Annotated in this window: 227 protein-coding genes, 5 tRNA genes, 1 pseudogene and 1 riboswitch (1 of these 234 running past the window's edge); of the genes and pseudogenes, 83 read left to right on the top strand and 150 right to left on the bottom strand. The window is 63.2% G+C overall.

Translation table 11 applies throughout. The features are described from left to right. A protein-coding gene (pcaG, locus tag HU748_RS11255) for a protocatechuate 3,4-dioxygenase subunit alpha (RefSeq protein WP_186669372.1) crosses the window boundary here: on the bottom strand, positions 1-600 show its 5' portion. It extends 6 nt beyond the left edge of the window; only the first 600 of its 606 coding nucleotides appear in the window; it begins with the start codon at positions 598-600; its stop codon lies off the left edge, out of view. A gap of 11 nt (positions 601-611) precedes the next feature. Then, on the bottom strand, positions 612-1,331 hold the full coding sequence (pcaH, locus tag HU748_RS11250) for a protocatechuate 3,4-dioxygenase subunit beta (RefSeq protein ID WP_186669370.1): 720 nt from the start codon (positions 1,329-1,331) through the stop codon (positions 612-614). A gap of 243 nt (positions 1,332-1,574) precedes the next feature. Between pcaH and HU748_RS11245 the strand changes: the two genes are divergently transcribed. The 3 genes from HU748_RS11245 (at position 1,575) to HU748_RS11235 (ending at position 6,360) form a co-directional block, all read left to right on the top strand. Next, on the top strand, positions 1,575-2,459 hold the full coding sequence (locus tag HU748_RS11245) for a neutral zinc metallopeptidase (RefSeq protein ID WP_186720372.1): 885 nt from the start codon (positions 1,575-1,577) through the stop codon (positions 2,457-2,459). Positions 2,460-2,648: 189 nt separating this feature from the next. Continuing rightward, a complete protein-coding gene (locus HU748_RS11240; RefSeq protein ID WP_186720371.1) occupies positions 2,649-4,568 on the top strand; it encodes a methyl-accepting chemotaxis protein in 1,920 nt (639 codons plus the stop codon). Between the two features lie 181 nt (positions 4,569-4,749). Then, positions 4,750-6,360, top strand: coding sequence for a methyl-accepting chemotaxis protein (locus HU748_RS11235; protein ID WP_186720370.1), 1,611 nt, complete (start codon positions 4,750-4,752; stop codon positions 6,358-6,360). Between the two features lie 70 nt (positions 6,361-6,430). Here the strand turns inward: HU748_RS11235 and ggt are convergent, their stop codons facing one another. The 3 genes from ggt to HU748_RS11220 form a co-directional block, all read right to left on the bottom strand. Next, positions 6,431-8,098: a gamma-glutamyltransferase gene (gene ggt / locus HU748_RS11230; protein ID WP_186720368.1), complete on the bottom strand. Its 1,668-nt coding sequence runs from the start codon at positions 8,096-8,098 to the stop codon at positions 6,431-6,433. A 117-nt stretch (positions 8,099-8,215) separates the two neighbouring features. Then, positions 8,216-9,112: a LysR substrate-binding domain-containing protein gene (locus HU748_RS11225; RefSeq protein WP_186711357.1), complete on the bottom strand. Its 897-nt coding sequence runs from the start codon at positions 9,110-9,112 to the stop codon at positions 8,216-8,218. A 73-nt stretch (positions 9,113-9,185) separates the two neighbouring features. Beyond that, entirely contained in the window at positions 9,186-9,776 is a 591-nt protein-coding gene (locus HU748_RS11220) for an NAD(P)H-dependent oxidoreductase (RefSeq protein ID WP_186669353.1), read from the bottom strand. Positions 9,777-9,972: 196 nt separating this feature from the next. Between HU748_RS11220 and HU748_RS11215 the strand changes: the two genes are divergently transcribed. After that, positions 9,973-10,287 (top strand): putative quinol monooxygenase, encoded by a 315-nt coding sequence (locus tag HU748_RS11215; RefSeq protein ID WP_186711355.1) that lies wholly within the window; start codon positions 9,973-9,975, stop codon positions 10,285-10,287. Here the strand turns inward: HU748_RS11215 and HU748_RS11210 are convergent. Further along, positions 10,277-11,041 carry a sulfite exporter TauE/SafE family protein gene (locus tag HU748_RS11210; RefSeq protein ID WP_186720366.1) on the bottom strand — a complete coding sequence of 255 codons (765 nt, stop codon included), beginning with the start codon at positions 11,039-11,041 and terminating at the stop codon, positions 10,277-10,279. The two genes, HU748_RS11215 and HU748_RS11210, sit on opposite strands and share 11 nt — an antisense overlap. A 77-nt stretch (positions 11,042-11,118) precedes the next feature. On the opposite strand from HU748_RS11210, the gene HU748_RS11205 reads away from it, so the two are divergent. Then, entirely contained in the window at positions 11,119-12,006 is an 888-nt protein-coding gene (locus HU748_RS11205; protein ID WP_186720363.1) for a LysR substrate-binding domain-containing protein, read from the top strand. A 357-nt stretch (positions 12,007-12,363) separates the two neighbouring features. Here HU748_RS11205 and HU748_RS11200 read toward each other — a convergent pair whose 3' ends face one another. The 6 genes from HU748_RS11200 to nicC all read right to left on the bottom strand — a co-directional run bounded on the left by HU748_RS11200 (position 12,364) and on the right by nicC (position 18,687). Then, positions 12,364-13,656 carry an OprD family porin gene (locus HU748_RS11200; RefSeq protein WP_186720361.1) on the bottom strand — a complete coding sequence of 431 codons (1,293 nt, stop codon included), beginning with the start codon at positions 13,654-13,656 and terminating at the stop codon, positions 12,364-12,366. A 136-nt stretch (positions 13,657-13,792) separates the two neighbouring features. Further along, positions 13,793-15,106 (bottom strand): MFS transporter, encoded by a 1,314-nt coding sequence (locus HU748_RS11195; protein ID WP_186669345.1) that lies wholly within the window; start codon positions 15,104-15,106, stop codon positions 13,793-13,795. Between the two features lie 206 nt (positions 15,107-15,312). Beyond that, complete coding sequence (locus HU748_RS11190; RefSeq protein WP_186669343.1) at positions 15,313-15,954, bottom strand: N-carbamoylsarcosine amidohydrolase; 642 nt, start codon at positions 15,952-15,954, stop codon at positions 15,313-15,315. 15 nt (positions 15,955-15,969) lie between these two features. Continuing rightward, positions 15,970-16,722 (bottom strand): Asp/Glu racemase, encoded by a 753-nt coding sequence (locus HU748_RS11185; RefSeq protein ID WP_054892653.1) that lies wholly within the window; start codon positions 16,720-16,722, stop codon positions 15,970-15,972. A gap of 13 nt (positions 16,723-16,735) precedes the next feature. Beyond that, positions 16,736-17,542 (bottom strand): N-formylmaleamate deformylase, encoded by an 807-nt coding sequence (gene nicD, locus HU748_RS11180; protein WP_186669341.1) that lies wholly within the window; start codon positions 17,540-17,542, stop codon positions 16,736-16,738. Continuing rightward, positions 17,539-18,687, bottom strand: a complete 1,149-nt coding sequence (nicC, locus tag HU748_RS11175; RefSeq protein ID WP_186669339.1) for a 6-hydroxynicotinate 3-monooxygenase — start codon at positions 18,685-18,687, stop codon at positions 17,539-17,541. The genes nicD and nicC overlap by 4 nt, the downstream gene beginning before the upstream one ends. Before the next feature lie 329 nt (positions 18,688-19,016). Between nicC and HU748_RS11170 the strand changes: the two genes are divergently transcribed. The 4 genes from HU748_RS11170 to HU748_RS11155 all read left to right on the top strand — a co-directional run bounded on the left by HU748_RS11170 (position 19,017) and on the right by HU748_RS11155 (position 24,925). Continuing rightward, entirely contained in the window at positions 19,017-20,069 is a 1,053-nt protein-coding gene (locus HU748_RS11170) for a 2,5-dihydroxypyridine 5,6-dioxygenase (RefSeq protein WP_186669337.1), read from the top strand. A gap of 68 nt (positions 20,070-20,137) precedes the next feature. Further along, positions 20,138-20,614, top strand: coding sequence for a MarR family winged helix-turn-helix transcriptional regulator (locus HU748_RS11165; RefSeq protein WP_186720359.1), 477 nt, complete (start codon positions 20,138-20,140; stop codon positions 20,612-20,614). A gap of 270 nt (positions 20,615-20,884) precedes the next feature. After that, on the top strand, positions 20,885-21,352 hold the full coding sequence (locus HU748_RS11160; protein WP_186669335.1) for a (2Fe-2S)-binding protein: 468 nt from the start codon (positions 20,885-20,887) through the stop codon (positions 21,350-21,352). A gap of 15 nt (positions 21,353-21,367) precedes the next feature. Then, positions 21,368-24,925 (top strand): molybdopterin cofactor-binding domain-containing protein, encoded by a 3,558-nt coding sequence (locus HU748_RS11155; RefSeq protein ID WP_186720357.1) that lies wholly within the window; start codon positions 21,368-21,370, stop codon positions 24,923-24,925. A 2-nt stretch (positions 24,926-24,927) separates the two neighbouring features. Here the strand turns inward: HU748_RS11155 and HU748_RS11150 are convergent, their stop codons facing one another. Continuing rightward, a complete protein-coding gene (locus HU748_RS11150; protein WP_186669333.1) occupies positions 24,928-25,566 on the bottom strand; it encodes a TetR family transcriptional regulator in 639 nt (212 codons plus the stop codon). A gap of 85 nt (positions 25,567-25,651) precedes the next feature. Here HU748_RS11150 and HU748_RS11145 point away from each other — a divergent pair, with 85 nt between their 5' ends. Next, a complete protein-coding gene (locus HU748_RS11145) occupies positions 25,652-26,614 on the top strand; it encodes an XdhC family protein (RefSeq protein WP_186720355.1) in 963 nt (320 codons plus the stop codon). A gap of 14 nt (positions 26,615-26,628) precedes the next feature. Here HU748_RS11145 and HU748_RS11140 read toward each other — a convergent pair whose 3' ends face one another. After that, positions 26,629-27,036 carry a type II toxin-antitoxin system HicB family antitoxin gene (locus HU748_RS11140; RefSeq protein ID WP_186720352.1) on the bottom strand — a complete coding sequence of 136 codons (408 nt, stop codon included), beginning with the start codon at positions 27,034-27,036 and terminating at the stop codon, positions 26,629-26,631. 187 nt (positions 27,037-27,223) lie between these two features. On the opposite strand from HU748_RS11140, the gene HU748_RS11135 reads away from it, so the two are divergent. The 7 genes from HU748_RS11135 (at position 27,224) to HU748_RS11105 (ending at position 33,387) form a co-directional block, all read left to right on the top strand. Beyond that, positions 27,224-27,829: a CDP-alcohol phosphatidyltransferase family protein gene (locus HU748_RS11135; protein WP_186711322.1), complete on the top strand. Its 606-nt coding sequence runs from the start codon at positions 27,224-27,226 to the stop codon at positions 27,827-27,829. 30 nt (positions 27,830-27,859) lie between these two features. Continuing rightward, positions 27,860-29,608: a bifunctional alpha/beta hydrolase/class I SAM-dependent methyltransferase gene (locus HU748_RS11130; protein ID WP_186711323.1), complete on the top strand. Its 1,749-nt coding sequence runs from the start codon at positions 27,860-27,862 to the stop codon at positions 29,606-29,608. Further along, entirely contained in the window at positions 29,608-30,942 is a 1,335-nt protein-coding gene (locus HU748_RS11125) for a phosphatase PAP2/dual specificity phosphatase family protein (protein ID WP_186720351.1), read from the top strand. Before HU748_RS11130 ends, HU748_RS11125 begins: the two co-directional genes overlap by 1 nt. Next, positions 30,939-31,370 (top strand): hypothetical protein, encoded by a 432-nt coding sequence (locus HU748_RS11120; protein WP_186669325.1) that lies wholly within the window; start codon positions 30,939-30,941, stop codon positions 31,368-31,370. The genes HU748_RS11125 and HU748_RS11120 overlap by 4 nt, the downstream gene beginning before the upstream one ends. Before the next feature lie 9 nt (positions 31,371-31,379). After that, positions 31,380-32,003: a lysophospholipid acyltransferase family protein gene (locus tag HU748_RS11115; protein ID WP_186720350.1), complete on the top strand. Its 624-nt coding sequence runs from the start codon at positions 31,380-31,382 to the stop codon at positions 32,001-32,003. A gap of 1 nt (position 32,004) precedes the next feature. Beyond that, positions 32,005-32,937 carry a phosphatidate cytidylyltransferase gene (locus HU748_RS11110; protein ID WP_186720349.1) on the top strand — a complete coding sequence of 311 codons (933 nt, stop codon included), beginning with the start codon at positions 32,005-32,007 and terminating at the stop codon, positions 32,935-32,937. A gap of 105 nt (positions 32,938-33,042) precedes the next feature. Further along, positions 33,043-33,387, top strand: a complete 345-nt coding sequence (locus HU748_RS11105; protein ID WP_063542660.1) for a cupin domain-containing protein — start codon at positions 33,043-33,045, stop codon at positions 33,385-33,387. A 40-nt stretch (positions 33,388-33,427) separates the two neighbouring features. On the opposite strand, the gene HU748_RS11100 is transcribed toward HU748_RS11105, so the two are convergent. From HU748_RS11100 to HU748_RS11075, 6 genes are all read right to left on the bottom strand, one after another. Next, positions 33,428-34,189 carry an ATP-binding cassette domain-containing protein gene (locus tag HU748_RS11100; RefSeq protein WP_186720348.1) on the bottom strand — a complete coding sequence of 254 codons (762 nt, stop codon included), beginning with the start codon at positions 34,187-34,189 and terminating at the stop codon, positions 33,428-33,430. After that, entirely contained in the window at positions 34,186-35,247 is a 1,062-nt protein-coding gene (locus HU748_RS11095) for an iron chelate uptake ABC transporter family permease subunit (RefSeq protein ID WP_186720347.1), read from the bottom strand. The genes HU748_RS11100 and HU748_RS11095 overlap by 4 nt, the downstream gene beginning before the upstream one ends. After that, complete coding sequence (locus tag HU748_RS11090; protein ID WP_186711327.1) at positions 35,244-36,359, bottom strand: ABC transporter substrate-binding protein; 1,116 nt, start codon at positions 36,357-36,359, stop codon at positions 35,244-35,246. Before HU748_RS11090 ends, HU748_RS11095 begins: the two co-directional genes overlap by 4 nt. Positions 36,360-36,587: 228 nt before the next feature. After that, on the bottom strand, positions 36,588-37,178 hold the full coding sequence (locus HU748_RS11085) for an HAD family hydrolase (RefSeq protein WP_186720346.1): 591 nt from the start codon (positions 37,176-37,178) through the stop codon (positions 36,588-36,590). Beyond that, positions 37,175-38,044 (bottom strand): acyl-CoA thioesterase II, encoded by an 870-nt coding sequence (gene tesB, locus HU748_RS11080; RefSeq protein ID WP_186669311.1) that lies wholly within the window; start codon positions 38,042-38,044, stop codon positions 37,175-37,177. The genes HU748_RS11085 and tesB overlap by 4 nt, the downstream gene beginning before the upstream one ends. 90 nt (positions 38,045-38,134) lie before the next feature. Continuing rightward, entirely contained in the window at positions 38,135-38,704 is a 570-nt protein-coding gene (locus tag HU748_RS11075) for a GNAT family N-acetyltransferase (RefSeq protein WP_186669309.1), read from the bottom strand. A 182-nt stretch (positions 38,705-38,886) separates the two neighbouring features. Here HU748_RS11075 and HU748_RS11070 point away from each other — a divergent pair, with 182 nt between their 5' ends. The 3 genes from HU748_RS11070 (at position 38,887) to HU748_RS11060 (ending at position 41,964) form a co-directional block, all read left to right on the top strand. Then, on the top strand, positions 38,887-39,576 hold the full coding sequence (locus HU748_RS11070; RefSeq protein ID WP_186720345.1) for a histidine phosphatase family protein: 690 nt from the start codon (positions 38,887-38,889) through the stop codon (positions 39,574-39,576). 71 nt (positions 39,577-39,647) lie between these two features. After that, positions 39,648-40,562, top strand: a complete 915-nt coding sequence (locus HU748_RS11065) for a histone deacetylase (RefSeq protein ID WP_186720343.1) — start codon at positions 39,648-39,650, stop codon at positions 40,560-40,562. Positions 40,563-40,710: 148 nt separating this feature from the next. Continuing rightward, positions 40,711-41,964 carry a TIGR03862 family flavoprotein gene (locus HU748_RS11060; protein ID WP_186720341.1) on the top strand — a complete coding sequence of 418 codons (1,254 nt, stop codon included), beginning with the start codon at positions 40,711-40,713 and terminating at the stop codon, positions 41,962-41,964. A 202-nt stretch (positions 41,965-42,166) separates the two neighbouring features. Here the strand turns inward: HU748_RS11060 and HU748_RS11055 are convergent, their stop codons facing one another. Continuing rightward, complete coding sequence (locus HU748_RS11055) at positions 42,167-43,492, bottom strand: DEAD/DEAH box helicase (protein WP_186669302.1); 1,326 nt, start codon at positions 43,490-43,492, stop codon at positions 42,167-42,169. 103 nt (positions 43,493-43,595) lie between these two features. Then, a complete protein-coding gene (gene yedA, locus HU748_RS11050; protein WP_186710550.1) occupies positions 43,596-44,492 on the bottom strand; it encodes a drug/metabolite exporter YedA in 897 nt (298 codons plus the stop codon). Positions 44,493-44,647: 155 nt separating this feature from the next. Between yedA and HU748_RS11045 the strand changes: the two genes are divergently transcribed. Then, positions 44,648-45,106 (top strand): Lrp/AsnC family transcriptional regulator, encoded by a 459-nt coding sequence (locus HU748_RS11045; RefSeq protein WP_054892846.1) that lies wholly within the window; start codon positions 44,648-44,650, stop codon positions 45,104-45,106. Between the two features lie 10 nt (positions 45,107-45,116). Here HU748_RS11045 and HU748_RS11040 read toward each other — a convergent pair whose 3' ends face one another. After that, complete coding sequence (locus tag HU748_RS11040) at positions 45,117-45,596, bottom strand: NYN domain-containing protein (RefSeq protein WP_186669296.1); 480 nt, start codon at positions 45,594-45,596, stop codon at positions 45,117-45,119. Between the two features lie 71 nt (positions 45,597-45,667). Further along, complete coding sequence (locus tag HU748_RS11035) at positions 45,668-46,411, bottom strand: DUF2076 domain-containing protein (RefSeq protein WP_186710549.1); 744 nt, start codon at positions 46,409-46,411, stop codon at positions 45,668-45,670. 151 nt (positions 46,412-46,562) lie between these two features. Here HU748_RS11035 and HU748_RS11030 point away from each other — a divergent pair, with 151 nt between their 5' ends. Further along, the gene (locus HU748_RS11030; RefSeq protein ID WP_186669293.1) at positions 46,563-47,231 is read left to right on the top strand and encodes a YciC family protein; all 669 of its coding nucleotides are present in this window, start codon (positions 46,563-46,565) and stop codon (positions 47,229-47,231) included. 119 nt (positions 47,232-47,350) lie between these two features. Further along, complete coding sequence (locus HU748_RS11025; RefSeq protein WP_186720339.1) at positions 47,351-47,842, top strand: hypothetical protein; 492 nt, start codon at positions 47,351-47,353, stop codon at positions 47,840-47,842. Between the two features lie 10 nt (positions 47,843-47,852). Here the strand turns inward: HU748_RS11025 and HU748_RS11020 are convergent, their stop codons facing one another. Then, entirely contained in the window at positions 47,853-49,289 is a 1,437-nt protein-coding gene (locus tag HU748_RS11020) for an HD domain-containing phosphohydrolase (protein WP_186669291.1), read from the bottom strand. A gap of 103 nt (positions 49,290-49,392) precedes the next feature. Between HU748_RS11020 and HU748_RS11015 the strand changes: the two genes are divergently transcribed. Then, positions 49,393-50,166 (top strand): alpha/beta hydrolase, encoded by a 774-nt coding sequence (locus HU748_RS11015; RefSeq protein ID WP_186669290.1) that lies wholly within the window; start codon positions 49,393-49,395, stop codon positions 50,164-50,166. A 198-nt stretch (positions 50,167-50,364) separates the two neighbouring features. Further along, entirely contained in the window at positions 50,365-50,661 is a 297-nt protein-coding gene (locus tag HU748_RS11010) for a hypothetical protein (RefSeq protein WP_186720338.1), read from the top strand. A gap of 210 nt (positions 50,662-50,871) precedes the next feature. On the opposite strand, the gene hrpB is transcribed toward HU748_RS11010, so the two are convergent. Then, positions 50,872-53,406 carry an ATP-dependent helicase HrpB gene (gene hrpB / locus HU748_RS11005; protein WP_186720337.1) on the bottom strand — a complete coding sequence of 845 codons (2,535 nt, stop codon included), beginning with the start codon at positions 53,404-53,406 and terminating at the stop codon, positions 50,872-50,874. Between the two features lie 121 nt (positions 53,407-53,527). Between hrpB and HU748_RS11000 the strand changes: the two genes are divergently transcribed. Both HU748_RS11000 and HU748_RS10995 read left to right on the top strand, forming a co-directional pair. Continuing rightward, positions 53,528-53,947, top strand: coding sequence for a polyribonucleotide nucleotidyltransferase (locus HU748_RS11000; RefSeq protein WP_186669286.1), 420 nt, complete (start codon positions 53,528-53,530; stop codon positions 53,945-53,947). A gap of 25 nt (positions 53,948-53,972) precedes the next feature. Next, a complete protein-coding gene (locus tag HU748_RS10995; RefSeq protein ID WP_186669284.1) occupies positions 53,973-54,842 on the top strand; it encodes a cation diffusion facilitator family transporter in 870 nt (289 codons plus the stop codon). A gap of 43 nt (positions 54,843-54,885) precedes the next feature. Here the strand turns inward: HU748_RS10995 and HU748_RS10990 are convergent, their stop codons facing one another. Continuing rightward, positions 54,886-55,725, bottom strand: a complete 840-nt coding sequence (locus tag HU748_RS10990; RefSeq protein ID WP_186669282.1) for a DUF6515 family protein — start codon at positions 55,723-55,725, stop codon at positions 54,886-54,888. Positions 55,726-56,129: 404 nt separating this feature from the next. Between HU748_RS10990 and HU748_RS10985 the strand changes: the two genes are divergently transcribed. Further along, the gene (locus tag HU748_RS10985) at positions 56,130-56,606 is read left to right on the top strand and encodes an Lrp/AsnC family transcriptional regulator (RefSeq protein ID WP_016712159.1); all 477 of its coding nucleotides are present in this window, start codon (positions 56,130-56,132) and stop codon (positions 56,604-56,606) included. Between the two features lie 53 nt (positions 56,607-56,659). Further along, entirely contained in the window at positions 56,660-56,863 is a 204-nt protein-coding gene (locus HU748_RS10980) for a DUF2788 domain-containing protein (RefSeq protein ID WP_186720336.1), read from the top strand. 7 nt (positions 56,864-56,870) lie between these two features. Here HU748_RS10980 and HU748_RS10975 read toward each other — a convergent pair whose 3' ends face one another. From HU748_RS10975 to HU748_RS10960, 4 genes are all read right to left on the bottom strand, one after another. Continuing rightward, positions 56,871-57,500 (bottom strand): pseudouridine synthase, encoded by a 630-nt coding sequence (locus HU748_RS10975; protein WP_238343329.1) that lies wholly within the window; start codon positions 57,498-57,500, stop codon positions 56,871-56,873. Between the two features lie 6 nt (positions 57,501-57,506). Then, positions 57,507-59,009, bottom strand: coding sequence for an AMP nucleosidase (gene amn, locus HU748_RS10970; protein ID WP_186669281.1), 1,503 nt, complete (start codon positions 59,007-59,009; stop codon positions 57,507-57,509). Between the two features lie 135 nt (positions 59,010-59,144). Then, positions 59,145-60,788, bottom strand: coding sequence for an acyl-CoA dehydrogenase family protein (locus HU748_RS10965; RefSeq protein WP_186720335.1), 1,644 nt, complete (start codon positions 60,786-60,788; stop codon positions 59,145-59,147). A 95-nt stretch (positions 60,789-60,883) separates the two neighbouring features. Continuing rightward, positions 60,884-62,875, bottom strand: coding sequence for a hybrid sensor histidine kinase/response regulator (locus HU748_RS10960; protein WP_186720334.1), 1,992 nt, complete (start codon positions 62,873-62,875; stop codon positions 60,884-60,886). 264 nt (positions 62,876-63,139) lie between these two features. On the opposite strand from HU748_RS10960, the gene HU748_RS10955 reads away from it, so the two are divergent. The 8 genes from HU748_RS10955 to lnt all read left to right on the top strand — a co-directional run bounded on the left by HU748_RS10955 (position 63,140) and on the right by lnt (position 70,650). Continuing rightward, positions 63,140-63,937 (top strand): hydroxymethylpyrimidine/phosphomethylpyrimidine kinase, encoded by a 798-nt coding sequence (locus tag HU748_RS10955; RefSeq protein WP_186669278.1) that lies wholly within the window; start codon positions 63,140-63,142, stop codon positions 63,935-63,937. A gap of 14 nt (positions 63,938-63,951) precedes the next feature. Beyond that, entirely contained in the window at positions 63,952-64,575 is a 624-nt protein-coding gene (thiE, locus tag HU748_RS10950; protein WP_186669277.1) for a thiamine phosphate synthase, read from the top strand. 17 nt (positions 64,576-64,592) lie between these two features. Then, positions 64,593-65,876, top strand: a complete 1,284-nt coding sequence (hemL, locus tag HU748_RS10945; protein WP_186720333.1) for a glutamate-1-semialdehyde 2,1-aminomutase — start codon at positions 64,593-64,595, stop codon at positions 65,874-65,876. A 231-nt stretch (positions 65,877-66,107) separates the two neighbouring features. Continuing rightward, positions 66,108-66,659 (top strand): tetratricopeptide repeat protein, encoded by a 552-nt coding sequence (locus HU748_RS10940; protein ID WP_186669275.1) that lies wholly within the window; start codon positions 66,108-66,110, stop codon positions 66,657-66,659. A gap of 131 nt (positions 66,660-66,790) precedes the next feature. After that, entirely contained in the window at positions 66,791-67,789 is a 999-nt protein-coding gene (locus tag HU748_RS10935) for a PhoH family protein (RefSeq protein WP_112897246.1), read from the top strand. Next, entirely contained in the window at positions 67,782-68,255 is a 474-nt protein-coding gene (ybeY, locus tag HU748_RS10930; protein WP_186669273.1) for an rRNA maturation RNase YbeY, read from the top strand. The genes HU748_RS10935 and ybeY overlap by 8 nt, the downstream gene beginning before the upstream one ends. A gap of 29 nt (positions 68,256-68,284) precedes the next feature. Further along, positions 68,285-69,124, top strand: a complete 840-nt coding sequence (locus tag HU748_RS10925) for an HlyC/CorC family transporter (RefSeq protein ID WP_186669271.1) — start codon at positions 68,285-68,287, stop codon at positions 69,122-69,124. Between the two features lie 8 nt (positions 69,125-69,132). Continuing rightward, on the top strand, positions 69,133-70,650 hold the full coding sequence (lnt, locus tag HU748_RS10920) for an apolipoprotein N-acyltransferase (protein WP_186720331.1): 1,518 nt from the start codon (positions 69,133-69,135) through the stop codon (positions 70,648-70,650). 102 nt (positions 70,651-70,752) lie between these two features. Here the strand turns inward: lnt and HU748_RS10915 are convergent, their stop codons facing one another. Continuing rightward, on the bottom strand, positions 70,753-71,514 hold the full coding sequence (locus HU748_RS10915) for a YdcF family protein (RefSeq protein ID WP_186720330.1): 762 nt from the start codon (positions 71,512-71,514) through the stop codon (positions 70,753-70,755). Positions 71,515-71,644: 130 nt separating this feature from the next. Beyond that, complete coding sequence (locus tag HU748_RS10910; RefSeq protein WP_054892821.1) at positions 71,645-71,959, bottom strand: hypothetical protein; 315 nt, start codon at positions 71,957-71,959, stop codon at positions 71,645-71,647. Positions 71,960-72,197: 238 nt separating this feature from the next. On the opposite strand from HU748_RS10910, the gene leuS reads away from it, so the two are divergent. The 5 genes from leuS to HU748_RS10885 all read left to right on the top strand — a co-directional run bounded on the left by leuS (position 72,198) and on the right by HU748_RS10885 (position 78,210). Further along, positions 72,198-74,804 (top strand): leucine--tRNA ligase, encoded by a 2,607-nt coding sequence (gene leuS, locus HU748_RS10905; protein ID WP_186720328.1) that lies wholly within the window; start codon positions 72,198-72,200, stop codon positions 74,802-74,804. A gap of 60 nt (positions 74,805-74,864) precedes the next feature. Next, positions 74,865-75,470, top strand: coding sequence for an LPS assembly lipoprotein LptE (lptE, locus tag HU748_RS10900; protein WP_186669266.1), 606 nt, complete (start codon positions 74,865-74,867; stop codon positions 75,468-75,470). A gap of 36 nt (positions 75,471-75,506) precedes the next feature. Then, positions 75,507-76,544 carry a DNA polymerase III subunit delta gene (gene holA, locus HU748_RS10895; RefSeq protein ID WP_186669265.1) on the top strand — a complete coding sequence of 346 codons (1,038 nt, stop codon included), beginning with the start codon at positions 75,507-75,509 and terminating at the stop codon, positions 76,542-76,544. A 133-nt stretch (positions 76,545-76,677) separates the two neighbouring features. Continuing rightward, a complete protein-coding gene (arfA, locus tag HU748_RS10890; protein ID WP_039580593.1) occupies positions 76,678-76,842 on the top strand; it encodes an alternative ribosome rescue factor ArfA in 165 nt (54 codons plus the stop codon). A gap of 54 nt (positions 76,843-76,896) precedes the next feature. After that, complete coding sequence (locus HU748_RS10885; RefSeq protein WP_186669264.1) at positions 76,897-78,210, top strand: lytic murein transglycosylase; 1,314 nt, start codon at positions 76,897-76,899, stop codon at positions 78,208-78,210. A 35-nt stretch (positions 78,211-78,245) separates the two neighbouring features. Here the strand turns inward: HU748_RS10885 and HU748_RS10880 are convergent, their stop codons facing one another. From HU748_RS10880 to HU748_RS10820, 13 genes are all read right to left on the bottom strand, one after another. Continuing rightward, positions 78,246-79,184 carry an LD-carboxypeptidase gene (locus HU748_RS10880; protein ID WP_186720326.1) on the bottom strand — a complete coding sequence of 313 codons (939 nt, stop codon included), beginning with the start codon at positions 79,182-79,184 and terminating at the stop codon, positions 78,246-78,248. A gap of 137 nt (positions 79,185-79,321) precedes the next feature. Then, the gene (gene lipA, locus HU748_RS10875; RefSeq protein ID WP_238343328.1) at positions 79,322-80,338 is read right to left on the bottom strand and encodes a lipoyl synthase; all 1,017 of its coding nucleotides are present in this window, start codon (positions 80,336-80,338) and stop codon (positions 79,322-79,324) included. A 2-nt stretch (positions 80,339-80,340) separates the two neighbouring features. Then, positions 80,341-80,988: a lipoyl(octanoyl) transferase LipB gene (gene lipB, locus HU748_RS10870; protein ID WP_186669262.1), complete on the bottom strand. Its 648-nt coding sequence runs from the start codon at positions 80,986-80,988 to the stop codon at positions 80,341-80,343. Then, the gene (locus tag HU748_RS10865; protein WP_054892813.1) at positions 80,988-81,263 is read right to left on the bottom strand and encodes a DUF493 domain-containing protein; all 276 of its coding nucleotides are present in this window, start codon (positions 81,261-81,263) and stop codon (positions 80,988-80,990) included. Before HU748_RS10865 ends, lipB begins: the two co-directional genes overlap by 1 nt. Positions 81,264-81,338: 75 nt before the next feature. Further along, positions 81,339-82,499, bottom strand: a complete 1,161-nt coding sequence (locus HU748_RS10860) for a D-alanyl-D-alanine carboxypeptidase family protein (RefSeq protein ID WP_186669260.1) — start codon at positions 82,497-82,499, stop codon at positions 81,339-81,341. 171 nt (positions 82,500-82,670) lie between these two features. Continuing rightward, entirely contained in the window at positions 82,671-83,672 is a 1,002-nt protein-coding gene (locus tag HU748_RS10855; RefSeq protein WP_186720324.1) for a septal ring lytic transglycosylase RlpA family protein, read from the bottom strand. Further along, the gene (gene mltB / locus HU748_RS10850) at positions 83,672-84,682 is read right to left on the bottom strand and encodes a lytic murein transglycosylase B (RefSeq protein ID WP_186669258.1); all 1,011 of its coding nucleotides are present in this window, start codon (positions 84,680-84,682) and stop codon (positions 83,672-83,674) included. Before mltB ends, HU748_RS10855 begins: the two co-directional genes overlap by 1 nt. A gap of 17 nt (positions 84,683-84,699) precedes the next feature. Then, a complete protein-coding gene (gene rodA, locus HU748_RS10845) occupies positions 84,700-85,803 on the bottom strand; it encodes a rod shape-determining protein RodA (RefSeq protein WP_054892858.1) in 1,104 nt (367 codons plus the stop codon). A 38-nt stretch (positions 85,804-85,841) separates the two neighbouring features. Next, entirely contained in the window at positions 85,842-87,737 is a 1,896-nt protein-coding gene (gene mrdA, locus HU748_RS10840) for a penicillin-binding protein 2 (protein WP_186669257.1), read from the bottom strand. Positions 87,738-87,754: 17 nt separating this feature from the next. Then, positions 87,755-88,222 (bottom strand): 23S rRNA (pseudouridine(1915)-N(3))-methyltransferase RlmH, encoded by a 468-nt coding sequence (gene rlmH, locus HU748_RS10835; RefSeq protein WP_054892809.1) that lies wholly within the window; start codon positions 88,220-88,222, stop codon positions 87,755-87,757. A gap of 9 nt (positions 88,223-88,231) precedes the next feature. Continuing rightward, positions 88,232-88,654 (bottom strand): ribosome silencing factor, encoded by a 423-nt coding sequence (gene rsfS / locus HU748_RS10830; RefSeq protein ID WP_054892808.1) that lies wholly within the window; start codon positions 88,652-88,654, stop codon positions 88,232-88,234. A 45-nt stretch (positions 88,655-88,699) separates the two neighbouring features. Continuing rightward, positions 88,700-89,359, bottom strand: coding sequence for a nicotinate-nucleotide adenylyltransferase (gene nadD, locus HU748_RS10825; RefSeq protein ID WP_186669256.1), 660 nt, complete (start codon positions 89,357-89,359; stop codon positions 88,700-88,702). 1 nt (position 89,360) lies between these two features. Beyond that, the gene (locus tag HU748_RS10820; protein WP_186711433.1) at positions 89,361-90,626 is read right to left on the bottom strand and encodes a glutamate-5-semialdehyde dehydrogenase; all 1,266 of its coding nucleotides are present in this window, start codon (positions 90,624-90,626) and stop codon (positions 89,361-89,363) included. 308 nt (positions 90,627-90,934) lie between these two features. On the opposite strand from HU748_RS10820, the gene HU748_RS10815 reads away from it, so the two are divergent. After that, positions 90,935-91,621, top strand: coding sequence for a DNA-3-methyladenine glycosylase (locus tag HU748_RS10815; protein ID WP_186669253.1), 687 nt, complete (start codon positions 90,935-90,937; stop codon positions 91,619-91,621). A 4-nt stretch (positions 91,622-91,625) separates the two neighbouring features. Continuing rightward, positions 91,626-92,942, top strand: coding sequence for a bifunctional DedA family/phosphatase PAP2 family protein (locus HU748_RS10810; protein ID WP_186669251.1), 1,317 nt, complete (start codon positions 91,626-91,628; stop codon positions 92,940-92,942). Between the two features lie 44 nt (positions 92,943-92,986). On the opposite strand, the gene HU748_RS10805 is transcribed toward HU748_RS10810, so the two are convergent. Genes HU748_RS10805 through HU748_RS10795 form a run of 3 tightly spaced genes read right to left on the bottom strand, consistent with a single transcriptional unit; the run spans position 92,987 to position 94,662 of the window. Further along, complete coding sequence (locus HU748_RS10805) at positions 92,987-93,577, bottom strand: LON peptidase substrate-binding domain-containing protein (RefSeq protein WP_186710341.1); 591 nt, start codon at positions 93,575-93,577, stop codon at positions 92,987-92,989. Positions 93,578-93,586: 9 nt separating this feature from the next. After that, positions 93,587-94,303 (bottom strand): LrgB family protein, encoded by a 717-nt coding sequence (locus HU748_RS10800; RefSeq protein WP_186720322.1) that lies wholly within the window; start codon positions 94,301-94,303, stop codon positions 93,587-93,589. Further along, complete coding sequence (locus tag HU748_RS10795; RefSeq protein ID WP_186669247.1) at positions 94,300-94,662, bottom strand: CidA/LrgA family protein; 363 nt, start codon at positions 94,660-94,662, stop codon at positions 94,300-94,302. Before HU748_RS10795 ends, HU748_RS10800 begins: the two co-directional genes overlap by 4 nt. Positions 94,663-94,810: 148 nt before the next feature. Between HU748_RS10795 and HU748_RS10790 the strand changes: the two genes are divergently transcribed. The 3 genes from HU748_RS10790 (at position 94,811) to HU748_RS10780 (ending at position 97,766) form a co-directional block, all read left to right on the top strand. Further along, positions 94,811-95,266 carry a MaoC family dehydratase gene (locus HU748_RS10790; protein ID WP_186720320.1) on the top strand — a complete coding sequence of 152 codons (456 nt, stop codon included), beginning with the start codon at positions 94,811-94,813 and terminating at the stop codon, positions 95,264-95,266. Between the two features lie 94 nt (positions 95,267-95,360). Further along, positions 95,361-97,094 (top strand): C13 family peptidase, encoded by a 1,734-nt coding sequence (locus tag HU748_RS10785; RefSeq protein ID WP_186710331.1) that lies wholly within the window; start codon positions 95,361-95,363, stop codon positions 97,092-97,094. A gap of 27 nt (positions 97,095-97,121) precedes the next feature. Next, the gene (locus HU748_RS10780) at positions 97,122-97,766 is read left to right on the top strand and encodes an oxidoreductase (protein ID WP_186669240.1); all 645 of its coding nucleotides are present in this window, start codon (positions 97,122-97,124) and stop codon (positions 97,764-97,766) included. A 108-nt stretch (positions 97,767-97,874) separates the two neighbouring features. Here the strand turns inward: HU748_RS10780 and HU748_RS10775 are convergent, their stop codons facing one another. The 4 genes from HU748_RS10775 to HU748_RS10760 form a co-directional block, all read right to left on the bottom strand. Further along, positions 97,875-98,162: a YceK/YidQ family lipoprotein gene (locus tag HU748_RS10775; protein WP_186669238.1), complete on the bottom strand. Its 288-nt coding sequence runs from the start codon at positions 98,160-98,162 to the stop codon at positions 97,875-97,877. After that, positions 98,159-98,788, bottom strand: a complete 630-nt coding sequence (gene ubiX / locus HU748_RS10770) for a flavin prenyltransferase UbiX (protein WP_054892796.1) — start codon at positions 98,786-98,788, stop codon at positions 98,159-98,161. The genes HU748_RS10775 and ubiX overlap by 4 nt, the downstream gene beginning before the upstream one ends. Then, positions 98,785-100,134, bottom strand: coding sequence for a UDP-N-acetylmuramate:L-alanyl-gamma-D-glutamyl-meso-diaminopimelate ligase (gene mpl, locus HU748_RS10765; protein ID WP_186710329.1), 1,350 nt, complete (start codon positions 100,132-100,134; stop codon positions 98,785-98,787). Before mpl ends, ubiX begins: the two co-directional genes overlap by 4 nt. A gap of 66 nt (positions 100,135-100,200) precedes the next feature. Further along, positions 100,201-102,198 carry a sigma-54-dependent Fis family transcriptional regulator gene (locus tag HU748_RS10760; protein WP_186720318.1) on the bottom strand — a complete coding sequence of 666 codons (1,998 nt, stop codon included), beginning with the start codon at positions 102,196-102,198 and terminating at the stop codon, positions 100,201-100,203. Between the two features lie 243 nt (positions 102,199-102,441). Between HU748_RS10760 and HU748_RS10755 the strand changes: the two genes are divergently transcribed. The 9 genes from HU748_RS10755 to HU748_RS10715 all read left to right on the top strand — a co-directional run bounded on the left by HU748_RS10755 (position 102,442) and on the right by HU748_RS10715 (position 111,660). Beyond that, positions 102,442-103,962, top strand: coding sequence for an aldehyde dehydrogenase family protein (locus HU748_RS10755; protein WP_065861505.1), 1,521 nt, complete (start codon positions 102,442-102,444; stop codon positions 103,960-103,962). 198 nt (positions 103,963-104,160) lie between these two features. Further along, positions 104,161-105,609 (top strand): ethanolamine permease, encoded by a 1,449-nt coding sequence (eat, locus tag HU748_RS10750; RefSeq protein WP_186669232.1) that lies wholly within the window; start codon positions 104,161-104,163, stop codon positions 105,607-105,609. A 49-nt stretch (positions 105,610-105,658) separates the two neighbouring features. After that, positions 105,659-107,053, top strand: coding sequence for an ethanolamine ammonia-lyase subunit EutB (locus HU748_RS10745; RefSeq protein WP_186669230.1), 1,395 nt, complete (start codon positions 105,659-105,661; stop codon positions 107,051-107,053). A gap of 8 nt (positions 107,054-107,061) precedes the next feature. Beyond that, complete coding sequence (eutC, locus tag HU748_RS10740) at positions 107,062-107,880, top strand: ethanolamine ammonia-lyase subunit EutC (RefSeq protein WP_186720316.1); 819 nt, start codon at positions 107,062-107,064, stop codon at positions 107,878-107,880. A gap of 108 nt (positions 107,881-107,988) precedes the next feature. Continuing rightward, entirely contained in the window at positions 107,989-108,447 is a 459-nt protein-coding gene (locus HU748_RS10735; protein ID WP_186669225.1) for a GNAT family N-acetyltransferase, read from the top strand. Positions 108,448-108,656: 209 nt separating this feature from the next. Then, on the top strand, positions 108,657-109,304 hold the full coding sequence (locus tag HU748_RS10730; RefSeq protein WP_186720314.1) for a DedA family protein: 648 nt from the start codon (positions 108,657-108,659) through the stop codon (positions 109,302-109,304). 6 nt (positions 109,305-109,310) lie between these two features. Further along, entirely contained in the window at positions 109,311-110,126 is an 816-nt protein-coding gene (locus HU748_RS10725) for a M90 family metallopeptidase (protein WP_186669220.1), read from the top strand. 94 nt (positions 110,127-110,220) lie between these two features. Then, on the top strand, positions 110,221-110,748 hold the full coding sequence (gene ppa / locus HU748_RS10720; protein WP_003255365.1) for an inorganic diphosphatase: 528 nt from the start codon (positions 110,221-110,223) through the stop codon (positions 110,746-110,748). A 225-nt stretch (positions 110,749-110,973) separates the two neighbouring features. After that, complete coding sequence (locus HU748_RS10715) at positions 110,974-111,660, top strand: S24 family peptidase (protein ID WP_186669218.1); 687 nt, start codon at positions 110,974-110,976, stop codon at positions 111,658-111,660. A gap of 267 nt (positions 111,661-111,927) precedes the next feature. On the opposite strand, the gene HU748_RS10710 is transcribed toward HU748_RS10715, so the two are convergent. The 7 genes and pseudogenes from HU748_RS10710 to HU748_RS10680 all read right to left on the bottom strand — a co-directional run. Beyond that, complete coding sequence (locus HU748_RS10710) at positions 111,928-112,434, bottom strand: fimbrial protein (protein ID WP_186669216.1); 507 nt, start codon at positions 112,432-112,434, stop codon at positions 111,928-111,930. Positions 112,435-112,450: 16 nt separating this feature from the next. Next, positions 112,451-112,930 (bottom strand): spore coat protein U domain-containing protein, encoded by a 480-nt coding sequence (locus tag HU748_RS10705; protein ID WP_186669214.1) that lies wholly within the window; start codon positions 112,928-112,930, stop codon positions 112,451-112,453. A gap of 17 nt (positions 112,931-112,947) precedes the next feature. Continuing rightward, positions 112,948-113,868, bottom strand: a complete 921-nt coding sequence (locus HU748_RS10700) for a fimbrial protein (RefSeq protein WP_186710324.1) — start codon at positions 113,866-113,868, stop codon at positions 112,948-112,950. Positions 113,869-113,879: 11 nt separating this feature from the next. Then, positions 113,880-116,465 (bottom strand): fimbria/pilus outer membrane usher protein, encoded by a 2,586-nt coding sequence (locus tag HU748_RS10695; protein ID WP_238343327.1) that lies wholly within the window; start codon positions 116,463-116,465, stop codon positions 113,880-113,882. A 42-nt stretch (positions 116,466-116,507) separates the two neighbouring features. Further along, entirely contained in the window at positions 116,508-117,209 is a 702-nt protein-coding gene (locus HU748_RS10690) for a molecular chaperone (RefSeq protein WP_186669211.1), read from the bottom strand. A 61-nt stretch (positions 117,210-117,270) separates the two neighbouring features. Then, the gene (locus HU748_RS10685) at positions 117,271-117,792 is read right to left on the bottom strand and encodes a fimbrial protein (RefSeq protein WP_238343326.1); all 522 of its coding nucleotides are present in this window, start codon (positions 117,790-117,792) and stop codon (positions 117,271-117,273) included. Positions 117,793-118,216: 424 nt separating this feature from the next. Then, positions 118,217-118,327, bottom strand: a pseudogene (locus HU748_RS10680) (IS5/IS1182 family transposase); the annotation flags it as partial. Between the two features lie 228 nt (positions 118,328-118,555). Here HU748_RS10680 and HU748_RS10675 point away from each other — a divergent pair. The 5 genes from HU748_RS10675 (at position 118,556) to HU748_RS10655 (ending at position 126,729) form a co-directional block, all read left to right on the top strand. Next, positions 118,556-118,900: a hypothetical protein gene (locus tag HU748_RS10675; protein ID WP_186669209.1), complete on the top strand. Its 345-nt coding sequence runs from the start codon at positions 118,556-118,558 to the stop codon at positions 118,898-118,900. Between the two features lie 111 nt (positions 118,901-119,011). Continuing rightward, the gene (locus HU748_RS10670; protein WP_186720310.1) at positions 119,012-121,834 is read left to right on the top strand and encodes an ATP-binding protein; all 2,823 of its coding nucleotides are present in this window, start codon (positions 119,012-119,014) and stop codon (positions 121,832-121,834) included. Further along, positions 121,831-123,030 carry an EAL domain-containing response regulator gene (locus HU748_RS10665; RefSeq protein WP_186669205.1) on the top strand — a complete coding sequence of 400 codons (1,200 nt, stop codon included), beginning with the start codon at positions 121,831-121,833 and terminating at the stop codon, positions 123,028-123,030. Before HU748_RS10670 ends, HU748_RS10665 begins: the two co-directional genes overlap by 4 nt. 116 nt (positions 123,031-123,146) lie before the next feature. Then, the gene (locus tag HU748_RS10660) at positions 123,147-126,050 is read left to right on the top strand and encodes an ATP-binding protein (protein WP_186720308.1); all 2,904 of its coding nucleotides are present in this window, start codon (positions 123,147-123,149) and stop codon (positions 126,048-126,050) included. Positions 126,051-126,081: 31 nt separating this feature from the next. Further along, positions 126,082-126,729 (top strand): response regulator, encoded by a 648-nt coding sequence (locus HU748_RS10655; protein ID WP_186669201.1) that lies wholly within the window; start codon positions 126,082-126,084, stop codon positions 126,727-126,729. A 585-nt stretch (positions 126,730-127,314) separates the two neighbouring features. On the opposite strand, the gene HU748_RS10650 is transcribed toward HU748_RS10655, so the two are convergent. After that, positions 127,315-128,283: an aminotransferase class III-fold pyridoxal phosphate-dependent enzyme gene (locus HU748_RS10650; protein WP_346655463.1), complete on the bottom strand. Its 969-nt coding sequence runs from the start codon at positions 128,281-128,283 to the stop codon at positions 127,315-127,317. Here HU748_RS10650 and HU748_RS26410 point away from each other — a divergent pair. Both HU748_RS26410 and ribB read left to right on the top strand, forming a co-directional pair. Continuing rightward, complete coding sequence (locus tag HU748_RS26410; protein ID WP_346655462.1) at positions 128,248-128,439, top strand: DUF3077 domain-containing protein; 192 nt, start codon at positions 128,248-128,250, stop codon at positions 128,437-128,439. The two genes, HU748_RS10650 and HU748_RS26410, sit on opposite strands and share 36 nt — an antisense overlap. 289 nt (positions 128,440-128,728) lie before the next feature. Next, positions 128,729-128,870: riboswitch (FMN riboswitch) on the top strand. 79 nt (positions 128,871-128,949) lie between these two features. Continuing rightward, positions 128,950-129,600 carry a 3,4-dihydroxy-2-butanone-4-phosphate synthase gene (gene ribB / locus HU748_RS10645; RefSeq protein WP_186669198.1) on the top strand — a complete coding sequence of 217 codons (651 nt, stop codon included), beginning with the start codon at positions 128,950-128,952 and terminating at the stop codon, positions 129,598-129,600. A gap of 51 nt (positions 129,601-129,651) precedes the next feature. On the opposite strand, the gene HU748_RS10640 is transcribed toward ribB, so the two are convergent. The 3 genes from HU748_RS10640 to HU748_RS10630 are packed head-to-tail and all read right to left on the bottom strand — an operon-like array spanning position 129,652 to position 133,346. After that, positions 129,652-130,842, bottom strand: a complete 1,191-nt coding sequence (locus HU748_RS10640) for an SGNH/GDSL hydrolase family protein (RefSeq protein WP_186720305.1) — start codon at positions 130,840-130,842, stop codon at positions 129,652-129,654. Position 130,843: 1 nt separating this feature from the next. Then, on the bottom strand, positions 130,844-131,956 hold the full coding sequence (locus HU748_RS10635) for an SGNH family hydrolase (protein ID WP_238343325.1): 1,113 nt from the start codon (positions 131,954-131,956) through the stop codon (positions 130,844-130,846). Continuing rightward, on the bottom strand, positions 131,943-133,346 hold the full coding sequence (locus HU748_RS10630; protein ID WP_186720304.1) for an MBOAT family O-acyltransferase: 1,404 nt from the start codon (positions 133,344-133,346) through the stop codon (positions 131,943-131,945). The genes HU748_RS10635 and HU748_RS10630 overlap by 14 nt, the downstream gene beginning before the upstream one ends. Positions 133,347-133,603: 257 nt before the next feature. On the opposite strand from HU748_RS10630, the gene HU748_RS10625 reads away from it, so the two are divergent. The 4 genes from HU748_RS10625 (at position 133,604) to HU748_RS10610 (ending at position 138,731) form a co-directional block, all read left to right on the top strand. Then, complete coding sequence (locus HU748_RS10625; RefSeq protein ID WP_186669195.1) at positions 133,604-133,846, top strand: exodeoxyribonuclease VII small subunit; 243 nt, start codon at positions 133,604-133,606, stop codon at positions 133,844-133,846. After that, positions 133,843-134,730 carry a (2E,6E)-farnesyl diphosphate synthase gene (gene ispA, locus HU748_RS10620; protein WP_186669194.1) on the top strand — a complete coding sequence of 296 codons (888 nt, stop codon included), beginning with the start codon at positions 133,843-133,845 and terminating at the stop codon, positions 134,728-134,730. Before HU748_RS10625 ends, ispA begins: the two co-directional genes overlap by 4 nt. A 129-nt stretch (positions 134,731-134,859) precedes the next feature. Further along, positions 134,860-136,755 (top strand): 1-deoxy-D-xylulose-5-phosphate synthase, encoded by a 1,896-nt coding sequence (gene dxs, locus HU748_RS10615; RefSeq protein ID WP_186720303.1) that lies wholly within the window; start codon positions 134,860-134,862, stop codon positions 136,753-136,755. 104 nt (positions 136,756-136,859) lie between these two features. Beyond that, positions 136,860-138,731: a TonB-dependent receptor gene (locus HU748_RS10610; protein ID WP_186720302.1), complete on the top strand. Its 1,872-nt coding sequence runs from the start codon at positions 136,860-136,862 to the stop codon at positions 138,729-138,731. Here the strand turns inward: HU748_RS10610 and HU748_RS10605 are convergent. The 12 genes from HU748_RS10605 to nrdR form a co-directional block, all read right to left on the bottom strand. Next, entirely contained in the window at positions 138,709-139,518 is an 810-nt protein-coding gene (locus tag HU748_RS10605; protein ID WP_186720301.1) for a cobalamin-binding protein, read from the bottom strand. The two genes, HU748_RS10610 and HU748_RS10605, sit on opposite strands and share 23 nt — an antisense overlap. Beyond that, positions 139,518-139,937 carry a nuclear fragile X mental retardation-interacting protein 1 gene (locus tag HU748_RS10600; RefSeq protein WP_186669188.1) on the bottom strand — a complete coding sequence of 140 codons (420 nt, stop codon included), beginning with the start codon at positions 139,935-139,937 and terminating at the stop codon, positions 139,518-139,520. Before HU748_RS10600 ends, HU748_RS10605 begins: the two co-directional genes overlap by 1 nt. Further along, positions 139,934-140,551: a GTP cyclohydrolase II gene (ribA, locus tag HU748_RS10595; protein ID WP_186669186.1), complete on the bottom strand. Its 618-nt coding sequence runs from the start codon at positions 140,549-140,551 to the stop codon at positions 139,934-139,936. The genes HU748_RS10600 and ribA overlap by 4 nt, the downstream gene beginning before the upstream one ends. A gap of 131 nt (positions 140,552-140,682) precedes the next feature. Beyond that, a complete protein-coding gene (locus HU748_RS10590) occupies positions 140,683-141,426 on the bottom strand; it encodes a transporter substrate-binding domain-containing protein (protein WP_186669185.1) in 744 nt (247 codons plus the stop codon). Positions 141,427-141,442: 16 nt separating this feature from the next. Next, positions 141,443-141,946 (bottom strand): phosphatidylglycerophosphatase A, encoded by a 504-nt coding sequence (locus HU748_RS10585; protein ID WP_054893602.1) that lies wholly within the window; start codon positions 141,944-141,946, stop codon positions 141,443-141,445. Beyond that, complete coding sequence (gene thiL, locus HU748_RS10580) at positions 141,943-142,911, bottom strand: thiamine-phosphate kinase (protein WP_186720299.1); 969 nt, start codon at positions 142,909-142,911, stop codon at positions 141,943-141,945. The genes HU748_RS10585 and thiL overlap by 4 nt, the downstream gene beginning before the upstream one ends. An 18-nt stretch (positions 142,912-142,929) precedes the next feature. Then, complete coding sequence (nusB, locus tag HU748_RS10575; protein ID WP_186720297.1) at positions 142,930-143,430, bottom strand: transcription antitermination factor NusB; 501 nt, start codon at positions 143,428-143,430, stop codon at positions 142,930-142,932. Continuing rightward, on the bottom strand, positions 143,427-143,903 hold the full coding sequence (ribE, locus tag HU748_RS10570; protein WP_186669179.1) for a 6,7-dimethyl-8-ribityllumazine synthase: 477 nt from the start codon (positions 143,901-143,903) through the stop codon (positions 143,427-143,429). The genes nusB and ribE overlap by 4 nt, the downstream gene beginning before the upstream one ends. Positions 143,904-143,995: 92 nt before the next feature. Further along, positions 143,996-145,087 (bottom strand): bifunctional 3,4-dihydroxy-2-butanone-4-phosphate synthase/GTP cyclohydrolase II, encoded by a 1,092-nt coding sequence (ribBA, locus tag HU748_RS10565; RefSeq protein WP_186669178.1) that lies wholly within the window; start codon positions 145,085-145,087, stop codon positions 143,996-143,998. A gap of 18 nt (positions 145,088-145,105) precedes the next feature. After that, positions 145,106-145,771 (bottom strand): riboflavin synthase, encoded by a 666-nt coding sequence (locus HU748_RS10560; protein WP_054893597.1) that lies wholly within the window; start codon positions 145,769-145,771, stop codon positions 145,106-145,108. A 42-nt stretch (positions 145,772-145,813) separates the two neighbouring features. Continuing rightward, a complete protein-coding gene (gene ribD / locus HU748_RS10555) occupies positions 145,814-146,944 on the bottom strand; it encodes a bifunctional diaminohydroxyphosphoribosylaminopyrimidine deaminase/5-amino-6-(5-phosphoribosylamino)uracil reductase RibD (protein ID WP_186720296.1) in 1,131 nt (376 codons plus the stop codon). A gap of 2 nt (positions 146,945-146,946) precedes the next feature. Further along, on the bottom strand, positions 146,947-147,411 hold the full coding sequence (gene nrdR, locus HU748_RS10550; RefSeq protein WP_186669174.1) for a transcriptional regulator NrdR: 465 nt from the start codon (positions 147,409-147,411) through the stop codon (positions 146,947-146,949). A gap of 105 nt (positions 147,412-147,516) precedes the next feature. On the opposite strand from nrdR, the gene HU748_RS10545 reads away from it, so the two are divergent. Genes HU748_RS10545 through trxA form a run of 3 tightly spaced genes read left to right on the top strand, consistent with a single transcriptional unit; the run spans position 147,517 to position 149,557 of the window. Beyond that, positions 147,517-147,969: a YbaY family lipoprotein gene (locus tag HU748_RS10545; RefSeq protein WP_186711047.1), complete on the top strand. Its 453-nt coding sequence runs from the start codon at positions 147,517-147,519 to the stop codon at positions 147,967-147,969. A gap of 1 nt (position 147,970) precedes the next feature. Next, positions 147,971-148,630, top strand: a complete 660-nt coding sequence (locus HU748_RS10540) for a 50S ribosomal protein L11 methyltransferase (protein WP_186720295.1) — start codon at positions 147,971-147,973, stop codon at positions 148,628-148,630. Between the two features lie 39 nt (positions 148,631-148,669). Further along, entirely contained in the window at positions 148,670-149,557 is an 888-nt protein-coding gene (gene trxA, locus HU748_RS10535; RefSeq protein ID WP_186711046.1) for a thioredoxin, read from the top strand. 61 nt (positions 149,558-149,618) lie between these two features. Here the strand turns inward: trxA and HU748_RS10530 are convergent, their stop codons facing one another. Continuing rightward, the gene (locus HU748_RS10530) at positions 149,619-149,966 is read right to left on the bottom strand and encodes a hypothetical protein (protein ID WP_186720294.1); all 348 of its coding nucleotides are present in this window, start codon (positions 149,964-149,966) and stop codon (positions 149,619-149,621) included. Positions 149,967-150,099: 133 nt separating this feature from the next. Here HU748_RS10530 and HU748_RS10525 point away from each other — a divergent pair, with 133 nt between their 5' ends. From HU748_RS10525 to HU748_RS10505, 5 genes are all read left to right on the top strand, one after another. Beyond that, the gene (locus HU748_RS10525; protein WP_125930890.1) at positions 150,100-150,699 is read left to right on the top strand and encodes a DUF2796 domain-containing protein; all 600 of its coding nucleotides are present in this window, start codon (positions 150,100-150,102) and stop codon (positions 150,697-150,699) included. Next, positions 150,700-151,410: an ATP-binding cassette domain-containing protein gene (locus HU748_RS10520; protein ID WP_054893590.1), complete on the top strand. Its 711-nt coding sequence runs from the start codon at positions 150,700-150,702 to the stop codon at positions 151,408-151,410. Then, on the top strand, positions 151,410-152,675 hold the full coding sequence (locus HU748_RS10515; protein WP_186669169.1) for an ABC transporter permease: 1,266 nt from the start codon (positions 151,410-151,412) through the stop codon (positions 152,673-152,675). Before HU748_RS10520 ends, HU748_RS10515 begins: the two co-directional genes overlap by 1 nt. A gap of 9 nt (positions 152,676-152,684) precedes the next feature. Beyond that, positions 152,685-153,251 carry a DUF3299 domain-containing protein gene (locus HU748_RS10510; RefSeq protein WP_186720293.1) on the top strand — a complete coding sequence of 189 codons (567 nt, stop codon included), beginning with the start codon at positions 152,685-152,687 and terminating at the stop codon, positions 153,249-153,251. A gap of 110 nt (positions 153,252-153,361) precedes the next feature. Further along, complete coding sequence (locus tag HU748_RS10505) at positions 153,362-154,045, top strand: OmpW family outer membrane protein (protein ID WP_186669167.1); 684 nt, start codon at positions 153,362-153,364, stop codon at positions 154,043-154,045. Positions 154,046-154,228: 183 nt separating this feature from the next. Here the strand turns inward: HU748_RS10505 and HU748_RS10500 are convergent, their stop codons facing one another. After that, on the bottom strand, positions 154,229-155,404 hold the full coding sequence (locus HU748_RS10500; protein WP_186720292.1) for an MFS transporter: 1,176 nt from the start codon (positions 155,402-155,404) through the stop codon (positions 154,229-154,231). A 100-nt stretch (positions 155,405-155,504) separates the two neighbouring features. Here HU748_RS10500 and HU748_RS10495 point away from each other — a divergent pair, with 100 nt between their 5' ends. Next, a complete protein-coding gene (locus tag HU748_RS10495) occupies positions 155,505-155,933 on the top strand; it encodes a helix-turn-helix domain-containing protein (protein WP_186670296.1) in 429 nt (142 codons plus the stop codon). A gap of 84 nt (positions 155,934-156,017) precedes the next feature. Here HU748_RS10495 and HU748_RS10490 read toward each other — a convergent pair whose 3' ends face one another. Both HU748_RS10490 and HU748_RS10485 read right to left on the bottom strand, forming a co-directional pair. After that, positions 156,018-156,950, bottom strand: a complete 933-nt coding sequence (locus HU748_RS10490; protein ID WP_063542505.1) for an NAD-dependent epimerase/dehydratase family protein — start codon at positions 156,948-156,950, stop codon at positions 156,018-156,020. Beyond that, on the bottom strand, positions 156,943-157,827 hold the full coding sequence (locus HU748_RS10485; RefSeq protein ID WP_186670295.1) for a sugar nucleotide-binding protein: 885 nt from the start codon (positions 157,825-157,827) through the stop codon (positions 156,943-156,945). The genes HU748_RS10490 and HU748_RS10485 overlap by 8 nt, the downstream gene beginning before the upstream one ends. 437 nt (positions 157,828-158,264) lie before the next feature. On the opposite strand from HU748_RS10485, the gene HU748_RS10480 reads away from it, so the two are divergent. The 3 genes from HU748_RS10480 to HU748_RS10470 are packed head-to-tail and all read left to right on the top strand — an operon-like array spanning position 158,265 to position 160,976. Continuing rightward, on the top strand, positions 158,265-159,308 hold the full coding sequence (locus HU748_RS10480) for a hypothetical protein (RefSeq protein ID WP_186670294.1): 1,044 nt from the start codon (positions 158,265-158,267) through the stop codon (positions 159,306-159,308). A 19-nt stretch (positions 159,309-159,327) separates the two neighbouring features. Further along, on the top strand, positions 159,328-160,122 hold the full coding sequence (locus HU748_RS10475; protein ID WP_186670293.1) for a TSUP family transporter: 795 nt from the start codon (positions 159,328-159,330) through the stop codon (positions 160,120-160,122). An 8-nt stretch (positions 160,123-160,130) separates the two neighbouring features. Beyond that, the gene (locus tag HU748_RS10470) at positions 160,131-160,976 is read left to right on the top strand and encodes an alpha/beta hydrolase (RefSeq protein ID WP_186670292.1); all 846 of its coding nucleotides are present in this window, start codon (positions 160,131-160,133) and stop codon (positions 160,974-160,976) included. 49 nt (positions 160,977-161,025) lie between these two features. On the opposite strand, the gene HU748_RS10465 is transcribed toward HU748_RS10470, so the two are convergent. Continuing rightward, positions 161,026-161,835 carry a helix-turn-helix transcriptional regulator gene (locus HU748_RS10465; protein WP_186709506.1) on the bottom strand — a complete coding sequence of 270 codons (810 nt, stop codon included), beginning with the start codon at positions 161,833-161,835 and terminating at the stop codon, positions 161,026-161,028. A gap of 178 nt (positions 161,836-162,013) precedes the next feature. On the opposite strand from HU748_RS10465, the gene HU748_RS10460 reads away from it, so the two are divergent. Both HU748_RS10460 and HU748_RS10455 read left to right on the top strand, forming a co-directional pair. Further along, entirely contained in the window at positions 162,014-163,456 is a 1,443-nt protein-coding gene (locus HU748_RS10460; RefSeq protein ID WP_186670288.1) for an alanine/glycine:cation symporter family protein, read from the top strand. A 72-nt stretch (positions 163,457-163,528) separates the two neighbouring features. Beyond that, positions 163,529-164,518 carry an asparaginase gene (locus tag HU748_RS10455; RefSeq protein ID WP_186720290.1) on the top strand — a complete coding sequence of 330 codons (990 nt, stop codon included), beginning with the start codon at positions 163,529-163,531 and terminating at the stop codon, positions 164,516-164,518. A gap of 119 nt (positions 164,519-164,637) precedes the next feature. Here the strand turns inward: HU748_RS10455 and HU748_RS10450 are convergent. From HU748_RS10450 to fdnG, 7 genes are all read right to left on the bottom strand, one after another. Further along, positions 164,638-164,733 (bottom strand) — tRNA-Sec (locus HU748_RS10450). A gap of 6 nt (positions 164,734-164,739) precedes the next feature. After that, positions 164,740-166,662, bottom strand: a complete 1,923-nt coding sequence (gene selB, locus HU748_RS10445) for a selenocysteine-specific translation elongation factor (RefSeq protein ID WP_186720403.1) — start codon at positions 166,660-166,662, stop codon at positions 164,740-164,742. Next, on the bottom strand, positions 166,659-168,086 hold the full coding sequence (selA, locus tag HU748_RS10440; protein WP_186720288.1) for an L-seryl-tRNA(Sec) selenium transferase: 1,428 nt from the start codon (positions 168,084-168,086) through the stop codon (positions 166,659-166,661). Before selA ends, selB begins: the two co-directional genes overlap by 4 nt. A gap of 115 nt (positions 168,087-168,201) precedes the next feature. After that, positions 168,202-169,128 (bottom strand): formate dehydrogenase accessory protein FdhE, encoded by a 927-nt coding sequence (gene fdhE / locus HU748_RS10435; protein WP_186720287.1) that lies wholly within the window; start codon positions 169,126-169,128, stop codon positions 168,202-168,204. 4 nt (positions 169,129-169,132) lie between these two features. Further along, complete coding sequence (locus tag HU748_RS10430; protein ID WP_186670281.1) at positions 169,133-169,789, bottom strand: formate dehydrogenase subunit gamma; 657 nt, start codon at positions 169,787-169,789, stop codon at positions 169,133-169,135. After that, positions 169,786-170,736, bottom strand: coding sequence for a formate dehydrogenase subunit beta (gene fdxH / locus HU748_RS10425; RefSeq protein WP_054893573.1), 951 nt, complete (start codon positions 170,734-170,736; stop codon positions 169,786-169,788). The genes HU748_RS10430 and fdxH overlap by 4 nt, the downstream gene beginning before the upstream one ends. Beyond that, positions 170,736-173,804, bottom strand: coding sequence for a formate dehydrogenase-N subunit alpha (gene fdnG / locus HU748_RS10420; RefSeq protein ID WP_186720286.1), 3,069 nt, complete (start codon positions 173,802-173,804; stop codon positions 170,736-170,738). The genes fdxH and fdnG overlap by 1 nt, the downstream gene beginning before the upstream one ends. Before the next feature lie 310 nt (positions 173,805-174,114). Between fdnG and HU748_RS10415 the strand changes: the two genes are divergently transcribed. Then, complete coding sequence (locus HU748_RS10415) at positions 174,115-174,612, top strand: heme-binding protein (RefSeq protein ID WP_238348333.1); 498 nt, start codon at positions 174,115-174,117, stop codon at positions 174,610-174,612. Positions 174,613-174,680: 68 nt separating this feature from the next. On the opposite strand, the gene HU748_RS10410 is transcribed toward HU748_RS10415, so the two are convergent. The 12 genes from HU748_RS10410 to HU748_RS10355 form a co-directional block, all read right to left on the bottom strand. Continuing rightward, complete coding sequence (locus tag HU748_RS10410; RefSeq protein WP_186709499.1) at positions 174,681-175,415, bottom strand: endo-beta-N-acetylglucosaminidase; 735 nt, start codon at positions 175,413-175,415, stop codon at positions 174,681-174,683. 275 nt (positions 175,416-175,690) lie between these two features. Beyond that, positions 175,691-175,864: a hypothetical protein gene (locus HU748_RS10405; RefSeq protein WP_186670301.1), complete on the bottom strand. Its 174-nt coding sequence runs from the start codon at positions 175,862-175,864 to the stop codon at positions 175,691-175,693. Between the two features lie 231 nt (positions 175,865-176,095). Beyond that, on the bottom strand, positions 176,096-177,031 hold the full coding sequence (locus HU748_RS10400) for a sugar kinase (RefSeq protein ID WP_186720285.1): 936 nt from the start codon (positions 177,029-177,031) through the stop codon (positions 176,096-176,098). Between the two features lie 62 nt (positions 177,032-177,093). Further along, the gene (locus HU748_RS10395) at positions 177,094-178,311 is read right to left on the bottom strand and encodes an amino acid deaminase (RefSeq protein ID WP_186720284.1); all 1,218 of its coding nucleotides are present in this window, start codon (positions 178,309-178,311) and stop codon (positions 177,094-177,096) included. A 37-nt stretch (positions 178,312-178,348) separates the two neighbouring features. Continuing rightward, a complete protein-coding gene (locus HU748_RS10390) occupies positions 178,349-179,113 on the bottom strand; it encodes an IclR family transcriptional regulator (protein ID WP_186709495.1) in 765 nt (254 codons plus the stop codon). A 104-nt stretch (positions 179,114-179,217) separates the two neighbouring features. Continuing rightward, complete coding sequence (locus HU748_RS10385) at positions 179,218-179,607, bottom strand: RidA family protein (RefSeq protein WP_186709494.1); 390 nt, start codon at positions 179,605-179,607, stop codon at positions 179,218-179,220. A gap of 29 nt (positions 179,608-179,636) precedes the next feature. Next, positions 179,637-180,434 carry an amino acid ABC transporter ATP-binding protein gene (locus HU748_RS10380; protein ID WP_186670268.1) on the bottom strand — a complete coding sequence of 266 codons (798 nt, stop codon included), beginning with the start codon at positions 180,432-180,434 and terminating at the stop codon, positions 179,637-179,639. Next, a complete protein-coding gene (locus tag HU748_RS10375) occupies positions 180,431-181,093 on the bottom strand; it encodes an amino acid ABC transporter permease (RefSeq protein ID WP_186670266.1) in 663 nt (220 codons plus the stop codon). The genes HU748_RS10380 and HU748_RS10375 overlap by 4 nt, the downstream gene beginning before the upstream one ends. Positions 181,094-181,103: 10 nt before the next feature. Further along, complete coding sequence (locus tag HU748_RS10370; protein WP_186670264.1) at positions 181,104-181,766, bottom strand: amino acid ABC transporter permease; 663 nt, start codon at positions 181,764-181,766, stop codon at positions 181,104-181,106. A gap of 52 nt (positions 181,767-181,818) precedes the next feature. Next, a complete protein-coding gene (locus HU748_RS10365; RefSeq protein WP_186670262.1) occupies positions 181,819-182,667 on the bottom strand; it encodes a transporter substrate-binding domain-containing protein in 849 nt (282 codons plus the stop codon). A 336-nt stretch (positions 182,668-183,003) separates the two neighbouring features. Continuing rightward, positions 183,004-183,546 (bottom strand): single-stranded DNA-binding protein, encoded by a 543-nt coding sequence (locus HU748_RS10360; RefSeq protein WP_186670260.1) that lies wholly within the window; start codon positions 183,544-183,546, stop codon positions 183,004-183,006. Between the two features lie 9 nt (positions 183,547-183,555). Next, on the bottom strand, positions 183,556-184,950 hold the full coding sequence (locus HU748_RS10355) for an MFS transporter (RefSeq protein WP_186709491.1): 1,395 nt from the start codon (positions 184,948-184,950) through the stop codon (positions 183,556-183,558). 129 nt (positions 184,951-185,079) lie between these two features. On the opposite strand from HU748_RS10355, the gene uvrA reads away from it, so the two are divergent. Further along, positions 185,080-187,914 (top strand): excinuclease ABC subunit UvrA, encoded by a 2,835-nt coding sequence (uvrA, locus tag HU748_RS10350; RefSeq protein ID WP_186670256.1) that lies wholly within the window; start codon positions 185,080-185,082, stop codon positions 187,912-187,914. Positions 187,915-187,980: 66 nt separating this feature from the next. Here the strand turns inward: uvrA and bfr are convergent, their stop codons facing one another. The 50 genes from bfr to birA all read right to left on the bottom strand — a co-directional run bounded on the left by bfr (position 187,981) and on the right by birA (position 224,488). Further along, positions 187,981-188,445, bottom strand: coding sequence for a bacterioferritin (gene bfr, locus HU748_RS10345; RefSeq protein WP_063542481.1), 465 nt, complete (start codon positions 188,443-188,445; stop codon positions 187,981-187,983). Positions 188,446-188,610: 165 nt separating this feature from the next. Continuing rightward, positions 188,611-190,050 carry a catalase gene (locus HU748_RS10340; RefSeq protein WP_186709490.1) on the bottom strand — a complete coding sequence of 480 codons (1,440 nt, stop codon included), beginning with the start codon at positions 190,048-190,050 and terminating at the stop codon, positions 188,611-188,613. A gap of 172 nt (positions 190,051-190,222) precedes the next feature. Next, a complete protein-coding gene (gene rplQ / locus HU748_RS10335) occupies positions 190,223-190,609 on the bottom strand; it encodes a 50S ribosomal protein L17 (RefSeq protein ID WP_003255451.1) in 387 nt (128 codons plus the stop codon). A 42-nt stretch (positions 190,610-190,651) separates the two neighbouring features. Next, positions 190,652-191,653, bottom strand: a complete 1,002-nt coding sequence (gene rpoA / locus HU748_RS10330; protein ID WP_003255452.1) for a DNA-directed RNA polymerase subunit alpha — start codon at positions 191,651-191,653, stop codon at positions 190,652-190,654. A gap of 22 nt (positions 191,654-191,675) precedes the next feature. After that, entirely contained in the window at positions 191,676-192,296 is a 621-nt protein-coding gene (gene rpsD / locus HU748_RS10325) for a 30S ribosomal protein S4 (protein WP_054893564.1), read from the bottom strand. A gap of 15 nt (positions 192,297-192,311) precedes the next feature. Then, positions 192,312-192,701, bottom strand: a complete 390-nt coding sequence (gene rpsK / locus HU748_RS10320; protein WP_003255454.1) for a 30S ribosomal protein S11 — start codon at positions 192,699-192,701, stop codon at positions 192,312-192,314. 18 nt (positions 192,702-192,719) lie between these two features. Beyond that, on the bottom strand, positions 192,720-193,076 hold the full coding sequence (gene rpsM / locus HU748_RS10315) for a 30S ribosomal protein S13 (RefSeq protein WP_003255457.1): 357 nt from the start codon (positions 193,074-193,076) through the stop codon (positions 192,720-192,722). 131 nt (positions 193,077-193,207) lie between these two features. Beyond that, entirely contained in the window at positions 193,208-193,324 is a 117-nt protein-coding gene (rpmJ, locus tag HU748_RS10310) for a 50S ribosomal protein L36 (RefSeq protein ID WP_011531897.1), read from the bottom strand. A 28-nt stretch (positions 193,325-193,352) separates the two neighbouring features. Next, on the bottom strand, positions 193,353-194,684 hold the full coding sequence (gene secY / locus HU748_RS10305; protein WP_003255459.1) for a preprotein translocase subunit SecY: 1,332 nt from the start codon (positions 194,682-194,684) through the stop codon (positions 193,353-193,355). Further along, positions 194,685-195,119 carry a 50S ribosomal protein L15 gene (rplO, locus tag HU748_RS10300; protein ID WP_054893563.1) on the bottom strand — a complete coding sequence of 145 codons (435 nt, stop codon included), beginning with the start codon at positions 195,117-195,119 and terminating at the stop codon, positions 194,685-194,687. A 3-nt stretch (positions 195,120-195,122) separates the two neighbouring features. After that, entirely contained in the window at positions 195,123-195,299 is a 177-nt protein-coding gene (gene rpmD / locus HU748_RS10295) for a 50S ribosomal protein L30 (RefSeq protein ID WP_029614570.1), read from the bottom strand. Between the two features lie 2 nt (positions 195,300-195,301). Continuing rightward, positions 195,302-195,802: a 30S ribosomal protein S5 gene (rpsE, locus tag HU748_RS10290; RefSeq protein WP_003255465.1), complete on the bottom strand. Its 501-nt coding sequence runs from the start codon at positions 195,800-195,802 to the stop codon at positions 195,302-195,304. Positions 195,803-195,805: 3 nt separating this feature from the next. Further along, positions 195,806-196,156, bottom strand: coding sequence for a 50S ribosomal protein L18 (rplR, locus tag HU748_RS10285; RefSeq protein ID WP_023629183.1), 351 nt, complete (start codon positions 196,154-196,156; stop codon positions 195,806-195,808). 10 nt (positions 196,157-196,166) lie between these two features. Further along, a complete protein-coding gene (gene rplF, locus HU748_RS10280) occupies positions 196,167-196,700 on the bottom strand; it encodes a 50S ribosomal protein L6 (protein ID WP_027594874.1) in 534 nt (177 codons plus the stop codon). A 12-nt stretch (positions 196,701-196,712) separates the two neighbouring features. Continuing rightward, positions 196,713-197,105 (bottom strand): 30S ribosomal protein S8, encoded by a 393-nt coding sequence (gene rpsH, locus HU748_RS10275; protein WP_186670252.1) that lies wholly within the window; start codon positions 197,103-197,105, stop codon positions 196,713-196,715. A gap of 209 nt (positions 197,106-197,314) precedes the next feature. Beyond that, positions 197,315-197,620: a 30S ribosomal protein S14 gene (rpsN, locus tag HU748_RS10270; RefSeq protein WP_013970638.1), complete on the bottom strand. Its 306-nt coding sequence runs from the start codon at positions 197,618-197,620 to the stop codon at positions 197,315-197,317. A gap of 13 nt (positions 197,621-197,633) precedes the next feature. Next, a complete protein-coding gene (gene rplE, locus HU748_RS10265; RefSeq protein WP_186670250.1) occupies positions 197,634-198,173 on the bottom strand; it encodes a 50S ribosomal protein L5 in 540 nt (179 codons plus the stop codon). A 20-nt stretch (positions 198,174-198,193) separates the two neighbouring features. Beyond that, positions 198,194-198,508, bottom strand: a complete 315-nt coding sequence (gene rplX / locus HU748_RS10260) for a 50S ribosomal protein L24 (RefSeq protein ID WP_003255476.1) — start codon at positions 198,506-198,508, stop codon at positions 198,194-198,196. A gap of 11 nt (positions 198,509-198,519) precedes the next feature. After that, positions 198,520-198,888 carry a 50S ribosomal protein L14 gene (rplN, locus tag HU748_RS10255; protein ID WP_011063774.1) on the bottom strand — a complete coding sequence of 123 codons (369 nt, stop codon included), beginning with the start codon at positions 198,886-198,888 and terminating at the stop codon, positions 198,520-198,522. 23 nt (positions 198,889-198,911) lie between these two features. Further along, positions 198,912-199,178 (bottom strand): 30S ribosomal protein S17, encoded by a 267-nt coding sequence (gene rpsQ, locus HU748_RS10250; protein WP_023534981.1) that lies wholly within the window; start codon positions 199,176-199,178, stop codon positions 198,912-198,914. 2 nt (positions 199,179-199,180) lie between these two features. Next, the gene (gene rpmC, locus HU748_RS10245; protein WP_002555481.1) at positions 199,181-199,372 is read right to left on the bottom strand and encodes a 50S ribosomal protein L29; all 192 of its coding nucleotides are present in this window, start codon (positions 199,370-199,372) and stop codon (positions 199,181-199,183) included. Further along, entirely contained in the window at positions 199,372-199,785 is a 414-nt protein-coding gene (rplP, locus tag HU748_RS10240) for a 50S ribosomal protein L16 (RefSeq protein ID WP_009397508.1), read from the bottom strand. Before rplP ends, rpmC begins: the two co-directional genes overlap by 1 nt. Before the next feature lie 12 nt (positions 199,786-199,797). Further along, complete coding sequence (rpsC, locus tag HU748_RS10235) at positions 199,798-200,484, bottom strand: 30S ribosomal protein S3 (protein ID WP_003255481.1); 687 nt, start codon at positions 200,482-200,484, stop codon at positions 199,798-199,800. A 13-nt stretch (positions 200,485-200,497) separates the two neighbouring features. Further along, a complete protein-coding gene (gene rplV, locus HU748_RS10230; protein WP_003103908.1) occupies positions 200,498-200,830 on the bottom strand; it encodes a 50S ribosomal protein L22 in 333 nt (110 codons plus the stop codon). 11 nt (positions 200,831-200,841) lie between these two features. Next, on the bottom strand, positions 200,842-201,117 hold the full coding sequence (gene rpsS / locus HU748_RS10225) for a 30S ribosomal protein S19 (RefSeq protein WP_003255482.1): 276 nt from the start codon (positions 201,115-201,117) through the stop codon (positions 200,842-200,844). A 16-nt stretch (positions 201,118-201,133) separates the two neighbouring features. Continuing rightward, on the bottom strand, positions 201,134-201,958 hold the full coding sequence (gene rplB / locus HU748_RS10220; protein ID WP_186670248.1) for a 50S ribosomal protein L2: 825 nt from the start codon (positions 201,956-201,958) through the stop codon (positions 201,134-201,136). Between the two features lie 14 nt (positions 201,959-201,972). After that, on the bottom strand, positions 201,973-202,272 hold the full coding sequence (gene rplW / locus HU748_RS10215; protein WP_003255484.1) for a 50S ribosomal protein L23: 300 nt from the start codon (positions 202,270-202,272) through the stop codon (positions 201,973-201,975). Continuing rightward, a complete protein-coding gene (rplD, locus tag HU748_RS10210; RefSeq protein WP_008089819.1) occupies positions 202,269-202,871 on the bottom strand; it encodes a 50S ribosomal protein L4 in 603 nt (200 codons plus the stop codon). Before rplD ends, rplW begins: the two co-directional genes overlap by 4 nt. Before the next feature lie 12 nt (positions 202,872-202,883). Continuing rightward, positions 202,884-203,519: a 50S ribosomal protein L3 gene (gene rplC, locus HU748_RS10205; protein ID WP_054893562.1), complete on the bottom strand. Its 636-nt coding sequence runs from the start codon at positions 203,517-203,519 to the stop codon at positions 202,884-202,886. 81 nt (positions 203,520-203,600) lie between these two features. Further along, complete coding sequence (gene rpsJ, locus HU748_RS10200; protein WP_003186070.1) at positions 203,601-203,912, bottom strand: 30S ribosomal protein S10; 312 nt, start codon at positions 203,910-203,912, stop codon at positions 203,601-203,603. Between the two features lie 141 nt (positions 203,913-204,053). Continuing rightward, the gene (gene tuf, locus HU748_RS10195) at positions 204,054-205,247 is read right to left on the bottom strand and encodes an elongation factor Tu (protein WP_013970626.1); all 1,194 of its coding nucleotides are present in this window, start codon (positions 205,245-205,247) and stop codon (positions 204,054-204,056) included. Between the two features lie 27 nt (positions 205,248-205,274). After that, positions 205,275-207,422, bottom strand: coding sequence for an elongation factor G (fusA, locus tag HU748_RS10190; protein WP_186670246.1), 2,148 nt, complete (start codon positions 207,420-207,422; stop codon positions 205,275-205,277). Positions 207,423-207,452: 30 nt separating this feature from the next. Further along, the gene (gene rpsG, locus HU748_RS10185; RefSeq protein WP_003246741.1) at positions 207,453-207,923 is read right to left on the bottom strand and encodes a 30S ribosomal protein S7; all 471 of its coding nucleotides are present in this window, start codon (positions 207,921-207,923) and stop codon (positions 207,453-207,455) included. 106 nt (positions 207,924-208,029) lie between these two features. After that, positions 208,030-208,401, bottom strand: a complete 372-nt coding sequence (rpsL, locus tag HU748_RS10180) for a 30S ribosomal protein S12 (protein WP_003255492.1) — start codon at positions 208,399-208,401, stop codon at positions 208,030-208,032. A 210-nt stretch (positions 208,402-208,611) separates the two neighbouring features. After that, on the bottom strand, positions 208,612-212,811 hold the full coding sequence (rpoC, locus tag HU748_RS10175; RefSeq protein WP_186670244.1) for a DNA-directed RNA polymerase subunit beta': 4,200 nt from the start codon (positions 212,809-212,811) through the stop codon (positions 208,612-208,614). Between the two features lie 64 nt (positions 212,812-212,875). After that, positions 212,876-216,949, bottom strand: coding sequence for a DNA-directed RNA polymerase subunit beta (rpoB, locus tag HU748_RS10170; RefSeq protein ID WP_151926555.1), 4,074 nt, complete (start codon positions 216,947-216,949; stop codon positions 212,876-212,878). Between the two features lie 220 nt (positions 216,950-217,169). Continuing rightward, entirely contained in the window at positions 217,170-217,538 is a 369-nt protein-coding gene (gene rplL, locus HU748_RS10165; protein WP_054893558.1) for a 50S ribosomal protein L7/L12, read from the bottom strand. Positions 217,539-217,618: 80 nt separating this feature from the next. Then, positions 217,619-218,119 (bottom strand): 50S ribosomal protein L10, encoded by a 501-nt coding sequence (gene rplJ / locus HU748_RS10160; protein ID WP_029614620.1) that lies wholly within the window; start codon positions 218,117-218,119, stop codon positions 217,619-217,621. Between the two features lie 203 nt (positions 218,120-218,322). Beyond that, on the bottom strand, positions 218,323-219,018 hold the full coding sequence (gene rplA / locus HU748_RS10155) for a 50S ribosomal protein L1 (RefSeq protein WP_028692260.1): 696 nt from the start codon (positions 219,016-219,018) through the stop codon (positions 218,323-218,325). Beyond that, positions 219,018-219,449 (bottom strand): 50S ribosomal protein L11, encoded by a 432-nt coding sequence (rplK, locus tag HU748_RS10150; RefSeq protein WP_003255500.1) that lies wholly within the window; start codon positions 219,447-219,449, stop codon positions 219,018-219,020. Before rplK ends, rplA begins: the two co-directional genes overlap by 1 nt. A 119-nt stretch (positions 219,450-219,568) precedes the next feature. After that, on the bottom strand, positions 219,569-220,102 hold the full coding sequence (nusG, locus tag HU748_RS10145; RefSeq protein WP_003255501.1) for a transcription termination/antitermination protein NusG: 534 nt from the start codon (positions 220,100-220,102) through the stop codon (positions 219,569-219,571). A gap of 9 nt (positions 220,103-220,111) precedes the next feature. Next, positions 220,112-220,480 carry a preprotein translocase subunit SecE gene (gene secE / locus HU748_RS10140; RefSeq protein WP_186670240.1) on the bottom strand — a complete coding sequence of 123 codons (369 nt, stop codon included), beginning with the start codon at positions 220,478-220,480 and terminating at the stop codon, positions 220,112-220,114. Between the two features lie 44 nt (positions 220,481-220,524). After that, positions 220,525-220,600 (bottom strand) — tRNA-Trp (locus HU748_RS10135). A 55-nt stretch (positions 220,601-220,655) separates the two neighbouring features. Continuing rightward, entirely contained in the window at positions 220,656-221,849 is a 1,194-nt protein-coding gene (gene tuf / locus HU748_RS10130; protein WP_013970626.1) for an elongation factor Tu, read from the bottom strand. 79 nt (positions 221,850-221,928) lie between these two features. Then, positions 221,929-222,004: transfer RNA gene (locus HU748_RS10125), tRNA-Thr, on the bottom strand. 28 nt (positions 222,005-222,032) lie between these two features. Continuing rightward, positions 222,033-222,106, bottom strand: a tRNA-Gly gene (locus HU748_RS10120). A 24-nt stretch (positions 222,107-222,130) separates the two neighbouring features. Next, a tRNA-Tyr gene (locus tag HU748_RS10115) sits at positions 222,131-222,214 on the bottom strand. A gap of 142 nt (positions 222,215-222,356) precedes the next feature. Then, complete coding sequence (locus tag HU748_RS10110) at positions 222,357-222,782, bottom strand: hypothetical protein (protein WP_186670238.1); 426 nt, start codon at positions 222,780-222,782, stop codon at positions 222,357-222,359. A 7-nt stretch (positions 222,783-222,789) separates the two neighbouring features. Then, positions 222,790-223,539, bottom strand: coding sequence for a pantothenate kinase (locus HU748_RS10105; RefSeq protein ID WP_186670236.1), 750 nt, complete (start codon positions 223,537-223,539; stop codon positions 222,790-222,792). Continuing rightward, complete coding sequence (birA, locus tag HU748_RS10100; RefSeq protein ID WP_186670234.1) at positions 223,529-224,488, bottom strand: bifunctional biotin--[acetyl-CoA-carboxylase] ligase/biotin operon repressor BirA; 960 nt, start codon at positions 224,486-224,488, stop codon at positions 223,529-223,531. Before birA ends, HU748_RS10105 begins: the two co-directional genes overlap by 11 nt. Between the last annotated feature and the right edge of the window lie 265 nt (positions 224,489-224,753).

The following is a 224,753-nucleotide window of genomic DNA, read 5'->3' as shown; positions in this document are numbered from 1 at the left end:
ATCGAAGAACACCGTCTCCCCTTCCCCCTGGAGGCGAATGTCGAACCGATAGGCTGTCTTGCCATCCACCTCACAGCGCTTGGCGACCAGTGTCTCGCGCCGCTGCGGCTGCTCGATCAGGTTGAGCACCGGGCACTTGCCGTTGGCCTCGGCCTCGTCATCGAAATACAAGCGGGTATGCAGGTGGATGTTGATCCCCCGGGCGAACAGGCTGATGTTGATGTGCGGTGCCATCGGCACCCCGGCGGCATTGTTCACCACACCTGGCTTGACCGTGTGCAGGGTCCACTCACCCGCATCGAAGGTGGTGGCGGTCCGGCCGAAGCTGTTGAAGGCGTTCTCCAGGTTGAACACGTCCTGGTACTGGCCGTTGGCATCGGCCTGCCACACCTCGAGGAAGGAATCGCGCACTAGATGGCCATTGCCATCGTACACCTGGCCGATCAGCAGGATGTGCTCGCCCGGGGCCTGCGGACGAGCCAGACGGTTCCAGATTTCCTGATCGCGGGTCGGATTACCAGCCGCTTCCAGGGCCAGGCCGATGTGCACATAGGGGCCGGCAGTCTGCGAGGGGGTTTCCGGCAGCAGTTCGATAGGCATGACGGATCTCCTCAGCGATTCTCGAAGTGGGTCTGGCGCTGGCCACGCAGCACGATGTCGAAGCGGTAGGCCAGGCAGTCCATCGGGTTGGCGTGGCTCATGTCGAGCCGAGCAATCAGGCGCTGCACCGCGTCCGGGTTGGCGATCGACTTGACGATCGGACACATCGGAATCAGCGGGTCACCTTCGAAATACAGTTGGGTGATCAGCTTGGTGGCAATCGAAGGGCCGCTGATGGAGAAGTGGATGTGCGCCGGACGCCAATCGTTGGGGCCGTTGCGCCAGGGGTAGGGGCCGGGCTTGATGGTGCGGAAGCTGTAGTAGCCGTCACGGTCGGTCAGGCAGCGACCGACGCCACCGAAGTTCGGATCGAGCGGGGCCAGGTAGCGGTCGTTCTTGTGGCGGTAGCGACCACCAGCGTTGGCCTGCCACATCTCCACCAGAGTATTGGGCACCGGCTTGCCGTACTGGTCGACGACCCGCCCGGCGATGATGATGCGCTCACCAATCGGCAGGCCACCATTGTTGAAGTTCAGCAACAGGTCATGGTCGTGCTCGCCGAAGCGCAGGTGGGAAAAATCCGGGCCGGTGCTTTCGCTGACCGACTGCGCAATGCTCACCAGCGCCTGGCGCGGCGAGCGGGCGATGGATGTCTTGTAATCAGGCGTGAAGGCCTTGGGGTGCCAGTTGCGATCACGGATCACGAAGCGGCTGGTGTCCTGGGCGGGCATGCCGTTTTCCTCTCTTGGAATTGTTCGAACCACCTGTGCGTGGCAGGCGGACGTGCAGTTTCCGGCAGGTCGCGCAGGGCGAAAACTGAAAACATGCGCGCCAGACATAACCATTTGGTTATGCAACTTTTCACCAGACCTCCCGATCTGAAGCGCTGGACTATTCTGGATGGACTGCGGTGCTGGCTGCGCAGAGCCCAACGGCCCTTCAGCCAGGCACGACCCTCACAGCGGAGAACTTCTATGGACTGGCGAAAAGGCCGACGCAGCGACAATGTAGTGGATGCACGCGGCGAAGGCGGTGGCGGTGGGATGCGCTTCGGCGGTGGCAAGGGCCTGGGGCTGGGTGCCGTGCTGCTGATCGTCGGCATCGGCTGGCTCACCGGCCAGGATCCGCTGCAGATCCTCGGCCAGCTTGCCGGCCAGATGGAGCAGCAGCAGGCAGCGCCCAGCGGCGCTGGCGGCAAGGCACCGCCGGCCAATGACCAACAGGCCGAGTTCGTCACCTCGATCCTCGGCGACACCGAGGATACCTGGAAAGCCCTGTTCGCCCAGGCCGGAAAGCAGTACCGCGATCCCAAGCTGGTGCTGTTCAGCGGCCAGGTCAGCTCCGCCTGCGGCTTCGCCTCCTCGGCGGTCGGCCCCTTCTATTGCCCGGCTGACCAGCGGGTGTACCTGGACATGTCGTTCTTCCGTGAAATGGAAACCCGCTTCGCCGCCGCCGGCGACTTCGCCCAGGCCTACGTGATCGCCCACGAGATTGGCCACCACGTGCAGACCCTGCTCGGCGTCTCGGCCAAGGTCGATGCCGCGCGCCGCAGCGGCCAGCGCCTGGAAGGCGACAATGGCCTGCTGGTACGCCAGGAACTGCAGGCCGACTGCCTGGCTGGTGTCTGGGCCTACCAGGCACAGAAACGCCTCAACTGGCTGGAGCCCGGCGATGTCGAAGAGGCGCTCAACGCCGCCAACGCCATCGGCGACGACCGCCTGCAGCAACAGGGTCAGGGACGCGTGGTGCCCGACTCCTTCACCCATGGCACCTCGGCGCAGCGGGTACGCTGGTTCAAGGCTGGCTTTGCCAGCGGCGACCTGAACCGCTGCGACACCTTCAGCGCACGCAACCTGTAACGCCCCGCTGCAACGGGCGTTGCAGAGCCCCTCCAGAACGCAATACGACCAATTGGTCATTTTTCTGCTGAAAAACGTTTCAGCGACAGCCGATTCGGCCGATAACCCCATGGACCCATCAGCTGGCCCCTATAAGAACAACGCCCGGCGACGTGAGATTTTGCAAGACACATTTTCTGGAGAGCGTGCATGAACAGATGGTTTGCCGACAAGAGCGTGAACCTCAAACTCGGTCTGGGCTTCGGTCTGGTCCTGGTATTGACCAGCCTGCTGGCCCTGGCCAGTTGGACCAGCCTGGGCAGCCTCATCAATCGCAGCAACTGGATGAGCGACATTACCCGCCTCAACACTGACCTGACCAACCTGCGCGTGGCGCGTCTGCAATACATGCTGACCGACGGCGACGACACCGCGGCAGCCAACGTGCTGACCAAGCTGGATATCTTCAACAAACAGCAGCAGCACCTGGTAACCACCTTCAAGAGCCCGGAAAACGTCAAGCTGCTGCGCGAGCTGGGCGGTATCATCGACCAGTACCGCGTATCGCTGGACAAGATGCGTGCCGCCTACAAGACCACCCTTGGCGCCCGCGACAGCATGAACCAGAACGGCACCAAGGCCGTGGAAGCCGTCGCCGCCATCGGCAACGATGTGCTGACCCGCGAGGAAAGCGATGCCAGCCGCCTGCAACAGTACCTGACCGTCAGCAAGGCTCGCCAACAGCTGACCCAGGTACGCCTGGACGTGCGCAACTACATCTCAGATCCGAGCAACGCCAACGAACAGGCCGCCCTGCGCCAGCTCGACCTGGCCCTGACCGAAATCGACGGCCTCAAGCGCCAGTTGCCGAACGACGGCACGCGTATCCAGGCATTCGACCTCGCCGTGCGCGCCTATGGTGATTCGGTGCGTCAGTTCCGCGATGCCATCTCGCAGATCGCCCTGGCACGCCAGGAGATGACCACCCAGGGTGGCGATATCGTCAAGATCAGTGACGCCCTCTACAAGATCCAGCTCGAACGCCGTGACATCGAAAGTGCCGAGGCCCGCGCCCTGCAGATCGGCGCGACGCTGCTGGCCCTGCTCATCGGCGTACTCGCCGCCGTGATCATCACCCGCCAGATCACTCGCCCGCTGCGCGAGACCCTCGCCGTGGTGGAGAAGATCGCCAGTGGCGACCTGACCCACAACCTGCAGGTCACTCGCCGCGACGAGCTGGGCGTGCTCCAGCAAGGCATTGCGCGCATGGGTACGACCCTGCGTGACCTCATCAGCGGCATCCGTGACGGTGTTACCCAGATCGCCAGTGCGGCCGAGGAGCTGTCGGCGGTGACCGAGCAGACCAGCGCCGGTGCCAACAGCCAGAAGGTCGAGACCGACCAGGTCGCTACCGCCATGCACGAAATGGCTGCCACCGTGCAGGAAGTCGCGCGCAACGCCGAACAGGCGTCGCTTGCAGCGACCAACGCCGACGGCGAAGCCCGTGCCGGTGACAAAGTGGTGGGCGAGGCGATCAACCAGATCGAGCGCCTGGCCGCCGAGGTCAACCGCTCCACCGAAGCGATGAACCTGCTGCAACAGGAAAGCCAGAAGATCGGCAGTGTCATGGACGTGATCAAGTCAGTGGCCGAGCAGACCAACCTGTTGGCGCTCAACGCCGCCATCGAAGCGGCTCGCGCCGGTGAGGCGGGACGTGGGTTCGCCGTGGTCGCCGACGAAGTGCGTGGCCTGGCGCAGCGCACGCAGAAGTCCACCGAAGAGATCGAAGAGCTGGTCGCCAGCCTGCAGAACGGCACACAGCAGGTGGCCAACGCCATGCTCGGCAGCCGCACCCTGACCGACAGCAGCGTGGAACTGGCACGCAAGGCCGGCGCGTCGCTGGAGAACATCACCAGTACCGTGTCGGGCATCCAATCGATGAACCAGCAGATCGCCGCCGCCGCAGAGCAGCAGAGTGCCGTGGCCGAAGAGATCAGCCGCAGCATCCTCAGCGTACGCGATGTGTCCGAACAGACCGCCGCTGCGAGCGACGAGACGGCGGCCTCCAGCGTCGAGCTGGCGCGGCTGGGTGGGCAGTTGCAAACCCTGGTCAGCCATTTCCGCGTCTGACCACACGCCTTCCGGGGCCGCGTCGCGGCCCCCATCCTTCCCCCAAAAAATCTGCTGAACGGCGTTTCAGCTCCTGCAGACATTGCCGATATCTCTTCTGCGGCAATGGAGGGCCCATCACAAAAACAAAAGCCGAATGACGCGAAGTCCCGCGAGCAGGCGCTTTCCCCGGGGAACCTCCATGAGCAACTGGTTTGCCAACATCAGCGTCAAACTCAAACTGATGCTGGGCTTCAGCCTGGTCCTTCTACTCACCACCGCACTGGCCTTGACCGGCTGGAACAGCCTGGAAAACCTCGTCGCACGCAGCAACTCTATGGGGCAGATCACCCAGTTCAACACGCACCTGAACAACCTGCGCGTGGCACGCCTGCAATACATGCTCGCCGACGGCGACGAAAGCGCCGCCACCACCGTGCAAGCCCGCCTGGACACCTTCGACCAGCACAAGCAGGAACTGCTCGCCAGCTTCGACCATCCCCAGAGCCTGCAACTGCTGCGCGAACAGGCCACCTACATCGACCAGTACCGCGCCTCGCTGGACAAGATGCGCCAGGGCTACCGCACCATCGCCAGCAAACCCGACGCCGAGCAGCAGGTACGCGACGCCCGGGCGGCGATCGCCACGGCACGCCAGGAAATGATCGAGGAGCAGGCGCAGATCACCAAGCGCAGCGACGAGCTGTACAAGATCGAACTTGGCAGGCGCGATGTCGATACCGCCCAGGCGCGCAACCTGCAACTCGGCGTGGCGCTGCTGGCGCTGGTGTTCGGCCTGCTCGGCGCCGTGATCATCACCCGCCAGATCACCCGCCCCTTGCAGGAAACCCTCGAAGTGGTGAAGAAGATCGCCGAAGGCGACCTCACCCAGCGCCTGCAAATCACCCGGCGTGACGAACTCGGCACCTTGCAGCAGGGCATCGCGGGCATGGGCGAAACCCTGCGCGCACTGATCACCGGTATCCGCGACGGCATCACCCAGATCGCCAGCGCCGCCGAGGAACTGTCGGCAGTGACCGAGCAGACCAGTGCCGGAGTCAACAATCAGAAGGTCGAAACCGATCAGGTCGCCACTGCCATGCACGAGATGACCGCGACCGTGCAGGAAGTCGCACGCAATGCCGAGCAGGCATCCCAAGCCGCCACGCAGGCCGATGGCGAGGCCCGTGCCGGTGACAGGGTGGTGAACGAGGCCATCGGCCAGATCGAACGCCTGGCCGCTGAAGTACAGCACTCCACCGAGGCGATGAACCTGCTGCAACAGGAAAGCCAGAAGATCGGCAGCGTCATGGACGTGATCAAGTCGGTGGCCCAGCAGACCAACCTGCTGGCACTGAATGCCGCCATCGAAGCGGCGCGTGCCGGTGAAGCCGGGCGCGGCTTTGCGGTGGTCGCCGATGAGGTCCGGGCCCTGGCCCAGCGCACGCAGAAGTCCACCGAAGAGATCGAAGAACTGGTCGCCAGCCTGCAGAACGGCACCCAGCGCGTGGCCACCGCCATGCAAGGCAGCAGCGGGCTGACCGACAGCAGCGTGGAACTGGCCCGCAAGGCTGGCACCTCATTGGCCAGCATCACCCGCACTGTGTCGGGAATTCAGGCGATGAACCAGCAGATTGCCGCTGCGGCAGAGCAGCAGAGCGCCGTGGCCGACGAGATCGGCCGCAGCATCATGAATGTGCGCGATGTGTCGGAGCAGACGGCGGCGGCCAGTGAGGAGACAGCAGCGTCAAGCGTGGAGCTGGCGCGGCTGGGTGGGCAGTTACAGACGATGGTCAGCCACTTCCGCGTTTGAAGAACCTCCCACAGGTTTCCCACTGCCGTTGAGCGCGGTGGGATACCTGTGGAGGCGGGCTTGCACGGTATTACTTGACGATCAACCCAACCCCGCGCCCGCGTGGATCGGACGCGGTCTCGAGCTTCTCGCCGGTGACCCGAATCGCCTGGATATCGCCCATTTCCCAGCCTTGGTCCTCAAGCACGTAGCCCATTTTTTTCAGATCCTCTGCCACCTGCCCTTCGAGCGGTGCATAGCTGTCGAAATAGATGGTGTCCTTGGGCAGCAGCTGGTGGTGCACACGCTGGGCGGCCACGGCTTTTTCCAGCGGCATGCCATAGTCGTACAGGTTGTTCATCACCTGGAAGATCGAGGTGAAGATCCGCGAACCACCCGGCGTGCCGAGCACCAGGGTCAGCTTGCCGTCGCGGGTGACCAGGCTTGGGCTCATGGACGAGAGCATACGCTTGCCCGGCTCGATGGCATTGGCATCACCACCCACCACGCCAAAGGCGTTGGCCGCTCCAGGCTTGGCGCTGAAATCGTCCATCTCGTCGTTGAGCAGGAAGCCCGCGCCCTTGACCACCACGCCGCTGCCATAGTCGAGGTTCAGGGTGTAGGTGTTGCTCACCGCGTTACCCTGCTTGTCGACGATGGAGAAGTGCGTGGTCTGGTGCGGCTCCAGGCCCGGCTTGACTTGGTCGGTGGCGGAGATCGCTTTGGGGTTGACCTGCGCCGCGCGCTTGGCCAGGTAGTCCTTGGCCACCAGCTCCTTGACCGGCACCTTGGTGAAGGCCGGGTCGCCCAGGTAGTCGGCGCGGTCGGCGAACACACGCTTCTCGATCTCGGCCAGCAGGTGGATGTACTTGGCCGAGTTGTGCTCGACACCCTTGAAATCGGCCGCACGGTCTTCCTTGATGCCCAACAGCTGAGCCAGGGCGACGCCACCAGAGCTTGGCGGTGGCGCGGTGTAGACCACATTGCCGCGCCAGTCGATGGCGATCGGGTCGCGCCACACGGCCTTGTAGTCCTTCAGATCTTCCTTGGTGATCAGGCCCTTGTCGGCCTGCATCTGCGCCACCAGCAAGTCGGCGGTCTTGCCCTGGTAGAACTCGCTGACGCCCTTGTCGGCGATGCGTTCCAGGGTCTTGGCCAGCTCGGGCTGCTTGAACAGCTCGCCGACCTTCATGTCGCCGAAGTAGTCGTTGAAGTTGGTGGCGGTCTTGAACAGGCCCTGGGCATCGTCGCGGTACTGGTACTGCTTCTGCGCGATCTTGAAGCCGTTCTGCGCATAGCCGATGGCCGGGGTGAGCAGCTCGCTCCACTTGAGCTTGCCGAACTTCTGGTGCGCCTCCCACAGGCCCATCACCGTGCCAGGCACGCCAGCAGCGCGTACGCCGACCAGGCTGAGGTTCTCGATGACCTCGCCCTTGTCGTCCAGGTACATGTTGCGCGTGGCGGCCTTGGGCGCGACTTCACGGTAGTCGAGGAAGTACGGCTTGCCGTCGACGAACAGGGTCATGAAGCCACCGCCGCCGATGTTGCCGGCTTCGGGGTAGGTGACCGCCAGGGTGAACGCAGTGGCGACCGCGGCATCCACCGCGTTGCCGCCTTTCTTGAGAATGTCGGCGGCTACCTGTGCGCCATATTGATCGGGCGCCGCCACCGCGCCACCTTCGAGTGTCACGGCATAGGCGGAAGAACAGCTCAGGATCGCGGCCCCGAGGGCCAGGGACTGGAACATGACGATACGCATGACACTTCCTTGGTGTTGTTTTTGTCGAGCACTCATTTAAGGCTCAAGCGTTGCGACTAAGCAAACGGCACACAGGAAAGGAGGCGTCTTTGGGCAAATCTGTCGCGTTCAGGTAACTCAGCAGGCGTACATCGATAGCTTGCGCTGGATGAAATCGAGGAAGCACTGGATGCGCAGCGCCAGTTGGGTGTTGCGGTAGTAAACCGCGTGGATCGGCTGGCGATAGCCGTTGTTGGCCTCGGCCAGCACCACCTGCAGCCGACCGGCACGAATGTCTTCGTGGGTCATGAAATGTGACAGGCTGACGATGCCTTCACCGGCCAGTGCCAGCTGGCGCAAGGTCTCGCCGCTGGAGGCGAGGATCGCCGGACGGATCGCCCAGCGGTCCCCCTGGGCATGGCGCAACGGCCACTGATTGAGCGTCTCGGGTGCGCTGAACCCCAGCAGGCAGTGCGTGCTGAGTTCTTCGACCTTCTGCGGTGTACCGCGCCGGGCCAGGTAATCCGGGCTGGCGAGCACCTGCACGGGGCTGCACCCCAGCGAGCGCGCGTGCAGGCTGGAATCGGCCAGCTCACCGATGCGAATGGCCACGTCGGTGCTCTGTTCGAGCAGGTCGATGATCAGGTCGTCGGTATTGAGCTCGAGTTCGATGCCGGGGTACTGGCGGCGAAACTCGCCGATCCACGGCAGGATGGCATGCAGCATGAACGGCGCGGCGGCGTTGATCCGCAGACGCCCGGACGGGGTCTGGCGGTTCATCGACAGGCGCTCTTCCATGTCGTCCATCTGTTCGAGGATGACCCGCGAACGCTCGAGGAAGAAACGCCCTTCTTCGGTCAGGTCCATGCGCCGGGTGGTGCGATTGACCAGCGTGGTCCCAAGCTTGCCCTCCAGGCGCGACAGGGTGCGACTGACCGCCGACGGGGTCTGGCCCATCTGCTCGGCGGCGGCGGAGATCGAACCGCAGTCGATGACGGCGACGAATACCTGGAGTTCTTCGGATCGGGTTTTCACGCGGTGGCCTTGGGCTTGAGGTAGTGCTGATTGATAGCTGCTGGGCGGTCACGGCGCAAGTGTGGCCGCCTCGTCACTCAGCCTTGCCGAACACCTTGCTCAGGTGCGCTTCGTACGCCGCCAGCGCTGCCGGTACATCCGGGCGCTTCATCACATCCACCGCCAGGAAGGTCGGCAGGCCGGTCATGCCCAGGAACTGATTGGCCTTGTGGAACGGGAAATACACCGCATCCACACCCTTGCCTTCAAAGAAGTCGGTCGGATCGTCGAAAGCCTGCTGCGGCGCGTTCCAGGTCAACGAGAGCATGTACTGCTTGCCCTGGATCAGCCCGCCACTGCCGTACTTCTGCGAGGCATCGGAACGGGTGCGACCATCGCTGGCATACAGGCTGCCGTGGCCTTCGGTGAAGACCTCATCGACGTACTTCTTCACGGTCCAGGGCGCGCCCATCCACCAACCCGGCATCTGGTAGATGACCACGTCCGCCCAGAGGAATTTCTGCACCTCTTCCTTGACGTCATAGCCACCGTCGATGAAGGTCTGCTGCACGTCGAAACCGGCGCGGTCCAGATAGGCCAGCGCGGCCTCGTGCAGGGTGCGGTTCAGGCGGCCGTCGGAATGAGCGAACTGTTTGCCGCCGTTGAGTAGAAGAATCTTTTTCATGGGGAGCCTCGTAGGTCTGGGTCGGTCCGAGGCAAGGACGCCTGCCGACCGAGTCAAAAGTGATGGCGGCAGATTAGGCAGTCGCAGGCGCAGGAAAAAGCCGGCTGGCGGCAAAATACATTTGCCTTAAAGTCACGAATAGACATCAGATTATTGCAATACAATCTGCTCACTTTCCCCCGCACAGGCCATCGCCATGAGTGAACAGTTCGCTTTCATCCTCAAAGCCAAGACCCGTCCTGAGAAGGCCGAAGCCTTCGAAACCCTGTTCCGCGCCTATGTCGAACCGAGCCGCCAGGAGCCCGGCTGCATCGAGTACCACATGCTGCGCGACAAGGAAGACCCGAGCCTGTTCGTGTTCTACGAGGTCTGGGCCGACAAGGCCGCCCTCGACGTGCACTCGGCCCTGCCGCACATGGCCGCGTTCTTCGAGAAGCGCATGGACTACCTGGAGCGCGACTTCGATATCCAGATGATCGAGATGCTCAGCGCTTCCTCCGCTAGCCGTTGATCAGCAGGTGCCCGCCGAGCAGCGCCAGGCCCACGAAGAAGCAGCGCCTGAACTGTGCCGCGCTGATGCGCTGGCGCAGCCAGGTGCCGGCGAACATGCCCAGCAAGGCGGGGGCCAGCATCAGCAATGACGCACCCAGGGCCGGGCCGTCGAGCGCGTCCTGCCCGGCCAGGCCCAGCGCCAGCGCAAGGGTCGAGACCGTGAACGACAGGCCCATCGCCTGGACCAGCGCGTCACGATCCAGGCCCAGCCCCTGCAGGTAGGGCACCCCCGGTATCACGAACACCCCGGTTGCCGCCGTCACCACACCAGTCAGCAGGCCGCACAGCGGCCCCAGCCACCACTCCCACTGTGGCTGGACGCGCAAGCCCGGCCCCACCAGCCCGTACAGGGCATATATCAACAGCGCACCACCGAGCGCATGCGCCGCCCAGGGGCCGCTGTCGATGCCAAGCCACAGGCTGCCCAGCAGCGTACCGGCGACGATCATCACCAGCATGCTGCCCAGGCGCTTGAGCAGCCCGCGCAAGTGCCCGCCCGAGGCCAGTTGCCACAGGTTGGTAAGGGTCGAGGGCACGATCAGCAGTGCCGCTGCCTGCGCCGGGGGCATAGCCAGCCCCAGCATGCCCATGGCGATGGTCGGCATCCCCAGGCCGATCACGCCCTTGACCGCACCGGCCATGGCAAAGGTGATGATCACCAGCAGTGACAATGCCGGCCCCATGTTCTGATACAACGCGATAAAGGTATTCATGGCGCTATCCTGGGCTGCCGCGAGCACAGTGAAAATCTGCCATATACTCAGCCAGACTCTTGCCAGGACAGAGGCACATGCATTTCGACCTGATCGACCTCAGTCTTTTCCGTCATACCCTCGAATGCGGCAACATCACCGCCGGTGCCCGTCGCAGCCATCTTTCGCTGCCTGCGGCCAGTGCGCGCATCCGTGCCATGGAAGCCTCGCTGGGCATCCCCTTGCTCGAGCGCAACCGCCGAGGGGTACAGCCAACGCCAGCGGGCCAGGCGTTGTTACAGCATGCGCGGCTGATTGCCCAGCAGGTCGAGCGGCTGCAATACGACCTCGGCCAGTACGCCCAGGGCCAACAGGGGCAGGTGCGCCTGCTGTGCAATACCGCGGCGCTGACCGAGTACCTGCCGGAGTTGCTGGCTGCATACCTGGTGGAGTACCCGGGCGTCAGCGTCGATGTGCAGGAGCAGCCGAGCCTGCGCATCGTGCAGGCGATCACCCAGGGGACTGCGGACCTGGGCATCATTTCCACCGCGGCACCGAGCGAGCACTTGCAGGTGCGGCCGTTTCGCGAAGACCCGCTGGTGCTGATCATGCCCCTGGCGCATCCGCTGGCTGGACACCCGGCGCCCCGTTTCGTCGACAGCCTGGTGCATGGCCATGTGGGGCTGGGTGCGGACAGCGCACTGGCCTTGCACCTCGAAGAACAGGCTCTGCGCCTCGGGCGGCGCATGCAGGTACGGGTGCGGGCCGAAGGTTTTGACGGTGTGATCCGCATGGTGGCCGGGGGCGCCGGGGTCGGCGTGGTGCCGTTGGCCTCGGTGAGACGCTGGGAGGGTGCGCTGCCCTTGCGCTGGGTGGCGCTGGAGGAAGATTGGGCCAATCGTCGGCTGCAGCTGTGTGCACGGGATTTTGCCGGATTGCCGGGGTATGCCGCCGCGCTGGTCGAGCGGCTTGGGCTTGGGGATTGAGTTAGCCTGTGGGAGCGGCGGCTCGTCGCCTCGACTTGTCCCGCGAGGCAGACGACGCGCTGCCTGGCACGGGCTACGCCCGTGTTCGCGGGACCAGCCCGCTCCCACAGGGATTGGGCTGGTCTTTAGATTTTGAGCAAGACAGTTGCCCCTACAAGAGCTCCGCAACTTCTGAATACTGCGATGTTAATTGTGGGAGCGGGCTTGTCCCGCGATCACCGGCGAAGCCGGTGCCATGCAGCGCGTTGTCTTATTCGCGGGACAAGTCGGAGCGCCGAGCCCTCGCTCCCACAGGGGGAGCGGTTCTCCGTTGCGACTTGCCCGCGAAGAGGCCGGTACTGACTCAGCACACCTCGATCAGAACAACTTCACCGTATAACTCAGGATCAACCGGTTCTCATCGATGTCGGTCCGGTAGTTGGACCGCGCCATGACATTGCGCACCCGCACTCCCAGCCCGGCCAGCGGCCCGCTCTGCACCACATACGCCAGGTCCAGATCGCGCTCCCGGTCACGCCCTTCGAAACCAAGCCCGGTGTCCACATCCCCGCCCCTCACATAGCGCAGGGTCGAGGTCAGGCCGGGAATGCCCAGGGCCACGAAGTTGTAGTCATGGCGCACCTGCCACGAACGTTCCCCTGGCGCCGAGAACTCGTAGGTCGGCAGCGTGTTGCCCATCGGGTTGGTGTTGGCCCCGACCTGGATGAAGCCATCCTTGCCGCCGATCTGCTGGTAGCCCACATAGAAGGTATGCCCGCCGGTCTTGGCCGAGAACAGGCTGAACAAGGCATGGTTGTCGTAGTCACCGGCAATCTTGCGGCCGTCCTCGCGGGCATCGAAGTACCCGGCATTGACACCCAGCGTCCAGTCGCCCACCGGCTCGGCGTGCTTGAAGCTGTAGAACCGCTGCTGGTAGATATCCTCCAGTTGCGCCTGCCACACCCCGACGCTGGTGCGGTTGTCGTTGAAGGCATAGTCGGCGCCGACGTAGTTGAAGCGGTCGCTGGTGAAGCGCGCCAGCCGCGACGGGTTGATCGGGTCGTTAACCAGCGCATACATCTTCTGGCTGTTGGACGAGTCGCGCAGGCTGGTGGAGCGGAACTGGCCGGCGTTCAAGGTCAACCCGGCGATCTCGCGGGACTCGAGCATCGCCCCCTGGTACGTCGGCGGCAGCAGGCGCAGGTCGCTGAACAACAGCACTGGCAGGTTGGGCATCAGCTCACCGACCTTGAGCTCGGTCTGCGACACCTTGAACTTGATCGCCGCACCCAGGCGGCTGTATTCGTCCGCCGACTTGCCGCTGGCAAGGCTCGGCAGCAGCCCCGACTTCGAATGCTCCGGGCTGCTGTCGAGCTTGAAACCGAGCAGCCCGGTCACATCGAGGCCGACGCCCACCGTCCCCTGGGTATAGCCGGAGCTGGCATTGAGGATGAAACCCTGCGCCCACTCCTGGGTACGCGACTGGGTGCTGGCGCCCTTGATATCCGCATAGTCGCGGCTGAAGAAGTAATTGCGCGCCTGCAAGGTGGCGCGGGCGCCTTCGATGAAACCGCTGTCTTCGGCAGAAGCATCGAGGCACAGCGCCGCGGCGACACAGCCACCGGCCAGTCGGGTAGCCGATGAAAAACGTTGTGAAATCTGTACGTACATGGGGAGCGACTCCTGGATTCGGGCAACAGCGATCCACCGCGGCAGCCTGAAGGCCGCCGACGTGCGGATGGCGTGATGAAGGGATCAGGCGGGCGCCAGGGCCCGCCAAGCTACCGTTGCGAAAAGCGGTCGACCGCTAGCGGTTGACCAGCTTCGCGGGCAGCGCGATCACCAGGAAGCAGCTCAGGATCAGGCAGCCGGCGAACACCCACAATGCCGCATGGGAGGTACCGGTGAGATCGGTCACGATGCCCATCAGCGAGTTGCTCACCAGGCCCGCGATATTGGCCAGCGAACAGGCCAGGGCGAAACCGGTGGCCGCGGCAGTACCCTTGAGGAAGGTCGCCGGCAGGCTGAAGAACACCGGCACCGCGCCGATGATCGCCGCCGATGCGATGGCAAACAACGCCACGGTCATCACCAGGTTCTGGCTGAACAAGGTGCTGCTGGCCATGGCGATGGCGCCGATGATGAACGGCACGATGATGTGCCAGCGACGCTCGCGATGACGGTCGGAACTGGCGCCGATCATCAGCATCCCGAGCAGCGCGGCCAGGCTCGGAATCGCAGTGAGCAAGCCGATGTGGAAGGTGTCGCTGACGCCTGCATCGCGGATGAAGGTCGGCATCCAGAACCCCATGGCATAGGCACTGAGCAGGATCGAGAAATCGATGCCACCGAGCATCCACACCTTCAGGTTGAAGAAGCCATCGCGGAAGCTGTGCTTGCTGCCCTTGCCTTCGGCATCGTCCGCAGCCAGGTCGCTGGCCAGTTGCGCCTTGTCATCGTCCGACAGCCATTTGGCCTGCTGGAAATTGTTCGGCAGGGCCCAGAAGGTCAGGATGCCGAGCAACACGCTGGGGATCGCCTCGAGCAGGAACAGCCACTGCCAGCCATGCAGGCCGTGGACCTGGTCGAAGTGGCCCATGATCCAGCCAGAGATCGGCCCGCCGATCACGCTCGACAGCGGCAAGCCGATCATGAACAGCGCGATGATGCGCCCGCGCCGGTAGGTCGGATACCACATGGTCAGGTAGTACAGCACGCCCGGGAGGAAGCCCGCCTCGGCGGCCCCGAGCAGAAAGCGCAGGATGTAGAACTGGGTGGTGGTGGACACGAACATGGTGCAGGCCGACAGCAGGCCCCAGGTGATCATGATCCGTGCGATCCAGAGCTTGGCACCGACGCGCTCCAGGATCAGGTTGCTCGGCACCTCGAAGATGATGTAGCCGACGAAGAACAGCCCGGCACCCAGGCCATAGGCTGCGGTGCTGAACTGCAGGTCTTCGAGCATCTGCAGCTTGGCAAAGCCGACGTTGATGCGGTCCAGATAGGCCGCGAGATAGCAGAAGCACAGGAAAGGAATGAGCCTCCATGTGATCTTGCGGTAGAGCGCTTGTGTGCCATGGTCGGTTGCACTGTGGACCGCGGTTGCATTCGCAATTGGCATTTCTTGTCTCCTGGCGGCGACTTTGTGGTTGTTTTTAGGCCAGCAGTTTTCGACGCTCCAAGAGCGCCGCACACTACAGGCGGCTGTCCAGGGCAGCGTCACAAGACCCCGAGTGCTCCTGCGGGGCGACCGTCCGCACAGCGGACGGCGATGGAACGGGCGTTCCTGCACCGTTCCTCGATTGTTATGGGTACAAAGCGTCCGGCTCAGTCGGCCAGGCGCGTCAGTTGCTCCATGGCCTCCTGGCGGCTGACGACATCGCCGTACTTGCTGTCGATGTCGAACAGGTTCGCTTCGTGCGGATCGTTGTGGCGATCGCCGACGCACTCGCGCACCACGATGGTCCGGAACCCGTGCTGCAGCGCATCCACCGCACTGGCGCGGATACAGCCGCTGGTGGAGCAGCCGGCCAGCACCACGGTGTCGATCCCTTGTGCATGCAACAGCGGTGCAAGGCTGGTGCCGAAGAAGGCGCTCGCATACTGCTTGCTCAGCACCACTTCATCCGCCTGCGGCATCACCGCCTCGCAGAAGGCGGCCAGTGGGTTGCCCTCGACCATGTCCTTCATCACTGGCGCCTTGCGCACCCACACGCCACCATCGGCAAAGTGCGGGGGCTGGTAGCGGATATTGGTGTGGACCACCAGAGTACCGCAGTCCCGCGCCAGCGCCAGCAGGCCGCTGGCCTGCTCGACGGCCGACACCACACCGGGGGCGTAGAGCGGCGCACCGGGGGTGGTGTAACCCTGCATGAAGTCGATCATCAGCAGGGCCGCCTTGCGCCCGAAGCCGATGCGCTGGCCCCACACGCCCTGATAGTTGTCATGGGCGCTCTGTGCGTCGCTCATGTTCGTCTCCCGTTTTCAGTAGGCGCCCGACAGCAGGGCACCGGCCCCCGGAACCACAGGCTCCAGGTCCAGCGCCTTGAGCATGGCGTAGGTGGTGGCGATGGCTGCGGTGACCACCGGCTTGCCGGTCTGTGCCTCGACCTTGGCCACGGCGGGCAGCGACTGCATCTGCACGCAGGCCGACAGCACCACTACATCGACGCCCTCCAGGTTCATGCCGGCGACGATGCCCGGCAGGTTGGCCGGATCATGGCGCGCCACGGCGAGGTTGTCGGGGATCTCCAGCGCACGCCAATCCTGAACCTCGAAGCCCTCTTCACGGATGTAGTTCACCACCAGCTCGGTCAGCGGCTTCATGTAGGGCGCAACGATGGCGATGCGCTTGGCCTTCATGACGTGCAGCGCCTCGACCAAGGCACCTGCACTGGTGATCACCGGCGCCAGCGCGTCGTTGTCGGCGGTGGCTTTCTGCAGGCGCTTCTCCGACTGGCGGTGATAGCCCAGCCCCATGGCCATGATCGCCACCAGGCACGCGTAGCCCAGCACATCGACCTTGGCGTCGGACAACTCCACCGCGCAGCGATCGGACTCGGCATCCATCGCCGCCAGTTCTTCCTTCTTCACCTGCTTCATGCGCATGCGGCTGGAGTGGAAGGTGAAGCGCTCGGGACGGATCGCCTGGCGCGCGGTGAGCATCGCCGGGATCTCGGTTTCCATGGTGGTGTTCGAACTCGGCACGATCTGGCCGATGCGGTACAGCTTGGTCATGTCTCGTGCTCCTTCAGACGAGGGAATGGTCGAGGAAATCGCCGAAGGCGGCAAAGAAGCCTTCGAGGTCGTCCCAGGGAATCATGTGGCCGGCGTTTTCGACCTGAACCACCTGGATGTCCGGCTTGAGTTCGCGGATCTCGGCGATGTCCTGTGCCTGGATCACACCGCCACGCCCGGCCACCATCAGCAGCGCCGGCTGGCGCACGGCAGGCAGGTCCTGATGGATATCCACATCATGGAAATCGTTGAAAGCCCGCACGATCGCCGGCTCGTGGCAGGTGTGCAGCCATTCGGCGCGCAGGGCCAGTTGCTCGTCGCTCCAGGTAGCGCAGAAGGCACGCATGTCCTCACCGGTCATGCCGATCGTGGCCTGGCGGATCGAATCGACGTACCACGGCAGCTTGCTGGGATACTCGCGCCGGCCCGGGCCGGACACCGGCGGATCGATCAGCACCAGGCGCTGCAGGCCCGGCGCGCCCTGGGCGGCAGCGCGGATGGCGAAGCGCGCGCCCATCGAATGACCGACCAGGTGATAGCTGCCAAGCCCCAGCGCTGCGGCGAAGGCCGGAATGTCTGCGGCGCAGGCGTCGGTGCCGTAGTCCAGGCCTGGGCCGCTGGAGGACAAGCCACGCCCGCGCACATCCAGGACATAGGTGTCGAAGTGCTGACCGAGGCGTTCGGCGACGAATCCCCAGGTGATCGCCGGGCTGGTGATCCCCGGCACCAGGATCAGCGCCGGCCCCTTGCCGCCGTAGCGCAGGTAATGCTGGCGGATGCCGTTGGCGCTGACGTTGCCGCCGGCGACGAAGCTGCTCATGCCGCCTCCCCGCTTTTCAGTTCCTGGCCGTACAGGTCGTAGCCATAGACCCACGCCGGGTCTTCCTGGGTGTAGAGGAAGGTGTTGGCGTTGGACACCGACTGCACCCGCGAGGCGCGCTCCTTGCGGTTGGCCTCGTAGAGGGCGAAGGCGGTGCGGTGGTCGGACAGCCCGGTCTCCTGCAGGCAGCGAGTCAGCATCGCCGCGTCCTCGATGGCCATGCAGGCGCCCTGCGCCATGTGCGGTTTCATCGGATGGCAGGCATCGCCCAGCAGCACCAGGCGGCCACGGCTCCACAGCGGCAGCGGGTTGCGGTTGCGCAGCGGCCACTTGGTGATGGACTCGGTAGCGTCGATCAGCTTGTGCACCGTCGAGTGATAGCCCTCGAAGGCGGCGCGCATCTCTTCCTGGCTGCTGTCCACGAACGGGCCCTGGAAGTCCCAGGCCTCGTGCGGTACGCCGGTGACGAAGTAGTACTCGTCGCGTTTGCCGGTGGTGTAGTAGACCATCATGTGACGATCGTCGGTCCACCACTTCACGCAGTCCTCGAACACGTCCGCGTGCTGTTTGAGCTTGTCGCCGCGAATCAACGCACGGTGGGCGACCCAACCGCTGTAGATCGGCGCTTCGACGCCCAGCAGTTCCTCGCGGATCTTCGAGTGGATGCCGTCGGCACCGATGACGATATCGGCCACGGTATGGGTGCCGTCGGCGAAGTCCAGGCGCACCTGGTCACCCTCGTCGACGATCTTTTCCAGGCGCTTGCCGAAATGCACGGTGCCCGGCTTGATCGCCTCGATCTGCAGGGCGTGCAGATCGCCACGATGGATGGTGATGTACGAGGCGCCGTACTCGCGGCGAGCGAACTCGCCCAACGGGATGCGCGACAGGTAGTCGCCGGTCTTGCCGTCGCGGCTGAACCAGAAGTCCGGGTGCGAGCTCATCAGCTCCAGCTTCTGCTCGAGGCCCATGCGACGGAAGATCTTCATCACGTTGGGGCCGATGTGGATGCCCGCACCGAGGCGGGTGAACTCCGGCGCCTGCTCGAACACCTCGACGTCGAACCCGGCCTGCTGCAGCAACGTGGCGGCGGCCGCCCCACCCAGACCCGCACCGACGATTGCGATTTTCTGCCTACCCCGCATGGGTATGTCTCCTCTTGTTCTGATGTGTTGCCAGCGGTTCGGCCGCTCGACGATTTAGAGTGTATACGCTCTATTTTTTTAATTGGAAGAGGCAGCGAAAAATATTTTATCGGCCCCGGATCAATGGCGATAACGCGGCCATTGTTACCGCAAATATTGGAATATGTGTGGATAGGTAACGTTTGATCGCACCGCTTGCGCTTATCGACGGGATGCGCTTTCATCTGAGCAAATATGGCGTACACACTATTGTTTTGCACCGAGATGACGCGCCCGGCACCGCCGTGGTGCAGCCGCTCGACCCTTGAGTCCTGACCAGGAGAACCCCCATGCCGGTGAGCAATGCAGAGCTGACCCAGATGTTCGAACACGTGCTGAAACTGTCCCGGGTAGACGAAACCCAGAGCGTCGCCGTGCTCAAGAGCCACTATTCCGATCCGCGTACGGTCAACGCCGCGATGGAGGCGGCGCAGCGCCTGAAAGCCAAGGTCTATGCGGTGGAGCTGCCGTCGTTCAACCATCCCACCGCCATGGGCAACGACATGACCGCCTACTGCGGCGACACCGCGCTGACCGGCAACATCGCCGCCCAGCGGGCGCTGGAGGCGGCCGACCTGATCGTCGACACCATGATGCTGCTGCACTCCCCCGAGCAGGAGCAGATCCTCAAGACCGGCACGCGCATCCTGCTGGCGGTCGAACCCCCGGAAGTACTGGCGCGCATGCTGCCCACCGAGGACGACAAACGTCGCGTGCTGGCCGCCGAGACCCTGCTCAAGCAAGCGCGCAGCATGCACGTGCGCTCCAAGGCCGGCAGCGACTTCCACGCCCCGCTCGGCCAGTATCCGGCGGTCACCGAATACGGCTACGCCGACGAGCCAGGGCGCTGGGACCACTGGCCCAGTGGCTTCCTGTTCACATGGCCGAACGAGGACAGCGCCGAAGGCACGCTGGTGCTGGATGTCGGCGACATCATCCTGCCGTTCAAGAACTACTGCCGCGAGCGCATCACCCTGGAAATCGAGAAAGGCTTCATCACCGGTATCCACGGCGGCTTCGAGGCCGAGTACCTGCGCGACTACATGAAGTACTTCAACGACCCCGAGGTGTACGGCATCTCCCACATCGGCTGGGGCCTGCAACCCCGCGCACAGTGGACCGCCATGGGCCTGCACGACCGCAACGACGGCATGTGCATGGACGCCCGCGCCTTCTACGGCAACTTCCTGTTCTCCACCGGCCCCAACACCGAGGTCGGCGGCAAGCGCAAGACCCCGTGCCACCTGGATATCCCGCTGCGCAACTGCGATATCTACCTGGACGACCAGCCCGTGGTGCTGGCCGGCGAGGTGGTCGCGCCCGAGGAGTCCAAGGCCCGATAGCGGGTATACTGGCCCGGCGCTCCGCTTTCGGGGGCCGGCCAGCCAACCCACACAGCCCAAGCCATCACATGCCGAAGAAAACCACCCCCGTTGCCACCCCGCTCGACACCACGCCGTATGACGTCACCGAACAGATCGGCCACCTGCTGCGCAAGGCGTACCAGCGGCATACGGCGATCTTCCAGCAGCAAGCGTGCGATCCGCAGCTCACCTCGATCCAGTTCGTCACCCTGTGCGCCCTGCGCGACCACGGGCCCAGCTCCCAGGCTGAGCTGATCAAGGCCACCGCCGTGGACCAGGCAACCATCCGTGGCATCGTCGAGCGCCTCAAGGCGCGCGGACTGGTGCAACTGTCGCCAGACCCGGACGACCGGCGCAAGGTCATCGTCGAGCTCACCGAAAGCGGCTCGGCGCTGCTCGATGCGATGATTCCCTGCGCACGGCAGATCAGCGAGCTGAGCATGGGCAGCCTCAATGCCGGGGAGCGGGTGGCGATCCTGTTCCTGCTGCGCAAGATGATCGACAGCGACGAGGCGGCGGGCTGATCGCGCCCTTCAACAAAACCCTCACCGTCGTTACCGGCCCTATCGCGGGGCAAGCCCGCTCCCACAGGTTAATCACTGCCCTCGAGAACGGTGGGGTACCAGTGGGAGCGGGCTTGCCCCGCGATTGCGTCTGACCTGCCCACCACCGTCGCTGACGCCCCCCTGCAACCCGCCTGGCCTGCTTCTTGCCTACTCATTTCATGTAGTGAGCACTTACCGAAAAAGCGCACCGTTTGAGTCCTTTGGTAGCGCCCCAGAGATGAGCGAGCCATGCAAGAAGACATCGCCCTGCGGATAAACGGCCAGACCGTCACGGTCGCCGCTGAACCCGACACCCCCCTGTTGTTGGTGCTGCGCAACGACCTGTGCCTGAACGGCCCGAAATACGGCTGCGGCCTGGGCGAGTGCGGCGCCTGTACGGTGATCATCGACGGGGTGGCCGCGCGCTCCTGCGTGATCCCGCTGGCCGGCGCTGAAAACCGCGAGGTCACCACACTCGAAGGCCTCGGCAACAAAGCCGCGCCGCACCCGGTGCAGCAGGCGTTCATCGACGAGCAGGCAGCCCAGTGCGGCTACTGCATGAACGGCATGATCATGACCGCCAAGGCCCTGCTCGACCGCATCCCCAATCCCACCGACGAACAGATCCGCAACGAACTGTCCGGCAACCTCTGCCGCTGCGGCACCCACGTCGAAATCCTGCGCGCGGTGCGCCGCGCCGCCGGCCGCCAGGCCTGAGATCCGGAGAACCCCATGAACCACTCGCAACAGGTGCCTTCACGCGAGCAATTGCTGGCCAGCAACGGTGTGCTGCTGATCGTCGACGAAATCACCCCGCCCTCGGGGCCGGTTGCCAAGGGTGTGACACCCCAGGTCAAGGACCGCGAACTGGCACTGTTCATCGCCGTGAGCGACGACGGCCTGGTGTATGCCTTCAATGGCCACGTCGACCTGGGCACCGGCATCCGCACCTCGCTGGCACAGATCGTCGCCGAGGAACTGGACCTGCGCATGGACCAGGTGCACATGGTGCTCGGCGACACCGAGCGTGCGCCGAACCAGGGCGCGACCATCGCCAGCGCCACACTGCAGATCTCCGCCGTGCCGCTGCGCAAGGCAGCAGCCACCGCGCGACGCTTCCTGCTGCAGCAGGCTGCCCTTGAGCTGGACTGCACAGCCGATGCGTTGCGAATCGAAGAAGGCGCGGTGATCGCCGAAGACGGCCGTCGCCTACCCTTCGCCGACCTGGTGCGCGGGCACAACCAGCAGTTGCGCATCGCCGAAGACGCGCCGCTCAAGGCCGTCGAGGACTACCGCCTGGTCGGACGCAGTACCGCGCGGGTGGACATCCCCGGCAAGGCCACCGGCGAGCTGACCTACGTGCACGACATGCGCCTGCCCGACATGCTCCATGGCCGGGTGATCCGCCCACCTTATGCCGGCCACGATAGCGGCGACTTCGTCGGCAACAGCCTGCTGGCGGTGGATGAAAGCTCCATCGCCCATGTGCCTGGCGTGGTCGCCGTGGTGGTGATCCGCGACTTCGTCGGCGTGGTGGCCGAACGTGAGGAACAGGCGATCCGCGCCGCCCACGACCTCAAGCTGAGCTGGAAACCGTTCACCGGCAAGCTGCCCGATCTCAGCGACGTCGCCCAGGCCATCCGCGACAACCCCAGGGTGCAGCGCACCGTGCTGGACAAGGGCGAGGTCGACGCGGGCATCGCCAACGCCAGCCAGCGTCTGAGCCGCAGCTACCTGTGGCCCTACCAGTTGCATGGCTCTATCGGCCCATCCTGCGCCCTGGCCGACTTCACCGAAGGCCAGATCCGCGTCTGGTCCGGAACCCAGAATCCACACCTGCTGCGCGCCGACCTCGCCTGGTTGCTGGAATGCCCCGAAGCACGCATCGAGATCATCCGCATGGAGGCGGCGGGCTGCTACGGCCGCAACTGCGCCGACGACGTGTGCGCCGATGCGGTGCTGCTGTCGCGCGCGGTCGGACGCCCGGTGCGGGTACAGCTGACCCGCGAGCAGGAGCATGTCTGGGAGCCCAAAGGCACCGCGCAACTGATGGAGATCGACGGCGGCCTGAACGCCGACGGCACGGTCGCCGCCTATGACTTCCAGACCAGCTACCCCTCCAACGGCGCCCCCACCCTCGCCCTGCTGCTGACCGGCGCGGTGGAGCCGGTGCCGGCGCTGTTCGAAATGGGCGACCGTACCTCGATTCCGCCCTACGACTACGAACACATGCGCGTCACCATCAATGACATGACGCCGCTGGTGCGTGCGTCGTGGATGCGCGGCGTGTCGGCGATGCCCAACAGCTTCGCCCACGAGTCATATATCGACGAGCTGGCCTTCGCGGCGGGGGTCGACCCGGTCGAGTACCGCCTGCGCCACCTGTCCGATCCGCGCGCCATCGACCTGGTCAAGGCCACCGCCGAGCGCGCCCAGTGGCAGGCGCACACCCAGCCCATGCAGACGCCCGCCGAAGGCGATGTGTTGCGCGGTCGCGGTTTTGCCTATGCGCGCTACATCCACAGCAAGTTCCCGGGTTTCGGCGCGGCCTGGGCGGCCTGGGTCGCCGATGTGGCGGTGGACCGACGTACCGGCGAGGTGGCCGTCACGCGGGTGGTGATCGGCCATGACGCGGGCATGATGGTCAACCCTGAGGGCGTGCGCCACCAGATCCACGGCAACGTGATCCAGTCCACCAGCCGCGTGCTCAAGGAACAGGTGCACTTCGAGGAATCGACGGTGGCCAGCAAGGAATGGGGCGGCTACCCGATCCTCACCTTCCCGGAGCTGCCAGCCATCGACGTGATGATGCTGCCGCGCCAGCACGAACCACCGATGGGCAGCGGCGAATCGGCCTCGGTGCCGAGCGCGGCGGCCATCGCCAACGCGATCTTCGACGCCACCGGCATACGCTTTCGCGAGCTGCCGATCACTGCCGAACGGGTGCGCGCCGCGCTTGGCGGCAACGGCGAGGATTCGTCTGCGCCAGCACAGCCCGCGTCGAAACGCTCGAAGTGGTGGTTCGGCTCGATCGCCGGCGTGTTCGGTGCCGCCCTGGGCATGCTCGCGACCGCCCTGCCCTTTCGCGCGGAAATCGCGCCGGTGACGCCCCCGGCGGCCGGCAGCTGGTCAGCGGCAATGCTCGAACGTGGGCGCCAGGTGGCGGCGGCCGGCGATTGCGCGGTGTGCCACACGGTCAGCGGCGGCAAGGTCAATGCCGGCGGCCTGGCGATGGAAACGCCGTTCGGTACGCTGTACAGCACCAACATCACGCCCGATCCGGAAACCGGCATCGGCCGTTGGTCGTTCGCCGCCTTCGAGCGCGCCATGCGCGAGGGCATCAGCCGCGACGGCCGACATCTGTACCCGGCCTTTCCCTACACCTCGTTTCGCAACATCACCGACGGTGACATGCAGGCGCTGTACGCCTACCTGATGTCGCAGACACCGGTGCGCCAGGAGGCGCCCGCCAACGACATGCGTTTCCCGTTCAACCAGCGCCCGCTGATGGCCGGCTGGAACGCACTGTTCCTCAAGCGCGGCGAGTACCGGCCCGACCCGCAGCGCAGTGCGCAGTGGAACCGCGGCGCCTACCTGGTCGATGGCCTCGGGCACTGCACCGCCTGTCACTCGCCGCGCAACCTGATGGGCGCGGAAAAAGCCGGCAAAAGCTACCTGGCCGGGGGCATGGTCGATGGCTGGGAAGCGCCAGCGCTCAACGGCCTGGGCAAGTCGTCCACGCCCTGGAGCGAGAGCGAGCTGTTCACTTATCTGCGCACCGGTTTCTCCGACAGGCACGGTGTCGCCGCCGGGCCCATGGGGCCGGTGGTCAGCGAGCTGGCCACCTTGCCGGAGAGCGACGTGCGGGCCATTGCCCACTACCTGACTTCACTGGACGGCGCGCCGCAGCCAGTCGCGACCCCGGCTGCGCCCCAGGTCGATACGCAACTGTCCATCAGCAATGGCGAGCGGGTGTTCAAGGGTGCGTGCATGGCCTGCCACAGCGATGGCCTGGGCCCGAAGCTGTTCGGTGTCAGCCCGTCGATGGCGGTCAACAGCAACGTGCACAGCGATGTGCCGGACAACCTGCTGCGCGTGATCCTGCACGGGATTCCGACGCCTGCGACCCGCGACCTGGGCTATATGCCCGGCTTCAGGGATAGCCTCTCGGACCGCCAGGTGGCGGATCTGGCCGCCTACTTGCGCCAGCGTTTCGCCGCAGACAAACCGGCCTGGCAAGGGCTGACGGCGAAGAGCGCGCAAGTGCGTGCCAACCCCGGCAGCCACTGAGGCTAGCGGCGCAGACCGCGCAGGGCGAGATCGCTGATGAAGTCCAGCCAGTCGGCCTTGGCCTGCTTGTCGGCAAGGTCCACGGCGAGGAACGAGCTGAGCGTATGGCGGTTGGAGTTATAGAAATAGCAGAGCGAGGCAATCATCAGGTAGGCGTGGGTGATGTCGATATCGTCGCGGAACAGGCCCTTGGCCTGCCCAGCCTCGATGATCGGCCGCAGCACGCCGACCGCCTCGCCGGACAGCGCCTGCAGGTTCTGCGACTTGCGCGCGTGCTGGCCCTGGTGAAGGTTTTCGGTGGCCAGGATGGTGACGAACTCGGGATGGCGCACGTAGTAATCCCAGATGAACGCCACCAGTTGGCGCAGCGCGAGCTCGGGGTCGGACAGGTCCAGGCGCAGCTTGGCTTCGGCCTGGTTGAAGCTGGCGTAGATATGCTCCAGCACGCTGATGAACAGCTTTTCCTTGTTGCCGAAGTAGTAATAGATCATCCGGTCGTTGGACTTGGCCAGCGTGGAGATCTGCTCGACGCGCCCGCCGGTGAAGCCCTCCTTGCTGAAGACCTTCACCGCGGCCTTGAGGATGTTGTCCTTGGTGCGGTCGGCCTGCTGGGCGCGAACGCCGGTTTTGCGAGTCTGCATGTCGGTCCCTGTGGGGCTGGCCAGATAGCCAACACTGCCACAGACATGGGGTGTGGCGCCAACGATTGGAACGGGGTAACCGAACATGCAGCATCTCGACCGGCAAGTGATCGACAAGGCGCTGGCATGGGCTTGTGCCGGCGACACGGTATGGCTGTGCACGGTGCTCTCCACCTACGGCTCGGCACCCCGTGCACCGGGAGCGATGCTGGTCTGCCGTGGCGGGCTGGAGTATGTCGGATCGTTGTCGGGAGGCTGCGTGGAGGAAGAGTTTCTCGACAGCCTCTCACAGGGTGCATTCCACTGTGCTGCGCAGGTGGTGCGCTATGGCGACGGACAGGCGCAAAGCCGGCGCTTGCGCCTGCCGTGCGGGGGGGTGTTGGTGGTGCTGGTCGAGCGGCGCGAGGCCAGTGCGGCCTGGCTGGAGCACTTGCAGGCGTTGCGCGGCGCATTGCTTGGCCAGCGCCGGGTGACGCGCAGGGTGGGGCTGATGGATGGCACCTTTGGCCTGGAAAGCGATAGCAGCGTTACCGTGCGCATGAGCGAGGATGCCGTACATATCGCCATCGGCCCGGCCCTGCGCCTGCTGCTGGCGGGGCTGTCGCCCGTGGCCGAGGCCTGCGCCGATATCGCCCGTACGCTGGGCTGCGAAGTGATCGCCTGCGATCCGCGCGAGGAGATGGCCCATGTGCATCTGGAGGGTGCTCAACTGCACCGCGTGCTGCCCTCGGAGTTCATTGCCGAAGGTGGCTGCCATGCCGCCACCGCAGTGGTGGCGCTGACCCACGATCCGAAGATCGATGACCTGGCGCTGATGGAGGCCGTGCACACCCCGGCGTTCTACATCGGCGCCATGGGCTCGGTGACCACCTCCGCACGCCGCGCCGAACGCCTGCAGCGCATTGGCGGCTTGTCAGCACAGCAGATCGAACGCCTGCACATGCCGATCGGCCTGGACCTGGGCAGCAAGTCGCCAGCGGAAATCGCCCTGGCGGTGATGGCGGATGTGCTGCGGGTGTATCGCGGCAAGGCGCGGGATGCGTTATAGCCGCGATGGCCGGTTCAATAGGCGATAGCCAACTCGCGTAGCGCCGCTGAAGCCAGAAAACCGGAGCGCGAGGCATATCGGCTATCGCGCTTCACCTTCTCGTCGATGCGCTGCAACAGGTTCTCTGGCAGCGTCGCATTGAAACGCACCGCCTTGCCCAGGTAGGGCGTTACATCAAAATCCACTACCGCCCAGATACCACCGGCGAAATCCGGATTGACCACGTGCACGTCGATCTCCTGCGCTTGGGGTAAAGGCTCGCCATCAGCGACAAGGCCTTCAAAATGCAGCGCCAGTGCCTCTTGGACATTATCCAGCGCCTGGGCAGCGGTGACGCCGGCGGAAAAACACCCAGGGACATCGGGTACGGTCACGCCGTGGTCGGAATCTTTGTCCTTGTGCAAAACAACTGGAAATTTCATCGACTCACACATCTATTTAACTAAACCAGCCTCCAATACACACTATCCACACACCCCTGACGAGCGGCGACACGCTTTCTAGTGCGAAGGCTTTATCTAGTTCACATGTAGGACAGATGCACCTTGCCGCCCGCCAATCTCTTTCCCCACAATCCCCTCCACGCCGCACCACGACAGGGAACTCACCGTGCCATCCATCTATCAGCTCAAACCCCGCTTCCAGGCTCTGCTGCGCCCATCGGTTCAGCGTCTCTACGATCGCGGCGTCACTGCCAACCAGGTCACCGTCGCCGCAGCGTTGGTGTCGGTGCTGCTGGGGCTGCTGCTCACCTGGCTGCCCCACGTCACCTGGCTGTTCATCCTCATCCCGGTGTGGATGCTGCTGCGCATGGCGCTCAATGCCGTCGATGGCATGCTGGCCCGCGAGTTCGGCCAGCAATCGACCCTCGGCGCCTACCTCAACGAGCTGTGCGATGTGATCGCCGACGCGGCGCTGTACCTGCCCTTCGCGTTGCTGGTCGGGGTGTCGCCGACACTGGTGGTGCTGGTGGTGTTGCTTGCCGTCATCAGTGAATACGCCGGGGTGATGGGCCCGCTGGCCGGTGCTTCGCGGCGTTACGACGGGCCGATGGGCAAGAGCGACCGGGCCTTTGCATTCGGCGTACTGGGGACCGGCGTGGCCTTCGGCGTGCTGAATCCGACGTGGATCAACGGCCTGCTGCTGGTCATCCTGCTGCTCTCGCTCTATACCCTCTACAACCGGGTACGCCACGGGCTGGCCGAAACCCGCTGACCCCACCGCCGCAGGACAAGGACTTTCGCCATGCGCCAAGCGCAATCGCTGCACTTCTCGACCCACGACGGCGTCGAGCTGCACTACCGGCACTGGCCGGCCACTCGCAACGAGCACCAGCCGCGCCGGGCGCTGGTGATGTTCCATCGCGGGCACGAGCACGGCGGGCGCATGGCGCACCTGGCCGACGAACTGGACCTGCCCGGTTACGACATCTTCGCCTGGGACGCCCGTGGCCATGGCCTGTCGCCAGGGGCCCGGGGCGATAGCCCGAGCTTCGCCACCAGCGTGCGCGACGTGCAGACCTTCATCGAACATATCCAGGCCCGGCACGGCATCGCCGAGCCCGATATGGCAGTGCTGGCGCAGAGCGTCGGCGCAGTGCTGATCGCCACCTGGGCCCACGACTACGCGCCCAAGGTGCGCTGCCTGGTGCTGGCCTCGCCGGCGTTCAAGGTCAAGCTCTACGTGCCCTTCGCCCGCCCCGGCCTGAAACTGCTCAAGGCCCTGCGCGGCAACTTCTTCGTCAACAGCTATGTCAAGCCGCGCCTGCTCACCCATGACCCGGAACGGGTGATGTCGTACACCGCAGACCCGCTGATCAGCCGACCGATCTCGGTGACCGTGCTGCTGGGCCTGTACGAGGCTGCCGACCGTGTGGTGGCCGACGCCCAGGCCATCCAGGTGCCGACTCAGTTGCTGGTGTCCGGCGCAGACTTCGTGGTGGAACGCGGCCCGCAGGAGCGCTTCTTCGAGCGCCTGGGCAGCCCGCGCAAGGAGATGCACATCCTGCCCGGTTTCTTCCACGACACCCTCGGCGAACGCGACCGCACCCACGCCCTGGCGCGGATCGAGCGCTTCATCGCCCACTGTTTCGACGCACCGCTGCCTGCACCGTCGCTGCTCGATGCAGACAAGGTCGGCGCCAGCTGCGCCGAGGCCGAGTGCCTGGCCGCACCGCTGCCACGCAACTCGCCGCGCGACCTCTACTGGCGCAGCTACCGCGCCAGCCTGCGCCTGGGCAAGGGGCTGTCCGAAGGGGTGAAGCTGGGTTTCGACACTGGCTTCGACTCCGGCAGCACCCTGGACTACGTGTACCGCAACCAGGCCACCGGCAAGGGCAAACTGGGCGAGCTGATCGATCGCAACTACCTCGACGCCATTGGCTGGCGTGGCATCCGCCAACGCAAGGTGCATGTCGAGGAACTGCTGCGCCTGGCCATCGCGCGCCTGCGCGAACAGGCACGACCTGTGCACATCGTCGATATCGCCGCCGGCCACGGCCGCTACATCCTCGAAGCGCTGCAGGAGCAATTGCCGGACTCGATACTGCTGCGCGACTACAGCGAGCTGAACGTGCAGCAGGGCAGCGCGTTGATCAACGAAAAGGGCCTGGGCGAGATCGCCCGTTTCGTCCAGGGCGATGCCTTCGACCGCCAGAGCCTGGCCAGCCTCGACCCGCGCCCCACCCTGGCGGTGGTGTCCGGGCTCTATGAACTGTTCGCCAGCAACCAACTGGTGGGCGACTCCCTGGCCGGGCTGGCCGATGCCGTGGAAGACGGCGGCTACCTGGTCTACACCGGCCAGCCCTGGCACCCACAGCTGGAGATGATCGCCCGCGCCCTGACCAGCCACCGCGGCGGCGACGCCTGGGTCATGCGCCGGCGCAGCCAGGCCGAGATGGACCAGTTGGTGGAGGCGGCAGGTTTTCGCAAGATCGCCCAGCGCATCGACGAGTGGGGCATCTTCAGCGTCAGCCTGGCCCAGCGGGTTCGCTGATGACACGCGAAGCCGGACTGATCCGGCGCGGCGTGCTGTGGCTGATGCTGCTCGGGCCGTTCTTCTTCCTCAGCTACGGCCTGGCCAACAGCTACACCGCCGGGCGCGACGATGTCGGCAGCCTGGTATTCGGCTGGGAGCAGCATATGCCGCTGTGGCCGTGGACGATCATCCCGTACTGGTCGATCGACCTGCTGTACGGTTTGTCATTCCTGCTGCCGCTCACTCGCCGCGAGATGGACCGCCATGCCCTGGCGCTGCTGACCGCACAGGTGGTCAGCGTGACCTGCTTCCTGCTCTGGCCGCTGCGCTTCACCTTCGAGCGACCGGAACTGGCAGGTGTGTTCGGCTGGCTGTTCGATGTGCTGATGGGCTTCGACAAGCCGTACAACCAGGCCCCGTCGCTGCATATCGCGCTGCTGGTGATCATCTGGACGATGTTCGCCCGGCATACCCATAAGCCGCTCTGGCGCTGGGCTGTGCACGGCTGGATGGCGTTGATCGGGCTGTCGGTGCTGACCACCTGGCAGCACCACTTCATCGACCTGCCCAGCGGCGCGCTGGTGGGGTTGTTGTGCATGTGGCTATGGCCGCACCAGGGCGCATTGCCGCTGCGCGAGGCGCGCCTGACGCGTGAGCCGAAACGCTGGCGGCTTGGCTTGCGCTATGGCATCGGCGCCCTGTTGTGTGCAGGGCTGGCCTTCAAGCTCGGTGGTGTATGGCTGTGCTTGTTATGGCCGGCACTGGCGTTGCTGGTGGTGGCGCTGAACTATGTGCTGTTCGGTGCTGGCGGATTCCAGAAGGGAGCGGATGGACGACTGTCGAATGCCGCGACCTGGCTGCTGGCGCCCTATCTGGTTGGCGCCTGGATCAACTCGCGGGCCTGGACCTGGCGGCATCCGCAAGCGGATGAGGTGCGCGACGGGGTGTATCTGGGGCGTGTTCCCGGGTTGCGAGATGCCGCCGATCTTGCCACGGTAGTGGATTTGAGTGCGGAGCTGCCCTGTCCATGTGTAGGAGCGGGCTTGCCCGCGAATGGGCCAGAACAGGCAACCTACCTCAGCCTGCCCACCCTGGACCTCATCCCCCCGAGCCCCGCCCTGCTGCTCCAAGCCGCCGAAGCCATCGACCGCCTGCGCCAGCAAGGCCCGCTGCTGGTCTGCTGCGCCCTGGGCTATTCACGCAGCGCCAGCGCCGTAGCCGCCTGGCTGATCCACACTGGCCGCTGCGCCGACATCGACGCCGCCGAAGCCCTCATCCGCCAGGCCCGCCCGGGCGTGGTGCTGCATACGGGCCACCGCCAGGCCCTGCTACAACTCGGAGTCCAGCCATGAACCTGTACCTGGTCGCGACCCTGCTAGCTCGTGGTCGGCAACTCGAACGCCTGTCCGATGCATTGACCCTGCTGGCCATCGCCTACGGCCTGGCACCGCTGCTCGGCCTGCATCTGCACCCGCTGGCCAGCGTGCTGTGCATCCTGCTGCTGATCCTCGGCGTTGCCCACAAGTACTGGGCCATTCGCGTGGCCCTGGACGCCGAGCTCTTCGCACGCCTGGCCGCCAGCCCGCAACGTGCCGACGATACCCGCGCCCTGGACCGCGCCCTGTTCGACCTCAACCTCAAGGCCAAGGCCGACGATCCACGCGACTGGCCAACCCGCAGCCAGGCCGCCCTCGCCCTGCTGCGCCGCCAGAGCCTGTGCCTGGGCCTGCAGCTACTGCTGACCTTGGCTACCCTGCTGACACTGCCCTTCACCGGATGACCCTGCACCATGCTCGCCGCCTTGACCGCCTTCGCCATCACCTCCGCCGCGCGCCTGATCACCGGCGCTCGGGCCCTCTGGCTCGGCTGCACGCCACAACCGGTGCAGCGCCTGTACTTCGCCAACCACAGCAGCCACGGCGATTTCGTCCTGCTCTGGGCCTCGCTGCCCGAACCCTTGCGGCGCCGCACGCGGCCCGTGGCCGGCGCCGACTACTGGAACACGCCAGGCCTGCGCAACTTCGTCATCCACAATGTCTTCAATGGCATCCTGATCGACCGTCAGCGCGGCGAAGGCCAGGACAATCCGCTGCAACCGGTACTCGATGCGCTGGCCCAGGGTGACTCGCTGATCTTCTTCCCCGAAGGCACACGCAATCTTGGCGACGATCCACTGCTGCCCTTCAAGAGCGGCCTGTTCCACCTCGCATCCGCCCAGCCAGACATCGAAGTGGTGCCGGTGTGGATCGCCAACCTCAACCGGGTGATGCCCAAGGGCCGCGCCCTGCCGTTGCCGCTGCTGTGCACGCTGAGTTTCGGCGAGCCATTGCAGGTGCTGCCTGACGAAAGCAAGCAGGCGTTTCTCGAGCGGGCCCGTCAGGCCCTGCTGAACCTGGCCCCGAAGGAAGCCTGAGATGGATCACAACACCCTGTCCCTGTTCGCCGGCATCGGCGCCCTGCTGCTCCTGGCCAGTGTCATCGGCCGCCTGCTCAAGTGGCGCGCCGGTTCCGCGCCGCACGCGGTGATCGACAACCTCAACGCACGCATCAACGCCTGGTGGGTGATGGTGCTGGTGATCGGCCTGGCCTTCATGTTCGGCAAGTACGGCGTGATCGTGCTGTTCTATTGCGTGTCGTTCTACGCCCTGCGCGAGTTCATGACCCTCACCCCGACCCGGCGCAGCGACTACCCGGCGCTGGTCGCAGCGTTCTACGTAGCGTTGCCGGTGCAGTACCTGCTGATCGCCATGGACTGGTACGGGATGTTCAGCATCTTCATTCCGGTGTACCTGTTCTTGCTGCTGCCGATCCTGGCCAGCTTCGGCGGCGATACCACACGCTTCCTGGAACGCGCCTCGAAGGTGCAGTGGGGCCTGATGATCGCGGTGTACTGCTTGTCGTCGGTGCCCGCGCTGATGACCCTGGACATCCCCGGCTACGAGGGCCGCAACCTGCTGCTGATCGCCTGGCTGATCCTGGTGGTGCAGATCAGCGACGTGCTGCAGTACGTGTGCGGCAAGCTGTTCGGCAAGCGCAAGGTGGCGCCCAACCTGTCGCCGTCCAAAACCGTCGAAGGCCTGGCCGGCGGGGTGGCGTTGGCCACGCTGGTCGGCGCCCTGCTGTGCTGGATCACCCCGTTCAACTTCTGGCAGGCGGCGCTGATGGCATTGACGGTCAACGCCATGGGGTTCTTTGGCGGGCTGGTGATGTCGGCCATCAAGCGCGATCGCGGGGTGAAGGACTGGGGGCACATGATCGAAGGACATGGCGGCATGCTCGACCGCATGGATTCGGTGTGCTTCGCCGCGCCGGTGTTCTTCCACTTCGTGCGCTATTGGTGGGCGTGACCGCCATAGCGCGACCAGGCAGATAGGCGTCGAATCCAGGCAACTGCATGTCACGCCAACGCCCTAAGGTGACGGGTCACTCAGCCCGTCATCAGGAGCCTTGCCATGTCCGACTTCATCACCGTCCTGCGCGAAACCTGTCCGACCCCGGTGGTAGATGCGACCAAGTGGAAACGCATCGGCGGCGACCCGCACACCGTCAACCTCAACGCCTACCTGTCGGCCGATGGCAGCAAGATCATGGGCACCTGGATCTGCACGCCAGGCAAGTTCGAGGTCAACTATGAGAAGTGGGAGTTCTGCCACTTCCTCGAGGGCTACTGCATCATCACCCCCGAAGGCGAAGAACCCAAGCACCTCAAGGGCGGCGATGTGTTCGTCATCGAGCCCGGCATGAAAGGCACCTGGGAAGTGGTCGAGACCGTACGCAAGTACTTCGTCTTCGCCTGACTGCATCTGATGTAGCGGGCGTGCAGCCGGGCCGGCAGGCTCAGCGCAGCGCCCGGTCCACCAGCACCTGAAGGCGGCCACGGGAGCACTGCTCGACCCGCGCCTCGACGCCATATACCTGCGCCAGCAACTGCGGTTCGAGCACCTCGGCCGGGGTGCCGCAGGCCACCACCCGGCCCTTCTCCAGCATCACCAGGCAATCGGCATGGCTGGCCGCCAGGTTGATGTCGTGCAGCACCGCGACCGCCAACAGCCGATGGCGAACCACCCGCTCACGCACTGCATCCATCACCCGCAGTTGGTAGTGCAGGTCCAGGGCGCTGGTTGGCTCGTCGAGCAACAGCACCTGTGGATTGCGCGCCAGCAACTGGGCCAGGGCCACCAGTTGGCGCTGGCCGCCGGACAGGCTGTCCAAGCCTTGCTCGGCCAGGTGCTCGATGCCCAACTGGCGCAGCGCATCGAAGGCCGTCGCCAACAGGTCATCGGCAGCCCCCACGCGCAGCGCAGCGACGATGCTCTCCAGCACCCCGAGCGCCAGCCCCGGCGGCAGTTGCTGTGGCATGTAGGCCAGGCGCCGGGCGCGTTCGGCGAAACTCAGGCGGGTAACGTCCTCATCGCCCAGGTGCACCGCGCCCTGCATCCGCTCCAGCCCGGCCAGGGCGCGCAGCAGGGTGGACTTGCCCGCCCCGTTGGGCCCGACCAGCGCCACCAGGCTGCCCGTCGGCAGCGGCGGCAGGCTCAGTTGCTGGATGATCCGGCGCGCGCCATAGGTGACCGACAGCCCTTCGATACGCAAGCTCACAACCTTCTCCCCCGCCGGAACACCAGCACCACGAACACCGGGACGCCCACCAGGGCAGTGACGATCCCCACCGGCACGATCACCCCCGGCAGGATCAGCTTGCTGGCGATCGACGACAGCGACAGCAGCAACGCCCCGACCAGTGCACTCGCCGGCAGCAGGAAGCGCTGGTCCTCGCCCACCAGCAGGCGGGCGATGTGCGGGCCGACCAGGCCGATAAACCCGATGGTGCCGACAAAGGCCACGGCGGTCGCCGACAGCAGGCTGATGCGCAGCAGCGAGGCGACGCGCAGACGCCGGGTGTCCACGCCGAAGCTGCGGGCACGGTCTTCGCCCATGCGCAGCAGAGTCATGGCCGGGGCGGCGCGCAGCGAGAACGGCAGCACCAGCGCCAGCACCGCAGCAAGAATGCCCAGCTTCTGCCAGTTGGCCCGCGCCAGGCTACCGAGGGTCCAGAACACCAGTTGCTGCAGCACATCCTCGGTGGCCAGCAACTGCAGCAACGACACCAATGCGTTGCAACTGAACACCAGGGCGATACCGAACAACACCAGGCTCTCGACCCCGGCACCGCGCAGCCGCGACATGGCCTGCAGCAACAGCACCGACAGGCAGGCGAAGACGAACGCCATCACCGTCACCTGGGCGCTCGGCGCCAGCCAGGCCACCGACAGCGGATAGACGATGGCCAGCGACGCGCCCAGCGCGGCGGCAGAGGACACCCCCAGGGTGAAAGGGCTGGCCAGCGGGTTGTCGAGGATCGCCTGCATCTCGGCGCCAGCCAGCGCCAACGCGGCCCCGACCAGCACCGCCATCAGCGCGTAGGGCAGGCGCACGTTCCAGATGATCACCCGTTCGGTGGCGCTCAGTGCGTTCGGATCGAACACCCCATGCAGCAGCTGTCCAAGCCCCATGCCAGAGGCGCCGCTGGCCAGGTCGCCGAGCACCGCCAGCGCCAGCAGCACGGCCAGCCCGCCGACCAGCCCGGCACGCCGCCAGAGCAGGCGCCGATACCGCCAGGCCGCCAGCGCGGCGCCGTCCAGAGCCTGGGCGGTCACTTGGCGTCGATCCAGTAGTGGCCGTCCAGGCCGACCTTCAGCAGGTGGTTGATGTCGGCCATGGTCGCTTGCGGATCCAGATCCTTGAAGCGCTCGGGGTGAATCCAGCGGGCCATGGCTTCGATGGCGAGGATGTTGAACGGTGAGTTGTAGAAGTCATGCCACAGACCGTGGGCCTGGCCATCGCGGATCGGGCGCAGCGGCGCGAATTCGGGGCGCGCGATGATCCTGGCCAGGCTCTGGCGCGCGGTATCGGCACTCACGCCGGCGCCGAGCAGCACGCCGGGGGCACGGTTGCCGGTGGCGATGTAGACGTCCGGATCGGCCTTGAGCACGTATTCGACGCTGACGTCGCCCAGCGCGCCGGGCACCACGTCAGCAGCGATATTGTGCCCACCGACCGCCTCGACCACACTGCCCAGGCCGCTCTTGCCGGTGGTGTGCCCCGGCGCCTGCCAGACGCCCGCCAGCAGTTCGAGGAAGACCTTCGGCCGCTCGCTGTCCTTGAGCCCCGCCACCTGGTCGGTGACGTGCTTGAGGTGGCTGTCGTAGAGGTCCAGGTATTCCTGCGCCTGCTGCTCACGACCCAGCAAGGTGCCCAGGGCTTCGAGGCTGACGCGGGTGTTCTTGATCGGGTGCACACGGAAGTCGATGAACAGTACCGGGATGCCGGCCTGTTCCAGCAGGTCGGCGACCGGGCTGTGCTGGGTCGGGCCTTCGCCGGCGATGCTGAAGATCGCCAGGTCCGGTTTCAGTGCCAGGATCTGCTCGGCGCTGACGCTCTGCTCCGAGGCCTGGCCGATCAGCGGCAGCTTGGCCACCTGGGGATAAAGCTTGGCGTAGACGTCGTAGGTATGCGGGTCGAGCAGGCGCATGTCGTTCTGCCAACCGACCACGCGCTGGAACGGGTTGTCGCGATCCAGCAGGGCCAGGGCGAAGAACAGCCGGCCCTCGCCGAGGACGATGCGCTGGGGCGCGTGATCGACTTCCACCTTGCGCCCGAGCACGTCGGTGACCTGGGCGGCGCTGGCGGTCTGGAGAGTGCCGAGGCCTGCGACCAGCAGCATGAGCAGCGGCAGCAGGCGCCGCGCGGAACGGAGAACGGAGAACATCGGAGGGCTCCTGGCAACAGCGGATGCGTGACAGAGAATCGGTCTCATTCAAGACCGGGCATTCTAGTCAGGGGACTGCCCTTGCCAGTGTCCGGGAATGTAGTGGGATGTCAGTGAATCGTCATGGGTTACTGTTCATTACATGGGATAGCGGTGAGTTCTTCGCGGGCAGGCCCGCTACCACAGTTCGGCGCTCCGACTTGCCCGCGAAGAACCCACCGCAACCTTTCAGCCAAGCATCGCCCTCAACGCCCGGCAGTCCGCCGCATGCCAGTCCGCCAGCTCCGGCCAGGGGTTGTCGGGCAGGTTTACCAGGACCGTCCTGGCCCCCGCCGCACGCCCGCAATCCAGGTCGAAGCGGTAGTCGCCCACCATCACCAGTTCCGACGGATTCACACCCCAGGCCCGGGCGATCTGCAACAGGCCATCCGGATCGGGCTTGGGCGCCGCTTCGTCACGTCCCAGAATGTGCTCGACCGGGAAGCAGTCCGCCAGGCCAATGGCCTCCAGCGTGACATGCGCCAGCTCCCGCGCGTTGCGGGTGAGGATCGCCAGCCGGCAGCCACGCGCCGACAGCTCGCGTACCAGCTCGACTGCACCGGTCGCGGCCTTCGAGGCGATCGCCAGGTCGCGCTCGTGCTCCAGCAGCCAGGCGTGCTTGGCCTTGGACTCCTCGTGAGGCAGCGCGGCGAGGTGGGTGAGGATGTCATCCTCGGGCGGAATCTCCAGCGCCTCGCGGATCGCGGCAAAGTCGTGCACCGCCACGGTGAGGGTGCCGTCCATGTCGAACACCCAGTTGCGTACTTCGTGCAGGCTCATGCCCAGTCCTTGCGATGGCGGATCAGGCCTTCCTGGGTGGACGAGGCCACCAGTTGCCCGGCGCGGTTGAAGATGCTGCCGCGGGTGAAACCGCGGGCGTTGCCGGCCCATGGGCTGTCGGTGGCGTACAGCAGCCAGTCGTCGGCACGCAGGTCGCGGTGGAACCACAGCGCATGGTCGAGGCTGGCGATCTGCATATCCTTCTGCCACACCGATTTGCCGTGGGGCAGCAACGAGGTGGTCAGCAGCCCGAAATCCGAGGCGTAGGCCAACACGTACTTGTGCAGCGCCGGGATGTCCGGAAGGTTGCCGTCGGCGCGGAACCAGGCGTACTTCACCGGGTCGCCCGGCTTGGGGTCGAACGGATCACGCTCGGTCACCGGGCGGATCTCGATGGGCTTGGCGCACAGCACCTTGTCGCGGATACGCTCGGGCAGCTTGTCAGCCATCACGCGGGCCAGTTCGACTTCGCTGGGCAGGTTCTCGGGGCCGACCACATCGGGCATCTGCACCTGGTGCTCGAAACCGCCCTCGTCGTACTGGAACGACGCGCTGCAGGTGAAGATCGGGTTGCCCTTCTGGATCGCCGTGACCCGGCGGGTGCTGAAACTGCCGCCGTCGCGCACCCGATCGACCGAATAGACGACCGGCATGCTGGCATCGCCAGGGCGCAGGAAATAGCCGTGCAGGGAATGGACATGGCGCGCGTCCTCGACCGTCTGGCTGGCCGCCGACAACGACTGGCCCAGCACCTGGCCGCCATACAACTGACGAAAGCCCAGGTCCTGGCTACGGCCACGGAACAGGTTCTCTTCGATGGATTCGAGGCTCAACAGGTCGACCAGGTCGTCCAACACATGGCTCATCGGGGGCTACTCCTGACAGGTGTCACGGCAATTCGGGCATTGGCGCAAATCATACAGAATTTGTCATCGCCTCCGTGCATGGCGCCCCATTCAGGCATGCAGGGTTCGCTCCCAGCGCGGCCGGTCGATGCGATACAGCACGTGCGGACGCAGCGGGTGCCCCTCGGGCAGCCGCGGGTGTTCGAAGCTGCCTGCCTCGTCCTGAACCATGCCGATCGCCTGCATCACCTTCTGCGAGGGTACGTTGTCCTGAGTGGTGAACGACACCACCTCATCCAGGCGCAACTGGGCGAATGCGCAGCGCAGGCAGGTCCAGGCCGCCTCGCTGGCAAAGCCCTGGCCCCAGTGACGACGGGCCAGACGCCAACTGATCTCCACCGCCGGCGCGAAGGGTGCGTCGAAATTGACGTTGAGCAACCCGGTCAAGCCAATGAAGGCGCCACTGTCCATGCGCTCCAATGCCCAGAGACCGTAGCCGTATTCGTTGAAATGGCCACGGATGCGTCCGATCAGCGCGGCGGCCTCCAGGCGCGTCAATGGCGCCGGGAAATAGCGCATCACCTGCGGATCGGCGCACATCTCGGCAAACGCCTGCAAATCGTCGTCCCGCCATTGGCGCAACACCAGGCGGGCGCTTTCGAGCTTGAGGATCGAGGTCATCGAGTGTGCTCCGGATTTTCAGTCCTGCAGTCTACAGATTAGGCGCCGGGGGCGCTTTTCACCTGCACCCCAAGCCCAATGCAATTTTCACAACGGCTTCACTCGGCGCAGACAGGCCACTTCACAGAATGCCACCACCTGCCGCCGCCCTGCGCGCGGCCCCCTCTTGCCGGAGCCCGAGCATGCTGTCGAGCGACATCCTGGAAAACCTGGCCATCCCCACACGCCGCAAGCGACACCGACGTTTACGCAAGGCTTGGGCAGTCGGCCTCGCCTTGGTGCTGGTCGCGGCGGGATTGATGCTGTGGTCGTCAACGAGGACGCACATCGTGAACCTTGGCAATGAACGGCAGTTGAACGCCAGCGGCCTGCTGCAGAAGTGGGCCGAAGGCCGCGTGATCGTGATGATTCGCCACGCCGAGCGCTGCGACAGCGCGCCCGGCCCTTGCCTGGACGATCCAACCGGCATCACCGTGTCCGGCAGCCAGGCCGCCCAGCGTGTCGGAGAAGGCTTGCAGCGCCTGGGGCTGAACGGTGCCGACCTGCTCAGCAGCCCGAAGCTGCGCACCCGACAGACCGCGCACTTCATCGTCGGCGACACGGTGACCAGCGAGGACTGGCTCGAAGGCTGCGAGAGCGGCTTCGCAGGCCAGGCCATGGCGCACAAGCGTGCAGGGCACAATCTTGTGCTGGTGACCCACAACGGCTGCGTCGATCACTTCCAGCGCACGCTCAAGGTTGCGCCGGGCGAGCGCGAAAGTGGCTACGCCAGCGCGCTGTTCGTGTCGGTCGATGACAGCGGCAAGGCCCGTATCCTTGGGCGCATGAACGAGCCGGACTGGCGACGGGTACTGGCGTCGGCACAACGCTGATGAGTGTTTGAGTTGCGTGGCATTCCGGCCCACTGGCAAGATCAACGCTGCCTCCAGCCGCGATCCTGCCCATGCCCCTGCCGCTGATCTACCACGAAGACTACAGCCCCGAGTTCCCGCCGGAACATCGTTTCCCCATGGACAAGTTCCGCCTGCTGCACGATCACCTGATCGACAGCGGGCTGACCACCGACCAGGCCTTGCTGCGCCCCGAACTCTGCCCCAACGACATCCTCGCCCTGGCCCATGACCGCGCCTACATCGAGCGCTACATGAACGGCGAACTCTCACGCGAAGACCAGCGCCGCCTGGGGCTGCCCTGGAGCGAGGCCCTGGCACGGCGCACCGTGCGCGCCGTCGGCGGTTCGCTGCTGACCGCCGAGATGGCCCTGCGTCACGGTATCGCCTGCCACCTGGCCGGCGGCACCCACCATGCCCACCACGACCACCCCGCCGGGTTCTGCATCTTCAACGACCTGGCGGTGATCAGCCGCTACCTGCTCGCAGCCGGACGCGTGCACCGCGTGCTGATCTTCGACTGCGACGTGCACCAGGGCGACGGCACCGCACGCATCCTTCACGACACACCAGAGGCGATCACCGTGTCGTTGCACTGCGAGCAGAATTTCCCCGCACGCAAGGCCCAGAGCGATTGGGACATCCCCCTGCCGCGCGGCATGGACGACGCGGCGTACCTGAAGGTGGTGAACGATGCGCTGAACTACCTGCTGCCGCTCTACCAGCCCGACCTCGTGCTGTACGACGCCGGCGTCGATGTGCACAAGGACGACGCCCTGGGTTATCTGCAACTGACCGATGCAGGCGTCGCCGCCCGTGACGAAGCGGTCCTGCGCCACTGTCTTGGCCGTGATATTCCGGTGGTCGGGGTGATCGGCGGCGGTTACAGCAAGGACCGGGCGGCGCTGGCGCGGCGGCACGGCATCCTTCACCACAGCGCGGCGCGGGTGCTGGGTTACACACAATGACTGTGGAACCGCTTGTGGATAACCTGCGGGAAAGCCCCTGGAGCCCTTTAACTGCCTGACCTGCAAAGATTTGTTCATTTTTTGAACAGTACCTGCACAAGCACCTCTGGGGTAGAATGCCGACTCTTTTCCACAGCCTGCCGCCACCATGACCGATTCCCACCCCACCTCCCCTCCCCTCGTCGCCGTGATCGGCGGTGGCCCCGCCGGCCTGATGGCTGCCGAGGCCCTGGCCCAGGCCGGCGTAGCGGTCGAGGTGTTCGATGCGATGCCGTCGGTGGGTCGCAAGTTCCTGCTGGCAGGCGTTGGCGGCATGAACATCACCCACTCCGAGCCCTACCCGGCCTTCATCGGCCGCTATGGCGAACGCCGCGAGGCCATCGACACGCTGCTGCGTGATTTCGATGCCGACGCCCTGCGCCAGTGGATCCACGGCCTGGGCATCGAGACCTTCGTCGGCACCTCGGGGCGGGTCTTCCCCACTGACATGAAAGCGGCACCGCTGCTGCGCGCCTGGCTCAAGCGCCTGCGCGATTCCGGCGTGGTTATCCACACCCGGCACCGCTGGCTCGGCTGGGACACGGAAGGCGCACTGCGGATCGCTTATCCACAGGGCGAACGCCTGGTGCGCGCCACTGCCGTGATCCTGGCCTTGGGTGGCGGTAGTTGGGCGCGCCTGGGCTCGGATGGCAGTTGGGTGCCACTGCTGGCCGAGCGCGCTGTGGATATCTCGCCATTACGCCCGAGCAACTGTGGTTTCGAGGTGCAGGGCTGGAGCGATCTGCTCAGGAACAAGTTCGCCGGCGCGCCGCTGAAGAACATCGCCCTCAGCGTGCCTGGCAGCGCTGCGCGCAAGGGCGAGTTCATCCTCACCGCCCAAGGCGTGGAAGGCAGCCTGGTGTATGCATGGTCGGCGGCGGTGCGCGCCGGCATCGAGCGCGACGGACGCGCTACCTTGCTGCTCGACCTGCTGCCGGATCGCCCTGTGGATAAAATCGCTCAGGCCCTGGCCAAGCCCCGTGGCTCCCGCTCGATGGCCAAGCACCTGCACGGGCAGCTCGGGATCGACGGGGTGAAGGCCGCGCTGCTACGCGAGCTGACCGATCAGGCCACCTTCGCCGACACCATGCGCTTGGCCCAGGCGATCAAGGCGCTGCCGATCGAACTGGTGCGCACGCGGCCGCTGGATGAAGCGATCAGCAGTGCCGGTGGCGTACGTTTCGAGGCGCTGGACGAGGGCTTGATGCTCAAGCAACTGCCCGGCGTCTTCTGTGCCGGCGAGATGCTGGACTGGGAAGCACCGACCGGGGGCTACCTGCTGACGGCGTGCTTTGCCAGCGGCTTGCGCGCCGGGCGGGCGGCGCTGGAGTGGTTGTCCGAGCGCCAGCCCGCGTCCCTGTAGGAACACCTGTCTTGTTCAAAATCTAAAGGCCAGCCCAATCCCTGTGGGAGCGGCGGTTCGCCGCTGCGACTTGTCCCGCGATCGGGCGCGAAGCGGCCGTAACTCAGGCGACCGTACTTTTCCTGAGGGACTGCGGTAGCTGGGTTTACGGCCGCTTCGCGCCCGATCGCGGGACAAGCCCGCTCCTACAGGAACCCCCGCACTAGGGTTTGCGCTTGCGTGGCCCGCTGTTGAAACTCGGCACCTTGCGCACCGGCTTGACCGTCGGTGCCGAATCTTCCGAGCTGTCCATCCACTTGCCCAGCCCGCGCTTGGCACTGTTCTCTTTGGGTTTCTTGGGCTTTTTCGGTTTCTTCAGCACCTGGCCGCTGGCATCGGTCATCGGCACCCGGTGATCGGGGATGAAGTCCGGCTCTTCATGACGCGGCAACGTCTGGCGGATCAGGACCTCGATCGCCGACAGCAATTGCACCTCGTCGGCGCACACCAGCGAAATCGCCTCGCCCTTGTTACCCGCTCGCCCGGTACGACCGATGCGGTGTACGTAATCCTCGGCAACGATCGGCAGGTCGAGGTTGACCACCAGCGGCAGGTCGTCGATATCGATGCCGCGAGCAGCGACGTCTGTCGCGACCAGCACCTGGACTTCACGCGCCTTGAAGGTATCCAGCGCCCGCTGGCGGGTCGCCTGTGGACGATCGCCATGGATGCCATCGGCATTGACCCCCTCGGCCAGCAGCCGCTCGACCAGTTGATCGACGCCGTTGCGGGTCTTGGCGAACACCAGCACCTGCTTCCAGCGCTGCTTGCGCATCAGGTGGCAGAACAGGTCGGCCTTGCGCTTTTTGTCTACCGGCACCAGCCATTGCTTGACGGTGGTGGCGGCGGCGTTGCGCGGGCTGACTTCGATACTCAGCGGATCGTTCAGGGCCAGGCCGGCGAGCATGCGGATCTGGTCGGAGAAGGTCGCCGAGAACAGCAAGGTCTGGCGCTTGCGTGGCAAGGCGGCGTACACCGCCTGCAGTTCTTCGGCAAAGCCCAGGTCGAGCATGCGGTCGGCTTCGTCGAGCACCAAGGTTTGAACCTGGCCGAACTTCACCGCGTTCTGGCGAAACAGGTCGAGCAGGCGGCCCGGCGTCGCCACCAGCAAGTCGACGCCACGGCGCAGACGCATCATCTGTGGGTTGAGGCTGACGCCGCCGTACACCGCGTAGGTGCTCAACGGCAGGTGCTCGGCGTATTCACGGATATTGGCGTGTACCTGCTCGGCCAGCTCGCGGGTGGGCACCAGCACCAACGCGCGGATCGAATTGCTGGCTACCTTCTCACCCTCGAGCGCCAGGCGTTGCAACACCGGCAAGGCAAAACCGGCGGTCTTGCCGGTGCCGGTCTGGGCAGCGGCCATCAGGTCGCGCCCTGCCAGCACGGCGGGGATGGCCTGGGCCTGGATCGGGGTCGGGGTGGAATAGTCCCGCTGCTGCAGGGTGCGCAGCAGGGGTTCGATCAGGCCGAGTTTGGCGAAATTCATGGTGATACCGTCAGGGGGTTCAGCGAAGGCGGCAGTTTACCGCAAGCCCCCTGGAGTTGCGCTGGCTTTGACGCCCACCGCTACCACCGGATGCACCGGCCCCTCAGGCCACCTGCCGGGGCGCACGCCGCCACTGTGGCAGCCCGATCAGCACCACCGCCCCGACGATCACCCCCATGGCCAGGCATTCCTCGGCGCCGATCTGCTCACCGGCAAAGACAATCCCGAGCAATACCGCCACCACCGGGTTGACGTACGCGTAGCTGGTCGCAGCCGCCGGCCGCACGTGCTTGAGCAGGTACATGTACGAGCTGAAGGCCACGATCGAACCGAAGAAGATCAGGTAGGCCAGTGCCCCCCAGCCCGCCGCCGTCGGCATCTGGGTCAGGCGCTCACCGCTCAGGGCGCTGCCGATCAACAACGCAGCGCCGCCCACCAGCATCTCGGCAGCACTGGCCATGGCGCCCTGGGGCAAGGGCAGGTTCTTGCTCCACACCGAGCCGAACGCCCAGGCCGCGGCTGCGAACAGGATCAACACCGCCCCCATGGGGCTGGCCTGCAGGTTCGAACCGAGGTTGAGCAGCCCGATACCGGCAAGCCCGAGGAAAATCCCCGCCCATTCAAGACGCGAATTGCGATGACCGAACAGCAGCCCGAACAGCAAGGTGAACAACGGCACCGTGGCCACCGCCAGCGCTGCAACGCCCGATGCCACGCCAGCATGCTCGGCCAGGGTCACGCCACCGTTGCCGCAACTGAGCAGCAGAAACCCGATCGCCCCCGCCGCCCGCCATTGCGCCCAGGTCGGAGCCGGCACCCCGCGCCAGCGCAGGAAGCCATACAACAGGCTGCCGGCAATGACAAAACGCACCCCGGCCATGAGCAAGGGCGGCCAGGATTCGACACCGATGCGAATGGCCAGGTAGGTAGACCCCCAGACCAGATAGAGGGCGATGAAGGCGCCGATCAGCAGCCAGGGAAAACGACGGGAGGCAGGCATGACAAAAGACTCGAAATCCGTTTACGGGTGACTTAGTTTAGAAAGGCACTCCCGTAAACATAAGTTACAAAACACGTTTAATAGACCCATACACTTTGCAATGAACGGTAATTCACCTGTTTTTCCGTTGATTGCATATCCGCACCGAGAAGCCCATGGACAAGTACGATCGCATGCTGCTCGCCGCCCTGCTCGAAGACGGTCGCGCCACCTACGCCCAGCTCGCCCGCCAGGTCAACCTGTCGGCGCCGGCGGTAGCCGAACGAGTCGCCAAACTCGAGGCCAGCGGAGTGATCACCGGTTACGCCGCCAAGGTCGACCTGGAAAAGATCGGCCTGCCCATCCAGTGCATCATCGAACTGCGCCTGGCCAGCCACGGCAACCAGCAGGCCTATGACGCCCTGGCGCGCATCCCCCAGCTCACCGAATGCCATCGGGTCACGGGCGACCCGTGCGTGATCATGCAGGCGGCGGTGGGTTCGATGCATGAGCTCGAAGCGCTGATCAACCAGGTGTCGCAACTGGGGTTCAGCAAGACGTCGATCATTCTGTCCAGCGCGGTGGAACGGCGGGTGCCGCTGGATCACTTGCAGGGCAATGGCAGGAAGGGATGAGTGCGCCGGTTCAGTGACGCAGCAGCAAATTACCCTCGATCGGGACATAGCGCGTGGCTGCGCGAATCAACGACAGCGCGGTAAGCCCTGGCGCGCCGTAGACCACCGTCTCGACGCCATGGCGCAGCATCACCCGCTCGAGCAACTGGTCGAAGTCGCCATCACCGGAGGCCAGTACGACCTGGTCGACCCGGCCGGCGGCCTCATACACATCCAGGGTGATGCCCACGTCCCAGTCACCCTTGGCCGAGCCGTCGCTGCGCTGGATGTAAGGTTTGAGGCGCACCTCGAAGCCGAGGTTGCGCAGGATCTGCTGAAATTGCTGCTGCTTGCTGTCACCCCGGTCGATGGCATAGGCCACGGCCTCGACGATGTCGCCATCGCGGCTGACCTGGGACCAGAGGGCACTGTAGTTGAAGTGACAGCCATGGGCCTGGCGCACGGTGTAGTAGAGGTTCTGCACATCCGCGAACAGCGCGATCTTTTTCACCTGGTGGCCCCGGGATAACGGCGAAAGGGGCGCAGTGCGCCCCTGGGAATCACGCGATTATGCCAGACGCATCAGACGAAGGTGTCGTCATCGTCCGAGAAGAAGCCACCGCCGCCGCTGTCGTAGTCGCTGTCCACGTAGCCGCCCTGATCGTTGCCCCAATCGCCGTTGTCAGCGACCTGGCGCTGGTTGTCCTGGTCATTCCAGCCACCATTGTCGCTGGCTGGGGCCGGCTCTTCGCGGATCACCTCGACCACCTCGTTGGGTTGCGAGTTATGGCTGAACAAACTGCTGATGCCTTGCGCCAGCAACACACCACCCGCCACCCCCGCAGCCGTTTGCATGGCCCCCCCGAGGAAGCTGCTCGCACCACTGCGCGCCGGGGCCGCAGCAAAACCTTGTGGTTGCGGTTGCGCCTGAGGCTGCGGGGCATAGGCCTGGGGCGCAGGCTCGCGCCAGCCACCGGAACCGGAGGTTGGGGGCGGCGCGACCGGACGCTGAGCCTCCGGGCTACGCGTACTGCTGCCGAAGATGCTCGACAGGAAGCCACCGCTGGCCTTCGGCGCCTCTTGCTGGGCCTGGGCGCGGGCTTGTCTGAGCTCGGCCTCGAGCTGCTTGTTCTGCTCGTCGAGCTTCTTGATCGCCGCTTCCTGCACCAGGATCGCCTGGGCCATGTAGTACGGGGCCGCCGGCTGCTGGCGCAGATGCTCCTCGATCCGCGCCTGGGCCTGGGCATCGCGCGGCTGCTGTGGATCCTCGGCCTGCTTGATGCGGCCGAACAGGCCGTCGATCAGGGTTTGTTCTTCAGTGTTCATGGGCTACCTCTTGGGCCATGCGGAACATCGGACAAGGTCAAAGATGGGGCGTGCCAGGGCCGGATTCAATTACGGGGCCGATGAAACTTTTTTCAGCATCGCTCGCTCCTGGGCTAAAGTGACGCACTGCTTTTTCCTGCGATATAGACCGATGAACCCGCTGACGATACTGCGCGACTCCCTCTACTTCTTCCGCCGCCACTTCACCAGCATCCTGCAGCTGTGCCTGCCGCTGGTGGTGCTGGAAGCCCTGTTCAGCCAATTGCTGTACCGCCAGCTGGGTGACGACGCCTCGCCAGCCTACGGCATGCTGGTCAGCCTGCTGTTCTACCCGTTGTACAGCGCCGCGCTGATCCTCTACCTGGACACCCGCAGCAACGGCCAGCAGATCAGCAAGCGCAACCTGTTCGCGCGCGCCGTGCAGTTGTGGCCGGCGCTGGCCCTGCTGATCCTGATCAGTTCGCTGCTGATCATGGCGGGCCTGGCGCTGTTCATCTTCCCGGGCGTATGGATCATGATCAACCTGGTGTTCGCCGAGTACCTGCTGGTGCTGCGCGGCCTGCCTGTCGTGCAGTCGATGCGCGAGAGCGCACGCATGACCACCGGGCACTTCATGCGCATCCTGATCTGCGTGCTGTCGGTGCTCGCGCCGCTGTGGCTGCTCGATGGCCTGCTGCTGATGGCCTTCCCAGAGCCACAGCCGGGCGCGCAACTGGCGCTGGACAGCCTGAGCGGCTTCCTGCAACTGTTCAGCAGCGTGGTGCTGTACCGCCTGTTCATGCTGTTGGAGAGCGAGGCCGGCGCCGCTGCGGGAAACTGAAAGCTGCACGGGATGACGGCAACGCTCTGGAAAGCGTTCGCGGTGCCCTGCCCAACGTATTGCATCGACACTCCTGAACGACGCCCGACAGTCGCGGGCACCCGCAGGAGATGCATGCAATGGGTATGACAACAGATTCCGCAACCGAGCTACAGCGTGACTTCAAAGCCACGATCTACTGGATGAAGGGGGACGTGCTCGTCCCGATCAGGCGGAGCAAAACGACGGATAAATTCACCTGGGGATTAGTCCCGGGGGACGACTGGCTGCAGGCAGGAGGTGACCAACCTTCTCTGATTCTGGACTTCGAGCTTCACTCCAAGACCGAAGACCGCCTGCACTACATGATCAGCAGGTCGAGCGGATTGATCAGGCTTGGGCGAAGCGTCGGCGGCTATCTCGGGCTCTATAAGGTCAGCGAGGTGACCGACTACTGGAAACTGGAACCGTTGCGGCACGCGCCCAATGGCTGGGTCTGCCGTTTGCGTGATCACGAAGGGCATGGCGTCAAGACCTGGCAGGACGCCCCCCATTTCGATAATTTCAACTACCACTTCCTGAACACCTACGAAGGGAACGACGCCGAGTTCCTCGTGGTTCCCACAACCTGAACTCCAGCGCTCACAACAACCCGAGGGTCAGTGCCTTGAGCGTTGCTGCAGCGCGCGTGGTGCATTCGAGCTTGCGGAAGGTGCTCTCGACATGGGTGCGCACAGTACTGGGACTGATGCCCAGCAACCGCGCGACCTCCTTGTTGCTGTGACCCAGGCTGATCTGACGCAGCACCTCGCTTTCGCGTTCACTCAACAGGCCACCGCCCCCTTTGGCTATCGGCAGCTTGCGCTCCCCGCGTTCGGCAGCGAACACGGCTTCACAACACTGCAGGTCGAAGCGCCCCTGTTGCGCCTCCTGCCTGAGCAACTGCTCGGCCTCCTGCTGGCCAAGCGCCGCTCGCCATGGACGCTCGGCCCGCAGCGCCTGCCAGGCGAGCGCCACGGCCAACAAGCGCTGCTCCGGCGCCAGGGCATCACCCTCCACGCCACGAAAATAACCACTGCCATCGAGACGCTCGTAGGCGTGTGCTGCAAGCTTGCCCGCACGCTGCAATGCCGGTATCTGCGCGCAAGCGCGCTGAGTCCAGTAGGGCACCAGGCGAATCTGCTCGCGGTCGCCCTCAAGCAATGCACCTGGCAGGTTCCAGACCCGGTTCGGCACCGCGGCGCGGCCGATGCCATGCACCAGCGCCGCCTGTCTTAGCACGCCCTGCAGCGCCTCCGGCATGCCCATCAGCGCGGCGGCGTCATGCACCAGCGCAGCCGCACCACGCGAATAGCCCGAAAGCCAGGTCAACTTGAGGTCGATGACATCGGCAACCAAGGTCAAAGGCACGTCGGAGCAGGCTGTATTCAGGACAGTCGCTTGTTCAGCCTCCTGCAAGTCATGCAACCAGTCCGCCGCCTGACACTGCAGCTCCCTCACCAGGCTGCGCGGGTACCGCTGGTCGGCCTGCCCCTCGATCCAGGCCAGCGCCGCCTCAAGACCCCGCGCCCGCGAAAGAATCTCCAGATCACCTGCCAGCACCACCTGATAGACCACCTCAGGCACCTGCGGATGACGCAGGCCGTATGGTCGGCCGCTACCGTCGAAATGCTCGAACACATGCCGCAGCCCCTGCTCCACTGGCGCGCCCAGCCCAAGAGCCGCGGCCACCTCGCCTGCCACCTCGCAGTGCACGCGCGCCAGCGGCCCGGTCTGCAGCATCGCCCGCTGCCCGGCGGCGTCGAGGGTCTGCGCAAGCATTGCTTGGCGGCCACCCACGTCGTCACCGAGCAGGCGGGTGAAATCTTCGGCGTTGGCAGTGCAACCGGACCAGCGCAACCGTGCGACATCAGCGGCCACCTGCAGGTGGTCGCCCTCGCCCATGCAGGCGTGCGCGAGCCTGCGCGCCAGCCGCGCCGTGCGGCGCGACTGATCTATAGGCTGACCCATGCTCAGGTCACCCACCATCGACAGGGCGAGGATGGCATCTTCCAGGGGGATGCAGTCGGTAGCAGGCATGAGCGGTCTACAGTGGAGTGAATTGGAGGCTCGGTCATTCGACCGATACCCGTACAGGCACATCCTGCCGAGAATACAGCCATCACTCACAGGAGACCACGCCATGTTCCAATTCAAAAAGCTTGCCACCGCAATCGCAATGACTGCCTCGATCTTCACCCTGGGCAGCAGCTTCGCCGACACCGCCAAACCGTCGGTGGTCATCGTCCACGGCGCCTTTGCCGACGGCTCGGACTGGGCCAAGGTCGTACCGCTGCTGCAGGCCCATGGCGTCAAGGTCACCGTGGTGCAGAACCCGCTGACCTCGCTGGCCGAGGACGTCGCCGCCACCCGGCGCGTGCTGAACAACCAGCAAGGGGACGTGGTCCTGGTCGGCCACTCCTGGGGCGGCACGGTGATCAGCCAGGCGGGTACCGACGCCAACGTTCGCGGGCTGGTCTATGTGGCAGCATTCGCACCCGATGCCGGCCAGGCCAGCAAGGACCTGGCCCAGGGTTACCCGACCCCACCCGGCATCAGCCAGATCGCGGCCGACAGCAACGGCTACCTGTACCTGACGCCTCAAGGCATGGCTACCGACTTCGCCCAGGACCTGCCCAAGGCCCAGACTGACATCATGACCGCCACCCAAGGCCCGATCCGCGCCTCGGCCTTCGAGGAGCGCACCAGCGCCGCAGCCTGGAGCACCAAGCCGTCCTGGTACGTGGTGGCCGGTCAGGACCGCATGATCGATCCAGGCCTGCAACGCGACTTCGCCAAGAAGCTGGGGGCACAGACCACCGAACTGCAGACCAGCCACGTGCCGCAGCAGTCGCAACCGGCCGAAGTGGCCAAGGTGATCCTGCAGGCCGTGGACAAGGTTGCCAGCAGTCAGTGACCTGCGCGACATGCTTCGCCCTTGCAGGAACGCTTTCACGCTGCTGCCATCGATGAAGCAACTGCAGAGTAGAGGGTGTGTATCCGTTCCGGACACGCCCCCAACTCTGCAGGAGATTAGAGACCAATGATCAATTAAGAAATCAAGGCAGTTCTTGCCGCCCCCACCATCGAAGACTCCAACGCCAGAATCTACCTGTTGCAAAACGAAGAAAAGGTGCCGTTACGCTTCAGTCGCCCCAACGAACACCTTGCTTGGGGTGTGTTCAACGAAGCGAACTGGCTTCAAGCGGGCGGCATGGGTGAATCACCCTTGTTTTCGATGAAGTTCCTTTCCAAAACGCCCGACCGCCTCTGGTTCAAGCTGATGGCCACAGGTTACAGCGACAACCCTGGACACCTGGGCTTCAGCAAAAATGGTTATCTGGGACTTTATGACTACAACAGCACAACCTATCCCTGGAAGATCGAGCTACTGGATTGGGCAGACGGCTAAATGCGCTGCCATCTTAGATGGCCATCGTGGCATTCGCGTAGGCGTCTGTAGCGAACATACGGAAATCGAGGGGCACAAGATGCACTATCTGAGTATTCAAGATACCCAACCTGCCGAGTTCGTGATCCATAAGGTGGATGTGCCGGGTTCAGTTGAAGGCACGTCCTGGCTACACGTGTATTGAAACGCCTCAACGCACCGTCGCCTAACTCAAGTACCCCTTGGTTTGGCGCGGGCAGTGGCTTGCGCGACCAACGGGTCATCTGGCCAGAAATGCTTGGGGTACCTGCCCTTCAAATCCTTCTTCACCTCGAGGTAGGTCGAGCGCCAGAAGTTGGCCAGGTCCTGGGTCACCTGGACCGGGCGCCGGGCTGGGGACAGCAGGTGCAGCTTGAGCACCTGCCTGCCGTTGGCAATGCGTGGCGTGTCGGCCTGCCCGAACAACTCCTGAAGTCGAACGGCAAGCACGGGTGGGCGCTCGCTGTAGTCGATACGAATACTGGATCCTGAGGGCACCGCCATCGTCTGGGGTGCCTGGACATCCAGTTGCTGCGGCAGCGGCCAGGGCAGGAGATTGCGCAGGATCGAAGACAGATCGAGCAGGGCGAAATGGCTGAGCCGGGCGACCTTGCCGACATAGGGGCCCAACCATTCGTCCAATGATTGCAGCAACGTCTCATCCCGCAGGTCGGGCCATTGGCCGACGACACCCGCCTCCTCATCCAGTACCCGCAACAGCTCCACACGCGCCTGCCACTGACGAAGGTCAGGCGTCCAGGGCAGAAGCTCCAGACCTTTGCGTCGAACATAGTCAAGCAGCGCCTGCACGCGCGCCTCATCGCTCAGAGAGGCCAGGGGCGTGCGCGACAGCACGAGCTCGCCAACCTTGGTTTGTCGCTCGGCGCGCAGGGCGCCCTCTCGCTCATCCCAGTCAAGCTCGTCCACCGTGCGGACCTGCTCTTTCAGGACGGTGTCGAACAGCGCCGCGTCCAGGTCGGCGGCCAGATAGATCCGCTCCTCCCGCTGGCCCTGTCGGCTGCCCAGGTCCGCGATGACCAGCCAGGTATGCTTCATCAAGGCGTCCGGCTCGGTGAACATCGCTGCCCGGCCATTGGCCAGGCGATATTCGGCCCCGCCATCACGTCGCTGCTGGGCGACACGGTCGGGATAGGCCAGCGCGAGCAGGCAGCCCACCCAACGTGGATGATGAGGATCGGCGACGGCTTGCGACACAGGGCCACGCAGGTAGGATCGATACTGCCTGGAAAGTTGCCTGGCGCGCTGGGCGCCCCCCTGCTCACCGCGCTGGGCACGTTGCTCACCGCTGAGAATGGCCAGCCGGCTGTGCAGGTCAGCGCCCGCGCCACGCTGTATATCCCGCTCTCCCAGCAGGGCCGCGATAGTGCACGTGGTTTCGGCCAGCCCCAGCTCGTGACCTCGCAGTAGAAGATGGGCGATTCGAGGATGGCTCGGTAGCTCGGCCATCGCCTGCCCGTGCCGGGTCAGTTGCCCGTCCGCCTGGAGCGCGCCAAGGCGGCGCAGCAAGTCGTTGGCCTGTGCGTACGCAGCCGCAGGGGGGGCATCGAGCCACGCCAGCTCATTCGGCTGGACACCCCACTTGGCCAGCTGCAGCGCCAGCCCGGTCAGGTCCGCCTGCTGGATTTCGGCGGTGGCGAAGCCTGCCATCTGATCGTGCTGCGCTTCGGACCACAAGCGATAGCAAACGCCGGTCTCCAGCCGTCCGGCACGCCCTGCCCGCTGGGTAGCGCTGGCCCTGGAGATCCGCTGGGTATCCAGACGAGTCATGCCGCTACGTGGATCGAAGCGCGGAACACGCTCAAGCCCGGCATCGATGACCACCCGCACGCCATCGATGGTGACGCTGGTCTCGGCAATGTTGGTGGCCAGCACCACTTTGCGCATGCCCGGTGGCGCAGGGTCGATCGCGGCCCGTTGCTGGTTCAGGTCGAGCTCTCCATGCAACGGGCAAAGCAAGGTATTGCGCTTCAGGGACGGGGAGGCATCGAGGCTGTCCTGAAGCCCTGTCAGGACGCGACGGATTTCAGCCTGGCCCGGCAGGAACACCAGCAGACTTCCCGATTGCTCGGCCAGCGCATCGAGACAGGTGCTGATCACTCGCGGCTCGATGTACTCGCCGGCTTGCTGCGGCTTGCCCCAGATCGTCGTGACCGGGAACATCCGCCCCTCGCTGGTGATGATCGGAGCGTCTTCCAGAAGGCGCGACAGCCTTTCTCCTTCGAGAGTCGCCGACATGAGCAGCACTTTTAGCGCCGTATCGTCCCGGAACAGTTCACGACCATTGAGCGTGAGCGCCAAGGCAAGGTCAGCATCGAGGTTTCTCAGGTGGAATTCATCGAAGATCACCAACCCCACGCCCTCCAACGCCGGATCGGCCTGCAGGCGGCGGGTGAGAATGCCTTCGGTAACCACTTCGATGCGGGTATCCGGCCCGACCTTGCTATCCAGCCGGATGCGATAGCCGACCGTCTCACCGACCTTTTCCCCCAACTCGCTGGCCATGCGCTCGGCGGCAGCGCGGGCCGCGAGACGACGCGGCTCGAGCATGACGATGCGCTGCCCGGCCAGCCATGGCTCGTCGAGCAGGGCCAGTGGCACGCGGGTGGTCTTGCCCGCGCCAGGCGGCGCCTCGAGCACAGCTTCGTGGCGTTGGCCCAAGGCTTGGCGCAGGGCGGGCAAGACAGCATCGATCGGTAAAGAATTCATGGTGGTCCTCAAACGAACGAGCGAGTATAACGGCGAACCGAGGCCGCTTCGTCATGGTCTGAGCATCAGGTGCAGGCGTTTTTTGCCCGACCTCCTGCAGTCATCTTTTCCGGAGATTCAAATGCGCATCCATTCCCGCGTCATCGGCGGCGCCCTCATCGCCGCCCTGCTGACCCAGCTGACGGCCTGCGGCACCCTTTTCTATCCCGATCGCCGTGGCCAGATCGAAGGCAAGATCGACCCGGTGGTCGCCGCCATGGACGCGATCGGCATCCTCTTCTACGTCATCCCTGGCCTGATCGCCTTCGGCGTCGACTTCGCCACGGGCGCCATCTACTACCCTGGCGGCAAGACCGCCCAGGTCGACCCGGCCAAGCTCAAGCCTGCGGTCGGTACCGATGGCAAGATCGACAACCTCAAGCTGCAGGCTATTCTCGAAAGCGAACTGGGCCAGCGCCTGCCGCTGAACGATCCACGGCTGATCCAGCATCGTGGCAGCGTTGAGCAACTGGCCGCCTTCGGCCTGGTCCCGGCCGCCTGACCGACCCCGGAACGACACGCCACGCATGACTGCCACCGCCGAACATCTACGCCTGCTGCGCCTGGCCACCCGTGCTTCGCTGACGGTGGCTGGCATTCTCGTACTGGCCAAGGCCGTGGCCTGGTGGCTGAGCGGCTCGGTGAGCCTGCTCGCAGGCCTGACCGATTCGGCGCTCGACGCCGTCGCCTCCTTCCTCAACTTGCTGGCAGTGCATTACGCCCTGCGCCCGGCCGACGACGATCACCGCTTCGGCCACGGCAAGGCCGAGGCCCTGGCCGGCATGGCCCAAGCGCTTTTCATTGCGGTCAGTGCGGTATTGATCGGATTCCAGGCGGTGGAGCGCCTGCAGACGCCGCAGCCGCTGGGCGACACGGGCGCGGGCATTGCGGTGATGCTGCTGTCGCTGGTGTTGACCGTGGCGCTGCTGGCATTCCAGCGCAAGGTCATCCGCATCACCGGCTCCACTGCGGTACGTGCCGACTCGCTGCATTACCGCTCCGACCTGCTGCTCAACGGCAGCATCCTGCTCGCCCTGCTGCTGGCCGGCTTTGGCTGGCCACAACTGGATGCCCTGTTCGGCTTGGGGATTGCGCTGTACATCCTCTGGAGCGCCCTGCAGATTGCCCGTGAGAGCACCTCGATCCTGATGGACCAGGAGCTGCCCGCCGACATCGGCGCACGCATGCAGGAACTGGCCCTGGCCATTCCCGGCGTCAAGGGCGTGCACGACCTGCGTACCCGGGTGTCAGGCAGCCATTGGTTCGTCCAGTTGCACCTGGAACTGCCCGGCGCACTGCCGCTGCATGACGCCCATGCCCTGTGCGTGAAGGCGTCGGAAGCGATCCGCCAGCGTTATCCGCGCGCGGATGTCATGGTCCACGCCGACCCTGTCTAGCGGCAGGAGCAGATTTGCTCTGCTCCCCAAGCCGCGCGCCCCCTCAGTTGACGCTGTACCCCCGACCACTCAGGCAAGCGGCCAGCGAACGGCGGTAGCCGTTGGCCACATTGGCCGGTGGCGCATAGGTGGCCGTGGCCGGATCGAACCCGGACTGGCTGACGGCCCAGCGATGGCACTGGTAGCGATCCTGCTCCTGCTGCTCGGGGCCCTGTCCGTTCGCCGGGTAGGCGACCACGTCATAACCATTGTCCGGTTGGGGCTGGGGTTGCGGTGCATATGCAGGGGCGGACGGATTGACCACCACGTACTCCTGGCTGTCGGGCTGATACTGGTAGTAGGTATCGGCCACCAGGAAGTACAGCAATCCGCTCAACCACACTTCCTGGGCATAGGGAGGCAGGTAGTTGACCCGCACGCCGTAGGGCGGGCGCACCACGATGTAGCCGCCACTGTGCGGGCGGTACCAGTAGCCGCCTGAATAGAAATAGTCCTGCCCGCGGTAAGGCACTTTCCAGTAACGGTCCGGGAAACGGTCGGTGGTGTAGCCAGGGCGGTATTGCGGCCCCGGTCCCCAGCCGTTGCCATGGCCGTCAGGCCGGCCCCGCCAATCACCGCCAGGGCGCTGGCCCGGGCCGCCGGCTTCCCAGTGGCGGTTGTCGCCGTTGCGACGCGGAATATCCTGATAGTAGCCCTGGCGCGGAGGTTGGGTCTGGCGCACTTCGTCACGGGAGTTGAGCGGCGAACTGCCCTGGCCTGGGCCATTGGACTCCTGCTGGCCACCCCAGCCACGTCCGTCGTCCGGCCCCTGGGCCAGCGCCCCGAGGCTGATGCCCATGCCCAGCAACCCAACACCCGCCCACTGCCAGATGCGTGACCTCATGCTCGTCCTCTCGATAACCACAGCGCTTGATGGCAGCAGTCTAACCTGAGGCGGGGGCAGGCAGATGAAATCCCCCAGGTACACGGGCAATAAAAAAGGGAGGCCGTTGGGCCTCCCTTTGGGAATTGTCGTCCGTGCTCGACGCTTGTGGCGTCGGCTCACCTCACAGTGTCTTCTGGACGCTGTGCAGCCCGGGGGCCAGGTGATCCGGTTGGATGGCTGGCCGCGACCGCCCGCCTAGGGCTCGTCGCCGTGGACTTGAGTCCGGGCAGTGATTCTGTTGATAAAGATAGAGGAATGGGTGCGACAGAGGATTGCGAAGATTGCTCTGATAAATAGCACTTGCGCAATTTTTCACTCAGGATCGATAATTCGCCGCAATCCGAACAGAAAAGGCCTTCTTGATGAGCAAGCTCGACCGCTATGACCTGAGCATTCTTGCCGAATTGCAGCGCGATGCACGTATCTCCAACCAGGAACTGGCCGAACGCATCGGCCTGTCCCCCTCGCCCTGCTCACGGCGGGTCAAGCAGCTCGAAGACGACGGCTATATCTCGCGCCAGGTGGCCCTGCTGGACCGCAAGAAGCTCGGCCTGAGCCTCACCGCCTACGTGCTGATCGGCATGGACCGCCACACCCCCGAACGTTTCGAAACCTTCGAAGCCGCCATCCGCAACCTGCCCCAGGTGCTCGAGTGCAGCCTGGTAACCGGGATGGACGCCGACTACCAGCTCAAGGTGGTGGTACCGGACATGGACCACTATCAGAAATTACTACTAGGCAGCCTGACCCGCATCGAAGGCGTCACCAGCGTGCGCTCGAGCTTCGTGCTCAACCAGGTACTGGCCAGTACCGAGATGCCATTGACCCACCTCCGTTGAACCCTGCCAGGCCCGGCGTATGATCGGGCCTTCAAACCGCCTGGAGCTTGAAGATGGATCCTGCCGCATTCGAAGAATGGATGATGATCATCCTGGTCACCGTGCTGATCGGGTTCATGGGCTTCATCGTCTGGGACCTGGCGAAAAAATCCAAGGCCGGGCGCTTCGGCACGCTGATCCTGTTCTTCGTGCTGGGGCTTGGGGTGCTGGCCTTCATCATCAAGAGCGTGGTGGTGGGGTTTCTCGAAGGGGTGTAGCGCAGCCCTACAGCCGTGCCGGCACCTCGCGCCAGCAGCCCTGCTCCAGTCCATCGAGGGTCCAGCTACCGATCCTGACCCGCACCAGACGCAGGGTCGGCAACCCCACTGCCGCCGTCATACGCCGCACCTGGCGGTTGCGCCCTTCGCGGATCACCAGCTCCAACCACTGCGTGGGAATGCTCTTGCGAAAGCGTACCGGTGGGTTGCGCGGCCACAGTGCAGGCTCATCGAGCAGGCGCGCCTCGGCTGGCAAGGTCTTGCCATCGTTGAGTTCGACGCCCTCACGCAATTGCCGCAACTGCTCCTCGCTCGGATCCCCCTCCACCTGTACCCAATAGGTCTTGGGCAATTTGTGCTTCGGGTCGGCGATGCGCGCCTGCAAACCGCCGTCATTGGTCAGCAGCAACAGGCCCTCGCTGTCGCGGTCCAGACGCCCGGCGGGGTAGATACCCGGGATATCGATGAAGTCCTTGAGCGTGGCGCGCCCCTGGTCGTCGCTGAACTGGGTCAGTACATCGAAGGGTTTGTTGAACAGAATCAGGCGCGGCTCGGCCGGCGGCGCCTTGGGCGGGCGACGCGGACCGACAGGACGCGCCGCCGGGCGGCGCGGTTTGGAGCGGGGTGGCAGGGGCATGGATCCTCAGCGGAACGGCGGCTCATCGAAGCTGCGCAGTTTACGCGAGTGCAGCGAGTTGAGCTCGGTGCGCAGCAGGTCGAGGGCAGCGATGCCGATCTTCAGGTGCTGGCTGACCGCACGGTTGTAGAAGGCGTTCGCCGAGCCCGGCAGCTTGATCTCGCTGTGCAGCGGCTTGTCGGAAACGCACAGCAGGGTGCCGTAGGGCACTCGCAGGCGATAACCCTGTGCGGCGATGGTGCCGCTCTCCATGTCTACCGCCACGGCGCGCGACAGGTTGATCAGCGGGCGCTCCTGGGCCCAGCGCAGCTCCCAGTTGCGGTCGTCGTAGGTGAGCACGGTGCCGGTACGCAGGCGCTTCTTCAGTTGCTCGCCGCGCTCGCCGGTCACCTGCGCCGCCGCTTCCTGCAGCGCCAACTGCACCTCGGCCAGGGCCGGGATCGGGATGTTCGGCGGCACCACGCGATCGAGGATGCCGTCGCGACGCATGTAGGCGTGAGCCAGCACGTAGTCGCCGATGGTCTGCGACTGACGCAGGCCGCCACAGTGGCCGATCATCAGCCAGCAGTGCGGCCGCAGCACGGCCAGGTGGTCGGTGATGTTCTTGGCGTTGGACGGGCCGACACCGATGTTGACCAGGGTAATGCCATCGCCGTCGGCGGCGATCAGATGGTAGGCCGGCATCTGGTAGCGGTGCCAGACCACGCCAGCCACCAGGGCCTGGGCCTCGCCGTTATCCATGCCCTTCTCGATCACGACATTGCCCGGCAGCACCATGCGCACGAAACGCGGGTCCTGGCGCAACTGCTCGAGGCCGTGGGCGATGAACTGGTCGACATAACGGTGGTAGTTGGTCAGCAGGATCCACGGCTGCATGTGGCGCCAGTCACTGCCGGTGTAATGCACCAGGCGGCGCAGCGAGAAGTCCACACGGGCGGCGTCGAACAGCGCCAGCGGCAGCGTGTCGGCGCTTTCCCAGTCGTACAGGCCATCGGCAATGTTGTCGGTGGCGGCAGACAGGTCGGTGCTGGGGAACACCCGCGCCAGCTGCGCGGCGGTGATGCCGCTGCCGGCCAGTTCGTCGCCCTGGTCGACCACGTAGGGATACGGGATGTTCTGCTCGCTGACACCTACTTCCACCGTCACGGTGTAGTCGTTCATCAGCGGGCGTAGCTGCTCCAGCAAATAACCGCGGAAGGCGGCCGGCTGGGTAACGGTGACGCTGTAGGTCCCGGCGACCTGCACCTTGGCATAGGCACGCGTGGTAGCGGCGACTTCGCCCTGGCTGAAGTAGGTGAGGCGTAACGCCGGATAGCGGAACTGGGCGCGCTGGCCTTCGTCCGGTTCGGTGCGGTCCTTGAGGTAACGCTTGAGGGCCTGGCTGAGGGCCCCGGTGGCCTGTTCATGCAGGGCCGCCAGACGATCGACGGCCTGTTCGGGGGTATCAACGACTACAAACGCTTGGCTCACGCTGGGCTTCCTGTCTTCGAGGGCATGCAGGGTTTCCATCTTGCCTGCCTTCGGCGCTAAAAACATCCCCGGTGGTCTCTTCGTGGGTAAACCCACTCCCACACGTTCACCGCTGGTTTCAAATACAGCGCAATACCTGTGGGAGCGGGTTTACCCGCGAAGGGGCCAACGCGATCAAAGCGGCGTGGCCCGCGCCACCAGGGCCTGGGCATCGACGCCACGCGGCAACGCGCCATACACCCGACCGCCAGTGCCCAGGCGACTGCCGATAAACGCATCGCTCACTGCGGCGTTGCCCGCCTCGAACAGCAGCTTGGCCTGAATCGCCACGGCGATGTCCTCGGTCAACTGCCGCGCCCGGTACTGGATGTCGCTGGTGTCGGCAAAGGCGCCCTTGAGATTGCCGATGTGCGCGGCCAGCCGAGGATCGCCATGGCCATCCCCCAGCTCGACGAACAGGGCGTCGAGCACCCCCGGCTCCTTGGACAGCGCGCGCAGCACGTCAAGGCACTGCACATTGCCCGAGCCCTCCCAGGTGGAGTTGACCGGCGCCTCGCGGTACAGCCGCGGGAGGATGCTGTCCTCTACATAACCCGCGCCGCCCATGCATTCAGCGGCTTCGTTGATCATCGCCGGGGCACGTTTGCAGATCCAGTACTTGCCCACCGCCGTGACCAGCCGCGCGAAATGCGCCTGCTGCGGATCGTCGAGCTGATCTAGCGCCTGGCCCATGCGCAGGCTCAGGGCAAGCGCTGCTTCGCTTTCCAGGGCCAGGTCGGCGAGCACGTTCTGCATCAGGGGCTGCTCGCTGAGCAGCTTGCCGCCGACCTTGCGGTGCGCGCAGTGATGGGTGGCCTGGGTCAGGGCCTGACGCATCAAGGCACTGGAGCCGACCATGCAGTCGAAGCGGGTCATGGCCACCATCTCGATGATGGTCGGCACGCCGCGGCCCTCCTCGCCAATCATCCAGGCCAGGGCACCCCGGAACTCGACCTCGCTGGAGGCGTTCGATGCGTTGCCCAGTTTGTTCTTCAAGCGCTGGATGTAGAACTGGTTGCGCTGGTCGTCCGGTCGATGACGCGGCAGCAGGAAGCAACTCAAGCCTTTTTCGGTCTGCGCCAAGGTCAGGAAGGCATCGCACATCGGCGCCGAACAGAACCACTTGTGTCCCACCAGCTCGTAGGCCTGCCCCGGCCCGGGCGTGCCGACCGGATAAGCACGGGTGGTGTTGGCACGCACGTCGGTGCCGCCCTGCTTCTCGGTCATGGCCATGCCGATGGTCACCCCGGCCTTGTGCCGGTCACCGATGTTGCGTGGGTCGTATTCACGCGCCAGCACCTTGGGCAGCCAGTATTCGGCCAGCTCCGGCTGCAGGCGCAATGCCGGTACGGCGGCAAAGGTCATGGTCAAGGGGCAGCCTGTGCCGGCCTCGGCCTGGCTGTGCAGGTAGGTCATCGAGGCCCGGGCCACATGGGCACCGGCGCGCGGCTCGGACCAGGGCAGCGAGGGCAGGCCATGCTCGACCGCAGTACGCATCAGCTCGTGGTAGGCCGGATGGAAGGTCACCAGGTCGATGCGATGCCCATAGCGGTCGTGGCTGCTGAATTCGGGCTTGTGGGCATTGGCCAGGAACCCTGCTGCCATCAGCGGCCCACCCGCCAATGCACCATAGGCATCGATCCGTGCCTCGGCCCACCCTGCACCGAAACGCTTGGACCACTCCTGCAGCGGTACATCGAGGCGGTACAGGTTGGCACCGTCGAGCGGCGGCGGTTGGTTGGTGACTTCGTGGGTTTCGGCGTACTGGTGCAGGTTCATGGCGGCTCCTGGATCCGAAGTGGCCTGGAAGGTCCAGTGAAGCACTCATTACCCTTGAGTCAAAGTGGCAAAAGCGCCGATTCTGGCGACCCGACCTACAGCGTCCGAGGTCCGGAAGCGATCTGCCCGGCAGGGACCTGCACCTGGGCCACGGCCACCGTCATCACCAGTTCGAAGCGACTGCCCAGGCCACGCGTCGACTCATGGGACAGGCGCGCGCCGATGAGCTCGCCCAACTGACGACAGATCGACAAACCGATCCCCAGGCCGCCATAGCGCCGGGTCATGGAGCCATCGACCTGGAAGAAACGCTGGTACAGGATGGCCTGGTCCAGGTCGTCGAAGCCGATGCCGCTGTCGCTGACCGTCACACTCAACGCCAGGCTGTCGGGCCCGATCAAGCGGCCACGAACCTGGATCATCACACCGCCCTGATGGGTGAATTTCAGCCCGTTGTCCACCAGGCAGGCCAGGCAGCGGGCAAGTTTCTGCGCATCGCACACCAGGCTGTCGGGCAGGTCCGCAGGCACGTCCAGACTCAGGTACAAGCCCTTGCCCAGTGCCTGCCCGGCATACCCTGCCCGCAGCTCCTGCAACAGTCGCCGAAGGCTGAACGGTGCGCCGTGGGCGCGCAGACGGCCCGCCTGGAGTTCGGTGAGGATCAGGATGTCGTCGACCATCGCCATCATGTCCTGTGCCGAGCCCACGGCCGTGCGGTGGTATTGCGCCTGCTCGGCGCCCATGGGCAGGGTCTGCATCAGTTCCAGCGAACCGATCACGCCGTTCATCGGTGTGCGCAACTCGTGGGTGACGGTGGCGAGGAATTCATCCTTGAGCCGATTGCTGCGCGCCAGTTGCTGATTGAGCTGCTCCAGTTTTCGGCCGCTGTCACGCAGCGCCCGCGACTGCTCTTCGCGCAGGCTGTTGATGCGATCGGCCAGGGCCAGCGACAGCAACGCCACCTCCAGTGCCGCGCCGAGCTGGCTGGCGTACATGGTCAGGAACACATTGGGCAGGTAACCCAGCACCATTAGCGTGTTGACCAACCCGCCGAGCAGAAACGCCGTCCAGGCGATGACGAACCAGCGCGCAACGCGCACGCCGCGCCGCCAGGCCATCACACCGACAGCGAACACAGTCACCGTGAAGGCCAGCGCCAGCGCCGTGGCCATGCGCAGCGCCACGCCATAGGACAGGCTGACGGCCAGCAGCATCACCAGCACACCCCCGGCCATCAACAGCAACAACAACCGATCGAACCCCGGGCTGAGGCGACGCACCTGCAGGAAGTGGCGGGTGAACTGGCAACCGAACAGGCCGGCCGCACCGATGAACAACGGCGTGGCGGCGTTGGTCCACCAGGGGTTTTCAGGCCAGAAGTAAGCGACCCCGGCACCGTTGACCGAGATCTGATACAGCCCGAACGCACCTATATAAAGGATGTAGTAGAGATAGCTGACATCGCGCACGCTCAGATAGATGAACAGGTTGTAGACCAGCATCACCAGCAGTACGCCGTAGATCATGCCCAGTATGTAGAAGCGCCCCGGCTGCGACTCGATGTAGGCCTCGGCCGACCAGAGGGTCAGCGGCGCCTGCACCGATCCCTGGCTGTGCAGGCGCAGGTAGACCGTGGTGGTCTGCTCGCGGGGCAACGGCAGTTCGAACAGGTAGTTGTTCTGCTGGATCTGCCGACTGGCGTAGGGTAAAGCGTCGCCAGTGCTTTGCGCCAGGCGCCACTTGCCCTCGCCGTCAGGCAGATAGAGCTCCAGATGATCCAGCGGCGGGTACGCCAGTTCTAGCAACCATTGGCGGGGCGCCGCTGCCGGCAGACCGACAGGGCGCAGGTCGAGCTTCAGCCAGAACACCGACGTCGAATAACCGGCATTGAGCACGTCGTGGGTATGCGTACGAAAGCGCGATGCGAACGCTGGCGCGCTGACCTGGTCGATGCTGGTGCTGCCATCCACGTCTTCGTAGACCTGCATCAGCTTGCCCAAGGGGAGTTGCCGGGTAGCATCGTCGAAATCGACCGCTCCGGCGAGCAGGGGCAGGCAGCCCAAGAGCACAATCAGCAAATAGCGCATACAGCCCCAGCATGGTCTGCGCGGTTGTGTCGTGATTGCCTCCCATCCCTTTGAGACGACGAAACCCGGCAGCGCCGTTAATCGAGTTATCCGAGCACTCTAGCATAGCCTTCGGAGCCGTCCAGCAGCCACTGCCAATTTCAAAGAAAGCCCTCTAGAACGGACATTTCAGGCAACGCCAAACGTACAACCTGACCATCTGGTCAGCAAAATTGCCGCACTCGCCGATTCGCGCAAAGGGGTTTGGTGGTAAGCTCGCCGACCATGAATACCTACAGCTCCCGCCCCGTTGTCCTCTGTCTCTCCGGCCACGACCCCAGTGGCGGTGCCGGCCTGCAGGCAGATATCGAAGCCCTGATCGCCCAAGGCTGTCACGCCGCCCCTGCCGTGACCGCCCTGACCGTTCAGGATACCGTCAACGTTTCCGACTTCCGCGTACTCGACCGCGAGTGGGTGCTGGCCCAGGCCAATGCCGTGCTGGCCGACTCCACCGTGGCAGCGGTGAAGCTGGGCATGCTCGGCTCGATCGAGATGGTCGACACCGTCGCCGAACTCCTCGCCGCGCATCCGCACCTGCCGCTGGTCTGCGACCCGGTGCTGCGTGCCGGTGGTGGCGGCCGCCTGGGCAAGGACGAGGTCGGCTACGCCCTGCGCGAGCGTCTGCTGCCGCGGGCTACCATCGCCACGCCCAACCTGCCCGAGGCACGCATCCTTGCCGAACTGCCGAACGGCAGTGCCGACGAATGCGCAGAGAAACTTCTGCCGTTCTGCGAGCATCTTCTGATTACCGGCGGCCATGGCGACGAGGTGGAAATCCACAACCGCCTGTACAGCCGCAGCGGCCAGCAACACACCTGGACCTGCCAGCGCCTGCCCGGCAGCTACCATGGTTCAGGCTGCACGCTGGCCAGCGCCCTGGCCGGCCGGCTGGCGCTGGGCGAGCAGCTCGAAAGCGCCGTGCGCAGTGCCCTGGACTACACCTGGCGCACGCTGCGCGACGCCGAGCAACTGGGCAAGGGCCAGTACGTGCCACGCCGCCTGCCCCTGGACTTCTGCTCCTGATACGAGGCCATCACATGAAGCTACGCGGCCTGTACGCGATCACCGACAGCCAGCTGCTCGCCGGCCGTTTCCTCTCCCATGTCGAGGCAGCGCTCGAAGGCGGTGTCTGCCTGCTGCAGTACCGCGACAAGGGTGACGATGCGGCGCGACGCCTGCGCGAGGCCGAGGCGCTGATGCAACTCTGCGAGCGCTACGGCACCCAGTTGATCATCAACGATGACGCCGAGCTGGCCGCGCGCCTGGGCGTCGGCGTGCACCTGGGGCAGACCGACGGCCCACTCACGCCGGCCCGCGCCCTGCTCGGGCGCAAAGCCATCATTGGCTCAACCTGCCATGCCAGCCTCGACCTGGCCGCACAGGCCGCCAGCGAAGGCGCAAGCTACGTGGCCTTCGGCCGCTTCTTCAATTCCCTGACCAAGCCCGGCGCCCCGGCCGCCAACCTCGACCTGATCGAGCAGGCCCGCGCCCAGGTCAAGCTGCCGATCGCGGTGATCGGTGGCATCACCCTCGACAACGCCGCCCCGCTGGTCGCCCATGGCGCCGACCTGCTGGCGGTGATCCACGGCCTGTTCGGTGCCGACAGCGCGCAGGAAGTCACCCGCCGCGCCCGCGCCTTCAACGCCCTGTTCGCTTCCTGATTTCGAGAGAAGATCCCATGTCCCGTTCCGAAACCCTGTTCGCCCAAGCCCAGAAGCACATCCCCGGCGGCGTCAACTCGCCCGTGCGCGCCTTCAAGAGCGTCGGCGGCACACCGCTGTTCTTCAAGCATGCCGAAGGCGCCTATGTGGTCGATGAAGACGACAAGCGCTACGTCGACTATGTCGGCTCCTGGGGGCCGATGATCCTCGGCCACGGCCATCCGGACGTGCTGGACGCGGTGCGCCGCCAACTGGAGCACGGCCTGTCGTACGGCGCACCGACCGCCATGGAAACCGAGATGGCCGACCTGGTCTGCTCGATCGTGCCGTCGATGGAGATGGTGCGCATGGTCAGCTCGGGCACCGAAGCCACCATGAGCGCCATTCGCCTGGCCCGTGGCTACACGGGTCGCGACGCGATCATCAAGTTCGAAGGCTGCTACCACGGCCACTCCGACAGCCTGCTGGTCAAGGCCGGTTCCGGTCTGCTCACCCAGGGCGTACCGAGCTCGGCGGGCGTGCCGGCCGACTTCGCCAAGCACACCCTGACCCTGCCGTTCAACGACATCGCAGCCGTCGAGAAGACCCTCGCCGATGTTGGTCAGACAGTGGCCTGCATCATCGTCGAGCCGGTGGCCGGCAACATGAACTGCGTACCGCCGGCGCCCGGCTTCCTCGAAGGCCTGCGCAGACTGTGCGACAAGCACGGTGTGGTGCTGATCTTCGATGAAGTGATGACCGGTTTCCGCGTATCGCTGGGCGGCGCCCAGGGCTACTACGGCATCACCCCGGACCTGTCGACCTTCGGCAAGATCGTCGGCGGCGGCATGCCGGTCGGCTGCTTCGGCGGCAAGCGCGAGATCATGGGCTGCATCGCCCCGCTCGGCCCGGTCTACCAGGCCGGCACCCTGTCGGGCAACCCGCTGGCCATGGCCGCCGGCCTGACCACCCTCAAGCTGATCAGCCGCCCGGGCTTCCACGACGAACTGAGCGCCTTCACCAGCCGTATGCTCGACGGCCTGCAGCAGCGCGCCGATGCAGCCGGCGTACCGTTCGTCACCACCCAGGCGGGCGCGATGTTCGGCTTGTATTTCACCGGCGCCGACGACATCGTCACCTTCGACGATGTGATGGCCAGCGACGCGGAGCGCTTCAAGCGTTTCTTCCACCTGATGCTCGAGGGCGGTGTGTACCTGGCACCGAGTGCGTTCGAAGCGGGCTTCACCTCCATCGCCCATGGCGAGAAAGAGCTGAAGATCACCCTGGATGCGGCCGAGCAGGCATTTGCCAAGCTGAAGTGACCAGCTGATGGCCTCATCGCGGGACAAGCCCACCCCCACTGCTACCGTCTGTGCGGGCAGGGTTGTACCCCGATGAGGCTGCTTCAGAGCAAAACGTGAGCCCCATCACAAGTCGCACAAATACCCCTCGATGCAGAATTTCGAGTAAAACTTTGTAAGGTTGGCGCTGCTTATCCCATAATGTGCCACCAGAGACATTGGCCGCAGCTTTGCAGAGGTAAGTCGATCCCCATGAACCGCACCGGCCGCGCCCTCATCCTGGGCTGCCTGTTGCTTCTTCAGCCCCTGCTGGCCCTGGCGGAGGGCGGTAACTCGTTGCTGATTCCAGCGACGGGCCGCTGCACTCTCAACGCCCAGCCGCAAGACCTGGAGAACGCACTGAAAGCCTGCGCGCAAATTGCGGAATCCGGCGATGCCCAGGCGCAGTACGAACTGGGCGAGTTCTACTACACCGGCAACCAGGCCCCCAAGGACCTGAACAAGGCACTGAACTGGTTTGAAAAAGCCTCGCTGCAGGGCCACGCCCAGGCCCAGTACCGTCTGGGCGGCATGTTCTTCCACGGCGAAGGGGTCAAGGCCAACAACGTCCAGGCCTACATCCTGCTGAAGATCGCTGCGGTCAACGGCGCCGAAGACGCCCTGGACATGGCCGACGAAGTCACCGAGCAGATGCCCCGCGACGAACTCGAGCATGCCACGCAAGTGCTCGGACAGATCTTCCGCAAGTACCTGCTGGAGCTGCAAAGCGCCGAAGGGCGCACGCCGTTCTCGCCGCTGCCCTGATCCGATCACCCAACCGTCAAATTTTGCTGGCAGACTGTCAGCCTTGCCCTTGATCGTTTCAGATCTTTCGCCACTGTCGCTCAAGGGTTATTCTTGAGTTCATATCTTTCGTCGAGCGCCTTGAACCGACCTTGAACGCACCCATACAACCCCATCGCTTCACCCTCGAACCTTTCGAGGCCCACCGTTTCGCCAACTTGTGTGGCCAGTTCGACGAGCACCTGCGCCTGATCGAACAACGCCTGGCCATCGAGATCCGCAACCGCGGCAATCAGTTCGAACTGATCGGCGAACCCAAGACCACCTCCGCTGCCGAACAGCTGCTGCGCCGTCTCTACCGCGAGACCAAGGCCACCGACCTGTCGCCGGAAACGGTCCACCTCTATCTCCAGGAGTCGGCGGTCGAGAACATCGACAACCCCGCCGTCAACGAAGTCAGCGTCTCGCTGCGCACGCGCAAGGGCAACATCCGCCCGCGCGGGGTCAACCAGCAGCGCTACGTCAAGGAAATCCTGGCCAACGACATCAACTTCGGCATCGGCCCGGCCGGCACCGGCAAGACGTACCTGGCCGTGGCCTGTGCCGTCGATGCGCTGGAGCGCGAACAGGTGCGCCGCATCCTGCTGGTGCGCCCGGCGGTCGAAGCTGGCGAGAAGCTCGGCTTCCTGCCCGGTGACCTGGCCCAGAAGATCGACCCCTACCTGCGCCCGCTGTACGACGCACTCTACGAGATGCTCGGTTTCGAGCACGTGGCCAAGCTGATCGAGCGCCAGGTAATCGAGATCGCCCCGCTGGCCTACATGCGCGGCCGCACGCTGAACAACAGCTTCATCATTCTCGATGAAAGCCAGAACACTACCCTCGAGCAGATGAAGATGTTCCTCACCCGCATCGGCTTCGGCTCGACCGCGGTGATCACCGGCGACATCACCCAGGTCGACCTGCCTCGCGGCACCAAGTCGGGCCTGGCCCACGTGATCGAAGTACTCAGGGACGTCCCGGGCATCAGCTTCACCCACTTCCAGCCCAAGGACGTGGTACGCCATCCGCTGGTGCAGCGCATCGTCGAAGCCTACGATCGCTTCGAAGCCCGTCAGGCCAAGCCCGAGGCGCCCGCCAAAGATGCTTGAACTCGATCTGCAACGGGCCACCGACAGTCCCGCCCCGGACGACGCGGCATTCCGCCGCTGGTGCGAACTGGCATTGCGCCAGCGCAGCGCCGACTCGGAAATGACCATCCGCCTGGTCGACGAGGCCGAGGGCCGCGAGCTGAACAACACCTACCGGCACAAGGACTACGCGACCAACGTGTTGTCCTTCCCTGCTGACGTGCCCGACGATCTGCTGGATATTCCGCTGCTGGGCGACCTGGTCATCTGCGTGCCGGTGGTCGAGCGCGAAGCCAACGAACAAGGCAAGGCGCTGGAAGCACACTGGGCGCACCTGGTCATTCACGGCTGCCTGCACCTGCTGGGCTACGACCACATCGACGACGATGAGGCCGAGGAAATGGAAGCCCTGGAACGCGAATTGCTGGCCGAACTGGGTCACCCCGACCCGTACGCCGATGACGACACCGATTCAATCAACCCTTGATCACTGCAAAGGAACACGAGTAAACCGCCATGAGCGAAGATCGATCGAGCAACGGGCAGAAGTCCTGGCTGGGTAAACTGACCCAGGCTTTTGCCCATGAGCCGAAAAACCGCCAGGAGCTCCTCGAGCTGCTGCGCGAAGCCCATCAGAACAAGCTGCTCGACAGCGAAGCTTTGACCATCGTCGAAGGTGCCATCCAGGTCGCTGACCTGCAGGTGCGCGACATCATGGTCCCGCGCTCGCAGATGATCAGCATCAAGGCCAGCCAGTCGCCACGCGAATTCCTGCCGGCGGTGATCGACGCCGCGCACTCGCGCTACCCGGTGATCGGTGAAAGCCATGACGATGTGCTCGGGATCCTGCTGGCCAAGGACCTGCTGCCGCTGATCCTCAAGGAGAACGGCGACAGCTTCAACATCAAGGACTTGCTGCGCCCGGCCACCTTCGTGCCAGAGTCCAAGCGCCTGAATGTGCTGTTGCGCGAGTTCCGCGCCAACCACAATCACATGGCCGTCGTCATCGACGAATACGGCGGCGTCGCGGGCCTGGTGACCATCGAGGACGTGCTCGAGCAGATCGTCGGCGACATCGAAGACGAGCACGACGTCGAGGAAGACAGCTATATCAAGCCACTGCCCAGCGGCGACTTCCTGGTAAAAGCGCTGACACCGATCGAGAACTTCAACGAGTTCTTCGACAGCGAGTTCTCCGACGATGAGTTCGACACTGTCGGCGGCCTGGTCATGAGCGCCTTTGGCCACCTGCCCAAGCGCAACGAGACCACCGAAATCGGCGCCTATCGCTTCCGCATTCTCAATGCCGACAGCCGCCGGATACACCTGCTGCGCCTGACCCCGATCACTCGCTAAGGACGAACATGCGCTGGATCACCCGCCCCGGCTGGCCCGGTAACCTGCTGGCCATGGTGGCCGGCGCCTCCACCTCCCTGGCCCTGGCGCCCTTCGACATCTGGCCGATCGCCCTGCTGGCGATCATGCTGTTCTACCTCGGCCTGCGCGAGCTCAGCCCGCGTCAGGCATTGGGTCGCGGCTGGTGCTATGGGTTCGGCCTGTATGGCGCCGGCACCAGCTGGATCTACGTCAGCATCAACACCTACGGCGGGGCTTCGCCCTTGCTGGCGACCCTGCTGCTGGTGGCCTTCTTCGCCGCCATCGCCTGGTTCTTCGCCCTGCCCGCCTGGCTTTGGGCACGCTGGCTGCGGCGTAACGAGGCGCCGCTGGCCGATGCCCTGTGCTTCGCTGCCCTGTGGCTGTTGCAGGAGGCCTTCCGCGGCTGGTTCCTGACCGGTTTCCCCTGGCTCTATGCCGGCTACAGCCAGCTCGACGGTCCGCTGGCGGGGCTTGCGCCGCTGGGGGGTGTCTGGCTGATTTCCTTCGCCCTGGCGCTGTCTGCCGCACTGCTGTGCAACCTGCACCGTTTGCGGGCACGCCCGGCCTTCCTCGCCGTGGGCGCACTGCTGCTGGTCGCCCCCTGGGGCATCGGCCTGAGCCTCAAGGACCACGCCTGGACCCAACCGGCCGGCGAGCCACTGAAAGTGGCCGCGGTGCAGGGCAACGTCGAGCAGGATCTGAAATGGGATCCGGCCCACGTCAACGCGCAACTGGCGCTGTACCGCGACATGAGCCTGAGCTCCAAGCCGGTCGACCTGCTGGTCTGGCCCGAGACCGCGGTACCGGTGCTCAAGGACCAGGCCCAGGGCTACATCGACATGATGGGCAGCTTTGCTTCTGACCGTCATTCGGCGCTGATCACCGGGGTGCCGATCCGCGAAGTGGTGCACCACCAGCGCCGCTACTACAACGGCATCACCGTGACCGGCGAAGGCGACGGCACCTACCTCAAGCAGAAGCTGGTGCCATTTGGCGAATACGTTCCGCTGCAGGACGTGCTGCGCGGGCTGATCGAGTTCTTCAACCTGCCGATGTCGGACTTCGCCCGCGGGCCTGAAGACCAGCCGCTGCTACAGGCCAAGGGCTATCAGATAGCGCCGTACATCTGCTACGAAGTGGTCTACCCGGAATTCGCCGCAGGACTGGCAGCGCAGAGCGATCTGCTGCTGACCATCAGCAACGACACCTGGTTCGGCACCTCGATCGGCCCGTTGCAGCACCTGCAGATGGCACAGATGCGCGCGCTCGAGGCGGGGCGCTGGATGATCCGCGCCACCAACAATGGCGTAACGGCCCTGATCGACCCGTTCGGCAGGATTACCACCCAGATTCCGCAGTTCCAGAAGGAGATTCTGTATGGTGATGTGGTGCCGATGCAGCAGCTCACGCCCTACCTGCAATGGCGCTCGTGGCCATTGGCGATCGTCTGCGTGCTGCTGATGGGCTGGGCGCTGCTGGCGGGGCGGATCGCCAGGGCCCTGTAGAGGGGCTTTTTCGCGGGCAAGCCCGCTCCTGCAGGGTCTTCAGGACTCAGTGCCTGCGGGGGCGGGCTTGCCCTGGAAGAGGCCGGCACAGCGTTCGCCACATCAATAGAACAGTCGATATCCCAGCAGCCCCACCGCCTCGTTGAGCAACTGCCCGCTCTGCCAGATCGCCCGGCTTTCCGGCAGCAAGCCGGCAAACGGTCGCGCATGATCGCCCCCCAGAAACCCCACTGGCGCCGGCACCACCTCGAAGCCCACCTGCTCGAAGCTCCAGCGTGAGCGCTGCATGTGCCAGGCCTGGGTCACCACCACCACACGGCGCAACCCCAACGGCTGCAGAACATCGGCGCTGAAACGGGCGTTTTCCCAAGTCGTGCGGCTGGCCTCTTCCTTCCAGGTTACCTCCACCCCGAAGTCAGCCTTGAGCCGATCGGCCATCAATTGTGCCTCGCTCGGCGGCGTGCCGTAGTGCAGGCCACCCGTGGTCAGCACCGGCAAGCCCGAAGCCTTGGACAACTGTGCCGCATAGCGCATGCGCTCCAGCGCCGTGCCTGTGGGCTGGTCCTGCCCACCCCAGGCCGGATCGCCGCGCTCCCGGCCTGCACCGAGAATCACGATGGCATCGGCACGCGCGGCCAAACCGGCCCACTCATCCAGCCCCAGGGCCGCCTCGGTTTCCAATGCCCGTGCCGACTCCTGCACCACCAGCGGCAGGCTCATCAGCCACAAGCCACCCAGCCCGATGACAAAGCACAACCCGGCCAGGCGCGGGCAGCGCTTGCGCAGCCACCAGGCCGCCAAAAGCAACAGGAACAGCAAGCCCGGCGGCATAAGCCACTGCTTGATGAAAAAACGAATCGGCATGCGCACACCTCCATGGAAGAGGTGCAGCCTAAGAGGATCGACGCCGGGCAACAAGTGCGCGACCGGCGTCGATCAGAGTGGTTAATCGAAGAAGCGTCACGAAACGACGCGGGCCTGGTGTCCTGAACGGCTATCGGGAAGGTTGCGTTCTGGATCTGTCCATTGCAGCGGGGCGCTGCCGGTCCTTGAGCCAGACGATCTTGCCCTTGCCGGACTCCGGCTGAGGGTAGGCGCCGGCACTGGCGAAACGGCTCTCAGGAAGCGTGTCCAGATAAGCCTTGATCACCTGGAACTCCGCGGGGCTCAGGCCGCGCAGCTCCAATTCTGCTGGCATTTCGTCGCGCAGTCGCACCGAGGTCCTGGCCACTTCGAGTGCCAGGCCCAGTCGGTCGATCAGGCGTTCGTATAGCTCCGGTTTGATTGCGGTTAGCTGCGACTCTCCCATCCGTTCACCTCATTGAAGGTAAGAATATCCCCCCCACAGATGAGCTTAGCGGCACTGAAAAAAGCAGCCGCCTGCCGCGACAAACGGCCCGCACGGCGCCAATCGCATTCTGGGTTTCCCACGACGCGCGACGCTCATGTATGCTAGGCCGTTCACTCTCATCGACACCGGAGTGCCGGACGCAGCGAGGTTGCGCTGCCTGGAAACAAGGTCTCTTTCACTTTCAGCAAAAGTAGCCATGCACGAACAATACCAGCCCCGTGATTTAGAAGCCGCCGCCCAGAAGTTCTGGGACGAGCAACAATCGTTCGCTGTCACCGAACAGCAAGGCAAGGATACGTACTATTGCCTATCGATGTTCCCGTACCCGAGCGGCAAGCTACACATGGGCCACGTGCGCAACTACACCATCGGCGACGTCATTGCCCGCTACCAGCGCATGCTGGGCAAGAATGTCCTGCAGCCGATGGGTTGGGATGCCTTCGGCATGCCGGCGGAAAACGCGGCGATGAAGAACAACGTCGCCCCGGCCAAGTGGACCTACGAGAACATCGACTACATGAAGACCCAGCTCAAGAGCCTGGGCCTGGCCTTCGACTGGTCGCGTGAAGTCACCACCTGCAAGCCGGACTACTACCGGTGGGAGCAGTGGCTGTTCACCCGCCTGTTCGAAAAAGGCGTGATCTACCGCAAGAACGGGACCGTGAACTGGGACCCGGCCGACCAGACCGTGCTGGCCAACGAGCAGGTCATCGACGGCCGCGGCTGGCGTTCGGGCGCGCTGATCGAGAAGCGCGAAATCCCGATGTACTACTTCCGCATCACCGACTACGCCGACGAGCTGCTGGAAAGCCTCGACGAGCTGCCGGGCTGGCCCGAGCAGGTCAAGACCATGCAGCGCAACTGGATCGGCAAGTCGCGCGGCATGGAAGTGCAGTTCCCCTACGACCAGCCGAGCATCGGTCACGAGGGCACGCTGAAGGTCTTCACCACGCGCCCCGACACCCTGATGGGCGCCACCTACGTCGCCGTCGCCGCCGAGCACCCGCTGGCCACCCAGGCCGCCCAGGGCAACCCGGCGCTGCAAGCATTCATCGACGAATGCAAGAGCGGCAGCGTGGCCGAGGCCGACATGGCCACGCAAGAGAAGAAAGGCATGGCCACCTCGCTGCTGGTCGAGCATCCGCTCACCGGCGAGAAACTGCCGGTCTGGGTCGCCAACTACGTGCTGATGCACTACGGCGATGGCGCGGTAATGGCTGTTCCGGCCCATGACGAGCGCGATTTCGAGTTCGCCCACAAGTACAACTTGCCGGTCAAGGCTGTGGTGCGCACCAGCGCGGGCGATGAAGTCGGCAGCGAGTGGCTGGCCGCCTATGGCGAGCACGGCCAACTGATCAACTCCGGCGAGTTCGACGGCCTGGACTTCGCCGGCGCCTTCGACGCCATCGAAGCCGCGCTGATCCGCAAGGACCTCGGCAAGTCGCGCACCCAGTTCCGCCTGCGCGACTGGGGCATCAGCCGCCAGCGCTACTGGGGCTGCCCGATCCCGATCATCCATTGCCCGTCCTGCGGCGACGTGCCGGTGCCGGAAGACCAACTGCCGGTCGTGCTGCCGGAGAACGTGGTGCCGGACGGCGCCGGTTCGCCACTGGCGCGCATGCCCGAGTTCTATGAGTGCACCTGCCCGAAATGCGGCACTGCGGCCAAGCGCGAAACCGACACCATGGACACCTTCGTCGAATCGTCCTGGTACTTCGCCCGCTACGCCTCGCCCAACTACGAGGGTGGTCTGGTCGATCCGAAAGCGGCCAACCACTGGCTGCCGGTCGATCAGTACATCGGCGGTATCGAGCACGCCATCCTGCACCTGTTGTACGCGCGCTTCTTCCACAAACTGATGCGCGACGAAGGCCTGGTCACCTCGAACGAGCCGTTCAAGAACCTGCTGACCCAAGGCATGGTCGTTGCCGAAACCTACTACCGCGTTGCCAGCAACGGCGGTCGTGACTGGTTCAACCCGGCCGATGTCGAGGTCGAGCGTGATGCCAAGGCCAAGATCATCGGCGCACGCCTGAAGACCGACGGCCTGCCGGTGGAAATCGGCGGCACCGAGAAGATGTCGAAGTCGAAGAACAACGGCGTCGACCCACAAGCCATGATCGACGCCTACGGCGCCGACACCTGCCGTCTGTTCATGATGTTCGCCTCGCCGCCCGACATGAGCCTGGAATGGTCCGACTCCGGTGTCGAAGGCGCGAGCCGCTTCCTGCGCCGTGTCTGGCGCCTGGCCCAGGGCCATGTTGCCCAGGGCCTGCCAGGCAAGCTGGACATCGCCGCCCTGGACGACGCGCAGAAGGTCATCCGCCGAGGCATCCACGCTGCAATCAAGCAAGCCAGCACCGATGTGGGTCAGTTCCACAAGTTCAACACCGCCATCGCCCAGGTGATGACCCTGATGAACGTACTGGAAAAAGCTCCGCAAGCCAGCGAACAGGATCGTGCCCTGCTGCAGGAAGGCCTGGAGGCCGTCACCCTGCTGCTGGCACCGATCACCCCGCACCTCTCTCACGCACTGTGGAAGGAACTGGGCCACACCCAGGCGGTGATCGACGCTGGCTGGCCGGCCGTCGACGAAAGCGCGCTGGTACAAGACACCATCACCCTGGTAGTGCAGGTCAACGGCAAGCTGCGTGGCCAGGTCGAAATGCCTGCCGCCGCCAGCCGCGAGGAAATCGAAGCCGCCGCCCGCAGCAACGACAATGTCCTGCGCTTCATCGATGGCCTGACCATCCGCAAGGTCATCGTGGTACCGGGCAAGCTGGTCAATATCGTCGCCAACTGATGGCAACGCCCGCCCCTTAGACACGGGGCGGGCGGAACAGGCCCACAAGGGAGCAACAACATGATCAAACGCAATCTGCTGGTAATAGGCCTGGCCGTCGTGCTCAGCGCCTGCGGTTTCCAGCTGCGCGGTACCGGCACCAACGAGATCGCCCTCAAGGAACTGGATCTGAGCGCGCGTAATGCCTATGGCGAGACCGTCACCCAACTGCGCCAGACTCTGCAGAACAGTGGCGTCAAGGTTCAGGCCGGCGCGCCCTACAAGCTGGTACTGACCAACGAGCAGGACAGCCAGCGCGCGGCGACCTACTCCGGCGGCAGCCGCTCTGCTGAATACGAGCTGACTACCGTGCTGAACTACGAAGTTCAGGGGCAGAACGATGCGGTACTGCTCACAGACAAGCTGGAAGTACGCAAGATCTATGTCTACGACGGCAACAACATCACCGGCTCCACCCAGGAAGCCACTCAGGTTCGCCAGGAAATGCGTCGTGACCTGGTCCAGAGCATGATGGGCCGCCTGCAGCAGCTGACCCCGGAGCACCTGGCGCACCTTCAGCGCAAGGCTGACGAACGCGCCCGCGCCGAAGCCGAAGCCCTGAAAGAGGCCCAGCGCATCCAGGACAACACGCCCCAGCAATCCCCGCTGGAAGTCCCGGCCCATTGAGCCTGAACGGGGCACCGCTGGTGCCCCGCCCATCCCATGAAGCTTTCTCCCGCCCAACTCAACAAGCACCTGCAAGGCACACTGGCCCCGGTCTATGTGGTCAGCGGCGACGACCCTCTGCTGTGCCAGGAAGCCGCCGACGCCATTCGCGCCGCCGCGCGCCAACAGGGCTTCGATGAACGTCAGGTGTTCAGCGCCGATGCCAACTTCGACTGGGGTAGCCTGCTGCTGGCCGGTGCCAGCCTTTCGCTGTTCGCCCAACGACGTCTGCTGGAGCTGCGCCTGCCGTCGGGCAAACCCGGCGACAAGGGCGCTGCTGCGCTCATGGAGTATTGCGCCAATCCCGCCGAGGACACGCTGCTGCTGATCAGCCTGCCCAAGCTTGACGGCAGTGCGCAGAAGACTAAATGGGGCAAGGCCCTCATCGAGGGTGAACACTGCCAATTCATTCAGATCTGGCCGGTGGACGCCCAGCAGCTGCCGCAATGGATCAACCAGCGCCTGTCCCAGGCCGGGCTGTCGGCGCAGCGCGATGCGATCGACCTGATCGCCGCAAGGGTCGAGGGCAACCTGCTGGCGGCCGCCCAGGAGATCGAGAAACTCAAGCTGCTCGCCGAGGGCAACCAGATCACCGTCGAGACCGTCCAGGCCGCGGTCGCCGACAGCGCTCGTTTCGATGTGTTCGGCCTGGTCGATGCCATCCTCAACGGCGAGGCCGGGCATGCCCTGCGCATGCTCGAAGGGCTGCGTGGCGAGGGCGTCGAGCCGCCGGTCATTCTATGGGCGCTGGCGCGCGAGCTGCGCCTGTTGGCGGGTCTGGCCCAGCAGTTCAGCCAGGGCGTGCCGCTGGACAAGGCCTTCAGCCAGTCGCGCCCACCAGTGTGGGATAAACGCCGCCCCCTGGTCAGCAAGGCTCTGCAGCGCCTGTCAGCGCAACGTTGGGCGCAACTGCTGCAGGATGCCCAGCGTATCGACGCACAGATCAAAGGCCAGGCCGAGGGCTCGCCGTGGACCGGGTTGTCGCGGCTGTCGCTGTTGATGGCCGGCCAGCGCCTGACGCTTCCTTCGGAATAATTGGGACTACTTGTAGGAGCGGCGGTTCGGCGCTCCCACAGGGGTGTCACAGCTCATACACACAATCAATTGGCCCCCCGCTCGCCCAGGCCATAAAGTCCGCCCCAAGTTCATCCAACCCGGGAACCCCGCCATGAGCAAGAAGCCGAAAAAACACGGCCCCAACAAGGCCAAGTCGATCATCGCCCAACCCCTGTTCCGCTGCCGTCAGGAACGACCGGAAAAGGGCAAGGGCAGCTACCGCCGCGAAGCCTTCCAATCGAGAGATTGGGAGGCTTCTTGCTTTCTGGCCGCCTGAAAAAGGCGCAGGCATGATATGGTCGGCACCTGAACTGCAAAACTGGATCTGTGCATGTCCTTCAGTCTTTCCCAGCGCTGGCGCCCCCGCCAGCTGATCGCGGCCTCCAGCTTCATCCTGCTCGTTGCCTGCGCGGAAAAACCCACCGCCGCCGACGCCCTGCCGCTGGCTCCTGCCCAGCCTGCTCCGAACGTTACCCTGCCCGGCACCGCCACTGACACCAGCAGCGAAATCCAGCCGCTGCAGACCTTCGCCCAATGGCAGGCGGGCTTCCGCCAGCAAGCCCTGCTGGCAGGCATCAGCCCCAATACCTTCGACCGTGCATTCCTTGGCGTCACACCCGACATGGACGTGATCAAGGCCGACCGCAGCCAGCCTGAATTCTCCCGCCCGGTCTGGGAGTATCTCGACGGTGCGTTGTCGCCGCTGCGCGTGCGCAACGGCAAGAAACTGCTGGAACAGCACGCCGAGCTGCTCGGTCGTATCGAGCAACGCTATGGCGTCGACCGCCAGGTGCTGGTTGCCGTATGGGGCATGGAGAGCAATTTCGGGCAGTTCCAGGGCAACAAGTCGGTGATCCGCTCGCTGGCCACCCTGGCCTATGAGGGCCGCCGCCCGACCTTCGCCCAGGACCAGTTGATCGCGGCCCTGCAGATCCTGCAGAACGGCGATATCCAGCCCGAGGCCATGCGCGGCTCCTGGGCCGGTGCAATGGGGCAGACCCAGTTCATCCCTACCACCTACAACACCCACGCGGTGGACTTCGACGGCGATGGTCGCCGCGACATCTGGAACAGCACGGCAGACGCGCTGGCCTCCACCGCGCACTACCTGCAAAGCTCGGGCTGGAAGCGTGGCCAACCTTGGGGCTTCGAGGTTCAGGTGCCGGCAGGCTTCGATTACTGGCTGGCAGACGGCGCTCAACGCAAGTCGGTCAGCGAATGGTTGAGCCTCGGTGTGACACTGCCAACCGGCACCCAACTGCCCAGCGGCAGCAGCCAGCTCTCGGCAGCGCTATTGCTTCCAGCAGGCGCACGCGGACCGGCATTCCTGGTACTGGACAACTTCCGTGCAATCCTGAAGTACAACAATTCCTCGTCCTACGCCCTGGCGGTCAGCCTGCTGGGCGATCGCTTCTCGGGCTGGGGCTTCATTGCCGGATCGTGGCCGAAGGACGACCTGCCGCTGAGCCGCAGCGAGCGCATGGAGCTGCAAAACCTGCTCAACGCCAGCGGGCACGAAGCCGGTAACGCCGATGGCATCATCGGCGCCAACACCCGCAAGGCCATTCGCAATGCCCAGCAAGCTCAGGGCTGGCCGGCCGATGGCTATCCAACACACAAGCTGCTCGATAGCCTGCGGCGCTAGAGAATATCGGGGCTGCTTGTGCAGCCCCTATAGCTTCAGGCTGTGAACAACGACTGCTCCAGCACAAGCTGCTGTGCATCACTGTCCAGCCGCACCTGCGCACCCAACGGCAGGCACACATTCGGATCGCAGTGCCCACTGCGCCATCCTGCCAGCACCGGCACCTGCAGTGGCCCGAAGATATCCCTGAGCAACGGCTCCAGCGCCGCCACCGTGATACCCGCGAAGTCTCCCACCAGCACCCCCTTGATTCCCTCCAGATTGCCGGCCAAGCGCAACTGGGTCAGCAGACGGTCCACGCGGTACAGAGGCTCGTTGACGTCCTCGATGAACAGGATGCTGTCGTGGGTATCGATCTGCGCCACAGTGCCCTGGGTCGCTCCGAGCATCGACAGGTTGCCACCCACCAAACGTCCGCTGGCAACACCACCGACCACGGTCGTAAGGCCGAACGCCGCAGGATGCCCGATGGCATCGCCTCGCCCGACCTGCCCCTGCAACTGCTGGAATAGCGAACTGACGGTCGGCTCGAGCTTGGCACCGAGCAGGTCGGCATTGAGCATCCCGCCATGGAAGGTGAGCAACCCGGCATGGCGCTGGATTGCCGTGTGCAGGGCGGTGATGTCGCTGTAGCCGATCAAGGGTTTGGGGTGACGACGAATCAGCTCGAAATCCAGCCGATCCAGCAGCCGCATGCTGCCATAGCCACCCCGCATGCACAGGATCGCGTCGATCTGAGGGTCAGCGAAGGCGTCGTGCAAGTCACGCAGGCGTTGCTCGTCGCTGCCTGCCAGATAGCCGTCGGCCTGCAGCGCACCCGGATAGACGCGGCAGCGCAAGCCCCGCTGTTCGAACCATTGCCGCGCCTTGTCCACATCCAGCCGTGCAGGCCCCGCCGGCGCGACAATTGCGAAGCAGGCGTTACCGGGTAATGCCTTGGGCAGGCGGAAGGTTGGGGTTTCAAGACAGTTCATCGGGCGACTCCTTGCATACAGGGGCTTGCCACTCTAACGGGCGTATTGGAAGGCGCACACAGGGCGCGTTGCCCCAGAAAACAAAAATGCCGATGCCGCCTTTCGGCGCGCATCGGCATGTTCAGCGCAAGCCCGGATCAGAGCTTGATCTTGGCTTCGTGAGCCTGCTGGTCGGCGTGGTACGACGAGCGCACCAGCGGGCCGGAGGCGACGTTCTTGAAGCCCATCTTGTAGCCTTCCTCGGCGAACCAGGCGAAGGTGTCGGGGTGCACGAAACGCTGCACCGGCAAGTGGCTGCGCGACGGCTGCAGGTACTGGCCGAGGGTCAGCATGTCGATGTCATGCTCGCGCATGCGGTGCATCACTTCGATGACTTCCTCGTCGGTCTCGCCCAGGCCGAGCATCAGGCCCGACTTGGTGGGGACGTGCGGCACCAGTTGCTTGAACTTCTGCAGCAGGTCCAGCGACCAGTCGTAGTCCGAACCCGGACGCGCGGCCTTGTACAGACGCGGCACGGTCTCAAGGTTGTGGTTGAACACATCAGGCGGCGTTTGCGCGGTGATTTCCAGCGCCACGTCCATACGCCCGCGGTAGTCCGGCACCAGGGTTTCCAACTGCACGCCCGGGGACAGGGCGCGGATTTCGCGGATGCAATCGGCAAAGTGCTGGGCGCCACCATCACGCAGGTCGTCGCGGTCTACCGAGGTGATCACCACGTACTTCAGGCGCAGGTCGGCAATGGCGACCGCCAGGTTCTTCGGCTCGTCCAGATCCAGAGGCTTCGGACGGCCGTGACCAACGTCGCAGAACGGGCAGCGGCGGGTGCAGATGTCACCCATGATCATGAAGGTCGCGGTGCCACCGGAGAAGCACTCGCCCAGGTTGGGGCAGGATGCCTCTTCGCAGACGCTGTGCAACTTGTGCTTGCGCAGCAGTTGCTTGATGCGATCGACTTCCGGCGAAACCGGGATGCGCACGCGAATCCAGTCGGGCTTCTTCGGCAGTTCTTCGGTGGGGATGATTTTCACCGGGATGCGCGCGACCTTATCGGCGCCACGCAGCTTGACCCCGGCTTCCACTTTCTTGGGGGCGGGGCGCGGGGTGACGTCTTGGGTCGCGATCAGGTTCGGCACGGCTTCTTGCACAGTTGTCATATTCAGTCGATTCCGCCCGTGAGGGTCGTCTGCTCAGCATAGTCGAGGTGCTTGACCAGCTGTCCGCGCAGCCTTGTCCTGACCTCGTCGAGTTCGATCGGACCTGCCAGGTCGCGCAGCTGGGTCATGGCCAGCCCCGCATACCCGCAGGGGTTGATTCGGCGGAATGGCGCGAGGTCCATGTCCACGTTCAGGGCAAGGCCGTGGAACGAACGGCCATTGCGGATTCGAAGGCCAAGTGACGCGATCTTCGCCCCATCGACATAGACGCCAGGGGCGTCGGGCTTGGCCACCGCCTGCACGCCATAGCTGGCGAGCAGTTCGATGAGCGTAGTCTCGATGCGGCTGACCAGTTCGCGCACGCCAATGCTCAGGCGGCGCACGTCCAGCAGCAGGTAGGCGACCAACTGGCCGGGGCCGTGGTAGGTGACCTGGCCGCCGCGGTCGGTCTGCACCACCGGGATATCGCCCGGAATCAGCAGATGCTCGGCCTTGCCGGCCTGGCCCTGGGTGAAGACTGCAGGATGCTCGACCAACCAGACTTCGTCCTGGCTGTCCGGGCTGCGTTGCTCGGTAAAACGACGCATGGCCTCCAGCACCGGTTCATAGGGCTGCAGGCCAAGATCGCGAAAACCGAGACACGCGGGCATCACAGCACCATTTTCACGATGCCGGTGGCACGCAGGGCACTGTTGATATCGTGCAGCTGATTCTCGCTCTCGGCGACGATGTGCAGTTGCACCGTGGTGTACTTGCCTTCCTTGCTCTGGCGCTCGGCCAGGGTGGAAAGGTCGACCTTGGCGTGCTTGCTCAGGACTTCGATGACCATGTCCTTGAAGCCGACAACAGTATCGCCGATGACCTTGATCGGGTAATCGGCGCAGGGGAATTCGATTTTGTGCGACTTGACGTCAGCTTCGCTCATGGCGCATACGCCCTCGTAAGGCGTGGCAACAACAATGCCCCCGCGTGGTTGCACGGGGGCATGGCCGGTCACGTATCAGTTGAACAAACCGTAAAAGAACAGGCGGATGCTATCCCACATACGGCGGAAGAAACCACCTTCCTCGACGCCATCCAGGGCGATCAGGTCGGCGCTGTGCACCACTTTCTCGTCCAGTTTGACTTCCACTTTGCCGATCACGTCACCTTTTGCGATCGGAGCGGTCAGTTGCGGGTTCATGGTCATCGAAGCCTGGAGGCGTTTCAATTGGCCTTTAGGCATGGTCATGGTCAGGTCGTTGGCCAGACCGGCCTTGACTTGACCGGTGGCGCCCTTCCAGACCGGAGCCTGGGTCAGCTCGGTGCCCTTCTGATAGAAGGTCTGGGTTTCGAAGAAGCGGAAACCGTAGGTCAGAAGCTTCTGCGTCTCGGCGGCACGGGCCTGCTCGCTGTTGGTGCCGAACACCACCGCGATCAGACGCTGGCCGTCGCGAACGGCCGACGCCACCATGCAGTAGCCGGCTTCCTCGGTGTGGCCGGTCTTCAGACCGTCGACGGTCTTGTCGCGCCACAGCAGCAGGTTGCGGTTAGGCTGCTTTATGTTGTTCCAGTAGAACTCTTTCTGCGAGTAGATCGCGTAGTGGGCCGGATCTTCGTTGATGATCGCGCGCGCCAGCAGGGCCATGTCGTGGGCCGAGGAATAGTGCTCAGGGTTCGGCAGGCCGGTCGGGTTCATGAAGTGCGAATTGGACATGCCCAGGTCGCCGGCAGTCTTGTTCATCATGTCGGCGAAGGCGTCTTCACTGCCGGCGATGTGCTCGGACAGGGCGACCGAGGCATCGTTGCCCGACTGGATGATGATGCCGTGCAGCAGGTCGCTGACGGTCACCTGGCTGCCGACCTTGATGAACATGCGCGAACCGCCGGTACGCCAGGCGTTCTCGCTGACGGTCACCGGGTCGTTCTCGCCGATCTGGCCACGACGGATGTCGAGAGTGGCGATGTAGGCGGTCATCAGCTTGGTCAGGCTGGCTGGCGGCAGGCGCTCGTCACCGTTGTTCTCGACCAGCACGTTGCCGCTGGACGCATCCATGAGTACATAGGACTTGGCTGCCAACTGCGGAGGTGCTGGCATCATCTGCTCGGCTGCAAAGGCAGCAGGCACGATCATCAGCAGTACGGGCAGGCAAAGTCGTTTGGCAAGGTTGGTGATGTTCATCCGTCTCTCGTAAATCGCTAATGGTCTGATGTTCCGCGGGGATACCACGGCGTTTCAGTCTGCTTCAGGGCTGGCGGACAACCCCATGCCCCAAGGGGCAAAACCGCCATTGTACATGGCCGAACCTGGCAATTCATGAACAAACCGACAGGTCGGCAAGATACTGCGCAGTCAGTCTGCTGTGACCAGCTTGGCCTGCCCCAGGTTCGCCAGGCGAATGCTGTCCTGCGCCTGCTGGATCTCACCCTGGCTGCTGATCGGCCCCAGACGTACCCGGTGCAGCGTTTGCTGGTTGCGTACGATGGAACTGATGAACACCGGAGCACTGACCATGGTGCTCAACTTGGAACGCAACAGCTCGGCCGCGTCCGGGTTGGCGAAGGCGCCCACCTGAAGGAAGCTGCCGCCGCCGTTGCCCGGTACGTTGTTGCCGGCAACCTGCACCGGCACCACGGGTGCCGCGTGCTGCTGCGGCGGCGGGGTCCACTGCTCGACGCGCCCGGTGCTGGCAGGGATCGGCTGCGCCTGGGCGACCTGCGGCTCCTTGAGCATCGATGGCGGCTGCTGGCCCTTCTGCGCCCACCACTGCTGCGGGTCGATACCCTCGACGCGCACATGGGCGGTGCCGATCTCGGCGTAACCGAGCTTCTTCGCCGCGGCATACGACAAGTCGATGATGCGGTCCGAATAGAACGGCCCGCGATCGTTGACCCGCAGGATCACGCTACGGCCGTTGGCCAGGTTGGTTACCCGCACATAGGCCGGCAGCGGCAGGGTCTTGTGCGCCGCGCTCATGCCGTAGAGGTCGTAAAGCTCGCCGTTGGCGGTGTTCTGCCCGTGGAACTTGGTGCCGTACCACGACGCAGTACCCTCGGCGCGATAGTTGCGCGAGTCCTGCATCGGGTAATAAGTCTTGCCCAGCACGGTGTACGGGTTGGCCTTGTAGTTGCCGGTGTGCACGGTCGGGGTGGCGTCGGGAATCTTGTTGACGTCCACGTCCCACCAGGGCGCACCGTCCTTGTGGGCACGGTTGATGTCCAGGCCCGGCTGCGAGCGAACGGTGTTGCCGCCCGCCTGCGAGGTCGGACGGCTGGAAGAACAGCTGACCAGCACCAGGCCGATGGCGGCACAGGTGAGCAGCTTGAAGGTATTGGGTTTGAACAATTCGCGCATTACTTGACGCCCCGTGCCTGGACCAGCTGTTGCGAGAGCTGATGCACCGCCATGGCATACATCACGCTGCGGTTGTAACGCGTGATCGCGTAGAAGTTCTTGAGGCCCATCCAGTATTCGGGGCCATTGTCGCCTTCGAGCCGGAACGCCGTGACCGGCAGATCATCGCGCAGCGCATCATGACTCGACCAGCCCAGCGCTCGCAACTCCCCGACTGTCTTCACAGGCTCGATGCCAGTGGTCAGGCCCTCGTCGACACGCGTACCACTGACCTGCGCCCGGCTGACCACCGGCTGCCCGGCGATCCAGCCGTGGCGCTTGAAATAGCTGGCCACGCTACCGATGGCGTCATCCGGGTTGTTCCAGATGTTGATGTGGCCGTCGCCGTCGAAGTCCACGGCGTAATTGCGGAAACTGCTCGGCATGAACTGCGGCAGGCCCATGGCGCCAGCATAGGAGCCCTTGAGCGTGAGCGGGTCGAGTTGCTCCTCGCGCGCCAGCAGGAGGAACTCACGCAGCTCCTTGCGGAAGAATTCGGCTCGCGGCGGGTAGTCGAAGCCCAGCGTCGACAAGGCATCGATGACACGGTAGTTACCGGTATTGCGGCCAAAGAAGGTTTCCACGCCGATGATCGCGACGATGTACTGGGCCGGCACGCCGTATTCCTGCTCGGCGCGGGCCAGCACGGCTTCGTGCTGGCGCCAGAAGTCCACACCGCGGGCAATGCGCGCATCGGTGATGAACATCGGGCGGTATTCCTTCCACGGCTTGACCCGCTCGGCCGGACGCGAGATCGCGTCGAGGATCGCCTGCTTGCGCTGCACCTCGCGGAACACGGCCATCAGTTGCTCGTCGGCAAAGCCGTAGTCGCGGGTCATTTCGCCAACGAATTCGGCCACCTTGGGCGAGCCGTCATAGTCGCCGGCATTGGCCTGCTGGACAGCGCCGAACAGCCCCATCGCGCCGATCCACGGCATACAACGGGCAGCCCAGCCACGCACTGCTTGCATGAAATTCTTCACCTTTTTCAAACCTGCGCGATCCATTTGCGGTGCGTGTGGATCGACATCAAAACGCCAAACGCTGACAGCAGCGTCACCAACGAAGTTCCGCCATAGCTGATAAAGGGCAACGGCACACCCACCACGGGCAGCAGGCCACTCACCATACCGATGTTGACGAACACATAAACAAAGAAGGTCATCGTCAGGCTGCCGGCCAGCAACTTGCCGAACAGGGTCTGCGCCTGCGCGGTGATGACCAGGCCGCGACCGATCAGCAACAGGTAGATGATCAGCAGCAGGCAGATGCCCACCAGGCCGAATTCCTCACCCAGCACGGCGATGATGAAGTCGGTGTGGCTTTCGGGCAGAAAGTCCAGGTGCGACTGGGTGCCCAGCAGCCAGCCCTTGCCGAACACGCCGCCCGAACCGATCGCGGCCTTGGACTGGATGATGTTCCAGCCAGTACCCAGCGGATCGCTCTCGGGGTCGAGGAAGGTCAGGACCCGCTGCTTCTGATAGTCATGCATCACGAAGAACCACATCGCCACGGCCACCGGTACGGCCGCCGTCACCACGCTGATGATCCAGCGCCAGCGCAGGCCGCCCATGAACAGCACGAACGCACCGGAGGCAAGGATCAACAGCGCCGTGCCAAGGTCGGGTTGTCGGACGATAAGGATGAACGGCACACCGATCAACACCAGGCTGATTGCCACGTGTTTCAGATGGGGCGGCAGGGTGCGCTTGGACAGGTACCAGGCGATGGTCGCCGGCATGATGATCTTCATGAATTCCGAGGGCTGGAAACGAATCACCCCGGGAATGTTGATCCAGCGCGTGGCGCCCATGGCGTTGTGGCCCATCACATCCACCACCACCAGCAACAGCACCCCCGCCACGTAGGCCAGCGGCACCCAGCGCGCCATGAAGCGCGGCTCGAGCTGGGCGATGATGAACATGGACACCAGGCCGATGCCGAAGGAACTGGCCTGCTTCATCAGCAGGTCCCAGTTCTTGCCGCTGGCCGAATAGAGGACGAACAGGCTGCCGGCGGCGAGCGTCAGCAGAATGAGCAGCAGAGGACCGTCGACATGGATGCGCTGCAGGAAGCTGGCGCGCCTGCGCATCACGTCCTCGCTGGAGAGCATGCGATCGAAATTGTTCTTCACGGGGCCGTTTCCTGGGCGACAGTGACAGTGGCAGGGCCAAATTCGGGCTTGAGCCGGCCGTTTTCGTCGAGCAACCAGGCGTCCATGACCTGGCGCACCACGGGGGCGGCGACACCAGAGCCGGACTCGCCGTTCTCGACCATTACCGAGACCACGATCTTCGGATCTTCGGCGGGTGCGAAGGCGACGAACAGCGCGTGGTCGCGGTGACGCTCCTGGAGTTTGTTGCGGTCGTACTTCTCGCCCTGCTTGATCGCCACCACCTGTGCGGTACCGCTCTTGCCGGCGATACGATATTGCGAGCCGAGCGCGGCCTTGCGCGCCGTGCCGCGCGCGCCGTGCATCACCTGCTCCATGCCATGGGTGACCCGGGCCCAGTCGTTCTTGTCGCGCAGCACGATGTCTTCCACCGGGTTCTCATCCACCGGCTGCTTGCCCTCGATGGTCTTGGCCAGGTGCGGACGGTTCCACTTGCCCTTGTTGGCGATCAGTGCGGTGGCCTGGGCCAGTTGCAGGGGCGTTGCCTGCATGTAGCCCTGGCCAATGCCCAGAATCAGCGTTTCACCGGGGAACCAGGCCTGGCGGCGGGTGGCGCGCTTCCATTCACGCGAAGGCATCAGCCCGGGCGACTCTTCGAACATGTCCAGCGAGACTTTCTGGCCGATGCCGAACTTGTTCATGTAGGCCGACAGCCGATCAATCCCCATCTTGTGCGCAAGATCGTAGAAATAGGTGTCGTTAGAACGCATGATCGCCACATCCAGATCCACCCAGCCATCGCCGGTGCGGTTCCAGTTGCGGTACTTGTGGTCATAGTTGGGCAGTTGGTAATAGCCCGGGTCGAACACCCGACTGCTGGCATTGACCACACCGCTGTCCAGGCCGGCAATGGCCACTGCCGGCTTGATGGTCGAGCCCGGAGGATACAGGCCGCGCAGCACACGGTTGAACAACGGGCGATCGATCGAATCGCGCAGCTCGGCATAGGCCTTGAAGCTGATGCCGGTGACGAACAGGTTGGGATCGAAGCTCGGCTGGCTGACCATCGCCAGCACCTCGCCGGTGCGCGGGTCGAGGGCGACGATCGCCCCACGGCGGCCTGCCAGCGCCTCTTCGGCGGCCTCCTGCAGCTTGATGTCCAGGCTCAGGACAATATCCTTGCCAGGAATCGGATCGGTGCGCTTGAGCACCCGCAAGACACGGCCGCGAGCGTTGGTCTCGACTTCCTCGTAGCCAACCTGGCCATGCAGGTCGTCCTCGTAGAAACGCTCGATGCCGGTCTTGCCGATATGGTGGGTGCCGCTGTAGTTCACCGGATCGAGGGACTTGAGTTCCTTCTCGTTGATCCGCCCGACATAGCCCACCGAATGAGCGAAATGCGCACCTTGTGGGTAATGCCGCACCAGTTGCGCCGCCACCTCCACCCCGGGAAGACGGAACTGGTTCACGGCGACGCGGGCGATCTGCTCCTCGTTCAGTTCGAACAGGATCGGCACCGGCTCGAATGGCCGACGCCCCTGCTTCATGCGGCGCTCGAACAAGGCACGATCATCTTCGCTCAGCTCGAGCACCTCGATGATGGTGTCCAGCACCTCCTGCCACTTGCCCGCGCGTTCGCGGGTCATGGTCAGGCTGAAACTGGGGCGGTTGTCGGCGACGATCACACCATTGCGATCGAAGATCAGCCCACGGGTCGGCGGAATCGGCTGCACATGCACCCGGTTGTTCTCCGACAGCGTCGAGTGGTAGTCGTACTGGATGATCTGCAGGTAATACAGGCGCGCGATCAGCACGGACACGAGCAGCATGATCGCCACCGCGCCGACCACGACGCGGTTGCGCACCAGGCGTGCGTCTTTCTCGTGGTCCTTGAGGCGGATCTGCTGCGGCATCGGACAGGCTTACGAAGTCATTTGTGGTAAGGGTGCCCGGACAACACGGTCCAGGCGCGGTAGATCTGTTCACCGATGAGTATCCGCACCAACGGGTGCGGCAGGGTCAGCGGCGACAGCGACCAGCGCTGTTCGGCACGGGCGCAGACTTCCGGCGCCAGCCCTTCCGGGCCGCCCACCATCAGGTTGACCGTACGCGCATCCAGGCGCCAGCGATCCAGCTCGGTCGCCAGTTGCTCGGTGCTCCACGGCTTGCCATGGACTTCGAGCGTGACGATCCGTTCACCGGGCTGGACCTTGGCCAGCATCGCCTCGCCTTCCTGACGGATCAGGCGGGCAACGTCGGCGTTCTTGCCACGGGTGTTCAGTGGGATTTCAACCAGCTCCAGCGACAGCTCGGCCGGGAGGCGCTTGGCGTACTCGTGCCAGCCTTCCTCGACCCACTTCGGCATGCGCGAGCCGACCGCGATCAGACGCAGACGCACGGCGGTTCCTTATTCCCGATCCTTGAGCTTGTCGGTGAAGTAGTCACTGGCGTTTTCCGGGCTGTGGTGCTTGGCATCAGCAGCACGGCTCTGCTCGGCGCCCAGCCACAGACGCTCCAGGTCGTAGAACTGACGGGCAGCGGCGGTCATCATGTGCACGATGACGTCGTTCAGGTCCAGCAGCACCCAGTCGCTGTCGCCCTTGCCTTCTTCGCCCAGCGGCTGCGCGCCCTTGGCCTTGACGGCCTCACGGACCTTTTCCAGCATCGCGTTGATCTGGCGGTTGGAGGTACCGGTGGCAATGATCATGTAGTCGGTGAGGCTGTGCTTGTCGCGCACGTCGATGACCTGGATGTCCTGGGCCTTGACGTCTTCCAGCGCGGCCTTGGTCAGTTCGACCAGTTCTTCGCCATTGATTTTCTGCTTGGTCATATAAAACTCGTTCAACTCGTTGTAATGAGGCGCCCTGCGGCGCCCTCAGTTGGACACACGGTACAGACCGTGCGCCTCGATGTAGGCCAGTACTGCGTCCGGCACCAGGAACCGAACCGACTTGCCGCTGGCCAGCAGCTGCCGGATCTGTGTGGCGGACACCGCAAGCGGCGTCTGCCAGACGAACGAAATGTTCCCCGCCGGGCCGGACATGGCGGTGGGATCGCTCTGCGAGCGCGCAGCCAGAAGGTTGCGCAGCTCGTCGGGGGGTTCGACATCGGCATCCGGGCGCTGCAGCACCAGGATGTGACAATGTTGCAGCAGCTCTTCCCAGCGGTGCCAGCCCGGGAGACCACAGAAGGCATCCCAGCCCAGCACCAGGTAGAGCTGGTCGTGCGTGTTCAGTTCGCTGCGGATCGACTCCAGGGTGTCGATGGTGTACGACGGTTTGTCGCGCGCCAGCTCCCGGGCATCCACGCTCAAGCCCTCGACCCCTTGTACCGCGCTACGCACCATGGCCAGCCGGTCGGTGGCGGCCACCTGCGGGGTGTCGCGGTGCGGCGGTCGGGCGTTGGGCAGCAGGCGCAACTCGTCCAACCCCATGAACTCGGCCACTTCCAGCGCGCTGCGCAGGTGGCCGATGTGCACCGGGTCGAATGTGCCGCCAAGAATGCCGATACGCCGGACTGCCGGGGCCTTGCTCAACTCAGCAGGACCCGCGCAACTGACCGTCGCCGATCACCACGTATTTTTCGCAGGTCAGCCCTTCCAGGCCGACCGGACCGCGGGCGTGCAGCTTGTCGGTGGAAATGCCGATCTCCGCACCCAGGCCATACTCGAAGCCATCGGCAAAGCAGGTCGGGGTGTTGAGCATGACCGACGCCGAATCGACCTCGGCCATGAAGCGCCGGGCGTTACCCTGGTGCTCGGTGGCGATCGAGTCGGTGTGGTGCGAGCCATAGTGATTGATGTGCTCGATGGCCGGATCCAGGCCATCGACGATGCGGATCGACAGGATCGCATCCAGGTACTCGGTGTGCCAGTCGTCCTCGGTGGCCGGCTTGGCGGCGATGATCGCCCGGGTGCGCTCGCAGCCACGCAGCTCGACACCCTTCTCTTCGAAGCGGCGGGCCATGTCCGGCAGGAACGCCTGGGCCACGCTGGCGTCGACCAGCAGCGTCTCCATGGCGCCACAGATGCCGTAGCGGTAAGTCTTGGCGTTGAAGGCGATGCGCGCGGCCTTTTCCAGGTCGGCGTGGGCATCGACATAAACGTGACAGATGCCGTCCAGGTGCTTGATCACCGGCACGCGCGCATCGCGGCTGATACGTTCGATCAGGCCACGGCCACCACGCGGGACGATGACATCGACGAACTCCGGCATGCTGATCAGCGCACCGACGGCTTCGCGGTCGGTGGTTTCGACCACCTGTACCACGGCTGGTGGCAGCCCGGCTTCGGCCAGGCCGCGCTGGATGCAGGTGGCGATGGCGCGATTGGAGTGGATGGCTTCCGAGCCGCCCCGCAGGATGGTCGCATTGCCGGACTTCAGGCACAGGCTGGCGGCGTCGATGGTCACGTTCGGGCGAGACTCGTAGATGATGCCGATCACACCGAGCGGTACGCGCATCTTGCCAACCTGGATGCCCGACGGACGGTAGCTCATGTCGCGGATCGCACCGACCGGGTCCGGCAGCGCAGCCACCTGGCGCAGGCCGGTGATCATGCCATCGATGCGCGCCGGGGTGAGGGCCAGACGGTCCAGCAGTGCTGGCTCCAGGCCATTGGCACGGCCTGCGGCGAGGTCCTGTTCGTTGGCTGCGGTCAGCTCGGCGCGGGCAGCGTCGAGCGCGTCGGCAGCGGCCTGCAGGGCGCGATTCTTCTGCGCAGTGCTGGCGCGGCCGATCACCCGCGAGGCCTCACGGGCGGCGCGACCCAGGCGGGTCATGTAGTCAAGAACGGACTCGGTCATGGGTTCGGTGTCTTGGCGAAGGGGAAATCGGCTGATTATAACTGCCGCGCTCGGGTACGCCCAGCGGCGGGTGGCGGATGGTAGAAGATGGCAGCGGAAATATGTAGGAAAGATGTAACTGAGGGTATCGGAATTGACCCACTTCGGCGTCGACCTTTTCGCGGGCAAGCCCGCTCCTACCGGGAGTGGCGTAGCCTGGGGCGACGCGGACTAAACCCTGGGAAGATCAACCCGGTTACAACCTGGTTCAGCCTCGATTAAGCCTTTCATTGCTATCATCCCCGCCTTCGCCACCACGAACCGCCAACATGCCCGTCCCCTGCCCGGCCCGCGCCCTGCCCGACCGCTTTTTCGACCGCGATGCCCAGACCCTCGCCCGCGAGTTGCTCGGCAAGGTCATCCGCCACCGCCACGGCGATCTGTGGCTGGCCGCCCGCATCATCGAGACGGAAGCCTACTACCTCACCGACAAGGGCAGCCACGCCTCGCTCGGCTATACGGAAAAGCGCAAAGCGCTGTTCCTCGACGGCGGGCACATCTACATGTACTACGCCCGCGGCGGCGACTCGTTGAACTTCAGCGCCCACGGGCCGGGCAACGCGGTGTTGATCAAGTCGGCCTACCCCTGGGTCGACGCCCTCTCCGATGACAACAGCCTGGCGCAGATGCAGTTGAACAACCCGGACGCCAACGGCAACCTGCGCCCGGCAGAGCGCCTGTGCGCCGGCCAGACCCTGCTGTGCCGCGCCCTGGGCCTGAAGGTGCCGGACTGGGACGCCCGCCGTTTCGACCCGCAGGGGCTCTATGTCGAAGATTGCGCAATCAATGTGCCACGCGTGATCCAGACCACCCGCCTGGGCATCCCCCACGGCCGCGACGAGCACCTGCCGTACCGCTTCGTGGACGCCGAATTCGCCCGTTTCTGCACCCGGAACCCGCTACGCCGGGGCCAGGTCGAAGGACGGGATTTCTTCATTCTGGAACAAGGAAACTGACACCATGAGCCAATGGCTCGACAGCCTGACCGGCTGGCTCAGCGCCAACCCGCAGTGGCTTGGCCTGGCCATCTTCCTGATCGCCTGCATCGAGTGCCTGGCCATCGCCGGCATCATCGTGCCCGGCACGGTGCTGCTGTTCGCTGTAGCGGTGCTGGCCGGCAGCGGCACCTTCAGCCTGGGCGAGACGCTGCTGCTGGGCTTTCTCGGCGGCATGCTCGGTGACGCCATGTCGTACGCCATCGGCAAGTACTTCCACCAGAACATCCGGCGCCTGCCGCTGCTGCGCCACCACCCCGAATGGATCGGCAGCGCCGAAACCTACTTCCAGCGCTACGGTATCGCCAGCCTGCTGATAGGCCGCTTCATCGGCCCGCTGCGGCCGATGCTGCCGATGGTTGCTGGCATGTTCGACATGCCATTGCCGCGCTTCATCGCCGTCAGCCTGGTGGCCGGTGCTGGCTGGTCGGTGGCCTATCTGCTGCCTGGCTGGGCCACCGGTGCCGCCATGCGCCTGCCGCTGCCGGAAGGCTTCTGGCTGGATGCGGGGATCGTCGCCGGTGGCTTGGCGGTGCTGGTGGCCCTGAGCTTCAACGCCAGCATCCGCGACCAGCGCCACGGCACCCGCCTGATCGCCGGCCTGAGCCTGGTAGCACTGGCGGGCGTATTTCTCGGCTGGCCCTACTTGCACGAGTTCGACCAGGGCGTGATGACCCTCGTCCAGGAGCATCGCAGCAAGGCGTTCGACAGCGCCGTGGTCATCGTCACCCGCCTGGGCGACTTCAAGACCCAGTTCTTCCTCGGCGGCCTGCTGACCGGGCTCCTGCTCCTGGCGCGGCAATGGCGCCATGCACTGTTCGCCGGGGGCGCACTGATCGGCACCGCGCTGTGCAACGGCTCGCTGAAATGGCTGTTCGCCCGGGCGCGCCCGGAAGTGCTGGCCGATCCACTGACCAGCTACAGCATGCCCAGCGGGCATAGCTCGGCATCCTTTGCGTTCTTCCTGGTACTGGCGGTGCTGGCCGGTCGCGGCCAGCCGCCGCGCATGCGCCTGACCTGGGTGCTGCTGGGGGTGCTGCCAGCGCTGTCGATCGCGCTGTCACGGGTGTACCTGGGTGTGCACTGGCCCACCGACATCCTGGCCGGGGCCTTGCTGGCGTGCTGCGTGTGTGCGGCCAGTCTGACGCTGGTGCAGTATCGCGAGCCACTGAGGGCAATGCCGCAGAAGGTGTGGTGGCTGATCTTGCCGGCGTGTATCGCGCTGCTGGCGTTCTTCGCCATGCACTCGTTGCCCAAGGCATTGCTGCGCTATCAGTATTGAAGTGATGCGCGGGTTGCCGGCCCTGACGCTGGCAACCCGCAACTTCAGGCGAACAACTCGCCCTGAATCCGCTCCAGCAGCGCCTGGATCGCCTCCAGCCGCTGCGCCGGCGAGTCGATCGCCAGCAGATCGATCTTGTCTTCTTCCATGAACGGCAGCAGGTACGCCAGTTGGTTGGCCAGCGACTGGCGCCCGTCCACCTCGCGCGGCATGTCCAGCGCCTCGACCATCGGGTGCTCGCCCAGCGCGACCAGCAGCGCCAGCAGGTCATCATCCTGCTCGCCCAGCGGGCTGTCGCTCAGCTCGGCCAGCCACTGCACCTCGCCGACCATCAACTGATCCTTGAGCACATCGGTCTGCTCCACCCTGAAGCGCCGCACACCTTCGACGCGGATGCCCAGCAGGCCGTTGTCCTGCTGCACGAAGTCGCGGATCAACGCCTCGCAGCCGAACGCAGCGATGCCTGCCGGCGCCTTGCCGACCTGCTCGCCTTCGAGAATGCACACCACCCCGAAACCTTCGCCCTGCTTCATGCAGCGGCCGATCATGTCCAGGTAACGCGCCTCGAAGATCTGCAAGTCCAGCAGGCAGCCGGGGAACAGCACGGTATTGAGGGGGAACAGCGGTAACGTCATCTCGACTCCTCAAGCCACCAGACTGACTGCCAGCGGCAGGAACACCGCCGTGGCCACGCCCATCAGGCTCATCGCCAGTGCGGCAAAAGCGCCGCATTCATCACTTTCCTGCAAGGCCGCCGAGGTGCCCACCGCGTGTGCGGTGACGCCCAGGGCCATACCCCGCGCCTCGGGGCTGCGCACACCACAGCGCGTCAGCAGGGCCGGACCGAAGATGGCGCCGATCACCCCGGTGATCAGCACGAATACCGCCGCCAATGCCGCTACGCCACCGATCTGCTCGGCCACCAGCATGGCGATGGGCGAGGTCACCGACTTGGGCGCCATGGTCATCAGGATCATGTGTTCGGCGCCGAGCCACCAGCCCAGCGTCACGCAGGCCAAGGTGGCGAACACTCCCCCGATTACCAGCGTAGTAAAGATCGGCCAGAACAGTTGGCGGATACGCCGCAGGTTGAGATAGAGCGGGACCGCCAGGGCCACAGTGGCCGGTCCGAGGAGAATATTGAGGATTTCGGTGCTGCGCTTGTACTCGCTGTAGTCGATGCCACACGCCAGCAGCACACCGATCAGGACCAGCATCGACACCAACACCGGTTGCAGGAAGATCCAACGGGTGCGCTCGTAGCCGGCAAGTACCAGTTGGTAAACCCCAAGCGTGATACCGATCCCGAACAACGGGTGGTGAATGACGGCTTGCAATGCACCCTGCCAGTCGAGGCTCATGGCTGTTCCTCGTGCTTGCCGTGGCGATGGATCAGCTTCTGCATCAGTACGCCGACGAACACCAGGGTGACCAGGCAGGAGATCACCAGCGCACCGGCAATGGCCCAGAAGTCGGCGGCGATGTCGCGGGCATAGACCATCACGCCTACGGCTGGCGGCACCAGCAGCAACGGCAGGTAACGCAGCAGGCTGCTGGCGGCCTCGTTGAGCGGTTTGCCAACTTCGCCGCGGATCATCAGGCAGGCCAGCAGCAACAGCAAGCCGATGATAGGGCCCGGCAACATGGGCAGTACCAGGTGATTGATCGCCGTGCCCAGCAACTGGAACATCACCAGCCAGGTCAATCCACGCAACAGCATAAGCATCTCCTTGGGGCATCGGGCGCCATTATAAGCACGCGTCCTGCCTGTATAAGGCGATATTCGCCGAAAAGGGAAGAACTTGACCGCAACGGTGCGCCGTGGTGATCTTGCACCTTCGTACCAAAAGACAACCTGGAGAGTCGCGATGCCCTATGTACCTGTTGCAGAGCTTTCGCAGTACGTTGGAAAGGAACTGGGACGTTCCGAATGGCTGAAGATCGATCAGCAGCGCATCAACCTGTTCGCCAAGGCCACCGGCGATTTCCAGTTCATCCATGTCGATCCGGAGAAAGCCGCCAAGACCCCCTTCGGCTCCACCATCGCCCACGGCTTCCTCAGCCTGTCGCTGATTCCCAAGCTGATGGAAGACATCCTCGTGCTGCCCGAGGGCCTGAAGATGGTGGTCAACTACGGGCTGGACAGCGTGCGCTTCATCCAGCCGGTGAAAGTCGACAGCCGCGTGCGCCTGAAGGTGGACCTCACCGACGCCACCGAGAAGAAGCCCGGCCAGTGGCTGCTCAAGGCCACCGTCACCCTCGAGATCGAAGGCCAGGAAAAACCGGCCTACATCGCCGAGCCACTGTCGCTCTGCTTCGTCTGAGGCAGCACCGGGGCCGTTCGGCGGCCCCGGCCACGGCTGTCTCACGCTCCGATTCTGCGGCATACTCGGCGCACCTTTGTGCCCGGATTACGCCATGCGCCCGCTGCTGCCCCTGACCCTGATCCTGCTGCTCGCTGCCTGCGGCGAAGGCGAACCGCTGTCGCCGCCGGACGCGCGCCTGCCCGACGGCGGGCGCTACCGGGGCGAAGTGGTCAATGGCCTGCTGCAGGGCGAAGGCCGCATCGACTACCCCAACGGCAGTTGGTATGCGGGCACGTTCAAGGACGGTCAGTGGCACGGCCAGGGCGAGTGGCACGGCAGCAACGGCGAGGTCTATCGCGGCCAATTCGCCGCTGGGCTGTTCGAAGGCCTGGGCGACCTGACCACCCCCGGCAGCCACTACGCCGGCACCTTCAAGCATGGCCGGCGCGACGGCGAAGGCACCCTCAAGCAGCACGACCAGACCTACCGCGGCCAGTTCAAGGACGACCAGTACGACGGCGCCGGTCAGCTCGAGCTGGCTGACGGCAGCCGCTACCAAGGCCTGTTCGCCAAGGGCAAGCCCAATGGCGCCGGAGTGCGCAGCGATGCCAGCGGCAACCAGTTCAGCGGCCATTTCATCGACGGCCAGCTCGAAGGTGCCGGCACCTACGACAGCGTCGAAGGCGAGCAGTACATCGGTGAATTCAAGGAAAACCGCCTCGAAGGCCGCGGCCGCTACGAGAACGCCGACGGCGACGTGTGGATCGGCGACTTCAAGGATGGCGCGCTCAGCGGCCAGGGCGAGCTGCTGGGCAGCGATGGCAGCCGCTACAAGGGCGGCTTCCAGGACTGGCGCTTCTCTGGCCAGGGTCATCTGCACCTGGCCGACGGCAGCCAGTACATTGGCGGTTTCGACAACGATGCCTACCAGGGCAGCGGCCGGCTGATTCAGGCCGATGGCCGTGTCGAGGCCGGCCAGTGGATCAACGGCGTGCGCGTGCGCGACGACAAGGGCACGCTGCTGCCCGACCCGCTGGACCTGGCCCTGCTCAACCAGGGCAAGCTGCTCGACGAGGCCCTGGCCAAGGTGCCACGCTCGGCCCCACCCATCCAGCTGTACAGCCTGGTGCTGGCCGGCGATGGCCAGCAGAGCGTGTTCCTGCGCGAAGCCGACTATGTCAGCAACATGCTCAGAGTGCGCTTCGGCGCCCGTGGCCAGGTGACCCTGGTCAATCACCGCGACCATCTGGCCGACCGGCCAATGGCCACCCGCGAGAACCTCACCCGTGCCGCCCGCACCCTGGCCGAACGCAGCGGCCCGGAAGATATCGTGTTCGTCTACCTGACCAGCCACGGCAGCCATGACCACCAACTGGTGCTCGACCAGCCGCGCCTGCAACTGGCCGACCTGTCTGCCGACGAACTGGCCAACGCCCTCGCCCCGCTGAAAGATCGCGACAAGGTGATTGTCATCTCCGCCTGCTATTCAGGTGGCTACATCGCCCCGCTCAAGGATGATCGCACGCTGATCATGACTGCAGCGCGCCCTGACCGGGTCTCGTTCGGCTGCTCCGAAGAAGCCGACTTCACCTATTTCGGCGATGCCCTGTTCGCCCAGGCACTGAATCAGACCGACGATCTGAAACAAGCGTTTGAACTGGCGCGCAACAGCGTTGCCGAACGGGAACGAAGGGAAGGTTTCGAAGCCTCCGAGCCGCAGATCTGGGCACCACCGCAGGTGCTCGCGCACTGGCAGCGCCTGCGCCGGCAGCAAGCCGAGGAGGCCTTGAAAAACAAGGCCCAGCCAGCCGCGCCGGAGCAGGCAAAAAAGCCTGGAACCCGCTAAGCTGAGCTGTAACAAGGGAGAGACATCATGTACTTGACGCCTCAGCATGTCCTGCTTGCCGGAGCCACGGGTCTTACGGGTGAACACCTGCTCGACCGCCTGCTCAACGAACCCACCATCAGCCGTGTGCTGGCGCCTACCCGCAGGCCGCTGGCCAAGCATCCGCACCTGGAAAACCCAGTGGGTGACCCGGCGATGTTTCTCCCGCAACTGGCCGGGCGCGTCGATATCGCCTTCTGCTGCCTGGGCACCACGCTCAAGCAGGCCGGTTCGGAAACCGCCTTCCGTGCAGTGGACCTGGACATGGTCGTGGCCTTCAGCAAGCGCGCCCGCGAGATGGGCGCACGCCATCTGCTGGTGATCAGCGCGCTCGGTGCAGACCCCAAATCATCGATCTTCTATAACCGGGTCAAGGGCGAGATGGAAGAGGCGCTCAAGGCTCAGGACTGGCCGCAACTGACCATCGTGCGACCATCGCTGCTGCTGGGTGAGCGGCTCGAGCCACGGCTGGCCGAGCAACTGGCCGGGCCTTTCGCAAGGCTGATTCCCGGGAAGTACCGCGGCATCGAGGCCTGCACCCTGGCCCGGGCACTGTGGCGGCTGGCGTTGGAGGAAGAGGACGGAATTCGGGTGGTCGAGTCTGACGAGTTGCGCAAGCTGGGCAAGAAATAGCAATACCTTCAGAGGCCTCTTCGCGGGTAAACCTGCTCCCACCAGGACCGCACAGAATTCAAAGACGGTGCGGTCCCTGTGGGAGCGGGTTTACCCGCGAAAGGGCCGTTACAGGCCGCCGCGGGCGTTGAACCCCACCCCGACCGCCGTCAGCAACGACAGCGGCAACAGTACGGTATCCAGCAACATGCTCCCCGGCAGATCCAACCGTGGATATGCCGGCGCATCCGCGCCGAAATGATCCCGCGGGCAGCACCCACCATTGATCACATACAGGTCCAGGCGAGTGCCGGCATACACCACCGGCGCCCCAGGCTGGTTGGCGTCCAGCGTTCGTACTGTCGCGCAACCACCCAGGCTGCCCAGCAGCAGCAAGCCTGCCAGCGCGCGCTTCAATCATCGACCCCGTAATGATGCTCGCCCCAGCGCGGCAACATGTCCTGGGGTATGTTCAGCAGGTTGAGCACCCGTGCGACAACGAAGTCCACCAGGTCATCGATGGTCTGCGGCTGGTGATAGAAGCCCGGCGCTGCCGGCAGGATCACCGCGCCCATCTGCGAAAGCTTGAGCATGTTCTCCAGGTGAATGGTGGAGAACGGCGCTTCACGCGGCACCAGGATCAGCTGGCGGCGCTCCTTGAGCGTGACGTCCGCTGCCCGTTCGATCAAATTGTTGCAGGCACCGGTGGCGATTGCCGACAGCGTGCCAGTCGAACAGGGCACCACCACCATCGCCGCAGGTGCGCCGGAGCCCGAAGCCACCGGCGACATCCAGTCTTCCTTGCCATACACGCGAATCTGCCCGTCGGCAGCGCCGGTGTATTCGGTCAGAAAGGCCTGCATCGCCTGCGGCTTGGGCGGCAGCACCACGTCGGTTTCGGTGGACATCACCAGCTGCGCAGCCTTGGAGATGAGGAAGTGCACCTCGCGGTCCTCGCGCACCAGGCAATCGAGCAGGCGCAGCCCGTACTGCGCCCCGGAAGCACCGGTCATCGCCAGGGTGATGCGCTCCGGGCCGCTCACTTCAGGGCCTCGGCCAGCTTGCCGTGCAGGCCACCGAAGCCGCCATTGCTCATGATCACCACATGGGTGCCCGGACGTGCCTGGCCCTTGATCCGCTCGATGATCGCCTCGAGGCTGTCGGCCACCACGCTCGGCACCGAGCACTGCGCTGCCGTGGCGGCCAGGTCCCAGCCCAGGTTGGCCGGGGCGTACCAGATCACCTGGTCGGCATCGTTGACACTCTCCGGCAGGCCATCGCGGTGTGCGCCCAGTTTCATGGAGTTGGAGCGCGGTTCGATCACCGCAATCACCGGCGCCTCGCCCACACGCTTGCGCAGGCCGTCGAGGGTGGTGGCGATGGCGGTGGGGTGGTGGGCGAAATCGTCGTAGATGGTCACACCCTGCACCTCGGCGACCTTCTCCATGCGCCGCTTGACGCTCTTGAACGCGCTGAGGCCGTCGATGCCCATGGCCGGCACAACGCCGACATGGCGCGCCGCCGCGAGCGTGGCCAGGGCATTGGCGACGTTGTGCTGACCGGTCAGGGCCCAGTCCACCACGCCCTGCACCTCACCGTCGAACAGCACTTCGAAGCGCGAACCGTCCGGACTGAGCAGGCGCGCCTGCCATTGGCCACCTTCGCCGGTGGTTTGCACCGGGGTCCAGCAGCCCATGCCGATGACCCGCTCGAGCGCCTGTTCGGTGGTCGGGTGGATGACCAGGCCTTCGCTCGGAATGGTACGAACCAAATGGTGGAACTGCCGCTCGATGGACGCCAGATCCGGGAAGATATCCGCATGATCGAACTCAAGATTATTGAGGATCGCGGTGCGCGGATGGTAATGCACGAACTTCGAACGTTTATCGAAGAAGGCGCTGTCGTATTCGTCGGCCTCGACCACGAAGAACGGCGTGCCGCCCAGGCGCGCCGAGACCGAGAAGTTCTGCGGCACGCCGCCGATCAGGAAGCCCGGGCTCATGCCCGCATGCTCCAGCACCCAGGCCAGCATGCTGCTGGTGGTGGTCTTGCCATGGGTGCCGGCCACTGCCAGCACCCAGCGGCCCTGCAGCACGTGGTCGGCCAGCCACTGCGGGCCGGAGACATAGGGCAGGCCCTTGTTCAGCACGTATTCCACGGCAGGGTTGCCACGCGACATGGCGTTGCCGATGACCACAAGGTCAGGAGCCGGCTCCAGCTGGGCCGGATCGTAGCCTTGGGTGAGCTCGATGCCCTGAGCCTCGAGCTGAGTGCTCATCGGCGGATAGACGTTGGCGTCGGAACCGGTGACGCGATGGCCGAGCTCCTTGGCGAGCACCGCCAGCGAACCCATGAAAGTGCCGCAAATACCGAGAATGTGAATGTGCATGGTCGACCTCGCAAAACATCGAGGCAGGGTAGCCCAGGGCGAGGGAAATCGCACCCGCTGTTTCGCTCAACCGGCCCTGGCGATACCGTGTTTGCGCAGTTTTCGATACAAGGTATTGCGGCTGATGCCCAAGTGTTCGGCGACACGGGTCATGTGCCAGTGTTTTGCCTCCAGCACGTCCAGCAGCGCCTGGCGTTCTGCACCCTGCAATACATCGACGCCCACCGATCTCTCAGGCGTGACACCGGACCTGTGGGAGCGGGCTTGCCCGCGAAGAGGCCCGACCTGACAAGGCAAGGCGAGGGCGTTGCCCTCGTTCGCGGGCAAGCCCGCTCCCACAGAGCTCGCGCGAGTCCTGACAATAGAGGGAAGGTCCGGGAACCGGATCAGGGAGCCCTCGCACAAGGCGACTAGCGTGCGCAGCATATTGCGCATCTGTCGCACGTTCCCCGGCCAGGCGAAGTCCAGCAGCGCCTGGCGCGCCTCGGGAGCCAACTGCACCACCTGCCCTTGCCCCTCCTGGCGCAACAGGAAGTCCAGCAACGCCCCCCTGTCACTGCGCTCGCGCACCGCCGGCAGCGCCACCTCCATGCCATTGAGCCGGTAGTACAGGTCCTCACGGAAACTGCCCTGCTCCACCCGCTCCAGCAAGTCGCGGTGCGTGGCACTGACGATACGCACATCCACCGCCTGCGGCTCACCGCCAATCGGCACCACCTGGCGCTCTTCCAGCACCCGCAGCAGGCGGGTCTGCAAAGCCAGCGGCATGTCGCCGATCTCGTCCAGCAACAAGGTACCGCCATCGGCTTGCAGCAGCTTGCCACGCATCCCTTCCTTGCGCGCCCCGGTGAAGCTGCCACCGCGATAGCCGAACAGCTCGCTCTCGATCAGGCTCTCGGGGATCGACGCACAGTTCACCGCCACGAACGGCTTGCCACGGCGCTGGCTGGCCTGATGCACGGCCAGGGCGAAGGCCTCTTTACCGCAGCCGGTTTCGCCGCGCAGCAGCAGCGGCACATCGCGTTCGAACACGCGCACGGCACGCTGGAAATCGTGTTGCAAGGCCGGGTCCAGCAAGCAGATGCCAGGCTGCGCAGCGGGAATGCCCCGGGGCAGGCTGGCCGGTACGGTCCATTGCGGCGCCCTCGCCTGCCCGCGCAGGCTGGCAAACACCTGGCGGCCATCGCGGGTGCGCAACGGCCAGACCGTATTGCCGACTGGCGTGGCACGGCTGAATAGCTCGTCATGACTGCAGGCGAAGAACATCTCCAGCGGCTTGCCCAGCACACCGCCACGAATGGTGTTCAACAGGTTCAGGGCACTCTGGTTGGCGGCGCAGATGCGGCCATCGCCATCGAACGCCAGCAACCCTTCGCTGAACTGACCGACCGACTCGGCTTGCACATGAAAGCGCAGCAACCATTGCTGCTCGAAATGACGCAGGAAATAACAGCTCTCGATCATCTTCGCCGAGAGGTTGACCAGCGCCATGGTGTGAAACTGGCTCTGGCGCGACACGTCCGGCCGCGCCGAGGACACATCGAGCACTGCCAGCAGCTCGCCGTGCGGGTCGAACACCGGGCTCGCCGAGCAGGTCAGGCCGGTGTGCCGACCACGAAAATGCTCGTCCTGGTGAATGGTCAGGGCCTGACGTTCGACCAGGCACGTACCGATGCCATTGGTACCCTCGCGGGCCTCGCTCCAGTCCGCGCCCAGCCACAGCCCGGCACGCTCGAAGCTGCGCCGCTCGGTGGGCGAGGTGACACAATTGAGGATCACGCCGCGGGCATCGGTGAGCAACACCGCATGGCCGGCGCCGGACAGCTGCTGGTGCAGGCTGTTCATTTCATGATCAGCGATCTTCAGCACCTTGCGCAGGCGCTCGCGACTCTCCAGCAGACGACCGTGCTCGAGCACTACCGGTGCCTCGAGCACAGACGGGTCAAGGTGATAGTCGTCCAGGCAGCGCAGCCAGGAGCGGGCAATGGAAGGGTCGCTGCCAGCTTCGCCACGGGCAACGGTATGCACTTGCTGGGCATGGCGGCTGAATGCGTTGCTCTGCATTTGTTGTTGTTCTCCGCAGATAGAGATTTCAGCCAGCATCCTCCGCAGCGACCGCCCGGTCAAGCACGTACCGCAAACGGTACAAAGTGTCACCCTGGCCGTGCCAGCACTGGCACACACACCCAGCGAAGCCGCCCTGCGCGTGACCCAAGTCATTGATTTGGCTAGGGCCCACCACGCTGGCCCGACCTTTGCTCTACGCTTTTCAACTCCCCAACAAACACAATAGCCAGGAGACACACCATGCGTTACGCACATCCCGGTACCGAGGGCGCCAAGGTCTCGTTCAAGAGCCGCTACGGCAACTACATCGGCGGCGAGTTCGTAGCTCCGGTCAAAGGGCAATACTTCGAGAACACCTCGCCGGTGAATGGCAAGCTGATCGCCGAATTCCCCCGCTCCACTGCCGAAGACATCGACAAGGCCCTGGATGCCGCCCACGCCGCCGCCGACGCCTGGGGCCGCACAAGCGTGCAGGACCGCTCCAACGTCCTGCTGAAGATCGCCGACCGCATCGAGCAGAACCTCGAAGTGCTGGCCATCACCGAAACCTGGGACAACGGCAAGCCAATCCGCGAGACCCTCAACGCCGACATCCCGCTGGCGGTCGACCACTTCCGCTATTTCGCCGGCTGCATCCGCGCCCAGGAAGGCGGCGCCGCCGAAATCAACGAAAACACGGTCGCCTACCACATCCACGAACCGCTGGGCGTGGTCGGCCAGATCATCCCTTGGAACTTCCCGCTGCTGATGGCCGCCTGGAAGCTCGCACCGGCCCTGGCCGCCGGCAACTGCGTGGTGCTCAAGCCCGCCGAGCAGACCCCGCTGGGCATCACCGTACTGCTCGAGCTGATCGGCGACCTGCTGCCCAAGGGCGTGCTCAACGTGGTCCAGGGCTACGGCCGCGAGGCCGGTGAAGCGCTGGCCACCAGCAAGCGCATCGCCAAGATCGCCTTCACAGGCTCCACCCCGGTGGGCTCGCACATCATGAAGTGCGCCGCCGAGAACATCATCCCGTCCACCGTGGAACTGGGCGGCAAGTCGCCGAACGTCTACTTCGAAGACATCATGCAGGCCGAGCCGACCTTCATCGAGAAAGCGGCCGAAGGCATGGTGCTGGCCTTCTTCAACCAGGGCGAGGTGTGCACCTGCCCGTCCCGCGCCCTGGTGCAGGAATCGATCTACCCGCAGTTCATGGAAGTGGTGATGAAGAAGGTGCTGCAGATCAAGCGCGGCGACCCGCTGGACACCGACACCATGGTCGGCGCGCAGGCCTCGCAGCAGCAGTTCGAGAAGATCCAGTCCTACCTCAAGATTGCCCAGGAAGAAGGCGCCGAGCTGTTGACCGGCGGCAAAGTGGAGCAGCTCGAAGGCTCGCTGGCCACCGGCTATTACATCCAGCCGACCCTGCTCAAGGGCAACAACAAGATGCGTGTGTTCCAGGAGGAAATCTTCGGCCCGGTGGTCAGCGTCACCACCTTCAAGGATGAGGCCGAAGCCCTGGCGATCGCCAACGACACCGAGTTCGGCCTGGGTGCCGGCGTCTGGACCCGCGACATCAACCGCGCCTACCGCATGGGCCGTGGCATCAAGGCCGGTCGCGTGTGGACCAACTGCTACCACCTGTATCCGGCGCATGCCGCGTTCGGTGGCTACAAGAAGTCCGGCGTCGGTCGTGAAACCCACAAGATGATGCTCGACCACTACCAGCAGACCAAGAACCTGCTGGTGAGCTACGACATCAACCCGCTGGGCTTCTTCTAAAACAGTGCGTTGGGGCTGCTGCGCAGCCCATCGCGGGGCAAGCCCGCTCCTACAGAAATTGCGCAATCTGTGTGTAGGAGCGGGCTTGCCCCGCGATGGGCCGCAAAGCGGCCCCAACCGCTCTGGCTCGCTTCCTGCAACACAAATCACCAAGGCCCGGAATCCCTTCCGGCCACCAAAAAAACAACAGGTGAAACCATGCCAAGCGATCACTCCGCCGGCACGCCGGCAAGTTCCTCCGTAGATTTCGAGAAAGTCGGCTCCGACTATTTCCAGCAACGTGAACTGAAAAAAGGCGCCGCAGGCTGGGTCCTGCTGGTGGGCCTGGGCGTGGCCTACGTGATTTCCGGCGACTACGCCGGCTGGAACTTCGGCCTCGCCCAAGGCGGCTGGGGCGGCATGTTCCTGGCCACGCTGCTGATGGCCACCATGTACCTGTGCATGTGCTTCTCGCTGGCCGAGCTGTCCTCGATGATCCCCACCGCGGGCGGCGGCTACGGCTTCGCGCGCAGCGCGTTCGGGCCCTGGGGCGGCTTTCTCACCGGCACGGCGATCCTCATCGAATATGCCATCGCCCCTGCCGCCATCGCCGTGTTCATCGGCGCCTACTGCCAATCGCTGTTCGGCATCGGCGGCTGGATGATCTACCTGGCGTTCTACATCGTCTTCATCGGCATCCACATCTTCGGCGTCGGCGAGGCGCTGAAGCTGATGTTCATCATCACCGCCATCGCTGCGATTGCACTGGCGGTGTTCCTGATCGGCATGGTGCCCCATTTTGATGCAGCCAACCTGTTCGACATCGCCAAGACCGACGCCGTCGGCGCCAGCAGCTTCCTGCCATTTGGCTATGTCGGCATCTGGGCGGCAATCCCCTATGCGATCTGGTTCTTCCTCGCCGTCGAAGGCGTGCCCCTGGCCGCCGAAGAGACCAAGAACCCCAAGCGCGACCTGCCCCGCGGCCTGATCGGCGCGATGCTGGTGCTGCTGGCCTTCGCCCTGCTGATCCTGGTGGTCGGCCCCGGCGGCGCCGGCTCCGAAGCGCTCAAGGCTTCGGGCAACCCGCTGGTCGAGGCGCTGTCGAAGGCGTACGGCGGCTCGACCTGGATGGGCGGCTTCGTCAACCTGGTGGGTCTGGCCGGGCTGATCGCCAGCTTCTTCTCGATCATCTACGCCTATTCGCGGCAGATTTTCGCACTTTCACGCGCGGGCTACCTGCCGCGCAAGCTCTCGGAAACCAACAAGAGCAAGGCGCCGGTACTGGCCCTGGTGATCCCCGGCATCATCGGTTTTGCCCTGTCGCTGACTGGCCAGGGTGACCTGCTGATCCTGGTCGCGGTGTTCGGTGCCACCCTGTCCTACGTGCTGATGATGGCCGCGCACATCACCCTGCGCATCCGCCGACCGAAGATGGAGCGCCCGTACCGCACGCCCGGCGGCATCTTCACTTCGGGCGTGGCGCTGGTGCTGGCCTGCATCGCCGTGGTCGCCGGCTTCCTGGTCGACCCACGCGTGGTGATTGGCGCTGCCGTGATCTATGCGGTATTAATTGCCTACTTTGCTTTCTACAGTCGCCACCATCTGGTGGCCGGGACGCCGGAAGAGGAATTCGCCGCGATCCAGAAGGCCGAAGAGGCCTTGCACTGATCGCCGACTTACGCCGCAGGCCAGCCCTGCGGCGCCCTGGAGATTCTGTATGGCAAGTTTCGTACACACGGTAGGCAATCTGGTCTACCGCTTCGACAGCCTCAAGGAAGTCATGGCCAAGGCCAGCCCGGCGCGCTCGGGCGACTTCCTGGCCGGTGTTGCCGCCAGCAACGACGGTGAGCGGGTCGCCGCACAAATGGCCCTGGCCAGCATCCCGCTCAGTCACTTTCTCAACGAAGCGCTGATCCCCTACGAACAGGACGAGATCACCCGGCTGATCATCGACACCCATGACGCCGCCGCTTTCGCCCCGGTCAGCCACCTCACCGTCGGCGGCCTGCGTGACTGGCTGCTCAGCGAGGCGGCCGACGAAGCCAGCCTGCGCGCCCTGGCACCCGGCCTGACGCCGGAAATGGCCGCCGCCGTATCCAAGATCATGCGTGTCCAGGACCTGGTGCTGGTGGCGCAGAAGATCCGCGTGGTCACTACCTTTCGCGGCACCATGGGCCTGCGCGGGCGGCTGTCGACCCGCCTGCAGCCCAACCACCCCACCGACGAGCCGGCTGGCATCGCCGCCAGCATCCTCGACGGACTGCTGTACGGCAACGGCGACGCCATGATCGGCATCAACCCGGCCACCGACAGCATCGCCTCGATCTGCGCCCTGCTGGAAATGCTCGATGCGATCATCCAGCGCTACGACATTCCCACCCAGGCCTGCGTGCTCACCCACGTCACCACCTCGATCGAGGCGATCAACCGAGGCGTGCCGCTGGACCTGGTGTTCCAGTCCATCGCCGGCACCGAGGCCGCCAACGCCGGCTTCGGCATCAACCTCAACGTGCTTCAGGAAGGCTACGAGGCCGGGCTGTCGCTCAAGCGCGGCACCCTCGGGCAGAACCTCATGTACTTCGAGACCGGCCAGGGCAGCGCGCTGTCGGCCAACGCCCACCACGGCGTCGATCAACAGACCTGCGAGACCCGCGCCTACGCCGTGGCTCGGCATTTCAAGCCATTCCTGGTCAATACCGTGGTCGGTTTCATCGGCCCGGAGTACCTGTACAACGGCAAGCAGATCATCCGCGCCGGCCTGGAAGACCACTTCTGCGGCAAGCTGCTCGGCGTGCCGATGGGCTGCGACATCTGCTACACCAACCACGCCGAAGCCGACCAGGACGACATGGACACCCTGCTGACCCTGCTCGGTGTCGCCGGGATCAACTTCATCATGGGCATCCCTGGCTCCGACGACATCATGCTCAACTACCAGACCACCTCGTTCCACGACGCGCTTTACGCGCGCCAGACCCTCGGCCTGAAACCCGGCCCGGAATTCGAAGCCTGGCTGGAACGCACCGGCATCTTCACCCAGGCCGACGGCCGGGTGCGCTTCGGCGACAACCTGCCTCCGGCCTTCCGCCACGCGCTGGCGCAGCTCGCATAGGGATGAGCATGGACCGACATACCCCCACACATGACAATCCCTGGCTGGCCCTGCGCAACCTGACGCCCGCGCGCATTGCCCTGGGCCGTACCGGCACAAGCCTGCCGACCGGCGCGCAACTGGACTTCCAGTTCGCCCACGCCCAGGCCCGCGATGCGGTACACCTGCCCTTCGACCATGCCGGCCTGCGCCAGCAACTGAGCGACCGTGGCCGTGACAGTCTTTTGCTGCACAGCGCCGCTGCCGATCGTCACCAGTACCTGCAGCGTCCCGATCTGGGCCGTCGTCTGAGCGACGACTCGGCGCTGAAACTGCGCGAACACGCCCAGGCCAACCCGGGCGGCGTCGATCTGGCAATCGTGGTGGCCGACGGCCTCTCGGCATTGGCCGTGCATCGCCACACCTTGCCGTTGCTGAGTCGCTTCGAGGAACAGGCCGCCGCCGATGGCTGGAGCAGCGCCCCGGTGATCCTGGTGGAGCAGGGACGGGTCGCGGTGGCCGACGAGGTCGGCGAGCTGCTCGGTGCGCGGATGACCGTGATGCTGATCGGCGAACGTCCCGGACTGAGCTCACCCGACAGCCTGGGCCTGTACTTCACCTACGCCCCGAAAGTGGGCCTGACCGACGCCTACCGCAACTGCATCTCCAACGTACGCCTGGAAGGCCTGAGCTACGGCATGGCCGCGCATCGCCTGCTGTACCTGATGCGCGAGGCCTGTCGCCGGCAGCTTTCAGGGGTGAACCTGAAGGATGAAGCCGAGGTCCACAGCATCGACAGCGAAAATTCCCCCAAAAAATGCGGAAACTTCCTGCTCGGTGAAGGGTAAAAAACATGTAACCCAAGGCGGATTGCGCTTCTAGGCTGCCTTGGGGCAGCATGCCGGTACGAGGCAGCTTGCATCCCCCCGTTCCCACATGGACTCTGAGGCCTGCTCATGCGCATCATCAAGGCAACCCTGGAACACCTCGACCTGCTCACCCCGCTGTTCGTCACCTATCGCGAGTTCTACGGGCAACTGCCCTACCCCGATACTTCGCGCACCTTCCTCGAGAAGCGCCTGAAACGCGGCGAGTCGGTGATCTACCTGGCCCTGCCGGATGACGACGACCACAAGCTGCTGGGCTTCTGCCAGCTCTACCCGAGCTTCTCGTCGCTGTCGCTCAAGCGCGTGTGGATCCTCAACGACATCTACGTCGCCGAGGATTCCCGGCGCATGCTGGTGGCCGACCATCTGATGCGCGAAGCCAAGAAGATGGCGAAGGAAACCAACGCCGTACGCATGCGCGTGTCCACCAGCAGCAACAACGAGGTGGCGATGAAAACCTACGAGTCCATGGGCTTTCGCAAGGATACCGAGTTCGAGAACTACGTCCTGCCGATCAGCCAGGATTGACCAGCCGGGCTTCTGGCCTGTGGGGACGGCACCTGCCGTCCCGTAACCCGCCGCTACAAACTCCCCGGGCATCTTCCCGACTTCGCCGTATAATGCCCCATTCGTCATGTGTGAAAAGTTACCTATCCACCGGTGAACATGCCCACGCAAAATGACGTCGTCCGTCATCGCGCGCCCGTGGAAGCGGGTCAAGACAACAGGTGCTGTACATGGAATTCAACCCGCTGGACCTTATCCTGCATCTCGATGCCTACCTCGACCTGCTGGTGACCAACTATGGTCCCTGGATCTACGCCATTCTGTTCGCGGTGATCTTCTGCGAGACCGGCCTGGTGGTCATGCCCTTCCTGCCGGGCGATTCGCTGCTGTTCATCGCCGGCGCCGTGGCCGCGGGCGGTGGCATGGACCCGGTACTGCTCGCCGGCCTGCTGATGATCGCGGCGATCCTGGGCGACAGCACCAACTACGTGATCGGACGCACGGCCGGAGAACGGCTGTTCCGCAACCCGAACTCGAAGATTTTCCGCCGCGACTACCTGCAGCGCACCCACGAATTCTACGAACGCCACGGCGGCAAGACCGTCACCCTGGCGCGCTTCCTGCCGATCCTGCGCACCTTCGCGCCATTCGTCGCCGGCATCGCCCACATGCACTACCCGCGCTTCCTCGGCTTCAGCGTCGCCGGCACCCTGCTGTGGGTCGGCGGCCTGGTCACCCTGGGCTACTTCTTCGGCAACGTGCCCTTCATCAAGCAGCACCTGTCGCTGATGGTCGTGGCCATCATCGTCGTGTCGCTGGTGCCGATGATCCTCGGTTTGCTGCGTGGCCGGCTGGGCCGTACCGCCAAGGCCCACTGACCGTCCATGTGGTCGTTCAGCGCCTGGCGGCGCAAGCGCACCCTGGCGCGCTACCAGGTCGATCAAGCACTGTGGCAGGCGATCCGTGACCGTCTGCCCCTGCTCGACGGCATCAGCGACGAGGAAGACCGCTGGCTGCGCGAGGCCAGCGTGCTGTTTCTCTACGACAAGCACCTCACCACCCTGCCCGGCGTCGAGCTGGACGACGAGCAGCGTCTGTTCCTCGCGGCCCAGGCTCAGCTACCGCTGCTGCACCTGGGCGATCTGAACTGGTACCAGGGCTTTCACGAGATCATTCTCTACCCCGACGACTTCAAGAGCCCGCAGCGCCACCGCGACGCCAGTGGTGTCGAGCACGTGTGGGACGCCGAACACAGCGGCGAGGCCTGGCAGCAGGGCCCGGTGATCATGGCCTGGGCCGGCGTCGAGGCCAGCGGCGGCTGGGAAGCCTACAACCTGGTGATCCACGAGCTGGCGCACAAGCTCGACATGCTCAACGGCGACGCCAATGGCCTGCCGCCCCTGCACCCAGGCATGGACGTCAGTGCCTGGGCCGAGGCCATGCAACAGGCCTACGACGACCTCAACCGCCAGCTCGACGCCAACCCTGACCTGGAAACGGCCATCGACCCCTACGCAGCGGAAAACCCGGCCGAGTTCTTCGCCGTGACCAGTGAATACTTCTTCAGTGCCCCTGACTTGCTGCATGAAAGTTATCCACAGGTGTACCGGCAATTGTCGCTGTTCTACCGCCAGGACCCGCTGGCCCGCCTGACACGCCTGCAAGCCGAGCACCCGCAGTACCGCGACGCCTCCGTCTGATCTGCCCGCACATCAGGCCGACCGTGGCATGCGTTGGCGGAATGTGCCTATAATCGCCGCCACTTTTTTTGGTCAATCACGGGGGCAAAGCCCAATGAGCTACAGCAAGATTCCTGCGGGCAAGGACCTGCCGAACGACATCTACGTCGCCATCGAGATCCCGGCCAACCACGCGCCGATCAAATACGAGATCGACAAGGACAGCGATACCCTGTTCGTCGACCGTTTCATGGCAACCCCGATGTTCTACCCAGCCAACTACGGCTTCATCCCCAACACCCTGGCCGACGACGGTGATCCGCTGGACGTGCTGGTCGTCACCCCGTACCCGGTCGCCCCAGGCTCGGTGATTCGCGCCCGTCCGGTCGGCGTGCTGAACATGACCGACGACGGCGGCGGCGACGCCAAGGTCATCGCCGTACCGCACGACAAGCTGTCGCAGCTGTACGTCGACGTGAAAGAGTACACCGACCTGCCGGCCCTGCTGATCCAGCAGATCGAGCACTTCTTCGCCAACTACAAGGATCTGGAGAAGGGCAAGTGGGTCAAGATCGAAGGTTGGGAAGGCGCTGACGCCGCCCGCGCCGCGATCACCAAGTCGGTTGCCGCCTACAAGGGCTGATGACCGCCTTGCCATGAAAAAGCCCGGCCATGTGTGCCGGGTTTTTTTATGCCTGTCAGATACAGACACCGTTTTCTTGCGGGGTCTTCAAATGCCTCATCCAGAAATAAGAGAAAAATCCCACATTAGCCTGCAAAAGCGGCCGACAAAAACTCCAGATTCCCACCATCAGCATAAACATCCTGTTTATTTCCTCGCCTCGCGCCACAATCTAGACTCGCCGCCATGAACAATTCCGGTGACCGTCTCAAGACCCTTCTGCAGGAATGTGGCCTGACCGCTTCCGACTTCGCCGCCCAGCGCAAGGTCACGCCCCAGCACGTGAACAATTGGTTCAAACGGGGTATTCCCCTGGCGCGCCTGGACGAACTCGCCGACCTGTTCTGCGTCCATCGCCGCTGGCTGCGCAACGGCGAAGGCCCCAAGCACCCGAGCCCGATCCTGCGTCCTGGCCTGCCTCAACCCGAAACCACGCTACCCGGCCATGGCGGCAGGCAGATCTGCGTCGATTTCCACCGCCTGCTCGACGGCCTGCTCATACCGGATCCGGACCGCCACCTGCTGGTGTCGGCCCAGGCCTTGGAGACGCTCGGCATCCTCCCGGAAAATGCCATCTGCCTGGACATGCCGGACGCCAACATGGCCCCGCTGATCCCCATTGGCGCCGCCCTGGCCATCGACCGCAGCCTGACCCGCGTGGTCGACGGGCAGACCTACGCGCTGCTGCACGAGGGCCGGCTGCGGGTGCACAGCCTCAGCGTGGGGCAGAACGGCACGCTGTGCCTGCACAGCCACGACCGGCGCAACTACGCCGTCGAGCGCTACACCCCGGCCCAGCGCCACGCCCAGGGCATGCAGGTATTGGGTTGGGTATTCTGGTGGTCGTGGTTCAGCCGCCAGCGGCCCGTATGACACACCCGGTGCCAATTTTCGCTGGGCATCCCTGGCGAGCCCTAGTATGCTACGCGGCACATTTAGCCGAGGGTCGGCACAAGCCGCATCCCAGAGCACCTGACGACGCCCCACACGGCCGTTTGTCATCTTTTTCAGGCCTCGATGGCCAACCTGTTAAGGCGGTTGCGGCTTACCAAAAATTGGCCAAGCCCGTCCCCGAGAGCCGGCCACAAGCCGGCTTTTTATTTGTCCGAAGAAATCCAATAGTACTCATCGGCCTTCCCCTCACAAATACTCCATAACCATCAGCAACTGTGTCTGATACCCCCCAACCGCTGGAGTCTGATCCCCCATCTTGATCGCCTTGGCTCCCAAACTAAGCTGCAGATTTCCACCGGAAACGGTGAACGCCAACACTTCGTTGAGCCGCAAAGCAGATGTCGGCGAGGCCGAAGTCAGGTCACGCAGCCGCAGACGCAAACCCAGTCCATTGAGAGTGGTCTTGAGCGTGGCGTCGTCGTATGCCGCATCAGCCGGCACCAGGCGCAGATTCACCCGAGTATCGTCGGCGCAGCGAAACGCCAGCGGCACGTCGGTCCAAGGAGATGAGCCAGCCGTCAGTTCGTTGCGGCTTATCGCTGGCAACGAAACGCTCTGGCTCTGCGGGAACAGTGTGGTGCACAAAGGCCGTACCAACGCGCCGGTAACTTGCAGCTCACTCGCTGCGTCGGCGCGGACCAGGCTTGCCTGGCACATCAACACAGGCAGGCACAGTGCAATGATCCCCCTCATCCCAGCCCCCGTCGATTTACAGATAAACAATATTCACGACCGCCGAGGCCGAAAAGGCTCCCTCAGTCAGCGCGCCCTGCGCAACCAGCCTGGCCGACATACCAAGATCGACTGCCCCCGATACATTGCTCACCGTCCGCGCCACCCCGCGCACATTGATGGCGGTGTTGTTGTCCTTGCGCAGCAGCTGGTAGCCGAGGTTCGCTCGACCGGCAGATGCGATGGTGTCGGTCAGCGCGCTCGAAGCCGTAATTGCGATCGTGAACGATGAGTTAGCTGGACAGGTGAGCGCCAGGGGCAGATCGATTGCCGGCGCTGCGGCCACTTTGTCGTATTCGATACTGCCAAAATTGGCGGTGAGGGTTCTGGCGCTGGTCAAGGTGCACGGCGGTCGCGTGAGAGTGCCACTCACGTTGATGGTCACCGACTCGGTAGCGGCGTTAGCTGATGCGCTCATTACAAGGGCAGCCGCAGCACAAAAAAATGGAATTTTCATGGTTCAGCTCCGGAAGATCAGGGGTACGTTAGCGTTAGGGTGTACTGGCTGGAAAAATTGCCTGTTGGCGGAGCGCCCGCATTATTCAACCTCGGCTGAAAGCGCAAACTCAGGTTGTTAGTGCCCGCTGCCAGCGCGATGCTTCGCGCGCTGCCAAGTGCGACCGGGCTGTTCGTGTCAGCCCAGGTGCTGGCCATGGACAAGCCGGACAAGGTGGTCGCGGAAAGTCCTTGTGCCGCGTTCACGACAGCTTGCGTGGGTGTGAGGGTTGCACGAATGGTCGATGCTGACTGGCAGTTGACAGCGATGTTCGCTACCTGACTGGCGCTTGCAGTTTCAGCGTTCGACAGCGTACCGAAGTACACGTTGGAAGGTGCGGTGGAGTTCAACCTGCAGGCCGGGTTTGCCACGGTGTATTGCACCAACCCGGAATAAACCCACTCCGACCAATTCTCGTAGCCGCCAATGGAAGTGATTGCGTAGTTGAACAGCAGAAAGTAGGGCCCAGGCCTGTCCACCGCCCTCGTGTAGATAGTGGTCGAAATCGTGAATCGCGTGCCGACAGGCAGCGCGGTGCAGCCGTTAGGCATGCAAGTCGTACCGGTAGTTCCAAGCCCCCCCCGACTGACTTGCTGACCGTTGGCCATGACCACAAATGTGCCAAGGGGTGCACCGTTCGAATATTGCGCGGTGTAAGTGATGTTGGCACCGACGGGGAAGCGCCGAGTGATGTTGCAATCAAGGCTCACGGGAATCGTGAATATATCGCCCGGAGCCAAGGTGCCTCTGTCCATTTGCAAAGGCGTGCTGGCGCAGGTCAAGTTGTTGCCGACGAACGCTTGCGCAGCGGGGTGGAACAGCACCGCCATGATCATGATGAGTGCTGTCCAGCACGTCTGGGCCATGTTCGGGCGAGGGGTTGAGGTAAGAAGCTTCATATCAAGAATCCTTAGGAGCTCATCGGTGAACGCGCGCAGGTGATCGCTATCTGCTCGATGCCTTCGCCCTTGAGCGCGAAGTGTTCGAGATCCAAAGGCGCTTGACACCAAGGTTTGCCGTCCACCTCGACGATCAATTGCGATACATCCGGCACCCCCGTGAGGTATACCCGGCCGCTGTCGGCAATCATGGCGCTACTGAGCAAATGGCCGGCCTGGTCACTGAGAGTGGCCTGGGCCGCAAACGGCGCTTCCTCACCGTCTGGTGTCACCAGCCTGACCAACAGACGTCGACCGTTACGGGTTTCGAAAGCCGCCTTGATGAAGGCGCCGCGTGTAGGCGAGACTTCTTGGACCAGATCACTGATGTCAGTGGTGTCAGACAAGGTGTCGGTGTTGAGCGACACTTTGTTAGCCCGATAAGGCTGAGCTGACGGCACGATGGTATAGCCGGACTGATTGGTGCGGATGCCGCTGCGCGACTTAACGCCAACGCCAGCGGCGCCCGGCGTAGAGACGATGATGTTGGTCTCGCCCAATGGCTGGGTGAACATGACAGTATCGCTGGTGGCGACCAGGCCACCTTCGACGCCATAGTCGAATTGCGTGCTTTGCCGATCAGAGCTGTAGGCACCGTGCCAAACGGCATTGGCGGCGTTGTAGCGCGCGGCCAGCGAATGTCCCGTCAAGCGGTCACCCTGGGTATCGCGCTGCTCCAGGCCCAGGTTGTAGGTCAATGCGTTGTCGGCAAGCAGCGAGTCGCTCAAATTGAGGTTGCGGTTGGCGTTGCCAGCATTGTCGCGGCTGGCTCCCGCACTTACCCTGCGACTCGACCCTGGACCGCCGAGCGGCAGGCTGACCCCTATCGATACACTGTTCTGGGTTTGCCCTGCCCCGCGCGCTTGGGCCAGGCTCAGGGTATAGGCTGCACTGCCGACGCTGAAGTTATAGCCCAATTGAAGCGAGGTGGTACTGCGTGTCTGGTTCCAGAACTGGGTCTTGCTAAGGTTGGCAAACATTCCGCCATACGCGCCAAACTGCTGCGAAATATTGGCGGTGAACGCACTTTTCATATGCCCGGAAAAGTACTCGGAAGCTAACAACGCGCTGTCGAGCAAGTGTTCGTCATCAATCACTGCGGTCGCAGGCGATTTGGCACGCAAGTTGACCGCCTCGTTGAAACTGTAATAGCCCGCTGTGGAATAACGGTAGCCAACCAGACTGAAATTGGTGTCGGTCGCCTCTACGGACTTCGAGTAGCGAAAGCGATACGACTGGCCAGAACTGCTGCGCGCATCGATACCACGCGTCGCTGCCTGAGTCACGTCAAGAGAAATTGCGCCAAAGCCTGCGATGTCCTGCGCGATGCCGAACAGCGCGGAACGATAATCAGCGCTCAAGATGCTGCCGGCCAGCAGCGTCGTGCCGCTGGCCACGCCGCGGCGGTAGCTAAGCTGGGCGAAGGTCGGTTTTGGCAGGCCGGACGTCGAGTTGGCGGAACGATACTGGCCCACGGTGAATTCATAGCTCTGCTGCCCTTCGCGCAGCATGTAAGGCACCGACGAGAACGATTGAACGTAGACCTGACGATCGCCATTGGGCCCTTCCACGGTCACTTCGATGTCACCATTATTGGGTGTGGAATACAGGTTTTTCAGCGCAAACGGGCCAGACGGCACCCACTGCTCGCTAATGACATAACCACGTTGACGCAGCGTCACCAACGAGCGACCGTTGGCGATCCCGCGGATCACTGGGGCGAAGTTACGCGCATCATCCGGCAGCATGTCCAAGTCCGTCGCGACACTGACGCCGCGATAGGAAATCGCATCGAACAAGTCACTGCTGGTCGCACCCTCGCCAACGGTCGCAATGGCCATACTGTCGCCGAGCGCATGCTGGACATAGGTATCCACCGACTTCCACTGGCCTGCCGTGCCAGTACTTTTCTGGTACGTAGAGAAATTACGCAGACGCCATGCACCGGCATTGATCCCACTGCGCAGGCTGCCGAATTCTGCTTGCCGGCGGCTGTTGTCGTTGCGGTTATCGCTGCCGGTGAACGTGTAGTTGGCGAACGCCACAGACTCACCGTCCGACCAACGCCGACGCCGCAACTCGAAGGGCACTTCGCCAATGAACGCTTGAGGGACTTGCAACTGCAACTGCTGTTTGCCGAAGTTGTAGTCATACGTCACGCCAGCCAAGCTGCCGGAAAACGCTATACACCCATGTTCGTAACTTTCGGCGCTCGCAAGACGGTCAGTATCGACGCCCAACTCCTGCAACGCAGCCAGGGTAAAGCAAGGGTACAACGCGGTGATGCTCGCCGGCTGGTCTGCCGGCGTGCGGATGAACTGCACATCCCGCACATCCAGCGCCTTGCCGTTCAAGCTGAGCGACACCTGGTAGATTCCGGGCAATTGGCCTTGACTGAGCGCACCAACTTGCGCAACCACAGCCTCACCGCCGCGTCCTCCGCCGATTTCCAGAAAGCTGGGATCGAAATCAATGGCAGCCAGCGCACTGGATGGACCAGCGCAAACGAAAACCAAGGATAGACAGGCAGCCGGGGTGTGACGCAGCCGCTGACTCATGCGCCCCGTTGCCATGGCGTATCCCTCATGCAAGCAAATGAATTAATTGACCAGGGTCTTTACCGGTGCTTCGACTGCGCTGCCGTACTCATTGATGTAAGTAAGGTTAATCGTGTCGCCTGCGCGTACAGGGAGGTCAACGATCCTACTTTCGCCTGGCTTGATGAGTTCGAGCAGCCCTTTACGCTCGATGCCATTGACCACCAGCTTGCTGACGACCACGTGGTAGCCAGACGGGTTTTGAATATGCAGACGGCCCTGTCCAGCTGAAGCTTTTAGCCCTGCCACAGCGTCAACTAAATTGCCTTGCAACCCCTCAGGGCGATAAAAAAGTTTGATACTGGTTTTAACGGCAATCTGCAGCACGTTCTGATGGGCCGGATCGGTGGACTTTGCGGGAATAGCTTTTACATTGACCGTAAACAAACTTTCTTTATCGCTGGCGAAGACACTTTTATCGATGGCCATAATCCGCAGCATGTTCTGACTACCGGGATCGAGGCGGAACAATGGAGGCGTAATCAGAAAGGCATCGCTGCTGCTCTCACTGCCACCGTACTCACTGACCCAGGACTGGATCAGATAAGGAATATTGTCTTCAGCGGAGTTGGTTACTGACAGGCTCGCTTCCTTTTGCTTGGCCTGATAGACGACCCGCGTGGCGCCTACATTGACACCCGCATGCGCCAGCACGCTGCTAAGGCTAAGTACCAGGGCGAACAACCCTGCGAGTTTCGATTTCATCTGATGTCACACCCTTGGCCCAGGATCCACGCTGCACGTGGACCCTGGTGATTCAGCGTAATTAGCGATAAGTGATGTCGAAGCTGGCAATGGCATTGACGCGACCGGTGCCAATACCACGCGCAGTGACGGCACCGTCGGTGTCTACCGTGTCGGCTACCAGGCGCACGTAAGAGGCAGTGAAGTCGAAGGTGTTGCTGGCTGGGCGCAGGCTGTAGGCAGCGCTTTCAGTGTTGAGCGGCAGCTTGGCACCGGTGCGGGCATCGGCGATCTGAATACCCACGCCTGCAACCTGATTGCTGCCGACCATGCCCAATACCGTCGCATCGCTGGCGGCTTGCTGACCGCTGAACTTCACGGTTGCGTTACGCAGGGTCGGCCCGCTGCAGTTCTCCAGCGAAATGCTGAAAGGTGTACCGCCATTGGCAGCCAGGGCACCGACGGTATTAGGGAAGTCTGCGATACGCACTTGACCCATATCGACAGACTGAGTAGCACTTTGAGTATTGATTGTGCACGCGTTGTCATTGACCACGCCTGTGAACTCGATTTGACCATCGGCCGCTTGCGCAGCGGTGAGCATGAAAGAAGTTACCAGGGCAGCGCAGGACAATGCGGAGTATTTGATTGAACGAACAGACATGACAGGCCTCGCTTTATAAGTGATAGGTCCCTGGCAACGCATACTGTCAGCAGGGGATTGAACTATCGCTTAGCTCACCCGTGATCAACATAAGACGAATCTCAAAAGCCAATCTGCCCAGCACAGGCCAACTAATAGAGACAGAGGCGCCATTCAGCAAATAGGTTTCCACGGAAAAATAGTTGGCCTTCAGGCATTAGGAAACCCCAAGCGAAGTTTCTGACCAACCGGAAATGGGCGGCATGGGCATGCAGAAAAGCCCGATGTTCAGGTGCTGATTTTATTGGATGACCAATGCAACGCTTTGGTTATCTGCCCCTGGTGCACAGCCCCCCCACACCACGAAATGATTGCCAGCGTACCTGCGACGAGCCGCAATCTGCCAGATCGCGGGTCGCCCTTCATGCGCCGGCCGTTTCTCCACGCCGGTATGACCCGCTTCGGCACAGATAAAACTTTCCTAGCCATGCAACAGGTGGCGGGCGCCGCTACATCGGCCACATTCGCCGCGGCACCATGCCCGGGCAGTTGATCAGAGTGCTATTTCAGCCCCGCTAAGGGGGTCTGTACTGACTTGATGGAAAAATCCTCGCGGCAGGGAATCGTGCATGCCGGACCATTCGTCGGGTGAAAGGATTCAGCTCTCACCCTATTTGGCCGCCAGCCGATAAGCCGATTAGTCACTCAAAATTGGAATGCAAACATGAAAGGATTTTTCGTTGCTGCGGTGCTCTGCTCTTTGCCCCTATTGAGCCAGGCCGAAGATAGGACGCCGCTGCATGGCACTGTGCGCTTCACTGGAGCGGTCGTGACTGGACTCTGCAATGTCACCACGTACAGCCAAGGCAGGGTGTGGGAATCATGTGCGCAGGATGCGACGTTTTCGACCTTGACGGTTCAAGCCGCTGCGAGCACACCGCCCCAGCACATCAGCATCCAGCCATTGCCGCAGCCCTCAACCAAGATGGATCAGGAGTATGTACTGATCAACGCCACGGGCAGCGCGGTCAAACAAGGCCGCTATGTGATTACCCAGAAAGTGCTTTGAAGCATGCCTAAGCATCCCCCCATGCTCAGCAGCCGCTGACCAAGGCTTGCCGACTAGAGATTGAGATCCGTCCTATTCAGGACACGGCAGCCGCGCACTAGGCTGGCGCCGATGAGACCTGACCACCTGATCCCGACGCTCCACTCCTCGCTCTCGACGCCGCAGGCGGCGCGCAAGCTCCTGTGCCTGTTCGCCTTCAGCCTTGTAGCGGGAGTGTTCATCGGTGCTTACAGCTACCTTCGTGTAACGCTGAATCAGGAGATATCGTCCCGCCGCAGCTACATGAACGAAGCGATCTTTGATGCTCAGGGTTTCTTCGTCAGCCGCCAGACGCTGCTCAAAGGGTTGGGGTTGTCTACGGTCAGGCAACCCACGCTTGCCGCCGCCGAAACCAACAATGTGCCGGAAGAGGAGATTCATATCATCCTCGGCCAGGACCATGAAATCTGGAGCCTATGGCTGACCCGGCGCATGCTCGATTACTTGCGGACCAACGAGGTCAACCTGATCTATGTGCCGCAAACGCCAGGCGCAGAGGTGCAACGCCTGTTCACCGCCGCCACCCATGCTGAGAGCATGCCCTCGCGGGTGCTTGAGCGCGTGCGATCGGCCAACGATATCCAGGCGTCTCAAGATGAACTCTGGCTGACCGATCCCGGCCGACTGGATTCACCGCTGTATATCTTCATCAGAATGGACGAACGCAAGGCCACCTCAGGCTGGCTGGGGCTCGAGGTCGATGGCCCAAACCTGATCAAAGCCCTGCAGCACGAGCAGGCTGGTGACTTCAAGTTGCTGGATGCCAATGGTCAACTGATTCTGAGCAACGCCCCGCTCCCGCCTGCAAGCACGCGACGGGCTGATAACGTCCCGACGTCCACCAGCTTCGGCTGGGAGGGCGGGTTCTGGTTGCCGGAAAGGCTGACTATCCGCAAACATCTGGACTATTCCAACTGGCAAATCATCTACAGCATACAACTGAAATCCTTGCTTCCCAGCTTGGCAATACCGCTTGCGGCGGCGCTTCTTATTTGCCTTCTGGCCACGGTGTTCATGCTCTGGTGCGTCAAGCGGATCAACCAGCGGTTGATCGTGCCGGCCGCCGCGCGTATTGACGCCCTGATAGAAAGCGAGGCGTTCTGCAGCGCAGTGATTCACGTCGCCCCTGTGGCCTTGTGCGTGCTGCGCCGCAGCGATGGCGCGGTGGTGCTGGAAAATCAACTATCGACACAGTGGCTGGGGATGGGCGATGAGCGAACGCGGCTATGCCATCAATGGATTGACCGCGCTTTTGGCTCCGAAACAGAGCGAAGCAGCACCGACGAACTACAGATGGCGGACGGTCGACATCTGTTCCTGAGCTATGCTCCAACGCGCTATCAGCGCGAAGATGTACTGATCTGTGCATTCAGTGACATCACCGAACGCAAAACCACCGAAATGGCCTTGCAGCAGGCTCGCACCCTGGCCGACGCAGCCAATGAAGCCAAGACGCTGTTCCTGGCAACGATGAGCCACGAAATCCGCACCCCGTTGTATGGCGTGCTGGCAACGCTCGAACTGCTTTCCCGGACTCAGCTGGACACACAGCAGCGCGGCTACCTCACCGCGATCGAAGGCTCCTCGGCATCCTTGCTGCAATTGATCTGCGATGTGTTGGATGTGTCGAAGATCGAAGCCGGCCAGTTGGCACTGGAGCTCACGACTTTTGCGCCGCTGGAGCTGACTCAGGACGTAATCCAGAACTATACCGGAGCGGCCCAGAGCAAAGGCCTGCAGCTGTTCGCCTGTATTGATCCGCGACTGCCCGAGCACGTGCTGGGGGACGTCACCCGGATTCGTCAGATTCTCGGCAACCTGCTGAGCAACGCAGTCAAATTCACCGAGACCGGACGCATTGTGGTGCGCCTGCTGCTGATGTCCCGCGAGGGCGAACGGGCCATGTTGCAGTGGCAGGTCGTCGATACCGGCAAGGGCATTCCTACGCAGGATCAACAACAGCTGTTCGAGCCGTTCTTTCAAAGCAGCCCGACCGCCAATGTGGTCGCTGGCACCGGCCTGGGCCTGTCCATCTGCAAGCGCCTGGTGCACTTGATGAATGGCTCGCTCAGGGTGTTCAGCGAACCGGGCCTGGGCAGCAGCTTCACGTTCACCCTGCCGCTCGAGCAGGTCTCAGCGCACACGCAGTACGCCTGGGCTCAGCCACTGGTCAGTGAGCGCATCTATGTCCACTCGCAGGTGCAGGAACTGGCTGAGCACACTGCGGGCTGGCTGCGCCGCTGGGGGGCACGGGCACAGCTGACAGGCCAGGATACGAGCCAACTGGATACTGGCGCGACGCTGGTCGAGCTGTGTCCAGGTCAGGCCAGTACCACCCTCAAAGATGACTGGAATGGTAATCGGGTCGTGGTGGCGCAGGATGCACACGGCATTGTCCAGGTCGACGAGCGCACCTGGCGCGTGGGGCTGAACAACCTTCAGGCACTCAATCGTGCCGTCGGCCAAGCGTTGGGCATAGAACTGCAAGACGAGCCGATGAAGCCTGTCACGGTTCAGAAAGGCCGGCTGAATCTGCACCTGCTGGTGGCAGAAGACAACATGATCAATCAGCTCATTCTGCGCGACCAACTCGAGGAACTAGGCTGCACCGTGGTGCTGGCGCGCGACGGTGTCGAGGCCCTGGCGCTGTGGCAAGACGCCGACTTCGACATCGTCCTGACCGATGTCAACATGCCGCGCATGAACGGCTATCAACTCACCGGAGAGCTGCGCGCAAGGGGCTGCAGCGTACCGATCATCGGTGCTACTGCCAACGCCATGCTGGATGAGGCAGAGCGTTGCCTGGGGGCAGGCATGGCACACCTGCTTGTCAAACCCTTCACGCTGCACGCCTTGTACCAGTGCTTGCAGCCTTACCAGAGAAGCGTGTCGTGAACGTGTATCGCGTGCTAATAGTCGAGGACCATCCGTTTCAACACCAGTACCTGACGACTGTCTTCCAGGCGGCAGGCGGCTTTGAGGTGGAACTGGCCTGGGATGGCGCCACTGCACTGCAGCGCCTGGCAAGTAGCCGATATGACTTGCTGCTGACTGACCTGATGATGCCGCATATGGACGGTGTGCAACTGATACAGCAACTGGCGCAACTGCATCGTCCCCCTGCCCTGGCATTGATGACCGCAGCATCGCGACGCATGCTGGTTGGCTCCGGCCAGGTCGCCAAGAATCTTGGGCTGCGCGTCGCCGGCCTGATCTCCAAACCGGTCCGAGAGGCTGAAGTTGTCGGTTTGCGCGAACGACTCGATGACCTCACCGAGCAGGCCCGAGCATTCAGCAGCAGACCGCGAGGCTGCCGTTCGCGCAGCACCTTGGCCAAGGCACTCGAGAACGGTGAAATCCAAGCGTGGTTCCAGCCGAAGATGTCGCTGCATGACGGAAGCATCGTAGGTGCCGAGGCGCTCGCGCGCTGGGTACATCCTGCCGAAGGTTTGCTTATGCCCGGCGCTTTTCTCGATGAGATCGAAAACGCCGAACTGGAAATCGAGCTGCTCACCTGCATGCTGGGTCAAACCCTTGGCGCCCAGGCACAGTGGGAGCGCATGGGCCATCCGCTGCCTGTATCGATCAATCTGCCGACCCACCTGCTCGATCATGCCGACCTGGTCGACCGCTTGCTGGCCCAGGTACGGATCAACCAGGCCGACCCCCGCCAGATCACCTTCGAGCTCACCGAGACCTCTACCACCCAACTGTCCAGCAGCTACTACGCCGGTGCATGTCGCTTGCGGCTGATGGGGTTCGGCCTCGCTCAGGACGACTTCGGCAGGGGGTACAGCTCGTACTTCAATCTGGTGTCGACACCGTTCACGGAGCTCAAGATCGACCGCTCGCTGGTATCAGGCTGCGGCGAAAACGACGGCTTGGCGTCAGCCTTGCTCAGCATCACCGAACTGGGACGCAAGCTTGGCCTCATCACGGTCGCCGAGGGTGCAGAAACCCAAGCCGAATTGGCAGTGCTTCGCCGAATCAAGTGTGACCACGTGCAGGGTTTTATCATCTCTCCAGCAGTCGCGCGAGATGACTTGGCCAATTTATTAAGGGAAGATGGCCCACGGCCAGCACTAATTTGAAACCTCATGGTCAAACGATTCAGCTCAGGGAAGTGCTGACTGTTCAAGGACGATAGACGCTATTTGCGCACCTTTAGCGTCGGTCTATTTTCTTCCTTTAGCCGAGCCCTACCCCCATGAAACACGCGAGCCTACACCTGGACGCCCTGGCGCTGAGTTCCCAACGCCTGAACAAAGCTCTGTTGCTGATGACAGGCTTGCTGATACTTCTGTCCAGCACCTGCTACTGGGCGGTGTCGCGGCTGCTGGAGGCCGAACAACAGCGCGTCGAATTTCATTTCGCTCGGGTCGTGGAAATCATCCACGAGCACGAGTCGTTTATGCGAAATGTAGCTACCGGCTACCGTTACAGCAGCTCGCCGCCCCTGCACTCGGTACAGTCCGTTTCAGTGATCCAGACTCAGCCTATTGGTGATCAGGTGTTGCTCAAGGCCAAAGGTTTCGACCTTTCGTTGCCGTTCTCCCTGGCCCATGGCCCAGGCTATAGCAAAGAAGACGAAGGCCGAGCGCTGGCCTTGGGCGTGCAGATGACCGACTACTTTGGCGGGTTCTGGGCCAGTTCATTCTATTCTTCACCACAACTGTTCATTCTCAGCCCGGCCGGCGAAGCCAGCCTGGCAATTCCCGCCGCAGATGCACCTCGCCAGCATCTGCCGCTGCTGCAAGAGCAATACAGCTCTGTCATCAACCGTCTGCAGCAGATCCTGCCCTCACAGACCCTGCTGAACGATCATCGTGTGCGCTGGATGCGCGCGCCCTCGCAGCTGTACCAGAAGCACCGCAGCATTGTCGCGATGATCGGCCTGGACGCTGCCAGTGCCCTGCTTCCTGCCGGCAAAGCGAATGGCCTGCTGGTCCTAGCCGCCGCCGTCGATACCGCCCAGGTCGATGAGTTCGAGCGGGTGCTGCAATTGCCGGTGTACAACCAGTTCACCCTGATCTCGCCTGAGGACGACGTAGTGCTCGGCGCTCTGGAGCCAGGCACCACTGCTCCTTTGGGGCTGAGCTTCAATCAGCAGGGGCTGCGTTTCAAGTTGATATCGAACTCCGGGGAGCGCTGGACCGGCCTTTATGCAATCAGCTATCAGGACTTTCTGCGCTATGCCAAATGGCCGTTGACGGGGCTGATGCTGACGTTTATTGCGGCGATTCTGGTCGGCCTGTGGATCAACCGCTGGTACCAGACCCGTATCGTCATACCAGCTCAAAAGGCGCAAGAACGCCTGTTCGAGAACGAGTCATTCAACCGCCTGATGCTGCACAACGCACCCGTTGGTTTGTGTGTTCTGCGTCGCAGTGACCGCAAGCTGCTGCTGGAAAACCAGCGCGCTGCGCAGTTGGCTGCCACCCCAGCCGTCCTCCAATTGCTGGAAAGCCATGATGGCGATCAGGCGCCCGGGGAGACCTGCCTGCTGGTCGACGGTCGCTATGTTCAGGTCGTGGTCGTGGCCGCCCGCTACGAGGGCCAGGACGTGTTCCTGTGTGGCTGCAATGACATCACACGGCATGTAGACGAGACCTTGATGCTGAACCAGGCACACCGCCGCGCCACTGCCGCCAACGAAGCCAAGACCGTGTTCCTGGCGACCATGAGTCACGAAATCCGCACGCCGCTTTATGGCGTGCTGGGCAATCTGGAACTGCTCTCGCTGACTGATATGACCGAGCGTCAACGCCACTACCTGGAAGTCATCCAGGGCTCGTCAACGGTGCTGTTCCAACTGATCAGCAACGTACTGGACGTATCCAAGATCGAATCGGGCCAGATGCCGGTTGAGGAGGCGCCGTTTGACCCCGCTCAACTGGTGGAGGATGCAGTGGTTGCCTTCAGCGCAACCGCACGCAACAAAGGCCTGGATATCGAAGCGGAGATAGATCCGCAGATCCCCAAGCAGATCCTGGGTGATGCCGGGCGGCTGCGGCAGATACTGCACAACCTGTTGGGCAACGCCATCAAGTTTACCGACTCGGGCCGTGTTCGCCTGCGTCTGACTGTGCAATCGCGCAACGCCGACTGCGTCTCGCTGCAATGGCAGGTCACCGATACCGGCGTCGGCATCAGGGAGCAAGCGATTGAGCAACTTTTCAAACCGTTCTATCAGGTCGCGCCCGGCCAGGATGGCAATGGTGCAGGGTTGGGTCTGTCGATCTGCAAAAAGTTGAGCGAACTCATGGGCGGGAGCATGCGGGTTGTGAGCGAGCCCGGGCTGGGCAGCAGCTTCTCTCTGCTGATCACCCTGCCTATCGTTCACACTGCGCCACCGCCACCGCCGACCTCACTGCTGCCTACATGCCTGGATGAGCCCTGCCTGAACGTGCGCGTACTGGTTGCAGAGGACAATCCGGTCAGCCAAGCGGTGCTGCGCGAGCAGCTCGAAGCGCTGGGTGCCCACCCGACGGTTGCCAACGACGGTCAACACGCACTGAAACTGTGGCATACCCAGACATTCGACCTGGTCATCACCGACATCAACATGCCACGTCTCAACGGTTATGAGCTGGCGCAAGCCCTGCGCGTGCAGGGCGTGGATGTACCGATCATCGGCGTTACCGCCAACGCCCTACGTGAAGAAGGCGAGCATTGCCTGGCCATGGGCATGAGCGCCTGGGTGGTCAAACCGCTGAGCCTGGGCATGCTCCGCCAAGCCCTGATGTCGCACTGCCGTAAAGCCAATAGCCAGCAGTTGCAGCCTTTGGCGCCGTCGGCAAAGGACGATCAGGAAGGCTGGATCGAGCTGTCGCCTGCCATGCGTGAGCTGATGGCTCAGACGCTGGTGGCGGACATTTCTCAGATCGAGCAAGGGCTTCAGGCGTCAGATGCACTTGTCGTGCGTCAACGCCTGCACAGCATGAGTGGAGCTCTGGCCAGTGTGCACGCACAGGCACTCCACCACCTCTGCCAGCAACTGGAAGAAGCGTTGCATGCGGGTCCGCTCGACGCGCCGCTGATCGTACAGATCAGAGCCCTCTGCGCCCGCCTCGCGGCATTGGCGCAATCTTTGGCCGAGCAAACTCAATGATGCCTACCATCTACTGCAAGAGATTCCACCAATGTCTCAATTGAAGATCGTCATCGCCGATGACCATCCCATAGTGCTACTCGGCGTGCGCGAAATCATCCAGCGCGATGGGCGCTACACCGTAGTAGGCGAGGCGGTCAGCTCCAGTGAGTTGATCGAGCAGCTGCGCAAGCACAACCCGCAGCTGCTTATCACCGACTTCAACATGCCCGGCGATGCCACCTATGGCGATGGCCTGAAGTTGATCGAGTACGTGCTGCGCAATTTCCCACAGACGCAGGTCCTGGTGCTGACGATGATTTCCAACAGCCTGATCCTGTCACGCCTGCAGGAACTGGGGGTTGTCGGCGTGATCCAGAAAAACCACCTGCATCAAGAGATCGAGAAGGCGTTGACCGCTCTGAGTTCGCAGCGTCGCTACACCAGCCCTAAACCCGAGGCGCGCTCGGTGCTGGTCCGCCCCGGCCAGGTAGAGGATCGCTTTCAAAGTCTCTCGCCTCGTGAAATGGAGGTGCTGCGCCTGTTCGTGACTGGCTTGTCGGTGAGTGACATTGCGCGGCAACTGTGCCGCAGCAACAAGACGGTGAGTGCACAAAAAGTGTCGGCCATGCGCAAGCTGGAGATCGACAGTGATCAAGAGCTGATGGCCTACTGCATAGAAACTCGTCAGTTTTCCTGACAACGCCCAGTAAGCGGGCTTCGTACCTGACGGCCGACACATGACACCTAGAACAGCGCAGGCAATGGTCTTTGCGGTACGCCGCAATAACGCAATAGCGCTGAGCGAGAACCTTCAGAGATAATCGATGATCGGCTGCACATGGGGCTGATAGCGTCCAAATGCAGGAGATTGATCACTTACCATGACAACCCGCACTGCCCGAGTTAGCCGCACGCCTGATTCTGCGACAGTGAAGCTCGAGGCGTCATACAGTCGCATATCCAGGACCGCAGGGCCTTGATCGAGATCGTGCAAGCGCAGCCCCAACCCTTAAAAGGATAGCGCTCAAGGTCACGCTGTCGCCTGCCGGGACACGGTCAATGAAACGCAGATTGACTTGCGTATTCTCGACATATCGAACTCCAACTTCAGCCCACAGCGGCGTTGCGGCCTTGAGCACGCTCAAACTGACTGGCGGTAGCGCAGCCGATTAAGTGATCGGGAACAGGGCCGCGCACAGGGAAACAGCCGAATCAGGATCAATAGCAAGATCGTGGGGGCGGGCTTGCCCGCGAGAAGAACACCGCGGTCCAAGCCACTCGGCTAGCAATCAACCAGCACCTGGGCAATCCGCTCCAGCCCCCAGTCCAGCTCATCGCGGCTGATGCACAGCGGCGGTGCGATGCGCAGCACGGTCTCGTGGGTTTCCTTGGCCAGCACGCCCAGCGCCATCAGCGCCTCGCAGTATGGCCGCGCCGGGCGGTCCAGCTCGATCCCGACCCACAGCCCACGGCCACGAATATCACGCACGAACGGCACCGCCATCTCACGCAGGCGCTGTTGCAGGTAGGCGCCGAGCTCGGCACTGTTCTGCGCCAGTTGCTCGTCTTGCAGCACGCGCAGCGCCTCCAGGCCCACCGCTGCCGCCAGCGGGTTGCCGCCAAAGGTCGAACCATGGCTGCCGGCATCGAACAGGTCCATCAGCGCATGGTCGGCGATGAACGCCGAGACCGGCAGGATCCCGCCGCCCAGCGCCTTGCCGACGATCAGGCCATCCGGGCGAATGCCCTCGTGCTCGAAAGCGAAGGTCTTGCCGGTCCGCCCAAGGCCGGACTGGATCTCGTCAAGAATCAGCAGGGTGTGGGTGGCGTCGCACAGCTCGCGCAACTGACGCAGGAAGCCCTGTGGCGGCACGCGAATGCCGGCCTCGCCCTGGATCGGCTCGATCAGCACGGCGCAGGTATTCGGGCCGATGGCGGCACGGAAGCTGTCGATATCGCCGAAGGTCGCAGTGTCAAAACCGTCGCTGAACGGGCCGAAGCCATCCTTGTACTGCGGCTCGGTGGAGAACCCGACGATGGTAGTGGTGCGACCATGGAAGTTGTCGGTGGCGGTGACGATACGCGCCTTGTCACGGGCGATGCCCTTGACCCGATAACCCCAGCGACGCGCGGCCTTGATCGCGGTCTCCCCGACCCACCTCTCCTGACTGCTGGCCTGGAAACTTTCCACGAGTCCGGCAACCCGCCTGTGGACATGTTCCGCATCCTGCCCGGCATCCCCGCCGAACACGCCTACGACGAAGTGATGAACCTGATCGCCTGCATCCGCCACCTGCTGCACGAAGGGTTGATGGAGCAGGACGCCCGGCTGCTGACCGCCGCCGACTACCTGAGCGCCTTTGCCAAAGCACTGATGACGGATGTCGAGCGCGGCAGGCTGCACTGAACTGTCTTGCTCAAAACCCAAAGACCGGCCTAATCCCTGTGGGAGCGGGCTTGTCCCGCGATCGGGCGCGCAGCGGCCGTAAAACCAGGCCCCGAGGTTTTTCAGGAAAAGATGGTCGCTTGGATTGCGGCCGCTTCGCGCCCGATCGCGGGACAAGCCCGCTCCCACAGGGGATTGGGCAGGCCTCAGATTTTTTGAGCAAGACAGTTGCTCCTACAAGGATTAAGGGCAAGGCGGGCATCGACTTAAGCAGGGCTTGCCAACAAACGGTCGGTTTGCGGTATGCTCCGCCGGTCTTCAGGGCGGGGTGAAAGTCCCCACCGGCGGTAAATCGAAAGATGAGCCCGCGAGCGCCCCGGCCATGCCGGGGGTCAGCAGATCTGGTGAGACTCCAGAGCCGACGGTCATAGTCCGGATGAAAGAAGGCGCAAGCGCGGGGCCATCGGGCGCCCTTGCGCGCGCATTTTGTTCGCCCCGAGACGTTCATCGATCATTCACGAGGAGCGTTTCATGTCCACCTTGCACCACTCGAAATTCCCCAACGTCACCGCCGCCATCGCCGCCTTCCAGGCCGGGCGCCCCGTACTGCTGCTCGACGACGACGATCGCGAGGACGAAGCCGATATCGTCGCCGCTGCCGAAAACCTGTCGCTGCAGACCATGGCCATGATGATTCGCGATTGCAGCGGCATCGTCTGCCTGTGCCTGGATGAAGCCACGGTCGATGCCCTGCAGCTCGCACCCATGGTGCAGAACAACCAGGCCCGCCACGGCACCGGCTTCACCGTCACCATCGAGGCGGCCGAGGGCGTGAGCACCGGCGTGTCGGCCCAGGACCGGATCACCACCATCGAAGCCGCACTGCGCTCGACCGCCGAGCAGCGTCATATCGTCAGCCCTGGCCATGTGTTCCCGTTGCGTGCGCGTGATGGTGGCGTGCTGACCCGCCGCGGCCATACTGAAGGCTCGGTGGACCTGGCGCGCCTGGCCGGGTTGCGGCCAGCGGCGGTGCTGTGCGAGCTGATGAACCCCGACGGCAGCATGGCCCGGGGCGAACAGGTGGCGGTGTATGCGCGCCAGTACAACCTGCCGGTGGTGACCATCGAGGAGCTGGCACGCTATCGCCAAGCGATGCTCGAACTTGAGGCGCAGCCCGCCTGACCTGCAGCGCGGCCCCTTGCAGGAGCCGCGCTGTATCTTTAAGGGCGGCGCTCAGCGCAGCCCCAACTGCCCCTTGAGGTAGGCGTATAACATTGCCGCACTCTTGCGATAGCCATCGGCGGTCAGGTGCACCAGGTCAGGCCGCCCCAGGCCGCTGGCCTGCCAGGCGGCGATCGAGCACGGCCCGCCCATCTCTGCCTGCCAATCCCAGAACAGCGCCTTGTACTTCTGCGCCGCCTGGCGCTGGATGCGGATCACGCTCGCCAGCGGCTGCGGCTGGCGCGCCGCGCAACTGGCGGCCTTGCGCTGCTTGATCGAATCGGGCGGCCCGACCAGCAGGATGGCCGCCTTGGGCATTTCCTGGCGCAAGCGGGCCAGGGTGGCGTCCAGCTGCGACTGGTACAGCGCCAGGTCGAGCTTGTCATCGAAGGCTTCGTTGGTGCCGTAGGCGAGGATCACCAGGTCAGGCCGCAACGCCTTGAGCGTGCCCTGCCAACCCGCTTGCCACTTGTCCACCACCTCCAGCCGTGCACCGTTGATACCCAACGATGAATAGGTGACCCCGGCGTTCTTCTGCCCCTGGATATACCAGCCGCCCAGCGCCACGCCCTGGGCGCCTTCCACGCTCAGTTGCAACGGCAGCCCAAGATTGATGAAGGCCGGGCTGAAGCGCCACTCACCATTGGTAGCCGGCAACATGCGGCGCTGGCTGCCATTGGCCACCAGCGTGCTGTTGCGCGTTGCCTGGTACAGCGCCGAGATCCGGTAGCGTTGTTCGTCGGGGTCGCGGGCCTGGATCTTCACGCCAGGGCGATCGACCACCGGCAGCGACAGGTAGCCACCCAACGGAAACTGGCTGCTCTGCTGGTTGCGCGCAGAAACCAGCTCCCACTGGCGCCGTTCGCTGGTGACGATGACCCGGTCGTTGCGAATTCCCGGCACCGGCGAAGCCGGCACCAGGCCAATGCCACCGTCGCCATAGCGGGCCTGCAGCAGCTTGCGCAGCTCACCGCTGAACAGGTCGGCAGCGGTGTGCGAATCACCCAGCTGAACGATGGAAATGGGCGCACGGCCGGCGTTGCGGAACTTGCCGGCGAGGAGCGCGAGGTTGCCGTCGTCGCGCCCCTTGGCGACAACGGCGGGCTTGGCCGCAGGCTGGGGTGGCGCGCTGGCGCCGGTGCTGCACGCGGGCAAGGCGCTGATCAGCAGCGCCACGCCCAGCAGGTGATGCCATAGGCGCATCTCAATGTCCTGTTGCAGTCAGGACCGGGAAGCTGATCAGTGACAGTACCTGCGCGGCGATCATCTTCTGGCCCGTGATGGTGAAATGAATGCCGTCGTCGACCCGGACCTTGACCCGCTTGCCCTCCGGCGTCTGCACCGTATACGAGAACTGCTCGTCGGGATAGCCGAGAATCGGGTTGGCCGAGACGTAGTGCTGGCCGAATTGCGCGGTGCGCTCCTGATAAAGGCCGCTGAGGTAGTTCATGGCCGTCGACAGCCGTGACTTCTCCATGTTCGGCGGGCCGACCCAGATCACCTGGACATTGTGCTCGCGGGCCTGCTCGAGGATCGCGTCGATGCGCTCACGGTAGGCCACTTCCCACTCCGGCGACTTGAAGCGCAAGAACGGCTTGCCCTTGCCCTGGGGCATGTCCCACGGGTCGTTAGGGCCGAGGAAGACCACCATCAGGCGGATCTTCGGCGCGCTGGCGAGGGTGTCGGCCACGGTCTTCGGCCAGTTGAAGAAGCCCGGGTAGGCAAGCCCGGTGCTCTGCCGACTGAGGTTGATGGTATGGATCTGGTAGCGCTTGCGCAGGCTGTTGGCCAGGTGCGGGGCGACGCCCTGCATCAGCGAATCGCCCACCAGGAACACTTCATCGCCCGCCGCCAGGGACGCCAGGGTGCCCGGTGCGACCATCTGCGCCACCGGCGGCTTCACGACCACGGGAGCCGCCGCTGGCACCTGCACCGGCGCGACAGGGTGCGCGGCAGTTGCGGCGACATGCACAGGCTTGGCAACAGGGGCCTGCAGATCGACACTCACCACCGGCATCGGCGCCGGCAGTTCGACCACAGGCGGCGCCTGCGCCACCGTGGCTTGCCCGCTCAGGCTGTCGAGGAAGCTGTCACGGCCCTGCTCCAGCGCAGCGGTCAGGCCCGCACCCAGGCGCCAGGCTGGCAATTGCCCCAGCACCGGCAGTTCGCAACTGTCGTGATACTTCTGCTGGCAATACAGGCTGATCGAGTCCTGGTTCAGCCAGAACAGCAGCCCTGTGGCGACCACCAGGGCATACAGCGTGCGCGCCGCGCCCATCTGCACCTGGAACAGCTGGCGGATATCAGAAGCTTGCATAGATGAACCCCGGCACACCCGATTGCGACGCGAAGATCACCAGCGACACGAAGACCGCCAGTGGCAGTGGGTACAGTTGCCAGGGCAGGCGCTGGCTGGCAGAAAAGCCCTGGCGCAGGGTCGCCAGCCACTGTGGATACGTGGCGACGTACAGCACACAGGCCAGCAGCGCTACACCGGTGGCCGAGTCGAGCCCGGCCAGGCTGACCTGGGCGATATCGCCCAGCATCTCCCAGGCGCCATCCAGGGTTGGGCTGCGGAAGAAGATCCAGGCGAAGGCCACGTAGTGGAACGTCAGCAAGCGGGCCAGCAGCCCGCTGCCCGGCAGGCGCGCAAAGCCCGGCCACAACTGCTCGAACAGCTTGTACAGCGCCAGCCCCACTCCATGCAGCGCGCCCCAGAGAATGAAATTCAGGCTCGCGCCGTGCCACAGCCCGGAGATCAGCATGGCCAGCAGCATGTTCAGGTTGCCGCGCCACACCCCTTTGCGATTGCCGCCCAGGGGGATGTAGATGTAGTCACGAATGAAGCGCGACAGGCTGATGTGCCAGCGCCCCCAGAACTCCTTGAGATTGCGCGCGGCATAAGGCGCGTTGAAGTTGTCCGGCAGGCGAAAACCCAGCAGCAGGGCGATGCCGGTGACCAGGTTGGTGTAGCCGCTGAAGTTGAAATAGATCAGGAAGCTGTAGCCATAGACGCTGAGCAGCACCTGCTCGGGGGTGAAGCTGCCCGGGGTTTCGAACACCGGATCGACCCACTGGCTGCCCAGCCAGCCGCTGAGCAGGAACAGCTTGACCACCGCCAGTGCAATCAGGCCAAGCGCCCGTTGCGGCTCCAGTACTTCGCGCATGGCCTCCGGGCGGATCTGTGGCAGCAGGTGCGCCGCACGATTGACCGGACCTGCGATCAGGCTGGGGAAGAAGGCCAGGTACAGGGCCAGGTCCAGCGGCGGCGCCGAGGCCATCTCACCGCGGTTGATCGACACCAGGTAGCTGACCGAATGGAAGGCATAGAACGACAGGCCGATCGGCACCAGTAGCTCGAGCACCGGCAGCGACACCTCGAGCCCGGCAGCCGCGAATGCGCCCTGCACACTGGCGGCGAAGAACTCCTGGTACTTGAACAGGTAGAAACACCCCAACACCAGCGCCAGCAGCAGCACGCCATTGAACCAGCGCCCGGGCTGGCGCGCAGCCAGCAACCCCAGCAGGTACACCAGCACACTGTAGCCAAGCAGGATGTACAACGATTGCAGGCTGAAACTCGCCACCAGCCCGTAGCTGGCCGCAAGCAGCAACAGGTTCTGCAGGCGCAGGCTCCAGCAAAGGCTCCAGTAGACAATGAAGAAGAGCGTGAAACAGAGGCCGAATTCGATCGAAAGGAAGCTCACAACGTAGTCCGTTACGTGACGTCGAGAAGGGGGGATTGCCGGAGGCCATCAAGATGCCCAGGCCAGAGCGGGCGGGATTATGGCAGAGCCCCAGTGGGGTCACAATCCGACCACGTCTCAAATTGCAATAAGAAAACTCTCGCACAAATGCAACAAAATACTACCAAGGAATGCCTTTCCGGGAGGCACCGCAATTTGCTCCCCCCGCCCCGCTCTGCTAGTGTCGCGCCGTTAAAAACGCCACCGAGACAGTCGCCATGGCCCGCAAGAAAACCTCCATCGATTTCGAACAATCCCTCGCCGACCTGCAAGCCCTGGTCGAGCGCCTGGAGACCGGCGAACTGTCGCTGGAAGAGTCGCTGGCAGCGTTCGAGCAGGGCATTGCCCTGACCCGCGACTGCCAGGGCGCACTGGCCCAGGCCGAACAGAAAGTGCAGATCCTCCTGGAGCGAGACGGCGAACTGGCCGCCCAACCCTTCGATGCGGAACCGGACGCATGATCAGCACCTATCAGGCCCAGTGCCAGGCACGCGTCGACGCGGCCCTCGAACCGCTGTTCGTGGCGCCGTCCAAGGAGCTCGAACGGCTCTACGCGGCGATGCGCTACAGCGTGATGAACGGCGGCAAGCGCGTGCGCCCGCTGCTCGCCTACGCCGCCTGCGAAGCCTTCGGCGTTGCGCCCGAGCAGGCCAACGGCGCGGCCTGCGCAGTGGAGTTGATCCATGCCTACTCGCTGGTGCATGACGACCTGCCGGCCATGGACGACGACGACCTGCGCCGCGGCCAGCCGACCACCCACAAGGCGTTCGACGAAGCCTGCGCCATTCTCGCTGGCGACGGCCTGCAGAGCCTGGCCTTCAGCGCCCTGCTCGATACCCGCCTGAGCCCGCAGACCGATGCCATTCGCCTGGCCATGGTCCAGGCCCTGGCCAAGGCCGCTGGCCCCGCCGGCATGGTCGGCGGCCAGGCCATCGACCTCGGTTCGGTCGGCCTGAAGCTCGACCAGAACGCACTGGAATACATGCACCGACACAAGACCGGCGCGTTGATCGAGGCCAGCGTGCGCCTCGGCGCCCTGGCCAGCGGCCGTGCCGAGCCCACCCAGTTGGATGCCTTGCAGACTTATGCACAGGCCATCGGTCTGGCCTTCCAGGTGCAGGACGACATCCTCGACGTCGAAAGCGATACCGCCACCCTGGGCAAGCGCCAGGGCGCCGACATCGCCCGCGACAAACCGACCTACCCGGCGCTGCTCGGCCTGGAGGCCGCCAAGGGCTATGCGATCGAACTGCGCGACCAGGCGCTGGTCGCACTTGAAGGGTTCGGTGAAAGCGCCGAGCCGCTGCGGGCGTTGGCGCGCTATATCGTCGAGCGCCGCCATTAAGGGGCTGCAGCTGGGCTTTTCGCGGGCGAGCCCGCTCCTACAACAGCAGCCGCCACCCGCGCGTGAATGGGCAGCTTTTCCCACAATGGGGTAAACTGCCGCGTCTTCAAACCTATAACGACTCGCCTGATGCCCACGACGTTTCAAGAGATCCCCCGCGAACGCCCGGTCACGCCTCTGCTGGACCGCGCCGACACGCCAGCCGGCCTGCGCCGGCTGGCCGAAGCCGACCTGGAGAGCCTGGCCGACGAACTGCGCCAGGAGCTGCTCTATACCGTGGGCCAGACCGGCGGGCACTTCGGCGCAGGCCTGGGCGTCATCGAGCTGACGATTGCCCTGCACTACGTCTTCGACACCCCGGACGATCGCCTGGTGTGGGACGTAGGCCACCAGGCCTACCCGCACAAGATCCTCACCGGCCGGCGCAACCGCATGCTCAGCCTGCGCCAGAAAGACGGCATCGCCGCCTTCCCGCGCCGTAGCGAAAGCGAATACGACACCTTCGGCGTCGGCCACTCCAGCACCTCGATCAGCGCCGCCCTGGGCATGGCCATTGCCGCCCGTCTGCAGAACAACCCGCGCAAGTCGATCGCGGTGATCGGCGACGGCGCGCTGACCGCCGGCATGGCCTTCGAAGCGTTGAACCACGCCCAGGAAGTCGATGCCGACATGCTGGTGATCCTCAACGACAACGACATGTCGATTTCGCGCAACGTCGGCGGGCTGTCCAACTACCTGGCCAAGATCCTCTCCAGCCGCACCTACGCGAGCATGCGCGAAGGCAGCAAGAAAGTGCTGTCGCGCCTGCCCGGCGCCTGGGAGATCGCCCGCCGCACCGAAGAATATGCCAAGGGCATGCTGGTGCCCGGCACGCTGTTCGAGGAACTGGGCTGGAACTACATCGGCCCGATCGATGGGCATGACCTGCCGACGCTGATCGCCACCCTGCGCAACATGCGCGACCTCAAGGGCCCGCAGTTCCTGCACGTGGTCACCAAGAAAGGCAAGGGTTTCGCCCCCGCCGAAGTCGACCCGATCGGCTACCACGCCATCACCAAGCTCGAGCCCGCCGACAAGCCCGCCGCGCCGAAAAAGCCCAGCGGCCCGAAGTATTCCGCAGTGTTCGGCCAATGGCTGTGCGACATGGCCGCCGCCGACAACCGCCTGGTGGGCATCACCCCGGCGATGAAGGAAGGTTCGGACCTGGTCGCCTTCAGCGAGCGCTTCCCGGAGCGCTATTTCGACGTGGCGATCGCCGAGCAGCACGCCGTCACCTTCGCAGCCGGCATGGCCTGCGAAGGCGCCAAGCCGGTAGTGGCGATCTACTCGACCTTCCTGCAGCGCGCCTATGACCAACTGATCCACGACGTGGCGGTACAGGACCTCGACGTACTGTTCGCCATCGACCGCGCCGGCCTGGTCGGCGAGGACGGCCCGACCCACGCGGGTAGCTTCGACCTCTCGTACCTGCGCTGCATCCCGGGCATGTTGGTGATGACCCCGAGCGACGAGAACGAGCTGCGCAAGATGCTCAGCACCGGGCACCTGTACAAAGGCCCGGCCGCCGTGCGCTACCCGCGTGGCACCGGCCCCAACGCGCCGATCGACGGCGGCCTGGAGCCGCTGGAAATCGGCAAGGGCGTGATCCGCCGCCAGGGTTCGAAAGTCGCGCTGCTGGTGTTCGGCGTGCAACTGACCGAAGCGCTGCAGGTGGCCGAGCAGATCGACGCCACGGTGGTCGACATGCGCTTCGTCAAGCCGCTCGACGAGGCGCTTGTACTGGAGATGGCCGGCAACCATGAGCTGCTGGTGACCATCGAGGAAAACGCCATCATGGGCGGCGCCGGCGCTGCGGTCAGCGAGTTCCTGGCGCGTGAGGCGGTGGTCAAGCCACTGCTGCACCTGGGCTTGCCGGATATCTATGTCGAGCATGCCAAGCCTGCGCAGATGCTGGCCGAGTGCGGGCTGGATGCTGCTGGCATCGAGGCCTCGGTGAAAGCCCGCATGGCCAAGCTCGGCCTGTAAGGCCCTTTCGCGGGCAAGCCCGCTCCCACAGGGATTGCACAGTATTCGAGTACTGTAGAAACCCTGTGGGAGCGGGCTCGCCCGCGAATGCTATTGTACTGCCCATGAAAATCCTGACCTTTGCACCGCTGCTCTGCCTCCCCCTGCCCTTGCTGGCCGCCGAACGCGACAACGCCCTGAAGCTCCCCGACGTGCTGATCAGCGCCAACCGCGAAGTCGAATCGCGCAGCGCCACCAGCGCCGCCAACAGCGTCTTCACCCGTAACGACATCGACCGCCTGCAACCCACCAGCGTCACCGACCTGCTGAGCCGCGTGCCTGGTGTGCAGGTCGCGCCGACCGGCGGTCGTGGCAGCCTGCCGGGTATTTTCATCCGCGGCACCAAGGCCGCGCAGAGCCTGGTGCTGGTCGATGGCGTGCGCATCGCCAACGCCACCTCCGGCGACAGCGGCCTGCAGTTTCTCGACGTCGATCAGATAGAGCGCGTCGAAGTGCTGCGCGGCTCGCGCTCTGCGGTCTACGGCAGCGACGCCATCGGCGGGGTGATCCAGATCTTCACCCGACGCGCCAGCGGCCCCGGCCTGCAACCGCGGCTGCGCCTGGCGGCCGGCAGCAACCAGACCTTCCAGCGCAGCCTGGGGCTGTCCGGTGGTGATGACCAGACACGCTTCAACCTCGGCGCCAGCCTCGACGAAACCGCAGGCATCGATTCGACCGGGCCGTCCTTCGCCAGCGATGGCGATCACGACGCCTACCGCAACAAGTCTTTCAACCTGAGCCTGAGCCATACCTTCGGTGAGCGCTTCGAGGCCGGGGTGAACCTGCTCGACAGCCGGGGGCGCAGCGAATACGACAACCCCTTTGGCCGATTCGACCCGGTCAGCTTCGAAAGCTTCGGCCAGAAGCCCTACACCGACTTCACCGTCAGCAGCCTGGGCACCTACCTCGACGCCCAGCTCAGCGACCTCTGGCACTCGCGCGTGGAGATCGGCCACAGCGAGAATCGCGACCGCAAGCGCGACAAGCTCAGCGACGATGGCAGCGTGTTCAACACCTATCGCGACCAGATCACTTGGCAGAACGACCTCGCCCTCGACGCACGGAACAACCTCTCGCTGGGCGCCGACTGGTACCAGGACCGGGTGCACGGCAGCACCGACTTCGCCGAGGACAGCCGTTACAACCGTGCAGCCTTCATCCAGCATCGCTATAGCGGCGAAAGCTTCTCCACCGAACTGGGCATGCGGCGCGACCAGAACCAGCAGTTCGGCGGCCAGACCACCTGGAGCGCCAGCCTGACCCTGCCGTTGAACACCGACAACGACCTGCTGCTGTCGTACAGCGAAGGGTTTCGCGCGCCCACCTTCAACGACCTGTACTACCCGCAGTACAGCAACCCAGATCTCGACCCCGAACGCTCCAGGAGCTATGAGCTGCAATGGCGCAGCCAGTTGAGCGCCAGCAGCCGCCTGGAAACCTCGCTGTACCGCACCGACCTGCGCGATGCGATCATCTTCGGCGAGGGCTCGATCCCGCGGAACGTTGCCTCGGCGCGGATCAACGGCATGGAGGTCGCGCTTAGCCAGGATTGGGGCCCCTGGCGCAGCCAGCTCGGCCTGGCACTGATCGATCCACGCGACCGTGACACCGGCCATACCCTGGCTCGCCGCGCCCGCCGGACCTTGAGCCTGGACCTGGACCGACAGTTCGAGCGCTTCAGTGCAGGGGCGAGCTGGCAAGCGATCAGCAGCAGCTATGACGACGAGGCCAACCGCAACAGGCTCGGCGGTTACGCACTGCTGGGCCTGCGCGGTAGCTGGGCGGCAAGCGATGCGCTGAAGTTCGAGGTCAAGGTGGATAACCTGCTGGACAAAGGCTACAGCCGCGCGCTCTACAACTATGACGGCAATGACTATGGCTACCGCGAAGAAGGCCGCACCTGGCTGCTGAGCCTTACCTGGACACCGGCGCTCTAGACGCCAGCAGCGCACAAAGGCGCGCCGTCGCTTCGATCATCTGCCCGCTGGGGCGCTCCAGGCCCTTGTCGGGCACCACCAGCAAGTGTCCGTCGGCAACGGCACTGAGCTGTGGCCAGGCCTTCCAACCGGCCAACTGCGTAGCGTCGCCGGCCAGGATCACCTCAGGGTCACGCGCCAGCACAGACTCGACGCTCACCTGCGGCGCAGGCTGTTCGAGATCGGCAAAGACGTTGCGCGCACCGCAGACCGCCAGTGCGTCACTCACCACCTGACGGCCGCCCAAGGTGTACAGCGGCGAGTCCCAGACCTGATAGAACACCTTGAGCGGCTGCTCGCGGCGATAGCGCTCGCGCAGGTCGGCCAGGCGCTCTCGCAACCTGTCAGCGTAGCGCTGCCCCTGCTCGGCACGCCCCAGGCGCACGGCGATGGCCTGGATCTGCTCGATCAGTTGCGCCAGGTCGTGGGGCTCGCTGCTGAACGTGGCAATCCCCAACTGACGCAACTGGTCGCGCTGGGCCGGGGGCACGCTGCCGGGCCAGAGCAGCAGCAGGTCGGGCTTGAGCGCCAGCAGGTGCTCCATGTCCAGTTGCCCGTAGCGCCCGACCGATGGCAGATTTTTCAGACGGTGCGGCCGCTCGCCGCTGTCGAGCACGCCCACCAGCAGATCGTCCGCCTCAAGCTCCAGGACGATCTCGGTCATCGACGGCCCGAGGCTGACTACACGCGGCCCAGCCTCGGCAAATGCACCGATCGACAGCAGCACGGCAACGAAAAAGGCGCGCATCAGCCCAGTTGGCGCGGGATGCGATAGAGGTAGAGCAGCATCACGGTAGACAACGCCAACAACACCTGAGGCACCGCCTCCAGCCCCACCAGCACCGAGAGTGCGGCGATCCAGGCCGGGAAGCAGGCGTAGGTCATGGCCAGGCGACGAACCCGCGCCAGTTCGATCCAGGCAGCGGGTTCTTCGGGGGTGTCGAGTACCTTGGAGGTGCCGATCAGCGCCCGTTTGTAGGCACCGAAGCGCGGCAGGCTGAGAAACAGGGTCGCGGCGCCGGCGATGAACAGCGGCATTGCCAGCACCGGGATCAATGCCTGACCACCGCCAAAGGCCCAGGCCATGACCGGCAGCGGCACCAGGCCGACCGCCAGGTATTGCCACCAGGCCAGCGCCAGACGCCGCTTCACCTGGCCACGGGTCACGCCTGGGGCGCCTCGCCCTGGTGACGGTTGCCCATCATGTGACCGAGCTTGTCTGCCTTGGTGGCCAGGTACAGGCGGTTGTGCGGGTTGTGGCCGGTGTGCAGCGGCACGCGCTCGGCAACCACAATGCTCATGTCGGTCAGGGCTTTGACCTTGCGTGGGTTGTTGGTCATCAGGCGCAGCGACTTGACGCCGAGGTGCTCGAGCATCGGCAAGCACATGGCGTAGTCACGCTGGTCGGCAGCAAAGCCCAGGCGCTCGTTGGCCTCGACGGTATCGGCACCGCCATCCTGCAGTTCATAGGCGCGAATCTTGTTCAACAAGCCGATGCCTCGACCTTCCTGACGCAGGTACAGCAGCACGCCACGGCCTTCACGGGCGATGGCCTGCAGCGCGGCTTCCAGTTGCGAACCGCAGTCGCAACGCTGGCTGAACAGCGCGTCGCCGGTCAGGCATTCGGAGTGCAGACGCCCGAGCACCGGTTCACCGTCAGCGATATCACCCAGGCTGAGCACCACATGCTCGCGGCCGCTGGCTTCGTCGAGAAAGCCATGCATGGTGAATGTCGCAAAAGGCGTTGGGAGTTTGGAGGCGGCAACAAAGACGACGGGCACGTTGTGCTCCTGATAAGTAGGAAATTTCAATGGGCCAGATTGTATCAGCAGCCCAGCGGGCATGCGCAGGCTGAATCTCGCCGCTTAAGATCGAAAAGTTCGATGCATAGGCCTGCCAGACGCGCGCTCGATCAGTGCGGCTGGCTGTCGGACGCGAACGGGTACGGCTGGTTCCAGTGCTCGAAGATGGCCTTGAGTTCGCCGCTATGCACCAGCTTCGCCATGCGCTGGTCGAACAGGTCGCGCAAGGCCTTGCCTTGATCGCTGCGGGTAAAGGCCAGGTACAGCGGTAGTTCAGCGATGTGGGTGCGGCGGAAGTCCTGCGGCTTGCTGGCTTGATGCAGCACGTAGTCCACTTCCGTTTCGGCATCGATGTAGAAATCCACCCGGTCATGCTCAAGCATCGGCAGGATGCCTTCGCGACGCTGGATCTCGCGGAATTCATGCACATTCGGCAGATATCTGTCGTAGCCATAGCCACGTACCCAGGCTAGGCGATACTGGCCGACGCTGTTCAGTGCCGGGACTGGCTTGCTGGCCAGGCCGAGGGCATAGATATGATCCAGGTCGAAGTGCCAGCGCGGGTAGAGGTTGTCTTCGTTCTCTTCCTTGTACGAACCCACCCAGGCGTCGGCCTCGCCGCGCTTGACCAGCCCGACTGCACGGCTGTAAGGCGCGCTCGTTACCTCGACCTTCACCCCGGCCGGCTCGAACACCTTGCGCAGCACGTCCCAGGCAACGCCAGTGCCGTCGGCGTTGGTGTAGTCGATCCATTCCTCGCTGACCAGTCGCACCTGCTTCGGCAACTCAACGGCCCCGGCACTCCAGGGCAGGAAAACCAGCATCAGCGCCAGCAGCACAGTCCGTATGGCCATCGACCCGCTCCCTGTATCAGGCTACCGCCCAAACCAGCACTTGCATGCCCAGCCAGGCGAACACGCCAGCCAGGATATCGTCGAGCATGATGCCGACACCGCCGTGCACATGACGGTCGATCCAGCGGATCGGCCAGGGCTTGAGGATGTCGAAGAAGCGGAACATCAGGAACCCTGCGAGCAGCCACTGCCAACCCTCGGGCACCAGCCACAAGGTGATCCACATGCCGACCATCTCGTCCCAGACGATGCCTTCATGATCGTGCACGCGCAAGTCGTTCGCCACCTTGCCGCACAGCCAGAAGCCGAACAGCATGGTGATCCCCAGCAGCAGCCAGTAGCCCCAGTCCGGCAGCATCTGCCACAGCGGAATGAACGGCAGCGCCACCAGCGAGCCCCAGGTGCCCGGCGCCTTGGGCAGGGTGCCGGAGCCGAAGCCGAACGCGATGAAGTGCCACGGATTGCGCCAGACCGAAGGCGGAACGAACTCCGCAGGCACCTGATTGGGGTGGTCGGTCACGGTGTCTCCCTGAAATGTTGATAGCCCCGTTGCGTCGGGGTGATGTCACGACCCTGGCGATCACGCAGGGTGACGCCCTGCCCGTCCAGGACGCGGCCGATGACATGGACATGGATGAACCCCGGTAGCTGCAATGCCTGGTGTTGCGCGGCCGGGATGGTGAAGGCCAGCACATAGTCGTCGCCGCCGGTGAGCGCCGCGTGCACGGCAGCGTCACGCCCGAGGAAGGCCTCCAGTTCGGTAGATACCGGAACCTGGTGCTGGTTCACTTCGAGGGCGACGCCCGAGGCCCGGGCGATATGACCGCAGTCGGCAAGCAGGCCGTCGGAAACGTCCAGCGCCGCCGTAGCCTGGCCACGCAGCAGCTCGCCCAAGGTGAGCTGCGGCATCGGCGACCAGTACTGCGCAAGCAGCGCCTGGGCCTGTTCGGCCGGGGCCTGGCGCTCGCCCAGCACCAGCGGCAAGGCCCCCGCCGCGCTACCCAGGTTGCCGCCGACACACAGCAGATCACCCGGCCTGGCACCATCGCGGCGCAAGGCCTGCCCGGCCGGAACCCGGCCAAACACGGTCACGGTGATGCTCAGGGGGCCGCGCGTGGTGTCGCCGCCGATCAGGCTCATGCGACAGCGGTGGGCCATGCGCCCCAGGCCTTCGGCGTAGTCTTGCAGCCAATCCGCGCTGACCTCGGGCAAGGTCAGGGCCAGGGTGAAGCCGATGGCGGTCGCGCCCATGGCCGCCAGGTCGCTCGCGGCCACGGCCAACGAGCGCTGGCCGAGCAGCGAGGGGTCGCAGACCGCCGGAAAATGCACACCTGCGACCAGCGTATCGGTGGAGACCGCCAGCTGCTCGCCAGCCGGCAGCTCCAGCAGGGCGCAATCGTCGCCGATCCCCAGGGCCACGCCCTCGCCGCCCTGCGCACAGGGCGCGGCAGCGAAGAAGCGGCGGATCAGCTCGAACTCACCCATGGCTCGTCAGCGCCGGAATCAGCGCTTGTTGGCCTTGACTTCGGCTTCGCGCAGGTTGGGCGCGAGCTTGTCGAGCACACCGTTGACGAACTTGTGGCCGTCGGTGGCACCGAAGACCTTGGCCAGTTCCACACCTTCGTTGATCACCACGCGGTACGGTACGTCGACGCGCTTGATGAACTCCCAGGTGGACAGACGCAGCACGGCCAGCTCGACCGGGTCGAGCTCATCCAGTGCCAGGTCCAGGCAAGGCTTGAGTGCGCTGTCGATTTCGCCCTTGATTGCCGGAACCCCGTGGAGGATTTCGCGGAAGTAGGCACCATCGACATCGGAGAAATCGTTATCGACCCGGAACTGAGCCTCGATCTCGTTCAGCGAATGCTGCGCCATGTGCCACTGGTAGAGCGCTTGCGTGGCAAGCTTGCGGGCTTCGCGACGCTTGGCGGTCTTGGAGGGCTTGCCGGCATCCGCAGGTTTTGGATCGCGCGGGTTGAAACGATCGCTGTCGTCGCTAATCACTTGGCCTCCAACTGCGCCAGCAGGCTGACCATTTCCAGGGCGGACAGGGCAGCTTCGGCACCTTTGTTACCGGCTTTGGTGCCGGAACGCTCGATGGCTTGCTCGATGGAATCAACGGTCAGCACGCCGAAGGCGACCGGAACGCCGAACTCCATGGACACCTGGGCCAGGCCCTTGGTGCACTCGCCCGCCACGTATTCGAAGTGCGGGGTACCACCACGGATCACCGCACCCAGGGCGATGATCGCGCTGTAGTCACCTTGCTGGGCGACTTTCTGTGCCACCAGCGGGATCTCGAAAGCGCCCGGGGCACGAATGATGGTGATGTCGCTTTCGCTGACGCCATGGCGTACCAGGGCATCGACGGCACCGCTCACCAGGCTTTCGACGACGAAGCTGTTGAAGCGGCCAACCACCAAAGCATAGCGACCTTTGGGGGCGATGAAGGTACCTTCGATGGTCTTCAGGGTCATTCCGGTATTCTCATATTAAAGAGCGAGGCCGCACCGGGCGGCCTTCGGGAGGGTTCGGACACGAGCGCCAGGACAACGCTGGCGCACCTGTGTCACTCGGAGGGCACGTATTCTACAACTTCCAGATCGAATCCGGATATCGCGTTGAACTTCATCGGCGAGCTCATCAGGCGCATCTTGCGTACACCGAGGTCACGCAGGATCTGCGAACCGGCACCGACGGTGCTGTAGGTGCTCGGCACCTTGGCCTGCACGTCGCCTGCGCTTTCACGGATATGCGCCAGCAGCACGTCGCCGTCCAGCGGGTGGCCGAGCAGCAGCACCACGCCGCTGCCGGCCTCGGCCACGGTGGTCATGGCCGCGCGCAGGCTCCAGCGCCCTGGCTGCTTGACCATCAGCAGGTCGCGCAGCGGGTCCATGTTGTGCACACGCACCAGGGTCGGCTCTTCGGCGCAGATCTTGCCCAGCGTCAGCGCCATGTGCACGTCGCCTTCCACCGAGTCACGGTAGGTGACCAGATTGAACTGGCCCAGCTCGCTTTCGATCGGCTGTTCGGAGACGCGCTGCACGGTGCGCTCATGGATCATGCGGTAGTGGATGAGGTCGGCGATGGTGCCGATCTTGAGATTGTGCTGGGCGGCGAACACTTCCAGCTCGGCGCGACGCGACATGGTGCCGTCGTCGTTCATCACTTCGCAGATGACGCCACTGGGCTCGAAACCGGCCATGCGCGCCAGGTCGCAGGCTGCTTCGGTGTGCCCGGCGCGGGCCAGGGTGCCGCCTGGCTGGGCCATCAGCGGGAAGATGTGGCCCGGGCTGACGATGTCCTCGGCCTTGGCGTCCTTCGCGGCGGCAGCCTGCACGGTGCGGGCGCGGTCGGCGGCGGAGATGCCGGTGGTGACACCCTCGGCGGCCTCGATCGACACGGTGAACTTGGTGCCGAAGCCGGAGCCGTTGCGCGGCGCCATCAGCGGCAGCTTGAGCGTCTCGCAGCGCTCACGGGTCATAGGCATGCAGATCAATCCACGGGCGTGCTTGGCCATGAAGTTGATGTGCTCGGGCAGGCAGCACTCGGCTGCCATGATGATGTCGCCTTCGTTTTCGCGGTCTTCGTCATCCATGAGGATGACCATTTTGCCCTGGCGGATGTCTTCGACCAGTTCTTCGATGCTGTTGAGCGCCACGCGGCACCCCCTTCTCAATCAGGATTTCAAGAAGCCGTTGGCGGCCAGGAAGCTTTCGGTGATGCCACTGCCTTTGCTCGGCTCGGCGGCCTTGTCGCCCAGCAGCAGACGCTCCAGGTAACGGGCCAGCAGGTCGACCTCAAGGTTCACCCGACGACCTGCACGGTAATCGGCCATGATGGTTTCGGACAGGGTGTGCGGGACGATGGTCAGCTCGAACTCGGCGCCATCGACCTCATTGACCGTCAGGCTGGTGCCATCGACGGTGATCGAGCCCTTGTGGGCGATGTACTTGGCCAGCTCTTTCGGGGCGCGTACGCGGAACTGGATGGCGCGGGCGTTATCGCTGCGCGAGACGATTTCGCCGACACCGTCGACGTGACCGCTGACCAGGTGGCCGCCCAGGCGGGTGGTCGGGGTCAGGGCCTTTTCCAGGTTGACCCGGCTGCCGCTCTTGAGCTCGACCATGGCGGTACGCTTGAGGGTCTCGACGCTGACGTCGGCCCAGAAGCCATCGCCTGGCAGCTCCACGGCGGTCAGGCACACGCCGTTGACCGCGATACTGTCGCCGAGCTTGACGTCGCCCAGGTCGAGCTTGCCGGTCTCGACGTAGACGCGCACGTCACCACCCTTGGGGGTCATGCTGCGGATGGTGCCGATGGATTCGATGATGCCGGTGAACATGATGTTCTCCTCAGGTACGGGCTGCGCGAAGCAAGCCCGGCATTATACGCCGGGCGCGGGCAAGGGGATGGCTGTGACTCGCCAGTCATCGCCCACGGCGCGCATTTCGATGATTTTCAGCCGCGGCGCCTCGCTCATGTGCTCCAGCGGCAAGTCCAGCAGCGGGCGGGCCTGGGAGCCGAGGAAGGTGCCGGCGACGAACAACTGGTACTCGTCGATCAGGCCGTGGCGAGCGAAGGCGCCGACCAGCCCGGCGCCCGCTTCGAGCAGGACCTCGCTGGCACCGCGCTCGGCCAGCAGGCGCAGCAGCGCCGGCAAGTCGACCTGGCCATCGCTGCCGGGCAGCACCAGCAACTCATGGCCGGCGGCGGCGTAGCGCGGGTCGTGCGCGGCGGCGGTGACCACCAGCGCCGGACCGGCCTGGAAGAACGGGGCGTCCAGCGGCAGGCGCAGACGGCCATCGACCAGCACCCGCAGCGGCGGGCGCGAAACGGCCAGTGCGGTCATTTCCTCGTCCAGGCCAAGCTCGGCGGCGCGCACGGTCATCCGCGCGTTGTCGGCCAGCACGCTCTGGGCACTGGTCAGCACCACGCTGGAGCGGGCGCGCAGGCGCTGTACCGCAGCACGCGCCGCGGGGCCGGTAATCCACTGGCTCTCGCCATTGGCCATGGCGGTACGCCCGTCCAGGCTCATCGCAAGCTTGGCCCGAACGAATGGCAGGCCATGCTCCATGCGCTTGAGAAAGCCCGGGTTGAGTGCGCGAGCTTCGGCCTCGAGCACACCACTGGCAACCTCGATACCGGCTTCGGCCAGCCGCCCCAGGCCGCGCCCGGCCACTTGCGGGTTCGGGTCCTGCATCGCCGCCACCACCCGCGCCACACCTGCCTTGACCAGCGCTTCGGCACACGGTGGCGTGCGGCCATGGTGGCTGCACGGCTCGAGGGTGACGTAGGCGCAGGCGCCGCGCGCGCGCTCACCCGCCTGGCGCAGGGCATGCACTTCGGCATGCGGCTCGCCGGCACGCACGTGCCAGCCCTCACCGACCACTTCGCCGTCGCGAACGATCACGCAGCCCACGCGCGGGTTGGGGTGGGTGGTGTACAGGCCCTTGCGGGCCAGTTCCAGGGCACGGGCCATGTAATGGGCGTCAAGCAACGCGGTCTGGCTGGACATGCTTACTCTTTGGCTGGCTCACGAGCCAGGCGGTCGATTTCTTCACGGAATTCGTCGAGGTCCTGGAAGCGCCGGTACACCGAAGCGAAGCGGATGTAGGCGACTTCGTCGAGCTTGCGCAGCTCGGACATCACCAGCTCACCGACCACCAGCGACTTCACTTCGCGCTCGCCGGTCGCGCGCAGACGGCTCTTGATGTGCGCCAGCGCCGCTTCCAGGCGCTCGACGCTGACGGGGCGCTTTTCCAGCGCCCGCTGCATGCCGGCGCGCAGCTTGTCTTCGTCGAAGGGCTGGCGTGTGCCGTCCTGCTTGATCAGCCGGGGCAGGACCAGCTCGGCGGTCTCGAAGGTGGTGAAGCGCTCGCCGCAGGCGACGCACTCACGGCGACGACGGACCTGTTCGCCTTCGGCGACCAGTCGCGAATCAATGACCTTGGTGTCGTTGGCACCGCAAAAGGGACAGTGCATGGTGGCAGGCAACAAAAAAAGGGAGGGCCATGGTAGCGCATCCCACTGGCAAGACAAGCCAAAGGGGTTACCATCCAGAGAAATCTGCCTGTGAAGGATTACCCCATGCACCATCGAGCCCTCGTCGTCCTGTGCCTGGCCGGCCTGCTCGCCGCCTGCGGCAGCGACCGGCCGAAGACCGAACAGCCTGCGGCGTCCCCCGCGCCCAAGACGGTCAAGAAGAGCGACGAACCGGGCCCGCTGCCGGCCTACCAGCGCGAACTCAGCGGCACCCTGATGGAAATCCCCGCGGGCGCCGAAGTCGAGCTGGCACTGCTGGTGATCGACGAACGCGGCCGTCCCCAGCGCCTGCTGGCCAGCAGCGACCTGACCGGCACCGGCCAGGCCCTGCCCTATCACCTGCGTTTCAACCCCGAGGCCTTCCCGGCCGGTGCCCGAGTCGAGCTGCGCGGTCGCGCCAGCCGCTCCGGCCAACTGATCATGCACCTGCCGCCGCAGCGCATCGTCCAGGCCGAAACCCAGGCCACCGGCCCACTGCGTTTCGAGAAGGCGCCATAAGGTGACACCGCTACACCTGCAACAGGCCCTCAGCGGCCTGATTGGCGAGGCGCGCCTGGTCATCAGCGAACTGCCGGGCTGCGACCTCAAGCTGTGGCTGATCGACGCCGAGAACATGGACCGGGCATTCAGCCCCGACGAAACCCGGCGCATCCTCGGCGAGCCACCCTACTGGAGCTTCTGCTGGGCCAGCGGCCTGGCCATGGCCCGCTACCTGGCCCGGCACCCCGAATGGGTACGTGACAAGCGTGTGCTGGACTTCGGCGCAGGTTCGGGCATCGCCGGCATCGCTGCAGCCCGCGCCGGTGCGCGGGAAGTGGTCGCCTGCGACCTCGACCCACTGGCCCTGGACGCATGCCGCGCCAACGCCGCGCTCAATGGCGTGACGCTGGGCTACAGCGATGATTTTTTCGCCGAAGGCGACCGCTTCGACCTGATCCTCGTCGCCGACGTACTGTACGACCGCGCCAACCTGCCCTTGCTCGATGCCTTTCTCGGTCGGGGTCGCCAGGCACTGGTCGCCGATTCGCGGGTGCGTGACTTCAGCCACCCGCTCTATCGCCAGCTCGGCGTGCTCGACGCCCTGACCCTGCCAGACCTGGCCGAGCCGCACGAATTCCGCCGGGTCAGCCTGTACCACGCCAGCCGCGAGCCTTTATAGTGGTGCCATTCCGAATTTGCGAAAGCTGCGAGAGTTGCGATGAGCCAAGCTTCCTCTAACACCGCCACGCCCTACATCTTCGACGCCACCGATGCGAATTTTCAGCAGCTGGTGATCGATAACTCCTTCCACAAGCCCGTGCTGGTGGACTTCTGGGCCGAATGGTGCGCGCCCTGCAAGGCGCTGATGCCGCTGTTGGCGAAGATCGCCGAGGGCTACCAGGGCGAGCTGCTGCTGGCCAAGATCAACTGCGATGTCGAGCAGCAGGTGGTGGCCCAGTTCGGTATCCGCAGCCTGCCGACCGTGGTGCTGTTCAAGGATGGCCAGCCGGTCGACGGCTTTGCCGGTGCCCAGCCGGAGTCGGCCATCCGCGCCATGCTCGAACCTCATGTGCAGATGCCTGCCGCGCCGACCGCCTCGCCACTGGAGCAGGCCAAGGCACTGTTCGCCGAAAGCCGTTTCAGCGAAGCCGAAGCACTGCTGCAGGCCCTGCTCGGTGAAGACAACAGCAACGCCGAAGCGCTGATCTACTACGGCCGCTGCCTGGCCGAGCGCGGCGACCTGGACGCCGCGCAGCAGGTGCTGGACGCGGTCAAGAGCGATGAACACAAGGCCGCGCTGGCCGGTGCCAAGGCGCAGCTGACCTTCCTGCGCCAGGCCGCCAGCCTGCCGGAGGCCGCCGAGCTCAAGAGCCGCCTGGCGCAGAACCCGCAGGATGACGATGCGGCCTATCAGTTGTGCATCCAGCAACTGGCGCGCCAGCAGTACGAAGCCGCGCTGGACGGGCTGCTCAAGCTGTTCCAGCGCAATCGCGCCTACGAGAACGGCCTGCCGCAGAAGGCCATGCTGCAGGTGTTCGACCTGCTCGGCGGCGACCATCCGCTGGTGGGTGTGTACCGCCGCAGGTTGTCTTCGGCGATGTTCTAAGCCCCAAGGCGCAGCCACCTCCTGCAGGAGGTGGCATCCAGCCACGCACCGCCCTCGGCAACTAGCCTACCCAGCGATATACCGGCGCATCCGCGCCGCTTTCCACCTTCACTTCACTGCTGTGGCGCAACCGCACCAGCAGCCGCTTGCCTGCCGCAACACTGCCGGCCAACCCTTCCAGCCGCTCGAGCAACTCAGGCCCACTGAGCGCCCCGGCCTGACGCAGCACCTCGCGCGCCGCTGACCACTGGCTATCGTCCTGCCGCGCTGGCGCAGTCACAGGCGTACTCGCCACCTCTGCCAGTGCAGGCGCCTCTTCGAGCCTGCGCCCAAGCTGAGCCCACTCCGCCGGGTCCAGTTCGATGGTCAGGTCTACCGGCCAGTCGCCGATCTGTCCTCGGATTCTCACGCTGCCTTCCTTCAATCGCGGATCGATGACGTGCATGCTCCCACGACATGAAACCTGCGCCAAGCGTGTGGCATCGACCAGAAAAGTTGTTATAACATTACCAAATCTTTCCCGTCCGCTTCCGGAGTCGTCCATGCGCCGCCTGCTCCTCGCCTTGCCCTTCGCCCTGCTGCCACTGGCCGTTGCCCAGGCCCATGAAGATCACGATCACGACCACGATCATGCCCACGGCACCTTGCCTGCCCACGAGCACGGCGTCGCACGCCTGAACGTCGGCCTGGATGGCAATACCCTGGAGCTGGCGCTGGAGAGCCCGGCAATGAACCTGGTCGGCTTCGAGCACATGCCTGGCAGCGATGCCGACAAGGCCAAGGTCGAGGCTGTGCGCAAACAACTCGAACAGCCGCTCAAGCTGTTCGGCCTGGCCAGCGCGGCCGGTTGCAAGGAAGACCAGCAGGAGCTGGAAAGCCCGCTGTTCGGTGACGAGCCATCGGCCAAGGACGACGACGGTGACGACGATCACGACCATGACCACGCGCATGAACACCAGCACAGCGAGATCCACGCGCACTACCAGCTGACCTGCGCAGCTCCGGCCAAGCTGACCCAGATCGACCTGTCGCCGCTGTACAAGGCTTACCCGCAAACCCAGAAGATCAATGTGCAGTTGGTCGGCCCGAACGGCCAGAAGGGCTTCGAAAGCACCCCGGCCAAGGCCGTGGTTGCGTTCTGAATGAGCCAGCCGCTGATCGAACTGCATGACCTGGTGTTCGCCTGGCCAGGTCAGCAGCCGTTGCTGAACATCCCCCAGTTCCGCCTGGAGGCCGGTGAGGCACTGTTCCTCAAAGGCCCCAGCGGCAGCGGCAAGACCACCCTGCTCGGCCTGCTGGGCGGGGTCAACCTGCCCGACCAGGGCGAAGTGCGACTGCTCGGGCAGAACCTGGCCGAGCTGGGCCAGGGCGCTCGTGACCGTTTCCGCGTCGACCATACCGGGTACATCTTCCAGCAGTTCAACCTGCTGCCGTTTCTCTCCGTGCAGGAAAACGTCGAATTGCCCTGCCGATTTTCGCGCAGCCGCGCCGAACGCGCAGCGCAGCGCCATGGCAGCATCCACCAGGCGGCGGCGCAATTGCTTGCCCACCTGGGCCTGGGCGACCCCGACCTGCTCGCCCGACGCGCCGACACCCTGTCGATCGGCCAGCAGCAACGCGTCGCCGCTGCGCGCGCGCTGATCGGCCAGCCGGAACTGGTGATCGCCGACGAGCCGACCTCAGCGCTCGACGCCGACACCCGCGAGGTGTTCATCCGCCTGCTGTTCGACGAATGCCGCGCTGCAGGTTCCAGCCTGCTGTTCGTCAGCCATGACCAGAGCCTGGCGCCCCTGTTCGACCGCGACCTGTCGCTGGCCGAGCTCAACCGCGCCGCCAAGCCTCGGGAGGCCTGATGTACCTGCTCCGTCTAGCCCTGGCCAGCCTGGCCAACCGCCGTTTCACCGCGTTTCTCACCGCCTTCGCCATCGCCCTGTCGGTGTGCCTGCTGCTGGCCGTGGAGCGCGTGCGTACCGAAGCCCGCGCCAGCTTCGCCAACACCATCAGTGGCACCGACCTGATCGTCGGGGCGCGCTCGGGGTCGGTCAACCTGCTGCTGTACTCGGTGTTCCGTATCGGCAACGCCACCAACAACATCCGCTGGGACAGCTTCGAGCACTACGCCAAGGACCCGCGGGTCAAGTGGGCGATCCCGATCTCCCTGGGCGACTCGCACCGTGGCTACCGGGTGATGGGCACCAACAGCGATTACTTCACCCACTACCAGTACGGGCGCCAGCAGCACCTGCAGCTGAGCCAGGGCCGCCAGTTCGCCAACGACCCATTCGAAGTGGTACTGGGCGCCGAAGTGGCCGAAGCCCTGCACTACAAGCTCGGCGACACCCTGGTGCTGGCCCACGGCATCGCCACCATCAGCCTGGTCAAGCACGACGACAAACCCTTCACCGTGGTCGGCATCCTGCAGCGCACCGGCACGCCCGTGGACCGCACCCTGCACATCAGCCTGGCGGGGATGGAGGCCATTCACGTCGACTGGCAGAACGGCGTACCGGCTCGAGGCGCCGCACGCATCAGCGCCGACCAGGCGCGCACCATGGACCTGCGCCCCACGGCCATCACCGCCTTCATGCTGGGCCTGAACAGCAAGATCGCCACCTTCAGCGTGCAGCGCGAAATCAACGATTTTCGCAGTGAGCCGCTGCTGGCGATCCTGCCGGGCGTGGCACTGCAGGAGCTGTGGGGCATGATGGGCATCGCCGAGCAGGCGTTGTTCGTAGTGTCGCTGTTCGTGGTGCTGACCGGCTTGATCGGCATGCTCACGGCGATTCTCACCAGCCTCAACGAACGGCGACGCGAGATGGCCATCCTGCGTTCGGTGGGTGCGCGCCCCTGGCATATCGCCGGGCTGCTGGTGCTGGAAGCGCTGGCGTTGTCGGTCAGTGGTATCGTCGCCGGGCTGGGGTTGCTCTATGGAGGGATCGCCTTGGCCCAGGACGCGGTACAGTCCAACTACGGGCTGTTCCTGCCGCTGGCCTGGCCAAGCCCGCACGAATGGACCCTGCTGGCGATCATCCTCGGCGCGGCACTGCTGATGGGCAGTGTTCCGGCCTGGCGTGCCTACCGGCAGTCGCTGGCCGATGGCCTGTCGATCCACCTCTGAGAGTTTGTCATGTCGATCCCTGTGGGAGCGGGCTTGTCCGCGAAGAAAGCACTACAGATCCTCCTGCTGTTGCTGCTGGTGCTGATCATTCCGGCCTGGGCGGACGAGCCGCGCGAGCTGGACTGGCCGGCACTGATCCCCGAGGGCGCGCCCGTCATCCCCCCACAGCTCACCCCGCTGCATGACCTCTCGCAGATGGGCAACTCGCTGGGCGACGCGCTCGCTGCCGAGTCTGCCCCGGCAGCCCGCCAGCAGGCGCCCGACGCCCCGGTGGTGAAAGCGCTGGATGGCCAGCAGATCAAACTGCCCGGCTACATCGTGCCGCTGGAAGTGAGCGAAGAAGGCCGCACCACCGAGTTTCTCCTGGTGCCCTACTACGGCGCCTGCATCCACGTGCCGCCGCCGCCGTCCAACCAGATCGTGCACATCTTCAGCGAGATGGGCGTGCGCGTCGAAGACCTGTACCAGCCCTACTGGATCGAGGGACGCATGCAGGTCAAGAACACCAGTAGCGAGCTGGCCGACGCCGGATACCAGATGGAAGCCGAGAAAATCTACGCATATGAGCTGAAATGAGAACTGTGTCGCCCGTGTGAAGCCCGCTTCGTTGAGCTGAGTCAAACAATGTGTTTGGACGGCTCCTTACCATTGGACTACTCGATTACTCACGTCCTCTGGGAGCTTCCATGAACAAGACATTGCTCGGTGCCTCGCTCGTCGCGCTGGCACTCGCAGCCCCCGTTGCCCACGCCCACCAGGCGGGCGACTTCATCCTCCGTGCTGGCGCCATCACCACCGCGCCGAACGAAAGCAGCAGCGATCTCAAGCTCGACGGCGCCAAGGTCTCCGGCACCAAGGCCACCCTCGACAGCGACACCCAACTGGGCCTGGCCTTCGCCTACATGCTCACCGACCACATCGGTATCGAGCTGCTGGCCGCCACGCCGTTCAAGCACACCGTGGGCGTCAAGGGCCTGGGTGGTGGGCTCGACGGCAAGCTGGCCGACATCAAGCAACTGCCACCGACCCTGTCGCTGCAGTACTACCCGATGGAAGCCTCGTCGAAGTTCCAGCCCTACGCCGGTATCGGCATCAACTACACGCTGTTCTTCGATGAAGACCTCAGCAGCGCCCGCAAACAGCAGGGCTTCAGCAACATGAAGCTGCAGGACTCCATCGGCCTGGCTGGCCAGCTGGGCATGGACTACATGCTGACCGACAACCTGTTGGTCAACGCCGCAGTCTGGTACGTCGACATCGACACCAAAGCCACCATCGACGGCCCAAGCGCCTTGGGCGTGGGCAAGACCAAGGTCAGTGTCGATGTCGATCCATGGGTCTACATGGTAGGTATCGGCTACAAGTTCTGACACGCCGCTCCTGCACACCTGCAGGAGCAACTGTCCTGTTCAGAATCTAAAGGCCAGCCCAATCTCCCTGTGGGAGCGGCGGTTCGGCGCCCCGACTTGCCCGCGAACACGGGCGTAGCCCGTGCCAGACTGCGCGGTGGCTTTTTCGCGGGCAAGCCCGCTCCTACACGAGCGCAGCAATCCTCAGCGATGCAGCAGCCACCAATACCCCCACGCCAACGCGCTGATCCCAGCCCCCAGCCCACACACCGCGCCCCACCCCCACGCCCCGTAGACCCAGCTCGCTGCCACCGCCCCTGCCCCGCTGCCAACCGAATAGCAGCACATGTACGCGCCAACCAGGCGACTGGCCATCTGTGCACGCCCGGCCAGCAGCAGGCTCTGGTTGGTCACATGCACCGCCTGCACGGCCAGGTCCAGCATCACCACACCGGCCACCAGGGCCAGCAACGACTGCTCGACGAACAGGCTCGGCAGCCACGACAATGTCAGCAGCCCCAGCGCCAGCCCCGTGGTGCGCTGCCCCAGACCACGATCGGCCAGGCGCCCGGCACGCGAGGCGGCAAGGGCGCCGGCGACACCGGCCAGGCCGAACAGGCCGATCTGGGTGTGGGTCAGTTGCAGCGCACTCAACGGCAGCACCATGCTGCTCCACAGCACGCTGAACGCCGCGAAGATCAGCAGCGCGAACACACCCCGCTGGCGCAGCAGCCGATCATCGCGCAGCAACACCACCATCGAACACAACAACGTCCGGTACCGTTGGCGCTGCCCCGGCGGCCGTGCAGCGGGCATACGCCAGCCGAGCAGCGCCACCATCAGCAGCACCAGCCCGGCAGCTGCGAAATAGACGCCTCGCCAGCCGGCCAGGTCAGCCACGACACCCGCCACCAGCCGCGCCAGCAAAATGCCCAGCACAATGCCGCTGGTGACCGCGCCCACCGCCTGCCCCTGCTGCGCCGGTGTCGCCAGGGTGGCTGCCTGGGCGACCATCAACTGCACCACCACGGCCATCAGCCCGACCATCCCCATGGCCGCCAACAGCGCCGCCCAATGCTGGGCCAGGCCGACCGCAACCAGCGCCAGTGCCGACAGCAGCAACTGCGCGAGGATCAAGCGCTTGCGGTCGAGCAGATCACCCAGCGGCACGATCAGCAGCAATCCCAGCGCATAACCTGCCTGGATTGCGCCGACCACCCACCCGACCTGACCACTCGGCACGCCCAGGCTCTGGGCCATGGACTCCAGCAGCGGCTGGGCGCAGTACACCGTAGCCACCGCCAGTGCGCAGGCTGCGGCCAGCAGAAGGGTCAGGCCGCGCGTGAGTTGAAACGACGACGCTTCGTGGGCAGATGACATGCAGACTCCTGGAAATCTGGTTTTAAAATGAAACCATAGGCTGGATTTCTAGCAAATCTGGTTTTAGTCTGCAACCACAGTGACAAATCCGGAATGAGCGATGCTCGACGAAAACAACAGCCGATGCCCCGTGGCCCGAGCCCTCGAAGTGCTCGGTGACCGCTGGGCACTGATGATCCTGCGCGACGCGTTCGATGGGTTGCGCCGCTTCAGCGCGTTCCAGAAGAACCTGGGGCTGGCGAAGAACATCCTCGCCACGCGACTGAAGCTGCTGGTGGAAACAGGGCTCATGGAACTGCAGCCGGCGTCGGATGGCAGTGCGTACAAGGAATATGTGCTGACAGAGAAAGGCCGCTCGGTGTTTCCGATCGTGGTGGGCCTGCGTCAGTGGGGGGAGCGCTTTCAGTTCGAGGCGGGCGAGGCGCGTTCGGTGCTGCTGGACAATGCCAAGGGCGAACCTGTGGCGAAGCTGGAAGTGCGGGCGCGGGATGGGCGGTTGCTGAGGCCAGAGGATTGTCGGCGGGCTTGAAGGTGTTCTGGCCTGTCAGGGCCTGTTCGCGGGTACTCCACTGTCCTGGAGATCAGTGAAGTACCCGCAAGGTCAGCGTGTTTGTCAGTCTTTGCCCAACAAACGCGCCAGCCCCTCGGCGATCGGGGTCGCCTGGGGAAAATCAAAACGCGCCAACAGCCGGTGGTTGTCCGCCCGCGAGTGGCGGATATCCCCCGCGCGCGCCGGGCCATGGCTGATCGTCGGCAAGCTGCCAACCACCTGCTGCAATGCCGCAAGCAAGTGATTCAGCGAAGTCGCCTGGTTCAAGCCGATGTTCACAGCGCCCTCTTCCACCTGCGGCTGCTCCAGCGCCTGCACCATCACCTGCACCAGGTCGCCGACATAGAGGAAGTCGCGGGTCTGCTCGCCATCGCCGAACACGGTGATCGGCAAGCCCTTGGTCGCACGCTCGCAGAAGATGCTGATCACCCCCGAGTACGGCGACGAGGGATCCTGGCGCGGTCCGAAGATATTGAAGAAGCGGAACACCACCGGCTCCAGCCCATGTTGGCGGCGGTAGAAGTCCAGGTACTGCTCGCCAGCCAGCTTGTCCACGGCGTAAGGCGTCAGTGGCGCCTTGGGCGTGTCCTCGGTGATCGACTGGCCTTCGCCATTGTTACCGTAGACCGCTGCGCTCGAGGCGAACAACACCCGGCGCACACCATTGATGCGCATCGCCTCGCAGACGTTGAGGGTGCCGATGAAGTTGCTCTGGTGGGTCTTGACCGGGTCGTCCACCGACGCCTGCACCGACGCAACCGCAGCGAGGTGGACCACCGCCGCGCAGCCGGCGGCTGCACGGGTAACCAGTGCAGTGTCGGCAACATCGCCTTCGATCAGTTGCAGGCGCGGATGGTCGATCTGCAGGTTGCTGCGCTTGCCGGTGGACAGGTCATCGAGAATGCGCACCGCATAGCCTTTGTCGAGCAGCGCATCGCACAGGTGGGAGCCGATGAAACCAGCTCCGCCGGTAATGAGGATGGGGGCATCAGCCATGACGATAGAAACGGTCCAGTAAGGGCGGCAAGCCGGCGCGCCAGGCACGGGGCTTGATGCCGAAGGTGTGAAGGATCTTCTTGCAGGCCAGCACCGCATGCTGCGGCTCCTCGCTGGCATCCGGGCGCGCGGCGTGGGCCTGTGCGGTGGGGGCCTGCACGGCCAGCTTGTGCCACTGCGCCGCCTCGGAAAGGATAGCTTGCCCCAGCGCCAAGGGTGTGGTCGCCTCGTTGCCGGCGTAATGGTAGGTGCCCCACAGCGGCGCGTCGCAGTCCAGCTGCTTGATCACCGAGAGGATCACCCTGGCAGCGTCGTCCACCGGCGTCGGGTTGCCGCGGCGGTCATCGGCCAGCAGCAGCTCCTGCGGTTGCTCGGCGCGAGTCAGGAAACGCCCGAGTGCGCCGTCAAGGCTTTCGTCCAGCACCCAGCCGAAACGCAGCAGCACATGTTGCGGGCAGGCCGCACGCACGCTCTGCTCGATACGCCACAGCGCCTGGCCACGCAGGCCCAGCGGCACCGGCTCGTCCTTCTCGCTGTAGGAAGTGGCGCGCGAACCGTCGAACACGCGGTAGCTGGAGGGCTGGACCAGAGTGATCTCGTGGTGCTGGCACAGTTCGGCAAGACGCTCCACGGCACGCTCCTGAAGGGCCAGGCGCTGTTCGCTGACCGACTCGGCCTGGAACCAGTCGAAGTAATAGGCCAGGTTGACCAGGGTGTCGGGGCGGTGATCGTCGAGCAACTGGGTGAGGCTGGCCGGATCCCAGCCCTCGTCCGGCGGGCGCGGAGCCAGGAACGCGATGTCTTCCTCGGCCCCAAGACGAATCAGCGCTTGCCCGAGGGCATTGCCACCACCCAACAGCATCAGGCGCATACGCATAGAGTCAGCAGGTCCGCTCAGATCGATTAAGGGAAAGGGGTCATTTTGCGGTTTCCGCCTGGGGAAGTCCAACCCTTGGGGTTCGCTTGTCTTTGTGTGGGAAATTTCCAATAGGCATCGAAGATTTCTCTGTCGCTCACATAAAACCGGTCTTGCACCACGGCAGACGAAAACCCTGAACTAATAGCAGAAGCCGGGGCATGGCAGCCCCGTGTGCGCACCCGACAATCAGGAGAATCACCATGGCGTGCCTGCTTCGTTCTTCACAACGCTTCACAGCCGTGAAATTTTCTCGCCCCTCTTTTGCGCCTTCGGAAACTACCCGATACTGCGCGGCAGTTGGCCACTACAGACTGTATTCACCGCAGTCAGGCCAACGCACTCCAGCTGTCGGCCGGCACGGAACGCCAACACAACAATAACAAGGAAGGTTTCCCATGCAGGATTCCGAAGTCGCGTACCTGGAATTTACCCAGGACCAAGCCGATGCGCTGTTCGTCGCCAGTCAATCCCTCGCCCGACTTGGCGGCCCGGAAGTCTTCGGGGCGGCTGGCAAGGCACGGCAATCTGCCGAAACGCTGGCAGGATCGCTCGCCCCCCAGCAACAGGCAACACTGCGGCGCTTCGCCGACGGCACGCTGTCGGCACTGATGTACCGCGGCATGACCAGTCCGGACGACGACCCCATTCCCGAATACCTGCCTGAACTGCAGGGCCTGGAGCACGACCCCCGCTGCCTCTACCTGGCCTCGCGCAACCAGATCCTGCTGGAACTGGTGCGTTACCGGGCGTTCGCCTTCGATATCGACAACGAAGGCAAGCAGGTGCGTCTGGTCGGCAACTTCAAGGGCGGCGGCAGCCAGCCGCGCCCGGAGGAAACCCGCGACACCCGCGTGGAACTCAGCTCCCACGCCGGTCTGCGCCTGGGGCCACACACCGAAGCTCCGTACAACTGCTCGGTGATCGCTCGCGATGACCATTCGCCTGCGCCCTCTGCACTGATCCTCACCGCGCGCTGGAACCCGGCGAACGAGCCTACCCACGTCATCCCCATGCGCGAGGTCATCGAAGGCTTGGGCAGCCTGCATGCGCTGGCGCTGACCTCGGCATCGTTCGACTTCACCCGCAGCGACTGCTTCGTCGCCGGCAGCGGCGAACCGGAGCAGGCCACCGCGATGCTGCAGTTCGACGCCAATGGCGGCTTCGCACTGCGCTACAACTCGTACCGGTTCTCGCTCAACGACCAGGCCAGCGACCTCGCCGCCCAGGCCTTCGACGCCTTCCAGCAACGGGTCGCCGAGACACGGCCACGGCCCTTCGTGCTGCAACCGGACACTGCTTTGGTGATCAACAACAACCGCGCCCTGCATGGTCGCGACATCGTCCAGGACAACCGTCGCCTGCTGGTGCGGCTGTTCGGCTACTCCCCCTTCGCCCAACCTCGGGTGATCACTCCGGATCCGCTGCTGGTGCGCGGCTGAATAAAAGGAACGTGCGGTAATGATGGAAATCGATGTCTCCCTGCTGCTGACCCTGGCGTCGGTGGCGCTGATGGCCGGCTTCTTCGACGCCATCGCGGGTGGCGGCGGGCTGATCACCCTGCCGGTACTGTTCGTCGCCGGCATCGACCCGTTGGCGGCCATCGCCACCAACAAGTTCCAGGCGGCCTCGGCGACGGTGTCGGCCACCGTCGCCTTCGCCCGCAAGGGCATGATCGACTGGCAACGCGGCCTGCCCATGGCCGCCATGGCCTTCACCGGAGGCGCCCTCGGGGCGCTGTCGGTGAGCCTGGTGCCCAAGACGTTCCTGCAGGCCTGTGTGCCGGTGCTGCTGATCCTGGTGGCGGCCTACTTCGCCTTCAGCCCCAAGCCCGACGAGCACGAGCGCAAGGCGAAGATCTCCAACGCGGTGTTCTGCCTGACCGCCGCACCGCTGATCGGCTTCTATGACGGCGTGTTCGGTCCCGGGGTGGGTTCGTTCTTCATGCTCGCCTGCGTGATCCTGCTCGGCCAGCACCTGCTGCGCGCGGTGTGCAACAGCAAGCTGCTCAACGCCGCGTGCAACCTGGGCGCCCTCTCGGTATTCTCGCTGAGCGGGGCGATCATCTGGCCCCTGGCCCTGGCGATGGCCTGTGCCGCGTTCATCGGTGCGCAACTGGGCGCACGCTGCGCGGTGCATTTCGGGCCCAGGCTGATCAAGCCGTTGCTGGTCTGCGTGTGCTGCATCATGGCCCTCAAGCTGCTGCTTGGCGCAGGCAACCCGCTCGGCGAATGGCTGCAACATCAGTTCCTCTAAGGAGCGCCATGGACTTTGCGAACACCTCCGAGCAACGCAGCACCTGGCAGTACGACGAACCCGCGCCGGGCACCGAAGGCTTCATCGACGAAGCCTTCGACGGTTATCAGCAACAGGCACGCCTGCTGCTGCCCGACAGCGAGCGGGCACCGCCGCTGTTCGTGGTCGGCGGCGCACGCTCGGACTTCACCCGCCTCAACCCGCTGCTCTATCGCCTGCAACGCCAGGGCATCGGTTCGCTGACCGGCAACCTGTCCGGCCACAGCAAGGCGAGCGAGCCCGGCGCCAGCGCACCGACACTGGCGATCAACCTGCAGGAGGCCCGGCGCTTCCACCGGCATATCGCCGAGCGGTGCCGCACCCTGGTCGGCCACAGCCTGGGCGGCGCGATTGCCCTCAAGCTTGCGGCGCAACTGCCAGACATCGACAAGCTGGTGCTGATCTGCCCGGCGGTCTATCCCGATGACGCCCACGACGCGCCGTTCGGGCCGGCCTTCAGCGCGGCGATCCGCAAGCCCTACGCTTTTCTCGACTGCGACAGCTACGCCTTCCTGCGCCAGTTCCAGGGGCGGGTGCTGCTGGTGATCGGCGAGTACGACGGCCTCAACTCCCAGACCCACGGCCAGGGCCCCGGCACGTCGGCCGGCACCCGCCTGCTGCGCGGTGTGCAGCGCTACAGCCCGATCCCGGAGGAAGTCACCCATGCGCTGCTGCGCTCGGTGCCGGCGCCCCATGTGGAGTGCCTGTTGCTGACCGACTGCGACCACGGCATCGCCGCGCACCTGCGCGATGCACCGGAAATTGCCGATCAGGTGGCCGATGCGGTGGCGGCGTTCATTCTCGACCAGGGGTGACAGGTTGGGCACCGTGGCTTGCTTTTCGCGGGCAAGTAGAGCCGATGCCCTATTCGATCTCGAACAAGCCATTGCTGATCGCCCCGGCGCCGAGCCGGTCGCGAATGTCGTCGTCGATGCGCGGATCATCCGGGCGATAGAGCTTCACCTGGCGATAGGCATTGATTCGGTTGATCTCCTCACCAAGAAACTCCCACACCACGCGAGTGCAGGCAGGGTTGCGCCGGTCACCGCTGGAAACCCCGGTCTTGAGACCGTTGAGGCGGGTGATGCGGCTCTTGAAGCTGGGGATGAGCACGGTCTGGCTCATCTCGTTGAGAGTCAGCGACTCGTAGTCGATCAGGAACATCCGGTCCTGCAACTGGAACGCCGCACCCAGGTAGCGGCAACGCACTTCCGCATGCTGGCTGGCACTGCTGCGCTCCTGGCGTTCCTGGCGCTCGAACAGGAAGCTGCCGCGCTCCTCCCACAGGTGCACCAGCGACACCAGGATCGAGCCCGGTACCGACATGCAGTTGGAGTATTCGAAGTAGTAGCCGCAATAGCGCGACAGATTGCCGGCCTGGGCATGCAAGGGCTTGAACAGCTCGCTGATCGGGTCGTCCTGCGGGCCTGACGACACCGACGGGTTGCGCGCACCGATCAGCCGGGCGAACTGCTCCGGCGGCAGATTCAGCTCGTAATCCTCGACCCCGAAGAAATCGCCGATGCGCTTGAGGTTGTAGGTCGTCGGCTGGCTCTGTCCGCTCAGGTACTTGTTGAATTGCGCGCGATTGATCGACAGCTGTCGGCAAACCTCTGAAATAGAGCGGTAGTGACTGCAGGCGAGTTTGAGATTGGCGGCTAGAAAATCGGCCATGAACGGCGTTCCAGGTGATGCGAGTGGTGCAAGTCTAGCATCAAGTCGCACCAAAACAGAGCAACCCGCGAAATTGTAACCACAGGTGTCATGACCAACCATGCGCGCCAACGATAGCGCGCGTCCTTGCCGCCGCTGGTCACTCCACACGAAGAATAAGAATCGAGGTCATTTTCCAATGCTCGAAGCACTTAACGATTTCCTTTCAGGAAAACTGCTCATCGTCCTGATCGTCGGGCTCGGTAGCTACTTCACCATTCGTTCCCGGTTCGTCCAGTTCCGCCACTTCGGCCACATGTTCGGCGTGTTCAAGGAGTCCCTGCGCGGCCAGGCTGGCCAACTGAGCTCGTTCCAGGCCCTGATGCTGAGCCTCGCCGGCCGCGTCGGTGCAGGTAACATCGCCGGTGTCGGCATCGCCGTGACCCTGGGCGGCCCAGGCGCGGTGTTCTGGATGTGGGTCACCGCACTGGTGGGCATGTCCAGCAGCTTCTTCGAATGTACCCTGGCCCAGGTGTACAAGCGCGCCGACGGTGACGGTCTGTACCGCGGCGGCCCGGCCTACTACATCCAGCACGGCCTGAAGCTCAAGAGCATGGCGATCGTGTTCTCGATCCTGCTGCTGGTCACCTACGGCTTCGCCTTCATCGGCCTGCAGTCGTACACCGTGACCCATTCGCTGCAGAACGCCTTTGCCTTCGACCCACGCCAAACCGGTATCGTCCTGGCAGTGCTGCTGGCCATCACCTTCATCGGTGGCATCAAGCGCATCGCCGCAGTCTCGGACCTGCTGGTCCCGATCAAGACCCTGGCCTACATCGGCGTGACCCTGTACGTGATCGGCACCCAGATCGAACACGTGCCAGCCATGCTGGAAACCATCTTCAAGAGCGCCTTCGGCCTCGACCCAGCCTTTGGCGGCCTGCTCGGCAGCGCCATCGTCATGGGCGTGAAGCGCGGCGTGTTCGCCAACGAAGCGGGCCTGGGCAGTGCCCCGAACGTCGCTGCAGTGGCTGCGGTGAAGCACCCAGGCGCACAAGGCGTGGTGCAGGCCTTCAGCGTGTTCCTCGACACCTTCGTGATCTGCACCTGCACCGCGCTGCTGATCCTGCTGTCGGGCTTCTACACTCCGGGCTTCGAGGGCGACGGTATCGTCCTGACCCAGAACTCGCTGGCCGCCGTGGTCGGTGACTGGGGCCGCATCTTCGTCAGCGTCGCGCTGTCGCTGTTCGTCTTCACCTGCATCCTCTACAACTACTACCTGGGCGAGAACAGCCTGCAGTTCCTGAGCCGCAACCGTGTCGTGCTGATGGTCTTCCGTGGCCTGGTGCTGGCGCTGGTGGTCTGGGGTTCGATGCAGGACCTGTCGACCGTGTTCGCCTTCGCCGACATCACCATGACCTGCCTGGCCTTCGTCAACCTGGTCGCCCTGGCCCTGCTGTTCAAGGTCGGCCTGCGCGTGATGCGCGACTACGACGTACAGCGCAAGGCTGGCATCAAGCAGCCAGTTTTCGACTCCAGCAAATTTGCCGACCTGGACTTGGACCGTGCCGCCTGGCCAGCCAATCCTCAGGCTGAAACAGCCACTGACAAAGCGGCTGGCGAACTTCAGCACCAGCGCTGATACCCTGCCCTGTCCGGCCGCCCCGCTCGTGGGCGGCCGGCTTTCCTTCGCTCCTCGCTTCGGAATCCTTCCATGGGTGCAGTCAAGAATCTCCTCGTTCTCTACACAGGTGGCACCATCGGCATGCTGCAGACCCCCGCAGGCCTGGCGCCGGCGGGTGGCTTCGATGCACGCATGCGTGACCACCTGGCACAGCGCAAGGACGCGCCGACACTGCAATGGACCTTGCGCGAGCTCAACCCGCTGATCGACAGCGCCAACACGCAGCAGGCCAACTGGCTGGCGATGCGTGATGCCATCGTCGAGGCGGTCGAGCATGACGGCCATGACGGCGTGCTGGTGCTGCATGGCACCGACACCCTGGCCTACAGCGCCGCGACCTTGTCGTTCCTGCTGCTCGGCCTGCAGGTGCCGGTCCTGCTCACCGGCTCCATGCTGCCGGCCGGTGCGCCGGACAGCGACGCCTGGGACAACCTGGTCGGTGCTTTGCGTCACTTCGAGCAGGGCCTGGGCAACGGCGTGCAGTTGTATTTCCACGGCCACCTGCTGCACGGCTGCCGCGCCTCGAAACTGCGCAGCGAAGCCTTCGATGCGTTCACAGTGATGGAGCGCCATCGCGAAGGCGAGCGCGCTGCACAGATCCCGGCCAGCCTGGACTACCGCCAGGTGCGCCAACCAGTGAAGCTGGCGGTGCTGCCGGTGTTCCCGGGGTTGTGTGCAGATTACCTGCGCGGGTTCCGCGAGGCCGGTGTGCAGGGCTTGCTGCTGGAGTGCTATGGCAGCGGCACCGGGCCCTCCGATGACCAGGCACTGCTCGATGCGCTGCATGACGCGCGTCGGCGTGGGGTGATGATCGTCGCGATCAGCCAGTGTCCCGAAGGCGCGGTGGTGTTCGACACCTATGCCGCCGGCAGCAAGCTGCGCGATACCGGGCTGGTCAGTGGCGGCGGGATGACTCGCGAAGCGGCGCTGGGCAAGATGTTCGCGCTGTTGGGGGCTGGGTTGGATGTGGAGGCCGCAGAGCGGTGGTTTGCATTGGACCTGTGTGGGGAGCGGGCTTAGGTTTCAGCCTGTCATGGCCTCTTCGCGGGCAAGCCCGCTCCCACAGGGATCTCCACAGTTCTTGAGAATTGTGCTGTACCTGTGGGAGCGGGCTTGCCCGCGAATGGGCCTGGCGAAAATGGCGGAAGGCAGCGGGAGTCGAACCTGCCCGGGAACGGCTGCCGTCCCCAACCGGGTTTGAAGCCCGGCCGCGCCACCGGGCGCGATTGCCTTCCTTGAACTCAGGGCCTGGCCTGCTGCCGGGCCAGCGCGCTGTCGGCGCGGATGTGACGTTGCTCGGCGACCCTGCGGGTCAGGCCGAGCCGGTCGAAGTACTCGAGAATCTGCACACTGCGCTTGCGACCGATGCCCAACATATCGCGAAACGCCGCCACCTGCACTACCGGCGTGTCCTGTGTCTGCCGCAACAGCATCTCGGCCATGCGCAGGATCGTCTCCTGCGGGTAGAACAGGTCGCGCACCACCTGGTGCAATACCCCCAGCCGTGCCAGCTTGCGCATCAGCAGGCGCACTTGGGCTTCCTCCACCTGCTCGGCTGCAGCCAAGGTCCTGACCCAGGGCGGATCGAACGCGCCTTCCAGCAAACGCGGTTGCAGACGCTCCCAGAGCGCAGTATCGGCGTCGCTCAACTGCACCTTGTGATCCGGCAGGTGCAACCACGGGCCGCTGCTGGCGACTGCGCCCTCACCGAGCAACTCGTCCAGCAGGCTGACAAAAGCGGCACGCTCCAGCGGCAAGGCACAGAAGCGGCGCAGGCGGTCGCGGTCGGGGCCAAGCTGGTCGGGCTCCTGCTCATGGAACCGCGCCAGTTGCACGAGCACTTCACGCCTGAGCGCCTGCCATTGCTGACGATCGAACAGCAACGGCCCCTGGCGGGTGGCAATCACCTGGACGTCATCGGGCAACCGCCAACTGTCACGCAGACGGTTGAACTGTCGCTCCAGGCGCTGCGGGTCGAGCCCGGCGGGAGCCGCCGCCAACAGGGCCGGCAGGGCCTGCTCCAGATCGCAGGCATCGCGCAGCACCTGCAGTTGGCGCAAGCGCGACTCGCTGCGGCGCTGTCTGCTGGGGGCGAAAGGATCAAGCACTTGGCCACCGCCGAGGGTGCGCTGGGCGCGTTGGTCGCGCAGCACCAGGCGGTCGCCATGCACAGCCTGCAACGGTGCGTTGAGCAGCAACTGAGCGAACATGCGTTGGCCTGCCGTCAGAGCCTCGCCCTCCAGCAGCGCCACCCGCGCCGTCACGTCCTGGGTGCCGAGGTGCACATGCACCGCGCTGAAATGCTCGAAGGTGCGCGTCTCGCTCGGCAACAATGACAACTCGATATCGATACGCGAACTGGGCGCATGCAGCCACTCGGGCACCAGCCAGTCGCCACGGTGCACCTGCTCCACGGTCAGGCGCTCGGCACTGATGTTCAGCGCCACCCTCTGCCCGGCCTCGGCCACCAGCGCAGCCTGATTCTGCGCATGCAGGCCACGTACCCGTACTGGCTTGCCCGCCTTGCCCAGCAACAGCGTGTCACCCGCACGCACCTGGCCGGCCAGTGCCGTGCCGGTGACCACCACCCCCGCGCCCGAAACCGCGAAAGCGCGATCGATCGACAGGCGAAAACCGCCCTGCGTCGCGCGCCGCTGCACCTGCGCGCGAGCCTCGACCAAGGCCTGGCGCAGCGCCTCGACACCTTCCCCGGTCACGCTGGACAGCGCAAACTGCCGAGCGCCCGCATAGGGCCCGGGCGCCAGCAGCGCATCGACCTCCCGCTGGACCTCAAGACGCCGCGACGCCTCGACCCGGTCGCATTTGCTGATCGCCACCAGCGCCTGGGGAATGCCCAGCAGCTCGATGATCGCCAGGTGCTCGCGGGTCTGCGGCATGACGCCGTCGTCAGCGGCCACCACCAGCAGCACCAGGTCGATACCCTGGGCGCCAGCGAGCATGTTGTGGATAAAACGCTCGTGACCGGGCACGTCGATGAAGCCGGTCAACGGCTCGCCTTCGGCCAGCGCCGCATAGCGATAGCCGAGGTCGATGGTCATGCCCCGGGCGCGCTCTTCCTGGCGCTGGTCGCCGGCCTGGCCGGTCAGGGCCTGGAGCAGCGCGGTCTTGCCGTGATCGATATGCCCGGCGGTGCCGACGATCACTGCACCGGCCCCAGTTGCAGCGCCGGCAACTGCGCCAGCCACTGGGTTTCGTCATCCAGCTGACGCAGGTCGAGCCACAAGGCATCGTCATCGATGCGCCCAAGCACCGGCACCGGCAATTCGCGCAGGGCGCGCTCCAGCACCCCCAGGCTGCGCCCACGCAGCTTCTTCGAGACCTGTGGCCGCAAGCACAGCGCCGCGCTGGGCAGCCGTGCCACCGGCTGGCTGCCGCTGCCGATCATGCCCAATGCGGGCTCGACCGTGACCGTCCACTGCCCGCCCAGTCGCGCAGCCAGTTCGGGCGCCAGGCGCTGCGCCTGGGCGACGATCTCGTCCTGGGGCCGGGTCAGCAGGCGCAGGCTGGGCAAGCGTTCGGCCAGGCGATCGGGGTCGCGGTACAACGCCAGCACCGCCTCGAGCGCCGCCAGGGTGATCTTGTCCACACGCAGCGCGCGCTTGAGCGGGTTCTTCTTGATCCTGGCGATCAGCTCTTTGCGCCCGACGATGATGCCCGCCTGCGGACCACCCAGCAGCTTGTCGCCACTGAAGGTGACGATATCGGCGCCGTCGGCCAGCGCCTGGCGCACCGTCGGCTCGGCGGGCAGTCCCCAGCGGGTGAGGTCGAGCAGGCTGCCGCTGCCCAGGTCTTCGAGCAGCGGCAGCTCATGCTGGTGAGCGATGCGCGCAAGCTCCGCGGTCGGCACCTGAGTGGTGAAGCCCTGGATGCTGTAGTTGCTGCAATGCACACGCATCAACAGGCCGGTGCGCGGATTGATCGCCGCCTCGTAGTCGCGGGCATGGGTGCGGTTGGTGGTGCCGATCTCGTGCAGGCGCACGCCAGCACGGGCCATGATGTCGGGGATGCGGAAGGCGCCGCCGATCTCGATCAACTCGCCACGGGAGATGATCCCTTCCTTGCGCGCGCCCAGGCTGTTGAGCGCCAGCAGCACGGCAGCGGCGTTGTTATTGACCACGGTGACCGCCTCGGCGCCGGTCAGCTCGCGGATCAGGCCCTCGATCAGGTCATCGCGGTCGCCACGCTTGCCGGTGGCCAGGTCGAATTCGAGGTTGAGCGGATAACGCGCGGCGGTCTGCATCGCCTGTACGGCCTCTTCCGGCAACAGGGCGCGACCGAGGTTGGTGTGCAGCACCGTACCGGTGAGGTTGAAGACCCTTCGCACCTGGCTGCGTTGCTGGATCGCCAGGCGCTCGCCGGCGCGGCCAAGCAGGACTTCAGCAGCCAGTTCGACGGCGCTCAACTGGCCGAGGCGAGCGGGTTCGCGCAGGTCGTCGAGCAGTTGACGCAGGCTGGCCAGGGTGGCGTCGCGGCCATGGCGATCGAGCAAGGGCTGGCAGGCGGGATGGCGTAGCAGGGTGTCGATGGAGGGCAGGCGTGGCGCTTGATTGGCGAGGCTTGACGACATGCGGTACTACCTTGGTTGATCCGGTGTCTGTGATGGCCCTTTCGCGGGCAAGTCGCAGCGGCGAACCGCCGCTCCTACAAGCGGAAAGGGCGACTCGGTCTGACAGTGTAGACCCTCACCCGCCCCCCGGCGCCAACATCAGGTTCGGCGCCAGCCGATGAAAGCCTTCCTCGTCCAGGCGGATATCCAGCGCCAGGCTGGCCAGGTCATCGGCCAGTGCCTCGCCCATCGCGTCATTTTCCAGGTAGCAGTGCTTGAGGTAGGTGTTGCATCCTGGGCAGCACTCCGCCCGCAGCGGCGCCTTGCCCGGTGCATGGCGGTCATCTTCCAGGCTGGAGTAGCGCAAGTCCTTGCTCGACTCGCAATACACGCACTTGACCCGCACCACATGCCACTCGCAGGCGCACAGCGAACAGGCCAGGTAACGCAGCCCGTTGTGCTTGCCCCGGTTGCGTACCAGGCCCGCCATCGCCGGCGCGCCGCAGCAGGGGCACTGCGCGAGGCTGCCGCCGGGCTTGAGTTCATCGCTGGGCAAGGCCCGGCGCCAACTGGCCCAGGCAGCCTGCAGTGCGGCGCCGATGAAAGGCACCAGTGCGGCGGGCACGGCATCGTACTGCCCGCTCAGCAAAGCGATGCCCCAGCCTTTGCGCTGGGCCTCGTCGCTGTTGCGCAGGGCCTCCAACGCATCAGCCAATGCGCCTTGCCCCGGTGCCTCGAAGCGATCGAGCAACGCCTGCAACCAGACCAGCCACGGCCCTTCTCGCACCAGGCTGTCGGCGGCCAGCGGCGGCAGGCCGTGGCTGATGCACAGTCGCTGACGCGCCTCGGCCACCGGCACCCCGCCCGGTGGGTTGTCGAGCAGGTGCTGCTGCACCCGGCACAGGCGCGCGACCCACCTCAGGTAGTCGCCAAGGGCATGGCCCTGGGCAAGCTGCTCCAGTCGCGCCGCGCGCAGTTCGAACAGGTTGTCGGCGGGCTGGTGAAGAAACGGCGGCATTACCGCCGATGCTTCGATCTGCCCGGGTTCGAGAATCGTGCTCAAGCGCTCATCCTTCTTTCCGTCCGGGGTTGTGTGGCGTCTTGTCGCCGGTCACTTCCCGGTACCACAGCTCATGATGTTTGCGTGCCCAGGCACGGCTGACCCAGCCATGCAGCATGGCGCCGACCGAGCCCTTGATCCAGATCCCGGCATAGATGTGCACGATGATGCTCAGCACCAGCACGAACGCCGCCAGGGCATGGAGCAAGGTGGCCAGGCGGATCGCGCCGATGTCGAAGTACTGGCTGAACCAGGCGCGCCAGATCACCACGCCACTGACCAGCAGGATCAGCATGCACACGAGCAAGGTCCAGAACAGCAGCTTCTGCCCGGCGTTGTACTTGCCGATCGGCGGCACGCCCTCTTCCTCGTTGCGCATCACCCGATCTACACGGCGCAGCCACAGGCGGTCGTTGGCGGTGATGAAGTTGGCCCGCCAGAAGCGGATCACCAGCCCCAGGAAGAACACGAACATCGCCACCCCGAGGAAGGGGTGCAGGATGCGCGTCCAGGGGCCGCCACCGAACAGGTTGCTGAGCCAGAACAGCGCCGGATGAAACAGCGCCAGGCCCGACAGCCCGGCCATGAAGAACAGGATCGCGACGATCCAGTGGTTGGTCCGCTCGTTGGCGTTGTAGCGCAGGATAGGCTTGTTGTCGTTCATGGCCGCTGCTCCCCTTGCCCGCCGGGCTTGCCCGGGTCATAGACGTGCACTGCCGGATCCACCTGGTGCACGCTGGTATCGGTCGGAGCGGGATGCTCGTCCTCCTCGACCCGCTGCGGCCCGACCCGCACATAGTGGAAGAACCCGGCCAGGACCGCCGCGCCCATGGCCAGCAGCGCCAGCGGTTTGCTGATGCCTTTCCACAACCCTACCAGTGGGCTGATCACCGGCTGGTCCGGCAGGCCTGCATACAGCCTGGGTGTATCGGCGTGGTGCAGCACGTACATCACGTGGGTGCCACCGACACCGTCCGGGTCGTACAGGCCGGCGTTCTCGTAGCCGCGCGACTTGAGGTCGACGATGCGCTCGTCGGCATGCACCTTCATCTCGTCCTTGCTGCCGAAGACGATCGCCCCGGTCGGGCAGGTCTTCACGCAGGCCGGCTCCAGGCCCACGGCCACGCGGTCGGAACACAGGCTGCACTTGTAGGCCTTGTGATCTTTCTGCGAGATCCGCGGGATGTTGAACGGGCAGCCGGTGATGCAATAACCGCAACCGATGCAGTGGTCCTGGTTGAAGTCGACGATGCCGTTGGCGTGCTTGATGATCGCGCCGGGGCTCGGGCAGGCCTTGAGGCAGCCAGGGTCGGCGCAATGCATGCAGCCATCCTTGCGGATCAGCCACTCCAGGTTCCCGTCGTCGCGCTCGTGCTCGGTGAAGCGCATCAGGGTCCAGGTGTCGGCGGTGAGGTCCTGCGGGTTGTCGTAGGTGCCATGGTTGTGGCCGACCTCGTCACGCAGCTCGTTCCACTCCGAGCACGCCACCTGGCAGGCCTTGCAGCCGATGCACTTGGTGGTGTCGATCAGCTTGGCGACCTGCTCCTGCTGGCGTACCGAAGGCGGTACGGTCGTGGTGGCCGAGCGGGCGATGATATCTTGCTGGGCCATCAGATCTTCTCCACGTTGACGAGGAACGACTTGGACTCCGGCGTCTGGGTGTTGCCATCACCGAGGAACGGCACCAGGGTGTTGGTCAGGTAGCCATGCCGGGTCGAACCGGTGAAACCCCAGTGCAGCGGGATGCCGATCTGGTGCACGGTCTGGTTGTTGACCTGCAGCGGACGGATCCGCTTGGTCACCACCGCCACCGCCTCGATATGCCCGCGCTTGCTCGACACCCGTACCCGATCCCCCGCCTTGATGCCCTTCTCGACGGCCAGCACTTCGCCGATCTCGACGAACTGCTCGGGTTGGATGATCGCGTTCAGGCGGCAGTGCTTGCTCCAGAAGTGGAAGTGCTCGGTCAGCCGGTAGGTGGTCGCTGCGTAGGGGAACTCCTCGTGCTTGCCGAGGGTGTCCCACACCGAATCGAAGATCCGGCCTGCCGGGTTGCTGGTGGCCTTCTTGTTGTTCGGGTGCAGCGGGTTGATCCCGATCGGCGTCTCGAACGGCTCGTAGTGCTCGGGGAACGGCCCTTCGGCCATCTTGTCGATGGCGAAGAAGCGCGCCACGCCCTCGGGGTTCATGATGAACGGGTTCATCCCCGCTTCAGGCGGTGAATCGACCTTGAAGTCCGGCACGTCGGTGCCGCCCCAGGCCTTGCCGTTCCACCACACCAGGCGCTTCTTGTGCGGATCCCAGGGCTTGCCCTGCGGGTCGCTGGAGGCGCGGTTGTAGAGGATGCGGCGGTTGGCCGGCCAGGCCCAGGCCCAGTTCTGCACCTGATGCATGCCGTAGGGGTCGCTGTTGTCGCGCCGGGCCATCTGGTTGCCCTGCTCGGTCCAGCAACCGGCGAAGATCCAGCAGCCGGATGCTGTGCTGCCGTCATCTTTCAACTGACCGAAGCCCGACAACTGCTGGCCGCCCTTGATGGCCAGCCCACTGGCGTCGGTCATGTCGCTCACCGCCCAGCCGTTCATCTCCCTGGCGAGCTCTTCGGGGGAAGGCTCGTCGGGGATCTTGTACGGCCAGCTGATGTTGAGCATCGGGTCGGGGTAAGCGCCGCCTTCCGACTTGTAGCGCTCACGCAGACGCAGGAACAGCTCGCTCATGATCTGTACGTCGGTGCGCGTCTCGCCGGGGCCGTCAGCGCCCTTCCAGTGCCACTGCAGCCAGCGGCTGCTGTTGACCAGCGAGCCGTCCTCCTCGGCAAAGCAGGTGGTGGGCAGGCGAATCACCTCGGTCTGGATATTGGCCGTGTCGACATCGTTGTAAGGCCCGGCGTTGCGCCAGAACTCGGATGTCTCGGTGGCCAGCGGGTCCATGACCACCAGCCACTTGAGCTTGCCCAGCGCCGCGGTGACGCGGTTCTTGTCCGGCAGCGCGGCGATCGGGTTGAAACCCTGGCACATGTAGCCGTTGACCTTGCCCTGCCCCATCATCTCGAACATGCGCAGCACGTCGTAGGCCGCCACATCGAGCTTGGGCAGCCAGTCGTAGCCCCAGTTGTTCTCGGCGGTGGCGTTGGCGCCATACCAGGCCTTCATCAGGCTGACATGGAACTTGCCATAGTTCTGCCAATACGAGAGTTGGCCCGGACGCAGCGGCTTGGAGGCGCGCTTGTCGATGAACGCGGCGTAGTCCTGCTCGGCGTCGCCGGCCAGCGTCAGGTAGCCTGGCAGCGAGTTCGACAGCAGCCCCAGGTCGGTCAGGCCCTGGATGTTGGAATGCCCGCGCAGGGCGTTGACCCCACCGCCGGGCATGCCGACGTTGCCCAGCAGCAGCTGGACCATCGCCGCACTGCGGATGATCTGCGCACCGATCGAATGCTGGGTCCAGCCCAGGGCGTAGAGGATCGTCATGGTCTTGCCCGGCACGGCGCAGGTGGCGATCTCTTTCCAGACCTTCATCATCTGGTCCTGGGGCATGCCGCAGGTCATGCTGGCGATTTCCGGCGTGTAGCGGCTGTAGTGCTGCTTCATCAACTGGAACACGCAGCGCGGGTGCTGCAGCGTCGGGTCGACCTTGGCGAAACCGTCCTCGCCCAGCTCGTAGCCCCAGCCGGACTTGTCGGCATAGATCCGCTTGGCCGCGTCATAGCCACTGAACAGGCCATCCTCGAAGCCATAGTTCTCTTTGACGATGAACGACACGTCGGTGTAGTTGCGCACGTATTCGTGCTGGATCTGGTCGGTGGTCAGCAGGTAGTTGATCAGCCCGCCCATGAAGGCGATGTCGCTGCCGGTGCGAATCGGCGCGTAGTAGTCGGCCACCGAAGCGGTCCGGGTGAAACGCGGATCGACCACGATCAGGCGCGCCTTGTTGTGCGCCTTGGCCTCGGTCACCCATTTGAACCCGCAGGGGTGAGCCTCGGCTGCGTTGCCGCCCATGACCAGCACCAGGTTTGCGTTGGCGATGTCAGACCAGTGATTGGTCATCGCGCCACGGCCGTACGTCGGGGCAAGACTTGCCACCGTCGGGCCGTGTCAGACACGCGCCTGGTTGTCGAACCCCAGCATGCCGAGTGAACGGATGACTTTATGAGTCAGGTAGCCTGCTTCGCTGGACGCTGCCGACGCCGCGAGGAAGCCCGTGGTCAGCCAGCGGTTGACCGTCTGGCCCTGGGCGTTCTTCTCGATGAAGTTGGCATCGCGGTCCTGCTTCATCAGCGTGGCGACGCGGTCGAGCGCCTCGTCCCAGCTGACCCGCACCCACTCCTGGCTGCCCGGCTTGCGCATCTCGGGGTATTGCAGGCGGCTGGGGCTGTGGATGAAGTCGAGCAGCCCGGCGCCTTTGGGGCACAGGGTGCCGCGGTTGACCGGATGATCAGCGTCGCCTTCGATGTGGATGATGTTCTGTTTGACGTTCTTGCCCGCATCGCCCTGGCTGTACAGGATCAGGCCGCAGCCGACCGAGCAGTAGGGACAGGTGTTGCGGGTTTCCTTGGTGTGCGCCAGCTTGAAGTGGCGCACCTGCTCGGCGAACGCGGCTGTCGGGGCCATGCCCAACGCCGCGAGACTCGAGCCTCCAAGGCCGACGGCGGCGACCTTGAAGAACTGCCGACGGTTCAGGTCCATCGTGCACTCCTGATCAGGTTTGGACGCACGGGACGTTGCCGGCGTCTCTCGGATATCACGGGCGGCGGTTTGTTGGCCGCCAACATGTAAGACTAGCCAAGAAACGAAAAGGTGCGATGACACATGTCAAATTTGCCGCAGGTTTTGGCCGCTGGCGCTACGAGCGGCACTCCGCACGCTCGCGCTTTGCGGTCACGGCAAGGTCCCCTCGTAGCCCCGCTGTCCGTCCAGCGCTTTCGGAAATGGGCTACACCAAAGCCACTGAAAAGCCGCTAACTTGCCGGGTTTTCCGAAAAACGGATCACTCGCAATGGGTATCAAAAATCTGCTTCTCGCCATGCTCATCGCCAGCTCAGGCGCTGCTCTCCCAAGCTTCGCGGCGGCTTCGGAGGCGACACCTGGCCAAGACGCGCCCCTGCCTCTCACTTCACAACAGGCACGAGAAATAACGGCCGCCGCTGAACGTGCAGCCATCGCCCGAGGCTACGCGATCGTGATCAGCATCATCGACAACCACGGTAACCTGAAGCACTTCCACCGCATGGACGGCACCAGCAGCGGCAGCATCCAGGTGGCACAACTCAAAGCGGCGACATCTGCCCGCTTTCCCTTGTCGACACGCGCGTTGAGCGAGCGCAGCAGCGCACACCCGGCCAACCCCTACGCATCCTTGCCGGGTTTCACCTTGCTGGAGGGCGGGCTGCCGATCCTGGACAGGAACGGCAAGCATATCGGCGGTATCGGCATCAGCGGTGCAACCCCAGAACTGGATGCGTACTTTGCCCAGGCCGCGCTCGACGGGCTGTAGCGATAAAGCGCCGGTGTAGTGCAGCGCAGGAAGATGCCCGCGCCACCTGCGCGGGCATCGGCGATGCATCAGCGGCTGAGCTGCTTGAGCCGCCGGGTCCAGCTGTAATCGGTAGGTTGCAGGTTATCGTCGCCCTCCGTGACGCCATCACGGTCGACGGCGTAGGAGAAAATGCCTGCCTTGTTACCTTGGGTCGGAACCCACTCCGCGTACTGGCGCGCCCTGCTGCCATCGAAATCAGCAGCCGTATCGCCCCAGCGGGTTCCACGCTCCTCGTAGAACGAGAAGCCGACCATGAATTTCTCCGGTGCGAGGAAGCCGCAGAACAGTCTGTCGAAGTGTGCTTGCACTCGCTCCGGGCTCTGTCCGTAAGCCTGGAAAAGCAGGTAGTCCAGCGACGGCGCCAAGGCGCTCAGCAGCTCCATGTCACCCAATTCACTGGTGTCGTAGATGAACAGTTTGCCGCTCTGCTTCAAGCGCTCGGCCAGCAGCAGCGAGACGGCCTGCGCCTTGGCACGCTGGGTGGGCGTCAGTTTTTTTTCAAGGTCGATGTCCAGTCCGTCCAGTCCGGGGACGCAGAGGAAACGTTGCTGCAGATGGTTCGCGAGGTCCTGGTAACCTTGCGGCGAATCCGCAAAGTCCGGGTTGATCAGTTCATCGATGAACAACGTGCGCACGACCTTGATCTGCTTGGCGTGCAGGGCGGGAATCAAGTCGCTCTCCAGCTTTTCCCAGAACAGCGGCGACTCTTCGCCATTGGGAAACACGAAGGCGATATCCACCTCCTCGGGTAGATCCGCCATGGAACAGCAGTTGCCCTCCACCCCATTTACAGTGTCGCGCCAGGATCGGAAGTAGCAGCCCATCAAAGGTTGGTGATTTTGCGTCATGACCAGCTCCGTTCAGTACGGGTAAAGAGCCGCCATTCAAACGACCCCGCACGCGCCTGACAAAACTGAAGGGTTTCCACATTCATCCATGCCCCTTTCCAGGAGCACCCCGCGACAAAAGATGGATCACGTATGAATGAGTGCCTCCAGGCACCTGGCAACCTCAACGCATTGCGCTGGTCTGCGCGTTACCTGAAGCCCTCGCGCAAATCGCCCTCGCGCGCGAGGAAGCGCCCTTCCCTTCTGCCGTTGGCCTGGCCGTCGCGGTAACTCAACACACCGTTGACCCACACCCCGTCGATCCCTTCCGCCGCGCGCTGCGGGATCGCCACGTCGGCCGGGTAGCCGGGGGACAGGGTCATGCGGTACTCCTCGAAAGGGTCACGTCGAATGTTTTGTGAAAGTCATAAAACATTTCCGTTAAGCCTTTTCAAATGACGTGAAACTAATTTTCGTCATGAGGTAAGGGTTGTCGCACAGAGACATGGCGGGTCGTTATTTTTGAAATTCGCCCTGGCGGATTTTCATCCTCGACGCGTTGCGCGCGGCCATGGCAGGTTCAAACCGGGCCAGTCATCTGGCCCGGAGGCCATTCAGCCTCGGGGAATCAGCGCCCCCGGTTGTTGAATCACCCGGCTCGCCAGGCGGTGCCCCGCTTCTGCCGCTTGTTCCGGGCTGGCGCCACGCAGCCGACTGGCCAGATACGCCGCGCTGAACGAATCCCCGGCCGCCGTGGTGTCCACGACGCGCTCGACGCGCTGCGCCGGGACCTCGAACGAGGCACCGTCAGAGCGAATCAGGCACGGCTCAGCGCCGCGCTTGAGGACCACTTCAGGCGTGCCGATTTGCGCATAGGCCGCGAACACCGCCGCGCAATCGGCAAACCCGAACAGGGCCTGCTCATCGTCCACCGTCAACAGTGCCAAATCGACATAGGGCAGCACGTCGCGGTACGCCGCCTGGGCCTGCTCCACCGTGCTCCACAAGCGCGGCCGGTAGTTGTTGTCGAAGACCACCCGCGCGCCCCGCTGTCGCGCCGCGATCAGCGTTTCAATGAGTTTGGTGCGCCCTGCCTCACCCAGCACCGCCAGGGTGATGCCGCTGAAATACAGCACGTCGTAAGCCACCAGCTCCGCCAGAATCGGGGCCGCCGCTGGCGTGGTGAAGCAATCGCGCACGGCGGCTTCGTTGCGCCAATAGAGAAAACGACGCTCTCCCGATGCATCGGTCTGAATGCAGTACAAACCGGGTAAGCGACCCGGTAAGCGCTGGACCATGCCCAGGCCGATGCCTTCGTCGGACCAGCGCTGGCACATGGCATCGCTGAAACTGTCATCGCCCAGCGCGGTGACGTAATCCACGCTGGCGTCATCACCCATTTCACGTGACAGATAGACGGCCGTGTTCAGGGTATCGCCGCCAAAGCCCTGTTGCAGACTGCCGTCAGCGCGCTGCTGCAACTCGATCATGCACTCGCCGATCAACGCGATACGCGCGGTACCGGGGCCGAGCCTGCTGATGCTGTTCATGGTTGTGGATTCTCGATGGTTCTGCTGTTTCACAGGTGATGGAAGGGCTGCGGCCTCAGACCTCAGAAGCAGGTTTCCAGGCTTTCGATGACGTTCAACTGCTCATCCACCAGGCACCCTGTGCGCCACTTGTCGAAGGTCAGGCACGGGTGGGAGGTGCCGAACGAGATGATGTCGCCGACCCGCAATTGCACCCCGGGCGCTACCGTCATGAATGCGTGCTGATCCATCACGGCCGTTACCGTGCAGGCACTGACATCGTCGCCAACTGCCGGCACCACACCGGCCCGGTAGCGCAGCAATGGCATCGGCAGCCCAGCGTCATATGCCACGTCGCGCTTGCCCAGGGCGATCACCGCGAAGCCCGGCTCCGGCAAGGACTGCACATGGGCCCAGATCTCCAGCGCCGGACGCAGGCCCTCGTGCAGGTCGCTGCGGCGATCGAGCACACAGCATTGCGCTTGCTTGTAGATACCATGGTCATGCGCCACGTAGCTGCCAGGGCGCAGCACACTGAGGAAGCGCCCCGTGGCGTTCTGCGCTTCGAAGGACTCGGCGATCAGGTCATACCAGGCCGACCCCGACGCCGTGATGATCGGCTGGTCGAGGGCGAACGCCGCGCTGTCCTGCAGTTGCACGGCCAACTGCACCAGCGACGCGGCGAACGCACGAATGCCGCTGACCGCGTGGTCGCCGTGAATCACCCCTTCGTAGCCTTCGATGCCGGTCAAGGCCAGGCCCGGCTGCGCCTTGATCGCCTCGGCCAGCGCCAGCACTTCGGCTTCGCTGCGGCAACCGCAACGGCCACCGATCACGCCGTACTCGATCATGACGTTCAAGCGCAGGCCGCGTGCGGCGAAGAATGCCCCAAGGTCGGCGACGTTGTCCGGGTGATCGACCATGCAGTGGAAGTCGAATGCAGGGTCGGCCAGCAACTCGGCGATCAGCGCCATGTTCGGCGTCCCCACCAATTGGTTGGCCATCAACACCCGGCGCACGCCATGGGCGTAGGCGGCGCGAGTCTGTACCGCGGTGGCCAGGGTGATGCCCCAGGCACCGGCGTCCAGTTGGCGACGGAACAACGCTGGCGTCATGCTGGTTTTGCCATGCGGCGCCAGCTCTGCGCCGCTGTCGCTGACGAACGACTGCATCCAACGGATATTGTGCTCCAGCGCTTCGCGGTGCAGCACCAGCGCCGGCAGGCTTACGTCGCGCACCAGGCTGGCGCCGGGTTGGCCTGCACCCTTTTCCACGGTGGCGATGTTCAAGGCAGAAGACATGCTCTCACTCCTCACGCGCAGCCGCTAACGGCCACGGTCATTCATTGATGCGACGGGCCAGGCTGTTGGCGCTTTCGATCAACACCCGGCGATAGTCGTTGTAGTTGTTCTTGGCATCAGCCCGCGGGGCGACGATGCACAGGGTCGCGATGGCCACACCGTCACGGTCTTTGACCGGCGCGGCAAAGCAATGGGTAAAGGTGTCCGCAACACTGTCGAAGGAAAAGAAGCCGTCGATGCCAGCCTGGCGGATCTCCTTGAGGAATTGCTCCAGCGGCAGGCGCTCGCCATCGGGCAGGATGAAGTCGTCGTGGTCGATCAGGTCGACGATCGCCTGGTCGCTCAGGTGCGCCAGCAACAGCCGCCCGGAGGCGGTCCAGGGGATGGGGGCGTCTTCACCGATGTCCGAGGAAATGCGGAAGTGCCGCTCCCCTTCGCGCATCAGCGCAACGGTGTACTTGCGCCCGTTGAGCAGGCACATCTGTGCGGTTTCACGGGTTTGGCTAACGATTTCCTGCAGCGCGTGATCGGCCTCGCGCGTCAGGTCGAAATGCCGCAGGTGGGCCTGCCCGAGAAAATACAGCTGACGACCGAGGTAGACATGGCCGTCCTTGCCCACTTGCTCCAGGATCCGGCGCTCGAGCAACGAGGCGACCAGTTCGTAGACCGTGGACTTCGGGCTGCCGATACCATTGGCGATGTCATTCGGCCGCAGGGGCTGGCCGACTTCCTTGAGGTAATCGAGGATATCGAACGCCCGGTCCAAGCCACGAGCCCGGCGTTTGATAGTGTCTTCGGTCATTTCAGTGTTCCCATGCTAGTTCGTAGGCGCTGGCGCAGGCTGCGCGTGCTTGCGATCGGCAAAAGATTGCAGCCTTCGACGGCGCCTACAAGCGCCGCCGCGCGTCAGCCCTTTTTCTTGTAGGCGATGCAATCGATCTCGACCTTGCAGTCGACCATCATGCTTGCCTGCACACAGGCCCGGGCCGGTGCATGCTCGGGCTTGAAGTACTCGGAAAAGACTTTGTTGAAGCTCCAGAAGTCCCGCGGATCTTCCAGCCATACGCCGGCGCGCACCACATCTTCGAGGCCATAGCCGGCTTCTTCGAGGATGGCGATCAAGTTGCGCATGGTCTGGTGGGTCTGCTCGACGATGCCGCCGACGATGATTTCGCCATCCACTGCAGGCACCTGGCCTGACACGTGCAGCCAGCCATCGGCCTCGACCGCGCGGGCGAAAGGACGGGGCTGGCCGCCACCGGCGGTGCTACCCGTGCCATAACGAGTAATGCTCATGGGTGTTTCTCCTGGTTGCAAATTGACTGTTAAAAGCGGGTGCTTTTGAGAAATTCCGCCAAGCGCGGAGACTGCGGGCGCTCGAAAAGATCTTTGGGAGGCCCCTGCTCTTCGATACGCCCCTGGTTCATGAAAACGATGGTGTCCGAGACTTCAAAGGCAAAGCGCATCTCGTGGGTCACCAGCAACATGGTCATGCCGTCCTCGGCCAGCCCTTTGATGACGCTCAACACTTCGCCCACGAGCTCCGGGTCGAGGGCCGAGGTGACTTCGTCGAACAGCATCAGGCTCGGCTTCATCGCAATCGCCCGGGCGATCGCCACGCGCTGTTGCTGCCCGCCAGAGAGCTGGCCGGGAAAATGATCGCGGCGCGCCAGCAGGCCTACGCGCTCCAGCCATTTTTCCGCCAGCACCACGGCCTCGTCCTTGTGCAGCTTTTTCACCTTGAGCAGCCCCAGGGTGACGTTCTGCAAAGCGGTCAGGTGCGGAAACAGGTTGAACTGCTGGAACGCCATGCCGGTCATGGCCCGATGCCGGGCGATGACGTTTTCCGAGTGGCGCACGCGCTTGCCGTTGACCTCGTGGTATCCGATGGACTCACCCTCGAGCAGGATCCGCCCGCCCTGGAACTCTTCGAGCATGTTCACGCAGCGCAACAGCGTGGTCTTGCCCGAGCCGCTGGAGCCAATCAGCGTGACCACGTTGCCGCGCTGCATCGTCAGGTCGACGCCCTTGAGCACTTCGAGCTGACCGTACTGTTTGTGCAGGCCGCGAATCTCGAGCAGGGCCTGGCTGGTGTTCTGGGTAGAAGCTGCAACGTGAGTCATGGCAAGGCCACCCGCTTTTCAATATGCCGGCCGAGTAATTCGATGGCGTAGTTGATGATGAAAAAGAGAAAACCGGCGAACAGGTAGAACTCCAGGGTCATGAAGGTCCGGGCGATGATCTGCTGGGTACTCAGCAGCAACTCGGCCACACCGATCACCGAGAGCAAGGTCGAGGCCTTGACGATTTCGGTCGATGAGTTGACCCAGGTCGGCAACATCTGCCGCATGGCCTGAGGCAACAACACGTAGCCCAGCGCCTGATAGAACGTCAGACCGATGGCCTTGCTCGCTTCCATCTGCCCACGTGGCAGCGCTTGCAACGCACCGCGCACGATCTCGGCGACGTGAGAGCCGCAGAACAGCGTCAGCCCCAGCACCCCGGCCTGGAACGCGTTGATCTGCCAACCCAGCGCCGGCGCCATGTAGAAACAGGCCAGCACCAGCACGAACACTGGCGTGCCGCGAATCAGGTCGACGTAGAAACGAAACGGCGCGCGTGCCCAGAACCTGCCGTAGGTCAGCACCAGCCCGGCAACGACACCGATCAGGGTGCCGAGCAAAATCGCCAGGATGGAACACTGCACACTGGTCAGAAAGCCTGACCACAGGGCTTCGCGGGCGCTCCACAATTCATGCAACCAGCTTGGGGACTCGTACATGAGGGCCCTCCTATCGACGAATCGCCAGACGCTGCTCGAGGTAACGCAGCAGCAGGGCGATGAGGTAGCAGGCCGCGACATAGAGCGCTGTGGTCACCAGCCAGGTTTCAATCACCCGGTAGCTCTCGACATTGATCTTGCGCGCGTAATAGGTCAGCTCAGGCACGGCGATCGCCGCCGCCAGCGAGGTGTCCTTGAACAGCGAAATGAAGTTGTTCGACAAGGCAGGCAGCACGTTGCGCAACATCACTGGCACCGTGATGTACGCCTTGATCTGCCACTCGCCGAGGCCAATGGCCAACCCCGCCTCGCGCAGGCCCTTGGGAATGCTCAGCAGACCGCCACGAAACACTTCGGTCAGGTACGCCCCGGCATACAGCGACAGGGTGATGATGAACGAGGGAATCTTGTCCAGGCGGATCCCCAACCCTGGCAGCGCAAAGTAGATCAACAGGATCAGCACGAGAATCGGCGTGTTGCGGATCACCGTCACGTACACCGATGCCGACACCCGCAATGCGCGGTGCTTCGAGAGCAAGGCAAACGCCATCAACAGGCCGATCACGCAGCCGATGGCGATCGACACCAGCGCCAGCTCGAGCCCCAGACCGAGCCCCGCCAGCAAGGTGTCGAAATCGCGCCACACGGCAGCAAAGTTCAACTGATAGTTCATGGTCAGCAGTACCTGGAGCGGGGTGCGACAGAGGCGCCCCGCTCTTGCGGAGTCATTTGAATTCGACGGGGAAACCAATGGCCGGGCTAGGCAGCTCGACACCAAACCACTGCTTGAACGACGCTGCGTAGGTCGGGAATTCGACACCGGTCATGGCTTCGTGCAGGACGGTATTGACGAAATTCAGCCAGTCCTGGTCGCCGCGCTTGACTGCACAGGCGTAGGTCTGCGGGCTCCAGGCATAGGCCGGGCTGCGATAGCGACCGGGGTTCTGCACCATCAGGTACTTGACCGACGACTGGTCGGTGGCAGCGGTGTCGGCCCGACCGGAGTTCACGGCCTGGTACATCAGGTCAACGCTGTCGTATTGGTCGACCTTGGCCTTGGGCAGCGCCTGGTGCACCAGCTCCTCGGCGTAGACGTTCTGCAGCACGGCCACGGTGACGCTGTCACCCGCCGCCTTCAGATCTTCGATCTCCTTGTACTTGCTGTTGGCCGGCAGCAGCAGGCCGACGCCTTCGCGGTAGTACGGCAGGGTGAATGCCACTTGCTGCGCGCGGCTGGCGGTGACGGTGATGAACTGGCAGCTCATGTCGACCTTGTCGGTCAACAGATTGGGAATCCGGGCGTCAGACGACTGCACCACGAACTCGACCTTCTCCGGGTCATTGAACAGCCCCTTGGCGACCATCCGCCCGATGTCGATATCGAAACCCTGCAATTTGCCATCCGCGCCCTGGAAGTGCCATGGCGCGTTGGTGCTGCCTGTGCCCACGATGAGGTGGCCACGCTTCAACACGCTGTCGAGCTTGCTGTCCGCCGCCTGGGCAATGCCCGCGAGCGAAGCTGAAGCCGCAAAGAGAAAAGCACACGCTGTAAACAAGGAAAGTCGACGCTGCATGACGGGCACTCCCAGATATTGTTTATTCCGCTATACCGGAACGTTGTTTGCAACAACGGAATAGACGGCAGAAAGTGTGCCACAGCCGAGAAGGGAAATCCCACAGCCATTCGAATATGAGTTGAATCAACAGGATGCGTGCTGGCGCGAGCGCAGCATCAAGACGAGCACAGCGAGGGCAGTGCTACCAATGACCACATTGGGTGCGTAACGCCCCACATGAGGGCGGCAGAAGAGTGGGCAAAGGAAACCAGGCGCATGCCGCGCGAAAATGAAAAACCCCCGCAAGGCGGGGGTTTCAGGTGACAGCTTTACACGTAAAGGCTCAGTTACGACTCAGAACGGAATATCGTCATCGAAGCTGTCGAAATCAGCGGCAGGCTGCGGAGCTGGCTGCTGGGGCGCTGGACGCTGTTGCGCCTGCTGCGGACGCGGCGCCTGCTGGCGTGGTGCCTGGTTGTACTGTTGCTGCTGGCCACCACCCTGGTTGTAGTTGCCGCCACCCTGGTTGTACTGATCACCGCCCTGCCCCTGCGGACGACCGCCGAGCAGCTGCATGGTGCCCTGCATGTCGACGATGATCTCGGTGGTGTAGCGCTTGATGCCGTCCTTTTCCCACTCGCGGGTCTGCAGCTTGCCCTCGATGTAGCACTGCGAACCCTTGCGCAGGTACTCGCCAGCGATCTCGGCAACCTTGCCGAACAGCGAGACACGGTGCCATTCGGTGCGCTCGACCTTTTGCCCCGACTGCTTGTCGGTCCACTGCTCGCTGGTGGCCAGGCTCAGGTTGGTCACGGCGTTACCGTTGGGCAGGTAGCGGACTTCGGGATCCTGGCCGCAAGTACCAACCAGAATGACTTTGTTAACCCCACGGGCCATAACGTTCTCCTAGGCTTCGCACGCCGTCGGGGCTGGGTTCACCAGACGCTCGAGGGTCGCACGGTCCAAAATTTTCGTATCCAGTTTGATATAGATGGCGGCTTCTTCTGCCACCACCACGGCGTCGGTCACACCCGGCACAGCCATCAGGCGCTCGGTCAATCCGGCTTCCCGAACCGCCTCCGGTGTCAGCGGCATGCGCAGGCTGGTGACGTACGGCGGTTCGTTCATGCCCAGGGCAGATACCAGCCAGATACCACACAGTACAGCACATCCCAGGAACACCATGCCCAGGCCACCGTGCTGGTACAACCAGCCACCGATGATTCCTCCCAGCGCGGCACCCAGGAACTGGCTCGTGGAGTAGACCCCCATGGCCGTTCCCTTGCCGCCGGCGGGCGACACCTTGCTGACCAGCGAAGGCAAGGATGCCTCCAGCAGGTTGAAGGCGGTAAAGAATATCACGGTGCCGGTCACCAGTCCGCGCAAGTTGTCAGCCCATTGCCAGAAGAACACCTCGATCAGCAGCAGCACAATGACCGCACCAACCAACACGCGTTTCATCTTGCGCTTCTTTTCGCCGTAGATGATGAACGGCACCATTGCAAAAAATGAGATGAGCAACGCGGTCAGGTATACCCACCAGTGCTCTTCCTTGGGCAGGCCGCCACGCTCGACGAACGCCAGCGGCAATGCCACGAAGCTCGCCATGAGGATCGCATGGAGGATGAAAATGCTCAGGTCCAGGCGCAGAAGGTCCGGATTACGCAGGGTCGGGCCGAGCGCCTGGCGTGCGACACCAGACTCGCGGTGCTGCAGCGCACTGTGCGCACTGGGCACGACGAAGGCGATCAGGGCGATGCCTACCACGGCAAGTCCTGCAGTGGCGAGGAACAATCCCGACAACCCGAAGGCGCTTGTCAGCAGCGGTCCTATCACCATCGCCACCGCGAACGACAGGCCGATGCTCATGCCGATCATGGCCATGGCCTTGGTGCGATGCTGCTCACGGGTGAGGTCGGAGAGCAAGGCCATGACCGCTGCGGAAATCGCCCCCGCGCCCTGCAGGATGCGTCCGGCGATCACGCCCCAGATCGAATCGGCCTGGGCCGCCAGCAAGCTGCCAAGGGCGAAGATCACCAGGCCCAGGTAGATCACCGGACGGCGACCGATGCGGTCGGAAATCACCCCGAACGGAATCTGCAGCACGGCTTGCGTCAGGCCGTAGGCGCCAATGGCCAGGCCGATCAGCGCGGGCGTGGCACCGGCGAGGTCCATGCCATAGGTGGCCAGCACGGGCAGGACCATGAACATGCCCAGCATACGAAAGGCAAAGACCAGGGCAAGGCCGCCTGCGGCGCGGGTTTCGCTGCCACTCATGCGCTCGTTGTGGGTGTCGTGCATGGATAAACCTCGTGTGAACCGGCGGCGATTCTATCAGTCCGACGGCTAGACGGCATCTACGCGACGCTTTGCCGCGTAGCGGCAGCGCGCCGTATACTTCCTTGTTTATGCCCGCCAAGCGAGGCCGTAGTGGACAAGATCCTGATCCGTGGGGCACGTACCCACAACCTGAAGAACATCGACCTGACCCTGCCCCGGGACAAACTGATCGTGATCACCGGTCTGTCCGGTTCCGGCAAGTCGTCCCTGGCCTTCGACACACTCTACGCCGAAGGCCAACGCCGCTATGTGGAGTCGCTGTCGGCCTATGCCCGGCAATTTTTGTCGATGATGGAAAAGCCCGATGTCGACACCATCGAAGGCCTGTCACCGGCGATCTCCATCGAGCAGAAGTCGACCTCGCACAACCCGCGTTCGACCGTTGGCACCATCACCGAAATCTACGATTACCTGCGCCTGCTCTATGCCCGCGTCGGTACGCCACGCTGCCCGGACCACGACATTCCGCTGGAAGCGCAAACGATCAGCCAGATGGTCGACCTGGTGCTCGAGCAACCCGAAGGCAGCAAGCTGATGCTGCTGGCACCCGTGGTGCGCGAGCGCAAGGGTGAGCACCTGGCGGTGTTCGATGAGCTGCGCGCCCAGGGCTTCGTTCGTGCGCGGGTCAACGGCAAGTTGTACGAACTCGACGAGTTGCCCAAGCTCGACAAGCAGAAGAAACACAGCATCGATGTGGTGGTCGACCGCTTCAAGGTGCGCAACGACCTGCAGCAGCGCCTGGCCGAGTCCTTCGAGACCGCCCTCAAGCTGGCCGACGGTATCGCCCTGGTGGCGCAGATGGATGACGAAAGCGCCGAGGACATGATCTTCTCCGCGCGCTTCGCCTGCCCAGTCTGCGGCCATGCGATCAGCGAGCTCGAACCCAAGCTGTTCTCCTTCAACAACCCGGCTGGCGCCTGCCCGACCTGCGACGGCCTGGGCGTGAAGCAGTACTTCGATACCAAGCGCCTGGTCAACAACGAGCTGACCCTAGCCGAAGGCGCGATCCGTGGCTGGGACCGACGCAACGTCTACTACTTCCAGATGCTCGGCTCGCTGGCGGCGCATTACGGCTTCAGCCTCGACGAGCCGTTCGGCCAGCTCTCGGCCGATCACCAGAAGGTGATCCTGCAGGGCAGCGGCAAGCAAAGCGTCGACTTCAAGTACCTCAACGACCGCGGCGACATCGTCAAGCGCTCGCACCCCTTCGAAGGCATCGTGCCGAACCTGGAGCGGCGCTACCGCGAGACGGAGTCGGCGACTGTGCGCGAGGAGCTGGCCAAGTTCCTTGGCACCCAACCGTGCCCGGACTGCCGCGGCACCCGTCTGCGCCGCGAAGCACGCCATGTATGGGTGGGCGAAAAAACCCTGCCGGCCGTGACCAACCTGCCGATCGGCGATGCCAGCGAGTACTTTGCCACCCTGACGCTGAGCGGTCGGCGCGGAGAGATTGCAGCGAAGATCCTCAAGGAAATCTGCGAGCGCCTGCAGTTCCTGGTCAACGTCGGCCTGGACTACCTCACCCTCGACCGCAGCGCCGAAACCCTTTCGGGCGGCGAGGCCCAGCGGATCCGTCTGGCCAGCCAGATTGGCGCCGGCCTGGTGGGGGTGATGTACATCCTCGACGAGCCGTCGATCGGCCTGCACCAACGTGACAACGACCGCCTGCTGGCCACCCTCAACCACCTGCGCGACCTGGGCAACACGGTGATCGTGGTAGAGCACGACGAGGATGCCATTCGCCTGGCCGACTATGTCGTCGACATCGGCCCGGGCGCCGGGGTGCATGGTGGACAGATCGTCGCCGAAGGCTCGCCGCAGGAAGTCATGGCGCACCCCGACTCGGTGACCGGCATGTACCTGTCAGGCCGCAAGAAGATCGCCGTGCCGGCCAAACGCACGCCTCGCAACAAGAAGCTGTCGCTCAAGCTCAAGGGCGCGCGCGGCAACAACCTGCAGAACGTCGACCTTGAAGTGCCGATCGGCCTGCTGACCTGCGTCACCGGTGTGTCCGGCTCGGGCAAATCGACACTGATCAACAACACCCTGTTCCCCTTGGCCGCCACCGCGCTCAATGGTGCCAGCAGCCTGGAAGCAGCAGCGCACACCAGCATGGACGGCCTGCAACACCTGGACAAGGTAGTCGACATCGACCAGAGCCCGATCGGCCGCACACCGCGCTCGAACCCGGCCACCTATACCGGGATCTTCACTCCGATCCGCGAACTGTTCGCTGGCGTGCCCGAGTCGCGCTCGCGAGGTTATGGCCCGGGGCGCTTCTCGTTCAACGTCAAGGGCGGGCGCTGCGAAGCGTGCCAGGGCGATGGCCTGATCAAGGTGGAAATGCACTTCCTGCCGGATATCTACGTGCCGTGTGATGTGTGCAAGAGCAAGCGCTACAACCGCGAAACCCTGGAGATCAAGTACAAGGGCAAGAACATCCACGAGGTCCTGGAAATGACCATCGAGGATGCCCGCGAGTTCTTCGACGCGGTCCCGGCGTTGGCGCGCAAGCTGCAGACGCTGATGGACGTGGGCCTTTCGTACATCAAGCTGGGGCAATCGGCGACGACGCTTTCGGGCGGCGAGGCGCAGCGGGTGAAGCTGTCGCGCGAGCTGTCCAAGCGCGATACCGGCAAGACCCTCTACATCCTGGATGAGCCAACCACCGGCCTGCACTTCGCCGACATCCAGCAACTGCTGGACGTGCTGCATCGCCTGCGCGACCACGGCAACACGGTGGTGGTGATCGAGCACAACCTGGACGTGATCAAGACCGCCGACTGGCTGGTGGACCTGGGGCCGGAAGGTGGCTCGAAGGGAGGCCAGATCATTGCCAGCGGCACGCCCGAGGAACTGGCCAAGATGAAGCAGTCGTATACCGGGCATTACCTCAAGCCCTTGCTGGAACGCGATCGGGCCTGACGAAAAAAGCCCCTGACATGCAAATGCCAGGGGCTTTTCTCTATATGCGTGCCCTCTGCAGGGACGTTACATCTGCGATTGCAGGTAGTTCTGCAGCCCGATGGATTTGATCAGGCCCTGCTGCTTCTCCAGCCAGTAGGTGTGATCTTCCTCGGTGTCGGCCAGTTGCGCGCGCAGGATATCGCGGCTGATGTAGTCCTTGTGCAGCTCGCACAACTCGATGCCTTTGCACAATGCGGCGCGGACCTTGTACTCAAGGCGCAGGTCGGCAGCGATCATGTCCGGCACGGTGGTGCCCACGTCGAGGTCATCCGGGCGCATGCGCGGGGTGCCTTCGAGCATGAGAATGCGGCGAATCAGGGCATCGGCGTGCTGCGCCTCTTCTTCCATCTCGTGGTTGATACGTTCGTAGAGCTTGGCCAGGCCCCAGTCTTCGTACATGCGCGAGTGGATGAAGTATTGGTCACGTGCCGCCAGTTCGCCCGTCAGCAACGTGTTGAGGTAATCGATTACGTCCGGGTGACCTTGCATCGCCCTGATTCTCCCTGAGTGAAAGCTTGATAGGGGGATAGTGTGAACCATGATTTCTTCAAGGTCACTGAAAAATGCGCAATTTGTGTGAAAAAAGCGGGCAAACCGTAGTGATTTTCATTGAAAAACCGCCCCAATGAGGGCGGTTCTCCTTATCACTTCGACTTAGGCGAGCTTGATGCCCAAGGCCTTGGCAATCCCCTCGCCGTAAGCGGGATCTGCCTTGAAGAAGTGCTGCAACTGACGCTGCACTACATCGTCGCTGACGCCTTTCAGGGTGCCGGCAATGTTGTCGATCAACAGCGCTTGCTGCTCGGCGTTCATCAGGCGGAACAGCGCACCAGCGTGGCTGTAGTAGTCATTGTCTTCGCGGTGGTCGTAACGATCTGCCGCCCCCTTGAGGGCCAGCGCAGGCTCGGCGTGACGGGGCGACTGCTTGGGCGCATCGGCGTAGCTGTTCGGCTCGTAGTTCGGAGCGCTGCCGTAGCTGCCCATGGTCATCGCACCATCGCGTTGGTAGCTGTGCACCGGGCTACGTGGCGCGTTCACCGGCAAATGCTGGTGGTTGGTGCCAATGCGGTAGCGGTGAGCATCGGCGTAGGCAAATACGCGCCCCTGCAGCATGCGGTCTGGAGACAGGCCAACACCTGGCACCATATTGCTCGGCCCGAACGCGGCCTGCTCGACTTCGGCGAAGTAGTTGAGCGGGTTGCGATTGAGTTCAAGCACACCCACCTCGATCAGCGGGTAGTCCTTCTGCGACCAGGTCTTGGTGACGTCGAAGGGATTTTCGGCGCGGTTGGCTGCCTCTTCTTCACTCATCACCTGGATGCAGACGGTCCAGCGTGGGTAGTCGCCGCGATCGATCGCTTCGAACAGGTCACGTTGTGCGTAATCCGGATCGGTACCGGCGATACGTGCCGCATCGGCCGGGGCCAGGTTCTTGATGCCTTGCTGGGTCTTGAAGTGCCACTTGACCCAGGTACGCTGGCCATCCGCACTCAGCAGACTGTAGGTATGGCTGCCGAAACCGTGCATGTGGCGGTAGCCGTCCGGAATACCACGGTCAGAGAACAGGATGGTGACCTGGTGCAGCGCCTCGGGCGAATGCGACCAGAAGTCCCACATCATCTGGGCGTTCTTCAGGTTGGTCTGCGGGTGACGCTTCTGGGTATGGATAAAGTCCGGGAATTTCAGCGGATCGCGAATGAAGAACACGGGGGTATTGTTGCCGACGATGTCCCAGTTACCTTCCTCGGTGTAAAACTTGACGGCAAAACCGCGCGGGTCACGCTCGGTGTCGGCCGAACCACGCTCGCCGCCGACCGTGGAGAAGCGCAGGAAGGTTTCGGTCTGCTTGCCAATGCTCTCGAACAGGCGGGCGCTGGTGTATTGGGTGATGTCTCGAGTAACGGTGAAGGTGCCGTAAGCGCCCGAGCCCTTGGCGTGCACGCGGCGCTCAGGGATGTTCTCGCGGTTGAAGTGGGCCAGCTTCTCGATCAGATGGAAGTCGTCGAGCAGCAACGGGCCGCGCGGGCCTGCCGAACGGGAATTCTGGTTATCGGCTACAGGTGCACCGCTGGCGGTAGTAAGAATCTTGCTCATGGGCTCTCCTTATCGGTCTCGAAACGCCGGCTAATCGGCTTGAGAGCAAGTATGGATGGGCAACATGACAAGATCTAATTTATAGATATGCTTATATCGATAGTTTTTTACAATTCATGTAAACACAAAAAACCGGGCACTAGGCCCGGTTTCTTGTAGCAGACGGAACGTCTTACTCGGCAGCTTCTACAGCACCACCGACCGGACGATCAACCAGCTCGACGTACGCCATAGGCGCGTTGTCGCCAGCGCGGAAACCGCACTTCAGGATGCGCAGGTAGCCGCCCTGACGGGTGGCGTAACGCTTGCCCAGGTCGTTGAACAGCTTGCCAACAGCGGATTTCGAACGGGTACGGTCGAAAGCCAGACGACGGTTGGCGACGCTATCTTCCTTGGCCAGGGTGATCAGCGGCTCGGCAACGCGGCGCAGTTCCTTGGCTTTCGGCAGGGTGGTTTTGATCAGCTCGTGCTCGATCAACGACACTGCCATGTTCTGGAACATAGCCTTGCGGTGAGAGCTGGTACGGCTCAGGTGACGTCCACTTTTACGATGACGCATGATTCATTCCTTACCAAACACTACGTTCGGTGATTACGACGATCAGGCAGTCGCCTTGTCGTCTTTCTTAAGACTTGCAGGCGGCCAGTTGTCGAGGCGCATGCCGAGAGACAGACCACGGGAGGCCAGGACGTCCTTGATTTCAGTCAGGGACTTCTTGCCCAGGTTAGGAGTCTTCAACAGCTCTACTTCGGTACGCTGAATCAGGTCGCCGATGTAGTAGATGTTCTCCGCCTTGAGGCAGTTGGCCGAACGTACAGTCAGTTCCAGGTCGTCAACCGGGCGCAGCAGGATCGGATCGATCTCGTCTTCCTGCTCGACCACGACCGGCTCGCTGTCACCTTTGAGGTCGACGAACGCGGCCAGCTGCTGTTGCAGGATGGTCGCGGCACGACGAATGGCCTCTTCAGGGTCCAGGGTGCCGTTGGTTTCCAGATCGATGACCAGCTTGTCCAGGTTGGTACGCTGTTCAACACGGGCGTTCTCGACCACGTAGGCGATACGACGCACCGGGCTGAACGAAGCGTCCAGCTGAAGACGGCCAATGCTGCGGCTTTCATCTTCGTCAGTCTGACGGGAATCGGCCGGCTCGTAACCGCGACCACGAGCTACGGTGAGCTTCATGTTCAGGGCGCCGTTGGACGCCAGGTTCGCGATTACGTGATCGGGATTGACGATCTCGACATCGTGATCCAGCTGAATATCGGCAGCGGTAACCACCCCCGAACCCTTTTTCGACAAGGTCAGCGTAACTTCGTCACGACCGTGCAGCTTGATCGCCAGGCCTTTGAGGTTCAACAGGATTTCAATGACGTCTTCCTGTACACCTTCGATCGCGGAGTACTCATGGAGTACGCCATCGATCTCGGCCTCGACTACTGCACAGCCAGGCATGGAGGACAACAGGATGCGACGCAGCGCGTTGCCCAGGGTATGGCCGAAACCACGCTCGAGAGGCTCGAGCGTGATCTTGGCGCGGGTTGGACTGACTACCTGTACGTCGATGTGACGGGGAGTCAGGAACTCATTTACCGAAATCTGCATGGATGCACCTATTTTCTAGCCCTTACTTGGAGTAGAGCTCGACAATCAGGTTTTCGTTGATGTCGGCGGACAGATCGCTGCGAGCAGGAACGTTCTTGAAAACGCCCGACTTTTTAGCGGAATCAACGTCTACCCACTCAACGCGGCCACGCTGGGCGCACAGTTCAAGGGCTTGAACAATGCGCAGCTGGTTCAGCGACTTCTCACGAACCGCGACCACGTCACCCGGACGAACTTGGTAGGATGGAATGTTTACGGTCTTGCCGTTGACGCTGATCGCTTTGTGCGAAACCAGCTGACGGGATTCGGAACGAGTCGAACCGAAGCCCATACGGTAAACGACGTTGTCCAGGCGGCATTCCAGCAGTTGCAGCAGGTTCTCACCAGTAGCGCCTTTTTTCGAGGCTGCGACTTGGTAGTAACCGCGGAACTGGCGCTCCAGGACACCGTAGATACGGCGGACTTTTTGTTTCTCGCGCAGCTGGGTACCGTAGTCGGACTGACGGCCACGGCGCTGGCCGTGGATACCTGGGGCTGCTTCGATGTTGCACTTCGATTCCAGAGCGCGAACGCCGCTCTTCAGGAACAGGTCAGTGCCTTCACGGCGAGACAGTTTGCATTTTGGACCAATGTAACGTGCCATTTATCTGTCTCCTGATTACACGCGACGCTTCTTCGGCGGACGGCACCCGTTATGCGGGATTGGCGTCACGTCGGTGATGCTGGCGATCTTGTAGCCGCAGCTGTTCAGTGCACGAACGGCGGACTCACGACCTGGACCTGGACCCTTGACGTTGACGTCGAGGTTCTTCAGACCGTATTCCAGCGCAGCTTGACCAGCACGCTCAGCAGCGATCTGGGCTGCGAACGGGGTGGATTTGCGCGAACCACGGAAACCCGAACCACCGGAGGTCGCCCAGGACAAAGCATTGCCCTGACGGTCGGTGATGGTCACGATGGTGTTGTTGAAAGACGCATGGATGTGGGCGATGCCATCAACCACTGTCTTTTTGACTTTTTTACGAGGACGAGCAGCAGGTTTTGCCATGTCTATATTCCTGGGCGATTACTTGCGGATCGGCTTACGCGGGCCCTTACGGGTGCGTGCGTTGGTCTTGGTGCGCTGACCGCGAACCGGCAGACCTTTACGATGACGCAGGCCGCGGTAGCAACCCAGGTCCATCAAGCGCTTGATCTTCATGTTGATGTCACGACGCAGGTCACCTTCGGTGGTGAACTTCGCAACTTCGCCACGCAGGGTTTCGATTTGCTCGTCGCTCAGATCCTTGATCTTAGCGGCTGGATTTACACCAGCGTCTGCACAGATTTTCTGTGCAGTTGTGCGACCGACACCATAGATGTAGGTCAGCGAGATAACAGTATGCTTGTTATCTGGAATGTTGACGCCTGCAATACGGGCCATTCAGTGGGACTCCAATTGACAGCTACCTACGCCCCGGAAGCCAAGAAATAGGGCGCGAGATAATATCGCTGTAGAAACGAATAATCAACCCAGCAGCACACTAGCTGCTGGGTTTGAAGCGCAGATCACACTCAGCCTTGGCGCTGCTTGTGACGCGGTTCCGCGCTGCAGATCACGCGCACGATACCTTCGCGACGAATGATCTTGCAGTTGCGGCACAGCTTTTTCACCGATGCACGAACTTTCATTACCGACTCCTCGAACCTTAGGGGTCTATCAGCGCAGCAGGCCGCTGCCACCGTAGCCTTTCAGGTTGGCTTTCTTCATCAGGGATTCGTACTGGTGCGAAACGAGGTGCGATTGTACTTGGGACATGAAGTCCATCACAACCACTACCACAATCAGCAACGAGGTCCCGCCAAGGTAGAACGGCACGTTTGCTGCCACCACCAGGAACTGGGGCAGAAGGCAGACGGCCATCATGTAAAGAGCACCGAACATGGTCAGACGAGTCAGAACGCCATCAATGTAGCGCGCCGACTGCTCACCAGGACGGATACCCGGAATAAAGGCACCGGACTTCTTCAGGTTTTCCGCTACGTCTTTCGGGTTGAACATCAACGCTGTGTAGAAGAAGCAGAAGAAGATGATCCCTGCACTAAACAGCAGAATGTTCAACGGCTGACCAGGAGCGATCGACTGCGAGATGTCCTGCAGCCAGCCCATACCTTCGGACTGACCGAACCAGGCACCCAGCGAAGCCGGGAACAGCAAGATGCTGCTCGCGAAAATGGCAGGAATGACGCCCGCCATGTTCACTTTCAGCGGCAAGTGGCTGGTCTGCGCAGCGAAGACCTTGCGGCCCTGCTGACGCTTGGCATAGTGAACGGCGATACGACGCTGACCACGCTCAATGAACACCACGAAACCGATAATCGCTACTGCAAGCAAACCGATAGCGACCAGGGCGAAGATGTTGATATCGCCTGTGCGCGCAGACTCGAAAGACTGCCCGATTGCTCTCGGAAGACCGGCAACGATACCTGCGAAGATCAACATCGAGATACCGTTGCCCACACCGCGCTCGGTGATCTGCTCGCCGAGCCACATCATGAACATTGCGCCAGCCACGAAAGTGGAGACGGCAACGACATGGAAGCCCAGGCCTGCAGAAAACGCCACGCCCTGGTTGGCCAGGCCAATGGACATGCCAATGGCTTGAACCAGCGCCAGGATAACGGTGCCGTAGCGGGTGTACTGGCTGATCTTGCGACGGCCAGCTTCACCTTCCTTCTTCAACTGCTCCAGTTGAGGGCTGACTGCGGTCATGAGCTGCATGATGATCGATGCCGAGATGTACGGCATGATCCCCAGTGCAAAGATGCTCATGCGCTCCAGCGCACCACCGGAAAACATGTTGAACAAGCTAAGAATGGTCCCCTCATTCTGTCGAAACAGATCCGCCAGACGGTCTGGATTGATGCCAGGCACCGGGATATGTGCGCCGATCCGATAGACGATGATCGCCATGAACAGAAAGCGCAGACGAGCCCAGAGTTCCGACATCCCGCCCTTACCGAGCGAAGAGAGAGCACCTTGCTTAGCCATTTATTCCTCGAACTTGCCGCCAGCTGCTTCGATAGCCGCACGCGCACCTTTGGTGACGGCGATGCCCTTGATAGTGACTGCGCGAGTGACTTCGCCGGACAGCATGATTTTCACACGCTGTACATGCTGGCCAATCACGTTGGCGTCTTTCAGGGACTGTACGGAGATCACGTCGCCTTCCACCTTGGCCAGCTCGGACAGACGCACTTCAGCTCGGTCCATGGCTTTCAGGGAAACGAAGCCGAACTTCGGCAGACGACGGTGCAGCGGCTGTTGACCGCCTTCGAAGCCCGGAGCGATGGTGCCACCGGAACGGGAGGTCTGACCTTTGTGACCGCGGCCACCAGTCTTGCCCAAACCGCTACCGATACCACGACCCGGACGATGCTTCTCGCGACGGGAACCCGGCGCTGGACTCAGATCATTGAGTTTCATCGATTAACCCTCGACGCGCAGCATGTAGTAAGCCTTGTTGATCATCCCGCGATTCTCGGGAGTATCCTGGACTTCTACAGTGTGACCGATGCGACGCAGACCCAGGCCTTTAACGCACAGGATGTGGTTAGGCAGACGGCCGGCGGTGCTCTTGATCAGCGTTACTTTTACGGTTGCCATGATCAGAAGATCTCCTCAACACTCTTGCCGCGCTTGGCAGCAATGGACTCAGGAGATTGCATGGCTTTCAGACCCTTGAAGGTGGCGTAAACCACGTTCACTGGGTTGGTCGAACCGTAGCACTTGGCCAGAACGTTCTGGACACCAGCAACTTCCAGGACAGCACGCATTGCGCCGCCGGCGATGATACCGGTACCTTCCGAAGCAGGCTGCATGTAAACCTTCGAGGCGCCGTGGGCAGCCTTGGTGGCGTACTGCAGGGTGGTGCCCTTCAGGTCAACCTGGATCATGTTGCGACGGGCAGCTTCCATGGCTTTCTGGATCGCGGCAGGTACTTCGCGCGATTTGCCACGGCCGAAGCCGACGCGACCTTTGCCATCACCTACCACGGTCAGCGCGGTGAAGGTGAAGATACGGCCGCCTTTAACGGTTTTAGCAACGCGGTTAACTTGAACCAGCTTCTCGATGTAGCCTTCGTCGCGCTTTTGATCGTTATTTGCCATAACTTAGAACTCCAGTCCGCCTTCACGAGCAGCATCGGCCAGCGCCTTGACGCGACCATGGTACTTGAAGCCGGAACGGTCAAAGGCAACTTGAGATACACCGGCGGCTTTCGCACGCTCAGCTACCAGCTTGCCAACCTTAGTGGCCGCGTCGATGTTGCCGGTGGCGCCATCACGCAGTTCTTTGTCCAAGGTCGAGGCGCTTGCCAGAACCTTGCTGCCGTCGGCCGAAATGACCTGGGCATAGATGTGCTGCGAGGAGCGGAACACGCACAGACGCACGGCTTCGAGCTCGTGCATTTTCAGGCGTGCTTTGCGAGCGCGACGCAGTCGAATAACTTTTTTGTCGGTCATTTGCTAGGCCCTACTTCTTCTTGGCTTCTTTACGACGGACTACTTCGTCCGCGTAACGCACACCCTTGCCTTTGTAAGGCTCTGGCGGACGGAAATCGCGGATTTCAGCGGCCACCTGACCCACCAGCTGCTTGTCGATACCCTTGATCAGGATGTCGGTCTGGCTTGGGGTTTCAGCGGTGATACCGGCTGGCAGTTCGTAGTCCACTGGATGCGAGAAGCCCAGAGCCAGGTTCAGGATGGTGCCCTTGGCCTGTGCCTTGTAACCAACACCGACCAGCTGGAGCTTGCGCTCGAAGCCTTGGCTTACGCCCTGGACCATGTTGTTCACCAGAGCACGGGTGGTACCGGCCATGGCGCGAGCTTGCTGGTCACCGTTGCGAGCGACGAAGCGCAGCTCGCCAGACTCTTCGGTAACTTCAACAGACGAGTGAACGTTCAGTTCGAGAGTGCCCTTGGCACCCTTCACCGAAAGCTGCTGGCCGGCGAATTTGACTTCGACACCGGATGGCAGCTTAACGGGGTTCTTAGCGACGCGAGACATGCCTATCTCCCCTTAGAACACTGTGCACAGAACTTCGCCACCGACACCGGCAGCGCGCGCAGCGCGATCAGTCATCACACCTTTGTTGGTGGAGACGATAGACACGCCCAGACCGCCACGTACTTTCGGCAGGTCAGAGACGGACTTGTACTGGCGCAGGCCTGGACGGCTGGAGCGCTTCAGTTCCTCGATGACCGGACGGCCTTCGAAGTACTTCAGTTCGATCGACAGGGAAGGCTTGACTTCGCCACTGACCTGGTAGCCAGCGATGTAACCTTCGTCCTTCAGAACTTTGGCAACCGCGACCTTCAGAGTGGAGGAAGGCATGCTTACGACGGACTTTTCAGCCATCTGGGCATTACGGATGCGAGTTAGCATGTCCGCTAACGGGTCCTGCATACTCATGGGCTAGATGCTCCTGATACAAGAATTATTAGCCTTGCGGCTATCACAACCACCTGACCGCCCCGGGCAAAAAACCCAGGCTCAGGTGAGCCGGTCATTCTAGACACAAGACAGAAACGAAACAAGCCCCACGAGGGGGCTTGTTTGTTGGCGATGTCACCGGCGGTCGGAAGATTGCTCCCCCTACGCCGGGATCACACCTGCAGCTATTACCAGGAGGCCTTGACCAGACCTGGTACGTCACCGCGCATTGCAGCTTGACGCAGCATGTTACGGCCCAGGCCGAACTTACGGTAAACACCGTGAGGACGACCGGTCAGGCGGCAACGGTTGCGCAGGCGCGAGGCGCTGGCATCACGAGGCTGCTTCTGCAGAGCGACAACGGCAGCGAAACGCTCTTCTGGAGAGGCGTTCAGGTTGACGATGGTCGCTTTCAGCTCGGCACGCTTTTTGGCGTACTTGGCTACCGTGAGCTGACGCTTCAGCTCGCGGTTTTTCATGCTCTTCTTGGCCATTTTCCTACTCCAATCAGTTGCGGAACGGGAACTTGAATGCACGCAGCAGAGCGCGGCCTTCGTCGTCCGAACGAGCAGTGGTGGTCAGGGTGATGTCCAAACCGCGCAGAGCATCGATCTTGTCGTAGTCGATTTCCGGGAAGATGATCTGCTCTTTCACGCCCATGCTGTAGTTGCCACGGCCATCGAAGGACTTGGCATTCAGGCCGCGGAAGTCGCGAACCCGAGGCAGGGAGATCGCCAGCAGGCGGTCCAGGAATTCGTACATCTTGTCGCTACGCAGGGTCACCTTGACGCCGATCGGCCAGCCCTCACGGACTTTGAAGCCCGCGATGGATTTACGAGCGAAAGTCACGACCGGCTTTTGACCGGTGATCTTTTCCAGGTCGGCAACTGCGTGCTCGATGACTTTCTTGTCGCCGATCGCTTCGCCCAGACCCATGTTCAGGGTGATCTTGGTAACGCGCGGAACTTCCATCACGTTCGACAGCTTAAGTTCTTCCTTAAGCTTGGGAGCGATTTCGTTCCGGTACATCTCTTTCAGTCGTGCCATGGTCTTCTACCTAGCAGTGTTCAAGCATCAACCGCTTTTTGGGTCGACTTGAAGACACGAATTTTCTTACCGTCTTCTACTTTGAAACCAACGCGGTCAGCCTTGTTGGTTTCGCCATTGAAGATGGCAACGTTGGAAGCGTGCAGAGGCGCTTCTTTCTCGACGATACCGCCCTGAACGCCTGCCATCGGGTTCGGCTTGGTATGACGCTTGACCAGGTTGACACCACCGATGACCAGACGGTCATCAGCGAGAACCTTCAGCACCTTACCGCGCTTACCCTTGTCTTTGCCGGCGATCACGATGATCTCGTCGTCACGACGAATCTTTTGCATGTCGGATCTCCTTACAGCACTTCAGGGGCGAGCGAGACGATCTTCATGAACTTCTCGTTACGAAGTTCACGGGTCACTGGCCCGAAGATGCGGGTACCGATCGGCTCTTGCTTGTTGTTCAGCAGAACAGCAGCGTTGCCGTCGAAACGAATGATGGAACCGTCAGCGCGACGTACACCGTGACGGGTACGGACGACAACAGCGGTCATCACCTGGCCTTTCTTGACCTTACCGCGAGGAATCGCTTCCTTGACGGTAACTTTGATGATATCACCGATGCCAGCGTAACGGCGGTGCGAACCGCCGAGCACCTTGATGCACATGACGCGACGAGCGCCGCTGTTATCGGCCACATCGAGCATGGATTGAGTCTGAATCATAAAATTTCTCCGACCCCTAGCCCTTAGACTTCAACAGCGCGTTCGAGGACTTCAACCAGTGCCCAGGACTTGGTCTTGGCCAGCGGACGAGTTTCGGTGATCGAAACCTTGTCGCCGATCTTGCACTGATTGGTTTCGTCGTGCGCGTGCAGCTTAGTCGAACGCTTAACGTATTTACCGTAGATCGGGTGCTTTACGCGACGCTCGATCAGAACGGTGATGGTCTTGTCCATTTTGTCGCTGACGACACGGCCAGTCAGCGTACGGACGGTTTTTTCAGCTTCAGCCATGATCACTTACCTGCCTGCTGGTTGAGCACAGTTTTCACGCGAGCGATGTCACGCTTAACTTGCGAGAGCAGGTGCGACTGCCCCAACTGGCCAGTTGCTTTCTGCATACGCAGATTGAACTGGTCGCGCAGCAAGCCGAGCAGTTGCTCATTCAGTTGCTGTGCCGATTTTTCACGAAGTTCATTCGCTTTCATCACATCACCGTCCGCTTAACAAAGGAGGTGGCGAGAGGCAGCTTTGCAGCAGCCAGGGCGAAAGCTTCGCGCGCCAGCTCTTCAGAAACACCCTCGATCTCGTACAGGACTTTGCCTGGCTGGATCTGGGCAACCCAGTACTCCACGGAACCCTTACCTTTACCCATACGAACCTCGAGAGGCTTCTTGGTAACCGGCTTGTCCGGGAATACACGGATCCAGATCTTGCCGCCACGTTTTACGTGACGGGTCAGGGCACGACGTGCCGACTCGATCTGGCGAGCGGTGAGGCGACCGCGAGCGACAGCTTTCAGAGCGAACTCGCCGAAGCTGACCTTGCTACCGCGCAGTGCCAGACCACGGTTGTGGCCGGTCATCTGCTTGCGGAATTTTGTACGCTTTGGTTGCAACATTTGGCGTACCCCTTACTTAGCAGCTTTTTTACGAGGCGCTGGTGCTTGCGGCTTCAGCTCTTCCTGGCGACCACCAATCACTTCGCCTTTGAAGATCCAAACCTTGACACCGATCACACCGTAGGTGGTGTGAGCTTCGTAGGTGTTGTAGTCGATATCGGCACGCAGGGTGTGCAGAGGCACACGACCTTCGCGATACCACTCGGTACGGGCGATCTCGGCACCGCCAAGACGACCGCTCACCTGGATCTTGATGCCCTTGGCACCAATACGCATGGCGTTCTGTACGGCGCGCTTCATGGCGCGACGGAACATAACGCGGCGCTCCAGCTGCTGGGCAACGCTTTGCGCAACCAGCATGGCGTCGAGTTCCGGCTTGCGGATCTCTTCGATGTTGATGTGCACAGGCACACCCATCTGCTTGGTCAGGTCCTGACGCAGCTTCTCGACATCCTCACCCTTCTTGCCGATAACGATACCGGGACGAGCGGTGTGGATGGTGATGCGTGCAGTTTGAGCCGGACGATGAATATCGATACGGCTTACGGACGCGCTTTTTAGTTTGTCTTGGAGGTACTCACGCGTTTTCAGATCCTTCAACAGGTAATCTGCGTAAGTAGCACCGTCTGCGTACCAGACGGAGGTGTGCTCCTTGACGATTCCCAGGCGAATGCCAGTGGGATGTACTTTCTGACCCATCTGATCGACTCCGTTACTTGTCCGCAACCTTGACAGTGATATGGCAAGACCGCTTGACGATGCGATCAGCGCGGCCTTTGGCACGCGGCATGATGCGCTTCAGCGAACGCCCTTCGTTGACGAAAACGGTGCTGACCTTCAGGTCATCAACGTCTGCGCCTTCGTTGTGTTCGGCGTTGGCAACGGCCGACTCGAGGACTTTCTTCATGATTTCAGCGGCTTTTTTGCTGCTGAAGGCCAACAGGTTGAGCGCTTCGCCCACCTTCTTCCCGCGGATCTGGTCGGCGACCAAGCGGGCTTTCTGGGCGGAGATTCGAGCGCCCGACAACTTAGCGGCTACTTCCATTTCCTTACCCCTTAACGCTTGGCTTTCTTGTCAGCCACGTGCCCGCGATAGGTGCGGGTACCGGCGAACTCGCCCAGTTTGTGGCCGACCATGTCTTCGTTCACGAGAACTGGGACGTGTTGGCGACCGTTGTGTACCGCGATGGTCAGACCGACCATTTGTGGCAGGATCATCGAACGGCGCGACCAGGTTTTCACTGGCTTGCGATCATTCTTCTCCACCGCCACTTCGACCTTCTTCAGCAGGTGAAGATCGATAAAAGGACCTTTTTTCAGAGAACGTGGCACTGTCGTATCCCTCTAGTTACTTGCGACGACGGACGATCATGTTGTCGGTACGCTTATTACCACGGGTCTTCGCACCCTTGGTTGGGAAGCCCCATGGCGATACCGGATGACGACCACCGGAGGTACGACCTTCACCACCACCATGTGGGTGGTCAACCGGGTTCATGGCAACACCACGAACGGTCGGGCGAACGCCGCGCCAGCGTTTAGCACCTGCTTTACCCAGCGAACGCAGGCTGTGCTCGGAGTTCGAGACTTCGCCCAGGGTCGCACGGCACTCAGCCAGTACTTTACGCATCTCACCAGAGCGCAGACGCAGAGTCACGTATGCACCTTCACGCGCGATCAGCTGAGCCGAAGCACCAGCGGAACGAGCAATTTGCGCACCTTTACCCGGCTTCAGTTCGATGCCGTGAACGGTGCTACCTACTGGGATGTTGCGCAGTTGCAGGGAGTTACCGGCCTTGATTGGGGCCAGGGCACCTGCGATCAGCTGGTCGCCAGCACTCACGCCTTTAGGGGCGATGATGTAGCGACGCTCACCGTCTGCGTAGCACAGCAGGGCGATGTGAGCAGTACGGTTCGGGTCGTATTCGACGCGCTCGACAGTGGCTGGAATGCCATCTTTGTCGTTGCGACGGAAGTCGACCAGACGGTAATGCTGCTTGTGACCACCACCAACGTGACGAGTGGTAATGCGGCCATTGTTGTTACGACCACCAGACTTCGATTTCTTCTCGAGCAGCGGTGCGTGAGGAGCGCCTTTGTGCAGCTCCTTGTTGACCACCTTGACCACGAAACGGCGGCCAGGGGAAGTCGGTTTGCATTTAACGATTGCCATGATGCACCCCTTCCTTACTCAGCACTGCTGCTGAAATCGAGATCTTGGCCTGGCTGAAGGGAGACGATCGCCTTCTTCCAGTCATTACGCTTGCCCAGACCACGTGCGGTACGCTTGGTTTTACCCAGAACGTTGACAGTCGACACGTTTTCAACTTTTACGTTGAACAGGCCTTCGACAGCTTTCTTGATTTCCAGCTTGGTTGCATCGGTAGCAACCTTGAATACGAACTGGCCTTTCTTCTCAGCCAGAACGGTAGCCTTCTCGGAAACGTGCGGGCCAAGGAGGACTTTGAATACGCGTTCCTGGTTCATCCCAGCAGCTCCTCGAATTTCTTCACGGCCGAGACAGTGATCAACACTTTCTCGTAGGCGATCAGGCTGACCGGGTCGGAACCTTGAACGTCACGTACGTCGACGTGCGGCAGGTTACGAGCAGCCAGGTACAGATTCTGATCAACTGCGTCCGAAACGATCAGTACGTCGTTCAGGCCCATGCCGTTCAGCTTGTTCAGCAGGTCTTTGGTTTTCGGCGCTTCAACAGCGAAGTCCTGAACCACAACCAGACGATCGCTACGCACCAGCTCGGCGAGGATGGAGCGCAGGGCTGCGCGATACATCTTCTTGTTGAGCTTCTGCGAGTGATCCTGAGGGCGAGCTGCGAAGGTTACACCACCGCCACGCCAGATCGGACCACGAGTGGTACCGGCACGAGCACGGCCAGTACCCTTCTGACGCCATGGGCGCTTACCGCCACCGGCTACGTCAGAGCGGGTCTTCTGCTGCTTGGTGCCCTGACGGCCGCCGGCCATGTAGGCCACGACTGCTTGGTGTACCAGCGTCTCGTTGAATTCGCCACCGAAAGTCAGTTCGGAAACTTCGATCGCCTGAGCGTCATTTACATTGAGTTGCATGTCAGTTTCCCCTTAACCGCGAGCCTTGACAGCCGGACGCACAACCACGTCGCCGCCAGTAGCGCCTGGAACGGCACCCTTGATCAGCAGCAGGTTGCGTTCAGCGTCTACGCGTACTACTTCCAGGGACTGTACAGTCACGCGCTCAGCGCCCATGTGACCGGACATCTTCTTGCCCTTGAATACACGACCAGGAGTCTGGCACTGGCCGATGGAGCCAGGGACACGGTGCGATACGGAGTTACCGTGGGTGTTATCCTGACCACGGAAGTTCCAACGCTTGATGGTACCGGCGAAGCCTTTACCTTTGGACTGACCGGTTACGTCTACCAGCTGGCCTGCAGTGAAGAGTTCAGCTTTGATCAGATCGCCAGCCTGGAAATCGCCTTCTTCAAGACGGAACTCCCAAACACCGCGACCAGCGGCAACGTTAGCCTTGGCGAAGTGACCTGCCTGAGCGGCAGTCACACGCGAAGCACGACGCTCGCCGACAGTGACTTGCACTGCACGGTAGCCATCGGTTTCTTCAGTTTTGAACTGGGTGACGCGATTCGGCTCGATCTCAATGACCGTGACCGGAATGGAGACACCTTCTTCGGTGAAAATGCGGGTCATACCGCACTTGCGACCGACTACACCAATAGTCATGTTGTAAACCTCATGAGTGTACGGGGCTTTCACCCGCTATGGCCGCCCATTTCAGAGCGTTACACGACTCAGACCGAAGTCTTAGCCGAGGCTGATCTGCACTTCCACACCTGCCGCGAGATCAAGCTTCATCAGCGCATCAACGGTTTTATCCGTTGGCTGGACGATGTCCAGAACGCGCTTATGAGTGCGAATCTCGTACTGGTCACGCGCGTCTTTGTTGACGTGCGGGGAGACCAGAACGGTGAAACGCTCTTTGCGGGTAGGCAGTGGAATTGGACCACGCACTTGTGCACCAGTACGTTTCGCGGTTTCCACGATTTCCTGGGTGGATTGGTCGATCAGGCGATGGTCGAAAGCCTTCAACCTGATACGGATTTGCTGATTTTGCATTGGATTTCAGACTCCAGGCTGTTCCCAACGGACGCACTACGCCCGCTAAAAGGAGGCGTGATTCTATAGACGCCCCTATTTAGTGTCAACCCAATAAAAAAAACCCCCGCTAAGCGGGGGTTTTTTCAATCGGTCGAGTGATTACTCGATGATTTTGGCTACGACGCCGGCGCCGACGGTACGACCGCCTTCACGGATGGCGAAGCGCAGACCGTCTTCCATTGCGATGGTCTTGATCAGGGTGACAGTCATCTGAATGTTGTCACCTGGCATTACCATCTCAACGCCTTCCGGCAGTTCGCAGTTACCGGTCACGTCAGTGGTACGGAAGTAGAACTGAGGACGGTAGCCTTTGAAGAACGGAGTGTGACGACCGCCTTCTTCCTTCGACAGAACGTAGACTTCTGCGGTGAACTTGGTGTGCGGCTTGACCGAACCTGGCTTGACCAGAACCTGGCCACGCTCAACGTCGTCACGCTTGGTACCACGCAGCAGAACGCCGCAGTTCTCGCCAGCACGACCTTCGTCCAGCAGCTTGCGGAACATCTCAACGCCGGTGCAGGTGGTGGTGGTGGTGTCACGCAGACCAACGATTTCCAGCGGATCCTGAACGCGGACGATACCACGCTCGATACGACCGGTCACAACGGTACCACGACCCGAGATCGAGAATACGTCTTCGATCGGCATCAGGAACGGCTGGTCGACGGCACGAACTGGCTCAGGGATGTAGGCATCCAGAGTTTCTACCAGCTTCTTGACAGCGGTAGTGCCCATTTCGTTGTCGTCTTTGCCTTCCAGCGCCATACGAGCCGAACCGATGATGATCGGGGTGTCGTCGCCTGGGAAGTCGTAGGTGGACAGCAGGTCGCGAACTTCCATCTCGACCAGTTCCAGCAGCTCAGCGTCGTCTACCAGGTCAGCCTTGTTCAGGAAGACCACGATGTACGGAACGCCTACCTGACGGGACAGCAGGATGTGCTCACGGGTTTGTGGCATCGGACCATCGGCGGCCGAGCAAACCAGGATCGCGCCGTCCATCTGGGCAGCACCGGTGATCATGTTCTTCACGTAGTCAGCGTGACCTGGGCAGTCAACGTGAGCGTAGTGACGAATGTTCGAGTTGTACTCGACGTGAGCGGTGTTGATGGTGATACCGCGCGCTTTTTCTTCCGGAGCCGAGTCGATCTTGTCGAACTCAACGACTGCCGAACCGAAAACTTCGGAGCAGACGCGAGTCAGAGCTGCGGTCAGAGTGGTCTTACCGTGGTCAACGTGGCCGATAGTGCCGACGTTAACGTGGGGAAGGGAACGATCAAATTTTTCTTTAGCCACGACAGTGAACCTCTTGCCTAAAGGGGATTAGCCTTGTTTTTTGACGAGTGCTTCGACGATGTTCGACGGAGCTTCGGCGTATTTGGAGAATTCCATGGAGTAGCTTGCGCGACCCTGAGACATGGAACGAACGTCGGTCGCGTAACCGAACATCTCTCCGAGCGGTACCTCAGCAGTGATTACCTTGCCGGACACCGAGTCTTCATTACCCTGGATCATCCCACGACGACGGCTCAGGTCACCCATCACGTCACCCAGGTAGTCTTCCGGGGTTACAACTTCGACCTTCATGATCGGCTCAAGCACCACGCCACCGCCCTTCTGGGCCAGCTGCTTGGTCGCCATCGAAGCGGCGATCTTGAACGCCATTTCGTTGGAGTCGACGTCGTGGTACGAACCGTCGAATACCGTAGCCTTCAGGCCGAGCAGCGGATAGCCGGCAACAACGCCGTTTTTCATCTGCTCTTCGATACCCTTCTGGATCGGGGCGATGAATTCCTTAGGAATCACACCACCAACGACTTCGTTGGTGAACACCAGACCTTCGGTGATGTTGCCTTTGTCGTCCACGTCCGGCTCCGAGAAACGGATCCAGCAGTGACCGAACTGACCACGACCACCCGACTGACGAACGAACTTGCCTTCGATCTCGACGTTGGACTTGGTGATCTTCTCGCGGTACGAAACCTGCGGCTTGCCGACGTTGCACTCGACATTGAACTCGCGCTTCATGCGGTCAACGAGGATGTCCAGGTGCAGCTCACCCATACCGGAGATGATGGTCTGGCCGGTTTCTTCGTCGGTCTTGACGCGGAACGACGGGTCTTCCTGGGCCAGCTTGCCCAGAGCGATACCCATCTTCTCCTGGTCAGCCTTGGTTTTCGGCTCTACGGAGAGCGAAATTACCGGCTCAGGGAAGTCCATACGCTCGAGGATGATCGGCTTGTCGGCGTTGCACAGGGTGTCACCGGTGGTGACGTCCTTCATGCCGATCAGAGCAGCGATGTCGCCAGCGCGTACTTCTTTGATCTCTTCACGCTGGTTGGCGTGCATCTGCACCATACGACCAACGCGCTCTTTCTTGCCCTTGACCGAGTTGATGACGGAGTCACCGGAGGTCAGGAAGCCCGAGTAGACGCGAACAAAGGTCAGAGTACCCACGAACGGGTCGGTGGCAATCTTGAACGCCAGGGCCGAGAACGGCTCGTTGTCGTCAGCAGGACGCTCGTCATACTGCTCTGGAGTGACTTCATCCTTCGGCACGTCGATCAGATCAGGGTGGATACCCTTGATCGCAGGGATCTCGGTGGGCGCAGGCAGGAAGTCAATGACGGCGTCGAGAACCAGGGGAACGCCCTTGTTCTTGAACGAGGAACCGCAGACAGCAGGAACGATCTCGCTCGCCAGGGTACGGGCGCGCAGACCAGCCTTGATGTCTTCGACGGACAGGTCACCTTCTTCAAGGTACTTGTTCATCAGCTCTTCGTTGGCCTCGGCAGCAGCCTCGACCATGTTGTTGCGCCATTCGTTGGCCAGGTCCACCAGCTCGGCAGGAATCTCTTCCTCACGGTAGGTAGTACCTTTGTCGTCGTCGTTCCAGTAGATGGCTTTCATCTTGATCAGGTCAACCTGACCCTGGAAGTCGTCTTCTGCACCGATAGCCAGCTGGACCGGAACCGGGGTGTGACCCAGGCGGTTCTTGATCTGGCCGACAACGCGCAGGAAGTTGGCACCGGCACGGTCCATCTTGTTCACGTAGACAACACGCGGAACGCCGTACTTGTTGGCCTGACGCCATACGGTTTCGGACTGAGGCTCAACGCCGGAGGTGCCGCAGAACACGACGACCGCGCCGTCGAGTACACGCAGCGAACGTTCTACTTCAATGGTGAAGTCAACGTGGCCGGGGGTATCGATGACGTTTACGCGGTAGTTGTCGTACTGACCACGGGAGCCTTTCCAGAAGGTGGTAACGGCAGCGGAGGTAATGGTGATACCGCGCTCCTGCTCCTGCACCATCCAGTCGGTGGTCGCGGCGCCATCATGCACCTCGCCCATCTTGTGGCTCAGACCTGTGTAGAACAGGATCCGCTCGGTAGTGGTGGTCTTGCCCGCGTCAACGTGAGCACAGATACCGATGTTACGGTAGCGGTTAATTGCTGTAGTACGAGCCATAAAGCCCTCGCAAAATGATTGATGCTTGAATTAGAAGCGGTAGTGCGAGAACGCTTTGTTGGCTTCGGCCATACGGTGCACGTCTTCACGCTTCTTGACTGCAGCACCCTTGCCTTCGGCAGCATCCAGCAGTTCGCCGGCCAGACGCAGGGCCATCGACTTCTCGCCGCGCTTGCGGGCGTAGTCTACGAGCCAGCGCATTGCCAGAGCGTTACGACGGGATGGACGAACTTCAACCGGAACCTGGTAAGTGGCACCGCCGACACGACGGGACTTTACTTCGACCAGCGGAGCGATGGCGTCGAGAGCTTTCTCGAAGATTTCCAGGGGGTCGCTGTTCTTGCGTGCTTTGACGGTATCCAGGGCACCGTAAACGATGCGCTCGGCTACGGCCTTCTTGCCGCTTTCCATCACGTGGTTCATGAACTTGGCGAGGATCTGAGATCCGTATTTCGGATCGTCAAGGATCTCACGTTTTGCTGCTACACGACGTCTTGGCATGATAAGCCCTCAAACGGTCTTCAGGTTAGCCCGGGACGCGGGTCTTCGACCCCTGCCCGACCTTACTCTTATCGACTCAAATAAATGGATGTCTGCAAACGCCCGATTACTTCGGACGCTTGGTACCGTACTTCGAACGACCCTGGTTACGGCCTTTGACGCCCGAAGTATCCAGAGAGCCGCGAACGGTGTGGTAACGAACACCTGGCAAGTCTTTTACACGGCCGCCACGGATCAGGACGACGCTGTGCTCTTGCAGGTTGTGGCCTTCACCACCGATGTACGAGGAAACCTCGAAACCGTTGGTCAGACGCACACGGCATACTTTACGCAGTGCCGAGTTAGGTTTTTTCGGCGTGGTGGTGTACACACGGGTGCACACGCCACGACGCTGCGGGCAGTTCTGCAGCGCAGGAACGTCGGACTTCTCGACCGAACGCTTGCGCGGCTGACGTACCAGCTGGTTGATAGTTGCCATCTACTAGCTCCACTGATTGTCTTGCGACTCTATTGTCTTGCAAGAAAGCCAAAAATTGGCGAGACGGAGCCTCACCAAATTTAAGGGTACAAAAGTCTAAAGAGGATCTTGCACCCAGTCAAGACAAGGCCCCGACCCTTCCTGCCCGATCATCGGCAACAAATCATGTCACCGAGGCTCGGGAGGAAGGGGCCGGGGCCCCGCCTCTTCTTAGTTGCCGCTGGAGTTCAGCGCTTCGGTCAGTGCGGCTTCCACCTCACTGGCGCTCACACGCAGCGGCTTGTCGGCATCACGGCGACGCTTGCGCTCGCTGTGGTAGGCCAGACCGGTACCGGCCGGGATCAGACGACCCACGACCACGTTCTCTTTCAGGCCGCGCAGGTAGTCGCGCTTGCCGGTTACCGCCGCTTCGGTCAGTACGCGGGTGGTTTCCTGGAAGGAAGCCGCGGAGATGAACGACTCGGTCGACAGCGAGGCCTTGGTGATACCCAGCAGGACACGGGTGAACTTGGAGATGAACTTGTCTTCACTCGCCAGACGCTCGTTCTCTACCAGTACCTGGGTCAACTCCATCTGGTCGCCCTTGATGAAGCTGGAATCGCCGGACTCGGAGATCTCAACTTTACGCAGCATCTGACGCAGGATGGTCTCGATGTGCTTGTCGTTGATCTTCACGCCCTGCAGGCGGTAAACGTCCTGAATCTCGTTGACGATGTACTTGGCCAGCGCGCTGACACCCAGCAGACGCAGGATGTCGTGCGGATCGCTCGGACCGTCGGAGATGACTTCGCCGCGGTTTACCTGTTCGCCTTCGAAGACGTTCAGGTGGCGCCACTTCGGAATCAGCTCTTCGTACGGATCGCTGCCATCGGTCGGCGTGATGACCAGGCGACGCTTGCCCTTGGTCTCTTTACCGAACGCGATGGTGCCGCTGACTTCAGCCAGGATCGACGCTTCTTTCGGACGACGCGCTTCGAACAGGTCGGCAACGCGTGGCAGACCACCGGTGATGTCACGAGTCTTCGACGTTTCTTGCGGGATACGCGCAATAACGTCACCGACACCGATCTGGGCACCGTCAGCCACACCGACGAGGGCGTTGGCCGGCAGGAAGTACTGAGCCGGTACGTCGGTACCTGGCAGGTACAGGTCCTTGCCGTTGGCATCGACCATCTTGATGGCCGGACGGATTTCCTTGCCAGCGGCAGGGCGATCCTTAACGTCCAGGACTTCAATGTTGGTCAGACCGGTCAGTTCGTCGGTCTGGCGCTTGATGGTGATGTTTTCTTCCATGCCCACGAAGGTCACGGTACCTTTCAGTTCGGTAACGATCGGGTGGGTGTGCGGGTCCCACTTGGCGACGATGGCGCCAGCTTCGACCTTGTCACCTTCCTTGACCGAAATCACCGCACCGTAAGGCAGCTTGTAACGCTCACGTTCACGACCGAATTCGTCGGCAATGGCCAGCTCGCCGGAACGCGATACCGCGACCAGGTTGCCATCGGCACGCTCGACCTGCTTCAGGTTGTGCAGACGCACCATGCCGCCATTCTTCACCTGGACGCTGTCGGCAGCCGAGGTACGGCTTGCAGCACCACCGATGTGGAAGGTACGCATGGTCAGCTGGGTACCCGGCTCACCGATCGACTGTGCAGCGATAACGCCGACAGCTTCACCGATGTTCACCTGGTGACCACGAGCCAGGTCACGACCGTAGCACTTGGCGCAGATGCCGTAGCGGGTTTCGCAGCTGATCGGCGAACGCACGACCACTTCGTCGATGCTGTTCAGCTCGATGAACTCGACCCACTTCTCGTCGACCAGGGTGCCGGCAGGAACGATGACGTCCTCGGTACCTGGCTTGAACACGTCGCGGGCGATGACACGACCCAGTACACGCTCACCCAGCGGCTCTACAACGTCGCCACCTTCGATGTGCGGCGTCATCAGCAGGCCCTGGTCGGTGCCGCAGTCGATCTCGGTCACGACCAGATCCTGCGCCACGTCTACCAGACGGCGAGTCAGGTAACCGGAGTTCGCAGTCTTCAGTGCGGTATCCGCCAGACCTTTACGAGCACCGTGGGTCGAGATGAAGTACTGCAGTACGCTCAGACCTTCACGGAAGTTCGCGGTGATCGGCGTCTCGATGATCGAGCCGTCCGGCTTGGCCATCAGACCACGCATACCGGCCAGCTGACGGATCTGTGCAGCGGAACCCCGCGCACCCGAGTCAGCCATCATGTACATCGAGTTGAAGGACTCTTGCTCGACTTCCTTGCCCTCGCGGTCGATGACCTTCTCTTTCGAGAGGTTGGCCATCATCGCCTTGGACACTTCGTCGTTCGCCTTCGACCACAAGTCGATGACCTTGTTGTACTTCTCGCCCTGGGTAACCAGGCCCGAGGCGTACTGGCTTTCGATTTCCTTCACCTCATCGGTAGCAGTACCGATGATGCGGGCTTTTTCGTCCGGGATAACGAAGTCGTTAACACCGATCGAGACGCCGGAAATGGTCGAGTAAGCGAAACCGGTGTACATCAGCTGGTCAGCGAAGATCACGGTCTCTTTCAGACCAACCACGCGATAGCACTGGTTGATCAGCTTGGAGATCGCCTTCTTCTTCATCGGCTGGTTGACCACGTCGTACGGCAGACCTGCCGGAACAACCTGGAACAGCAGCGCACGGCCGACGGTGGTGTCGACGATACGGGTGTTCTTGACCACCGAGCCATCACGCTCTTTCACGGTCTCGTTGATACGGACCTTGATTTTCGCGTGCAGGGCAGCCTCGCCGGCGCGGAATACGCGGTCGACTTCCTGCAGGTCAGCGAACACGCGACCTTCGCCCTTGGCGTTGATGGCTTCACGGGTCATGTAGTACAGACCCAGTACAACGTCCTGCGAAGGAACGATGATTGGCTCACCGTTGGCTGGCGACAGGATGTTGTTGGTCGACATCATCAGCGCGCGCGCTTCGAGCTGGGCTTCCAGGGTCAGCGGCACGTGAACGGCCATCTGGTCACCGTCGAAGTCGGCGTTGTACGCGGCACAGACCAGCGGGTGCAGCTGAATCGCCTTGCCTTCGATCAGCACCGGCTCGAACGCCTGGATACCCAGACGGTGCAGCGTCGGTGCACGGTTCAGCAGGACGGGGTGTTCGCGGATGACTTCGGCGAGAACGTCCCAGACCTCTGGCAGCTCGCGCTCGACCATCTTCTTGGCGGCCTTGATGGTGGTCGCCAGACCACGCATTTCCAGCTTGCCGAAAATGAACGGCTTGAACAGCTCGAGGGCCATCTTCTTCGGCAGACCGCACTGGTGCAGGCGCAGGGTCGGGCCTACGGTAATTACCGAACGACCGGAGTAGTCCACGCGCTTACCGAGCAAGTTCTGACGGAAGCGACCTTGCTTACCTTTGATCATGTCGGCCAGCGACTTCAGCGGACGCTTGTTCGAGCCAGTGATGGCACGACCGCGACGGCCGTTGTCGAGCAGGGCGTCGACCGCTTCCTGCAGCATGCGCTTTTCGTTGCGCACGATGATGTCCGGCGCCGACAGATCGAGCAGGCGCTTCAGACGGTTGTTACGGTTGATCACCCGACGATACAGATCGTTCAGGTCGGAGGTCGCGAAGCGGCCGCCATCCAGCGGAACCAGCGGACGCAGGTCCGGCGGCAGCACTGGCAGGACGGTCAGGACCATCCACTCAGGCAGGTTGCCCGAGCCCTGGAAAGCTTCCATCAGCTTCAGGCGCTTGGACAGCTTCTTGATCTTGGTTTCGGAGTTGGTCTGTGGAATCTCTTCGCGCAGACGACCGATCTCGTGCTCCAGGTCGATCGCGTGCAGCAGTTCGCGGACAGCCTCGGCACCCATGCGGGCGTCGAAGTCGTCACCGAACTCTTCCAGCGCTTCGAAGTACTGCTCGTCGTTCAGCAGCTGACCCTTCTCGAGGGTAGTCATGCCCGGATCGATCACCACGTAGCTCTCGAAGTAGAGCACGCGCTCGATGTCACGCAGGGTCATGTCCATCAGCAGGCCGATACGGGACGGCAGCGACTTCAGGAACCAGATGTGGGCGACCGGCGAGGCCAGCTCGATGTGCGCCATGCGCTCACGACGAACCTTGGCCAGGGCAACTTCAACGCCGCACTTCTCGCAGATCACACCGCGGTGCTTGAGGCGCTTGTACTTGCCGCACAGGCACTCGTAGTCCTTGACTGGGCCAAAGATCTTGGCGCAGAACAGGCCGTCACGCTCAGGCTTGAACGTACGGTAGTTGATGGTTTCCGGCTTCTTAACTTCACCGAACGACCACGAACGGATCATTTCAGGCGACGCCAGACCGATGCGGATGGCGTCGAACTCTTCGACTTGACCCTGGTTTTTCAGCAAATTCAGTAGGTCTTTCAAGGCCTTTCCTCCTGGCGGAGCAGGAAGCGGGCTGTACCAGCCCCGCTCCCCTTCGCGTCACGTGTTATTCGGTTTCCAGATCGATATCGATACCGAGCGAACGGATCTCTTTGATCAACACGTTGAAGGACTCGGGCATGCCCGGCTCCATACGGTGATCGCCATCCACGATGTTCTTGTACATCTTGGTACGGCCGTTCACGTCGTCCGACTTCACTGTGAGCATTTCTTGCAGGGTGTATGCCGCGCCGTATGCTTCCAGCGCCCACACTTCCATCTCCCCGAAACGCTGACCACCGAACTGCGCCTTACCACCCAGCGGCTGCTGGGTAACCAGGCTGTAGGAACCAGTGGAACGCGCGTGCATCTTGTCGTCCACCAAGTGGTTCAGCTTGAGCATGTACATGTAACCAACGGTCACAGGACGCTCGAACTTGTTGCCGGTACGGCCGTCGAACAGCACCATCTGGCCGCTCTCTGGCAGGTCGGCCAGCTTCAGCATGGCCTTGATCTCACGCTCCTTGGCACCGTCGAAGACAGGCGTCGCCATCGGCACACCTTTCTTGAGGTTGTTGGCCAGGGCGAAGATCTCTGCGTCGGAGAACTCGTCGAGGTTTTCCTGACGACCACCGATCTCGTTGTAGATCTCGGTCAGGAAGGTGCGCAGCTCGGCTGCCTTGCGCTGCTCTTCGATCATGCGGTCGATCTTCTCGCCCAGACCTTTGGCCGCCAGGCCCAAGTGGGTTTCGAGAATCTGACCGACGTTCATACGCGAAGGTACGCCCAGCGGGTTCAGTACGACGTCGACCGGAGTACCGTTGGCGTCGTGCGGCATGTCTTCTACCGGCATGATCACCGAGACGACACCCTTGTTACCGTGACGACCGGCCATCTTGTCACCCGGCTGGATGCGACGGCGGATTGCCAGGTAGACCTTGACGATCTTCAGTACGCCTGGAGCCAGGTCATCGCCCTGCTGCAGCTTGCGCTTCTTGTCTTCGAACTTGTCGTCCAGCAGACGGCGACGATCGACGATGTACTGCTGAGCCTTTTCCAGCTGCTCGTTCAGTGCATCTTCGGCCATGCGCAGTTTGAACCACTGGCCGTGCTCCAGACCGTTCAGTACGTCGTCAGTGATCACGGTGCCTTTCTTCAGGCCCGCACCACCGTCGACCACCTGGCCGTTCAGAGCAGAACGCAGACGCTCGAAGGTCGCGCCTTCGACGATGCGGAACTCTTCGTTGAGGTCCTTGCGGATCTCGTCCAGCTGCATCTTCTCGATCGCCAGGGCGCGGCTGTCGCGCTCAACGCCATCGCGGGTGAAGACCTGTACGTCGATGACGGTGCCCTTGGTGCCGGTCGGCACGCGCAGGGAGGTGTCTTTGACGTCGCTGGCCTTCTCACCGAAGATCGCACGCAGCAGTTTCTCTTCCGGCGTCAGCTGGGTCTCACCTTTCGGAGTGACCTTGCCGACCAGGATGTCGCCGGCGCCGACTTCGGCACCTACGTAGACGATACCGGCTTCGTCCAGCTTGTTCAGCGCAGCCTCACCCACGTTCGGGATGTCCGCGGTGATTTCCTCTGGGCCAAGCTTGGTGTCACGGGCCACACAGGTCAGTTCCTGGATGTGGATCGTGGTGAAGCGATCTTCCTGGACCACACGCTCGGACAGGCAGATGGAGTCTTCGAAGTTGAAGCCGTTCCACGCCATGAACGCGATGCGCATGTTCTGGCCCAGCGCCAGTTCACCCATGTCGGTGGACGGGCCGTCGGCCATGATGTCGCCACGCGCGACCACATCACCCTTGCTCACCAGCGGACGCTGGTTGATGCAGGTGTTCTGGTTCGAACGGGTGTACTTGGTCAGGTTGTAGATATCCACACCTGCTTCACCGGTCTCGACTTCGTCGTCGGCCACACGCACGACGATACGGCTGGCGTCGACCGAGTCGATCACACCACCGCGGCGAGCCACGACGCAGACGCCGGAGTCACGGGCGACGTTGCGCTCCATGCCAGTACCTACCAGCGGCTTGTCGGCACGCAGGGTCGGTACAGCCTGACGCTGCATGTTCGAACCCATCAACGCACGGTTGGCGTCGTCGTGCTCGAGGAACGGAATCAGAGAGGCAGCAACGGAAACAACCTGCTTCGGCGAAACGTCCATCAGGGTGACGTCTTCCGGCGCCTTGACGGTGAATTCGTTCAGGTGACGGACCGCTACCAGCTCGTCGATCAGGTGCTTCTGCTCGTTCATCGCAGCCGAAGCCTGGGCGATGACGTGATCAGCTTCTTCGATCGCCGACAGGAACACGATGTCGTCGGTGACCACACCCTCTTTCACCACACGGTACGGGCTTTCCAGGAAGCCGTACTGGTTGGTGCGGGCGTAGGCCGCCAGGGAGTTGATCAGACCGATGTTCGGACCTTCCGGCGTCTCGATCGGGCACACGCGGCCGTAGTGGGTCGGGTGTACGTCACGAACTTCGAAGCCTGCGCGCTCACGGGTCAGACCGCCCGGGCCGAGTGCAGAGACACGACGCTTGTGGGTGATCTCGGAGAGCGGGTTGTTCTGGTCCATGAACTGCGAGAGCTGGCTGGAGCCGAAGAACTCTTTCACCGCCGCCGCAACCGGCTTGGCGTTGATCAGGTCCTGCGGCATCAGGCCTTCGCTTTCGGCCATCGACAGACGCTCTTTGACCGCACGCTCGACGCGCACCAGGCCAACGCGGAACTGGTTCTCGGCCATCTCGCCGACGCAACGCACACGACGGTTACCCAGGTGGTCGATGTCGTCGACGATGCCCTTGCCGTTACGGATGTCGACCAGGGTCTTCAGTACATCGACGATGTCTTCCTTGCTCAGCACGCCCGAACCTTCGATCTCGGTACGACCGATACGACGGTTGAACTTCATGCGGCCGACTGCGGACAGGTCGTAACGCTCGGCGCTGAAGAACAGGTTGTTGAACAGGGTCTCGGCGGCGTCCTTGGTTGGCGGCTCGCCTGGGCGCATCATGCGATAGATTTCGACCAACGCTTCCAGCTGGTTGCTGGTGGTATCGATCTTCAGCGTATCGGCGATGAACGGACCGCAGTCGATATCGTTGGTGTACAGGGTCTCGATGCGAACGACCTGGGCCTTGGCGATCTTGACCAGCAGATCGGTGGTCAGCTCGGTGTTGCACTCGGCCAGGATTTCACCAGTTGCCGGGTGCACGATGGCCTTGGCAGTGGTACGGCCAATCATGTACTCGAGCGGAACGTCCAGCTGCTTGACGCCAGCTTTCTCGATCTGGTTGATGTGGCGCGCAGTGATACGGCGGCCTTGCTCGACGATGACCTTGCCGGTGTCGTCGGTGATGTCCATGACCGCAACTTCACCGCGCAGGCGCTGGGCAACCAGCTCCAGGCTCAGCTTCTCACCGGAAACGTGGAACACGTTGGTGGTGTAGAAGGTGTCCAGGATCTCTTCGGTGCTGTAGCCCAGGGCGCGCAGCAGTACGGAGGCCGGCAGCTTGCGGCGACGGTCGATACGGACGAACACGCAGTCCTTCGGATCGAACTCGAAGTCGAGCCAGGAGCCGCGGTAAGGAATGATGCGAGCGGAGTACAGCAGCTTGCCGGAGCTGTGAGTCTTGCCACGGTCGTGGTCGAAGAACACACCAGGCGAACGGTGCAGCTGGGAAACGATCACACGCTCGGTACCGTTGATAACGAAGGTACCGTTCTCAGTCATCAGGGGGATTTCACCCATGTAGACTTCTTGCTCTTTGATGTCCTTGATCGCTTTGTTCGACGATTCCTTGTCGAAGATGATCAGGCGCACCTTGACCCGCAGTGGGACCGCGAAGGTCACGCCACGCAGGACACATTCCTTCACATCGAAGGCAGGCTCGCCCAGGCGATAGCCTACGTACTCCAGGGCAGCATTGCCGGAGTAGCTGATGATCGGGAATACCGATTTGAAGGCCGCATGCAGACCGACGTCGCGGAACTGATCCTTGGATGCTCCCGCCTGCAGGAATTCGCGATACGAATCCAGCTGGATGGCCAGGAGGTACGGCACATCCATGACGTCCGGCAACTTGCTAAAGTCCTTGCGGATACGTTTTTTCTCAGTGTATGAGTAAGCCATCAGCGTTCCCCAGCTTGGTCACCTGCTTGTTTGGCTTCTCCCGGCGGGAGCAGCCAGAAAATCGTGCAAACCCCTTGGTTTGCGCCACCCACATGGGTGTCTTGCAGCTCGTTATCGGGGCCGACCTGATCGGCCACCAATAACGGAAAAAGGCCGGTGGCACAGGCCACCAGCCGTCAGCCCTACGCTTGACGCTCAGGCTGCAGTCGCAAAGTCGAAATTACTTCAGCTCGACTTTAGCGCCAGCTTCTTCCAGCTTCTTCTTAGCGTCTTCAGCGGCTTCTTTCGAAACGCCTTCAGCTACAACCTGAGGAGCGCCATCGACTTTCTCTTTGGCTTCTTTCAGGCCCAGACCGGTCAGCTCGCGAACGGCTTTGATGACGTTCACTTTCTTGTCGCCGGCTTCAACCAGGACAACGTTGAACTCGGTCTGCTCTTCAACAACGGCAGCGGCAGCAGCTGGGCCAGCGGCAACAGCGGCAGCAGCGGTAACGCCGAAGGTTTCTTCCATTGCTTTGATCAGTTCAACAATTTCCAGAACGGTTTTCTGGCCGATTGCTTCGATGATTTGCTCGTTAGTCAGAGACATGACTATGAATTCCTGTATTGGGGGACAGCCTTACACGGCCATCAAATTAAACGTTTGATTTCGAGAGAAGCTACGCCGCCTTAGGCAGCAGCGGCTTCTTTCTGGTCGCGCAGAGCTGCCAGGGTACGAGCCAGCTTGCTGGTTGCACCTTGGATTACGCTCATCAGCTGTGCGATAGCCTCGTCGCGAGTTGGCAGGGTTGCCAGCACGTCGATCTGGTTAGCGGCAAGGAACTTGCCGTCGAACGCAGCTGCCTTGATCTCGAACTTGTCCTGACCCTTGGCGAATTCCTTGAACAGACGGGCAGCAGCGCCCGGGTGTTCGTTGGAGAACGCAATCAGGGTAGGGCCGGTGAAGGCGTCGTTGAGGACACTGAATTCAGTGTCAGCAACAGCGCGCTTGAGCAGGGTGTTACGTACGACACGTACGTATACGCCAGCTTCACGAGCCTCTTTACGGAGTCCGGTCATTGCGCCTACAGTCACACCACGGGCATCGGCCACGACAGCGGACAGAGCGACTTTGGCAGCCTCGTTGACTTCAGCGACGATGGCCTTCTTGTCTTCGAGTTTAATTGCCACGGGTTTACTCCTGGTTTCTACCGTTTCATCTGGCCGAGGCCGGATGTCGTTTTGGTGTCTGATTCGCGAGCGAATCGGGAGCACCATCTGCGTAGGCTTGTGTTTTAAGACTTGCGTCGCCTACGGTCTTGGATAGCCCCCGCCAGGCAGGGACCCCAATCTTGTTGCAGCCGGCGCGCTCGAAAGACCGCGCCGACTTTGCATTACACGTTCAGCGAGCTCTGATCGATGATCAGACCTGGGCCCATGGTGGTGCTCAGGGTAACGCGCTTGACGTAGATACCTTTCGAAGAAGCTGGCTTGATACGCTTCAGATCAGCGATCAGGGCTTCAACGTTTTCCTTCAGCTTGCCAGCTTCAAAGCCGATCTTGCCAACGGAGGTGTGGATGATACCGTTCTTGTCGGTACGGTAGCGAACCTGACCAGCCTTGGCGTTCTTGACGGCAGTGGCTACGTCCGGGGTCACGGTACCGACTTTCGGGTTAGGCATCAGGCCGCGAGGACCCAGAACCTGACCCAGCTGACCGACAACGCGCATGGCATCAGGGGATGCGATGACGACGTCATAGTTCAGGTCGCCGCCTTTCATTTCGGCAGCCAGATCGTCCATACCTACGCGGTCAGCGCCGGCAGCCAGAGCGGCCTCGGCAGCTGGGCCCTGGGTGAAGACGGCAACGCGTACGGTCTTGCCAGTGCCGTGCGGCAGCACAGTAGCGCTACGAACGACCTGGTCGGATTTACGCGGGTCAACACCGAGGTTTACGGCGATGTCGTACGACTCGACGAATTTGGCAGCCGGCAGCGAAGCCAGCAGGGTAGCGGCCTCTTCGAAGTTGTAGGCCTTGCCTGCTTCGATTTTCTCGGCGATTGCCTTTTGACGCTTAGTCAGCTTAGCCATTACACACCCTCCACGTTCAGGCCCATGCTGCGGGCAGAGCCAGCGATGGTGCGTACAGCTGCATCCAGGTCAGCGGCGGTCAGATCAGCCTGCTTTGCCTTGGCGATATCTTCCAGCTGAGCGCGGGTGACGGTACCGACCTTGACGGTGTTCGGACGAGCCGAACCGCTGGTCAGGCCAGCAGCTTTCTTCAGCAGAACCGAGGCAGGGGTGCTCTTGGTTTCGAAGGTGAAGCTACGGTCACTGTAGACAGTGATGATCACAGGAGTCGGCAGGCCGGCTTCTTGACCCTGAGTACGGGCGTTGAAGGCCTTGCAGAATTCCATGATGTTCACACCGTGTTGACCCAGTGCTGGACCAACGGGTGGGCTTGGGTTGGCCTGGCCGGCCTTTACTTGCAGCTTGATATAAGCCTGAATCTTCTTAGCCATGAGCTACTCCAAAATCGGGTTCGAACGCCTGGTGGCTCCCCGGATGACTTGCGTTTTATCCCAGTGACGACAAAACCCCGCAGCACATAGGGCTGCGGGGTATGGGATGCATCGTTCAGTTAGACCTTCTCGACCTGACTGAACTCGAGCTCTACCGGAGTAGAGCGACCGAAAATGAGCACTGCAACCTGCAGGCGGCTCTTCTCGTAGTTAACTTCTTCGACGCTACCGTTGAAATCAGCGAATGGACCGTCAATGACGCGAACCACTTCGCCCGGCTCGAACAGCGTCTTCGGCTTGGGCTTGTCACTGCCATCGGCAACGCGACGCAGGATAGCTTCAGCCTCTTTATCGGTGATCGGCGCGGGCTTGTCCGCGGTACCACCAATGAAACCCATGACTCGAGGGGTATCCTTGACCAAGTGCCAAGTCCCTTCGTTCATTTCCATCTGCACCAGGACGTAGCCCGGGAAGAATTTACGCTCACTCTTGCGCTTCTGGCCGTTGCGCATTTCGACGACTTCTTCGGTCGGGACGAGAATCTCGCCAAACCCGTCTTCCATGCCTGCCAGCTTCACGCGCTCGATGAGGGAGCGCATTACATGCTTCTCGTAACCCGAGTAAGCATGCACAACATACCAACGCTTAGCCACGAGACACCCTTAGCCAACAATCAAGGAAACCAACCAACCGAGCAGGGAATCGAGACCCCACAACAGCAGCGCCATAACGAGCACCACAGCCACAACGATCAAAGTGGTCTGAGTAGTCTCCTGGCGGGTTGGCCATACGACTTTACGAATTTCGGTACGAGCTTCCTTCGCCAGCGCAAAGAACGACTTACCCTTCGCAGTCTGCAGAGCAACAAAGCCTGCGACAGCTGCCAGGGCGAGCAGCGCAAGAACGCGGTACAGGATAGGAGCAGCGGAGTAATACTGATTACCCACGACACCTACGACAACCAATGCAACTACAGCCAGCCACTTGAACAGATCAAAACGCGATTCTTGGGCTTCAGTTTTGGGAGTCATCGGGGAGGATCCTGTAAGAAGAAAGCCAATCACACCGAGGTGAATGGCAGGTCAGGAGGGAATCGAACCCCCAACCTACGGTTTTGGAGACCGTCGCTCTGCCAATTGAGCTACTGACCTGTAACGCTGTATCAGGCCGGCCATTATGCCGGCCTGATTTAGATAAATCAACTACTTATTCAATAATCTTCGCTACGACACCGGCGCCGACGGTACGACCGCCTTCACGGATGGCGAAGCGCAGACCGTCTTCCATTGCGATGGTCTTGATCAGGGTGACAGTCATCTGAATGTTGTCACCTGGCATTACCATCTCAACGCCTTCCGGCAGTTCGCAGTTACCGGTCACGTCAGTGGTACGGAAGTAGAACTGAGGACGGTAGCCTTTGAAGAACGGAGTGTGACGACCGCCTTCTTCCTTCGACAGAACGTAGACTTCTGCGGTGAACTTGGTGTGCGGCTTGACCGAACCTGGCTTGACCAGAACCTGGCCACGCTCAACGTCGTCACGCTTGGTACCACGCAGCAGAACGCCGCAGTTCTCGCCAGCACGACCTTCGTCCAGCAGCTTGCGGAACATCTCAACGCCGGTGCAGGTGGTGGTGGTGGTGTCACGCAGACCAACGATTTCCAGCGGATCCTGAACGCGGACGATACCACGCTCGATACGACCGGTCACAACGGTACCACGACCCGAGATCGAGAATACGTCTTCGATCGGCATCAGGAACGGCTGGTCGACGGCACGAACTGGCTCAGGGATGTAGGCATCCAGAGTTTCTACCAGCTTCTTGACAGCGGTAGTGCCCATTTCGTTGTCGTCTTTGCCTTCCAGCGCCATACGAGCCGAACCGATGATGATCGGGGTGTCGTCGCCTGGGAAGTCGTAGGTGGACAGCAGGTCGCGAACTTCCATCTCGACCAGTTCCAGCAGCTCAGCGTCGTCTACCAGGTCAGCCTTGTTCAGGAAGACCACGATGTACGGAACGCCTACCTGACGGGACAGCAGGATGTGCTCACGGGTTTGTGGCATCGGACCATCGGCGGCCGAGCAAACCAGGATCGCGCCGTCCATCTGGGCAGCACCGGTGATCATGTTCTTCACGTAGTCAGCGTGACCTGGGCAGTCAACGTGAGCGTAGTGACGAATGTTCGAGTTGTACTCGACGTGAGCGGTGTTGATGGTGATACCGCGCGCTTTTTCTTCCGGAGCCGAGTCGATCTTGTCGAACTCAACGACTGCCGAACCGAAAACTTCGGAGCAGACGCGAGTCAGAGCTGCGGTCAGAGTGGTCTTACCGTGGTCAACGTGGCCGATAGTGCCGACGTTAACGTGGGGAAGGGAACGATCAAACTTTTCCTTAGCCATCGATACAGTCCTCCGCAGAAGAAATAGTTACTACCCTGATAAAACAAAGGCAGATATTTTCATATCTGCCTTGTTTATATGGAGCTCTTGAGCGGACTTGAACCGCTGACCTCACCCTTACCAAGGGTGTGCTCTACCAACTGAGCTACAAGAGCGAAACTCTTTGCGCCAAAACAGCAAACTTGGAGCGGGTAGCGGGAATCGAACCCGCATCATCAGCTTGGAAGGCTGAGGTTCTACCACTAAACTATACCCGCGGAGCTTGCGGCTCTCGCTAAAACTGGTGGAGGGAGAAGGATTCGAACCTTCGAAGCTCTCGCAACGGATTTACAGTCCGTCCCCTTTGGCCGCTCGGGAATCCCTCCAGATGTGGCGGGCATTCTATTTACCTGCCGGCCTGTAGTCAAGCATTTTTTCAATTAAATCTGAAAGTTAGCTGCTTTGACTACGCTTCCGGTACCACCACCTGAGCGGTGTTCCCTGCGAAGCGGGCGCCATTCTATCAAGCTATTCGCCAGTTGCAATACCCTGGCAGAAAATAATTTTATGTTTTAAGTCTTTGAAATCACTGGAAAGACTGGCGAGGACCGCCTCATCCAGCAAACGCTCGCTGTCAGGGCTTACCTTGAGCCAGAAGCCGTCCGCGCCAGCCAACTGCCCCTGCACCGGCTGAGCGGCGATATCGAGGCTCAGCAACCGTTGACGCAACGCTACCAGCTCATCCTGCCCGGCAAATCCCCCCACCACCAGGCACTCATCTCTGCGCCTGGCGGGAGCTGCCGCCCCCGTCTCCCGAAGCAGACGGATCTCCTGCTGACTTCCCTTGTAGAGGGAAAGGGGTGCAACCTCCTTGACCCGTACCGGCGCCTCCTGCTGGCGCCACACGTAATAGACGGCATTTAGCACTACCAACAGCAGAAACAACCAACGCATAGGCACCTCAACTCAAGGGGCAGGCCATCGCCAGGCCAACAAAGACCAGGTCCGGTACAACCCGCGCACCAGGTGCAGACACCTGGACCAGGGGCGCATCACCTCCCGTGAGGAAGACGCTGAACTCACTACCCCAGAGGGCGCGCGCCTGATCGATCTGCGTGCGGGCGAAACCCTGCAGCATCAGGACGCATCCGCGCTCGACCGCCTCGACCGTGGAGCGCCCAGGCTCAAGACTGCTCAACGCACGCTCGGCCGAGGCATCGTCATAACGAATACGGCGGGTGTGCGTCCGCAGCTGGCTACGCATCAACGGCATCCCCGGACAGATGTATCCACCCAGATGCTGACCATCGGCCGCTACGAAATCCGCCTTGGCGGCTGTGCCGAAATCCATCACCAGGCAAGCCCCTTTGGCCAGGTGGAATGCACCGAGGGCGGCAAGCCAGCGGTCCATGCCCAGGCGCTCATGATCTTCATAGCCATTGCGCACACCCGCCATTTCGACAACAGGACGCGCAACCCGCACTTCGACGGCGAAGGCTTGCCTGATCGCCTCGCACAGCGCATCGGTTTCTTCCTCGCTGCGCACACTGACCATTCGTGCGCCCGCCAGGCGTGCCGCAGCCAGCCCACTGACGGCAGCCAACAGCGCCTGATCCGAATCAACGATGCCGCCCCCCACGATGGTGGCATCTGCAGCATGAATCACACGCCACTTGATAAAGCTGTTACCGCAATCGAGCTCAAGAATCATCGCGCAACCTCAACCCGAGCTCTCCACCACTGAAGCTCTTCTCCACACCCTCGACATCCATGCGCAGACCGCCCTGCCCGTCCACACCCAGCACAATGCCATCGACCGTCTGATTGCCGGCGATCAGCGAGACCTTGCGCCCCTGCCACAGATGCGCCTGCTCCCATTCTTCCTGGAAAGCAGCGAAGCCATAGCGACGATGGCGCGAAAGCTCATGCTGCAATTGCTGGTTCAACTGCGCAACCAGACGATTGCGATCGATGAGCTCGCCAGTCTCCCGACGCATCGACGTCCACTGCTGGTCGACCTGATCATTGCTCTGCATGTTCACATTGATGCCGATACCCAGCACAACGTGACAGACATCCGCGGGGTCGCCAACCAGCTCCAGGAGAATGCCGACAATCTTCTTGTTACCAACAAGAACGTCATTCGGCCACTTCAGCCCCGCACCTTTTACACCGAGGGCATGTAGCGTACGCATCACCGCCAGGCCAACGACCAGGCTCAGCCCCTCGAGCTGGCGCATGCCCCCCTCCACCCGAAGCACCAGGCTGTAATAGAGATTTTCGGCGAATGGGCTGACCCAGTGTCGGCCACGCCGACCACGACCAGCACTCTGGCGCTCGGCAAGCACCAGGAAGGGCGCAGCCTGGCCCTGCCCGATCAGACGCAGAGCCTCGGCATTGGTCGAATCTATTGAGTCATGAACAAGAACAGGCCACTGCTCACCCTGAGTGAATGCAGCAATCGCCGAAGCCTCGAGCAGGCTCAATGGCGTAGCAAGCTGGTATCCACGACCACGCACCTTGTGAATGGTGAGGTTCAGCTCGCTTTCCAGGTGCTGCAGCTGCTTCCACACGGCGCTGCGGCTCACCCCCAAGGCTTCCCCCAGGCCCTGGCCAGAATGAAACCGGCCATCCTTGAGGAGATTCAACAACTTCAGCATGCCAGTCTCGACTTGAAATAAGGCTGGCATGATAGCCACGGGCTGCTGGATTGCATAGGAAAAGGGAGGGGATATCCCTGCGAGAACGGGTGCGCAGACGGAACCATACCCTGTAGAGGCAGGCTTGTCCCGTGGCATGGGCGGTCCGGTTTGGCGAACGCCAGAAAGACAAAACCCCTACCTGCTCACGCAGATAGGGGTTTTGCGAAATGAATCTTGACGATGACCTACTCTCACATGGGGAAACCCCACACTACCATCGGCG

Source organism: Pseudomonas sp. RW3S2, from assembly GCF_014268955.1.
GTDB lineage: Bacteria > Pseudomonadota > Gammaproteobacteria > Pseudomonadales > Pseudomonadaceae > Aquipseudomonas > Aquipseudomonas wayambapalatensis.
This window is presented reverse-complemented; position numbering and strand designations above follow the sequence as displayed.

Bases quoted from the DNA above. Each gene is read 5' to 3' on its own strand.
- pcaH (WP_186669370.1), bottom strand. From the start codon at position 1,331: ATGCCCGCCCAGGACACCAGCCGCTTCGTGATCCGTGATCGCAACTGG.
- HU748_RS11245 (WP_186720372.1), top strand. From the start codon at position 1,575: ATGGACTGGCGAAAAGGCCGACGCAGCGACAATGTAGTGGATGCACGC.
- HU748_RS11240 (WP_186720371.1), top strand. From the start codon at position 2,649: ATGAACAGATGGTTTGCCGACAAGAGCGTGAACCTCAAACTCGGTCTG.
- HU748_RS11235 (WP_186720370.1), top strand. From the start codon at position 4,750: ATGAGCAACTGGTTTGCCAACATCAGCGTCAAACTCAAACTGATGCTG.
- ggt (WP_186720368.1), bottom strand. From the start codon at position 8,098: ATGCGTATCGTCATGTTCCAGTCCCTGGCCCTCGGGGCCGCGATCCTG.
- HU748_RS11220 (WP_186669353.1), bottom strand. From the start codon at position 9,776: ATGAAAAAGATTCTTCTACTCAACGGCGGCAAACAGTTCGCTCATTCC.
- HU748_RS11215 (WP_186711355.1), top strand. From the start codon at position 9,973: ATGAGTGAACAGTTCGCTTTCATCCTCAAAGCCAAGACCCGTCCTGAG.
- HU748_RS11210 (WP_186720366.1), bottom strand. From the start codon at position 11,041: ATGAATACCTTTATCGCGTTGTATCAGAACATGGGGCCGGCATTGTCA.
- HU748_RS11205 (WP_186720363.1), top strand. From the start codon at position 11,119: ATGCATTTCGACCTGATCGACCTCAGTCTTTTCCGTCATACCCTCGAA.
- HU748_RS11200 (WP_186720361.1), bottom strand. From the start codon at position 13,656: ATGTACGTACAGATTTCACAACGTTTTTCATCGGCTACCCGACTGGCC.
- HU748_RS11195 (WP_186669345.1), bottom strand. From the start codon at position 15,106: ATGCCAATTGCGAATGCAACCGCGGTCCACAGTGCAACCGACCATGGC.
- HU748_RS11190 (WP_186669343.1), bottom strand. From the start codon at position 15,954: ATGAGCGACGCACAGAGCGCCCATGACAACTATCAGGGCGTGTGGGGC.
- HU748_RS11185 (WP_054892653.1), bottom strand. From the start codon at position 16,722: ATGACCAAGCTGTACCGCATCGGCCAGATCGTGCCGAGTTCGAACACC.
- nicD (WP_186669341.1), bottom strand. From the start codon at position 17,542: ATGAGCAGCTTCGTCGCCGGCGGCAACGTCAGCGCCAACGGCATCCGC.
- nicC (WP_186669339.1), bottom strand. From the start codon at position 18,687: ATGCGGGGTAGGCAGAAAATCGCAATCGTCGGTGCGGGTCTGGGTGGG.
- HU748_RS11170 (WP_186669337.1), top strand. From the start codon at position 19,017: ATGCCGGTGAGCAATGCAGAGCTGACCCAGATGTTCGAACACGTGCTG.
- HU748_RS11165 (WP_186720359.1), top strand. From the start codon at position 20,138: ATGCCGAAGAAAACCACCCCCGTTGCCACCCCGCTCGACACCACGCCG.
- HU748_RS11160 (WP_186669335.1), top strand. From the start codon at position 20,885: ATGCAAGAAGACATCGCCCTGCGGATAAACGGCCAGACCGTCACGGTC.
- HU748_RS11155 (WP_186720357.1), top strand. From the start codon at position 21,368: ATGAACCACTCGCAACAGGTGCCTTCACGCGAGCAATTGCTGGCCAGC.
- HU748_RS11150 (WP_186669333.1), bottom strand. From the start codon at position 25,566: ATGCAGACTCGCAAAACCGGCGTTCGCGCCCAGCAGGCCGACCGCACC.
- HU748_RS11145 (WP_186720355.1), top strand. From the start codon at position 25,652: ATGCAGCATCTCGACCGGCAAGTGATCGACAAGGCGCTGGCATGGGCT.
- HU748_RS11140 (WP_186720352.1), bottom strand. From the start codon at position 27,036: ATGAAATTTCCAGTTGTTTTGCACAAGGACAAAGATTCCGACCACGGC.
- HU748_RS11130 (WP_186711323.1), top strand. From the start codon at position 27,860: ATGCGCCAAGCGCAATCGCTGCACTTCTCGACCCACGACGGCGTCGAG.
- HU748_RS11125 (WP_186720351.1), top strand. From the start codon at position 29,608: ATGACACGCGAAGCCGGACTGATCCGGCGCGGCGTGCTGTGGCTGATG.
- HU748_RS11120 (WP_186669325.1), top strand. From the start codon at position 30,939: ATGAACCTGTACCTGGTCGCGACCCTGCTAGCTCGTGGTCGGCAACTC.
- HU748_RS11115 (WP_186720350.1), top strand. From the start codon at position 31,380: ATGCTCGCCGCCTTGACCGCCTTCGCCATCACCTCCGCCGCGCGCCTG.
- HU748_RS11110 (WP_186720349.1), top strand. From the start codon at position 32,005: ATGGATCACAACACCCTGTCCCTGTTCGCCGGCATCGGCGCCCTGCTG.
- HU748_RS11105 (WP_063542660.1), top strand. From the start codon at position 33,043: ATGTCCGACTTCATCACCGTCCTGCGCGAAACCTGTCCGACCCCGGTG.
- HU748_RS11090 (WP_186711327.1), bottom strand. From the start codon at position 36,359: ATGTTCTCCGTTCTCCGTTCCGCGCGGCGCCTGCTGCCGCTGCTCATG.
- HU748_RS11085 (WP_186720346.1), bottom strand. From the start codon at position 37,178: ATGAGCCTGCACGAAGTACGCAACTGGGTGTTCGACATGGACGGCACC.
- tesB (WP_186669311.1), bottom strand. From the start codon at position 38,044: ATGAGCCATGTGTTGGACGACCTGGTCGACCTGTTGAGCCTCGAATCC.
- HU748_RS11075 (WP_186669309.1), bottom strand. From the start codon at position 38,704: ATGACCTCGATCCTCAAGCTCGAAAGCGCCCGCCTGGTGTTGCGCCAA.
- HU748_RS11070 (WP_186720345.1), top strand. From the start codon at position 38,887: ATGCTGTCGAGCGACATCCTGGAAAACCTGGCCATCCCCACACGCCGC.
- HU748_RS11065 (WP_186720343.1), top strand. From the start codon at position 39,648: ATGCCCCTGCCGCTGATCTACCACGAAGACTACAGCCCCGAGTTCCCG.
- HU748_RS11060 (WP_186720341.1), top strand. From the start codon at position 40,711: ATGACCGATTCCCACCCCACCTCCCCTCCCCTCGTCGCCGTGATCGGC.
- HU748_RS11055 (WP_186669302.1), bottom strand. From the start codon at position 43,492: ATGAATTTCGCCAAACTCGGCCTGATCGAACCCCTGCTGCGCACCCTG.
- yedA (WP_186710550.1), bottom strand. From the start codon at position 44,492: ATGCCTGCCTCCCGTCGTTTTCCCTGGCTGCTGATCGGCGCCTTCATC.
- HU748_RS11045 (WP_054892846.1), top strand. From the start codon at position 44,648: ATGGACAAGTACGATCGCATGCTGCTCGCCGCCCTGCTCGAAGACGGT.
- HU748_RS11035 (WP_186710549.1), bottom strand. From the start codon at position 46,411: ATGAACACTGAAGAACAAACCCTGATCGACGGCCTGTTCGGCCGCATC.
- HU748_RS11030 (WP_186669293.1), top strand. From the start codon at position 46,563: ATGAACCCGCTGACGATACTGCGCGACTCCCTCTACTTCTTCCGCCGC.
- HU748_RS11025 (WP_186720339.1), top strand. From the start codon at position 47,351: ATGGGTATGACAACAGATTCCGCAACCGAGCTACAGCGTGACTTCAAA.
- HU748_RS11020 (WP_186669291.1), bottom strand. From the start codon at position 49,289: ATGCCTGCTACCGACTGCATCCCCCTGGAAGATGCCATCCTCGCCCTG.
- HU748_RS11015 (WP_186669290.1), top strand. From the start codon at position 49,393: ATGTTCCAATTCAAAAAGCTTGCCACCGCAATCGCAATGACTGCCTCG.
- hrpB (WP_186720337.1), bottom strand. From the start codon at position 53,406: ATGAATTCTTTACCGATCGATGCTGTCTTGCCCGCCCTGCGCCAAGCC.
- HU748_RS11000 (WP_186669286.1), top strand. From the start codon at position 53,528: ATGCGCATCCATTCCCGCGTCATCGGCGGCGCCCTCATCGCCGCCCTG.
- HU748_RS10995 (WP_186669284.1), top strand. From the start codon at position 53,973: ATGACTGCCACCGCCGAACATCTACGCCTGCTGCGCCTGGCCACCCGT.
- HU748_RS10990 (WP_186669282.1), bottom strand. From the start codon at position 55,725: ATGAGGTCACGCATCTGGCAGTGGGCGGGTGTTGGGTTGCTGGGCATG.
- HU748_RS10985 (WP_016712159.1), top strand. From the start codon at position 56,130: ATGAGCAAGCTCGACCGCTATGACCTGAGCATTCTTGCCGAATTGCAG.
- HU748_RS10980 (WP_186720336.1), top strand. From the start codon at position 56,660: ATGGATCCTGCCGCATTCGAAGAATGGATGATGATCATCCTGGTCACC.
- HU748_RS10975 (WP_238343329.1), bottom strand. From the start codon at position 57,500: ATGCCCCTGCCACCCCGCTCCAAACCGCGCCGCCCGGCGGCGCGTCCT.
- amn (WP_186669281.1), bottom strand. From the start codon at position 59,009: ATGGAAACCCTGCATGCCCTCGAAGACAGGAAGCCCAGCGTGAGCCAA.
- HU748_RS10965 (WP_186720335.1), bottom strand. From the start codon at position 60,788: ATGAACCTGCACCAGTACGCCGAAACCCACGAAGTCACCAACCAACCG.
- HU748_RS10960 (WP_186720334.1), bottom strand. From the start codon at position 62,875: ATGCGCTATTTGCTGATTGTGCTCTTGGGCTGCCTGCCCCTGCTCGCC.
- HU748_RS10955 (WP_186669278.1), top strand. From the start codon at position 63,140: ATGAATACCTACAGCTCCCGCCCCGTTGTCCTCTGTCTCTCCGGCCAC.
- thiE (WP_186669277.1), top strand. From the start codon at position 63,952: ATGAAGCTACGCGGCCTGTACGCGATCACCGACAGCCAGCTGCTCGCC.
- hemL (WP_186720333.1), top strand. From the start codon at position 64,593: ATGTCCCGTTCCGAAACCCTGTTCGCCCAAGCCCAGAAGCACATCCCC.
- HU748_RS10940 (WP_186669275.1), top strand. From the start codon at position 66,108: ATGAACCGCACCGGCCGCGCCCTCATCCTGGGCTGCCTGTTGCTTCTT.
- ybeY (WP_186669273.1), top strand. From the start codon at position 67,782: ATGCTTGAACTCGATCTGCAACGGGCCACCGACAGTCCCGCCCCGGAC.
- HU748_RS10925 (WP_186669271.1), top strand. From the start codon at position 68,285: ATGAGCGAAGATCGATCGAGCAACGGGCAGAAGTCCTGGCTGGGTAAA.
- lnt (WP_186720331.1), top strand. From the start codon at position 69,133: ATGCGCTGGATCACCCGCCCCGGCTGGCCCGGTAACCTGCTGGCCATG.
- HU748_RS10915 (WP_186720330.1), bottom strand. From the start codon at position 71,514: ATGCCGATTCGTTTTTTCATCAAGCAGTGGCTTATGCCGCCGGGCTTG.
- HU748_RS10910 (WP_054892821.1), bottom strand. From the start codon at position 71,959: ATGGGAGAGTCGCAGCTAACCGCAATCAAACCGGAGCTATACGAACGC.
- leuS (WP_186720328.1), top strand. From the start codon at position 72,198: ATGCACGAACAATACCAGCCCCGTGATTTAGAAGCCGCCGCCCAGAAG.
- lptE (WP_186669266.1), top strand. From the start codon at position 74,865: ATGATCAAACGCAATCTGCTGGTAATAGGCCTGGCCGTCGTGCTCAGC.
- holA (WP_186669265.1), top strand. From the start codon at position 75,507: ATGAAGCTTTCTCCCGCCCAACTCAACAAGCACCTGCAAGGCACACTG.
- arfA (WP_039580593.1), top strand. From the start codon at position 76,678: ATGAGCAAGAAGCCGAAAAAACACGGCCCCAACAAGGCCAAGTCGATC.
- HU748_RS10885 (WP_186669264.1), top strand. From the start codon at position 76,897: ATGTCCTTCAGTCTTTCCCAGCGCTGGCGCCCCCGCCAGCTGATCGCG.
- HU748_RS10880 (WP_186720326.1), bottom strand. From the start codon at position 79,184: ATGAACTGTCTTGAAACCCCAACCTTCCGCCTGCCCAAGGCATTACCC.
- lipA (WP_238343328.1), bottom strand. From the start codon at position 80,338: ATGACAACTGTGCAAGAAGCCGTGCCGAACCTGATCGCGACCCAAGAC.
- lipB (WP_186669262.1), bottom strand. From the start codon at position 80,988: ATGCCCGCGTGTCTCGGTTTTCGCGATCTTGGCCTGCAGCCCTATGAA.
- HU748_RS10865 (WP_054892813.1), bottom strand. From the start codon at position 81,263: ATGAGCGAAGCTGACGTCAAGTCGCACAAAATCGAATTCCCCTGCGCC.
- HU748_RS10860 (WP_186669260.1), bottom strand. From the start codon at position 82,499: ATGAACATCACCAACCTTGCCAAACGACTTTGCCTGCCCGTACTGCTG.
- HU748_RS10855 (WP_186720324.1), bottom strand. From the start codon at position 83,672: ATGCGCGAATTGTTCAAACCCAATACCTTCAAGCTGCTCACCTGTGCC.
- mltB (WP_186669258.1), bottom strand. From the start codon at position 84,682: ATGCAAGCAGTGCGTGGCTGGGCTGCCCGTTGTATGCCGTGGATCGGC.
- rodA (WP_054892858.1), bottom strand. From the start codon at position 85,803: ATGCGCAGGCGCGCCAGCTTCCTGCAGCGCATCCATGTCGACGGTCCT.
- mrdA (WP_186669257.1), bottom strand. From the start codon at position 87,737: ATGCCGCAGCAGATCCGCCTCAAGGACCACGAGAAAGACGCACGCCTG.
- rsfS (WP_054892808.1), bottom strand. From the start codon at position 88,654: ATGACCAAGCAGAAAATCAATGGCGAAGAACTGGTCGAACTGACCAAG.
- HU748_RS10820 (WP_186711433.1), bottom strand. From the start codon at position 90,626: ATGACCGAGTCCGTTCTTGACTACATGACCCGCCTGGGTCGCGCCGCC.
- HU748_RS10815 (WP_186669253.1), top strand. From the start codon at position 90,935: ATGCCCGTCCCCTGCCCGGCCCGCGCCCTGCCCGACCGCTTTTTCGAC.
- HU748_RS10810 (WP_186669251.1), top strand. From the start codon at position 91,626: ATGAGCCAATGGCTCGACAGCCTGACCGGCTGGCTCAGCGCCAACCCG.
- HU748_RS10805 (WP_186710341.1), bottom strand. From the start codon at position 93,577: ATGACGTTACCGCTGTTCCCCCTCAATACCGTGCTGTTCCCCGGCTGC.
- HU748_RS10800 (WP_186720322.1), bottom strand. From the start codon at position 94,303: ATGAGCCTCGACTGGCAGGGTGCATTGCAAGCCGTCATTCACCACCCG.
- HU748_RS10795 (WP_186669247.1), bottom strand. From the start codon at position 94,662: ATGCTGTTGCGTGGATTGACCTGGCTGGTGATGTTCCAGTTGCTGGGC.
- HU748_RS10790 (WP_186720320.1), top strand. From the start codon at position 94,811: ATGCCCTATGTACCTGTTGCAGAGCTTTCGCAGTACGTTGGAAAGGAA.
- HU748_RS10785 (WP_186710331.1), top strand. From the start codon at position 95,361: ATGCGCCCGCTGCTGCCCCTGACCCTGATCCTGCTGCTCGCTGCCTGC.
- HU748_RS10780 (WP_186669240.1), top strand. From the start codon at position 97,122: ATGTACTTGACGCCTCAGCATGTCCTGCTTGCCGGAGCCACGGGTCTT.
- mpl (WP_186710329.1), bottom strand. From the start codon at position 100,134: ATGCACATTCACATTCTCGGTATTTGCGGCACTTTCATGGGTTCGCTG.
- HU748_RS10760 (WP_186720318.1), bottom strand. From the start codon at position 102,198: ATGCAGAGCAACGCATTCAGCCGCCATGCCCAGCAAGTGCATACCGTT.
- HU748_RS10755 (WP_065861505.1), top strand. From the start codon at position 102,442: ATGCGTTACGCACATCCCGGTACCGAGGGCGCCAAGGTCTCGTTCAAG.
- eat (WP_186669232.1), top strand. From the start codon at position 104,161: ATGCCAAGCGATCACTCCGCCGGCACGCCGGCAAGTTCCTCCGTAGAT.
- HU748_RS10745 (WP_186669230.1), top strand. From the start codon at position 105,659: ATGGCAAGTTTCGTACACACGGTAGGCAATCTGGTCTACCGCTTCGAC.
- eutC (WP_186720316.1), top strand. From the start codon at position 107,062: ATGGACCGACATACCCCCACACATGACAATCCCTGGCTGGCCCTGCGC.
- HU748_RS10735 (WP_186669225.1), top strand. From the start codon at position 107,989: ATGCGCATCATCAAGGCAACCCTGGAACACCTCGACCTGCTCACCCCG.
- HU748_RS10730 (WP_186720314.1), top strand. From the start codon at position 108,657: ATGGAATTCAACCCGCTGGACCTTATCCTGCATCTCGATGCCTACCTC.
- HU748_RS10725 (WP_186669220.1), top strand. From the start codon at position 109,311: ATGTGGTCGTTCAGCGCCTGGCGGCGCAAGCGCACCCTGGCGCGCTAC.
- ppa (WP_003255365.1), top strand. From the start codon at position 110,221: ATGAGCTACAGCAAGATTCCTGCGGGCAAGGACCTGCCGAACGACATC.
- HU748_RS10715 (WP_186669218.1), top strand. From the start codon at position 110,974: ATGAACAATTCCGGTGACCGTCTCAAGACCCTTCTGCAGGAATGTGGC.
- HU748_RS10710 (WP_186669216.1), bottom strand. From the start codon at position 112,434: ATGAGGGGGATCATTGCACTGTGCCTGCCTGTGTTGATGTGCCAGGCA.
- HU748_RS10705 (WP_186669214.1), bottom strand. From the start codon at position 112,930: ATGAAAATTCCATTTTTTTGTGCTGCGGCTGCCCTTGTAATGAGCGCA.
- HU748_RS10700 (WP_186710324.1), bottom strand. From the start codon at position 113,868: ATGAAGCTTCTTACCTCAACCCCTCGCCCGAACATGGCCCAGACGTGC.
- HU748_RS10695 (WP_238343327.1), bottom strand. From the start codon at position 116,465: ATGAGTCAGCGGCTGCGTCACACCCCGGCTGCCTGTCTATCCTTGGTT.
- HU748_RS10690 (WP_186669211.1), bottom strand. From the start codon at position 117,209: ATGAAATCGAAACTCGCAGGGTTGTTCGCCCTGGTACTTAGCCTTAGC.
- HU748_RS10685 (WP_238343326.1), bottom strand. From the start codon at position 117,792: ATGCTCACCGCTGCGCAAGCGGCCGATGGTCAAATCGAGTTCACAGGC.
- HU748_RS10675 (WP_186669209.1), top strand. From the start codon at position 118,556: ATGAAAGGATTTTTCGTTGCTGCGGTGCTCTGCTCTTTGCCCCTATTG.
- HU748_RS10670 (WP_186720310.1), top strand. From the start codon at position 119,012: ATGAGACCTGACCACCTGATCCCGACGCTCCACTCCTCGCTCTCGACG.
- HU748_RS10660 (WP_186720308.1), top strand. From the start codon at position 123,147: ATGAAACACGCGAGCCTACACCTGGACGCCCTGGCGCTGAGTTCCCAA.
- HU748_RS10655 (WP_186669201.1), top strand. From the start codon at position 126,082: ATGTCTCAATTGAAGATCGTCATCGCCGATGACCATCCCATAGTGCTA.
- HU748_RS26410 (WP_346655462.1), top strand. From the start codon at position 128,248: ATGTTCCGCATCCTGCCCGGCATCCCCGCCGAACACGCCTACGACGAA.
- ribB (WP_186669198.1), top strand. From the start codon at position 128,950: ATGTCCACCTTGCACCACTCGAAATTCCCCAACGTCACCGCCGCCATC.
- HU748_RS10640 (WP_186720305.1), bottom strand. From the start codon at position 130,842: ATGCGCCTATGGCATCACCTGCTGGGCGTGGCGCTGCTGATCAGCGCC.
- HU748_RS10635 (WP_238343325.1), bottom strand. From the start codon at position 131,956: ATGCAAGCTTCTGATATCCGCCAGCTGTTCCAGGTGCAGATGGGCGCG.
- HU748_RS10625 (WP_186669195.1), top strand. From the start codon at position 133,604: ATGGCCCGCAAGAAAACCTCCATCGATTTCGAACAATCCCTCGCCGAC.
- ispA (WP_186669194.1), top strand. From the start codon at position 133,843: ATGATCAGCACCTATCAGGCCCAGTGCCAGGCACGCGTCGACGCGGCC.
- dxs (WP_186720303.1), top strand. From the start codon at position 134,860: ATGCCCACGACGTTTCAAGAGATCCCCCGCGAACGCCCGGTCACGCCT.
- HU748_RS10610 (WP_186720302.1), top strand. From the start codon at position 136,860: ATGAAAATCCTGACCTTTGCACCGCTGCTCTGCCTCCCCCTGCCCTTG.
- HU748_RS10605 (WP_186720301.1), bottom strand. From the start codon at position 139,518: ATGCGCGCCTTTTTCGTTGCCGTGCTGCTGTCGATCGGTGCATTTGCC.
- HU748_RS10590 (WP_186669185.1), bottom strand. From the start codon at position 141,426: ATGGCCATACGGACTGTGCTGCTGGCGCTGATGCTGGTTTTCCTGCCC.
- thiL (WP_186720299.1), bottom strand. From the start codon at position 142,911: ATGGGTGAGTTCGAGCTGATCCGCCGCTTCTTCGCTGCCGCGCCCTGT.
- ribE (WP_186669179.1), bottom strand. From the start codon at position 143,903: ATGACCCTGAAGACCATCGAAGGTACCTTCATCGCCCCCAAAGGTCGC.
- HU748_RS10560 (WP_054893597.1), bottom strand. From the start codon at position 145,771: ATGTTCACCGGCATCATCGAATCCATCGGCACCATCCGCAGCATGACC.
- ribD (WP_186720296.1), bottom strand. From the start codon at position 146,944: ATGTCCAGCCAGACCGCGTTGCTTGACGCCCATTACATGGCCCGTGCC.
- nrdR (WP_186669174.1), bottom strand. From the start codon at position 147,411: ATGCACTGTCCCTTTTGCGGTGCCAACGACACCAAGGTCATTGATTCG.
- HU748_RS10545 (WP_186711047.1), top strand. From the start codon at position 147,517: ATGCACCATCGAGCCCTCGTCGTCCTGTGCCTGGCCGGCCTGCTCGCC.
- trxA (WP_186711046.1), top strand. From the start codon at position 148,670: ATGAGCCAAGCTTCCTCTAACACCGCCACGCCCTACATCTTCGACGCC.
- HU748_RS10525 (WP_125930890.1), top strand. From the start codon at position 150,100: ATGCGCCGCCTGCTCCTCGCCTTGCCCTTCGCCCTGCTGCCACTGGCC.
- HU748_RS10520 (WP_054893590.1), top strand. From the start codon at position 150,700: ATGAGCCAGCCGCTGATCGAACTGCATGACCTGGTGTTCGCCTGGCCA.
- HU748_RS10515 (WP_186669169.1), top strand. From the start codon at position 151,410: ATGTACCTGCTCCGTCTAGCCCTGGCCAGCCTGGCCAACCGCCGTTTC.
- HU748_RS10510 (WP_186720293.1), top strand. From the start codon at position 152,685: ATGTCGATCCCTGTGGGAGCGGGCTTGTCCGCGAAGAAAGCACTACAG.
- HU748_RS10505 (WP_186669167.1), top strand. From the start codon at position 153,362: ATGAACAAGACATTGCTCGGTGCCTCGCTCGTCGCGCTGGCACTCGCA.
- HU748_RS10500 (WP_186720292.1), bottom strand. From the start codon at position 155,404: ATGTCATCTGCCCACGAAGCGTCGTCGTTTCAACTCACGCGCGGCCTG.
- HU748_RS10495 (WP_186670296.1), top strand. From the start codon at position 155,505: ATGCTCGACGAAAACAACAGCCGATGCCCCGTGGCCCGAGCCCTCGAA.
- HU748_RS10490 (WP_063542505.1), bottom strand. From the start codon at position 156,950: ATGGCTGATGCCCCCATCCTCATTACCGGCGGAGCTGGTTTCATCGGC.
- HU748_RS10485 (WP_186670295.1), bottom strand. From the start codon at position 157,827: ATGCGTATGCGCCTGATGCTGTTGGGTGGTGGCAATGCCCTCGGGCAA.
- HU748_RS10480 (WP_186670294.1), top strand. From the start codon at position 158,265: ATGCAGGATTCCGAAGTCGCGTACCTGGAATTTACCCAGGACCAAGCC.
- HU748_RS10475 (WP_186670293.1), top strand. From the start codon at position 159,328: ATGATGGAAATCGATGTCTCCCTGCTGCTGACCCTGGCGTCGGTGGCG.
- HU748_RS10470 (WP_186670292.1), top strand. From the start codon at position 160,131: ATGGACTTTGCGAACACCTCCGAGCAACGCAGCACCTGGCAGTACGAC.
- HU748_RS10465 (WP_186709506.1), bottom strand. From the start codon at position 161,835: ATGGCCGATTTTCTAGCCGCCAATCTCAAACTCGCCTGCAGTCACTAC.
- HU748_RS10460 (WP_186670288.1), top strand. From the start codon at position 162,014: ATGCTCGAAGCACTTAACGATTTCCTTTCAGGAAAACTGCTCATCGTC.
- HU748_RS10455 (WP_186720290.1), top strand. From the start codon at position 163,529: ATGGGTGCAGTCAAGAATCTCCTCGTTCTCTACACAGGTGGCACCATC.
- selA (WP_186720288.1), bottom strand. From the start codon at position 168,086: ATGTCGTCAAGCCTCGCCAATCAAGCGCCACGCCTGCCCTCCATCGAC.
- HU748_RS10430 (WP_186670281.1), bottom strand. From the start codon at position 169,789: ATGAACGACAACAAGCCTATCCTGCGCTACAACGCCAACGAGCGGACC.
- fdxH (WP_054893573.1), bottom strand. From the start codon at position 170,736: ATGGCCCAGCAAGATATCATCGCCCGCTCGGCCACCACGACCGTACCG.
- HU748_RS10415 (WP_238348333.1), top strand. From the start codon at position 174,115: ATGGGTATCAAAAATCTGCTTCTCGCCATGCTCATCGCCAGCTCAGGC.
- HU748_RS10410 (WP_186709499.1), bottom strand. From the start codon at position 175,415: ATGGCGGATCTACCCGAGGAGGTGGATATCGCCTTCGTGTTTCCCAAT.
- HU748_RS10405 (WP_186670301.1), bottom strand. From the start codon at position 175,864: ATGACCCTGTCCCCCGGCTACCCGGCCGACGTGGCGATCCCGCAGCGC.
- HU748_RS10400 (WP_186720285.1), bottom strand. From the start codon at position 177,031: ATGAACAGCATCAGCAGGCTCGGCCCCGGTACCGCGCGTATCGCGTTG.
- HU748_RS10395 (WP_186720284.1), bottom strand. From the start codon at position 178,311: ATGTCTTCTGCCTTGAACATCGCCACCGTGGAAAAGGGTGCAGGCCAA.
- HU748_RS10390 (WP_186709495.1), bottom strand. From the start codon at position 179,113: ATGACCGAAGACACTATCAAACGCCGGGCTCGTGGCTTGGACCGGGCG.
- HU748_RS10385 (WP_186709494.1), bottom strand. From the start codon at position 179,607: ATGAGCATTACTCGTTATGGCACGGGTAGCACCGCCGGTGGCGGCCAG.
- HU748_RS10380 (WP_186670268.1), bottom strand. From the start codon at position 180,434: ATGACTCACGTTGCAGCTTCTACCCAGAACACCAGCCAGGCCCTGCTC.
- HU748_RS10375 (WP_186670266.1), bottom strand. From the start codon at position 181,093: ATGTACGAGTCCCCAAGCTGGTTGCATGAATTGTGGAGCGCCCGCGAA.
- HU748_RS10370 (WP_186670264.1), bottom strand. From the start codon at position 181,766: ATGAACTATCAGTTGAACTTTGCTGCCGTGTGGCGCGATTTCGACACC.
- HU748_RS10365 (WP_186670262.1), bottom strand. From the start codon at position 182,667: ATGCAGCGTCGACTTTCCTTGTTTACAGCGTGTGCTTTTCTCTTTGCG.
- HU748_RS10360 (WP_186670260.1), bottom strand. From the start codon at position 183,546: ATGGCCCGTGGGGTTAACAAAGTCATTCTGGTTGGTACTTGCGGCCAG.
- HU748_RS10355 (WP_186709491.1), bottom strand. From the start codon at position 184,950: ATGCACGACACCCACAACGAGCGCATGAGTGGCAGCGAAACCCGCGCC.
- bfr (WP_063542481.1), bottom strand. From the start codon at position 188,445: ATGCAAGGTCACCCGGACGTAATCGATTACCTCAACACGTTGCTGACG.
- HU748_RS10340 (WP_186709490.1), bottom strand. From the start codon at position 190,050: ATGAGCAAGATTCTTACTACCGCCAGCGGTGCACCTGTAGCCGATAAC.
- rplQ (WP_003255451.1), bottom strand. From the start codon at position 190,609: ATGCGTCATCGTAAAAGTGGACGTCACCTGAGCCGTACCAGCTCTCAC.
- rpoA (WP_003255452.1), bottom strand. From the start codon at position 191,653: ATGCAGATTTCGGTAAATGAGTTCCTGACTCCCCGTCACATCGACGTA.
- rpsD (WP_054893564.1), bottom strand. From the start codon at position 192,296: ATGGCACGTTACATTGGTCCAAAATGCAAACTGTCTCGCCGTGAAGGC.
- rpsK (WP_003255454.1), bottom strand. From the start codon at position 192,701: ATGGCAAAACCTGCTGCTCGTCCTCGTAAAAAAGTCAAAAAGACAGTG.
- rpsM (WP_003255457.1), bottom strand. From the start codon at position 193,076: ATGGCCCGTATTGCAGGCGTCAACATTCCAGATAACAAGCATACTGTT.
- rpmJ (WP_011531897.1), bottom strand. From the start codon at position 193,324: ATGAAAGTTCGTGCATCGGTGAAAAAGCTGTGCCGCAACTGCAAGATC.
- secY (WP_003255459.1), bottom strand. From the start codon at position 194,684: ATGGCTAAGCAAGGTGCTCTCTCTTCGCTCGGTAAGGGCGGGATGTCG.
- rplO (WP_054893563.1), bottom strand. From the start codon at position 195,119: ATGAAACTCAATGATCTGAGTCCAGCGCCGGGTTCCCGTCGCGAGAAG.
- rpmD (WP_029614570.1), bottom strand. From the start codon at position 195,299: ATGGCAACCGTAAAAGTAACGCTGATCAAGAGCACCGCCGGCCGTCTG.
- rpsE (WP_003255465.1), bottom strand. From the start codon at position 195,802: ATGGCAAATAACGATCAAAAGCGCGACGAAGGCTACATCGAGAAGCTG.
- rplR (WP_023629183.1), bottom strand. From the start codon at position 196,156: ATGACCGACAAAAAAGTTATTCGACTGCGTCGCGCTCGCAAAGCACGC.
- rplF (WP_027594874.1), bottom strand. From the start codon at position 196,700: ATGTCTCGCGTCGCTAAGAACCCCGTTAAGCTGCCATCCGGTGTCGAA.
- rpsH (WP_186670252.1), bottom strand. From the start codon at position 197,105: ATGAGTATGCAGGACCCGTTAGCGGACATGCTAACTCGCATCCGTAAT.
- rpsN (WP_013970638.1), bottom strand. From the start codon at position 197,620: ATGGCCAAGAAGAGCATGAAAAACCGCGAGCTGAAGCGTCAGCTCACG.
- rplE (WP_186670250.1), bottom strand. From the start codon at position 198,173: ATGGCACGACTGAAAGAGATGTACCGGAACGAAATCGCTCCCAAGCTT.
- rplX (WP_003255476.1), bottom strand. From the start codon at position 198,508: ATGCAAAAGATTCGTCGTGACGACGAGATCATCGTGATCGCCGGCAAA.
- rplN (WP_011063774.1), bottom strand. From the start codon at position 198,888: ATGATTCAGACTCAATCCATGCTCGATGTGGCCGATAACAGCGGCGCT.
- rpsQ (WP_023534981.1), bottom strand. From the start codon at position 199,178: ATGGCTGAAGCTGAAAAAACCGTCCGTACGCTGACTGGCCGTGTCGTC.
- rpmC (WP_002555481.1), bottom strand. From the start codon at position 199,372: ATGAAAGCGAATGAACTTCGTGAAAAATCGGCACAGCAACTGAATGAG.
- rplP (WP_009397508.1), bottom strand. From the start codon at position 199,785: ATGTTGCAACCAAAGCGTACAAAATTCCGCAAGCAGATGACCGGCCAC.
- rpsC (WP_003255481.1), bottom strand. From the start codon at position 200,484: ATGGGTCAGAAAGTACATCCCACTGGCATTCGCCTGGGAATCGTCAAG.
- rplV (WP_003103908.1), bottom strand. From the start codon at position 200,830: ATGGAAGTAGCCGCTAAGTTGTCGGGCGCTCGAATCTCCGCCCAGAAA.
- rplB (WP_186670248.1), bottom strand. From the start codon at position 201,958: ATGGCAATCGTTAAATGCAAACCGACTTCCCCTGGCCGCCGTTTCGTG.
- rplW (WP_003255484.1), bottom strand. From the start codon at position 202,272: ATGAACCAGGAACGCGTATTCAAAGTCCTCCTTGGCCCGCACGTTTCC.
- rplD (WP_008089819.1), bottom strand. From the start codon at position 202,871: ATGCAACTCAATGTAAATGACGCTCAGGCGATCGAAGTTTCCGAACTG.
- rplC (WP_054893562.1), bottom strand. From the start codon at position 203,519: ATGACTATTGGTGTAGTCGGTCGCAAGTGCGGTATGACCCGCATTTTC.
- rpsJ (WP_003186070.1), bottom strand. From the start codon at position 203,912: ATGCAAAATCAGCAAATCCGTATCAGGTTGAAGGCTTTCGACCATCGC.
- fusA (WP_186670246.1), bottom strand. From the start codon at position 207,422: ATGGCTCGTACTACAGCAATTAACCGCTACCGTAACATCGGTATCTGT.
- rpsG (WP_003246741.1), bottom strand. From the start codon at position 207,923: ATGCCAAGACGTCGTGTAGCAGCAAAACGTGAGATCCTTGACGATCCG.
- rpsL (WP_003255492.1), bottom strand. From the start codon at position 208,401: ATGGCAACTATCAACCAGCTGGTACGTCAGCCGCGCAAGCGTTCGGTC.
- rpoB (WP_151926555.1), bottom strand. From the start codon at position 216,949: ATGGCTTACTCATACACTGAGAAAAAACGTATCCGCAAGGACTTTAGC.
- rplL (WP_054893558.1), bottom strand. From the start codon at position 217,538: ATGTCTCTGACTAACGAGCAAATCATCGAAGCAATCGGCCAGAAAACC.
- rplA (WP_028692260.1), bottom strand. From the start codon at position 219,018: ATGGCTAAGCTGACTAAGCGTCAAAAGGCAATCGCCGAGAAAATCGAA.
- rplK (WP_003255500.1), bottom strand. From the start codon at position 219,449: ATGGCTAAGAAGATTCAGGCTTATATCAAGCTGCAAGTAAAGGCCGGC.
- secE (WP_186670240.1), bottom strand. From the start codon at position 220,480: ATGACTCCCAAAACTGAAGCCCAAGAATCGCGTTTTGATCTGTTCAAG.
- tuf (WP_013970626.1), bottom strand. From the start codon at position 221,849: ATGGCTAAGGAAAAGTTTGATCGTTCCCTTCCCCACGTTAACGTCGGC.
- HU748_RS10110 (WP_186670238.1), bottom strand. From the start codon at position 222,782: ATGCGTTGGTTGTTTCTGCTGTTGGTAGTGCTAAATGCCGTCTATTAC.
- HU748_RS10105 (WP_186670236.1), bottom strand. From the start codon at position 223,539: ATGATTCTTGAGCTCGATTGCGGTAACAGCTTTATCAAGTGGCGTGTG.
- birA (WP_186670234.1), bottom strand. From the start codon at position 224,488: ATGCTGAAGTTGTTGAATCTCCTCAAGGATGGCCGGTTTCATTCTGGC.